Origin of the sequence: Methylobacterium currus (assembly GCF_003058325.1) — a bacterium.
In the GTDB taxonomy this organism is placed as follows: Bacteria; Pseudomonadota; Alphaproteobacteria; order Rhizobiales; family Beijerinckiaceae; genus Methylobacterium; species Methylobacterium currus.
Genome location: NZ_CP028844.1, coordinates 315844 through 525000 on the forward strand (window position 1 = coordinate 315844; position 209157 = coordinate 525000).

A 209157-nucleotide genomic window follows, 5' to 3' on the forward strand; every position below is an offset into this window, starting at 1 on the left:
GATCACCCGGGCGCCCTCCCGGGCGAAGGCCACCGCCACGGCCTTGCCGTTGCCCCAGCCGGTGCCGGCGGAGCCCGCACCGAACACGATCGCGGTCTTCTTCAGCAGGCGTGTCGACATGGCCCGAGCCTCCGTGCTCGACGGAGACTCGCGACAAAGACCGGCTCCGCGCAACGGGCGGTGAAGCAGGGCGGCTAGGAACCGCCCGCATGGATGGCCGTCGCCCGGGTCAGGCCCGAGCCGATCCCGCCCCCCTGGCGAAGCGCCAGGCGACGACCGCCACCGCCAGGGCGAGGCAGACCTGAGCGAGGTTTCCCTCGCCCAGATGGGCGTGGCCGAGATCGAGCCGCACGGCGAGGCGCACGGCGAGGCCGGCGGCCCAGTAGCCGAGGCAAAAGGTCAGGGCGGCGAGGAGGAGCGCGACAAAGTCGTTCATCGGAGTGACGATCTTGGGCGAGAAAACCCGCGGGCGGAGCGGGTCCGACGCAGCAAGAGCCGCGCCAAATCACCGGGATCCGGTCCTCACTCCGGCCGGGTCGCCTGCATCGACGGGCGCTCACCGAACCGCGCGTACCACGACGCCGCCGCCGGGGCGCGCTCGCGCCAACCCAGATCGGGCAGGCGCAGGTCGAGGTAGCCCAGGGCGCAGCCATACGTGATGGTGGCGATGTCGATCCGCTCGCCGAGGCCTGGCGCCGCCGCCTCGATCTGCGCCAGCGCATCGACGATCTTCTCCCGCTGGCCGGCGACCCAGGCCGGCGAGCGCTCGCTCTCCTGCCGCACCCGGGTCTCGTAGACGCAGAGCAAAGCCGCATCGAGCAGGCCGTCGCCGGTCGATTGCGCAGTGAGCGCAGCCCAGCGCGCGGGGCCGGGCGCCGGGAAGACACCGCCCTGCCCGACATGGTCGAGATACTCGCAGATCACCCGGCTGTCGGCGAGCATCGTGCCGTCGTCGAGGATCAAGGTCGGCACTTGAGCGAGCGGATTCTGCGTCCGGATGGTCGCGTCGCGGTTGATCGGGTGGGCCGCGGCCGCAAGCAGCTCCAGACGCTCGAACAACCCGAGTTCGTGGGCGACGACCAGCACCTTGCGGACGAAGGGCGAGGTCTTGGCGTAGAAGAGCTTCATCGAATTCCTCATACTTTTTATTATGGGTAATCGTACCAACGACCTCAGGATGAGATGAAACCGCGGCTGGGATGATTTGCGATCACCAATCCGTGCGCCCGATCACTGCCCTCGCCCGGGCATCGGCTTGGCGGCGGGCTTCGTCGGCACCGGCGCCGGCGCACCCACCGCCGCGGGCTTGGGCGGGGCCGGCGGGCGCGGGGTCTCGACGCTGAGGCGGCGCACCGGCCAGCCGTCGCTCCAGCGTTCCATGTCGATGAAGCGCGGGTTGCCCTTCAGGCTCGCGGCGCTCTGGCCCGAGAAGGCGGCGGCCGCCGCCATGTCGAAGGTCTTCCAGAAGGCAAGATAATCGAGGCTGTCGGTGCCGGCGCCGTTGATCTGCCCGACCAGCACGGTCTGCTCGCCGGTGAGGGTCATGTCGGCCGACCACTTGAACGGCGCCGGCTTCTGCTTCGGATCGGGGGTCGGCAGCTTCAGCTGGCCTAAGTCGTAGGCCGGGTTGGTGCCGGCGGGCGCGGCCAGGGTGGCGGAAAGCGCCGGGAAGCCGTGATCGTCGGAGAGGGCGCGGACCATCAGCTTGTGGTCGGTCGGCACGGCGCTCGCCTCCCGCATCACGCGCCGGGCGGCGATGTCGGCGGCGCGGGCGTCCCGGTCGCCGATCACCGTGACGATCAGCGTGGCGGGGTCGATATTGTTGAGGTCGTGCAGGGCGATGCCCCGGGCCTTGTCGTCCCGGGCGATGCCGCCCGGCATGGCGCCGAAGATCAGCCGCGGCACCGGCAGGCCGGTCTCCTTGGCGTGAGCCGCGAGGTTCGCCGCCAACGGCACGCCGGCGAGGTGGCCGATCAGCGCCACCCGGCCCAGGTCGGGCTTGGCCTCCTGGTCGCCGGCGAGCTCGGCCAGGGCGTCCTTGACCAGGGTCGCGGCGATGCCGCTCGCATCGACCGGCCGGGTCCGCCCCACCTCCTGGAACCGCGGGAACAGCACGAGGGTGCCTGAGCGCGCGAGATGCTCGATCCAGGCGCCGTAGGCCTGTGGATTCACCGCGCCCCAGGCATGCAGCATCACCGCGACCGGCCGTCCTTCGGCCGGGGCCGCGCCGTTGCCGTAATAGGCGAGCGTCACCGCGCCGGCCCGGCCCAGGACCCGCTTCACCACGCTCGCGGCGGCGTAGGCCTGGCCTCCCGGCCCCTCCTTCGGCTGGGCGGGCGGCGTGGCGGCCCCCGCGCCGGGCGCGCCGCCGAGCACCGCGAGGGCGAGGGCGAGCGGAAGGGCGAGGCGGATGCGGGAGAGCGAGGGCATGAGGCTGGGGGGCTGGCGGCTTGGGAGGCGCACCCCACACTGTTTCGCGCCCGCACTCAAGGCGTGATCGCACCGGAGCGTTACCGTTCTGGGGTTTGTCGCTTCCGCGGTACAGTCACGTCCTGGTTTCCGGGAGCACAGACGGAGTCCGGACAGGGTCTAGCCAGCCCGCTCCGGCTCATCTCCCAGCACGGCGTGCAGCCGGCCGATCAGGGTGTCGAGTTCCTGCGGGACCGGCTCGTCGGTCACGTCGGTGTACATGGATCGCAAGTCCTGCCCGAGCTTGGCGAGCAGCAGCGCATCGGCGAAGGACGACGCGGTCGCGTGCGTCTGGCCGTAGCTCGCAGCGTGATTGCTCGGGATCATCTTCATGGCGCGATTACGGGAACGGGGGTCCCGGCTCCGTCAAGAAACGAGGGGTGAGGTCTGCGGCGCTGATCGGCGTCCACGGCGTGATGACTTGCGATCGATGTCTTGTGCCGGAGGGCCGGCTCGCCATGATCAACGCGCTTCCTGGGGGGCAGTTGCGCCCGATTTTCGGGCAGACATCCGAAACGAAGGCGGCCCCGAGGATATCCACTCGGGGCCGCTGCCGATCTCGTCTCGTTTCCCGCGCGTGACTCCACGTTAAGTCCGGCCGCGGGACGCGATCCGGCCTTGCCCTACATCGGCGGCGTCAGGCCATCCTTGCCGACCGAGATGCTGCGCGCCTCGAGCCGGTCCCCGTCCCGGACGGCCGAGGCGAAGACCTTGGCGCCCGGCACCAGCACCGCCCGGTCGGCCGGCTCCAGCATCACGACCGGCGTGCCCGGCGGCACCGCGACCGCCAGGCTCTGGCCCTTGTACGAGACCGTGAGGGTGCGGCCGCCGCTCCCGCCGACGGCGCCCGCGACGGTGCCGTTGGTCATGCTGGTCTCGACCTCGGGGGCCTTAACCGTGCCGTTGGTCATGCTGGTCTCGACCGGGCCGCTGCCGGCGCCGTCGGGCAGCCGGTCCCACGGATAGTGGCCCTCCCCGGCGCCGCGCAGCGCCTCGGGGAAGATCAGCACTTCGAGGGCGACCGGCGGATCGCCGGGCTTGGTCCCGGCCTTGGCGGCGGTGCCGATGAAGCTGCCGTCCTTGACCTGGTCGAGGCTCGCGGGTGCGAGCTGCGCCACCCGCGTGCCGGCGCCGAGCCGGATCGTCTCCGTCGCGCCGGCACGGGTGCGGATGATGACGGCGTCCGCCTCGACGCGCTCGATCGTGCCGCGCAGGCGCTCGACCTGCGGTGCGGCGAAGGCGACGGCGCTCGCCGCGACGGTGAAGCCGGCGGCCGCGATCGTCCTGAGAATGGTCATGAGAACTCCGGGGACTCGAGCTCCGACATGGAGGGAGCCCCGGCTGTTATGGTTCGCCCCTCCGGTGCCGGCCATCGTCTCGCGCACACGTGATCAGGCGGGCCTGGGACCGCACGAGGCCTGCGGGCTCACGCGTCCTCGTCCTCCTCCGGCTCCAGGGTCGCCTTGACGGTGTCGAGCACCCGCCGGGCAAGGTCGGAATCCGGATCCTCGCGGGTCAGCGCGTCCTCGAGCATGGCGAGGAAGCCGCTGAGCTGGTGGCGGTAATGGTCGGAATCGACCCCGCGCAGGATGCCGGCGACGAAGCGCACCGCCATCTGCAAGGCCACCTGCTTGGCGGCGACATCCGACTGCGCCTCGGAGAGCCGGGCGATCATCTCGCCGTGGCGGGCCGAGAGCGTGGTCAGGCCGTTGATCTTGTCGTCCGGGCTCATCGCGCGTCTCCCGAGAAGCGACGGGGGCCCTTCCCGCCGGAAAGGCCCCCGTCGTGGTGGCGGTCCCCGGGGACCCTGTCACGGGCTCCCGGGTCTTCGGAACCTCTCCCTCCGGCGTCATCCGAGGGGAGAGGACCAATCCTTACGCCGCGAGCTGGCGCAGGACGTAGGGCAGGATGCCGCCGTTGCGGAAGTATTCCAGCTCGTCGAGCGTATCGATGCGGCAGGTCAGCGGGACCTCCTTCACCGAGCCGTCCGCCGAGGTGATCTTGGCGGTGAGCGTCTGGCGCGGCTTGAGCTCGCCGGCCAGGCCCTCGATCGTCACGGTCTCGTCGCCCTTCAGGCCGAGCGAGGCCCAGGACGTGTCGCCCTGGAACACCAGCGGCACCACGCCCATGCCGACCAGGTTCGAGCGGTGGATGCGCTCGAAGCTCTCGGCGATCACGGCCCGAACGCCGAGCAGCTTGGTGCCCTTCGCCGCCCAATCGCGCGACGAGCCGGTGCCGTACTCCTTGCCGGCGAACACCACCAGCGGGGTGCCCTCCTGCTCGTAGCGCATCGCCGCGTCATAGATGAACATCCGCTCGCCCGACGGCTGGTAGAGGGTGTAGCCGCCCTCGACCACGTTGCCGGACTCGTCCGTCACCATCTGGTTCTTGATGCGGATGTTGGCGAAGGTGCCCCGCATCATGACTTCATGGTTGCCGCGGCGGGTGCCGTACTGGTTGAAGTCCTGCACGCGGACCTGGTGGTCCTGCAGGTACTTGCCGGCCGGCGAGGCCGCCCGGATGTTGCCGGCCGGGGAGATGTGGTCGGTGGTGATCGAGTCCAGGAACAGGCCGAGGATGCGGGCATTGACCACGTCCTCCACCGGCTTCGGGGTCTTCTCCATCCCGACGAAGTAGGGCGGGTTCTGGACGTAGGTCGAGCCGCCGTTCCACGCGAAGGTCTCGGCCTCGGTGACCTCGACGTCCTTCCAGTTCTGGTCGCCGCCGAACACGTCGGCGTAGCGCGACTTGAACAGGGCCGAGGTGATGTTGGCCTCGATGAACTCCTGCACCTCGGCGGTCGAGGGCCAGATGTCCTTCAGGTAGACGGGCTTTCCGTCCGAACCGGTGCCGAGCGGCTCGGTGGTGATGTCGATCTGCATCGAGCCGGCGAGCGCATAGGCGACGACGAGCGGCGGCGAGGCGAGGTAGTTCGCCCGCACGTCGGGATTCACCCGGCCCTCGAAGTTGCGGTTGCCCGAGAGCACCGCGGCGGCCACCACGTCGTTGTCGTTGATCGCCTTCGAGATCGGCGCCGGCAGCGGGCCGGAATTGCCGATGCAGGTGGTGCAGCCGAAGCCGACGAGGTTGAAGCCGAGCGCGTCGAGGCTCGATTGCAGGCCGGCCTTCTCCAGGTACTCGGCCACCACCTGCGAGCCGGGCGCGAGCGAGGTCTTCACCCACGGCTTCGAGCGCAGGCCCTTGGCGACGGCGTTGCGGGCGAGCAGCCCCGCCCCGATCATCACGCTCGGGTTCGAGGTGTTGGTGCAGGACGTGATCGCGGCGATCACCACGTCGCCATGGCCGATGTCGAAGTTGGCGCCCTCGACGGGGTAGCGCTTGGCGATGTCGGCCGCCTTCTTGAACTCGGTCTCCATCGACTGGGCGAAGCCGGGCTTGGCACCGTCGAGAAGCACCCGGTCCTGGGGACGCTTCGGGCCGGCGAGCGAGGGCCTCACGTCGCCCATGTCGAGCTCGAGCGTGTCGGTGAAGACCGGGTCCGGGGTCTTCGCATCGCGCCACATGCCCTGCGCCTTGGCATAGGCCTCGACGAGCGCGATACGATCGTCCGCGCGGCCCGTGACCTTCAGGAAGTCGATGGTCTTCTGATCGACCGGGAAGAAGCCGCAGGTCGCGCCGTATTCGGGCGCCATGTTGGAGATCGTGGCGCGGTCGGCGACCGACATGTCGTCGAGGCCGGGGCCGTAGAACTCCACGAACTTGCCGACCACGCCCTTCTTGCGCAGCATCTGGGTAACGGTGAGCACGAGGTCGGTGGCGGTGGTGCCCTCGGGCAGCTTGCCCGACAGCTTGAAGCCGACGACCTCGGGGATCAGCATCGACAGCGGCTGGCCGAGCATCGCGGCCTCGGCCTCGATGCCGCCGACGCCCCAGCCCAGCACCGCGAGGCCGTTGACCATCGTGGTGTGCGAGTCGGTGCCGACGAGCGAGTCCGGATAGGCGACCTCGGAGCCCTCGAAGGGCTTGGTCCAGACGGTCTGCGACAGGTACTCGAGGTTGACCTGATGGCAGATGCCGGTGCCCGGGGGCACGACCGAGAAGTTGTCGAAGGCCGACTGCCCCCACTTCAGGAAGGTGTAGCGCTCGCCGTTGCGCTCGTATTCGAGCGCGACGTTGTCGGCGAGCGCCTTCGGGGTGCCGAACTCGTCGACGATGACCGAGTGGTCGATGACGAGATCGACCGGTACGAGCGGGTTGATCTTCTGCGGATCGCCGCCGAGCGCCACCATGGCGTCGCGCATCGCGGCCAGGTCGACCACCGCCGGCACGCCGGTGAAGTCCTGCATCAGCACGCGGGCGGGGCGGAAGGCGATCTCGACCTCGGTCTTGCCGCGGTTCTCGAGCCAGCCGACCACGGCCTCGATGTCGGCCTTGCGGACCGACCGGTTGTCCTCGTAGCGGAGCAGGTTCTCGAGCAGCACCTTCATCGAGAAGGGCAGGCGGCTCGCATCCGGCAGGCCGTTCGTCTCGGCCGCGGGGATGGAATAGATGGTGTAGGTTTTTCCGCCGGCCTGAAGCGTCTGGCGGGCCTTGAAGCTGTCGATCGATGCCACGGCGTGGTCCTCGCGAGGGGTTGTCGAACACGGCGCAGGCAGGACCTGCGCCACACCTAAGTGTTCGGCCGGATGCGCTGCGGGCTCGGCCCTGGCTGACGCAGGGAAGACCCGTGTGCCGCCCGCCCTCGCCTGCCGGCGGGAATCGGACGGTGCGCGCGCCGCCCCGGGGGTGCCCGGACTGGGATGCGCGAAGGACGGTTTGGACGCCTCTGAAGGTCGCGCGGCGCAGCCGGGGATGCGTATAGAACACTTCGAAACTGGCCGCTACGGGTCTGGTGGCCGCGCAATCGCGCATTCTCGGCGGCGCGCGCATAGCGTAAACGCGGCCGTTGCCCGCCCCCGGAGATTCCATCCGGAGATCCCCATCCTTGGACACCCGCCCTTGCGCCTGATCGCCGAGAACCTCGCCTGCCGGCGCTCCGGCCGCCGCGTCTTCGCCGGGCTCTCCTTCACCCTCGAGGCCGGCGAGGCGCTGACCGTGACCGGTCGCAACGGCGCCGGCAAATCGTCGCTGCTCGCCATCCTCGCCGGGCGACTGCGGCCCGAGGCCGGGCGGCTCGTCGCCGAGGGCGTGGGCGAGCGCACCATCCCCGAATGCCTTCACGTCGTCGGCCATCGCGACGGGCTCAAAGGGGCGCTCACGGCGCAAGAGAACCTGGTCTTCGCCCGCGACCTGCTCGGCGAGGCCGATCTCGACCCGCGCGCCGCGCTCGCCCGCCTCGGCCTCGCCCATGCGGCGGCGCTGCCGGTCGCCTACCTGTCGGCCGGCCAGCGCCGGCGGGTGGCGCTCGCCCGGCTCCTCGTCTGCCGCCGGCCGCTCTGGCTCCTCGACGAGCCGACCGCCGCCCTCGACGTGGCCTCGCAGGGGGCCCTCGCCGGGCTGATGCGGGGGCATCTGGCGGAAGGCGGCCTCGTCATCGCGGCCACCCACCAGGCGCTCGGCCTCGAGAGCGCCCGCGAACTCTCGGTCGAGGCGTTCCGCGCCGCCCGGTCCGACGCCGCGGCCGACCCCTTCGCGGAGGCGTTCTGATGGGCCGCGCCTTTCTGGCCGTGGTCGCCCGCGACCTGCGCCTCGCCGGCCGCATCGGCGGCTCCGGGGCGCTGTCCCTGGTGTTCTTCCTGATGATCGTCGCCCTGGTGCCGTTCGGCCTCGGGCCCGACCTCAACCTGCTCGCCCGGATCGGCCCCGGCATCCTGTGGATCGCCGCCGTGCTGGCGACGCTGATCGGCCTCGACCGCCTGTTTCAGGCCGACGAGGAAGACGGCTCCCTCGATCTCCTCACCGGCGCCCCCGCCCCGCTGGAGCTCCTGGTTCTCGCCAAGGTCACGGCGCACTGGCTCACCACCGGCCTGCCGCTGGCGCTGGCCACCCCCTTATTCGGGCTCCTCGTGGCCCTGAGCCCCACCGGGATGGCGGCGACCAGCCTGACGCTCCTCGTCGGCACCCCGGCCTTGACCTTCATCGGGGCCGTCGGGGCGGCGCTGACCGCCTCGATCCGCCGCGGCGGCCTGATCCTTGCCGTGGTGGTGCTGCCCCTGATGGTGCCGACCCTGATCTTCGGCGTCTCGGCGGCGGAAGCGGCCGTCAGTGGCACGGTGCCGTTCACGACGCCGCTGGCGATCCTCGCCGCGCTCAGCCTCGCGGCGGGCGTGGTCGGCACGCTGGCGGCGGCGGCGGCTCTGCGGTGGGGGGAGTAGGGCTTCGGCTGCCGGGACGAGGGCGGCGGCCGGTGATCCGCCGCCCGCGCGGGTGCGCCCGCTAGACCCGGCTCTCGCCCACCGGCTCGGGGCAGAGCGCGCCCAGCGCCTCGACCAGGCGATCGGGATTGAGGGGCTTCCTCAGGATCGGCAGGTCCGGCCACATCAGCCGCATCGCGCGCGGCAGCACGCCGCCGGTGCAGATCAGGACCGGCACGCCCTTGCCGATTAGGCATTCGGCCGTGGGCGTCGCCTCGCCGTCGGCGAGGTTGAGGTCGAGGATCGCGACGTCGATCTCCTCCAGGTCGATCAGCGCCAGGGCCTCGCGGTTGGTGCGGGCCGGGCCGACGGCGTGGGCGTTCGAACCGGTGACGATCTCGGTCAGTTCCAGGGCGACCAGCGCCTCGTCCTCGACGATCAGCACCCGTCGTCCATCCAGCATCGTGATCTCCGTGGGTTCCGGGGCGGGCGAATCAGCGTCCGCTCCGGGTCGCGGACCGAGAGTGTGTCGCCGGCTTCCCCCGGTCAATCGCGCGAATGCGAGCGTAGCGTTTAAACGCTCCTTAACCATGCCGACAGCATCGTCAGCCTGGCCGTGACCGGATGCGGCGCACCCGAGGGTGCGGTCCGGACGGCCGGCACGAGGCGCGGAGAGGCACCGATGGGCGAGGCGGCGATTGACATCTCGGGCCAGGAGCGGAGCGGCCCGGATCTCAAGGAGCGGAGCGGCCCGAACCTCGACGGGCGGACCGGCCCGGATTTCGATCTGGTGCGGCGCCTGCTCCTCCCGCCCGGCTGGCTCGGGCCCCGGCCCTACCGGCTGCCCCCGCCCGACGAGGAGGAGATGGAGGAGATCGACGATCTCGTCGCCCACCTCGAGGCCGAGAACAAGGTGATGAAGGCCGTGCTGCGCTCCGAGCGGGAGGCCGCGGCGGAGCTGCGCGCCCAGGTCGCGGCGCTCACGATCCAGCAAGCGCAAGGCGAGGATACGCAGGAGGACCTGCGCGCCGACCGCGACCGCTGGGCTTCCCTGGTCGAGCGCCTGCTGTTCGCGCCGCGCTGACGCGTGGCGCTCTCCTCGTCCCATCACACTGCCCGATCAGTCGCACGGAGACGGCCATGAGCCCCCGCTGCTCGCTCGTCGTCAACGGCCAGCCCGTCCGTGTGGCGACCGGCGACACGCCCCTCGACGCCGCCTTGCCCCGGACGGTCGCCGCCGGCCGCGACGGCGTGATCCAGGATTCCGCGCTGGAGGCGCTGCCGCGCCTGCGCAACACCAGCCGCGCTCGGCCCCGCCTCGGCGACGGCGCCGCCACCCGGCCGGGGCCCGCCCCCTCGCCCCTCGCGGTCCTGCGCACGGCCAAGCGCGCCGGCACGCTCCTCTCCGCCACCCCGCTCTCGGGGGCGGTGATGGAGGTCGTGGTCACGGTCTCGCGCGCCCTCGACGTGGCCCCCGGCCAGGCCGTGGAGGTCGCCTTCGCGGGGCTGCCTGCCCGGCCCTACTGCCCGACCCAGCGCATCGACGGCAACACCGAGCTCAACGAGCTCGTCTTCCACCTGCGACGCGACCGCGGCGCCCTCGGGCCCGCCTTCGGCGAGGCGGTGCATCCCGGCCACGCCGTGCGGATCAAGGGACCGGCGGGCGGCACGCCCTACCGCCCCGGCCCCGGGCGCCTCGTGCTAGTCGCGGCCGAGACCGGCTTCGCGCCGATCTGGGCCATCGCCCGGGCGGCGCGTCACCTGGAGACCGGCCGCGAGATGGTGGTGGTGGCGGGCGCGGCCGACGCCGACGACCTCTACATGCGCCCCGGCCTCGACTGGCTGCGCAGCACCGGCGTACAGCAGATCACGCTGGCGGCGAGCCGCGACCGCCGCGGCCGGCCGGATGTACGCCACGGCCCGGTCACCGCCCACCTGCCGACCTTGCGCGGCAGCGACACCGTCCACGTCGCCGGCCCGCCGGACATCGTGCGGGCGGTGGAGCGGCTCTGCGACAGCGTCGGGGCGTCCTGCGCCGCCCTGCCCTTCCTGCCGTCGCGCAGCCGCGCCCGGAGCCTCGTCACCCCGGGGGATACGGGCGCGCAGTTCGGGTTGTAATGCCTCGTCAGGGGGCGGATTGCAGCCCGGCGACCGGCACCGGATAGGCGTGCGGCCGTCCGGCCAGCATCGTGTCGATGAGCGCTAGCACCTCTTCCCGCCCGACATTCGCCGCCTGCTCAAACGGCGTCCAGGTCTGGTGGAACGCGAGGGCGGCGAAGACCGCGCGGTAGCGGGCGAGTTCCGCATGGGTCAGCGGCACGCCGCGGACGAAGGCCTTGTGGGCCGAGATCGTCAGCGCCTCGCGCGGGTTCTCCGGAGTCAGCTCGAACTTCAGCGCGTCGCCGCAGAACACGATGCCGCGGGCGCGGTCGTGCAGCACGGCGTGGCCGTCGAAATGGCCGGCGGTGCGGTGGAGGGTGAGTCCCGGCAGGGGTTCCAGGACATCGTCGTAGGGCCAGGAGACCTGAAGCGCCGCGGTCCAGGTGAAGTCGGCCGCCGGCAGGCACAGTTCCGGATCGAAGCGGTCCTGGAGCTGGGGCAGCGCGCCGTAACTGTGCGGATGCGAGGCCGAGATGACTTTCATGCCCCCCAAGGACTCGATGTGGTCGAGCGCGGCCTCGCTGAAGACCGGGCAGCCCTCGAAGCCCATATTGCCGTCGGGCGTGACGATCAGGTAGGCGCTCGGCCCGATGCCGGTGACCGGCTCGTTCCAGAACTTCCACACCCCCGTCTCGACCTCCTCCCAGTGGCAGGGGAACGAGGCTTGCGCCTCCTCGACGGTGCGGAAGCGCCAGCCGTCCTGCGGCACGACGTGGCGGGCATCGAGGCAAAGGGGACAGCTCGGCGGGGCCGCGAAGTGCCGTTGCCAGAAGCCGCAATTGTCGCAGATGAAGCTCGGAAGCTTGAGGGCGCCCGCGAAGGGCAGGTAACCGGGCACGGGAGACCTATCGGGGCAGCCTGGAGGGTAAACTCTGAGATAGGGCGCGCGTCCCAGACCGGCGACGGTGTGGAGACGTCACCGTCGGAACACCCCCGGCAGGCGCCGGCGCGGAGCGCGGGGCCGGCGCCGAGAACGCGGCGCCGGCGCTCGATGAAGACTTGCTGCGAGCCGGGCGGATCGTTGCGGCGAAGGCACAGCGCCCCCGGACGGTCCCGTCCGGGGCGCTGCGTCGGGCCGGGGGATTGGACGCGCAGGCTACCGCGCCGGCTCCGGCTCGCCGTGATGGTCGTCGACCCCGCGCCAGCGGTTGATCCGGATCAGGATATTGCGGATCACCACGTAGAAGACCGGGGTCAGGAACAGGCCGAAGATCGTCGCCCCGAGCATCCCGAACAGCACCGCCGTGCCGAGGGCCTGGCGCATCTCGGCGCCCGGGCCGGTGGCGAAGGCGAGCGGCACCACGCCGAGGATGAACGCGAAGGCGGTCATCAGGATCGGCCGCAGGCGCAGGCGGCAGGCCTCGACGGCGGCCGCGACCGGCCCGCGGCGCTCGCTCTCCTCGATCTGGTGGGCGAACTCGACGATCAGGATCGCGTTCTTGGCCGCCAGGCCGATGAGCACGATGAGGCCGATCTGGGTCAGGATGTTGTTGTCCTGGGCCCGGAACTGCACGCCGGCCAGCGCCGCGAGCACGCCGGTCGGCACCACGAGCAGGATCGAGAGCGGCAGCGCCCAGGATTCGTACTGCGCGGCGAGGACGAGGAAGACCAGCAGCACGCCGAGCGCGAAGACGTAGATCGCCGTGTTGCCGACCGCCTTCTCCTGGAACGCGATCTCGGTCCACTCGAAGCTCATGCCGTCGGGCAGCGTCTGGCGGGCGAGCTTCTCCATCGCGTCGAGGGACTGGCCCGAGGACACGCCCGGCCGCGAATCGCCCTGCACCGGGATCGAGTAGTACAGGTTGTAGCGCTGGACGATCTGCGGACCGGAGATGTCGCGGATGCTGGCCAGCGTCCCCATCGGCACCAGCGCGCCGGTCGAGGAGCGCACCTTGAGCCGCTCGATGTCCTCCTTCTCCATGCGGTACTTGGCGTCGGCCTGGGCCCGGACCTGGTAGATGCGCCCGAAGGTGTTGAAGTCGTTGACGTAGGCGCCGCCGAGATTGACCTGGAGGGTCGAGAACACGTTGGCGAGCGGCACGTTCAGCATCCGCGCCACCGTGCGGTCGATGTCGAGATAGATCTGCGGCGTATCGTTGCCGAAGGTGGTGAAGACGCGGGTCAGCGCCGGGTCGCGGTTGGCCGCGCCGATGAGGTCGCCGGAGACCTGGAGCAGGCGGGCGATGTCCGAGCCCTCGCGGCTCTGCACCATCATCTTGAAGCCGCCGGCATTGCCGAGGCCCCGCACCGGCGGCGGCGGGATCGCGATGATCCGGGCCTCCTGCATCGGCGCGGTCTTGGCGAGCACGTCCTGCAGGATCTTGCCCGCCGTGCGGCCCTTCGCCAGGCGCTCGGCGAAGGGCTTGAGCGGCAGGAACATCACCGCGCCGTTGGTGGTGTTGGTGAAGGTCGCGCCGTCGAAGCCCGCGATGACGACGGTGTTGCCGACGCCGTCGATGTCGAGGGAGCGGCGCGACACCTCTTGTACCACCGCCGTGGTGCGCTCGAGCGCGGAGCCCGGCGGCAGCTGCACCACGACGAGGAGGTAGCCCTGGTCCTGGAGCGGGATGAAGCCGGTCGGCGTGGTGCGGACGAGGTGCAGCACGCCGTAGATCACGCCAGCATAGAGCAGCAGCATGGCGAGCAGCGGCACCAGCCGCCCGGTGAGGAAGCGGATCGTCGCCGCGTAGGCGTTCGCCGTCGCGTCGAAGGCGCGGTTGAAGGTGTTGGCCGCCCAGGTGCCGAAGCGGGCCACGAAGAAGCGCGGCCGGTGGTGCTCGGAATGGGGCTTCAGCAGCAGCTTGCAGAGCGCCGGCGACAGCGTCAGCGAGTTGAACATCGAGATGATGGTCGAAGCCGCGATGGTGAGCGCGAACTGCCGGTAGAACTGGCCGGAGATGCCCGGGATGAAGGCGGTCGGGATGAACACCGCCGACAGCACGAGGGCGATCGCGACGACGGCGCCGCCGACCTCGTCCATGGTCTTGTGGGCCGCCTCGCCGGGCGAGAGCCCCTCGGCCATGTTGCGCTCGACGTTCTCCACCACCACGATCGCGTCGTCGACCACGATGCCGATGGCGAGCACGAGGCCGAACAGCGTCAGGTTGTTGAGCGAGAAGCCGAGCAGCGCCATCACCGCGAAGGTGCCGACGAGCGACACCGGGATCGCGATGATCGGGATGATCGCGGTGCGCCAGCTCTGCAGGAAGACCAGGATCACCACCACGACGAGGACGATCGCCTCGCCCAGCGTCTTGTAGACCTCGTGCACCGACTCGGCGATGAACTCGGTCGGGTTATAGGCGATCTTGTATTCGAGGCCGGGCGGGAAGTCCTTGGCCAGGGTCTTCATCAGCGCCTGGACCTGCTCGGCCGCCTGGAGGGCGTTGGTGCCGGGACGCTGGAACACGCCGATGCCGATGGCCGGCTGGCCGTTGAGGAACGACTTCGTCGTGTAGTCCTTCTGGCCGAGCTCGACCCGGGCAATGTCGGAGATCCGGACCAGGCGCCCCTCCGAGGCCTTGACGATCACCTTGCGGAACTCGCTCGGGTCCTGGAACCGGCCCTGCGTCTGCACGGTGAGCTGGAACGCCTGGTCGGCGGGGGCCGGCGGCGCGCCGAGCGCGCCGGACGCGACCTGGACGTTCTGCTCCTGCAGCGCGTTGATCACGTCGGTGGTCGAGAGCTGGTAGGAGGCGAGCTTGTTCGGGTCGATCCACAGCCGCAGCGCGTATTCCGAGCCGCCGAACACCGTGATGTCGCCGACGCCGTTGAGGCGCAACAGCGGATCGCGCAGGCGCAGGTAGATGTAGTTGGCCAGGTAATTCTGGTCGAAGGTGCCGTCGGGCGACAGCACGTGCACGACCATCATCAGGTCGGGCGAGGACTTGCGGACCGTGACGCCGAGGTTGCGCACGTCGCCGGGCAGGCGCGGCTGGGCGACCGAGAGCCGGTTCTGGACCAGCACGTTGGCGATGTCGAGGTTGGTGCCGAGCGCGAAGGTGACGGTCAGCTGCATGTTGCCGTCGTTGGTCGACAGCGACGACATGTACAGCATGTTGTCGACGCCGTTGATCTCCTGCTCGATCGGCGTCGCGATGGTGGCCGCCACCGTCTCGGCATTGGCGCCCGGGTAGGAGGCGCGCACCACCACGGTCGGCGGCACGATCTCGGGGTACTGCGAGACCGGCAGCGAGATGTACGAGACGTAGCCGATGATCAGGATGACGATCGAGGTCACCGAGGCGAAGATCGGCCGGTCGACGAAGAAATGGGCAAAACGCATCGGTGGGCCTCTCGCGCCCGTCTGCCGGGCGGCGCCCCGCGGCGGGGGCTGTGGCCCCCGCAGTGAGGGCCTGTGGCGTCCTGATGGGAGCGCCGCCCGAAGGCGGCGCGTCGCGGGCTGTTACTGGCGGACCGGCGGCAGTTCCTTGACCTCGGGCGTGACCTTGGCGCCCGGGCGCACCCGGGTGAGGCCGGTGATCACGATGGTCTCGTCGCCCTTGAGGCCGTCGCGCACCACCCGGTAGCCGTCGATCTTCGGGCCGGGGCGGATGTTGCGCGGCTGGACCACGTTGTCCGGGCCGACGACGTAGACGAGGCGCTTGTCCTGGTTGGCGCCGATCGCGTCGTCGGGGATCAGCACGCCGCGATAGGGCTTCGAGGCCGGCATGCTGACGATGCCGAACAGGCCGGGCTTGATGAACCGGTCCGGGTTCTCGACCGTGGCGCGCAACAGCACCGTGCCGGTCGCCTCGTCGACCCGGTTGTCGACGAAGTTGAGCACGCCCTTGCGGGTCGGCTTGTCCTCGCCGGTCAGCGCCACCAGGATCGGCACCGTGTGCTCGTTCTGGGTCGCCCCCATGCCGATGCGCAGCGTTCCCTGATAGGCCAGGAACGAGCGCTCATCGACCGTGAACGAGAAGTAGATCGGGTCGAGGGAGACGATCGTGGTCAGCATCGTCTGGTCGGTGATGACGATGTTGCCCTCGGTGACGTTGCGCTGCGAGATTCGCCCGTCGATCGGCGAGCGCACCTCGGTGAAGTCGTAGTTGAGCTGGGCCTGGCGCAGGGCCGCGGTGGCGCTGTCGACATCGGCCTGGGCCGTCAGGGAGTTCTGCCGGCGCTGGTCGGTGACCTGCTCGGAAATGTTGCCGGACCGGCTCAGCGTCTGGGCGCGCTCGAGATCGGTCTGGGTGAAGTTCAGCCGGGCCTGGGCCGAGGCCAGGGCCGCCGTGGCCTGGTCGAGGGCGGCCTTGTAGGGCCGCCGGTCGATGGTGAAGAGCAGGTCGCCCTTCTTCACCACGGCGCCGTCCTGGAAGTGGATCTTTTGGAGGTAGCCGGTGACCCGGGCCCGCACCTCGACATACTCGATCGCGTTGAAGCGGCCGGTGAAGTCGTCGTGCTCCACCACTTCCTTGACCACGGGCTTGGCGACCGTGACCGCCGGGGGCGGCCCGCCGGGCGCCTGGGCCCGCGCCGGGACACCGGCCATCAGCAGGAGCGCCGGGATCACCGCCGCCAGCCTCAGCCTGCGCATACTCGTTCTCCCGTTCATCTCGTGCATGCGGCCCGTCGGGAGCGCGGAGCGAGGACCTGAGGGCGCATCCGCGTCGAGGGCCTGGGCCCGACCGGGAACCGCGCCGCCGAGCGGAGCGGCCCCCCGGGGCCTCAAGGATGGCGAACCGCCCGCGGGCGGGATGGTCTTTCAGCTATTCCACGGTCTCGCCGGCATTGGCCCAGTCCTTGAACCCGCCGGCATAATGCTCGGCCAGGGGGAGGCCCTGGCTCTGGAGGTATTGCAGCGCCCGCGCGGAGCGCACGCCGGCGGCGCAGGACAGGACCGGCCGACGGCCATCCGCGGCGATCAAAGCCTGCAGCCGCTCGACGTCGAAGCTCGAGAGCGGGAAGGACACCGAGCCCGGGATGTGGCCCGCTTCGAACTCGTTGGGCTCGCGCACGTCGATCAGCAGGACGGATCCGTCCGCCAGGCCGCTCTTCACCGCATCCCGATCCCAATCGACGATCGCCATTGTCTCACCCGAACGTCGACCCAGCGCCGACCCGCAACAGTAAACGGCGCGCCCGACACTTGTCACCGCGACGCGACGGAGCGGTGACGAATGCGATAAATCATCATCGCTCAGCGTTGCAAGAGCGACCAAGTGCGACCACCCACGGGCTGGGTCCCGTCTTGTGCGCTGCCGCACAAGCTGGATTCGGCTTGCAGCCCGTCACTGTGTAGGAACGCCGGTGACTGCGTCCCCATTGGTGGGACCTGACCGTCCCAGGCTCCATCGTTCAAGGCTTCATGCGCCCGCATCCCGTCGCCCTCGACCTCACCCGCCTCGTCACCCGCCTGCGTCACGCGAGCCCGACCGGGATCGACCGCGTCGATCTGGCCTATGCCCGGCACCTCCTGGCCCAGCCCGGCCCGCGCTTCGGCATCGTCTCGACGCCGTTCGGCCCGAAGGTGCTCGACCGGGCCCAGATGGCGGGTCTCGTCGCGGTGGCCTTGGCGGCCTGGACCGAGGAGGTCACGGCCGGCGACGACCCCGTCTACCGCGACCTCGCGGGCCGGCTCGGCCTGCCGCTGCCCGAGGCGGGCACGCTCTCCGCGAAGCGGGACGAGGCGCGCGAGCGGCGCAAGCGACAGGTCCGGGCCTGGATCGACGCGGTGCGGGCGCCGGGCCCGGAGCGCGTGCCGATGAACGCGCTCTACCTCCACACCTCGCACCTGCGCCTCGACAAGCCGGCGCGGTTCGACTGGCTGTACGACCGGCCCGACATCCGGCCGGTCTTCTTCATCCACGACCTGATCCCGATCGAGTATCCCGAATACGGCCGCGCCGGCGAGGACGCGCGGCACTGGGTGCGGATGGAGACGGTGGCCCGCCACGCGCAAGGCATCGTGGTGAACTCGGCCGATGTCGGGCGTCGCTTCGCCACCCACCTCGCCGGCCTCGGGCGCCGCGTGCCGCCGGTCACGGTCGGGCCTCTCGGGATCGAGGCGGCCTTCCATGCTGCGTCATCGGGCACGCCTCTGGCGCTACCAGCCCGGCCGTTCTTCCTGGTCTGCGGCACGATCGAGCCGCGCAAGAACCTCATCAGCCTCTTGACCGCCTGGCGCGAGCTCGCGCAGCGGCACGGAGACGTGACCCCGCGCCTCGTCGTCGTCGGCCGCCGGGGCTGGGAGAGCGAGAACGTGGTCGACCTCCTGGAACGCTGCCCGGCGGTGCGGCGGCACGTCGTCGAGGCCGCGGGCCTCTCGACCGCCGGGCTGGTGCGGCTGATGGGCCACGCCACCGCGCTCCTGATGCCCTCCTTCGCCGAGGGCTACGGCCTGCCGGTGCTGGAGGCCGCCGCCACCGGCCTGCCGGTCGTCGCCTCCGACATCCCGGTCCACCGCGAGATCGCCGGCGGCTTCGCGGAGTTCCTGCATCCGCTCGACGGATTGGGCTGGATGCGGGTGGCGGAGGCGCTGGCGGCGCCGGGCTCGCCCTTGCGCGCCGCGATGAGGGAGCGCCTCGCGGGCTACCGGGCGCCGACCTGGGCGGACCATTTCGCCCGGGTCGACCCGGCGCTGGCGGCCTTGGCGGGGTGAGGCCGCAGACGGGAGATCGGAGGGCAGTTTTGCGCCCGGGCTGCCGCACGGCTAAGGTTGCGGAACGATTTCCACGCGGCCCCCAGCCTCGCCGCGGACGAGAAGGCCCGCTTCCCCTCTCCCACACGGGAGTAGGGAATCCCGCGCGAACTCGTCCGAGGCGGAGGTGATGGCCCTCACCGGACCGCGCCCATGACCGACACCCCCTACCCCCGCGACCTCGTCGGCTACGGCCGCACCCCGCCCCACGCGCAGTGGCCGGGCGGCGCCCGCATCGCGGTGCAGTTCGTCATCAACTACGAGGAGGGCGGCGAGAACTGCCTCCTGCACGGCGACCGGGCCTCGGAGGCCTTCCTGTCGGAGATCGTCGGCGCGCAGGCCTGGCCGGGCCAGCGCCACATGAGCATGGAATCGATCTACGAGTACGGCTCGCGGGTCGGCTTCTGGCGGCTGCACAAGCTGTTCACCGGGCGCAAGCTGCCGGTGACGGTCTACGGCGTGGCGACGGCCCTCCAGCGCAACCCGGACGCCGTGGCCGCGATGCGTGAGGCGGGCTGGGAGATCGCCTGCCACGGCCTCAAATGGATCGACTACCGCGACTTCTCCTACGAGGAGGAGAAGGCCCATATGAGCGAGGCGGTCCGGATCCACACCGAGGTGACGGGCGAGCGCCCGCTCGGCTGGTACACGGGGCGCACATCGGAAAATACCCTGCGGCTGGTGATGGAGGAGGGCGGCTTCCTCTACTCGGCGGATTCCTACGCCGACGACCTGCCCTACTGGGTCGAGGGACCCCGGGCGCCACAGCTCGTCGTGCCCTACACGCTGGATGCGAACGACATGCGGTTCGCGACGCCGCAGGGCTTCAATTCCGGCGACCAGTTCTTCGCCTATCTGCGCGATTCCTTCGACGTGCTCTACGCCGAAGGGGCCGAGACGCCCCGGATGCTGTCGGTCGGCCTGCATTGCCGCCTCGTCGGCCGCCCCGGGCGCGTCGCGGCGCTGGCCCGCTTCCTCGACCACGTGGCGGCGCATGAGGACGTGTGGGTGACGCGGCGCATCGACATCGCCCGGCACTGGGCGAGGACGCAGGCGCCCGCCGGCCTGACCCCGAGCCGGATGGGTCGTGCCCTGTTCGTGGAGACGTTCGGCGACGTGTTCGAGCATTCGCCGTGGGTGGCCGACGGCGCCCACGCGGCAGGGCTCTCCGGGATGCAGGACAATGCCGACGGGCTCCATGCCGCCATGGTCGAGGTGATGCGGGCGGCCGAGCCGGAGCGGCAGCTGGCCCTCATCCGCGCCCATCCCGACCTCGCCGGCCGGGTGGCGTCGGCCGACCTCGCGCCCGAATCCCGCGCCGAGCAGGCTTCGGCTGGGCTCGACGCCCTCGACCAGGAGGGCCGTGCCCGCTTCCTCGACCTCAACGAGCGCTACCGCGCCCGCCACGGCTTCCCGTTCGTGATGGCGGTGCGGGGCAAGAGCCCGGACGAGATCCTGTCCCAGCTCGCCGAGCGCCTCGACCATCCGCCCGAGGAGGAGCGGGCCCGGGCGCTCGCCGAGATCGAGACCATCGCGCTGCTGCGGCTGCGGCAGAGGCTGCCGTCGCTGCCGGATGTATCGACGGCGACGGCGTAATTGCCTCTCGCGAGGCCCGGATTCCTTCGTCGTCCCGGGTTCTCGCCTTCGGCGAGCCCCGGGACGACCCTGTGGGGGGAAGGCTCGCGTGGCCCTGAAGGGGTGACGCCGTCAGCTCAACTTCCGAACCTTTCCGCCCGCCCATGCGGCGCGTCGTAATCCAGCACCGGCCCGAGCGGCACGATGCCGGTCGGGTTGATGGTCGGGTGGCTCTCGTAATAGTGCCGCTTGATATGAGTGAGGTTCACCGTCGGGGCGATCCCGGGAATCTGGTAGAGGTCGCGCAAGTAGGGCGCGAGGTTCGGGTAATCGGCGATCCGGCGCAGGTTGCACTTGAAGTGCCCGACATAGACCGGATCGAACCGCACCAGCGTGGTGAACAGCCGGATGTCGGCCTCGGTCAGGCGATCGCCCATCAGGTAGCGGCCCCGGTCGAGGCGGGCGTCGAGGGCGTCGAGTTCGTCGAAGAGTGCCGTCACCGCCTCCTCGTAGGCCGCCTGCGCGGTCGCGAAGCCGGCCTTGTAGACGCCGTTATTGACCCGGTCGTAGACCCGGGCGTTGAGCGCGTCGATCTCGGGCCGCAGATCCTCCGGGTAGAGGTCAGGGCCGCGGCCACCGAACGCGCCGTCGAGCATCCGGATGATCTCGGCCGATTCGTTCGAGACGATCGTGCCGCGCTGCTTGTCCCACAGGACCGGTACGGTGACCCGGCCGGTGTAATGCGGGTCGGCCTTGAGGTAGACCTCGTAGAGCCGGGTCGCGCCGTTGACCGTGTCCGGCCCGGCGCCCGGGCTGTCGCCGAACACCCAGCCCTCGGCGCCCATATGCGGATCGACCGCCGCGACCGAGATCGCGTCTTCCAGTCCCTTGAGGGCCCGCACGATCAGGGTGCGGTGCGCCCACGGGCAGGCGAGGGAGACGTAGAGATGGTAGCGCCCCGGCTCAGCCGTGAAGCCGCCCTCCCCGCTCGGGCCGGCCGCGCCGTCCGGCGTGACCCAGTTCCGGAAGGCCGCATCCTTGCGCACGAAGCGCCCGCCGGTCTCCTTCGTGTCGTACCATCGGTCGTGCCAGACGCCGTCGACCAGAAGCCCCATCACGCCCTCCGCCCTAATCCACCCGCGTCCACATCTGCTTCTTGCAGATCAGCCCGCCGAGCACGCAGCCCGACAGTTCCAGCACGTTCGGCCCCTTCATGGCGAGCTTGCCCGAATAGGTCCGGCCATCGCGAAAATTGTAGAGCGAGCCCTCCCAGCCCTCGCCGGCCGGGCGCATGTCGCGGGTGAGGGCCACGCCGACGAGGCTGCGGGTGCGCAAGCCGGCGTCGGGATTGTGGACGTCCCTGGTCTCGCCGGCCAGCACCTTGGCGATCGTGCCGCAATAGCCGGCGCCGCAGCGGCTGATGCGGATCTGCGAATCGCCCGCGGGGGTGAGCCACGTACCGGCAGGCTGGGGACCCGCCTGCGCGAAGGCCGCGGCCGGGGCGCAGGCGAGGAACAGGGCGGCGAGACGGACGGGACGCAACGGCGCGGGCTCCGACGACGTGAATCGAAGCCCCGACCTAGCGCCTTCGCGCCCGTCCCGCCATGCGGTCAGGCGCTCATCGATGGTGTCACGCGACGAGTTCCGGGAACGGCACGATGGTGGATTTGACCGTCTTCATCGCCATCGCGTCCTTCACCGCCTGCGACACGCCCTCCTGCGTGAACGGATAGACCGTCTGCATCTCGAGCCACGGATACTTGTCCCGGGCGCGGTAGAGCATGTCGACGCCGAGCGGCAGGTCGTTGCCGGTGAAGGCCCAGGAGCCGAGCACGTTCAGGTCCTTGGAGCAGATCCGGTGCCACGAGGTCTCGATCTTCCCCGCATCCGTGAACTGGCCCATCTCCACGTAGGTGCCGCCGTCGCGCAGGAACTCGATGCCCTCCGGCCCGGCGGTCGGGTGGCCGGAGCAATCCATCACCAGGTCGGCGCCGAAGCCGCCGACGATCTCGCGCACCGCGGCGATGCGGGCCTCCGGCGTCGTGACCTTGGTGATGTCGACCGTCGCCTCGGCGCCGAACTTGCGCGCGAGCGCGAGGCGCGGCTCCTCCGGCGCGCCGACGCAGATCACCCGGCCGGCCCCCATCTCCTGCGCCGCCGCCACCGCCAGGATGCCGATGGGGCCGGAGCCCTGGATGACGACCGTGTCGCCCCACTTGAACCCGCCGGCCCGCGTCGCCCGGTTGAAGGCGCGGATGCAGGAGGTCAGCGGCTCGGACAGGGCGCCGAGGCGTAAGGACATGTCGTCGGGCAATTTGTAGACCTTGGTGCCGGGCAGCATCTCCAGGTCGACATAGACGTATTCGGCCCAGCCCCCCCACAGGTGCGGCGCCTTGTCGAAGCCGAGATAGCGCCCGTAATAGACCGGGGTGAGGCACTTGTTGGCCTGCTCCGGATAGTGGACGCAGTAATAGCAGTGCCCGCAGGGCATCAGCGGCGGGATCATCACCTTCGATCCGACCCGGAGCGGCTTCTCCATGAAGTCGGCGGTGAACTCGTCACCCTTCTCGACGATGACGCCGCCGATCTCGTGACCGAGGGTGAACGGCCACGGCAGGGGCTTCGGCCAGTGGCCCTTGAGGATATGCTGATCGGTGCCGCAGACGCCGCAGGCGCCGACCTTGATCAGCGCCGCCTTGCGCGGAACCTTCGGCCAGGGCACCGATTGGATGACGGGTTCCGCCCCGGGGCCCGCGAACGTCGCGACGCGGATCTCTGGCTTGCTCATCGGCGCTTCCTCGTCTGGCTGTTCTGGCACGGCGCGCGGCCGCGGGCCGGGTCTGGGCCCGGCCGCCCCCACCCTAGCAGCGTATTCGGATTGTGCATCCCGATCGGGCACGATCGATGTCCGGGGCGTGACAGGAACCGGGGCGTGATATGGCCGAGGTGACGACGGAACGCCGCGGCTGGATCGATGCCGTCCTCGACCGGCTCGAGCCGCCGCCGCTCTCCGCCTGGGCTTATGCCCTGCGGATCTGGCTTGCCATGATGCTGGCGCTCGCTGCCGGGTTCTGGCTCCAGCTCGAGAGCGCCTCCTCGGCCGCCGTCACGGTCGCGATCCTCGCCCAGCCCCGGCGCGGCCAGGCCCTGTCGAAGGCGGCCTACCGGTTCCTCGGCACGCTGGTCGGCTTCGCGGTCGCGATCGTCTTCGCCGCCCTGTTCGCGCAGGACCGGGTCGAGATGCTGGTCGCCTTCGCGACCTGGATGGGCCTCTGCGTCTTCGTCGCCAACTATCTCCAGGGCACCAAGGCCTACGGCGCCATGCTGTCGGGCTACACGGTGGCGATCATCGCGATCAACAATATCGACGCGCCGCAATCGGTGTTCACCACCGGCATCGAGCGCGTCGCCGCCATCACCCTCGGCATCGTCTCGATCACCTTCATCAACGATGCGCTCGGCGCTCCCTCCATCTTCCCCGACCTCAGCGCCGGCCTGGCCAAGGGCCGTGACGCGGTGCGCGACGTCGTCCGGAAGGCGATCCGGGACGGCGATCCGGGCCCGGAGGCCGCCGCCGACGCGATGCGCCTCGTGGCCGCGCCGCGCGACGCGATCGGGGTGGTCGCGACCGAGTTCCACGACGGCGAGAACCGGGCCGCGGGGGCGAGGAGCGCGGTGGCGGCCCTGTTCGCCTCGGTGGCGGCGGCCCGCTCCTTCGCGCTGGCGGTGACGCGCTCCGGCGATCCCGAAGACCTGCGGACCAGGGTGCTCGCGGGCCTCGACGGCGACCGGGACGCCCTGCCCGACCTGATGGCCCGCCTCGACGCGCTGGCGGCGAGCGGCGAGGCGCATCCCGATTCCGTGCTGCGGCACCGCCGCGCCATCGACCTCCTGCGCCAGGACCGGCTGGCGGAGGACGGGATCGAGGCGCTGGAGACCGGCCGCGCGCCGATGCGCGACATGCGCCTGCCGGTGCATCGCGACTTCCCGGACGCTCTGCGCAACGCCACCCGGGTCGTCATCACGATCGCGATCAGCGCGGCCCTCTTCGTGCTGAGCGGCTGGCCGGCGACCTCCTCGGCCCTGCTCCAGGTCTCGGCCTTCGCGGCGCTCGCCTCGATCAACCCGAACCCGATCGGCTTCGCCACCGGCGCCCTGTGGGGCATGCCGCTGGCCGCGGCCTGCGCCGGTGTGGTCGAGTTCATCGTCCTCGATGGCGGCCAGGGCTTTCCGCTGCTGGCCATCGCGATGGCGCCGGTGATCGTCACCGCCTGCCTGCTCAGCCTGCGGCCGGGGACCGCGAGCCTCGGCTTCATCCTGCTGGTGTTCTTCCCGGTCGTGCTGTCGCCGGCCAACCCGCAGCCCTACAACCCGGAATCCTACATCAACGCGTCCGTGCTGTTCTGCGTGTCCGGGCTGATCCTGTTCCTGGTGATCCGGATCGTGCTGCCGACCACCAACGCCCAGCGCCGGCGCTGGTCGCTTCAGGCCGCCCGGGCCGACGTGATCGAGGCTCTGTCGGGCGAGCCGCAGGAGGCCGACGAGCGCGTCAACCTCGATGCCGACCGCCTGGTGCAGTTCGCCGGCTGGACCTGCGCCGCGGGCGCCGTCCGCCGCGCCACCTTGCGACACGCCTTCGCGCTCGCCGCCCTCGACACGGCCGCCGCCGGAGCGCAGGCGGGCCTCAACCAGCTCGCCGGCGTGCCGGCCTATGACGGGGCGGTGCTTGAGGTCCGCACGGCCCTGCGACGGGCCGAGGCGGAGCCGTTGCGCGAGGCCTGTGCCGCCCTCCTCGCCGCCGCCCGCACGGCGCCGGCCGAATCGCGCCGCACCGCCACGCGGGTTGTGGCCGATCTCGCCGCCGCGTCCTATGTCGTCGAGGGGCAGGGCCGGGTGCTGCGCCGCCTCGACCTGTGGGGAACCCGGTAGGCCATGTTTCACGACCTGACGATCGGCGGGGTGCTGGTCTCCCCCTTCGTCGTCTACGCGGCCGCCGCCCTGGCGATCCTGCTCTGCTTACGGCCGCTCCTGCGCCTGGTGCGCTTCGAGCGCGTCTTCGCGAACCCGCCGCTCGCCGAGGCGGGACTCTATGTCTGCATCCTGGCGCTTCTGATCGTGCTGGTGTGAGGAGGGAAACGTGGCGGTCAAGCGGACGACCCGGGGCCGGCGCCTGCTGCGGATCCTGGCCACCCTCGTGGTGCTGGCGCTCGCCGCCGCCGCCGCCCTGATCGTCTGGCAGTATTACGTCACAGCGCCCTGGACCCGGGACGGCCGGGTGCGGGTGCAGGTGGCGAGCGTCGCCCCCCAGGTCTCGGGCCAGATCGTCGAATTGCGCGTCGTCGACAACCAGCTCGTGCGGAAGGGCGACGTGCTCTACGTGATCGATCCGTTCGACTTCAAGATCGCGCTCGACTCCGCCAAGGCCGACGTCGAGAACCGGGCCGCCGACCTCCAGGTCAAGCGCGCCCAGGCCGCGCGGCGCGAGGCGCTGACGACGGTCTCGACCTCGATCGAGGAGAAGCAGCAATTCGCCGGCACCGCCAAGCAGGCGGAGGCCGCCTTCGCGCAAGCGCAGGCCCAGGCCGCCCAGGCCGAGATCAACCTGAAGCGCACGGAGGTGCGGAGCCCCGTCAACGGCTACGTCACCAACCTGCTCCTGCGGGTCGGCGACTACGCCACCGCCGGCACCCGCAACATCTCGGTCATCGACGCCGATTCGTACTGGATCGACGGCTATTTCGAGGAGACCAAGATGGATCACATCCGGGTCGGCGACCCGGCGACCGCGGCCCTGATGGGCTATGCCGCGCCGATCCGCGGGCGGGTCGACAGCATCACCCGCGGCATCAGCACCCCGAACGCGGCGGCGAGCACGCAGGGTCTGCCCAGCGTCGATCCGGTCTATACCTGGGTCCGCCTCGCCCAGCGGGTGCCGGTCCGCATCCGCATCGAGCAGGTGCCGCCCGATCTCGCCCTCGTCGCCGGCATGACCGCGACGGTCTCGGTCGGCGCCTATGCGGAGCCCGGCGACCGCCTGCGCGACGTTTTCAGCGCCTTCGTCGGCCGCCTCAGCCCGAAGCGGCCGGAGGATCCCGCCGTCTCCCCGGCCGGCGTCACCACCACGGTCAAGGGCTCGCACGACGTCTCGACCTTGCCGGCGCCCGACCCGAAGGCGGGTCCGAGCGCCGACCAGATCGCACCGGGCATCGCGCCGGGCATCAACGAGGCGCCGGAGACGGCCAAGGACGCTTCGCCCAGCAAGGACACTCCGTCCAGCGAGCCGCGCGGCGCACATCGCCAGGGCAATGGCCGCACCGCACGGGATTGACACGCTCCCGCTTCGCACGGCACAGGAGAGGGGCTTCACCGCGCGCGGGCGTGGCGGAATTGGTAGACGCAGCGGACTCAAAATCCGCCGTCCTCACGGATATGTCGGTTCGAGTCCGACCGCCCGCACCACCCCCCCTTACATTCTGATCCCTCGATCGGCCCCGGGTGACACCGTCGGCGTCAGGCCGGCTGCGTCAGGCAGGTTCCGCCCGCCGGCTTGCGGTGCTCGCGGAACGCCGCCGTGATGGTGCGCAAGGTCGCCTTCGTCCTCGCATCGGACAAAGACGAGTGCAGGACGATCTCGTGGGAGGGCAAGGGCGGCAGGCCGAGCTGATCGCCGACCTCGATGGAATCCGCCGGTGCGAGCCGGCACGGAAACGCCGCCACCGCGAGCCCCGCCGAGATGGCCGCGGCGTTGGCCGCGGTGCCGCCGACGAACACCTCGATCCAGGGAATGCCGGCGCGATCGAGCAGGCGCGTCGCCGCGTCGCGCACCGCGCAGCAGGGCGAGAGCGTGGCGAGCGGCAACGGCTCGCCCGCGCGCAGCGCGAAGTCCGGCGCGGCGAACCAGCCGAAATGCTCCGGCCCGAGGACCTCGCCTTCGCGCCGGTCGTCGTCGCTGCGGACGATCACGGCGTCGAGGGCTCCGGCATCGAAGGAGGCCATCAGCGCCCAGGACGTGTCGAGCAGGACCTCGATCGTGAGGGCCGGGTCGAGGCTCTTCAGGCGCGCGAGCAGGGTCGGCACCTCCGTTCCCATCACGTGGATGGCGATGCCGAGCCGGAAGCGGCGGCGCGCCACCGTCAGCCCGGCGACGGCCCGCTCATGCGACGCCAGGAACTCCCGCGCCGGCGCGATGAAGGTCTCGCCCTGCGCCGACAGCCGCACCTGCCGGGGCGTCCGCTCGATGAGCCGGTGGCCGAGCCGGTCCTCCAGCCGCTTCAGCTTCACGCTGACCGCCCCCTGCGTCGTGCCGAGCGCCTCGGCCGCGCGGGTGAAGCTCCTGTGCTCCGCCACCAGCACGAAGGCCCGGACCGCATCGACATCCAAGGTCAGCATGGCCGCCATCCATCATGATCCGTTGTCACTGATATAGCGTGCCATCGCGTTGTGTCATGGCCGAGCCCGGGACACGGTGCGGCGCCGTCACCCGCGCTGCCGCAACGTGCCCCTTTCGCGATGCAGGACCATCGCGAAAGGCGCGCGCGCCTCCCGCCGCGGCAGCCCGCAAGGAGCCGTCCATGTCCCCCCCTCGCATGTCCACCCCTCGACCGCCGCGCAACGTCCTCGCCCTCGCGGCCGTATGCCTGTCCGCCTTGATGCTGGGGCTGGAGATCTCCAGCATCCCGGCGATCCTGCCGACCCTGGAGCAGGTTCTCCCGGCCGATTTCCGGCAGCTGCAATGGATCATGAACGCCTACACCATCGCCATGACGACCTGGCTGATGGCGATGGGCGCCCTGGCCGACCGCTTCGGCCGCAAGCGCGTCTTCCTCGCCGGCATCGCGGTGTTCGGCATGGCCTCCCTGATCTGCGGACTCGCCACCAGCGCATCGTTGCTCATCGCTGCCCGCTTCCTCCAGGGCAGCAGCGGCGCGGCAATGCTGGCCTGCCAGGTCGCCGTCCTCTCCCATCAGTTTCGCGACGGCCCGGATCGCGGCCGGGCCTTCGGCTGGTGGGGCATCGTCTTCGGCATCGGCCTCGGCTTCGGCCCGCTCATCGGCGGCGTCATCGTCGCGCTGTCGACCTGGCAGTGGGTCTTCCTCGTCCACGCCATCCTGGCCGTCATCGCGATGCTGCTCGCCCGGGCCGGCGTGGAGGAATCCTGCGACCCTCACGCGGTGCGGATCGACCTTGCCGGCATGGTCACGCTGTCGGTGGCGGTCTTCTGCCTCGTCTCCCTCATCACGAGGGGCGAGGCCCTCTCGCCCGAGGATCCGGCCGGCCTCGCCACGGCCGCCCTCGGCGCGCTGAGCTTCGCCACGTTCGTCGCCGTCGAGACCCGGACGGCCCGGCCGATGTTCGATTTTCGCGCCTTCCGCATCCGCCGCTTCTCGGGTGCGCTCCTCGGCGCGAGCGGCATGAATTTCAGCTTCTGGCCGTTCGTGATCTACCTGCCGATCCACTTCCAGGCGGTGCTCGGGCTCGACAGCGTCGGGGCCGGCCTCGCGCTCCTGGCCTATACGCTGCCGACCCTGTTCGTGCCGCCCGTCGCCGAGGCGCTGCTGCGGCGCCACGGTCCGCATCGGGTCATCCCGCTCGGCCTCTTCACCATCGGGCTCGGCTTCGTGCTGATGCGCGCCGCCTCGGCCGTCGATCCGGCGAGCTGGGCCGCGATGCTGCCCGGCTGCCTCCTCGCCGGAACCGGCCTCGGCCTCACCAACACGCCCGTCACCAACACCGCGACCGCCGCGGTCCCGGCTGAGCGGGCCGGCATGGCCTCGGGCATGGACATGAGCGCCCGGATGATCTCGCTCGCGATCAACATCGCGCTGATGGGCTTCATCCTGGTGCAGGGCATCCGCGCCAGCCTCGCGCGCCAGCTGCCGCAGGAAGAGGCCGGGCTTCTCGACCGGCTGGCCGAGGCGATCGCCGCCGGCCATCTCGCGGCCGGGGTGCCGGGCGGGGTCGAGCTGGGCGCCGCGGCGGCACGCGAGGCGCTGCGGCACGGCTTCGGCTGGGTGATGCTCTACGCGGCCATCTGCGCCTGGGCCCTGGCGGCGCTCAGCCTCTCCGTGTTCGGTCAGAGGACCAGCCTGGTCGAGGCCGAGGGGCGCCCCTGAGGGGATGGCGTGAGGGGCGCGTCCCCGAACCCGCCGCCGGCATGGGCTGGCACCAGTTCCGGCGGATCTCTTGCCGAAATGGCCTTGCCCGCCTCGGCTACGGCGGGCGCGGGACGGCAAGAGGCTTCAAGCTCCCGTTCGCCGTCTCGCTGACCGGGGAACAGTCGCCTAGAATCGGGGTCGGCGGTGCCGGCCAAGCATGACGGCGGCAAGCTGGCCTGCGGTCTGGAGTCGAGGGCGTGCCGCCGCTCCGTTATGCGCAGGCTTGCGAGATCAGTCGTCGTAGTGCCACCGGCACTGCGCGATCTCAAGTGTCTGGGCCGCGCCGGAACCGCTCACGCGATAGACAAGCCTGTGCTCTCCCGAGATCCGGCGCGACCACCACCCCTCGAGCTTGAACTTCAAAGGCTTGGGCTCGCCTGTTCCCGTGAAGGGAGTACGTTTGACCTCTTTGATGAGATCGTTGATCCGGTGCAGCGTGGCTTCGCTCTCGCTTTGCCAGAACAGGTACTCGTTCCAGGCTTCGTCCGAGAAAGTGAGCCTCATCCCTCGGCTGTGTCCTTGGACTGATCGGGTTCGATCGGCGAGCGTTCAACCCCTCGGCCTGCGTCGAGCTGTTCGATCGACCGCATCAGGCGCCGCGCCTTGGCGGGGGTACCGAGGAGGTGAAGGGTTTCCCGCAAGCTCTCCAACTCGGCGAGCGGAAGCAGAACCAGGGGCTCATGGCCCTGGCGGGTGACCACCAGTTCCTCCCGGTCGCGCTCGACCCGGTCGAAATGCGTTGCGATGCTCTGGCGAAATTCCGTCAGTCTGACATGCGTCAAGGCACCCTGCGTCTGTACGCAAAAGCGTACGCATTGGAGAGAGGATCGTGCGCCAAGGGGGATCCGTCGCTTGCCGTTAGACGCAGGTCTCCCGCGTCGGGGGCCCGCGCCCATGGTCATCGGAACGATGATCCGATGGGGCGTGGCGATCGTGACCGGCTCCCTCATCGCATCACCGGCGGCAGCTCCTGCCCGATGCCGGACAAGAGGGTGAGCGCCCGGGTCAGGTCGCGGAGGGCCGGTCCACCGAGGCAGAGACGGATGCCGCTGTCATCATCGTCCGGATCGGTCATCACCGCCCGAGGCGGCGTCACGGCGATGCCGAGACCGGCGGCCGCGGCAGTGAACCGCTCGGCCGCCTGGCGCGGCAACGGCAGCCAGGCATGATAGGCGGTCGGGCGGCAGATCAGGGGCCGGTTGCGCAGCAGAGCGGTCGCGAGGTCGGCGCGCCGCGCGGCCTCCGCCGTCAGCTCCGCACGCACCGCATCGATCGTCCCGTTCGCCAGCCAATCCTCGATGACGGCGCATGACAGGGGCGACGGGGCGAAGGGCAGGGCTTGCAGGGCGAAGGACGCCGACCGCACCATGTCGGGCGGGACGACGAGCACGCCGACACGCAAGCCCGGGCTCACCGTCTTGGACAGGCTGCCGACCCAGAGGCACCGGTCCGGCGCGAGCGTGACCAGCGGCGGCTCCTCCCCGGCGCCGGCCTGATAGACGCCGTCCTCGACGATGTGCACGTCATGCGCCCGGCAGACCTCCACGATGGCCCGCCGGCGCGCGGCACTCATCCCTGCGGGGCGCGGAGGATGACCGTGCGGCGCCGCGGCCCATGAGCTTCGTCGCGGCCGCCGCCTTTCAGTGGGTGAACCCGAAGGCCTGGATCATGGCACTCGGGGCGATCACGACGTACCTGCCGCAGCAGGCCGGCCTCCCGGCCGTCTGCATCCTTGCGGTGATGCTCGCGGTCGTGAACGCACCCTGCGTCGGCGCCTGGGCGGCGTTCGGCGTCGGGCTGCGCCGCGTCCTCACGGCGCCGTCCCAACTCCGTGCCTTCAACGTCACCATGGCGGCGCTGCTGGTCCTGTCTCTCTCTCCTACCCTCACGCAAGGAACCGGCCGGCCCTCCTCCGTCCTCGTCCTTCATCGTGGCCACCAGAGCCCGGATTCCGACATCCCGGTCGCCGACGTCACGCCGCCGGCGCCGCCAGGGCGCGCTCCAGCACCGGCAGCACCCGTGCGTCCCCCATCTGCGCCACGTTGAATCGCATGCGGTGCCCGGCCGTGCGCGAGACGCTGAACACGTCGCCGGGGGCGAGCACCACGCCCTCGCGCAGGGCGGCCCGGGCCACGTCCGCGGCGTTGCGCCCGTCGGGCAGGCTGCACCAGAGATAGAACCCGCCCCGCGGCATCAGCCAGGGCCGGATGCCGAGGGGGGCCAGCCGTTCGACGGCCTCGCGCCGCGCCCGGTCGAGGCGCCGGCGCAATCCGTCGAGGTGCTTGCGGTACTGGCCGTCGCCGAGCACGCCCGCGACCATTTCCGCCGCGACCGGGCTGACCCCGCCGAAGCTCGTCGCCACCTGGAGGTCGATCAGCGCCTCGATCCACTCCGCCTTCGCCACGACGTAGCCGCAGCGGATCGAGGCCGAGAGGGTCTTGGAGAAGCTGCCGATCCGGATCACCCGCGCCAGCCCGTCGAGGGCGGCGAGACGCGGCGACGGCTCCGGCTCGAAGGCCGCGAAGATGTCGTCTTCCACGATGGTGACGTCGTGGGCGGCAGCCCCGTTGAGCAGCCGGTGGGCGACCGCCGGCGAGAGCGTGGCCCCGGTCGGGTTGTGGAGCGCCGAATTGGTGACGTAGAGACGCGGCCGGTGCGCGGCGGCGGCCTCGGCGAAGCGCTCCGGGTCCGGCCCCGCCTCGGTATAGGGCACGCCGACCACGTTGGCCCCGTGGGCGCGCAGCAGCGCCTGGAAGTTGAAGTAGCACGGATCGTCGACCAGCACCGTGTCGCCCGGCCGCACCAGCAGGCGGCAGATCAGGTCGATCGCCTGCGTGCCCGAGCCGGTGAGCAGGACCTGGTCGGGACCGACCGCGAGCCCCTCGCCGGCGCATTGCCGTGCCAGCAGCCGGCGCAAGGGCAGCGGCCCCCGCGTGGCGCCGTAATCGGTGAGCACCGCATCCTCGGCCCGGGCGAGGCCGCGGGCGGCGCGGCGGAGCGCCGTCACGGGCATCCAGGCCGGCGGCAGCCAGCCGCAGCCGGGCTTCGGGATCCCGGGTTCGCCGTCGAGGGATTGCCGCGACACCCAGAGCGGGTCCACCGCCCGGTCGGGCCGCGGGACGGTCTCGGCGAGCGTCAGCGGCGCCGCCGCCGCGGCGTAGAAGCCGGCGCCGGGCCGCGAGCGCACCGCGCCCTCGGCCGCCAGGCGCTCATAGGCCTCGACCACGGTCGAGGGGGAGACGCCCATGGCGGCGGCGAGCCCGCGGATCGACGGCAGCTTCTCGCCCGGCGCCAGCCCCCGCGCCGCGATCCGCCCCCGGATCGCCGCCATCACCGCCGCCGTGCGGCCGCCTTCCGCCATCGCCCCGCCCCCGACAGTGTGGCCGACGTGACCCATACAGTTCGGCGCGACTGTATGGGACTGTACCTTCGCGAGGTAGCCGCCCGACGATAATTCCTTCGCCGGATGGCGAGCTGTTCGGGACGGAACGAGGCGCAGGTCTCCCCTCTCCAGGCGATCCCGGGCAAGCCTGGGATCGCCTGGAGAGGGGATCCCGCGCCAGATCCCGTCCAGACGCGACAAGAGACTGGAACCATGCAGCGGTCGGCGGATGGGTGGGGCAGCGGGCTCCTCGGGGTGGTGATCTTCAGCGGTTCGCTGCCGGCGACGCGGGTGGCGGTGGGGGGCTTCTCGCCGCTCTTCCTCACCTCGGCCCGGGCGGTGATCGCGGCCGCCCTCGGGGCGGCCCTGCTGTGGGGATTGCGTCAGGCCCGGCCGGCCCGGTCCGACCTCGTCTCGCTCGCCATCGTGGCGTTCGGGGTGGTGCTGGGCTTCCCGCTCCTGACCGCGCTGGCGCTCCAGCACGTCACCTCGGCCCACTCGATCGTGTTCATCGGCCTCCTGCCGCTCGCCACCGCGGTTTTCGGGGTGCTGCGCGGGGGCGAACGGCCGCGGCCGGCCTTCTGGCTGTTCTCCCTCCTCGGCAGCGGCGCGGTGGCGGGCTTCGCGCTCGTCCAGAGCGGCGCGGGCTCGCTGGCCGGCGACCTCCTGATGCTCGCCGCGATCCTGATCTGCGGGCTCGGCTACGCGGAAGGGGCGGCCCTGTCGCGCCGGCTCGGGGGCTGGCAGGTGATCTCCTGGGCCCTGGTGCTCGCCCTGCCGGCGATGCTGGTCCTGGCGCTCGCGACCCGTCCGGCGGGCGTCGCGGAGGTCGGCGGTCCGGCCTGGCTCGGCCTCGCCTACGTCTCGGTGTTCAGCATGCTGGTCGGCTTCGTGTTCTGGTATCGCGGCCTGGCGCGGGGCGGCATCGCGGGCGTGGGCCAGCTGCAACTGCTCCAGCCCTTCCTCGGCCTTGCGCTGGCGGGCCTGCTGCTCGGCGAGCCGGTCGCCCCGTCGATGATCGCCGTGACCGGGCTGGTGGTGCTGTGCGTCGCGGGGGCCAAACGGTTCGCGTGAGCGAACGGTCCCGTTCGAGAAGCGCTGCGCGTGCGCGATTCGCCCCATCCCGGGGCAAGTGCTGACGGCAACGGTTGACGCCGTGTTTACGGCATCGCGCGCATCGTACGCATCATGCGTCGTGGCATCGTAGCGTTCTCAGCCTTCACGCTCTTCGGCCTGGGGCTTACCGGATGCGCGCTCAACCGGTTTGAGCAGCGCGAACCCTGGCGGAATCAGGCCGAAGAGGTCTGCCTCGCCCAGAAACTCGTTCGTCCGAGCGAGGACATCCAGCCGATCAAGGAGATCGACGGGCCGGGCGTGTGCGGGATGGTGCATCCGTTCCGGGTGACCCGGCTCGCCGGCGGCACGGTGGCGCTCAAGCAGCGGATGACGCTGGCCTGCCCGATCATTCCGGAGGTCGAGGCCTGGCTCGCCGGCACGGTGCAGCCGGCGGCGGAGGTGTATTTCGGCCAGCCGGTGGTCGAGATCAATTCCGGCTCGTATTCCTGCCGCGGCCGCAACAACCAAGTCGGCGCCAAGCTCTCCGAACACTCGTTCGGCAACGCCGTCGACGTGATGTCCTTCCGCTTCGCCGACGGCTACGTGGTGACGGTGAAGGGCGGCTGGCGCGGCACCGAGGCCGAGCAGGGCTTCTTGCGGGAAGTCTTCCTCGGCGCCTGCAACCACTTCACGACGGTGCTGGCCCCGGGGTCGAACGTCTACCACTACGACCACCTGCATCTCGACCTGGCGCGGCACGATCCAAGGGGCCTGCGCCGGATCTGCAAGCCGCTGATCAAGTACGAATCGCGGCTGCCGCCGCCTGGCACGCCGCTCTCGCCGATCCGCAGGAAGCCGCCGGCCTGGCAGCCCGCCCCCGATCCGGCGCCGATCGACGTCGAGGAGGACGACCCCTACGGCCTGTCGCCGATGAGCGCCCGGGAGGCCGGCACGAAGGTCGCCCGCGCGCCAGCACCCCGCCCGGCACCGGCCCAGGCCTACGCCCCGCCGCACGTTCCCGCGCCGCGGCCGGTCCTCGCCGCCGAGCCCCGCGCCCTGCCGGAGCCGCTGCCGCTCGGAAGCCCGACCTGGTCGTCCGGCCCGATCTACTGAGGATCGGTCACGCCGGCGCACCGCCGAGATCCGCCACCACCGCGCGGCGCGCCGCCGCATCCTCGGCCAGGCGATGGACGTGCATTTCGGTCGCGCCGCGGGCACGGGCCCGGGTGAGCCAGCCGCGGGCGAGCCGCTCGCGCGGGCTCTCGCCGGCGGCGGCCACGGCGACCAGCTCGGCGGTGCCGTCGCCGCCGCGGCGCACCGCGATCACCACCGCCTCCCCGACCTCCGCCGGATCGTCGTCGAGGGTGTGGATCCCCACCACGTAGCGGCGGCCGGAGCGGCCGCGCCAGGCACTCAGCGGCAGCGCCGGGGTGCCGCGCAGGCTCGTGGCCGTTCTCAGGCGCTCCTCACGCACGTCCATTCTCCTCGCGCGGTCGTTCTGGATGTCCCGCATCGCCACCGACCAGGACAGGGCTCGCTTGTTCGCCATTTGTTCCAGCCTAGTTCCGATTCCGGACGTCCGTCAAGCGCGAACGATCGGACTCACACAGATCTGGAGAGAAGGTGCGCGGGGTTCAAGGCCTGACCGATCGAGAGCCCGATGAAGCGGCGCGGCGGCCCGGAATCCGGCCGCCGCACGCTCATTCACCAGCGGTGATGCCAGCCGTGGTGGCCCCATCCCCCGCCCCAGCCGACGCGGTGCCAGCCGCCGCCATAGCCGTAGCCCCACGGGCGATGCCAGCCGACCGGGCGATAGCCGTAGCCCCAGGGCCGGTGCCAGCCGGCGCGACGCCAGCCATAGCCCCAGCGCGGGCCGACGACGACTCTCCGGTAGCCGACGACCGGGGCGTAGTAGATCCGCGGTCCGAGATTCGGACGGCACCAGCCGCGCCAGTTCTGGTGGAACCCCGGGCCGCACCCGTCACGCGCTTCCGCGGTCGTTCCCGTGCCGACGACGGCGCCGACGGAGAGGATCGCGGCGCCAGCAATCATGCTCCAACGCATCATGGACTCCTGTAGAGTGAGGTCCATGAAATGCACGAGACGGCGATATCGTTTCCAGGTTACGAAGAGTTCATGTTCAGCCGCGCGCGACCGCGTACGGCTGTGCTTGGACTACGTTCGATACCGCACGAAGGTGCGAGATTCCGGGCCTTCCCGGCCACCTGTCCCAGGCTGTCCGACCCCGCCCTCATCCAGGAAACGAGACCGGGACGATGCCGGCGCACCGAACGGACTAGGGCCTGTTGTCGCTTGAACTCTCTGCGAGGATGAGCGTTTCCCCGCTTTGAGCGAGGAGACACGATGCTGACGGACGCTCAGTGGGCCGAACTGGAACCGCTGGTGGAAGCCTGCCGGCCCAAAGGCAAGACGCCGCCCCAAGAGCTGCGCCGCACGATCTCAGCCATCCTCTGGCGGCATCACAACGGCGCCTCTTGGAGGGCCATTCCAGCCGAGTTGGGTCCCTGGTGGCAGGCCGCCCAGATCTTCATCCGCTGGGCGCGCGCCGGCGTCTGGGAGCGGCTGCTCGACCTCGTGCAGAGCCGCGGCGTCGCGCTGGGCATGGTGTTTCTCGACGGCACGAACATTCGAGCCCACCAGAAGGCGGCGGGCGCGGCCAAAAGGGGGGATCTGGAGCCGAGCGAGACCATCGTGAAGCTCTTGGCCGCTCGCGTGGCGGCTATGGCACCAAGGCCTGCGTGATCGCCGATGGACGGGGCCGCCCCGTCGGTTTCCGCCTCGCGCCCGGTCAGGCGCATGAACTGCCCCACGCCCTTCCGCTGCTCGATCAACTGCCCGGGGTGCCGAAGTGGGTGGTGGCCGACCGTGGCTTCTCCAGCCACGGCTTTCGCGAGGCGATCTGGACCGCCGGGGCCCGGCCCGCGATCCCGACCAAGAGCAACGAGGCCCCGCTCGCCTGTCCTGACTGGATCTACACCAATCGCAACATCGTCGAGCGACTGTGGGCGCGCCTCAAGGAATGGCGGGCCGTTGCCACACGCTACGAGAAGACTGCCGTCAGCTTCATGGGCGTCCTCTGCCTCGCCGCTACGCTCCTCTGGATCAAGTGACGACAGGCCCTAGGTCTCCTGCGCCCGCATGGCGGCGCCGGCGGAGCCGGGCAGGCCCGCCTCCCGCACCAGGGTGTCCGAGGCGGTCTCGATCCGCTCCTGCAACTCGGCATAGAACGCGTCCCGCGGCAGGCCCGGCGGGATCGCGGGCAGGAACTCGATGATGGCGGTGCCGGGCCGGTAGGTCAGGCGGCGGCGGCCCCAGAACACCCCGGTATTGAGCGCGACCGGCAGGCACGGCACGCCGAGCCGGTCGTACATGTGGGCGACGCCGTACTTGTAGGCCGGGGGGGCGCCCGGAGCGCGCCGCGTGCCTTCGGGGAAGATGATCAGGCGGCGGCCGTCGGCCATGGCGGCGGCAGCCTCCTCGTTCATCAGCGCGAGCGCGCGCGAGCCCTTCGAGCGGTCGATCGCCACCATCTCGCTGCGGGCGAGATACCAGCCGAACAGCGGCAGCCACATCAGCTCGCGCTTGAGGATGTAGGTGAAGTCGTCGAGCACCGTGACGAGAGCCAGGGTCTCGAGGGCCGATTGGTGCTTGGCGGCGACCAGGCACGCCCCGGCCGGGCGGTGCTCGAGCCCGCGGAACTCGACCCGCAGGCCCACGATGGCCTCGAGCAGCCGGAGGATGATCCGGCCCCAGGTCTGGGCCAGCCACACCACGCTGCGCCGCGTGGCCAGGGCCGGCAGGCCGCCGATCAGCAGGATTGCGGTGACGACGTAGAAGGCGAGGGTGAACAGGATCGAGCGGACGAGGGACATGGCGGGCGGCAGAGAACCTTCGGGAAGACACCTTCGGGCCGGCGCCCGGGCGCCGTCCGCGTGACGGATCGAGCCCCTCCTTAGAGCATTTCGGCGCCCGCGCACCATTCGAATGCCGGCCGGTGCATCTAACAGGCGGCCGGCCGGCGGATGGGTGCCGGCAGGCGAGAAAACGTGCTTTAAGCCACGGCGGACCCGCGCGGGAGACGCGGGGAACGCCATCGGTCCCGGAATGCCGGACCTGACCAGGAGGACGCCATGACCACGCTCACGCGCCGCCGCGCGCTTCATCTCGCCGTTGCCGGCGCCGTCGCGGGCCCGGCGGTGCTGCGCATCACCCGGGCGCACGCGGCCGAGTTCACCCTGAAGGCCGCCAACAACACGCCGATCAGCCACCCGCTCACGGTCTACATGACCAAGGCCGCGGACGCGATCCGCGAGGAGACCGGCGGCAAGGTCGACATCAAGCTGTTTCCCAACAACCAGCTCGGCGGCGACACCGACATGCTGAGCCAGCTGCGCTCCGGCGCGCTGGAATTCTTCACCCTCTCGCCCCTGATCCTCGCCACCCTGGTGCCGGCCGCCTCGATCAGCGGCGTCGGCTTCGCCTGGGCCTCCTACGACAAGCTGTGGCCGGCGATGGACGGCGACCTCGGCGCCCATGTGCGGGCGCAGATCGAGAAGTCCGGCCTCTACGCCTTCGACCGCATCTGGGAGAACGGCTTCCGCCAGACCACCTCGTCGAGCCGGCCGATCCTGAAGCCGGAGGACTTCAAGGGCTTCAAGATCCGGGTCCCGCCGAGCCCGATGTGGACCTCGATGTTCAAGGCCTTCGACGCCGCCCCGATGACGATCAACTTCGCGGAAGTGTACTCGGCGTTGCAAACGAAGATCGCCGAGGGCCAGGAGAACCCGCTGACGCTGATCGACACGGCCAAGCTCTACGAGGTGCAGAAGCATCTCTCGAAGACCAACCACATGTGGGACGGCTTCTGGCTCCTGTCGAACGGCAAGGTCTGGCGCGGCCTACCGCAGGACGTGAAGACCGTGGTCGCCAAGCACTTCAACACGCAAGCCGTGGCGCAGCGCGAGGACATGCTCAAGCGCAGCAGCACCACCGAGCAGGACCTGCGCGCCCGCGGCCTGACCTTCCACGAGGTCGACACCAAGGCGTTCCAGGCCAAGCTGCAATCGGCCGGCTTCTACAAGGAGTGGAAGGGCAAGTTCGGCGACGATGCCTGGGCGCTCCTGGAGAAGCACACCGGCTCGATCGCCTGATCGTGGCGGCGCCCTGCGGGGCGTCCCGCCCTCACGTCCCGGCGGCGGGTCACGCCGCCGGGGCCGCGGCGGGAGGCGTCAGCACGGCGCGGCCGAACAGGTAGCCCTGCGCCTCGGTGAAGCCCTCCTCGTGGATCACCGCGAGCTGGGCCGGCGTCTCGACGCCCTCCGCCACCGTCTCGATGCCGAGGCGCCGGCCGAGCTCGGCCACGACGCCGACGATCGCCCGGCAATCCGGCCGCTCGACGGCGTCGCGCACGAACGAGGCGTCGAGCTTGATGCGGTCGAACGGATAGGCACGCAGCCGCCCGAGGGACGAGAAGCCGACGCCGAAATCGTCCAGCGAGATGCGCACCCCCATGGCATGGAGGAGCTGCAGGTCGTCGACGATACCCTCGGTGGTGTTGCTCAGCACCGTCTCGGTGATCTCGAGCTCGAGCCGCCGCGGGGCGAGGCCGGTCTGGCTCAGGATCTCGCCCACCGCCCGCGGCAGGCTGCCGTCGCCGAGCTGGCGCACCGAGACGTTGACGCAGATCCGGGCCGGCTCGGGCCAGGCAGCGGCGTCGCGGCACGCCCGGTCGAGCACCCACAGGCCGAGCGTCCGGATCAGGTCCGACTTCTCGGCGATCGGGATGAATTTTCGCGGTGGGACGGGACCGCGCTCGGGATGCGTCCAGCGCAGAAGCGCCTCCTGGGCGCTGACCCCGCCATGGGCCAGGCCGATGATCGGCTGGTAGGCGACGCCGAGCTGGCCGGCCGCGACGGCGTGCCGGAGATCCTGTTCGAGGCGCTCCTCGTCGCTGCGCTCGGTCTCCAGCTCCGGGGTGAACGAGCGCCAGGCGGCCTTGCCGGCGCTCTTGGCGGCGTAGAGGGCGCAATCGGCCTGGTGCAGCATGGCGTCGGGCGTCGAGGCGCCCTCCGCGAAGGCGATGCCGATGCTGGCGGTGACGTGGCACGGCCGCTGGCCCTCGATCGCGTAGGGCCGGGCGAGCTCGATCAGCAGCCCCTCGGCGAGCGGCACCGCCAGGTCACCCGCCATCCCCGGGAGCAGCAGGGCGAACTCGTCGCCGCCGAACCGGGCGGCCAGCCCGGCCTGCGGCAGCGCCCGGCGCAGGCGTTCGGCCACCTGCTGCAGCAGGGCATCGCCTGCCTGGTGCCCGAAATCGTCGTTGACGGCCTTGAAGCCGTCGAGGTCGAGGAACAGGAGCGCGGTGCCGGCCGGAAGCGACTCGTCGGCGGCGCTCTCGCGCAGGCGCCGCCACAGCATCGCCCGGTTGGCGAGGCCGGTCAGCGCGTCGTGATGGGCGAGCCGGCTGATCTCCAGCTCCGCCTCACGTTGGCGTGTCACATCGTCGAAGGTGACGACGAACGCGCCGCCCGGGACGCCCCGGCGCACCAGGGCGATCGCCCGCCCGTCCGGCGTCGGGACCACCACCGTCTCGCCGCGGGCGAGCATGGCCTCGTCCGCGGCGAGCAGGGCGGCGCCCTCCGCCTCCGGCCCCGCGAAGGCGAGGGCCCAGATCTCCTCGATCGGCGCCCCGACCAGGTCGCGCCCGCCGGCCGCCGTGAACATCGCGGAGAAGCGCTGGTTGAGGAGCCGCACCTTGCCGTCGGCGTCGAACAGGCACAGCCCCTGCGACATGGTCGAGAGGGCGAGGTCGAGGATCAGCGCCAACGCCTGGAACTGGCTGCCCTCCTCCTCGCGCGGGGTCGCGTCGCGGATGATCTGGGCGAAGCCGGCGAGCCCGTTGCCGTCGTCGCGCAGAGCCGCGATGACCGTATGGGCGCGGAACCGGCTGCCGTCGCGTCGCGGCCACCATCCTTCCGTCTCGTAGCGCCCGGCCTCCCGCGCCGCCGCGAGCGCCGCGGCGCTCTCCTCGGGCGATTCGCCATACGCGAAGGCGCGGCCGATCACCTCCGCGGCCGGATAGCCGGTCAGACGCTCGGCACCCGGGTTCCAGGCCGCGACCCGCCCGACCGGGTCGAGGAGGCACAGGGCGTGGTCGGTCGCGTTCCAGACGAGGCGGGAACAGGCATCGTGGAGAGCGGAGCCCACATCCGATTCGTCCTCGCGGACCGCGCTCGCTTCACTCCGCATCGTCACACGCCCCGTCGCGCCGCAGCGAGGTCCTGCCGCGCGCATCTCCGAGGCGTTACGCTATGACATTTGGTGCCGGAGGTTGAGTCGCATTCTCGGCTTATGCCCCGCTGCCGGACCGGCGTCACCTTCGCAACGACGTGGCGATCCCTCACTCCCACTCGATCGTGCCGGGGGGCTTGGAGGTGATGTCGTAGGTCACCCGGTTGATGCCCTTGACCTCGTTGATGATCCGGGTCGCGACCCGGCCCAGGAACGCCATGTCGAAGGGATAGAAATCCGCCGTCATGCCGTCGACCGAGGTGACGGCGCGCAGGGCGCAGACATGGTCGTAGGTACGCCCGTCGCCCATCACGCCGACGGTCTTGACCGGCAGGATCACCGCGAAGGCCTGCCAGATCGTATCGTAGAGGCCGGCCTTGCGGATCTCTTCCAGGTAGATCGCGTCGGCCTTGCGCAGGGCGTCGAGCTTCTCGCCCGTGATCTCGCCGGGGCAGCGGATGGCGAGGCCCGGGCCCGGGAAGGGATGGCGGCCGACGAAGGCCTCGGGCAGGCCGAGCTCGCGGCCGAGCACCCGCACCTCGTCCTTGAACAGCTCGCGCAGGGGCTCGACGAGCTTCATGTTCATGCGGGCGGGCAGTCCGCCGACATTGTGGTGGCTCTTGATGGTCACCGAGGGGCCGCCGGTGAACGACACGCTCTCGATCACGTCGGGATAGAGCGTTCCCTGCGCCAGGAAATCGGCCCCGCCGATCTTCTTGGCCTCCGCCTCGAACACGTCGATGAACAGGCGCCCGATCGTCTTGCGCTTGACCTCCGGGTCCGTGACCCCGGCGAGCTCGCCGAGGAACAGGTCCGAGGCCTGCACGTGGACGAGGGGGATGTTGTAGTGGTCGCGGAAGAGGCGCACCACCTCCTCGGCCTCGCCCTGGCGCAGGAGGCCGTGATCGACGAAGACGCAAGTGAGCTGCTCGCCGATCGCCTCGTGGATCAGCACCGCCGCCACCGCCGAATCGACGCCGCCCGAGAGGCCGCACAGCACCTTCGCGCCGCCGACCTGGGCGCGGATGCGCTCGATTGCCTCCTCGCGGAAGGCGGCCATCGACCAGTCGCCGGTGCAGCCGGCGATGTCGCGCACGAAGTTGCGGATCAGCAGGGCGCCGTGGGGGGTATGCGCCACCTCGGGGTGGAACTGCACCGCATAGAACTTGCGGTCCTCGTCGGCCACCGCCGCGAAGGGGGCGTTCGCCGAGATCGCCACGGTGGTGAAGCCGTCCGGCAGCTTCGTCACCCGATCGCCGTGGCTCATCCAGACCGGGTATTTCTCCCCGACGTGCCAGACGCCGCGGAAGAGCGCGCTGTCGGCGATGATCTCGACCTCGGCTCGGCCGAACTCGGCGTGGTGCCCGCCCTCGACCTCGCCGCCGAGCTGCGCCGCCATGGTCTGCTCGCCGTAGCAGATGCCGAGCACCGGCACGCCGGCCTCGAACACCGCCTGCGGCGCCCGCGGCGAGGATTCGACCGTGACCGATTCCGGCCCGCCCGACAGGATCACCGCCCGCGGCTTCATCGCCGCGAAGGCCGCCTCGGCCGCCTGGAACGGCACGATCTCGGAATAGACCCCCTCCTCACGCACCCGTCGGGCGATGAGCTGGGTCACCTGGCTGCCGAAATCGATGATGAGGATCTTGTCGTGCTCGGTCGTCATGCGACGATGAGTTAGACGAGGGCCGGCCCGCGCGCAACGCGTCGCGGAGCGGGTCCCGGGTGCAATCACGGCATTGAGGCGCGTGCACGGCATTAACCGGACGTTCATGAGCTAACAGCGATCGAGGCGCCCCCAACCCACCAGACAGGGAGCCTCGCCATGCGAGCCATCGTCCTCGGGATCGCCGCCGCCCTCGCCACCGGCCTGAGCCTCGCGCCGGCCTCGGCCATGCCGGTCGTCTCCGGCCACGCGGTCGCGCCCGCCGCATCGATCGAGCAGGCGCAGTACGTCACCCGCCGGGTGGTCCGCCGCGGTCCGCGCTGCACGGTCCAGGTGACCCGCACGCGCGGCCCGTTCGGCCGGGTGGTGGTGCGCAAGGTGCGCCGCTGCTTCTGACGCAGACCGAGATCTGAGGGGGCGGCCCCGCGCGGCGGGGCCGCCCTTTTTCGTGCGGGCGGTTCAGCGTGGCCGGTTCACTGCGGCCAGACCGCCAGCAGCGCCCGCAACGCCGCCACGAAGGCGAGCGGCTGGTCGACCATCACGTGGTGGTAGGCCTCCGGCAGGTCGACCCTCGGCGAGCCCGGCGGCAGCAGGCCCTGGACGTAAGCCGCATCGGCCGGGCGCATCAGGTCCGAGCGGTCGCCGGTGACGAGGGCCAAGGGGCAGCGGGCCCCGCGCACCATCGCGGCCCGGTCCGGCAGAGCGAGGCGCGCCCACATCGACGGATCGAAGCGCCAGCTCCAGCCGCCCTCGACCTCCCTCAGGGATTCCCGGGCGATGAGATCGGCGATGTAGAGCTTGTCGCAGGGCTGCATCGGCGCGAACCGGAACCGCGCCAGCGCCTCCTCCAGGGTCGCGTAGATCCGGTGGGCCGCGAAGCGGCCGTCCTCGCGCCGGCGCCCGGTGCGGCGCTCCGGCGAGAAGATCGGCGGATCGACGATCACGGCGCCGCGCCAGCGCCCCGCTTCCCGCCCCGCCTCGGTCAGCATCGGGAAGCAGCCGAAGGAGTGCCCCACCATGACGGGCGTCCCGGCGACGAACAGGCCCGCCTCCTGCGCCACCGCCTCGATCTCGTCGGCGAAGGTGTCGAGGTCGTAAGTCTCGCGCCAGTCCGAGCCGCCCATCCCGGACCAGGACAGGGCCGCGACCCGGTGATCCTGCGCGAGGTACGGCGCGGTGAAGCGCCACCAGCCCGCATGCGCTCCGTTGCCGTGCAAGAGCATCAGCCCCGGCCGGCCGCGCTCGCCCCAGGCGAAGGTCTCGAGGCGGGCGCCCTTCACCGTGATGCGCCCGGTCTCCGGCACGACCGCGACCGCATTCCGGAACCAGGACGGGGCCGGTGGAGCCTCGCCCTGGAGATGGGCGAGCGGGGCGGAGAGGTTCGGGTCGGGGGGCAGATCGGTCACGGATCCGATGATGCGGCGGGGCCGGATCTGGTGTCAATCGTGATTGGAAGAACCAGTATGGCCTTTCCGCCAAATGAAGGATGCAAACATTCGAAATTCCGGTCTCTTACGCCCGGATGAATCCCCGTCGCCGGGCCCAAGTCGCGAACAGGCCCGGCCAGGCCGCCGCCGGCGATCCCGGCACGCCCAGGTTGAAGCCGTGGCCGCCGCGCTCGAACAGATGCATCTCCACCGGCACCTCGACGGCCCGGAGGGCCGCGAACATCAGCAGGGAGTTGTCGACGACCGCGATCGGGTCGTCCGCGGCCTGGGCCAGGAAGGTCGGCGGGGTCTCGGGCGGAACGTGGGTCTCGACCGAGTAGGCATCGGTGGCGACGCGGGTCGGGCTCTCGCCGACGAGGACGCGGCGGCTCGAGGTGCGGTCGAAGGGCGGCTTCAGGGTGATGACCGGGTAGATCAGCGCCGCGACGTCGGGCCGGGCCGAGACCGCGTCGTCCTCGTCGACGGGCCGGTAGAGAGCTGAAGCGAAGCGGGTGCTGGCGGCGCCCATCAGGTGGCCGCCGGCGGAGAAGCCCATGACCCCGATCCGGTTCGTCTCGTAGCCGTAGCGCCGGGCCCGGGCCCGCACCAGGCGCAAAGCCCGCTGGGCGTCCTGGATCGGCGCGTCGGCCCCCACCGCCCAGCCCTCGCCCGGCAGCCGGTAGACCAGCGCGAAGGCGGTGACGCCGAGGCTGTTGAGCCAGCGCCCCACCGGCACCGCCTCGTGGCCGAGATCGATGCGGCGATAGCCGCCCCCGGCGGCGATCACCATCGCGGTGCCGGTCGAGCGTGCGGGGCGCATCACCAGCAGGCAGGGCTCGGCCACGCCGGTGACCACGCCCTCGCGGCTCTCGTCGAAGCGCGGCCCGTCCGGATCGGGGCCCCCGCCCCCCGGCGGCCTGCCGGGCCAGAGCCGCATCACCTCCAGGGTGGCGCCCGGAGCAGTCCCGGGCGGCGCGTCATGCGCCAAGGGATTCACGGGCTCCAGGGGCTTCGCCTGTCCCAAGGGTGTCGCCTGCGGCTTTCCCTCGGGAAGGGGGTCCTGATCCACCGGCCTCTCCTGCGCGGCGGCGGGCGCGAGGGCGAGGGCGGCCGCTCCCGTGAGCAACGTCCTGCGATGCAGCGCCATGCCGACCGTCCGATACTCTCGAAGACCCCGACCATGCCCCAGGGCACGTCCGCTCTCAGGCTTTCCGACCCTAAGCCAAGCCGCCGGAGATGCACGGCAGAAAAGAACCGAGCCGGACCGGCGCTGCGCCGGGCCGACGGTCAGGGACGAGCGGGCCCACGCTCCAGGAGCGCGACGTAGAAGCCGTCGGTGCCGGTCCGCTCCGGGCTCATCTGGATGCCGTGGGCGGTGCGGCGCACCTTGGGCGCGACCTCCGCCGGCAGGTCGAGGGGCTGAGGTTTCAGGTCGTCGCGCCGGCCGGCGAGCCCGGCTACCGCGGCGTCGTTCTCCTCCGGCAGGAGCGAGCAGGTGACGTAGACGAGGCGCCCGCCTGGCCGCACCAGGCGCGCGGCGCGATCGAGCACCGCTTCCTGCTCCGCCACCCGCGTGGCGAGGCTGCCGGGGCGCAGGCGCCACTTGGCGTCCGGGTTGCGCCGCCAGGTGCCCGAGCCGGTGCAGGGCGCGTCGACCAGGACGAGGTCGGCGGTGCCGTCGAGATCGGTCAGAACATCGGGCCGTCCCTTGCCGCCGCGGGGCGTGCGCACCTCGGCGACCGCACCGGCCCGGCGCAGGCGCTCGTGGATGGGGGCGAGGCGCCGCGGGTCGCCGTCGGTGGCGATGAGCCGGCCCTCGTTGTTCATCAGGGCGGCGAGCGCCAGGGTCTTGCCGCCGCCGCCGGCACAGAGGTCGACCACCGTCATGCCGGGCTTCGCCCCGGAGAGGCGGGCGGCGAGCTGCGAGCCCTCGTCCTGGATCTCGAACCAGCCTTCCAGAAATTCCGGCTCGACATGGAGCGCCGGTCCGCGCCCGTCCTCGCCGAGCGGCACCCGCAACCCGTCCGGCGAGAGCGGCGTCGGCTCGGGCGAGAGATGGGCGAGCGCCTCGCGCGTGCCCTCGCGGGTCGCCTTCAGGGTGTTGACCCGGATGTCGAGGGGCGCGCGGCGGGCGAGCGCGCGCAATTCGGGCAGGAGATCGTCGCCGAGCGCGGTCGCGAGGGAGGGCACCACCCATTCGGGCACGTCGCCGGCGACGTGAACCGGAGCCTCGTTGAGCGTCCCGGTCTCGAGCCGGGCCCGCTCGGCCTCGGTCAGGGGCGCCGGAGCGAAGCGCTCGCCGGTGAAGAGACCCGCGACGGTCTGGGCGGCGAGGCCGCGCTGCAGCCGCAGCGAGCCGATCAGCACGGCGCGCGGGCTGTCCTCGCCCATGATCCAGGCGGCGGAGGCGCGACGGCGCAGGGCGTCGTAGACCAGGGTGGCGATGGTGGCGCGGTCGCCCGAGCCGGCGAAGCGGTGGGCAAGGCCCCAATCCTTCAGGGCGTCGGCCACCGGGCGGCGGCGCTCGGCGATGTCGGCCAGGACCTCGATGGCGGCGGAGAGGCGGGCGCCGGGGGTCATCGCGACACCGCCGATCGTGAAAAAGCCAGGTTCGTGCCGCGGGTCCGGCCCATCACGGCCAAGCTTTCGGCTCCGACCGCCCCGACACCTTGGCCGCTCCACCCGCAGAGCCGGAGTTCCGCTCGCATGATCCGTCGTTCCATCCCGTCCGCCCTCGCCGTGAGTCTCGCCGGCCTGATCGCGCTGGCGGCCGGCGCCTGCGCCACCGCCCCGGCGGCGCCGGCCGTCGACCTCACCCCGCCGCCGCCCCGGCCCTACGACGCCAAGACGCAGCTCGAATACGGCAACCCGCCGCCGCGGGCCCCGCGCTACTGAGTGAACTCACGAAACCCCCGCCGCGCTGGCGCCGCAGCAGAGTGCGACGACGGCGATCGGGAGTTTGACGTGAGACACTTGTAGAGGCCCCTTACCCTCCTCGCGCCAGGATGGCGAGAAGCCGCCTCAGGCGAGGAGGACCCGCACGGCGAAGATCAGCCACATCGCCATCAGGACGAGAGCGCCGGCGAGGAAGGCCTGGAAGCGCCGGATCACCACGTTGCTGGTGGCGTAGATCCCCGCATGGACGATCCGGGTCAGCACGAACAGCCAGGCGAGGCCGACGAACAGGTGATCGGCCTCGGCCGTCGCCAGCGCGAGCCCGGTCAGGACGTAGAACAGGACCGGCAGCTCGAACTGGTTGGCGAAGGCGTTCGAGACCTGCTGCACCGGGGCGGGCCAGCTGCGCTCGCCGCGCGAGATGTCACCGAGCTTGACCTGTCCCGCCCGCGCCGCGGCGAAGCGCGCCCGCCCGGTCCAGAGCAGCAGGCAGAAGGTCAAGAGAACCTGGACGAAGACGGGGGCAAGGACGGCTTTGGGGCTCATGGTGCCTCGATGCGCGGGGGGAAAGACCGACGGGCCGAGGATCCGGCCGGCCTTCCGCTCGCCGGCGCAAATCCCCCCGGCCGCCCCCTTTCGCAACCGCCTCCGCGGCGCTACATGAGGTCGGCGGGGCTGCGGTTCTCGTCAGGAGACACATATCCCCGGGGCCTTATCGACTCCCTCGGGAGCTGTCACTGCCCTGGTCCGTGGACCGGGGCATTACGGCGCCCACCTACTTCGTAGGTTTCCCGGGATCGATTCTCCAACGGCTCTCGTGGCTCCGCGCTGGACTGACATGACGACGGACGTTTCCCCCGCCTCCCCGGACAAGGCCGCCCTGCGCAAGGCGGCCCTGGCGCGGCGGGACGGGCTGGCGGTCGAGGTCCGCGAGGACGCCTCCCGCCGCATCGCCGAGACGGTCCTGGGTCTTCCCGAGATTTCCGATGCCGCGCTGGTGGCGGCCTACTGGCCGATCCGCAGCGAGGTCGACGTCCGTCCGCTGATCGGCGCCTTGCGCGCCCGCGGCCAGGCGGTGGCCCTGCCGCAGGTCACGCCCGACGGGCTGGTCTTCCGCCTCGCCGCGGAGAACCAGGCGCTCGCCGCCGGCGGCTTCGGCCTGAGCGAGCCAGGGCCCGATTCGCCCGCCGTCGCGCCCCGCGTGCTGCTGGTGCCGCTCGCCGCCTTTGACCGGCGCGGCCACCGCATCGGCTACGGCAAGGGCTATTACGACCGGGCGCTGGCCCGCCTCGACGCCACGGGGCGCACGCTGGCCCTCGGCATCGCGTTCTCGGCGCAGGAGACCCCCCTCGTGCCGGACGGCCCGCACGACCGGCCCCTCGACGGGATCGTGACCGAGGCGGGCCTCATCCACCCCACCGGAGACTGATTCCCGCCATGCGCCTCCTCTTTCTCGGCGACATCGTCGGCCGGCCGGGCCGCCTGGCGGTGAGCGAGCGCCTGCCGGCGTTGCGCGAGCGCTGGCGCCTCGACTGCGTGGTGATCAACGGCGAGAACGCCGCCGGCGGCTTCGGCATCACCGAGAGCATCTGCGACGAACTGATCAATGCCGGCGCCGACGCGGTGACGCTCGGCAACCACTCCTTCGACCAGCGCGAGGCCCTGGTCTTCATCGCCCGCCAGCCGCGGCTGGTGCGCCCGGCGAACTACCCGCCCGGCACCCCGGGCCGCGGCGCCACCGTGGTCGAAACCCAGAGCGGAGCCCGGGTCCTCGTCGTCAACGTGATGGGGCGGATCTTCCTCGATCCCCTCGACGATCCCTTCGCGGCGGCCGAGCGCGAATTGTCGGCCTGCCCCCTGCGCGACGCCGCCGACGCGGTGATCGTCGACGTGCATGCCGAGGCGACGAGCGAGAAGGAAGCCTTCGGCTGGTTCCTCGACGGACGGGCAAGCCTCGTCGTCGGCACCCACACCCATGTGCCGACCGCCGACCATCGCATCCTGCCGGGCGGCACCGCCTACATGTCGGATGTCGGCATGTGCGGCGACTACGATTCGGTGCTCGGCATGCAGAAGGACGAGCCGGTGCGCCGCTTCCTGCAGAAGACCCCGGGCAGCCGGCTCGAAGCCGCGACCGGCGAGGGCACCCTGTGCGGCCTCGCGGTCGAGACCGACGACGCCACCGGCCTCGCCCGCCGGGTGAGCCCGGTCCGCCTCGGGCCCCATCTCGAGGAAACCTGGCCGCAACACTGGGAGTGAATCCCTCGAACCCCCGTACTGCTCCGGCTTGATCGACCCGGCGGCACCCGGCACAGTGCCGGCGGTTCCCGTCGGCTTCGTTCAGCGGGAGCGACCAGTCAGCCTGCGGACGATCCCTCGCCCGCGACAGTGAGTACGGCCCGCGATGGCGGCGAGCGCTGCGACCCTTCCCCTGACGTCGCCGCGGATCTACCTCATCCGCATGGCGGTGTTCCTCACGCTGGCCGGCTTCCTGGCCTTCGTGCTCTATCGCCAGATCGTGCCGGCCTTCATGGCCAATCCGGGCCTGAACGGCCTGATCCTCGGCGCGACCCTGATCGCCATCATCATGGCCTTCGGGCAGGTGCAGCGCCTCTTCCGCGAGGTCCGCTTCGCCAACCGCACCGCGACGGGCGCCGCCGAGCCCGGCACCCCCCGGGTGCTGAGCGCGCTGGCGCCGGCGCTCCGCGAGGCGAAGGCCGGCCGGCCGCACCCGCAGGCGCAGTTCCAGCCGCTCCTCGACACCGTGGCCTCGCGCCTCGACGAGGGGCGCGAGATCCTGCGCTACATCGGCGGCCTGCTGATCCTGCTCGGCCTGCTCGGCACCTTCTGGGGCCTGATCGACACGCTCTCGGCGGTGGGCGGCGTGATCCGCTCGATGCGGGCCGGCGGCGGCGACGCGGCGGTGATGTTCGACGAATTGAAGAGCGGCCTCGCGGTGCCGCTCTCCGGCATCGGCCTCGCCTTCTCGGCCTCGCTGTTCGGCCTCGCCGGCTCGCTGGTGATCGGCTTCCTCGACCTCCAGGCGGGCCAGGCCCATACCCGGTTCTACAACGAGCTGGAGGATTGGCTCGTCACCGCCGCCGGCCCTGCGCCCGCGCCGGTGCCGGTGCCCGTCACGGTCCCGGCCGCCGCGGCGCTCGCCGCCTCGGCCGCACCGCGCCCGCCCGAGCCCTCGCCGCAGGGCGACGCGGTGCTGAAGGACGTCGCCGATGCGATGACGCGCCTCGGCACGCTGGTCGGCGACAGCACCACCCACGGCCGGGCCAGCACCCAGGCGATGGCGAACCTCGCCGAGGGTATCCAGGGCCTCGTCCAGCACATGCGGGCCGAGCAGCAGATGATCCGCGACTGGGTCGAGGCGCAGGCGGCCCGCGAGCGCGAGCTGAAGCAGGTGCTCGACCGCCTCGCCCGCGAGAAGGTGGAGTGAGAACCTGATGGCCGGCCGCCTCGTCCGGCGCGACCGCGCCCTCAATGTCTGGCCCGGCTACGTCGACGCGCTGACGACGCTGCTGCTCTCGGTCGTCTTCCTGCTCACCATCTTCGTCACCGGCCAGTTCTTCCTGTCGCAGGAACTGTCGGGCCGCGACACGGTGCTGGAGCGGCTGAATCGCCAGCTCTCCGAGCTCACCGACCTCCTGGCGCTGGAGCGCTCCGGCAAGCGGGCGCTGGAGGAGACCGCCGCCGGCTTGCGGGCGAACCTGTCCGGCTCCGAGGCCGAGCGGACGCGGCTGCAAGGGCTGCTCGCCACCGGCCAGGGCGCGGAAGGCAAGGCCGCCGAGCTCGGCCGCCAGCTCGACGCCGAGAAGGGCGCCACCGCCCGCGCCTTGAGCCAGGTCGACCTGTTGACCCAGCAGATCTCGGCGATGCGCCAGCAGCTCGCGGCCCTGGAGGACGCGCTCGCCGCCTCCGAGACCCGCGACCGCGAGAGCCAGGCCCGCATCGCCGATCTCGGCAGCCGCCTCAACGTGGCGCTCGCCCAGAGGGTGCAGGAGCTGGCGCGCTACCGCTCGGACTTTTTCGGGCGCCTGCGCCAGATCCTCGGCAACCGCCCCGACATCCGCATCGTCGGCGACCGCTTCGTGCTGCAATCCGAGGTGCTGTTCTCCGCCGGCCAGGCGGTGCTGAAGCCCGAGGCCGGGCCGGAGATCGACCGGATCGCCAGCGCGATCCTGGAGCTCAACCGCCAGATCCCGGCCGACATCCCGTGGGTGCTGCGGGTCGACGGCCATACCGACGCGCGGCCGATCGCGTCGTCGCAATTCCCGTCGAACTGGGCGCTCTCGGCTGCCCGCGCCATCGCGGTGGTGCAGTACCTCGTCGGAAAGGGCATCCCGCCCCAGCGCCTGCTGGCCGGCGCCTTCGGCGAGTTCCAGCCCCTCGATGCCGGGACGAGCGAGGAGGCCTATGCGCGCAACCGGCGCATCGAGATGAAGCTGACGGAGCGGTAGGAGCTCAGATCAGCTTCAGGCCGCGGAAGCTCGCGTGCCCGTCCCGCCCGACGATGATGTGGTCGTGCACCACGATGCCGAGGGGCCCGGCCACCGCGACGATGTCGCGGGTCATCTTGATGTCGGCCTGGGACGGGGTCGGATCGCCCGAGGGATGGTTGTGGACCAGGATCAGGGCGGTGGCGGAGAGTTCGAGCGCCCGGCGCACCACCTCGCGGGGATAGACCGGGGTGTGGTCGACGGTGCCGCGCCCCTGCACCTCGTCGGCGATCAGGCGGTTGCGCTTGTCGAGGAAGAGCAGCCGGAATTCTTCGCGCGGCGCGAAGGCCATCGCGGCCCGGCAATAATCGATCACCGCGGCCCAGGATGAGAGCAGCGTGCGCTCTGCCACCGCGCCGCGGGCCAGCCGCCGACCGGCGGCCTCCATGATCTTGAGATCGGTGACGACCGACGGGCCGATGCCGTCGACCTCGAGCAGCCGCTCGGCCGGGGCGCTGATCACCTCGGCGAAGCTGCCGAAGCGGGCGATCAACGCCTTGGCGATCGGCTTCACGTCCCGGCGCGGGATGGCGCGGAACAGAACCAGCTCCAGGAACTCGTAATCCGGCAGCGTGTCCCCTTGCGCGAAGCGGGCGCGGAGGCGGTCGCGGTGGCCGTGGTAATGCGGCTCCTCCGCCTTGCTCTCGGGGGTCTTGCCCTCTTGCGCCTTGCCCTCCTGCGCCTTCACCCCGGGCGCGGAACCGCCGGCCTCCGCGAAACCGGGATGGGTGCGGGGCGGGCGGGCCATGGCGGGGCTTGGCGAAGGGAGGGCTTGGCGAAGGGAGGGCTTGGCGAAAGGAGGGCTTGGCGGTGGCGGGCTTGGCGAGACCGTCAGGCCGCGGCGGCGGTGTCGCGCGGCTTGTCCAGCCCCTTGGGCGAGAGCGTGAAGATCTCGACGCCAGTCTCGGTCACCGCCACCGTGTGCTCGAACTGGGCCGAGAGCGAGCGGTCGCGGGTCACCGCGGTCCAGCCGTCCGCCAGCACCTTCACGGCCGGGCGGCCGAGATTGATCATCGGCTCCACGGTGAAGAACTGCCCTGGGCGCAGGGTGACGCTGTAGCTCGGCTCGACATAGTGCAGGATGGTCGGCGCGTCGTGATAGGTGCGGCCGAGGCCGTGGCCGCAGAAGTCGCGCACCACCGAGCAGCGCTCGGCTTCGGCGAAGGCCTGGATCGCCGCGCCGATGTCGTTGGTGGTGCCGCCGGGCTTGATCGCCGCGATGCCGCGCATCATCGCCTCGTGGGTGATGTCGCACAGGCGCGCCGCCTTGCGGGGCACCTCGCCGACATAGGCCATGCGGCTCGAGTCGCCGTGCCAGCCATCGACGATCAGGCAGATGTCGAGGTTGACGATGTCGCCCTCGCGCAGGGGCTTGTCGTTCGGAATGCCGTGGCAGACGACGTGGTTGATCGAGGTGCAGATCGATTTCGGGTAGCCGCGGTAGTGCAGCGAGGCCGGATAGGCGCCGTGATCCATCGCGAAGGTGTAGGCGAGGCGGTCGAGCGCCTCGGTGGTGACGCCGGGGGCCACCGCCTCCATCAGCAGGTCGAGGGCCTCGGCGGTCAGCCGGCCGGCCTTGCGCATCGCCTCGAAGGCCTCGGGGCCGTGGATCGGCGGCTCCTGCCGGCGGCCATCCTTGACCGCACTCTGCTCGTCACGACTCATCGGGGGCCCGAAAGATGCTGCTGGCGCTGAAACTGGATGCTTCGATGTAGGCGTTTCCGGTCCCGAAGCCAAGGACGAAGCCGGGGTGTCGCGCTCAGCGCGGATCGACCCAGGCGCGCGGCCGGGCCGGCGCGGCGGCGGGCCCGCGCTGGGCCACGCGCGTCACCGGCCGTGGGGCGGCTGCGTGGTGGCGCCGCACCCGGCGGGCGGCGCGGCGCGGGCGCCGTCCCGACTCGCCCCAGGCGGCGCCGACGACCCCGCCCACCACCGCGCCGATCGGCCCGGCGACGAGGGCGCCCGCCACCGCACCGGCCCCGGCGCCGACCACGGTGCGGCTCTGGGCCTGGGCCGCGGGGGCGCCCGGCACGGTCGCGGCCCCGAGCGCGGCCAAGCACACGGCAAGGCGGGCGAGCCTCGGCAGGAAACGGGTCACGGGCGATCCTCTCGTGTGTGGTTGACGCGGTTGCGGCGCTCCGATGTCGCAAGACCGTGACCAAACGGCGGCGGATGCGCGCCACCGGCCCGAACCCCTAGGCGCGGCGGCCCCGAGCGGCTAGGAGAATCCGAGATCCGGGGGCGCGTCAGGCCCCGCAAGCCAGGAACTCTGAGGCGATGGCAGACAAGGCGGTCCCGCACTTCCACAACCAGGACGGCGTTCCGGTGATCGAGGTCGGCTCGAAGGAGTTCATGTGCATCGGCGCGCTGCCGCCGTTCGACCATCCCCACGTCTTCCTCGACATGGGCGCCGACCACGAGATCATCTGCCAGTACTGCTCGACCCTGTATCGCTACAACGCAGGCCTCAAGGCCGGCACGGCGAACCCGGCCTCGAGCGTCTGGGACGATCGCGCCCGCCTCGCTGCCGAGTAGGCCTTGGTGCAGGATCACCGGCCGACGAGCCACCTGCCGGGACCCCGCCCGGTCCCGGACCGGCCGGGCCTGCGCGTCGCAGTCGTCGGGGCCGGCATCGGCGGGCTCACGGCGGCTTTGTGCTTGAGCGCCCGCGGGCACGACGTGACCCTCGTCGAGCGCCGCACCGCCTTCAGCGAGGTCGGGGCGGGCTTGCAGCTCTCGCCCAATGCCAGCCGGATCCTGACCGATCTCGGCCTCGGGCTGCCCTTGCGCCGCGTCGCCGGCGAGCCGGCCCGGGTGCGGATCCGCGCGCTGACCACCGCCCGCCCGATCGGCGAGATCGCCCTGGGCGAGGCGATGCGCGAGCGCTTCGGCGCGCCCTACTGGGTGGTGCACCGCGCCGACCTCCAGACCATCCTGCTCGACGCCGCCCGCAGCCGTCCGGGCATCCGCCTCCTGGTCGGGCGCTCCGTCACAGGCGTGCAGGAGAGCGCCACCCGGGCCACCCTGGCGCTTGCCAGCGACGGCGGCCGCAGCGAGACCCTGGAGGTCGACCTCGTGGTGGCGGCCGACGGCGTACGGTCCGCGCTGCGGGCCGGCCTCGACCGGCGGCCCCTGCGCCCCCGCGGCGAGGCCGCCTGGCGCGCCACCCTGGCCCGCGAGGCGGTGCCGCCCGATTTTCTCGCCGACGAGACCGGTCTGTGGCTCGGCCCCGGCCGGCACGTGGTGCATTACCCGATCAATGGCGGGCGCCGGCTCAACCTCGTGGCGGTGGTGCCCGATGCGAGCGGCAGCGAGGATTGGGGCACCCGGGGCGAGCCCGCCCGCCTGCGCGCCGCCTTCGCGGACGCCGCCCCGCCGCTGGCCGGCCTGCTCGCCCGGCCCGAATCCTGGCTGGTCTGGTCCCTGGTCGACCGGCCGGCGGCCCGCCCGATGGCCCGCGGCCGGATCGCGCTGCTGGGCGACGCGGCCCATCCGGTGCTGCCGTTCCTGGCTCAAGGCGCCGCGCTCGCGATCGAGGATGCCGCGGTGCTGGCCGCCTGCCTCGTCCCCGGCCAGCCGGTGCCGGCGGCGTTGGCCCATTATGCCAAGGCCCGGGCGGAGCGGGTGCGCACCATCCAGGCCCATGCCCGCCGCAACGGCCGCGTCTACCACGCCGGCCCCCTGATCGCCGCCGCCCGCGACGCGGTGATGGGCCGACTCGGCCCGGTCCGGATGACCGAGCGCTACGCCTGGCTCTACGGCTGGCGCCCCCTCGGCCCCGCGTAAGGGGCCTTGATCTGCGCCCCGCCCCCGGCTAACCCGGACCGGCTGGGCAGTGCCCGCGCGGACGTGGCGGAATCGGTAGACGCACGAGACTTAAAATCTTGCGACCTCTGGTCGTGCGGGTTCGAGTCCCGCCGTCCGCACCAGAATGCTAATTAACTCAAGATTGTATTTTTCTTATTAGTATCATTATTGCAATGTGAAACGCTTGAGATTGAGTTTCCCAGCGTTTATTAGCAATTGCATTAGTAATGCAAGTCATTCAGGTCTTGGCCTGTTTCTGTTTTACGCTTTAATATAAATGATACTTGAGGGGAGGCCGGGGTTTTTACTCTCAAAACATAGATAAGATGAGATACTATAGCCGCAATAAATATTTCAGATGTGATTGTGGTTAAATAATAATTAAATTGTCGATTGAATAAATAAATAGATTTCAGAATACGAAAAATGTTAGAATCAAGTGTGAGTTTGGGCAAGCTTCCAATTTTGCACACAGGCGCAAAAATACCCAATCAATGGAACCGGCAAGCGACGTATCCACGCGCGCAATTTGTTCATTGTTCGAGCGCAATATATTGATCTGTATTTTTGATAATATCAACATTCGATCGCCTTCATTGGCAATGACGAATCCAGCGCCGAACAGCGCAAATTCTGCTATTCCAAAAACCCATGACGGGCGTTTAATATTTTCCAACGACGACGATGCAACTCGACGCTCGATTTTGCTGAGCATTTCTGTCGAGAGCGAAACTCGATCGGCCAGCGTGTAATGCATTATGTCTTTCAGTTTCTCACAATGACGCAAATTAGTTGGTAAAATGATTGCAAGTGAGCCGCGGAGCCTCGTGGGACTATGTGTCGGAGGGCCGTCGAAAACAAAAAAAATCATTTTACGTGTGTGGCAAAATTCGCAATCTACCTCCCATTCAAATCGCAATGCTTCACTTTATAGCACGGCTTTCGATTGTTCTTGGCTTCGGGCGATGGTGGAGTGGCTCTGGTCAACCCTCACATATGCCGTGGCCGCCGCCGTCCTTTCCCCCGTCGCGTTCGCCATCGGCTGGGCGCTCGTCGAAGGGCTCATCCTCTCCCGGCTGATCCCGCGCGAGGCCATCGACGCGCTCGCCGAGGCGGTGATGCGGGAGCATCCCGAGGATCCGGCGGGCTAGGCTCTCCGGGAGGAGCACGCCGCCTGGCATCGCAGCGAACGCGTCGCGCAGGGTCGCCGCCGCCGGGTGCGGCGGCGGATCGCCCGTGGCCAATTTCATTTGAAGTCAAGCGCGGGATCCCCTTTCCCGTGTGGAAGAGGAGTCGGGTGAGGGTGGAGACGGATCAGGATAATCCGCCAAGCGTCGCGCTGCGCAGCTCAGCGGTTGAGAACCATTGCGGAAACCGAGCGACCCTCACCCCCGGCCCCTCCCCGACACGGGAGAGGGAGGAACCTGCACTCCTTCCTGTCCTGAGAAGACCCTGCGACGGCGCCCGCCGGCCGGCGCCCTACGCCACCAGCCCACCCACCGGCCGCAACGCCTCGGTCCCCGGGAAGACGCTGCGGGCGAGCAAAGCCGGCGACAGGCCGAACAGGTCCGCCGCCAAGCCCTTGGCGATGGACCGCACATCCGTGGTCGGGGTGAGGTCGCGGCCCTCGTGGAGCTGCGCCGGGGCAAGGCCCGGCCAATCCGCCAGAACCCGGCCGCCGCGCACCGCTCCGCCGAGGAGGAACGCCACCGTGCCGGTGCCGTGATCGGTGCCGGTGGTGCCGTTGACCCGGGCGGTGCGGCCGAACTCGGTGACGACCAGGATCGCGGTGTCGGCCCAGCGCGGGGCCAGGATCTCGGCGAAGGCGGAAAACACCCCGTCGAGCCCCCCGAGTAGACCCGCGAGGCGGCCGGTGGCGCCGCCCTCGTCGGCATGGGTGTCCCAGCCGTCGAGGGCCAAGGCCGCGAGGCGCGGGCCGTCATCGGCCGCGATCAGCCGGGCCGCGCCCTCGGCGAGGCCGCGCAGGCCGCCCGCGCCCGTCGGCCCGCCCTTCGCCAGGGCATCGACGCCGAGGCCGCGGGCGAGGGAGGCCGCCAGCGCCGGGTCGCGGGCCTCGTAGAGGCCGAGCACCCGGCGGCCGAGCTCGTCGCTCGCCCGCGGCAGGCGCGGCGGCGCCCAGCCGAGGACCGGGGCCGGCCCGCGCAGGATCAGGGGCGGCACCACGCCGATGCCGAGGGCGGTCCGGGGCGGGATCCCCTCGCCGGCCGGCAGGGCGGCGGCGAGGCGGTTGAGCCAGCCGCTCGCGGTGAAACCGGGGCCGGGCTGGCCGCTCTCGAGCACGTCCTGCCCGTCGAAATGAGAGCGTTCGCGGTAGCCGGTGGCAGCCGCATGCACCACCAGGGCCTGGCGGGTGGCATAGAGCCGCGCGAAGGTCGGCAGCGCCGGATGCAGGGCGAAGAAGCCGTCGAGGGGCAGAGCCGCCGCCGGCCCGTCGCGGGTGAGCGCGATGCCGGGACGTAGAGCGGCATAGGCCGGGTCGCCCAGGGGCGCCACCGCCGAGAGGCCGTCGAGGGCGCCCCGCAGGATCACCACCACGAGGCGGGCGTCGCGGGCGCCCGGCGCGGCGTAAGCGGTGCGGGGGATGGCGCCCCAGGCGAACAAAGCGCCGGCGGTGCCGAGGATCGCCCGGCGGCTCGGGTGGACATCGCACGATTCCGTCATGGGGATCACCGTCGCTGGAACTCGGGGGCCATCAGGACGAGGGCGATGGCTTGCGCCCGGCTCTCGGCCCGGCGCAGCGCCGTGCGGGTCTCGTCGGTGGCGAGCGGCCCCAGCACCGACTCGGCAAAGGCCGCCGGGTCGGTGCCGGCGGCGAGCTGGCCCGTCCGGGCGGCGAGGTCGAGCCGCGTGCGCAACCCCTCCGGCGAGGCCCAGGCGCCGGCATCGTCGGGATAGCCGTTCGGGGCCGGGGCGGACCAGAATGGCTGGCCGAGGGCGGCGAGCCCGTTCATCACCATTCCGGGATGGGGCGCGAGGGCGAGGCCGCGCAAGGCCGCGACCAAGAATTCCTGCGGCGAGCGGATCTTGCGCTGAACCGGGTTCCAGGCCTCCGGCGCCTCGATCAGCGCCAGCGACACCCGCGACAGGTCGCCGTCCTGGTCGATGAAGGTCTGGGCGAGGCGCGCCACCAGGGCGGGGGGCGGATCGTCGGCGACGAAGTGGCGGGCGAGCCGCAAGGCGACGTGGCGGGCGGTCGCGGGATGCACCGCGAGGTCGTCGAGAGCCATGCGCAGCTGCTCGGGCCCGACATCGAGATAGGTGCGGCCCAACAGCGTCACCGCGCCCGGCTCGTGGGCGGCGCGTCGGAAGGCGGTCGCACCCGGCAGGCCCGCAGCCTGGCCGTCGCGCTGCAGCGACCAGCCGGTGAGGATGCGGGCGAGCGCCGTCACGTCGGCTTGGCCGTAGCCGCCCTCGCTGCCGAGGGTGTGCAGCTCCAGGAGCTCGCGGCCGAGATTCTCGTTGAGGCCCTTTCCCTGGCGCTGGCCCGCCGGCGAGTTGGGGCCCACCGAGGCGATGTTGTCGAGGTAGATCAGCATCGCCGGATGGGTGGCGGCGGCGAGCAGCAGGTCGCGAAACCGCCCGAGCACGTGCGGGCGGATCGCCTCGCGCTCGAAGGCGCCGGCGCTGACCCGCAGGTTCGCCCCCCGCACCACCGAGACGGTGAAGTGGTTGGCCCAGAACCAGACCAGGCGCTCGACGAGGCCGGTGGGCGCCTGTTGCGCCAGGGCGAGGCGGGCCGCCACCTCGGCCTGGTAGGTGCGCTCCGGGATCGGCGGCGCCGGCGGGCCTTCCGGCGTCGGGGCGTCCAGGTTGCCGGCCCGGGCGAGCTTGCGGCTCTGATCCTCCGCCTGGAGGGCGGTGAGCAGGGTCGACGCGGAGGAGAGGCTCGGCCCGCCCGGCAGGGGGACGACGCCCGCCTGAATCTCGCCGCGCAAGACCTCCTCGACCGGCTCCGCCCGGGCGAGGTCGCCCGGACGGGCGCCGAGCCCGAAACGCCCGAGGGCGAGCGCCGTCCAGCGCGGATCGACCGCCATGCCCGTGCCCTCCCCTTTCGTCAGCCACCCTCATGACGCGCCGCAAGGGCTTAACCGATGCTGAGCGGGAGATGACGGTTTCGTAAGGGTACGCCGGCGAGACGTCGTCTCGACGGGCGAGGGCGTCGGCGATAGGATCCCTCACCCTCGCGTGACTGACGCTTGAGATGGGGCACCATCGGGGAGCGCGAAGGGCCGTCGCCGCGCGTCTGGGCATCCTCCTGCAAGGGAACGACGATGCCCGCCTCAAGCAACCTCCTCGCCTTCGCGGCGATCGCGCTCGGCATGGTCCTGACGCCCGGACCCAACATGATCTACCTGATCTCGCGCTCGATCTGCCAGGGCAGGACGGCGGGCCTGATCTCGCTCGGCGGCGTGGCCCTCGGCTTCGTCGTCTACATGCTCTGCGCGGCCTTCGGCATCACCGCGCTCGTCCTCGCGGTGCCCTATGCGTACGACGCGGTCCGCCTCGGCGGCGCGGCCTACCTGCTCTGGCTCGCCTGGCAGGCCGTCCGGCCCGGCGGCCGCTCGCCCTTCGAGGTCGAGGACCTGCCGAAGGACAGCCCTCGCACGCTGTTCCTCATGGGCTTCCTGACCAACCTGCTCAATCCGAAGATCGCCGTCATGTACCTGTCGCTGCTGCCGCAATTCATCGATCCGGCGGCCGGGAGCGTGCTGGGCCAGGCGCTCGTGCTCGGCACGGTGCAGATCGTCGTCAGCGTCCTGGTCAACGCGCTCATCGCGGTCTCGGCCGGATCGATCGCGCTGTTCCTGACCCGGCGGCCGTCCTTCGCCGTCGTGCAGCGCTGGGTGATGGGAACGGTGCTGGCCGCCCTCGCCGTCCGGATGGCGACGGAGGCCCGCCGCTAAAATCGCGGGGGCCGCCGCTCACGGCCGGCCGCCGCCCGCCAGCGCCAGCAGCCGGTCGCAATCGACATGCGCCTCGAGGTGGTCGGCGAGGCCGTCGAGCACGCTGTCGATCACCGCTTCGTAGGCCTCCGGCCCCGGCGCGGTGCCGAGTCGGTTCAGCCACAGGGCACGCTGGCCCTCGTCGGCGAACAGGCCGTGCACGTAGGTGCCGCAGACGAGCCCGTCGGCCGACACGGCGCCGTCAGGGCGGCCGCAGGCGAGGCGGAGCAGCGGCCGGGCCGCGTCGGGCCCGTCGGTTTCGCCGACATGCATCTCGTAGCCGGTGAACGGCGTTCCGTCCGGCAGGCTGACGCCGCGCGCCGCGGCGAGCCGCTTCTCGGCCGTGAGCACCGTCGCGACGTCGAGGAGGCCTAAGCCCGCCACCGTGCCGGGCGGCCCCTCGATGCCCTGCGGATCGCTCAGAGTGGTGCCGAGCATCTGGTAGCCGCCGCACAGGCCGAGCACCCGCCCGCCGCGGCGGCGATGGGCCAGGATGTCGATGTCCCAGCCCTGCCGGCGCAGGAAGGCGAGGTCGGGGATCGTGGTCTTGGAGCCCGGCAGCAGCACGAGGCCGGCCTCGGCCGGGATCGGCCGGCCGGGCTCCACCAGCACCACGCTCACCCCGGGCTCGGCCCGCAAGGGATCGAGGTCGTCGAAATTGGCGATGCGCGGCAGGACCGGCACCGCCACGACCTTTCCGCCCGGCCGCTCGGCGCCGCGCAGGCCGAGCACGTCCTCCGCCGGCAGCCGCGCGGCGTCCGGGAAATGCGGGATCAGCCCGAGCGCTTCCCAGCCGGTGCGGGCGGCGATCAGGTCCATGCCGTCGGAAAACAGGTTCGGGTCGCCGCGGAAACGGTTGACGAGGAAGCCCCGCACCATCGCGGCATCCTCGGGATCGAGCACCGCCTTCGTGCCGACGAGGCTCGCGATCACCCCGCCGCGGTCGATGTCGCCGAGGAGCACCACCGGCGTGCCGGTGGCACGGGCAAACCCCATATTGGCGATGTCGCCCCGGCGCAGGTTCACCTCCGAGGCCGAGCCCGCGCCCTCGACCAGCACCAGGTCGGATTCGGCGCGCAGCCGCCCGAAGCTCTCGACGACCGCCGCCAGCAGCCGCGGCTTCCAGGCCTGGTACTCCCGGGCCCGCGCGGTGCCGACCATCCGCCCCTGCACCACCACCTGCGAGCCGGTCTCGCTCTGCGGCTTCAGGAGCACCGGGTTCATGTGCACGGACGGCGCGACGCCCGCCGCGCGGGCCTGGAGCGCCTGGGCCCGGCCGATCTCGCCGCCATCGGCGGTGACGGCGGCATTGTTCGACATGTTCTGCGGCTTGAACGGCCGCACCCGCAGGCCCCGCCGCGCGAAGGCGCGGGCGAGCCCGGCGACGATCAGCGACTTGCCGACATCCGAGCCCGTGCCCTGGATCATCAGGGCCTTGGCGCCCTCTCGCGCGGGCATGTCTCGCACAGGCATGACTCCTCGGGGGTTTGCCGGCCACGTCGTGCGGCAGCGCACGGAAAAAATTCAGAAACCCGATCGGTCAACCGCCAGGTGTGGCGCGGCGGTCATAGGCGCGCGGCCACGCTCAAGCTAGCCTACAGCCACATTTTCGCTCAACCGGGGCGTCCTCCAGTGCTCAAGAAGTTCCTGCTCGCCGGCGCCGCGACGTCGCTCCTCACCGGGGCGGCCTTCGCGGCCGACCTGCCGGCCCGCGTCGCCCCGCCGCCGGTCTTCACGCCGGTGCCGGTCTTCACCTGGACCGGCTTCTATGCCGGCCTGCACACCGACTACACCTTCACCGACCGCCAGCGCATCAACACGGTCGGCAACGACCTGACGCCGACCAACACGATCGGCAACGTCGCGACCCTGCGTCGCCCGCCGGTGGTGCGCAACGAGCAGGACGGCCTGGCCAATATCGGCGGCGGCTTCGGCTACAACTACCAGTTCACGCCGGGCTCGGGCTTCGTGGTCGGCGTCCAGGCGGACTGGGCCTGGACCGACCTCCACAAGAACACCTTCTATCTCGGCCCGCAGCTCGCCGCGAATGGCGGCTTCCCCGACCCGAGCGCCTTCCGTCAGGAGCTGTCCTGGCTCGGCACCGTCGTCGGCCGCGTCGGCTACGCCTTCGACCGCGTCTTCGTCTACGGCATGGGCGGCTTCGCCTATGGCGGCGTTGATTACCGCGCCAACTTCTACACCACGGCCGGCGCCACCCCGCCGCTCGCCCTGGCCTATGCCGGCCGCTACAACGAGCTCGAGACCGGTTACGCCTATGGCGGCGGCATCGAGTACGCCCTGCCGACCGACTCGTTCCTGGCCCGCTTCAGCCTGCTGAGCCTGCTCGGCGTGCAGTCCCAGGCGGTGACGATCAAGGCCGAGTACCTGCATTACGATCTCGGCAGCCGCAACGTGCTGGTGAACAACACCGGCCTCACGGTGGCCGCCGCCGCGCAGCCGCGCGGCTCCTACACCTCGCGCTTCCACACCGAGGGCAACCTGGTCCGCGCCGGGTTCAGCTACAAGTTCAACGGCCTCTGATCTGCGGATCGGCTGAGCCGGATCGGCGGACCCGAAGGGTCCGCCCCTCTCGACGGCCGCTGGGCGAAACGCCCGGCGGCCGTTTTTCGTTGTGGGCAGAGAGCGGCGATCGGCGGGCGACCAGATCTGCGGCCCGCTCCGCTCGGCAATCAGCCCAGCCTCGTCGAGGCGGCGGTAGAAGTGCTGCTTCAGCGCGTGGTTGGACGGGGCGGAGGAGCGGCCGAAATGGTCGAAGCTCAGCCCGAAGCGCCGGCAGATCTCCGATTGGCGCGCGTGCCCGGCGTCGCAGAACGCGCGCGGCGCGAGACCCGCTTGCGCCGCCGCGATCTCGGTGGGCGTGCCATGCTCGTCGGTGGCGCAGACGAACAGCACCTCGCTGCCGATCTGACGATGGAAACGGGCGTGGACGTCGGCCGGCAGAAGCGAGCCGACGAGATTGCCGAGGTGCTTGGCGCCGCTGACATAGGGCAGCGCGCTGGTGATGAGGATGCGGTGCGACATGGGGAGCGTCCCGTACGGAAACGGTGGACGCGCCGAACCCACGAAGACGAAAAAGCCCTCCCGCTCGGCACGGAAGGGCTGGGTTCGGCGCTCTCGCCTGTCTCGCGCTGGTGCGCGTCACCCTCTCCGGCCGGACCTCGTGCGGTCGGGCCGGGTCATTCGCAGGGTCGGGGCGAAGAGCGGTCGCATGAGTAACCAGTACCGTGCGGGCGGCGCGTGCTCAAGCTCTCCCATCCTCGTCGCGACGACCCGCAGCTCTGGGCCGATCAGCCCCTCCTCTACTCCCGCCCCGCCTCGCGCAGGTGACGGATGATCCCCGAGAAGTCGGTACCGCCCTGCCCGGCCGCCTCGAAGGCGGCGTAGATCGCTTCCGCATGGGCGCCGAGCGGCGTCGCCGCGCCGGCACCCGCAGCAGCCTCCTGCGCGAGGCGCAGGTCCTTCAGCATCAGGGCGGCGGCAAAGCCCGGCTTGTAGTCGTTGTTGGCGGGCGAGGCCGGGACCGGGCCGGGAACCGGGCAGTAGGTGGTGAGCGACCAGCACTGGCCCGACGAGGTCGAGGCGACGTCGAACAGGGCCTGGTGCGACAGGCCGAGCTTTTCCGCCAGCACGAAGGCCTCGGCGACGCCGATCATCGAGATGCCGAGGATCATGTTGTTGCAGATCTTGGCAGCCTGGCCGGCGCCGGCCTCGCCGCAATGGACGACCTTGCGGCCCATTTTCGCGAGGACCGGCTCGGCCCGGGCGAAGGCGTCCGGGGTGCCGCCGGCCATGAAGGTCAGGGTCGCCGCCTTGGCGCCGCCGACGCCGCCGGAGACCGGGGCGTCGAGGCTGGCAAGACCGCGCGCTTGCGCCTTCTCGTGGGCCGCCCGGGCGCTGGCGACGTCGATGGTCGAGCAGTCGATCATCAGGGCCCCGGGTGCGGCGTGGGGCAGCACCGCGTCGTAGACCGCCAGCACGTGACGGCCCGCCGGCAGCATGGTGACGACGATCTCGGCCCCCGTCACCGCCGCCTCGGCGCTCTCGGCGACCGACACGCCGGCCGCGCGGGCGGCCTCGAGCGCCTCCGGCATCAGGTCGAAGCCCGTCACCGCGTGCCCCGCCGCCGCCAGGTTGGCGGCCATCGGCCCGCCCATGTTGCCGAGGCCCAGGAAAGCGATCTGCGTCATCGTTGTGTTCCTTTTTTGCCGTATCGTTGTTTGGATCAGCTACGGAGAATCCGTATAGCCATGGCGGAGCGGTTCACCTGGGATGAGCGGAAGGCGACATCGAATCTGCGCCGTCACGGCGTCGCAATCGAGACCGCCATCAAAACGTTTCGTGATCCATTCGCCATCGAACGGATCGATGAGCGGGAGGCTTACGGGGAGGAACGCATCGACATGCTTGGCATGTGCGATAGCGTCATCCCGTTCGTAATCTAGACTGAGCGAGGTGAGGAGATCCGCCTGAACTCCGCGCGACGGGCAGAGCGACATGAGCGAGACCATGATTTCCGCGAGAATGCGCCCTGACGGAACCGTCGTGCTAGGCCATCCGGACGGAAGCGAGACGCCGTTCGCGACCGATGATCGACGCGGAGGTCGCAGCCGCGGCGGCGGCCGATCCCGATGCGCAGCCGACCAGCCCTGAAAGCCTGACAGGCTCCCGACGCCTGCCCCGCATCCGAACGTCGCGGCGAGTCCTCGCGCTGACACAGGAAGAGTTCGCCGCACGCTATCACATCCCGATCGGCACCGGGAACGGGAGCAAGGCCGCACCGTCCCCGACCGGCCCGCCCAGGCTTACCTCGCGGTCATCGCGCACGATCCCGAGGGAGTTCGCCGGGCCCTTGCGGCGCGCATGGCCTGATACGGCCACGTCTTCAGTTCCCCACCAAGCCCCGCGCCACGATCACCCGCATGATCTCGTTGGTGCCCTCCAGGATCTGGTGCACCCGCAGGTCGCGGACGATCTTCTCCACGCCGTATTCCGACAGGTAGCCGTAGCCGCCATGGAGTTGCAGCGCCTCGTTGGCGACCCGAAAGCCGGTGTCGGTCGCGAAGCGCTTGGCCATCGCGGAGCGCTGGGTGGCGTCGGGGTCGCGGCGGTCGAGGGCGGCGGCGGCGCCGTACAGGAGGGCGCGGGCGGCCTCCAGCTCCGTCGCCATGTCGGCGAGGCGGAATTGCAGGGCCTGGAACTCGTCGATGCGCTTCCCGAACGCCTTGCGCTCGGCCATGTAGGCGAGGCTCTTGTCGAGGGCGGCCTGGGCCCCCCCGAGGGAGCAGGCGCCGATATTGATCCGGCCGCCATCGAGTCCCGCCATGGCGATGCGGAAGCCGATCCCCTCCTCGCCGAGGCGGTTCTCGACCGGCACCCGGCATTCCTCGAAGATCACCGCCCGGGTCGGCTGGGCGTTCCAGCCCATCTTGCGCTCGTTCGGCCCGAAGGACAGGCCGGGCGCGCTGGAGGGCACTACAAGGGTCGAGATGCCCTTCGGGCCCGCCTCGCCGGTGCGGACCATCGTGACGTAGACGTCGGCCGCGCCGGCGCCGGAGATGAATTGCTTGGCGCCGTTGAGGATGTAGTGGTCGCCCTCGCGCCGGGCGGTGGTGCGGAGCGCCGCGGCGTCGGAGCCTGAGCCCGGCTCGGTCAGGCAGTAGGCCGCCACGTGATCCATGCGGCAGAGCCCCGGCAGGAAGCGCTCGCGCTGGGCCGCCGACCCGAACTTGTCGATCATCCAGGCGGCCATGTTGTGGATCGACAGGAAGGCCGCGACCGTCGGGCAGCCGAGGCTCAGCGCCTCGAAGATCAGCGCGGCGTCGAGCCGGGTCAGCCCCGATCCGCCATGGTCTTCCGAGATGTAGATGCCGCCCATGCCGAGCCCTGCGGCTTCCCGCAGCACGTCGACGGGGAAATGCTTGCGCTCGTCCCAATCGAGCGCGTGCGACGCGATCCGCTCGGCCGCGAAGCTGCGCGCCATGTCGCGGATGGCGACCTGGTCCTCAGGCAGGGTGAACAGGGTCATGGCGGCTTTTCCTCCTGTTCTGTCTTGGTCTTGGCCCGGCCGGATGAGGCGCGGGTCGTCTCCTCCCCCCGCGGGCGGGGAGAGGAGATATCCGCGCCTCGTGCGGGCGTCGGGACGTGCTTACTGCATCACCGGCATCGAGAATTGCGCGCCTTCCTTCACCCCCGACGGCCAGCGCTGGGTGACCGTCTTGGTCTTGGTGTAGAAGCGCACGGCGTCCGGGCCGTGCTGGTTGAGGTCGCCGAAGCCCGAGCGCTTCCAGCCGCCGAAGGTATAGTAGGCCAGCGGCACCGGGATCGGCACGTTGATGCCGACCATGCCGACCTGAACCTTGGCGGCGAAGTCGCGCGCCGCGTCGCCGTCGCGGGTGAAGATCGCGACGCCGTTGCCGTATTCGTGCTCGTTGGGGAGCCGCAGGGCCTCGGCGTAGTCCTTGGCCCGCACCACCGACAGCACGGGGCCGAAGATCTCTTCCTTGTAGATCCGCATCTCCGGCGTCACGTGGTCGAACAGGCAGCCGCCCATGTAGAACCCGTTCTCGTAGCCCTGCATCTTGAAGGGCCGGCCGTCGACCGCGAGCTTGGCGCCTTCCTTGATCCCGATCTCGACGTAGTTGCGTACGCGCTCGAGGGCGGCCTTCGTCACCAGCGGGCCGTAATCGGCGCTCGGATCGGTCGAGGGACCGATCTTCAGGCTCTCGACCCGCGGGATCAGCTTGCTCATCAGGGCGTCGGCGGTCTTCTCGCCGACCGGCACCGCCACCGAGACCGCCATGCAGCGCTCCCCGGCCGAGCCGTAGCCGGCGCCCATCAGGGCGTCGACGGCCTGGTCCATGTCGGCATCCGGCATGATGATCATGTGGTTCTTGGCGCCGCCGAAGCACTGGGCGCGCTTCCCCGTCGCGGTCGCCCGGGCATAGACGTACTGGGCGATGTCGGAGGAGCCGACGAAGCCGACCGCCTGGATGATGTCGTCGTCGAGGATCGCGTCGACCGCCTCCTTGTCGCCGTTGACGACGTTGAGGATGCCGGCCGGGAGCCCCGCCTCGATCATCAGCTCGGCGAGCCGCATCGGCACGCCCGGATCGCGCTCCGAGGGCTTGAGGATGAAGGCGTTGCCGCAGGCGATCGCCGGGGCGAACTTCCACATCGGGATCATCGCCGGGAAGTTGAACGGCGTGATGCCGGCGACCACTCCGAGCGGCTGGCGCATCGAGTAGATGTCGATGCCGGGGCCGGCGCCTTCGGTATACTCGCCCTTCTGCAGGTGCGGGATGCCGCAGGCGAATTCCACCACCTCGACGCCGCGCTGGATGTCGCCCTTGGCGTCGGGGATGGTCTTGCCGTGCTCGCGGGCGAGCAGGTCGGCGAGGCTGTCCATCTCGCGCGCCACGAGGTCGAGGAAGCGCATCATCACCCGCGCGCGGCGCTGCGGGTTGGTGGCGGCCCAGGCCACCTGCGCCTTGGCGGCGTTCTCGATCGCGGCGCGCATCTCGGCCTGGCTCGCCAGCGCCAGGCGCCCGACCACCTCGCCGGTCATCGGCTGGTAGATGTCGGAAAAGCGGCCCGAGCGGCCGGGAACGTGCTCGCCGCCGATGAAGTGCCCGACTTCGCGCACCATGAGGGATCCTCCCTGGATCGACTGTGTTGGGGCCACCTTGCCCTGGCGATCCACATAGCGGAAGGGGCGTGAGAGCGGAACGGGTGTGCACGAATGCGGGAACCGGATGGGCCGAAGGGAGACGTGTGGGACGATTACCGCTTCGTCCTGGCCGTGCACCGGGCCGGCACGGTCTCGGCGGCGGCGCGGCGGCTCGGGGTCGACCACGCCACGGTGATCCGGCGGATCGACCGGCTGGAGCGGCGCCTCGGCGAAAAGCTCTTCCATCGCCGCGCTTCGGGCTACACCGCGACGCAAGCCGGCCTCGCGCTGGTCGCGACCGCCGACGCGATCGAATCGGCGATCATCCACGGCGAGACGGCGATCGGCCGGGCGGCGGCGCAGCTCGTCGGCACGGTGCGGATCGGCGCGCCGGACGGCTTCGGCAGCGCCTTCCTGGCGCCCCGCCTCACCACCCTCATCGAGCGCCACCCGGATCTCGACATCGAGCTCGTCGCCACCGCCCGGCTGTTCAGCCTGTCGAAGCGCGAGGCCGACATCGCCATCGGCCTGAGCCTGCCGCCGGAGGGCCGCATCGTCGGGCGCAAGCTCACCGACTATACGCTCAAGCTCTACGCCGCCCCCGCCTACCTCGCCCGTCTCCCGCCGATCCGGGAGCGAAGCGACCTCGAGGGCCACCGCTTCATCGGCTATATCGACGAACTGCTCTACTCGCCGGAACTCGACTACCTGCACCAGGTCGCGCCGGGGGCCGGCGCGCGGCTGCGCAGTGCCAACCTGAATGCGCAATTGCAGGCGACGGTGGCGGGATTGGGCCTCGCGGTACTGCCCTGCTTCATGGCCTCCGGGCGCCGCGACCTGACATGCGTGCTGCCGGACGCGGTGTCGCTCACCCGCAGCTTCTGGCTGATGATGCACGCCGACAGCCGCGACCTCGCCCGCATTCGCGCGGTCGCCGAGCACATCTACGCGGTGGTGGAGGCGGAGCGGGAACTGTTCGCGCCCGGAGGGTGAGGCGGCGCGGCCGCACGGGGCCGGTCCCTCACGCCGGATGCCACCACTGCCCGCGCAGCACCACGCCCTCCGACGTGATCCGCCGATCCCCGGTCATATGCTCGCCCAGCACATCGACGTAGTCGAACGCGCCCTCCCGTACCGCCAGCACCGTCGCGTCGCCGAGCGACCCGACCCGGAGGCTGCCGTATTCCATGCGCTGGAGCGCGACCGCAGCGTTCACCGTCGAGGCGGCGATCACCTCGTTCAGGCTCATGCCGAGGCAGAGCATCTTGGACATCGTGGTGACCTGGTCGAAGGCCGGGCCGTCGATGCAGAGCGCGTGGACGTCCGACGAGATCGTGTCCGGCAGGAAGCCGCCGGCCAGCATGGCGCGGGCGGTCTTGAAGGCGAAGGAGCCCTTGCCGTGGCCGATATCGAACAGGATGCCGCGCGCGCGCGCCTCGCGGACTGCCGGCTTCACTGCGCCCTGCGCCGTCACCGGCGAGTTCGGGAACGGCCGGAAGGCGTGGGTGAGGACGTCGCCGGGGCGCAGCATCGCCAGCACCGCCTCGTAGCTCGGCGGCGGCTCGTCGATATGGGCCATCAGCGGCAGGCCGGTCTCCGCGGCGACCTGGAGGGCGATCTCGAGAGGCGCCGTCCCTTGCGTGCCCGAGGCATGGGCCCCGACCCGGACCTTGATGCCGACGATCACGTCGCGGTTCGCCTCCGCCACCGCCACCGCCTCGCGGGGCGCCATCAGGCGCATATCCTGGCTCTCGCCGACCATCACGGTCTTGGAGAAGCCGTAGATGCCGGCGAACGAGACGTGCAGGTAGGCGAGGATCCGGGCCTCGGAGCGCTCGATCACGTGCTTGCGGAACCCTGGGAAGTTGCCGGGCCCGGCGCTGCCGGTATCGACCGAGGTGGTGACGCCGGAAAGTCGGCAGAACTCGTCGGCGTCGATGCCGAGCGAGGTGCCGCCCCAGTAGACGTGGGTGTGCAGGTCGATGAGGCCCGGGGTGACGATCGCCCCGCCCATCTCCCGGACCTCCGTCTCCTCCCCGACGGGCAGGTCGCGGCCGAAGCCCGAGACGAGGCCGTTCGCGAAGGCGACATCGGCGATGCCGTCGTGGTTCTGCGACGGATCGATGATGCGGGCGCCCCGCAGGATCAGCTCGTGCTGCACGGTTCTTCCCCTGATGATGACATAGGACGGGCCGGTCACGCGGCTTGCGCCGGCAGGGCGGTGCCATCGAGGTGGCAGGCCGCGAAATGGTCGCCGCCGACGGAATCGAGCCGCGGCTCCTCGCTGCGGCAGCGCTCGAAGGCGTGCGGGCAGCGGGTATGGAAGCGGCAGCCGCTCGGCGGGTCGATCGGGCTCGGCACGTCGCCACGCAGCACGATGCGGGTGCGCCCGGCATCGGGCTCCGGCACCGGCACGGCGGAGAGCAGCGCTCTCGTGTAGGGATGCCGCGGCGCCAGGAAGATCTCTCGGCGCGGGCCGATCTCGACGATCTTGCCGAGATACATCACCGCCACCCGGTGGGTCATGTGCTCGACGATGGCGAGATCGTGCGAGATGAACAGCAGCGCCAGGTCCAGCTCCTTCTGCAGGTCCTGAAGCAGGTTGACGATCTGCGCCTTGACCGAGACGTCGAGGGCCGAGACCGCCTCGTCGCAGATGATCAGGTCCGGCTCGGCGGCGAGCGCCCGGGCGATGCCGATACGCTGGCGCTGCCCGCCGGAGAACTCGTGCGGAAAGCGCGACAGGGCCTCACGCGGCAGGCCGACCCGCTCCATCAGGGCGGCGAGGCGCCCGTCGAGATCGGCGCGGGACTTCGCCAGGCCGAAATTGCGGATCGGCTCGGCCAGGATGTCGCGCACCCGCATCCGCGGGTTGAGCGAGGAGAACGGGTCCTGAAACACCATCTGGATCCGCCGGCGCAAGGGGCGGAGCGCGCCGGCCGAGAGGTCGTCGATGCGACGGCCCCCGAGCACCACTTGGCCGGAGGTGGGCGGGAACAGCCGCATCAGGCCGCGGGCGACCGTCGACTTGCCGCAGCCGGATTCGCCGACGAGGGAGAGGGTCTCCCCCTTCTCCAGGGTGAAGGAGACGCCGTCCACCGCCTTGAGGCTGCGAGCATTGCGTCCCAGAAGGCCACCGCCGAGCAGGAAGTGCTTGCGCAGGTCGTTGACGGCGAGGAGGGGCTGGCTCACGCGGCGAGCGCGTCCTTCGGCGCGTAGTGGCAGGCGGCGAGGTGGCCCGGCGCCTTCGGCTCCAGAGCCGGGGCGTGGCTGCGGCAGAGATCGGTGGCGGAAGCGCAGCGGCCGGCGAAGACGCAGCCGTCGATGCGGGTCTTGAGGCTCGGCACCATGCCGGGGATCTCGGCCAGCCGCTGGGCTGCGCCCGGCCGCTCGGCGGCGCCGAGCCGCGGCACCGCGCCCATCAGGCCGCGCGTGTAGGGGTGGCGGGGGCTGCGGAAGAGGTCGCGGACCGCCGCCTCCTCGACCTTGCGGCCGGCATACATCACCACCACCCGGTCGGCGACCTCCGCCACCACGCCGAGATCGTGGGTGATGAGCATGATGGCGGCCCCGACCCGGCGCTTGAGGTCGCGCATCAGGTCGAGGATCTGGGCCTGGATCGTCACGTCGAGGGCGGTGGTCGGCTCGTCGGCGATGAGGAGCTTTGGCGAGCAGGCGAGCGCGATGGCGATCATCACCCGCTGGCGCATGCCGCCGGAGAGCTGGTGCGGGTATTCCCGCACCCGGCGCCGCGGCTCCGGGATGCCGACGAGGGCCAGCATCTCGACCGCCCGCTCCTCCGCCTCCTTGCGCGACAGGCCCTGGTGCAGGCGCAGGGTCTCGCCGATCTGGCGGCCGACGCTCAGCACCGGGTTCAGCGAGGTCATCGGCTCCTGGAAGATCACGCTGATGGCGTTGCCGCGGATGCGGCGCATCTCGCGCTCGGACAGGCCCAGGAGGTCGCGCCCCTCGAACCGGATGGCGCCGGCGATGCGGGCCGGCGGCTCGGGCAGGAGCCGCAGGATCGACATCGAGGTCACCGACTTGCCGCAGCCGGATTCGCCGACGATCGCCAGGGTCTCGCCGGCGCCGATCGCGAAGGAGACGCCGTCGACCGCGCGGTTGACCCCGTCGGGCGTGCGAAAATGGACCTGGAGATTCTCGACGGAGAGAAGGGCCGATTCCTTGAGGTCAGGCATCCTTGGCCATCCGCGGGTCGAGGGCATCGCGCAAGCCGTCGCCGACGAGGTTCACGGCGAGGACGGTAAGCGACAAAAAAATCGCCGGGAACAGGATGATGGTGAACTTCACCTGCCAGAGCGCCCGGCCCTCGGCCATGATGTTGCCCCAGGACGGGGTCGCGGGCGGCACGCCGGCACCGATGAACGACAGGATCGATTCGGCGATCATGGCCGAGGCGCAGATATAGGTCGCCTGCACGGTCATGGGCGCCAGGGTGTTCGGCAGGATGTGGCGCCAGATGATCATCGGCATGCGGGTGCCGGTGGTCACCGCCGCCTCGACATAGGGCTGCTCGCGCAGGGAGAGCACCACGCCGCGGACCAGCCGCGCGACGCGGGGGATCTCCGCCACGGTGATCGCCAGGATCACGTTCTCGACCGAGCCGCGGGTCAGCGCCATCAGGGCGATCGCGAGGAGGATCGGCGGGATCGACATCAGGCCGTCGACGATCCGCATGATGATCCCGTCGGCCCAGCGCACCATGCCGGAGACGAGGCCGATCGCGAGGCCGGCCAGCGAGGCCAGCAGCGCCACCGCGAAGCCGACGAGGAGCGAGACCCGGGCGCCGTAGACGACGCGGGAATAGATGTCGCGCCCGAGCATGTCGGTGCCGAACCAGTACTGGGCTGACGGCACCCGCGTGCGGCGGGACGGGCTGATCGCCGTCGGGTCGACGGTCCCGAGATACGGGGCCAGGATCGCCATCAGGGCGACGATCAGCAGGATCGCGCCGCCGATCACGATGGTCGGGTGGCGCCGCCAGGTCCGGCGGATCGGCCCGAGCGCCTTCCGGGGCGGGTAGAGGTCGGGCAGCGGCGCGGCGACCGCGAGGCCCGGAGGCGCCTCCGGCCCGAGAGGGTGGGCGGCGCTCAATAGCGGATCCTCGGGTCGATGAGGGTGTAGAGGAGGTCGATCGCCAGGTTGACCAGCACGTAGGTGAAGCTGAACAGCAGCACGACGCCCTGGATGACCGGATAGTCGCGCCGCAGGATCGCATCGACAGTGAGACGGCCGAGGCCCGGAATCGCGAACACCGTCTCGGTGACGACCGCGCCGCCGATGAGGAGCGCGATGCCGATGCCGATCACTGTGACGATCGGCACCGCGGCGTTCTTCAGCGCGTGGACGAACAGGACGCCGCCCTGCGCCACGCCCTTGGCCCGGGCCGTTCGGACGTAATCCTGCTGGAGCACGTCGAGCATCGTCGCCCGTGTGACCCGGGCGATGAGCGCGATGTAGACGAGGCCGAGGGTGAGCGCCGGCAGGACGAGGTTGGCGAGCCAGGGGCCGATTCCCTGCTCGATCGGCGTGTATCCTTGCGCCGGCAGCCAGCCGAGTTCGAGCGCGAAGACGTAGGCGAGCAGGTAGCCGACGACGAAGACCGGCACCGAGAAGCCGAGCACCGCCGCCCCCATCACCAGCCGGTCGACGAGCCGCCCCGCCTTCCAGGCCGCCACGACGCCGAGCGGCACCGCCACCAGGACGGCGAAGATCAGCGTGACGAGCATCAGGGAGACGGTCGGCTGCACCCGCTGCCCGATCATGGTGGTGACCGGCAGGTTGGTGAAGATCGAGGTGCCGAGATCCCCGTGCAGGATGCGCCAGGCCCACTCGCCGAAGCGGACCAGGAACGACCGGTCGAGGCCGAGCGAGGCGCGGATGCGCTCGATATCGGCCGGCGAGGCCTGGTCGCCGGCGATCAGCGCCGCCGGGTCGCCCGGCGCCAGCGAGAGCAGGCTGAACACGAACAGCCCGACCACCGCCATCACCGGGATGACGGCCAAGATACGCCTGACGAGGAAGGCGAGCATGGAATGGCTGTCCTCAGGCCTTGGAGACGCCCCAGGTGAAGGGCAGCGGCCCCTTGCCCACGCCAGTGACGTTTTTCCGCCAGGCCTGGTAGCCGAGGAAGTAGCCGGTCGGCACGTAGACGCCGCCGGCGACCGCCGCGGCATTCACCTTGTCGATCGCCGCCTTCTCGGCCGCGGGATCGGCGGCATCGAACCACTCGGTGATGCCGGCCTCGACCGGCGGCAGGTCGGGCCAGCCGAACCAGGCCTTGTCGCCGTTGGCGCGGATGGCGGGATAGACCGCCGGGTTGATGCAATCGGCGCCGGCATGCCAGGTGTGGAACATGTTCCAGCCGCCCTGCGACGGCGGCGCCTTCGAGGCGCGCCGCGTGCCGACGGTGCCCCAGTCGGTGGCGACGAAATCGACCTTCATGCCCATCTGCTTGAGCAGGTCGGCGGTGACGTCGCCCATGTTCTTGGTGATCGGCTGGTCCTGCGCCACTACGCAGACCACCGGCTCGCCCTTGTAGCCGGCCTCGGCCAGCAGCTTCTTCGCCGCCGCGATGTCGCCCTTGCCGATTTTTTGGCCGCCCGCCTCGCTGTAGAGCGGGGTGCCCGGGGTGAAGAAGCCGGGCAGCGGCTTCCACAGCTTGTCGTCGTCGCCGATCAGCGCCCGCATGTAATCCTCCTGGTTCATGCCCATGAGGACGGCCTGGCGCACCTTCGGATTGTCGAAAGGCGGATGGAGGTGGTTCATCCGGAACGCGCCGATATTGCCCAGCGGATCGGCGATGTCGACGTTGATATTGGAATTCTTGCGCAGGAGCGGGACGAGATCGGGGATCGGGTTCTCCCACCAATCGACCTCGCCGTTCTGGAGCGCCGCCGAGGCGGTGGCAGGATCGGGCATGATCACCCACTCGACCCGGTCGAGCAGCATGCGCTTGCCGCCGGCGAGCCACGAGGACGGCTCGTCGCGGGGCATGTAATCCGAAAATTTCTCGAAGACCGCGCGGGCGCCCGGCACCCATTCGCTGCGGGCGAACTTCATCGGGCCGGAGCCGACATACTCGGTGATCTGCGTGAACGGATCGGTCCTGGCGATCCGCTCCGGCATGATGAAGGCGCAGGGCGCATTGTTCTTGCCCAGCGCCAGCAGGAGCTTCGGGAACGGTTTTTTAAGCTGCCAGCGGAAGCTGCGGTCGTCGACCGGGCTGAGCTCGGCCTGGATCGCCCGGATCATGAGGCCCATCGGGTCGCGGGCCATCCAGCGGGTGAGGCTCGCCACCACGTCCTTCGGCAGCACCGGCTCACCGTCGTGGAACTTGAGGCCCGGCCGCAGCCGGAAGGTCCAGGTCAGGCCGTCGGCCGAGACCTCCTCGGATTCGACCATCTGGCGCTGGGGCTTCAGCTGCGCGTCGACGCCGTAGAGCATGTCCCAGACGAGGGCCGCGGCATTGCGGACGACGTATTGCGTCCCCCAGATCGGGTCGAAATTCGCGAGGTTGGCCTGCGGCACGAAGCGCAGCACCTTGGCCGGTTGCGCCAGCGCCGGGGCGGCGAGGTGAGGCGCCAGGCCGGCGGCGCCGAGGGCGGCCGAGCCTTTCAGAAACGTCCTGCGATCCATGGCGAGTCCTGCCTGCGGGGCCTCTGATCGTGAGCCGTGCCCGAGCCCCGAAGGAGCCGGCTCTCCCGCGAGGTTCGCCCCGGTCCGATCACTCGGTCAAGGCGGATTGCGGGGTTGTGAACGGTCACGCTTGCCGGGCGAGCAAGCTTCGCGCCAGCGCCGGCAGGGTGACGTTCGCGGCAGGTCGACCGGATCGGAGCCGCAGGACCGGAGCCACATGAATTAGGCATTTTTGCCTACCGCCCTCGGTCGATTTCCTGCGCGAATGTCCGGCCATTTTGAACCATAATCGCTCTCCGCTATTGTCCAGAAATTGACCATGAACGCATCGACGACATCGCGGGCCGAACAGGCAGGATACTCCGGGGAGATGATCCTCGATCGTCCCGCGCCGGCCGTGGAATGCCAGGTCACGAACGTTACGGCAGCGGGCGCCTCCCTCACGGTGCCGGCGGGCCTCGAGGTGCCGGACGCGTTCACGCTGGCGATTGCCGGCGAGTTCGTGATGCGCCGCTGCCGCGTCGTCTGGCGTCGGCGCGGCCGCGTCGGCGTGGCGTTCGAGATGCCGGCCTGACCCTGCCTTCGCGCGAGGCGGGTGTTTCGGGCGAACCGCCTCAGGCTCCTCACGTCGAGCCCGGCAAGACCGGGCAGTCTTGCGGGATGATCGCAGGAGACTTTCGGGGGAATCTCGAACGCCGCGTGAGCATCGGCGGTTCTGGATTCCGGGCTCCGCTGCCGCGGCCCTGGAACGACGCCGTCGAAGCGACAGCTCCTCCGGTATGTCGAACAGGGTCTCGTCGTTCCGTGATCGGCCGACAGACCTCCCGCGATCATCCGCCGATCCGGCCTCAGAGCGACCGGATCTTCTCCTCGATGCGCTTCGCCTCCTCCTCGTCGACCGCGACCGGGGGGCTACTGTCGTTCGGCAGACCGGGGCCGGTCTGGGCGATCGTCTCGTCCTTCGGGCGCGCGTTGGGGCCGTTCGAGATCGTCGCCGGCCGGTCTTCGTCGTCCTTGGCCATCGATGCCCTCCTTGTCAGCGCTTGTGCCACTGCAGGAGGCAATCGGGCGGACGCGGCCCATCGTTCCGGACGCGCCTCAGATCACCTCGACCTTGGTGCCGACGGGCACGAAGCGGTAGAGCTCGATCACGTCCTCGTTCAGCATCCGGAAGCAGCCGGCCGAGGCGGCGCGGCCGATCGAGGCCGGATCGGTGGTGCCGTGGATGCGGTAGAGCGTCGAGCCGAGATACAGCGCCCGGGCGCCGAGCGGGTTGCGCGGGCCGCCGGCCACCATGCGCGGCAGGCCGGGCCGGCTGCGCCGCATCTCCGGCGTCGGCGTCCATTGCGGCCATTCCTGCTTGGCGGTGACCGTCTGGACGCCCTTCCAGGTCGTGCCGGGGCGCCCGACCGCCACCCGGTAGCGCAAAGCCGTCCCGTCGCCGCGCACGAGAAAGAGCAGGCGGGCCGACGTATCGACCACGATGGTGCCGGCACCCTGCGATCCGGGATAGCCGACCACCTTGCCGCGCCGCACGGCCGGCAGGGCGACGGGCGGCGCGAGGCGCGGCGCCGCGGGCACCGGCAGCGGCTCGGCGGGAAGGGCCGCGAGGCGCGCGGGAGCGTCCGGCCCCGGACCAGGGGCGGCGAGCGGCGGAGTGGCGAGCGAGGGGGGCACAGGCGGCGGAGCGGCGGGAGCCGGTGCCGCGGGGAGCGGCGTGACGGGAGGTGGCGGAGCGGGCGCCGGCTCGGGAGCGAGCGCGGTCAGGCGCATCGGGGCGTCCGGCAGGGGCAGGGCCGGAACGGTGGCCGGCCCCTCCCCGGCGATGGGGCTGCGCGGCGCCTCCCTGGCAGCGGCCGGGCGGGAGCGGCAGCGATAGACGCGCTGCCCGTCGGCCCGCATGGTCACCGGGCCGATCGCGTCGACGACGATCTGCCGGGCCTCCGCATGGGCGCCCGTCCGCAGGTCCTCGGCCGAGCGGAAGCAGCGCATGTGGAGGCGATAGCCGATCGCCGTGTCGGAGACCCTGTCGATCCGGCAACGCAGGTCGTGCGCGTCGAGCCGGGCCTCGGCGGCGGGCTTCAGCCGGATCTCGAACACCCGCGGGCTCGCCGGGTCGGCGCAGTCGCGCAGGGTCGGCGCCCACCAGCCCGCCGGCGACTCGTCGGCGCTCATCGCCTGGGCGGCGCCGGCGCTGCACAGAAGGAGGGCGGGCAGGAGCCGGCCGAGACGTCGCATCGTGGGGGCTTTCCGGAGAGTGACCTGATCGGCGCAGGGCCGGAGGGACGCGGCGGGGCTCATCGCGCCGGCGGGCGTCCCGCCTCGGCGACGGGGCGGAAGCCGGCTTCCTGCGGGGCCGTGCCGATCACCACGAACCCGCTCCAGCCGGCCCGGGGCGCGGGCGCGCCGGACAGGCCCGGATCGGCGACGAGGGCGACGCGGACCGCGTCGCCGGACCGGCTCTGGTCCCGGGCCGGCGGTGCGGGCGGCACCTCCGCCTCCTCGAACAGGCCCGCCCGGAGCAGGAGCGGCCCCTCCTCGGCGAGGCCGGCGGGCGGGCGGGCGACCACGCGGAAGGACGCCATGCGGGCGCCGAGCCGGTCGAGGGCGAGGCGGATCGGCCGCCCCTGCGGGGCGTCGAGCGCCGCCAGCGCGGCCTGCGTATCGGCCCGCGCCGGCACGACGTGGACGACGCGGTACTGGCGCGCCTTCAGCCGGCGCAGCAGCTCGGGCAGGATCGCGACGGTCCGCGGCTGGATGTCGTGGAGAAGGATGATCCCCCGTCCCGCCGCGTCGAGGCGCCTGAGCACCCGCGCCATCACCGCCGCCGGCGAAATCTTCTTCCAGTCGTCGCCGTCGACGTCGATGCTGAACGGCACCAGCTTCTGCGCCGCGGCGTAACGGTCGAGGGCGGGGCTGTGCCCGAGGCCGGGGAAGCGGAAGAACGGCGACAGGGCCGGCTCGTCGTCGGTAAGGACGGTGCGGACGGCCTCGAGGCCGCCATTGATCTGGTCGCGCCGCACCTCGGGGCTGCGGATCCGGTCGAGATAGCGGTGCGACCAGGTGTGGCTCGCGATGGTGTGGCCCTCGGCGGCGGTCCGCCGCAGGGTGTCGGGAAACTGCGCCACCATGCTGCCGACGACGAAGAACGTCGCCTTCACGCATTCGGCCTTGAGGGCGTCGAGCACCGCCTGCGTGCGCCGGGGCAGCGGGCCGTCGTCGAAGGTCAGCACCACCTCGCCGCGGTCGAGCGGCAGGGTGCGGCCGTAGCTCGCCCTGCCGACCGGTCCCTGCGTGAACGGCACTTCGAGGGTGCGGGCGGTGCCGAGCGCCTTGGGCCCGCATTCCTGCGCCGCGGCGAGGGCCGGCGGCAGGCACAGGAATCCGGACAGCAGCAGGAGCTTGAAGCAACGCACGAACAAACTCCGCCACGCCGATCGGCCTTCCGGCACAATTTCACACGTAAAGCTGAGTCGCCGGTAAACGCGCCATCCCCACGCGGCAGTCGATTCGGGATCGAAAGCAGGGACGACCTTTCGTCATGCAGGAGACGACGGGAAGATGGATATGGTTAATTGTCATTAACGCGGCGATGTCCCCTTCGAGCTACTAGAATAGAACTGCATGAGGCGGTCGGCCCTGGATCGCGCCGACGGCACCGCAGCGCCGCGGTCCTTAACTCGACGCTAACCACAGCCGTCGTTCCGTCGATGGAAGGCAGCGGAATCGCGGGCGGATGGCACGGCGTGGACACACCCTTCGGGAACAGACCCCGTCGCACGGCGCCACCCCGGCGGGACCTGCGCCGCTCGCACCCGGGCTCCTGACGCTGGCGCGCTGGCGGCTCCTCGCCATGCACCGGACGGCCGGCGTCGGGCATGTCGGCGGCAATCTCTCGGCCCTCGACGCGATGATGCTGGTGCATCACGAGATGCTGACCGATGCCGACCGCTTCGTCCTCTCGAAGGGCCACGCAGCGGGCGCGCTCTACGTCACCCTGTGGAGCCGGGGCCTGATCGCCGATGCCGAGCTCGACAGCTTCCACGCCGACGGCACCCGGCTTCCAGGCCATCCCCCTGCGGGGCATCCCCCCGGACGCGGCCTTCCCGGAATCCGCTTCGGCACCGGCAGCCTCGGGCATGGCCTCTCGCTGGCCGGCGGGCTCGCCCTCGCGGCCCGGCTGCAGGGCCGGGCGGGCCGGGTCTTCTGCCTGACCTCCGACGGCGAGTGGCAGGAGGGCTCGACCTTCGAAGCCCTGATCTTCTGCGCCCACCGGCGGCTGGCCAACCTGACGATCATGATCGACCACAACCGCCTCCAGGGCTTCGGTACGACCGACGAGGTCGCCTCCCTCGACCCGATCGGGCGGGTGCTGGCGGGCTTCGCGGTCGAGATCCGCGAGGCGGACGGGCACGACCTCGCCGACATGCGCCGCGCCCTCGCGCCCGGAACCGACCGGCCGGTGGTGATCGTCCTGCACACGGTGAAGGGCCGCGGGGTGCCGGCCATCGAGGGGCGCCTCGACAGCCACTACCTGCCGCTCACCGAGGAGCAGGTCCAGGAAGCGATCCTCGGCGAGGCGATCCCCGGCACCGGGGAGACGGCCTGATGCGGCGCGAATTGTGCGCGGCGCTGGTCGCCCGGGCGACGCGGCCCGACCTCGTCTTCCTCACCGGCGATCTCGGCTTCGGCGCCCTGGAGCCCCTGCGCGACGCCCTCGGCGAGCGCTTCCTCAATGCCGGCATCGCCGAGCAGAACATGATCGGGGTGGCGGCGGCGCTCGCCAGCGAGGGGCTGGAGCCCTGGACCTACACCATCGCGCCGTTCTGCTACGCCCGCGCCTTCGAGCAGATCCGCAACGACGTCTGCTTCCATCGCCTGCCGGTGCGCATGCTCGCCAATGGCGGCGGCTACGCCTACGGGGTGATGGGCCCGACCCATCACGCGCTCGAGGATTACGGGATCCTCTCGACGCTGCCGTCCCTGCGCATCTTCGTCCCGGCCTTCGACAGCGACGTCGCCGCCGTGGTCGCGGCGGCCGGGAGTGAACCGGGACCGGTTTATGTCCGTCTCGGGCGCGGCGAGGTGCCGGCGGGCTGCACCGCGCCGCCTTACGCGCCCTGGCGCCGCCTGCGCGCGGGGCGGGGAGCCATCGTCGTCGCGGTCGGGCCGATGGCCGGCCTCGCCTGGTCGGCCTTCGCGGAGGATGCGGAGGACGGGCCGGAGGTGTGGGCGGTGAGCGAATTGCCCTTAGGGATGAGCCCGCCGCCGCGGGCCTTCGTGGAGGCGCTCGCCGGCCGTACGCTCTGCGTCGTCGAGGAGCACGTCGCGCAAGGCGGGCTCGGCCAGAGCCTCGCCGCCTGGTGCCTGGAGGGCGGCATCCCGGTCTCGGGCTTCCGCCCGGTCACGGCGGCCGGCTACCCGTCCGGCACCTACGGGTCGCAAGGGTTCCACCGGCGCGAGAGCGGCCTCGACCCGGCGTCGCTCCGCGCGAGGCTCGGCGCAAGGCTGTCGGCATGAACGGGTCTTCCGCCGACTGGATCGACACCCTCAAGGGCCCGATCGCCGTGCTCGGCGCAGGCGGCTTCGTCGGGTGCAACCTGTTTCGCCACATCCTGGCGCGCCGCCGCGACGTCTACGCCGTCGCCCGCGTCCTGCCGGCGCCGCGCCTGCGCGGCATCGATCCCGCGCACCTCGTCGCGGTCGACGTCACCGACCAGGCGGCGACCGCCAGCTTCGTCGAGGCGATCCGCCCGGCGACGGTGTTCGACTGCATCGCCTACGGCGCCTATTCGTTCGAGACCGACGCCGACCTGATCTACGCCACCAACTTCACCGCCCTCGTCTCGCGTGTCGAGCGGCTGGCCCGGAGCGGCGCGCTGGCGGCCTACGTGCATGCCGGCTCCTCGTCCGAGTACGGCCTGAACTCCGCCGCCCCGTCCGAGGACGCGGCCCTCGTTCCGAACAGCGCCTACGCGGTCTCGAAGGCGGCCGCCGCGCAGTTCCTCGCCTATGCGGGCAAGACGCGGCGCTGGCCGGTGGTGAATCTCCGGCTCTACTCGGTCTACGGCCCCTACGAGGACGCCAACCGCCTGATCCCGGCCGTCGTGTCGCGCGGGATGAACGGCGGCTATCCCGATCTCGTCGACCCGACGATCGCCCGCGACTTCGTCTACGTCGAGGATGTCTGCGAGGCCTTCGTGCGCGCGGCGGCGAAGATGTCCCTCGACCTCTATGGCGAATCGCTCAACATCGGCACCGGGACGGAGACGACCATCGGCGACCTGGCGCTGACGGCCAGGGACGTGTTCGGCCTCGCCGAGGCGCCGCGCTTCGGCGCGATGGCGCCCCGTGCCTGGGACCTCGCGCGCTGGCAGGCGAACCCAGAGAAGGCCGAGCGCCTGCTCGGCTGGCGGCCTGAGACGCCGCTCAAGGACGGGCTGGCGCGCACCGCCGCCTGGATGCGCGAGGCCGGGGCGGACATGTCCGGCCTCACCAAGGCCGGCGCGACGCGGCGGCGGAGCATCGCCGCCATCATCGCCTGCTACAAGGACGAGGAGGCGGTGCCGATCATGCATGCCCGCCTGACGGCGGTGTTTCGCAAGATCGACGTCGATTACGAGATCATCTTCGTCAACGATGCGAGCCCGGACGGGTGCGGCGAGCGCATCCGCGAATTGTCGGCCGCCGACCCGCACGTGCTCGGCATCACGCATTCGCGCAATTTCGGCTCGCAGATGGCCTTCCGCAGCGGCATGGAGCTGGCGACCGCCCAGGCCTGCGTGCTCCTCGACGGCGATTTGCAGGACCCGCCCGAGCTGATCGAGCCCTTCTACGAGGCGTGGGTCGCGGGCCACGACGTGGTCTATGGCCGCCGGGTCGAGCGCGAGATGCCGCTGGTCTGGGGCCTGCTCTACAAGGCGTTCTACCGGGTCTTCGCCGCCTTCAGCTACGTGCGCATCCCGCACGATGCCGGCGACTTCTCGCTGATGGACCGGCGCGTGGTCGGCTGGCTCTTGAACTGCCCGGAGCGCGACCTGTTCATGCGGGGGCTTCGCGCCTATGTGGGCTTCCGCCAGACCGGGGTGGATTACGTGCGGCCGAAGCGGATGTTCGGCACGAGCACGAACAACCTGCTGTCGAACCTCGAATGGGCCAAGCGCGGCATCTTCTCGTTCAGCAACACGCCGCTGAAGCTGCTCACCGCCGGCGGCATCGTGCTGCTCGGCCTCGCCGGCCTCATCGGGACGCTGCTGGTCGCCGCCCGTCTGATCGTGCCGGACATCGCGCCGCGCGGCGCGGTCTCGACCCAGCTGGCGATCCTGTTCTTCGGCGCCCTGAACCTGTTCGCGATCGGGCTGATCGGCGAATACGTGGCGAAGATCATGGAGGAGGTGAAGGGGCGCCCCCGCCTCATCCGGGCGGCGCTGATCCGCGGCGGCGTCGCGACCGACCTGCCGCCCGAGGGGAGACCCCGCCCGTGACCGGCACGCTCGCGCAAGGCATCCCCGCGCGCCGGGATCGCGCCGTCCCGGACGCGCCCCGAGGTGCGGCCGAATCCCCGCATTCCGCCATGCGGGCGGCGGGCCGAGGTCTCGGCCGACGGCCCCTCGGCCACCTGCCCTTCGCCGTCGTGCTGGTGCTCGCGGCCGCTCCCAACCTGCTCTTCCTCGCGACGCATCTCCGGACCGCGCCACTGGCGGCGGGGTGCGTGGCCCTCCTGACGGCGGCGCTCGCCCTGGTGCTGCGGGACCTCGGCCGCACGCGCGAGCCGATCGACGCGCCGCTCCTCGCCGCCGCCGTCGCGGCCGGGATCGGGCTCTGCCTGCTCGGCGGCGAGGGACACCTGTTCTTCGCCAACGACGACTGGCTGATCCGCGACGCGGTGCTGCGCGACCTCGTCGCCGAGCCCTGGCCGGTCGGGTACCTCTATGCCGGCGACCCGACGATGCTGCGTGCGCCGCTCGGGATGTACCTGCTGCCGGCGGCGATCGGGAAGGTCGCCGGCCTGTACGGGGCGCATGGCGCGCTGCTCGCCCAGAACGCGCTCCTGTTCGGCTGCCTCTTCTACGGCTTCGCCCGCCTCGCCCCGTCGCACCGGCAGCGCCTGGCGGTCATGGCGATCTTCATCGCCTTCAGCGGCTGGGACCTCGTCGGCACCTGGATCCTCGGCGGCCCGCTCACGCCGGGCATCCATCTCGAGCAGTGGATCGGCAACCTGCAATTCTCGTCCCACGTGACGCAGCTCTTCTGGGTGCCGAACCACGCGGCCTCGGGCTGGATCTTCGTCGGGGCCTACTGCCTGTGGCGCGTCTCCGCCCTGCGGGCGACGTCGCTCGCTGTGGTATTCGGCCTGTGCGTGTTCTGGTCGCCGCTGGGCATGATCGGCGCCCTGCCCTTCCTCGCCGCCGCGCTCCTCGTCGATCGGGCCCGCGGCCGGCTCACACCCGAATCGATCGCGACCGTGAGCCTCGCCGGGATCGGGCTCCTGCCGGTCGCGCTCTATCTCGGCGCGGATGCCGGCCGCGTCCCCCACGGGCTGCAGGACATGACCGAGGAATTCGCCGCCCGGTACCTCGTCTTCGTCACGATCGAGATCGTGCCGGCCCTGGTCGTTCTCGGCCTCGCGCCGGGATCGATCGCCGGCTCCGACCGCTGGACCCGGCGGGAGACCGGGCTCGTCCTCGGCCTGCTGCTGCTCGCGCCGCTCTACCGGCTCGGAGGGGCGGATTTCGTCATGCGCGCCTCGATCCCGGCCCTGGCCCTGCTGGCATTGCGGGTCGGCACGACGGCCGTCAGCCTCCGCGGCTGGCGTGCGGCCGTCGCCGTTGGGGTCCTCGGCGTAGGGGCGGTCACGCCCCTCTACGAGGTGATCCGGGCCGTCGTCGTCCCGCCCTTCTCGATCAGCGTCTGCGATCTCCTGGCCGCCGCCAGGACCCCGCCCAATGACGGGCCGCTCTTCCACTACGTCGCCCGGATCGACGCCCTGCCGGGGCACCTCGCCGACCGCGTCCTCGCCACGCCGGTGACGCTGGTACGGCGCGAGAAGCGGGGCCCCTGCTGGCCCGACCACCCGGCGCATCAGGAACATGCCGGGACGGTGTTCTGAGCGGATGTGCGACAGGCCGACGTCTCGACCGCTGCGCTGGACGTTGCGATCCGTCCGTGTCCAGGTCGCCGGGATCGGCTCCGGATCCGTCGGGCCGCACGAGACGGAAGGCCGTGCCCGGCGAAGGACCAGCCCCGATCGTTAAGGCTCCGCTAACCAAACCACCGTTCCATCGTCGCCGGCATGCAGGCGAGGACGCAGCCTGCACGGAGCGGCGGGACGCAGGCGACCGGCGGGTCGCCCGGTGCCGGAGCCGCGTCGCGAGCCCGGCCCCGAGGATCACCCGTGACCCAGGATCATCAGACGCTCACCGTTCCGGCTCCGCCCGCGATCCTGGATCGGCTCCAGGGCCGCGACTGCCCGGTCTGCGGCACGCCCGAGCGGGGCGCACGGCCCTTCCTGTCGGCCTCGATCGACCCGGCCCGGATCGGCGCCCTCAGCTACGCCTCGCGAAAAATCCCGGAATTCATGACCTTCCGCCTGGTCCGGTGCGGGACCTGCGAGACCGTGTACGCCGCCGAGGCGCCGGGCGCCGAGGCCCTGGCGCGCGCCTACCGGGAAGCAGGCTATGACAGCGCCGAGGAGGCCAAGTACGCGGCACGGACCTACGCCGAGGCCCTGGCACCGCGTCTCGGCCCGGCGGGACGCGGAGCGGAGCCCCGCGGGGGCGCCGCCCTCGAGATCGGCGCGGGCAGCGGCGTCTTCCTGCAGGAATTGCTGGATCTCGGCTTTGCCGAGGTCATCGGGATCGAGCCCTCGCACGACGCGGTCGCGGCGGCCCCGGCCGCGCTCCGCCCGCACCTGCGGGTCGGCGTATTCGATCCCGCGCAGCACGCGCCCGGCAGCCTCTCGCTGGTCTGCTGCTTCCAGACCCTGGAGCACGTCCCCGACCCGCGCGGCCTGACGCGGGCCGCCTACGACCTGCTGCGGCCCGGCGGCCGGATCGCCTTCGTCACGCACGATTACCGGGCCCCGATCAACCGGCTCCTCGGCCGACGCTCACCGATCATCGACATCGAGCACATGCAGCTGTTCTGCCCGGCCAGCCTGCGCCGGCTCCTCGGCGAAGCGGGGTTCGGAGAGATCGCGATCGGGCCGCTCCGGAACCGCTACCCTTTGCGCTACTGGCTGCGCCTGCTGCCGCTGCCCGGACCGCTCAAGCCGGCCGCCCTGTCGGCCGCGGAGGCCCTCGGCCTCGGGCGGCGGAGCGTCGGCCTGAATGTCGGCAACCTCCTCAGCGTGGCCCGCAAGCCGCTGTGACCGGGCTCTCGCGCCGATGCGCCGTCACGAAACGGGCGGGCGGCGCGCCGTGACGGTGTAGCCGAGGCAATCCTCGCCCCAATCCCATCGCAGCGACAGGGTGCCGACCAGGGCGAGCCCGCCCAGGACCGGCAGCAGGGCCGCGCCGAGGAGGCGGCGCCCGGGGTGGCCGGCGGCCCCCATGAACGGGATCAGGCACAGGGCCATCGCCTTGTAGCAGGCGACGGTGACGGGATTGCCGCGGGCGGTGACGCGGACATCGCGAAAACCCGCCTCGCGCAGCAGCAGGTCCAGGGAGGACGGCGTGTAGCGCCAGTAATCGTAGGGAACGAAGTGCCAGCGGGCCGCGAAGGGCACCGTCAGGACGAGGCGGCCGCCGGGCCGCAGGCAGCCGAACAGGTTCGCCACGAAGGGGGCCGGCGCCTCGATATGCTCGAGCACCTCGGTACAGAGGACGACGTCGACGGAGGCGGGCGGGACGTTCCAGTCGTCCTGATCGACATACTCGGTGTCCGGTACCGCGTAGCCGAACCGGTCGAGGGCGTCTCGGGTGTCGATGCCGCGATACTGGGCCGAAGGGGGCAGCAGGGATCGGAAGACCTGGGCGCCACATCCGACGTCGAGCACGGTGCCGGAGGCCGTGGCAAGCTCCACGCGCAGGTCGCGCCAGGCCGACCCGGCCTGAAGATCGAGGAAGCGACGCAACGCCGCCAGCAGGTCGTCCCACCGGGAGCGCCGGGGGCGGAAGACCGGCGGCTTGAAGCGCTCCGCCTGCTGCTCGATCAGGTTGCGGCGCGTGGCATGGGTACTCATCCGACAGGTCCCGATCTGTGCGGCCTCTCGGCGGCCTGTCGGGCCGATCCACCGGCAGCCGCCATCGGAGGCATCGCGGCCTTTTCGGCGGTCCTTGCAGTGAAAAGAAATGGCGCGCCCGAAAGGATTCGAACCTCTGACCCCCAGATTCGTAGTCTGGTGCTCTATCCAGCTGAGCTACGGGCGCCCGATCGAAGGCAAGCCTTCGATTATGATACAACGGACGATGGCAGAAGCCTCATCACGCCGTGACGTCTCAAGTTTGAAATGGCGCGCCCGAAAGGATTCGAACCTCTGACCCCCAGATTCGTAGTCTGGTGCTCTATCCAGCTGAGCTACGGGCGCCTGACCGGGGGGAGCGGTGCGCCCCGCCGGTGGAGGTGGGATCTAAGGGGTTCGCCCCGGCTTGGCAACCCCTATTTCGCCGGCGGAAGAGGGAGCCGCGCGAGGCGGCTCCCTCCCCGTTCGGGCACCCGATCAGAAGCCGGCCTGGGTGACGAACTTGGTGTTGAGGTAGGCCTCGATCGCCTCCGAGCCGCCCTCGCTGCCGTAGCCCGAATCCTTGACGCCGCCGAAGGGCGTCTCCGGCAGGGCGATGCCGTGGTGGTTGATCGACATCATGCCGCTCTCCACCCGCGTGGCGAGCTTGGTGGCGGTCTCGGCCGAGCGGGTATAGGCGTAGGCGGCAAGCCCGTAGGGAAGGCGGTTGGCCTCCGTGAAGGCTTCTTCGTCGTCCGAGAAGCGCTGGATCGCGGCGATCGGCCCGAAGGGCTCCTCGTTCATGATCCGGGCATCGAGCGGCACGTCGGTGAAGACCGTCGGCTCGAAGAAGTTGCCCTGGTTGCCGATGCGCTTGCCACCGGTGCGCAAGTTGGCGCCCTTCTGCTCGGCATCGGCCACGAAGCCCTCCATCGCCTCGATGCGGCGGCCATGGGCGAGCGGGCCCACCTTCACGCCCTCCTCCAGGCCGTTGCCGACCTTGAGGTCGCGGGAGAAGCCGACGAACCCGTCCACGAAGGCGTCGAACACCGAATCGTGGACGAGGAAGCGGGTCGGCGCGACGCAGACCTGGCCGGCATTGCGGAACTTGTTGGCGCCGAGCACCTGCACGGCCTTCTGCACGTCGGCATCGCGGAAGACGATCGCCGGGGCGTGGCCGCCAAGCTCCATCGTGGCGCGCTTCATGTGCTTGCCGGCGAGCGCGGCCAGCTCCTTGCCGATCGCGGTCGAGCCCGTGAAGGTGATCTTGCGGATCACCGGATGGGGAATGAGATACGACGAGATCTCCGCCGGGTCGCCGTAGACGAGGCCGAGCACGTCGCCCGGGACGCCGGCGTCCAACAGGGCCTGGATCAGGGCGGTACAGCTCGCCGGGGTGTCCTCGGGGCCCTTCAGGATCACCGAGCAGCCGGTGCAGAGCGCTGCCGAGACCTTGCGCACCGCCTGGTTGATCGGGAAGTTCCAGGGCGTGAAGGCCGCAACCGGGCCGACCGGCTCGCGGATAACGAGCTGCATCACGCCCTCGGCCCGGGGCGGGATCACGCGGCCATAGGCCCGCCGGCCTTCTTCCGCGAACCAATCCATGGTGTCGGCGCCGCCGAGCACCTCCATCTTGGCCTCCGCCAGCGGCTTGCCCTGCTCCAGGGTCATGATCCGGGCGATCTCGTCGGCGCGCTCGCGCATCAGGTTGGCCGCCTTGCGCAGGACCTTGCTGCGCTCGAAGGCCGAGACCTTGCGCCAGGCCTTGAAGCCGCGATCGGCCGCCTCGAGGGCCTCGTCGAGGTCCTGGCGGGTCGCGACGGCGAGCTGGCTCAGGGTCTCGCCGGTGGCCGGGTTGAGGATCGGCATCGTCTGGCCGGTCGCGCCGTTGCGCCACTCGCCGGCGATGTGGAGCTTAACGTCAGGAAACATCGGGGGCTCATCCTCGTTCCGGAGGGGACGGGCCTTAACTAAGGCAGTCCCCCCCGGCGAGACAGGCTCCGCCGCGCAAGCCGGCCCGTGGCCGGCGCGCCTTGTCCGTCAGGCGATGACCTGACAGACTTCACGGCCTCTTGCTTCCGAGCCTCTTGCTGTCCGGTCTCTTGCGCCGCGATGCGCCCGCCTCACCGCACCCCGACGGCGTGGGCGATGTCCTCGAAGCGCTTCTGCGTCGCGCCGATCTGGCCGTAGAGGGCCTGCCGCGTGCAGGCTGCGACCGTCATGCCGTGGAAGAACAGGCCGGCATCGTGCCGGTTGCGGCAATCGAGGTAGTTGGGCAGCACGAAGACGGTGAGCAGCACGATGAACGGGAAACCGAGCTTCACGAAGAGCCTGACCGGCCAGGGCAGGTAGGAGAAGGCCCGCTCCTTTTTTCGCCTGGCCGGCGGCGCTACGACGATGCGGATGGCGCCTTGCCCGCGATCACGGTCGAGGCGCTCGATCCCGCTGCTCCGGTGCCCGCTGCTCATCCTGCTCCCCACGCCGCCCCCCGTGCCGCTCTCGTCTACGCCGCGCGCCAGGATCGTGCGCCGGGCAGGACGGATGGTGCCGCAGCGGGCTTAAATTTCCGTGCGCCGCAACGATCGCAGTCTCTCATACCATCGCGCTTTCGCATCGGCAGGTCGATGCGAAAGCGTCCGGCGCAGCAGCGCCGGCGCCCGTTCTGGCTTAGCCACGCCGTCGAACGAGGCCGTTCGAAGGCGCGGCGGTATCGATCGTAGGGGGACGGTGCGCCGACCATGTGCGCCCGCGCACGCCGCCGGGACCGCGCCGATGCCACAAGGGAGACGCCCTGACGGGCGTTCCTCCAAGACTTCGGGCCGCCCGCAAGGGCGGCTTTCTTTCTGTCCGGGGGACCCGCGACGAGGGCCGGTCAGAGCACGACGTGCTGGCCGAAGGTCTCGGGTCGGAACGGCAGCCGGAAGGTGACGGCGAAGCCGTTCTCGAGGTGGCGCACCACCGTGGCGCGGCGCTTGCCGACGGTCACCGCTTCGCCCACCGGCGGAACGTCGGTGACCGCGATCGCCACGCCGGTCATCGACAAGTCGATGATCGTCCCCGGTATGACCCGGCCGTCGGCGCGTCGCACCTCGACCGAGCGGGTATGGGGCACGATGCGCGGGTCGCTGCGCTGGTCGGTCTTTCCGTTCGCCTGGGCGGCGAGCCAGTCGAGGCGAGCGGCGAAGCGGGCGCGGCGCTCGGGCCCGACCTCCACCGCGACGGTGAAGCCGTCCGGCGTGATCGTCTGGATCGCTCCCGTCACCGGGCCGACATTGTCGAGGTAGAGCGTGACGGGGTCGCCCAGGAGGCCGCTCTCGGGCGCCCGCACCTCGATCGTCGAGAGGGAGAGGCTGCGGGTCTCGCAGACATGCTCCACCCCGCCCGGCAGCAGGTAGCGGCCACCGACCCGGATCTGGATCAACCGGATTCCCTGTTCGGATTCGGTTTGGAGCTGCAACTTCAAGGGACCCGCCAAGATCTTACAAACGCGCCAGGGTAGCATCGCGCGACGCGTGACCGGCCGCAAGGCCGCGGATCGCGCACCATCCACAATCCACCACGAGACTTAATGCCGGGTGCACGGGCTCGGGGCGATCGGCCGGTCTGACGCAGGCCTGTCGGGGCGCCGGCCGGTCGCCATGCCGGAGGCCGGTTTCCGCCCGGCCTGCTCTGGAAGCCGGTGCCCGGGACGGGAACAGCCTGGCCTGACGACACACAGCACGCAATCACGACGCAATCCCGCATCTCTAATCAAGCTTCGCGGCGAGAAGAGCCCGACCAACACCAATCTAGCGGGAGTGGGACCATGACATCGACATCGACCGGGCCGCATTTCGGTGGCCTGCTGCTGCGCGGCCTGCTCACCGCGGTCTTCGTGACCGCGGCCGGCATGAAGTTCGCGGCTCTGCCGTTCGAGGTCGCGGTCTTCGCGCGCTTCGGCTATCCGCTCTGGTTCATGTACGCGGTCGGGGCGGCGCAGCTTCTCGGCGCCGCGTTGCTGTGGGGCCGCGGCACCGTCGCGCATGGCGCGCTGCTGCTCGCCGCCGTGATGGTCGGGGCGGCCTTCAGCCACCTGCGCGCCGGCGACCCGGTGGTGATGGCTTTGCCCGCCCTGCTGCTGCTCGGCCTTCTGGCCGGCCTCGCCTATATGCGCCGGGGCGAATTGATGCCCGCAAGCCTCCAAGCCTCGCGGGCTTGACGCCCCCTACTCCGCCGCGAACAGGCCGGCGGGCTCCTCCGCGCCGCCCTTCGGGTTGCCGGGAGCGGTCTCGCAGCCGAGCGCCGGCAGGGCGACGACGCGGTTGCCGCGGAAATCGGTGCGGCACACCGCGGCGCCGCGGCTCTCGACATAGGCCAGCAGCCGCCGCGCCCGTCCCGGCGAGCGCGAGCCGATGGCGCGGGCGAGGGCATCGTCGGACGGGCACGGCGCGCCCGCCCGGGCGGCGCGGGCGAGCAGCAGGAACAGGCCCTGCACCTCCTCGGGCAGGCCGGCGCAGGCGGCCATCACGGCATCGGCCTCGTCCCCCTCCGCCGCCTCCCCGTCGACGCCTGCCCGCGCGATGGCGAGCCGTCGGCGGAAGCGGCCGAGATCGAGGGGCTCGCCGGGCAGCCGGCGCATCCGGCAGCGCACCAGGAAGTCCTGGTAGAGAACCGCGATCGGGTGATGCGCCGCGTCCGGATCGGCGGCGATCTCGCGCAGGATGTCGGAGAGGGCCGCGTCCCGCTCCGCCTCGCTCATGCTCGGCGCCACCTCGACCGGCTCCGGCGGACGGTACTGGGCGAGCTGCTGCAGCAGGTCGGCCGGCGTCGCCCGCGGGGCCGGAGCCGGGCGGGGCGCGGGGGTCCAGACCGGCTCGTTCTCGGAGGGCGTCAGGATCAGCTCGCGCAGATCGTCGCCGGCGGCCGGGCTCGGCAGCGGCACGAGCTTCGGGCTCGACGAGCGGGCCGAGGTCGCCACCGGCCCGATGGCGATCGGCAGCGGGCGCTTCGACAGGGCCGGCCCGAGCGCGATGAAGTGGCCGCGCTCGAGATCGCGAAAACTCTCGGCCTGGCGCCGCTCGAGGCCCAGAAGGTCGGCGGCGCGGGCCATGTCGATGTCGAGGAAGGTGCGGCCCATCAGGAAGTTCGACGCCTCGGCGGCGACGTTCTTGGCGAGCTTGGCGAGGCGCTGCGTCGCGATGATGCCGGCGAGCCCGCGCTTGCGGCCGCGGCACATCAGGTTGGTCATCGCGCCGAGCGAGGCCTTGCGGGCCTCGTCCGAGACCTCGCCGGCGGCCGCCGGGGCGAAGAGCTGCGCCTCGTCGACCACCACCAGCACCGGGTACCAGTGGTCGCGCTCGGCCTCGAACAGGCCGCCGAGGAAGGCCGCGGCGGCGCGCATCTGCGCCTCGACGTCGAGGCTTTCCAGGGTCAGCACCACCGAGACCCGGTGCGCCCGCACCCGGGCGGCGATGCGCTGAAGGTCGGCCTCGCCGTGGTCGCCCTCCACCACCACGTGGCCGTGGGCGTCGGCCAGGGTGACGAAGTCGCCCTCGGGGTCGATCACCACCTGCTGCACGTGCGGCGCGCTCTGCTCCAGGAGGCGGCGCAGGAGGTGCGACTTGCCCGAGCCGGAATTGCCCTGGACCAAGAGGCGCGTCGCCAGCAGCTCCTCCAGGTCGAGGGCGGCCGGCCGGCCGCCCGCCACCCCCATCTCGACGCTGATCGTCATCTCGGCTCCCTGCGATGGCCCGACTCGTAACACGGCAGGGCTCGCCCTGATCCGCACCCCGAGCCGGGGTCCACAGGGAGTTCGCCTCAGCCGAAGGCCAGCGCCCGCGAGCCCTCCCCCATCCTGTCGAGCATCCGCTGCCGCCACGCCTCGACGGGGTCGCCGGGTTCGAGGAGCGCGAGCGTGCTGACGCCGCGGGCCCACAGGAAGGCGCCCATCACCACGTGATCGGCGTAGAGGGGCGCGTCGCCCCCGAGGAAGGGCTGGGCGCGCAGCACCGTGCGGATGGGCGCGAGGGTCTTGCGCAGGACGGCGAGCTGCGCCTCCGGGTCGGGGCAGACCGCCTCCAGGGGCTTGCCGAACCGGGCCTCGCGGCTCTGCCGGAAATAGGCCTGGTCCGCTTCCGCGAGGTGGCGGTGGATGTCGAGGAGGAGGAGCGGCACCAGGGCGACGTGCAGCACCCCATCGGTCCAGGCGACATGGAACCGGGTCAGCGCCAGCCCTGCCGGGCCGCCGAACAGCGACGGCCGGTCCGGATAGGCCGCGTCCAGATGCGCGGCGATGCTTGAGGATTCGGCGATCGGCCGCCCGTCCTCGACCAGCACCGGCACCTTGTCCGAGCCCGAGAAGGCGAGCGCGTCCCGTTCCGTGAACCGCCACGGCCGGCCCTCGAAGGGGAGGCCCTTGTGCTCCAGGGCGAGGCGGATGCGCCAGCAGAACGGGCTGAAGCGCCGGTCCGGATCGGCGGCGGCAAGTTCGTAGAGCACACGGGACAAGGGGGGTTCCTCCGGCCGCGCCCGGATCGAGCCGGGCGGTCTGGCGGGGCGGATCATGGCGGGTGCCGGCGGCGGGGGCAACGCGGTGCCGCCGTCTCCCCGCGGGTTTGGCCCGACAGGGGATAACCGGCCGGAGCCGCACGACACTCTACAAATCCGATCGACATTCGGGTATGCCGCCTCGGCCCGGAGAGGCGCCGCTCGGCGCCGAGAAGCCGCGAGAAGCCGCGAGACGCCGAATGTTCCGAAAGACCCCGCTGCGCGCCGCCGCTCTCCTCGCCGCCCTGCTCGCCGGGGTCTCGGGGGCCTGCGCCGACGCCACGCTCGATCGCATCAAGGCCAAGGGCAAGTTCACCGTCGGGGTCATCCTGTCGGGCGCGCCCTTCGGCTTCATCGACCCGAAGACCCAGGAGCAGAAGGGCTTCAACATCGACCTCGCCCGGGCGCTCGCCGAGAAGCTCGGCGTGGCGCTGGAGACGGTCACGGTCACGCCGCCCAACCGGGTGCAGTTCCTGCAGCAGGGCAAGGTCGATGCGCTGCTCGCCAACATGCAGGTCACCGAGGACCGGGCGAAGATCATGGACTTCCCGCCCACCGTCTTCGACCGCGCCGGCGGCGCCGCGATCGGCCGCAAGGACAGCGGCATCAAGGATTGGGCCGACCTGAAGGGCAAGCCGGTCTGCGTCTCGCAGGGCTCGAACTTCACCCAACCGTTGATCGAGCTTTACGGCGCAGTGGTGAAGGGCCTGCCGAGCCAGCCGGAATCGCTCCTGGCGCTCAAGGGCGGCACCTGCGTGATCGCCGTCCATACCGGCGCCACGCTGGGCCTGATGCTCGAGGACCGGGCCGAGGAGTGGAAGGATTACGGCATCCTGATCCCCACCGAGATCGTGCCGGCCGATTCGGTGGTGTGGATCCGCAAGGGCGAGAAGGACACCTCCGCCGCCCTCGACAAGGCCCTGCGCGAGCTGATCACCTCCGGCAAGCTCCTCGAGATCGCCAAGAAGAACCGGCTCCTCAACACGGCCTTCATCGAAGAGCAGCAGAAGACGCTCTCGGCGGCGCGCTGAGCGAAGAAGGTTCTTCGAGGATGCAGGACGCGGTCCGGGACTTCATCGCCCTGGCGGCCCGGATCGGGCTCAACTTCGACTTCCTGACGAGCCCGTTCGAGGTGCGGATGTGGCTCGACGGGATGGCGACGACGCTCGTCCTCGTCGCCCTCACCATCCCGCTCAGCCTCGCGGGCGGCATTTCCCTGGCGGCGGCGCTGACCTCGGACAGGCCCTGGCTCGCCGGGCCGGCGCGGGCCTATGTCGAGCTGACCCGCAACACGCCGACGCTGGTCCAGCTGATGTTCACGGTGCTCGTGGTCAACATGCTGATCTCGCAGGCGCTCGGCGGCGCGCAGAACAACCCGCTCGGCGCCTGGTTCTGGCTCGTCGCGGTGGTGAGCCTGCACGTGGCGGCGCTCCACGCCGAGGCCCTGCGCGGCGGTATCGAGGCGGTGCCGGCCACCATGATCGAGGCGGCCAGGGGCCTCGGCTTCTCGCGCCTGGAGGTGCTGCGGGTGGTCGAGCTGCCGCTGGCGCTCCGCACCGCGCTGCCGGCGATCGTCAACAACCTCGTCAACCTCGTGAAGCTGACGACGATCGGCTACGCCGTCGCCGTCAACGAGATCACCTACGCCTCGCTGATGATCTGGACCCAGCGGGACAACGTCGTCGAGCTGATGATCGTGCTCCTGGTGTTCTTCAGCGGCATCAACCTCGCGGTGGCGCGGCTCGGCGCGGCGGTCGAGCGGCGGCTGGCGGTGCCGGGGTTCGGGCAGTGACGGCCGCCTCCCGCCCCGCGCGGCCGTCGCCTGCGCCGCTCATCATGGCCGGCAGCGTGGGCGCCGCGGTCGCGCTCTGGCTCGTCCTCGACCCGCCGCTGGCGCGCCTCCTCCTCGAATGGCTGCCTTACCTCGCCCGCGGCTTCTCGATGAACATCCTCATCAGCGCGCTCGCCATGCTGCTCGGCACGCTCGCCGGCGTCGCCCTCGGCGCGATGGAGCTCGCCCAAGCACGGCTCGTGCGGGCCCCGGCGATCGCTTACGTGCAGGTCTTCCGCAATGCCCCGCACCTCGTGCTGATCTTCGCCACCACCTACATCTTCCCGTTCGAGATCGTCGCCTTCGGCCACTACATCCCCTTCCCCGACTGGATGAAGGCGGTGATCGGGCTGGCGATCCCGGCGAGCGCCCACGCCGCCGAGATCACCCGCGGCGCGCTGCAATCGATCCCGACGCCGCAATGGGACGCCGCCAAGGGCCTCGGCTTCTCGCGGATCGAGGCCCTGCGCTTCATCATCCTGCCCCAGTGCCTGCGCCGGGCGCTGCCGCCCTGGATGAACCTGGCCGCCTCGATCTGCATGGGCACGGCGCTCGCCTCCCTGGTCGGCGTCCACGAGCTGCTCCATGCCGCCACCGACGCCAGCACGGCGGTGAGCCGCACCGACTTCACGGTGCTCACCTACGTGGCGGTGCTCTTCGCCTTCTTCCTGTTCTGCTACCCGGTGTCGCGCCTCACGCAACGGCTCGAGCGGCGCCTCGCCCGATGAGTCCAGAAGCCATGACCTCGTCGCCCCCTCCCCTCGTCGCCCTCGAGGACGTGCATCTGAGCTTCGGTCCGACCGAGGTGCTGAAGGGCATCGACCTGACGGTCGCCCGCGGCGAGGCGGTGTCGATCATCGGCCCGTCGGGCTCGGGCAAGTCGACGATCCTGCGCTGCATCAACGCCCTGCTGGCGCCGAGCTCCGGCCGGATCACCGTCAACGGCGTCCGGGTCGATGCCCTGCGGAATGAAGCCGAGCGCATCGCGTTGCGAAAGCGCATCGGCATCGTGTTCCAGCAATACAACCTGTTCCCGCACCTGACGGTGCTCGACAACATCACCATCGCGCCGGTCCGCATCCTCAAGGAGACGCGGGCGGAGGCCGAGCGTCATGCCCGCGAATTGCTGGAGCGGGTGCGCCTCGCCGACAAGGTCGCTTCCTATCCGGGCCAGCTCTCGGGCGGGCAGCAGCAGCGGGTCGCCATCGCCCGGGCGCTCGCCATGCGGCCGGACCTGGTGCTGTTCGACGAGGTGACCTCGGCCCTCGATCCCGAGACGGTGGGCGAGGTGCTGGCGGTGATCCGCGGTCTGGTGCGGGAGGGCATGACCAGCCTCCTCGTAACCCACGAGATGCGCTTCGCCGAGGAGATCAGCGACCGGATCGTGTTCACCGAGAACGGCCGCATCGTTGAGGACGGCCCGCCCGACCAGATCTTCCACCGCTCGCAGAACCCGCGCATCCGCCACTTCGTGCGGGGGCTCGGGGCCCGCGAGGCGGTGCAGCCCGGCGAGGGAATCTGACCCCATGACCACCTCCCTCACCCACGGCTTCGCCGCGCTGATCGCCACATCCGTCCCCTCCGACGAGGCGGTTGCCGCGGCGCGGCTCGCGATCGTCGATGGCCTCGCCTGCGCGCTCGGCGGCGCCGACGACCGCTCGACCGGGATCCTGGTCGGGACCCTGGGCGCCGGGACCGGCCCCTCCGTGCTGATCGGCCGGACGGAGCGCGCCGACCCGTTCACCGCCGCCCTGATCAACGGCCATAGCGGCCACGTCCTCGATTACGACGACGTCCATGCCAGCGTACGCGGCCACCCGACGGTCGTGATCCTGCCGGCGCTGCTGGCGCTGGCGGGCACCCGCCCGGTCGCCGCCCGCGACCTGATCGCGGCCTCTATCGTCGGCCTGGAGGCGATGGCGCGGCTCGGCCTGGCGCTCGGCTCGCGCCACTACGAGACCGGCTTCCACGCCACGGCGACCCTCGGGACCGTCGGCGCCGCGGCGGCCGTCGCGCACCTGCTGCGCTTCCCACCCGACACGACCGCGGTGGCGCTCGGCCTCGCCGCCACGCAATCGGCGGGCCTGCGCCTGCAATTCGGCACCGACGCCAAGCCCCTCCATGCCGGCCTCGCGTCGCGTGCGGGGCTGACGGCGGCGTGCCTCGCTGAAGCCGGGCTCTCCGGAGCGCCGGACTTCCTCGGCGGACCGATCGGCTTCCTCGACGCCTTCGGATTCGGCGCGACGGCGCCCGAGCGCCTGCTTCCCGGCTGGGGCGAGCCGTGGCAGATCCTGACGCCCGGCCTGACGCTCAAGGCGTTCCCCTGCTGCACGGCGGCCCATCCGGTCGCGGTCGGGGCGCTGGCCCTGCGCGACGCGGACGGCCTGCGCCCGGATTCGGTCGAGGCCGTCACCCTCACCTTCCCGCCCGGCGGCGACGCCGCGCTCGTGGTCTCAGCAGCCGGCACCGGCATCGAGGCGCGGTTCAGCCCCGAATACATCTTCGCCGCCGCCCTCACGGATGGCGCGCTGAGCATAGGCCATTTCGACGAGCGGCCGGTGCTGCCGGACCTCGCGGCGCTGGCCGCCCGCGTCTCGCGCCGCCACGACGACGCGGCGCCGCGCCTGTCCTCCGACCCGGCGACGCGGTTCGTAGTCCTCGACGTGACCGTCAAGGACGGCCGGAGGTTAAGCCGGCGGATCGAGGGCCTGCCGGGCCTGACCGACGCCAGGCCGAAATTCCGCGACGCGACCGGGGACGCACCCGTCTTCGCCGAGATCCCGGACCTCGTCGCCCGGATGAGCGATGAGGCCGACCTCGCCCGCCTCCTCGCCCTCCTCGGCCAGAGCCGTCCCTGATCTCCGACAAAGAGGCGTCCCCGATGACAGCCCCCGTGACAGGCCCCATCACAGGCCCCATGACAGCCCCCCGCCGCATCCATCTCGGGCTCTTCCTCCAGGGCGCCGGCCATCACGTCTCCGGCTGGCGCCATGCCGACGCCGAAGCGGGCAGCGAGAATTTCGACCTGCTGCGCCGGATGGTGAAGGCAGCCGAGGCGGCGAAGTTCGACATGGTCTTTCTCGCCGACGGCCTGACCAGCGGCGTCGACGCCCACCCGTCGATGATCGCCCGGTTCGAGCCCCTGACGCTCCTCGGCGCGCTCGCCATGGTGACCGAGCGGATCGGTCTCGCGGCCACGGCCTCCACCACCTATGGCGAGCCCTACCACCTCGCCCGCGCCTTCGCGTCGATCGATCACCTGAGCCAGGGCCGTGCGGCTTGGAACGTCGTGACGACCTCCTACGCCCGCACGGCCAACAACTTCTCGAAGAGCCACCCCGAGCATGACGCCCGCTACGCCATCGCGGAAGAGTTCGTCGACGTGGTGCGCGGCCTGTGGGACAGCTGGTCCGACGATGCCTTCCCGAAGGACAAGGAACGCGGCGTCTATGCCGACCCGGCCAAGGTGCGGGTGCTCGACCACGCCGGGACCTATTACTCGGTGAAGGGCCCTCTCAACATCCCGCGCTCGCCGCAAGGGCATCCGGTGCTGATCCAGGCCGGGTCCTCGGGTCCCGGCCAGGACCTCGCGGCGCGGGCCGCCGACATCGTGTTCACCGCCCAGGCGAGCTTGACCGAAGCGCAAGCCTTCTACCGCAGCCTGAAGCAGCGGGTCGCCGGCTTCGGCCGCGACCCGAACTCGGTCGCGGTGATGCCGGGCTTCCTGCCGGTGGTCGGGCGCAGCCTCAAGGAGGCGAGCGAGAGGCTGAGCGAACTCGACCGCTGGAGCCCCATCGAGCGCGCGATGCCGCTGCTCGAGGAGCGCATCGGCCATTCCCTTAGCGGCTACGACCTCGACGGGCCGCTACCGGACCTGCCGATCTCGGACCAGCTGCGCAGCCGCGCCGAGCTGCTGACCGAGCTCGCCCGCCGCGAGGGCCTGACGATCCGCCAGCTGGCGCTCCGGGTCGCGGCGGGCCGCGGCCACCACATCGTGCTGGGTACGGCGTCCGACATCGCCGACCGGATGCAGGAATGGTTCGAGACGGGGGCCGCCGACGGCTTCAACGTCATGCCGCCCTACTTCCCGGGCGGCCTCGACGCGTTCGTGGCCGAGGTGGTGCCGATCCTGCAAGAGCGCGGCCTGTTCCGCACCGAGTACGAGGGCACGACGTTGCGCGACCATCTGGGGATCGCGCGGCCGGACTGGCCGGGGGCGTGAGCTGGGCTCGACCGAGATCTCCCGGCATTGGACATGGCGTCGGCCGACTTTCTTCTTGACGGTGGGTGGAAGTGGCCACACTGTCCCGCGCCATGCGCAGGAACCGGACCCCTTGTGACCGACGCCGACGCCGCTCCACACAAGCGGCGGCTCTTCGGGCTGCGCGTCGATCGGCATCCGTCTGCGCGGTGACGGCCTCACGCTAGGCCCACCGCCGGAGCGGCTCCGGTCCGCGTTCCTGAACCCCCGCAGCCCTCGGCTCCGGGGGTTTTTGTTTGCCCGAACCCCAGAGGAACACCCCATGAGCATGCGCGTCGGCATCGTCGGGATCAGCGGTTTTGGCGGCGGCGAGGCGTTGCGCCTGATCGCCGGTCACCCTTCCTTCGAACTCGTCTACGCAGCCGGCGAGGGCAGCGCCGGCAGCCGTCTGGCGGACCGCTTTCCCGGCGTGCCGGCCAGGCTGGCCGACCTGGTGATCGAGAAGTGGGACCCTGCGACCCTGCCGCCGCTCGACGTGCTGTTCGCGTCGCTGCCGACCGGCAGCTCGGCCGAGGCGCTGGCGCGCGTTCCCGCCGACGTGAAGATCGTCGATATCGGCGGCGACCACCGCTACGTCGACGGGTGGGCCTACGGCCTGGCCGATATCTGGCCCGACCGGATCGTGGGCCGGAGCCGCGTCGCCAATCCCGGCTGCTTCCCGGCGGCGGCGCTGACCGCTCTGGCGCCGCTCCTGGCCGACAGGCTGATCGAGCCCGGCAACATCGTGATCGACGCCAAGACCGGCATCTCGGGTGCCGGCCGGGGCGGCGGCGACAGCCGGTTCGGCTATGCCGAGAGCAACGAGAACCTCGTGCCCTATGGTCTGCTCAAGCACGTCCACATGCCCGAGATCGCCGAGACGATCGAGCGGCTGAGCGGCGGCAGCGCGGCCGGGCTGGTCTTCACGCCGCATCTGGTGCCGATGACCCGCGGCCTCCTCGTCACGATCTATGGCCGCGGCCGCGCCACGACGGACCAGTGCCTGGCCGCGGCCCGGCGCTTCTATGCCGGGCGGGCCTTCGTCCGCGTGACCGACAGGCCGCCGCAGACCAAATGGGCGACGGGCTCGAACCTCGCCTTCGTCCATTATGCGGCCGATCCCGAGCGCAACCTGGTGATCGCGATGGGCGTGGTCGACAATCTCGGCAAGGGAGCGGCCGGTCAGGCGGTGCAGAATGCGAACCTGATCTGCGGCTTGCCGGAGAATGCGGGGCTGGACGGCGCACCTGTCTGGCCGTGACGGTCGGCCTTGGGGCGGCGGGGAGGATCCTGCGACTGGCCATGACCGACGTTGCGGCAGGCGTCCAGGCTGATCGCTTCACGCGATCACGGCGCGCTCGCTGTCGCCATGCGTAACCAGCGCCGGCGCAAGCGTGCCGGCGGAGCAAACTCCACCGCTCGACGCTCCGCCGTCGCGGGTTCTCGCTGCGAAGCCGGGAGTCTTTCTCCGGAATACCCGTCACATGGCCGACGCAGCAGCCACATGCGGCGCCTTCGCCTTCTCGGCCGACCTGATCGCCTTCCAGGCATTCGGCTGGGACACGAAGCCGCGCAGCGCCGCGACGTTCTGCGCCGCCTGGGCCGGGCCGAGGTCGCGGGTCAGCACCTGCTCGGCCTCGCCGAAGCGCCCTTGCAGGCCGAGGACCAGGGCGAGGTTCTGGCGCACCCGGCCGTCGGCGCGCGGGTCTGCGCTGGCCTGGCGCAACGTCGATTCCGCCTCGGGCAGGCGCTTGGCCAGCGCATAGGACAGGCCGAGATTCGACAGCACCGCCGGCTCGCCGGGGACGATCTTGAGGGCCGCCTCGTAGTAGCGCTGGGCCTGGACATGGTCGCCCATCTGGTCGGCCACCGCTCCTTGCGCGGAGAGCACGCGCCAGTCGGGATTGGCCGGGGAATGGGCGTTGCGCAGCACCTCCGCCGCCTCGCCGAAGCGGCCGACCTCGGCCAGGCTCTTCCCGTAGGCGGCGAGCACCGCCGGGTTCTTCGGGTTGCGCAGGGCGGTCTGCTGGAGCACGGCCGCGGCCTGGGCGCCCTGGTCGGTCGCCCGCAGGGCCTGGGCATAGGCCATCGCGGTGCCGACATCGGCCGGATCCTTCTCGTAGCGCGCCGCGAGGCGCGCGACGTCGCGCCGGGCGGTGTCCACCGGGGCGCCGGCGTCGATCGAGCCGGTGGTGAAGGAATCGACCGAGCCCGTGGTGAGGGACTTGAGCGACTCGCGCGACAGGCAACCCGACGCCATCAGGGCCACGACGCCGGCGACGGCGAGCCGCCGCAGGGAGTACGAGCGGACGGGGCGGGTCTCGACGGTCGCGGGCATTGGCCACTCCAGGGGCGGGCCTGGGATGTGGCAACCCCGCTCCCACGGCCCTCGTGACCGTGGTGATAGGTCGTTAACCCTAATGCGTCGTTAACGCTGCGGCCTCTCCGACGGGGTCGCCTTCGGGGCCGGCTGGGGCGCCTTCGCGCCGCCCCGGTCGGTGCCGGTGCCGTGGCGGCTCGGCGTCACCGGCTCGCCCTGGTGGCGGCTGCCGTCCTCGATGCCAATGGTCTCGCGTCGCTCCAGCGGGTTGATGGGCTTTTGATCCTCGGCCATGCGGGCCTCCTCCGGGTTCCGGTCTGGTCCGGGGTGACGCCGCAGGCAGGCCGGAGTTCCCGGAGAGCCGGCCGGCGGCCAGCATTGACAACCGCCCCGTCTTGGCTCCCCCTCCGGCCTTTCTCGAAGGAAGGGATGCCCCGCGTGACCACGCTCCTGCCCGCGACCGAGGACGCCATCCCGATCCGCTGCGTCGACGCCGTCGGCTGGCCGGCGCTGCAGGCGGAGCTGCCGCCCCTCGCGGCGGCCTTCGCGACGGCGTCCGGGTTCGAGGCGAAGCCCGGCCGGACTGCCCTGCTGCCGGGGCCAGACGGGGCGCTGGCCCTCGTACTGTACGGGGTCGAGGCCGGCGGCCGGGCCGATCCGTTCGCGGTCGGGCGCCTGCCCGAGGCCCTGCCCGAGGGGACGTACCGCCTCGAAAACCTGCCCGGCGATCCCGCCCTCGCGGCGCTCGCCTGGCGGCTCTCCGGCTACCGTTTCGGGCGCTACCGCGAGCGGCCGTCACCGGGGGCCCGTCTCGTCGCGCCCGAAGGCGTCGATGCCGCCGAGATCGACCGCATCGCCGATGCCGTGGCGGCGGGCCGCGACCTCGTCAACACGCCGGCGAACGATCTCGGACCGGCGGAGATCGAGGCGGCGTCCCGGGCGCTAGCCGAACGGTTCGGCGCCACCTGCCGGGTGATCGCCGGCGAGGCGCTGGAACAGGGCTTCCCGCTCATCGCCGCGGTCGGCCGGGCTTCGCCGCGGGCGCCGCGCCTGGTCGACCTCACCTGGGGCGACACGGACGCGCCGCGCGTGACCCTCGTCGGCAAGGGCGTGGTGTTCGACACCGGCGGGCTCGACATCAAGCCCTCCGCCGCGATGCTTCTGATGAAGAAGGACATGGCCGGGGCCGCGGTGGCGCTCGCCGCCGCCGAGATGGTGATGGGGGCGGGTCTTCCCATCCGCCTGCGCGTGCTGGTCCCCACGGTCGAGAACGCGGTCGCCGGCGAGGCCTTCCGCCCCGGCGACGTGCTGGCGAGCCGGCGCGGCCTGACCGTCGAGATCGGCAACACCGACGCGGAAGGACGGCTGATCCTCGCCGACGCGCTGGCGCTCGCCGACGAGGAGGCGCCGGAGCTGGTCTTCGACTTCGCGACGCTCACGGGTGCGGCCCGGGTGGCGCTCGGCCCCGACCTGCCGGCCCTGTTCACCGAGGACGACGCGCTGGCGGCGGACCTGACCGCGACGGGCCTCTCCGTCAACGACCCGGTGTGGCGGATGCCGCTCTGGGCGCCCTACGCCGCCCTTCTCGATTCGAAGATCGCCGACCTCAACAACGTCTCGGGCGGCCCCTTCGCCGGGGCGGTGACGGCGGCCCTGTTCCTGCGCCGCTTCGCGCCGGCGGCCAAGGCCCATGTCCATCTCGACCTCTACGGCTGGAACCCGAGCACGAAGCCCGGCCGGCCGGAGGGCGGCGAGGTGCAGACCGCGCGCCTCGTCTACGCCCTGCTCAAGAGCCGCTACGCTGCGCGCGGGTAGGGGGCGCTACGCCGTGCCGAGCGCCGCGCGCTCCACCTCGTAGGCCTCCCGCACCACCGCCTTGCCGTAGCGGCGTTCCAGCCGCCGCACGGTGAAGTGGCCGCGGGCGACGGCCTGGAAATGGTCCATGAAGGCGGTGTTGACGGCCGCCCCCCGAGGGCACCCAGAACCGGGACCGCCTGGGCGGCGAGCTTCTGCGACACCACGCCCCCGAAGCGGGCACCGACCTGGCCGGCGAAGCGAATCAGGGCCGGCGCGCTCTCGTCGACGAGGCCGCGGCCCGCGGCGTAGCGGGCCGCCTCCGACATCGCCTTCGCCAGCGCGCCGCGCACCGCGAAATAGCCGCTCTCGGCCGCGTTCCCGGCCGCGCCCTCGCCCTGCGTCGTGCCGCGGCCGCCGAGCGCGAAGACCTGCATGCAGGCGAGCGCGGCTTCCGGGTCGCCCAAATCCTCGCCCTCGCGCTGGGCGATCTCGGCGATCGAGCGCAGCATCAGGGTGGTGGAGACCGGCAGTTCGACGGCGAGGGTGGTGATGCCGAAGGCCCCTCCGATGGCGCCCGAGACCGCCGCCAGGGCCTTGTGGCCGCGGTCGCCGGGCGGAAAGCGCTCGAGCAGCTCCATCGCTTTGGCGCGCCAGGACGGCGAGAGGTCGGGGCCGAGCGGGGCCAGGGCGCTGGCCTCCGACCGTGGCTCCGCCGACGCCTCCGCCGCCTTCGGCAGGGTCGCGAGCGCCACGTGCAGGGCGCCGCGCATCGCCGTCTCGGTGGCATGGCCGACCGCGTCGATGACGGGGGTCGGCAGGGCGCGGGTGATGAGGTCGAGGGGGGCGCCGGCCATGGCGGAGAGACGGCCGGCGAGGCTCGGGCGCTCCAGGGCCGCGACGGCCCGGCGCAAGGCCGCGCGGTCCTCGGCGCTCAACGGCGCCGAGGCCCCGACCGGGACGGGGGACGGGGCGGGCTCGACGGCGACGATCTCGGACACGGGCGCTCCCTCGCGGATGACAGGCTCGGGATTAAAGCTGGGGCGCCGGGGGCGGGTTCCGCAAGGGGCGGGCGGCCGGGGCAAATGCCCCGGCCATCAGGCCCGGGCCGGCAGTTCCTCGGGCGGCGCCGGCTCGGTCTCGCCGGGCAGCATGCGGAGCCCAAGGCAGAGCAGGGTCACCGGGATGCCGACGGCCGAGGTCATGACGAAGAAGGCCGGGTAGCCGAGCGACTCGACGGCGAAGCCCGAGAGGCCGCCGACGAACTTGCCCGGCAGGGCGTAGAGCGAGGAGAGCAGCGCGTATTGCGTCGCCGCGAAGGCCGGCGAGGTCAGGCTCGACATGTAGGCGATCAGCGCCGTGCCCGCGAAGGCGCCGGCGAAATTGTCGATGCTGATGCTGGCGACGAGCAGCGGCAGGTCGTGGCCGGCGAGCGCCAGCCAGGCGAACATCAGGTTCGAGGCCGAGGCCGCGATCCCGCCGATCAGGAGCGCCGGGTAGAGGCCGAGCCGGCTTACCGCGATGCCGCCCGCGAAGGCCCCGGCGATGCCGACCCAGACGCCGTAGACCTTCGAGACCGTGGCGATCTCCGAGAGGGAGAACTTCATGTCGATGTAGAGCGGGTTCGCCATGATGCCGGACACGATGTCGGGCAGGCGGTAGACCGTGATGAGCGCGAGGATCAGCACCAGCCCCGAGCCCTTGCGGGCGACGAGATCCGCGAAGGGATCGACCACGGCCTCGCGGAGCGCGTGCCGCCAGCCGCGCCGCGGCCCCGGATCGCGGGCCTGCACCTTCGGCGCCGCCAGCGTGCCGGCGACGGCGACGAGCATCAGCAGCGCCATGCTGCCATAGGCCGGCGCCCAGCCGAAGGCGTCGGCGACGAACAGCGCGCCCGCGCCGGCGCAGATCCGCGCGAGGCTGTAGCCGAGCTGGTAGGAGGCCAGCATCATGCCTTGCCGCTCGGTCGGCGCGGAATCGATGCGCCAGCCGTCGACCACGATGTCCTGGGTCGCCGACGCGAAGGCGATGACCAGCGCACAGACCACCGTGTAGCCGAGCGAGCCCGCCGGATCGCCCCGGCTCATCGCCACGAGGCCCGCCGCCACGGCGGCTTGCGACAGCAGCATCCAGGCCCGGCGCCGGCCGAGCCACCGCGACAGGACCGGCAGGTCGACCCGGTCGATCACGGGCGCCCAGAGGAACTTCAGCGTGTAGGCGAGCGAGACGTAGCTCAGGAGCCCGATGCTCGACCGCTCGATGCCGGCGCTGCGCAGCCAGGCCGACAGGGTAGCGAAGACGAGCAGGATCGGCAGCCCGGCGCCGAAGCCGAGCACCAGCATCATGGCCATCCGCCGGTCCGCCACCACGTCCCGCAGGGTGGCGCGGGTGCGGGCGAGCCAGCCCGTGCCCTCTTTCCCGGCCGTCTTCGTCATCGTGATCGTCGTCCTCCAGGCGTGAGGCACCGCGCGGGGCCGCCGCCGCGCAATCGACCCCAGCATGTGGGCGGGATCATGATGGATGAGAAATTAACATTGTGTCCACCGGAGCTTACGTGACCATCGGGAACCCCGCCCGCAGTCGCGGGTTCGCTCAGGAGAAATGGGGCCACGGCCCCGCTCCGTCCCGGATCGGCCGGGCGGGGCTAGGCCGCGGACGGGCGGGTTGCGGATGATCGGGTTGGATGCTCCGAGGGAGGCCGGAACGAGGACGACGCGCGCCGACGAGGCCACGCCTCGGGGCGCGCAGCCATGGGATGCGCCGTTCCTGGCCGCCTTCCGCGCCAGCGCGACGCCGATGGTGATGACCGACCCTGCCCTGCCCGACAACCCGATCGTGTTCACCAACGACGCCTTCTGCCAGCTCACCGGCTACGCGGCGGAGGAAGTGCTGGGCCGCAATTGCCGCTTCCTGCAGGGACCCGACACCGATCCCCGCGAGATCGCCCGGGTGCGGGATGCGGTGGTCCGGGGCGAGCCGTTGCGGGTCGACCTCCTGAACTATCGCAAGGACGGGCGCCCGTTCTGGAACGACATGACGCTCACCCCGGTGCGGGACGAGGCCGGCACGGTGCGCTCCTTCTTCGCGGTCCTCACCGACGTCACCCGGACGCGCCAGGCCGAGCGGACGCTCGTGCGGGAGAAGGACGGCCTCGCCCAGGATCTCGAGGCGCGCAACCGGGCGCTCCAGGCCGCCCTCGACCAGCAGACCGCCCTGCTGCACGAGGTCGACCACCGGGTGAAGAACAACCTCCAGGTCATCTCCTCCCTGGTGCTGCTCAAGGCGCGGCGCACCCGCGATCCCGCCTGCCGCGACGTGTTGCGCAGCATGGCCGACCGGATCGGCGCGCTCGCCACCGCCCACCGTCTGCTCTACGCGGTGAGCGACGTCGCCCGGTTCGACCTGCGCGACTTCGCGACCGATTTCGCGGCCGACCTCGAAGCCGGACTCGACCCGGACCGGATCGCGCTCTCGGTCGATGTCGAGGCGGTCGCCGTGCCGGCCTCGATGGCCGCGCCTCTGGCGCTCCTCGTGCACGAACTCGCCGTCAACGCGGTCCGGCACGGCTTCCCGGGCGAGCGGCGCGGCCAGGTCGGGATCACGGCGAGGGCCGAGGGCGAGCACCTGATCCTCGACATCCGCGACGACGGCGTCGGGATGCCCGAGCAGTCCGACAACCCCGAGGGCTTCGGCCGCGACCTCGTCGGCATGCTGGTGCGCCAGCTGCGCGGCAGCCTCGCCGTCGAGGCGCTGAATCCCGGCACCCGCGCCTATGTCGTCCTGCCGCTCGGGATCGGACAGTCGAGACCCGGTCATCCGGGAACCGGCCATTGAGCGCGGGCGGCCTGCGGGTCCTGATCGTCGAGGACGAAGCCTTCATCGCCCTCGAGCTCGAATGCCTCCTGGAGGAAGCCGGCTACGTGCCCGTCGGGGTCGCGACCCGCTCGGGCGAGGCGATCGCCCTCGCCCGCGACCTCGCGCCCGACATCGCCCTCGTCGACATCCACCTCGCCGACGGCCCGACGGGGGTCGCGGTGGCGCAGGCCCTGAGCGCCCGGCCCGGCCTCACGGTGCTGTTCACCACCGCCAACGCCAAGCGCGTCCCGCCGGACTTCGCGGGGGCGGCCGGGATCATCGCCAAGCCCTATTCGGAGCGGGTGATCCGCGCAGCGCTCGCCTATGTGCGCGGGCGGTATCATGGCGGGGTGCCGGCGGAGGCGCCGGACGGGGTGGTGTTGGCGCCGCGGCTACAGACCTAACAGGTGCGATCGAAATTGTTCGATCAGTACATATTTTTATATCATGAAAGCTTCATCTGAAACCAGACGTTGCGCTGCGATCGGCATCAGAACGTATCATATTTGAGTATTGCCTTTTTTATTACCGATGAATATAGGACTTCAATTTTTTTATTGATGTACAAAATATCGTTATGATAACGTATATTTCGTCAATTTATTGGCGAGAGATCATATAATGACTTTGAAAAACAGTTTTCCGGAACCGCCTCGTCCGCAACCGACTGGACGCTACATCGTGACGTTCGATCCCAGTATCAAGACGGCGCAAGCACAGGCGCTCATCGAGAACCGAATCGGCATCCGCACATTCGACCTGCGCGAGATCGGGGATACGCGACTGCCTGGCCCAGGCGCGGCCGCTCCGGAGGGGGGTGCCGTCATCGAACGCTTCAAGGTCGCGATCATCCAACCCCAGGATGCCGTCGGCGCGCGCATCGCGAGCCTCCGGGCCGAGAGCGGCGTGGAGACGGTACGACCGGAATTCTACCTCTTCGCGATCAGCGAACTCGAGCGGCGCTACGCGGCGTGGGTTCGGGAAGGGCTCTCGATCCTGGCGAACGGCTTTCCCGAGGCGGCAGCGCCCGTGGCCGCGGCGGCCGAGATGGCGGCAGCCGAGGCGGCGGCCTTTGCCGACAACGACCAGCTCACCTGGGGTCTTCAGGCCGTCGGCGCCGATCGGACGCCCTATACCGGCAAGGGGATACGGGTGGCGGTCCTCGATACCGGTCTCGACTTCGATCACCTCGATTTCGCCGGGCGTGCGATCGTCAGCCAGAGCTTCGTGCGGGACGGCTCCGTGCAAGATGTCCAAGGGCACGGCACCCACACGGCCGGCACTCTCGCCGGGCCGGCCAGCTCGAAGGTCGGCCGGCGCTACGGCGTGGCCCCGGACGTCGACCTCCATATCGGCAAGGTCCTCGACGATCGCGGCGCCGGGGCCGAATTCGACGTCGTCGAGGGCATGAACTGGGCGATCGAAAAGGAATGCGCCGTCATCTCGATGTCCGTCGGCCGACCGACACGGACGAACGAGACCTTCGACCCCCTCTATGAGCGAGCCGGGCGTGCGGCACTCAAGAAGAACTGCCTGATCATTGCGGCCTCCGGTAACGAGAGCGCCCGCGACTACGGCTACATCGCCCCCATCGGCGCGCCGGCGAACTCCCCATCGATCATGGCGGTGGGCGCTGTCGACCCGAAGCTGAAGGTCGCTCCGTTCTCCTGCGGTGGGGTGAACGAGGACGGAAAAGCGCTCGACCTCGTTGGGCCGGGCATGTCGGTCTACTCGGCCTTCCCCGAGCCCCGGCGGTCGCGCACCCTCCAGGGTACCAGCATGGCCTGCCCGCACGTCGCCGGCGTGGCTGCGCTGTTTGCCGAGTCTGACCTGTCCCTGCGGGGGCTCCGCCTGCGGCAAGCGCTGATCGCCGCCGCACGCGAGATCGGCCAGGTGCGTGACTATGGCCACGGCCTCGTCCAGGCTCCCCGAGGGGCCGGCGCCTGATAAGGATTCCGAAGGTTATTGTCTTAGCCTCTTGGCAAACCCGCGCGGAGCTTGGCTCCGCGCGCCCGGCGGCACCGACGCTCGCTGGGGTCAGCGGCCGATGATCGTCTCGTCGGGCCCGGTCCGTCCGCGCCACCGGCCACCCGACGAGCAGCACGGGAGATCGGGTCGGACAACCATGGTGAGGACGTCGTGCCAGCTTGCGCACGGGGTCGAATCGACCGACATTGGCGCTATATACCTTGTCAAGATGGAGAGCCGCCATGGCAGACGTTGAAATGATCATCATGGTTGAAGACGAAAACCATGCCGATATCAAGGAGGTTGCCAAATCACTCGAAGCTAAAGGTCTTCATGTACATAAGACTATTCCGCGTTTCCGAACGATCTTCGGAACAAGCGATATTGGCTTGGTAAACGCTTTCAAGGATGTCGCCGGAGTCGAGGCGGTTCGACCGCAGACGAACTTTCAGCTTCCGCCGATGGACGAGAAGGTGCCGCAATAGACGCGATTTTATCGATCAATGCAATGTCGCAACATCGAAGCCGGTGCGTGCAATCTGCAACAACAGCCCCCGACCGAAGGGCGGCCGGGGGAATGCGGTCGATGTCGGCGATTGTGACCGGGAACTCTCCGCCTATCTCTCAGCCCGCGCCGCCTTAAGCCGGTAGAGCGCGTCCAGCGCATCCCGCGGACTCAACGCATCCGGATCGATGCCGTCGAGCAGCAGGCCGACCGGGTCGGGTTTCTCCACCACCGGCGTCGGCGGCGGGGCGGCCGGCATCGCGGAAAACAGCGGCAATTCGGCGGGGATCTTGCGCCGACCGGAACCGCCCTCCCCGCGCTCCAGTTCGGCGAGCAGCGCCTTGGCGCGGGCGATCACCGGGGCCGGCAGGCCGGCGAGGCGGGCGACCTGGAGGCCGTAGGAGCGGTCGGCGGCGCCCGGCACCACCTCGTGCAGGAAGACGACGTCGCCCTTCCATTCCGTCACCTTGAGGGTGGCGTTGGAGAGCCGGTCGAGGCCCTGGGCGAGACCGGTCAGCTCGTGGAAGTGGGTGGCGAACAGGGCCCGGCAGCCATTGGCGCCGTGCAGGTGCTCCAGGCAGGCCCAGGCGATCGACAGCCCGTCGAAGGTGGCGGTGCCGCGGCCGATCTCGTCGAGCACCACCAGGGAGCGGCGCGTCGCCTGGTTCAGGATCGCGGCGGTCTCGACCATCTCGACCATGAAGGTCGAGTGGCCGCGCGCCAGGTCGTCGGCGGCGCCGACGCGGGAGAACAGCCGGTCGACGAGGCCGAGATGGGCCGACGCGGCGGGCACGTAGGCGCCCATCTGGGCGAGCACCGCGATCAGCGCATTCTGGCGCAGGAAGGTCGACTTGCCGCCCATGTTCGGGCCGGTGACGAGGAGGATCTGACCCGCCTGTGTCCCAGAGAGGTCGCAGGCATTGGCGATGAAGGCTTCGCCGGCCTTGGTCAGGGCCGCCTCGACGACCGGGTGGCGCCCGCCCTCGATCCGGAAGGCGAGGCTGTCGTCGACGATCGGACGGGTCCAGTTCAATTCGACGGCGAGTTCCGCGTGCGATGCCGCGACGTCGAGCGCCGCGAGCGCGCTCGCCGCCGCCACGATCGAGTCGGATTCCGCCATCACGGCCTTGGACAGGGTCTCGAAGATCTCGAGTTCGAGGGCCAGTCCGCGTCCGGCAGCGTTGGCGATCTTGGTTTCCAGCTCGCCCAGTTCGACGCTGGTGAAGCGCATCGCGTCCACCATGGTCTGGCGGTGGACGAAGGTGGCGCGCCAGGGATCCTTCAGCAGGGTCTCGCCGAAGGCCTGCGGCACCTCGATGTAGTAGCCGAGCAGGTTGTTGTGCTTGATCCTGAGCGTCCGGCAGCCGGTCTCGGCGGCGTAGCGGGCCTGGAGCCCGGCCACGACCTGGCGCGAATCGCGCTGGAGCGTGCGGGATTCGTCGAGTTCGGCCCGATAGCCCTCGCGCACGAAGCCGCCGTCGCGGCGCTGCAAGGGAAGGTCGTCGGCGAGCGCGCCGGCCAGCTCGTCGGCGAGCCCCTCGTCGAGCCCGGCCAGGATGCGGGCGGCCTTGCCGATCTCGCCCGGCAGCGCACCAGCCCCGGCAAGCGCGGTTGCGATGCCGCGGGCCGCGAGCAGCCCGTCGCGCAACGCCGCGAGGTCGCGGGGCCCGGCCCGGCCGAGGCCGATCCGGGTCAGCGCCCGGGCCATGTCGGGCGCGCGGGCAAGTTCGGCCCGCAACTCCGCCCGCAGCGGCCCCTCGCCCACCAGAAACTCGACCGCGTCGTGGCGGCGCCGGATCAGCGCGAGGTCGGTCGAGGGGCCGGCCAGCCGCTCGGCCAGGAGGCGCGCCCCGGCCCCGCCCACCGTGCGATCGATGGCGGCGAGCAGGCTGCCCGCCCGCTCGCCCGAAAGGGTGCGGGTGAGCTCGAGATTCGCCCGCGTCGCCGCGTCGATCATCAGGCTCGCGCCGGCCGCCTGGCGGGTCGGCGGGCTCAAGGTGACCTTGGCGCCGAGCTGGGTGCGGGCGATGTAATGCAGGACCGCGCCGGCAGCCGCGACCTCGACCCGGCTGAAGGCGCCGAATCCGTCGAGGGTCTGGACGCCGAACTGCTCCTTGAGCGCGCGCTCGGCGGAAGCCGGATCGACGTCGCCGCGGCCGACCGGCGTGACGGCGGCCCTCGTGTCGCGCCAGAGGCGGGCGAGGTCGGGATCCTGGTGAATGGACTCCGCCATCACGATCTCGCGCGGATCGAGCCGGGCGATCTCGGCGGCGAGCCCCGCCCCCTCGACCTCGCCGAGAGAGAACCGCCCGGTCGAGATGTCGACGGCGGCAAGCCCGTAGGCCCAGGCCGCGTCCGAGGCGCGCCGGCGGGCGAGCGCCAGGAGCACGTTGGCCCGGCCGGGGTCCAGCAGGCGGTCTTCCGTGATGGTGCCCGGGGTGACGAGGCGCACCACCTCGCGCCGCACCACCGATTTCGCGCCGCGCTTCTTGGCCTCGGCCGGGTCCTCGGTCTGCTCGCAGACCGCGACCCGGTGGCCGAGCCCGATCAGCCGCTGGAGGTAGTCGTCGGAGCGCTCCACCGGCACGCCGCACATCGGGATGTCGGCGCCGCCATGCTTGCCCCGACGGGTGAGCACGATGCCCAACGCCCGCGAGGCGATCTCGGCATCCCCGAAGAACAGCTCGTAGAAGTCCCCCATGCGGTAGAACAGGAGAGAATCGGGATTCGCCGCCTTGATCTCGATGTACTGCGCCATCATCGGCGAGACCTTGGCGTCGTCGTCGGCGGCGGCAGGGCGCCGGCCGCGGGCGGGGGCTAAGGGCGCCGCCTCGGCGAGGTCGTAGGGCTCGTCGCGCAGGAGGCGGCCGGTGTCGCTGTCCATCGTCATGAGATCTCGGGCCGGTGACCTTGAGGCTGTGGTCGGATCCGCGGCGATCCTGGTCCGCCAGACTAACAGAGGCCCGCGGCCAGGCTCCAGACCGGCAGAACGGGGAAGATGGGGATGGTCGTCCCCGGCTGAAAATGCCGGCCGGGCGGGTGTTGGCGCCGCAGCCCCGCTTGAGCCGGCCGAGTCATGGCCCTAAGGGACGTGTCCCGCCGTCAGCGCGAACCTGTCGTTGAAAGAAGAGCTTGGCATGAGCGAGTCCCGTCCCGTCACCCGCCGCAAGCGCCCGACCTTCACCGACCAGGAGGCGCTGCAATTCCACCAGCAGGGCCGCCCGGGCAAGCTGGAGGTGGTGGCGACGAAGCCGATGGCGACGCAGCGCGACCTGTCGCTCGCCTATTCGCCGGGCGTCGCCGTGCCGGTCCTAGCCATCGCGGACAACCCGCAGCTGGCCTACGACTACACCGCCAAGGGCAACCTGGTGGCGGTGATCTCGAACGGCACCGCGATCCTGGGCCTCGGCAATCGCGGCGCGCTCGCCTCCAAGCCGGTGATGGAGGGCAAGGCGGTCCTGTTCAAGCGCTTCGCCGACATCGATTCCTTCGACCTCGAGGTCGGGACCGAGGACGCCGAGGCGTTCATCAACTGCGTGCGCTACCTCGGGCCCACCTTCGGCGGCATCAACCTGGAGGACATCAAGGCCCCCGAGTGCTTCATCATCGAGGAGCGCCTGCGGGAACTGATGGACATCCCGGTCTTCCACGACGACCAGCACGGCACCGCGATCATCTCGTCGGCGGGCATCATCAACGCCCTGCACATCACCGGCCGGGACATCTCCGAGGCCCGCCTCGTCGTCAACGGCGCCGGGGCGGCGGGCATCGCCTGCATCGAGCTCGTCAAGGCGCTCGGCTTCCGCTCCGAGAACGTGATCCTGTGCGACACCAAGGGCGTGGTGTTCCAGGGCCGCACCGAGGGCATGAACCAGTGGAAGTCGGCCCACGCGGTCGCGACTTCGAAGCGCACGCTCGCCGAGGCGATGGACGGCGCCGACATCGTGTTCGGCCTCTCGGTGAAGGGCGCCTTCACCCCTGAGATGATCGCCTCGATGGCGCCGCAGCCGATCATCTTCGCGATGGCGAACCCCGATCCGGAGATCACCGTCGAGGAGGTGGCCCAGGTCCGCGACGACGCCATCGTGGCGACCGGGCGCTCGGACTACCCGAACCAGGTCAACAACGTTCTGGGCTTCCCCTACATCTTCCGCGGCGCCCTCGACGTGCACGCGACCACGATCAACATGGAGATGAAGATCGCGGCGGCGCAGGCCCTCGCCGCTCTCGCCCGCGAGGACGTGCCGGACGAGGTCGCGGCGGCCTATCAGGGCGCGCGGCCGCGCTTCGGGCGCGACTACATCATCCCGGTGCCGTTCGATCCGCGCCTGATCCACACCGTGCCCCCGGCGGTGGCCAAGGCCGCGATGGAGACCGGCGTCGCCCGCAAGCCCATCGACAACATGGACCGCTACCGGGCCCAGCTCTCGGCGCGGCGCGACCCCGTCGCCGGCACCCTCAACCGGGTGTTCGAGCGGGTGCGCAAGTTCCCCAAGCGCGTCGTCTTCGCCGAGGGCGAGGAGGAGGTGGTGATCCGCGCCGCGGTGTCGTTCGTCAACCAGGGCCTCGGTACCGCGATCCTGGTCGGCCGCGAGGACCGAGTGATGGCCAATGCCGAGGCCGCCGGCATCGACCTCAACGGCCGCGACAACATCGAGATCCACAACGCCGCGAAGTCGCACCGCAACAGCGTCTACGCGCAGTTCCTCTACGCCCGGATGCAGCGCAAGGGGTACCTGTTCCGCGATTGCCAGCGCCTGATCAACCAGGACCGCAACCACTTCGCCGCCTCGATGGTGGCGCTCGGCGACGCCGACGCGATGGTGACCGGCACCACCCGCAACTACTCGATCGCGCTCGAGGACGTGCGCCGCGTGATCGACCACAAGCCCGGCCACCGTGTGATCGGCGTCTCGCTCTGCCTCGCCCGCGGCCGCGCGGTGCTGGTCGCCGACACGGCGATCCACGAGATGCCGAGCGCCGAGGAACTCGCCGGCATCGCCATCGAGGCCGCCGGCGTGGCGCGGCGCCTCGGCTACGAGCCGCGGGTGGCGATGCTGTCGTTCTCGACCTTCGGCCATCCGAAGGCCGAGCGCGCCGAGCGGGTGCAGGAGGCGGTCAAGATCCTCGACGGGATGCGGGTCGATTTCGAGTATGACGGCGAGATGGCGGCCGATGTCGCCCTCGACAAGGACCTGCTCGCCCAGTACCCGTTCAGCCGGCTCAAGCAGCCGGCCAACGTTCTGGTGATGCCGGCCTTCCACTCGGCTTCGATCTCCACCAAGATGCTGCAGGAACTTGGCGGCGCCCAGGTGCTCGGGCCGCTGATCGTCGGCCTCGACAAGGCGGTGCAGATCGTCCCGCTCGGGGCGACCGATTCCGACCTCGTCAACATGGCGGCGCTCGCCGCCTACAACATCGGCGGATGATCGCTATCCCGGAGCCCGGTGGGCTCCGCCTGATCTCGTCCGTCTCCTCATCCTGACGGGTCGGCCGAAGGAGGCTTCCAGGGATCGCCCAGATCTCTGGAGGCCTTCTTCGAGGCTTCCATCGGTCGCACCGCAGGAAGAGGTCGAGGGGCGGAAGAGGCTTCTTGTCTCGACGCGGTCAGTCGCCCGCCACTCGGGCGGCGTCCTCCCGCGCCTTGTCCCGCGCCAGCTCCTCCGGCACCAGGGTGGCGGCGTCCTGGCGCGCCGCCAGGGCCGAGAGGCGGATAGGTCGGTCGTCCCAGGCATCGACCCCGACGTCGCAGGAGCGGGTGGTGTCCGGGAGCGTGCCGTGGGTGTGGCCGTAGAGGTGGCGGGTGCCGCGCCACAGGCCGGGCCAAGCCCGGTGGGCGTAATGCGCGAGGTACAGCCGCCATTCGCGGCCCTCCTCCCGCAGGGTGATCCGCGCGCTCTCCACCGGCGGGTCGGCCCAGGGCAGGTCGAGGACGCGGTTGCTGTCGTGGTTGCCGCGCACCAGACGCTTGATGCCGTTCAGCCGGGCGAAGATCGCCGCGCAATAGGCGCGTTCGGCATGCGCCGCGAAATCGCCGACGTGCCAGACCTCGTCCTCCGGCCCGACGACCGCGTTCCAGTTCGCCACCAGGGTCTCGTCGTGCTCCGCGAGCGAGGCGAAGCGCCGGCCGCGCTGCCGCAGAATGTGAGCGTCGCCGAAATGCGTGTCGGCGGTGAAGAAGACGGCCATGCTGACCCGGTTCGCCCGCGGGACGGATGCGGGATCAGATGGGGCGACCCGGCGCGCCGGCACGGGACGGATCGCCGCGTCGGCGTGTTCTCCCCGCAAGGACCGGGGGCGGCCGGTCCCGGCGGCCGGACGACCGCCGGGCGGCTCCTCAGTAGCTGTAGTTCCGGGCCGTGCCGTAGCCGTCGCGCGGGCGCACGCGGGCGCCGTAATCGACGTCGCGCGCGGCGCGGCGCTTGGCGAGCGCCCGGCCGGCGAGGCAGCCCGCCACCGCGCCGACGACGCCGCGCTCGGCCAGGTAGTGCCCGGCGATGCCGCCGATGATCGCGCCCTTGATGCAGCCCTTGGCCTCCGCCGCGCCGACGCCCATCAGCGTCACGACCGCCACCACAGCCGCCTTCGCCACGTTCCGCATGATGCCTCCTCGCGCTCTCGCGATCCATTCAACGGCCAGGCTCGGCCGCCGTTCCGTCGCGGCAACGGGCGATGGCGGCCGGTGTGGCCGGTGTGGCCGGGCCGGCCCTTGCGCCACAGGAGCTTGGCCGTCGTGACCTCGCCCGGCTTGACCCGGACCGTGGTCAACGATTCTTTACCAAACACCATTAAGGCAGCAGGGCTGACCCGCCGAGGTGACATGTCAGGATCAGGCAGCGAGCGACCAGCCGCCGGCATGCCGCGCGAGGGTGACGACCCGGATCTGCGCGCGTCGATCCGGCGCGACCAGCTCGAGGCGGTGCGCCGCAGCGTGCAGCACGCCATGCCGGTCAACGCGCTCCTTGGCGTGACCGGCGCCCTGGTCGCCGCGCAGACAGGACAGGGCGGCGCGGGACTCGCCTGGTTCGCCGTCTCGTCGTCCGTGAACCTCGTCCGGTTCGGCCTGTGCCGCGCGCCCTGCCCCGGCCTCGCCGTCCCCGGGGCCGTGCCGCCCGGGCCGAGCCGGGGCGCCGCCCGCTCGATCGACCGGCATCTCCGCCTCGCCACCCTCGCGGCGCTGCTGTCGGGCCTGGTCTGGTCCCTGGTGGCGCTCCTATGCGACGGCTACACCGCGCCCCAGACCCTGTTCTACCTCATCGTCACCTGCGGCATCACCGCCGGCGCCGTCACCCACGGCATGGCCTACGCGGCGATCCCTGCGAGCTTCATCACGCCGCCGCTGCTCACGGTCGCCGGCTGCCTCGTCTGGGCCGGCGGGTTCGACCGCGCCTGCCTCGCCGCGACGGTGCTGATCTACCTCGCGGCGCTCCTGCGCAGCGCCGTCGAGACCGAGCAGGGCTTTCGCCGCACCTCCCGGCTGAAGAACGAGGCCACGGCCCTCGCCCGGGCGCGCCAGGAGGCGCACGAGGCGGCGAGCGCGCTCGCCGACGAGATGCGCCGGCGCGCCACCCACGACGCCCTCACCGGGCTGATGAACCGTGCCGGCTTCGCGCAGGGTGCGGAGGCGCGGATCCTCCAGTCCGGGCCGGCGCCGTGCCTGATGCTGCTCGACCTCGACGGCTTCAAGTCGGTCAACGACGTCTATGGCCACTCGACCGGCGACCGGGTGCTGATCGAGGTGGCGCGGCGCCTGCGCCGGGCCCTGCCGCCGGACACGCTGGCGGCCCGCTTCGGCGGCGACGAGTTCGCGGTCCTGTACGATCCGGCCTCCGGCCCGTCGCCGGCCGATCTGGCCGCGACGCTGATCCGGGCCGTGATCGAGCCGTTCGAGAGCTTCGATACCGGCCGCCTCGGCATCAGCATCGGCCTGTGCCACGCCCATGGCCCCAGCCTGACCCAGATGCTGACCTGCGCCGACGAGGCGCTCTACGCTGCCAAGGCCGCCGGCCGGAACCGCTTCCGGATCTTCGACGAGGGCCTGCGCGGGCGCCTGGAGATGCGGCGCGACAGCGAGCGGGATCTCTCCCACGCCCTGGCCGAGAACGGCCTCGCGGTCTGGTTCCAGCCGATCTTCGGCGAGGCCGGCGGCCGCGTCGCCGGCCTCGAGGCCCTGGTGCGCTGGAACCACCCGGTCCATGGCTGGGTCCCGCCCGGCGAGATCGTCGCCGCCGCCGCCCGGGCCGGCCTGACCGAATCGCTCCTGCGCTTCATCCTGGAGCAGGTCTGCGGCGCGATGCAGGTCCTGCGGGCCGGCGGCGTCCCCGACATCCGGGTGGCGATGAACGTCTCGCCGCGGGAGATGGCGCAGATCCCGGTCGACGAGATCGTGCTCGACCGCCTGCAGGCGCTGGGCCTAGCCCCGTCGCTCCTCGAGATCGAGATCACCGAGGAGACCGCCCTCGACATCGCGGCGGTGCAGGGCAAGCTCCTCGCCCTCTCCCGCGCAGGAATTCGGGTGGCGCTCGACGATTTCGGCACCGGCTACTCGTCGCTGGCCTCGCTGCGCCAGCTGCGGGCCGGCCGGGTCAAGATCGACCGCAGCCTCGTCACCGGCCTGTCGGCCTCCGACGACAAGCGCGGGCTGGTCCAGGCCGTGCTCGGCCTCGGCCGGGCGCTCGGCCTCGAAGTGGTGGCCGAGGGCGTCGAGACCGCAGAGGACCTCGCCACCCTGCGGGCTCTCGGCTGCCCGTTCCTGCAGGGCTACCATCTCGGCCGCCCGGCCCCGGCCGATCAGGCGCTCCGGCAGGCCCTCGCCTGCCGCCCGGATGCGGCCTGACCCTGCTCACACATCTCCGGCAGTTCCGGGCCTGTCCGCACTGGTCCGGGCCGCCGCTCTCCCGGCCCCGGGACGAAGCCGGGCGCAGCGATTCCGTCGCGGGAAGCCGGCAGGATCCGCTTTCCCGCCGCACCGGGACGGCTTAGGTCTCAGCCTCGACGCCGCGCGCCCGCCGAACGGGCGCCGGCCCCCGGGAGGAGACCTGACATGCAGCCGATTCTCGACACCTTCGATGCCCGCGCCATCCTGCCGGAGGACGGCCTGGCCGGTGCGCTGGCCGGCCGCGTCTGGCGGCCGGAGCTGAACGGGCCGAGCACCGTCGCGGTGCGGCCGGGCGCCGACGGGCAGCCGGAGCTCGTCGACATCACCCGCGCCTTCCCGACCATCCGCGACCTCTGCGAGACGGGGGACCCGGCTGCCGCCCTGCGCGGCGCCGCGGGCGAGACGGTCGGCCCCCTCGACGCGGTCCTGGCCAACACGCCGCCGGACAGCCGCGATCCGTCGCGGCCCTGGCTCCTCGCCCCGATCGACCTCCAGGCGGTCAAGGCCGCCGGCGTGACCTTCGCGGTCTCGATGCTGGAGCGGGTGATCGAGGAGCGGGCGCGCGGCAACCCGGACGCCGCGGCGGCGATCCGCCTCGAGGTCGGGCGTCTCGTCGGCAACGACCTGCGCCAGTTGAAGCCCGGCTCGGCCGAGGCGATGGCCCTGAAGGCGGTGCTGGTGGCGCAAGGCGCCTGGAGCCAGTACCTCGAGGTCGGCATCGGCCCCGACGCCGAGATCTTCACCAAGGCGCAGCCGCTCTCCTCCGTCGGCTGCGGCCAGGAGGCGGGCCTGCATCCGGGCTCGCAATGGAACAACCCGGAGCCCGAGGTGGCGCTGGTGGTGGCCTCCGACCAGCGCATCGTCGGGGCGACCCTCGGCAACGACGTCAACCTGCGCGACTTCGAGGGCCGCTCGGCCCTGCTCCTCGGCAAGGCCAAGGACAACGCCGCCTCCTGTGCGCTGGGGCCGTTCGTGCGCCTGTTCGACGGCGGCTTCACCCTCGACCATATCCGCCGCACCGTGGTGAGCCTGGAGGTGACCGGCGAGGACGGGTTCAAGCTCGCGGGCACCTCGCCGCTCTCCGAGATCAGCCGCGACCCGGCCGACCTCGTGGCGGCGATGATGGGTGGGACCCACCAGTACCCGGACGGCGCGGTGCTGTTCCTCGGCACGATGTTCGCGCCGGTCGAGGACCGGGGCGCCCCGGGCCAGGGCTTCACCCATAAGGTCGGCGACCGGGTGGTGATCCGCAGCCCGGGCCTCGGCGCCCTCGTCAACCGGATGCGCCACTGCCAGGATTGCGAGCCCTGGACCTTCGGAGCGGCGGCGCTGATGCGCAACCTCGCCGCCCGCGGGCTCCTGAACGGCTGAGAATCCGTTCACGGCCCCGCCGCCGTGACATTACCGTCACGGAAACCGTAGACGGCTTCCCCAGGCAAGCGTGGCCGGTTGCCAGGAATATAGCATTGGCTATACCTGACCGCCGGAACGGCAGGGGATGCGGCGATGCGGCGGACGGGCGGTGCGGGAATCGGGGTGGCCCTGGGGCTGTGCGCCGGCCTGGCGAATGCGGCCGACCTGCGCCCACCCGTCCCGGCCGCCCCCACCTTCGTCGACTGGTCCGGCCCCTATCTCGGGATCGAGGGCAGTGCCGGCGCCTCGTTCGGCAATTATCGCTTCGGGCCGAGCACCGTCGGCGGCCAGCCGATCCCGGCCTTCCAGAGCGGCGACTCGACCCGGCGCTCGGATGCGGGCCGCACCGCCACCACGGCGGTCGGCGGGCTATTCGGCGGCTATAACTGGCAGGCCGGTCCCTACCTCTACGGCCTCGAGGCCGACCTCTACGGCGCCAACCTCAAGCGGCCGGTGCCCTCGACGGCGATCGGCTTCGGCTACGACGACGTCGACCCGCCCTTCAGCGTGATCCGGGGCAAGACCGACCTCTATGGTGCGCTCCGGGCCCGCCTCGGCTATTCGTTCGAGAATTACCTCGTCTACGCGACCTTCGGGCTCGCCGGGGCCAATGCGCGGGTGCTCGCGACCTATCCGGATCTCGCCACCGGGGCGGTGGCGACGGCGCGGCGCGACCTGTCCTTCCTCGGCTTCACCCTCGGCGCCGGCGTGCAATACGCCATCACCCCGAACCTCGCGCTCGGCCTCGATTACCGCTACGTCGATCTCGGCCGCTCCGGCCGCTTCGATCTGGGTGCTGTGCCGGGCCTCGGCCCGGTGACGACGCAGGCCGCCTTCTCGTCGCACCAGATGATGGCGCGGCTGTCCTGGTACCCCTACGGCCTCAAGTTGCCGGCGGAGGTGGCCGAGGACGCGCCGGCGAGCCGCGACACCGGCCGCTACTCCTTCCATGGCCAGACCACCTTCGTGGCCCAGGGCGTGCCGGGCTTCCGCGCGCCCTATCGCGGCGAGAACAGCCTGGTGCCGAATCAGGTCCAGTCCACCACCACCGCGACCCTGTTCCTCGGCGTGAAGCTGACCGACAGCACCGAGCTCTACTACAATCCGGAATTCTCGCAGGGCTTCGGCCTGTCGCGCACGCTCGGCGTCGCCGGCTTCGTCAACGGCGAGGCCCAGAAGGCCGGCGCGCCGTTCCCCAAGCTGCGCTCGAACCGCTACTTCGTGCGCCAGACCTTCGGTCTCGGCGGCGCCACCGAGGACGTCCCGGACGGCGTCAACCAGGTGGCGATGACGCGCGACATCGAGCGGATCACGGTGGTGGCCGGCAAGTTCGCCCTCGGCGACTTCTTCGACGGCAACATCTACGCCCACGACCCCCGGATCGACTTCATGAACTGGTCGATCTGGGGCTCCTCGGCCTGGGACTTCCCGGCCAACCTCCCCGGCTTCACCCAGGGCGTGATGGTCGAGTACAACCGGCCGGAATTCGCCATCCGGGCCGCCTACACCCAGGTGCCGAAGCAGCCCTCGAACGACGTGCTCGACCCGCGGGTCTTCGACCGCGCCGGCACCAACATCGAGTTCGAGGAGCGCCACGTCCTCCCCGGGCTGGAGCAGCCGGGCAAGCTGCGCATCGGCCTGTTCAGCAATGTCGGCAACACCGCCAATTACCGCCAGGTGGTCGAGCTGACGCAAGGCGGCGCCTTCGACGACATCAACGACGCTGCGTCCGCGACGCGCCGGCCCCGGCGCAAGACCGGCGCCTATATCAACCTGGAGCAGGCGCTGACGCCGGATCTCGGCCTGTTCGCCCGGGCCAGCCTGTCGGACGGGCGCAACGAGAGCCTGTCCTTCACCGATGTCGATCGCAGCCTCTCGGGCGGGCTCTCGCTCAAGGGCACCGCCTGGGACCGGCCGAGCGACACGCTCGGCATCGGCGCGGCGATCAACGGGCTGTCCCCGTCGCACCGGGCGTTCTTCGCCAATGGGGGCTTGGGCCTGCTGATCGGCGACGGGCGGCTGAACTACGCCCCTGAGCGCGCCTTCGAGACCTACTACGCGCTCAGCCTCACCAAGGCGGTGACGGTGTCGTTCAACTACCAGTTGGTGGTGAACCCCGCCTATAATCGCGACCGCGGCCCGGCCAACTTCTTCGGCACCCGCCTGCACGCCGATTTCTGAGGCGGGCCCGGACACGGCGAGGCCCGGAGCCGCCGGGGCATGATGCAACTTTCGGACGATGCGCCGTCGGGTGGTGTGTCCGTTCTGCCCGGCGTGCCGCCCCCCCACGCTGCCCGGGCCGGCTGAACGTCGCCGGATCGTCCAACCTCTTCGATCAGGACAAGTCGCGGGATCGCCTCTCCCGAGCGGCAGGGACTGCCGGGGTGAAGGCGGCGATGGTCGAGACCAAGCTCGGCTGTTGGGTTGGTGCCCGGTCGACTTGAGCTTCACTGCGGAAACGTCCGATCGTCACCCCGGCGGCTCTCGCACCCGGGAGAGACGAGGTGCGCTTCGTTTCGACGGCACCGAACCGGTTTTCAGGACGACTCCGCCGATCGAAGATGAGCCGCATCGCCGACGGCCGGAACGAGCGGGCAATCCTGCAACACTTCTGGCAGCCACCCCCGGCAGCAGATCCGAAAATTACGGATAAAGGCTGTGCTGTGGCGTGCGGTCTTCCTTCCTAAACTTGCGTCACACAATCACGAGCAGATGCACACAATCGAAAGCGTCGGACACGTCAAACTCGCGATCTGACTTCGTGGTATTATATTGAACAAAAAACAATCAAATTGGGCCTCCGTCCGGGGCAAAAATCATGCAATCTGGCGTGACCTGTCAGTCGACGGCCTTCGGCTATCGGCCCGACATCGACGGCCTGCGCGCCGTCGCCGTGCTGGCGGTGATTCTCTACCATGTCGGCATCACCTGGATGCCGGGCGGCTTCGTCGGGGTGGACGTGTTCTTCGTCATCTCCGGCTACGTCATCACGCGCGGGCTGATGCGGGAGGCGGCCGGCCGCGGCATCGGCCTCGCGGAATTCTACGCCCGGCGCATCCGGCGCATCCTGCCGGCCCTCGTGGCGACCCTCGCCCTCACCTCGCTCGCCGCGTACTGGATCCTGCTGCCGCCGCAGCTCGCAGATTACGCCGGCAGCGTGGTGGCCTCGGCGCTGTCTGTGGCCAACCTCTATTTCTGGCGTGCCTCGGGCTATTTCGACGCCGCGGCGCATTACCGGCCGCTGCTGCACACCTGGTCGCTCTCCGTCGAGGAGCAGTTCTACCTCGTCCTGCCGGTGTCGCTGCTCCTGGCGTTGCGCCTGCGCCTGAGGCCGCTCTGGCTCCCCTTCGGACTGGTCGCCCTGCTGTCGTTCGGCCTGAGCCTCTATGCCGGCCGTTCCGCGCCGACGGCGAATTTCTACCTGCTGCCGACCCGGGCGTGGGAGCTCCTCGTCGGCACGCTGCTGGCCATGGCGCCGCATGGCGGGGCGAGCCCGCTGCCGCCATTCCTCCGTCAGGCCGCCGGCCTTGCCGGGCTCGCCGGCATCCTGGCCCCCTCCCTTTTCTACAGCGAGGCCACGCCCTTCCCCGGCGCCGGCGCCCTGCCGCCCTGCCTCGGCGCCGCCCTGCTGATCCGCCTCGGCGCAACGCAGGGCCCCCGCAATGCCGCGACCCGCCTGCTGGCGGCCCCGCCCCTCGTCGCCATCGGGCTGATCTCCTACTCGGCCTATCTCGTGCACTGGCCGCTGATCGTGCTCGGCCGGATCGCCCTGATGCGGGACTTCACCACCTCCGAGACGGTCGCGGTGATCGGGGCGACGCTCGTCCTCGCCACCCTGTCGTACCGCTTCGTCGAGCAGCCGTTCCGGCATCCCCCTGCAGCCGCCCAGGCGCGGCGGCTGCGCCCGGTCTTCGCGTCCGGCCTGATCGCCACCCTGGCGATGGCGGGTCTCGGCTGGGCCGGGGTGACGAGCGGCGGCCTGCCCGGCCGCTTCCCGGATTTCCGGCTCCGGCCGGTGCCCGGCACCGAGACCTGGAACCACCGCACCTGCTTCCTCTTCGCCGACCAGACCTGGCAGGCCTGGGACCCGGAGGGCTGCATGCGCACGGCGGGCAAGGACGGCCTGGTGGTACAGGGCCGGGTGCTGCTCTGGGGCGACAGCTTCGCGGCGCATTACGTGCCCGGCCTGATCCGGCACGCCGACAGGCTGCCGGGGCGCCTCGTCCAGTACACGGCGGCGGGGTGCCAGCCGACCCTCGGCATCGCCTCGCACGTCGTGCCGCATTGCCGCGCCTTCAACGACAACGCCCTGGCGCTGATCCGCCGGCTCGGAATCCGCGACGTGGTGCTCTCGGCCCGCTGGGGGGCGCAGCGCGACGGCCACGTCCCCGAGCGCCTGCGCGAGACCGTGGCGCAGGTTGCCGCCCTCGGGGCCCGCGTCCACGTCATCGGGCAATCGCCGGAATTCCCCCTCGATCCGGCCTTCCTGGCCTATCACCAGCGCCACGACCCGCCGGGGACCGCCGGCCGCTGGCGCCCGGTCGAGACCCCGCACCTCAACGAGGCCCTGCGGGCGGCGCTGCCGGCGACCGTGACCTTCATCGACCCGGTCGCCGCCCTCTGCGCGGGGGGGACGTGCCCCTATGCCGAGGGCGACACCTTCCTGTACGCCGATAGCGGCCACTTCTCCTTGGCCGGTGCGGTGCACGCGGTCGAGCGCTTCCTCGCAGCCGGGCTGTTCGCCCCTCCCCGCGCCGCCGCGGCCATTCCTTAGGGCCGGGTCAGGACCGGGCGACGGCCACCGCGCCGTCGTCCAGGACGATGAAGCGGATGCCGGCGGCGCGCAGGGCCGCGACCGCCTTGTGGCGGGAGCGGGCGCCCTGTCCCTCGGCCTCCTCCTCGAGGCGCCGCACGGTCGAGAGCGACAGGCCGCTCGCCTCCGCCAGCGCAGTCATCGACCAGTCGAGCAGGGCCCGGGCGGCGCGCAGGTGGTGACCCTCCACCGCCTGCTCCAGTCCTTCGCGCAGACCGTCGGTCACCGGGGGCGCGGCGAGCGCGGACGGATAGATCAGGCCGTTGCGCTCGACGAGGCGGCCATGCTCGTCATGGACCGGAACCGACACCACCCGGTACCGCTCGGGGGCCCGGTTCGCGTGGCAGATCGTCGGCGCCGCCTGGAACACCCGGCCGGGCTGCCGCCGCGCGACGCTGTCGCGGAAGGCCGCGCGCTCCGCCGGCACCACGTCGGCGAAGGGATCGGCATTGACCTCGTCGAGCGGCCGTCCCGCGAGTTGCGCCGCCTCCGGCGGGAAGTCGAAGCGGCGGTCGAGGCCGATGGAGACGAACAGGACCCGGGACGCGGCGAACCAAGCGTTGCGCCGGCGCGTCTCGGCCCGGCGCAGCCGCAGCAGGGCCGCCGCATCGGTGACGTCGAGGACGATGCCGGCGGCAGCCCGCGGCCGGCCCTCCGCGGTCAGGTGCAGCTCGGTGCGCAGCGTGAAGAGGCGCAGGGTCCCGTCCGGCCGCACGAACCGGATCTCGCGCTCGGGCAGGGCATGGCCCTGTATCAGGTCGGCGGCACTCGCCAGGTTGGGCCGGTCGTCGGGATGGACGAGGTCGAGGAGCAGGTCGTAGCTCGGCCGTGTCCGCTCGGGATCGAGCCCGAGCAGGCGGAACAGGCCCGGCGACCACGTCTGCCGGCCGGAGGCGAAGCTCCAGGCCCAGCCGCCCGTCAGCCCGGCATTCTCCGTCAATCGGAGGAAGTCGGCGGGAGCAAAGGACAGGTCGGCCGCACGCATGGTCCTCACCAGGATGGGTCCTCACCAGGATGGGTCCTTGCCAGGACAGGTCCTTGCCAGGACAGGTCCTTGCCAGGACAGATCCTTGCCGGACGGGCCACCGCGTCGCCATGCCGTGGTCCGCTGGGCCATTTACAGGCCAAGCCGCCCGGCGGGGCAAGACCGCCCGGCGGGGCAAGACCGCCCGGCATCACGGATGTCCGGATTGGCCGCTTCCCGGGCCAGCCTGTGGTACCAGGCAGGTTCTCACGGCATGACACCCGCGGCCGCGAACGGTGTAGCCTGCCCCGCGACAGATCAACGGACCGTGGCGCCCGCGCCGGCGCTGCGGCAGGATGGAGACGCCCGATGACCGAGACCGACGCCCTCCGGCACCCCGAGATCCGCGAGGAGGTCGCCAAGCTCTGCGCCCGCTTCCCCGACGAGTACTGGCGCCGCCTCGACGCCGAGCGCGCCTACCCGACGGATTTCGTGAACGCGCTGACCGAATCCGGCTACCTCTCGGTGCTGATCCCCGAGGAGTATGGCGGCTCCGGCCTGCCGCTCTCGGCGGCGGCCGCGATCCTCGAGGAGGTGCAGCGGTCCGGCTGCAACGGCGCGGCCTGCCACGCCCAGATGTACACGATGGGCACCGTCCTGCGGCACGGCACCCAGGCGCAGAAGGAGCGCTACCTGCCGGAGATCGCCGCCGGGCGCCTGCGGCTCCAGGCCTTCGGCGTCACCGAGCCGACGAGCGGCACCGACACCACGGCGCTTCGCACCACCGCGCGCCGCGAGGGCGACAAGTTCATCGTCAACGGTCAGAAAATCTGGACCAGCCGGGCCGAGCATTCCGACCTGATGCTGCTGCTGGCCCGCACGACTCCCCGCGACCAGGTGGCGAAGAAGACCGACGGCCTCTCCACCTTCATCGTCGACATGCGCTCGGTCCTCGGCCGCGGCCTGACCATCCGGCCGATCCGCACGATGATGAACCACAACTCGTGCGAGGTCTTCTTCGACAACATGGAGGTGCCGGCCGAAAATCTGGTCGGCGAGGAGGGCAAGGGGTTCCGCTACATCCTCTCGGGCATGAACGCCGAGCGGCTGCTCATCGCCGCCGAGTGCATCGGCGACGCCAAGTGGTTCATCGCCAAGGCGTCCGGATACGCCCGCGAGCGCCAGGTCTTCGGCCGGCCGATCGGCCAGAACCAGGGCATCCAGTTCCCGATCGCCAAGGCCTACGCCAACATGCGCGCCGCCGAGCTGATGGTGCAGGAGGGCCTCCGCCTCTACGAGGCCGGGGCCAATCCGGGGGCGGAGGCCAACATGGCCAAGATGCTCGCCGCCGACGCCTCGTTCGAGGCGGCCAATGCCTGCATCCAGACCTTCGGCGGCTTCGGCTTCGCGGAGGAGTACGACGTCGAGCGCAAGTTCCGCGAGACCCGGCTCTACCAGGTGGCGCCGATCTCCACCAACCTGATCCTGTCCTACATCGCCGAGCACGTGCTGGGCATGCCGCGCTCGTATTGATCGCCCGGCGCCGGGGCTTCGGGACGAGTCGGCGCGGGGGGCTCCTTCTCCCCGCGGACGCCGTGGCTGTCCGGGGAAGAGGAAAGGCGCTGGCTCCTCCTCTCCCCTCGCTTCTCATCGTCTCCCGAACGGCCCCGCTGGCGCCGGGCCGCCGATCCGGCCATAGGGGCGGCCATGACGACGGATCTCGCCCCGCTCCTGTTCCTGCCCGGGCTTCTCAACGACGCGGTGTTGTGGCGTGCGCCGATCGATGCGCTCGCCGACCGGACCGCCGCCGCGGTGGCGGACCTCACCCTCGACGACAGCGTCGCCGCGATGGCGCGGCGGGCGCTCGCGGTCGCGCCGCCGCGCTTCGGCCTCGTCGCCCTGTCGATGGGAGGCTACGTCGCCTTCGAGATCCTGCGCCAGGCGCCCGAGCGGGTGACCCGGCTCGCCCTGTTCGACACCGCCGCCGCTCCGGAGAACGAGGAGCGCGCCGCCACGCGGCGCCAGGGCATGGATCAGCTCAAGGTCGGCCGCTTCGCCGGGGTCACGACGCGCCTGCTGCCGAAGCTCGTCCATGCCTCGCATGTGCACGGGCCGGTGGGCGAGGCCGTGAAGGCGATGGCCGAGCGGGTCGGCGGTGCGGCCTTTGTGCGCCAGCAGCGCGCGATCCTCGACCGGCCCGACAGCCGCCCGTTCCTGGCGACGATCCGGGTGCCGACCCTGGTGGCGGTCGGCGCCGACGACGTCCTGACGCCGCCGGCGCTCGCCCGCGAGATCCACGAAGGCATCGCCGGCTCGCGCCTGCACGTCCTGCCCGAATGCGGGCATCTGCCGCCGCTGGAGCGGCCGGACGAGACGAGCGCGCTGCTCAGGGAATGGCTGGAGGCGTGACTCGTCAGGCCAGCATCGGCGCGAGGTCGAGATCGCCCTTGTGCATCGCGCGTCGATAGGCAGGCCGCGCGCCGACTCGCTGCAGGTAGGCGCGGATGGCGGGATAGGGCGCCAGATCGATCGGCTGGAACAGGCGCATCGTGGTGAGCGAGAACACGCTCATGATGTCGGCGGCCGTGAAGTCGTCGCCCGCCAGGTAGGACACCTCGGACAGCCGCGCCTCGACCAGCGCCATGACCCGGTCGAGCCGCCCCTGGACCGCCGCCTGCACCGGATGATCGGGCCCCAAGCCGACGCGGTTCACCATCATCAGCCGGGCGACGACCGGTTGCAGGTTTCCGTTGGCGAAGTGGAACCAGTACAGGAAGGCGGCATAGTCGGGATGATCGGGCCCGAGCCGCAGCCGGCCGTTCCCGTGCTTGACGATGACGTACTCGACGATCGCGGCCGATTCCGCCAGCACCACCCCGTCATCCTCGATGATCGGTGCCGCGCCAAGGGGATGGAGCGCCCGCAGGTCCGGCGGCGCCAGGATGGTGACCGGATCGCGCTGGTAGCGTTTCAGGTCGTAGGGCAGCCCGAGTTCCTCGCACAGCCAGAGGATGCGCTCGGATTGCGAATGGCCGAGATGGTGGATCGTCAGCACCGGACGCTCTCCTGACGGTCGGAAGGGGTGGCTGCCGGCTCACGGCCGATTCCGTCGGCCCTGGGCCGGCGTCGCTCAGCGGTTCCCCGCCGCCGGCCCGCCCGCCGTGCCGCCGGACCCGGGCGGGCCCGCAGTCGGACTGCCGCCGATCCAGACGCCCGGATTGGTGCCGGGCACGGAGGCGCCGCTCGGATTGCCCGGCAGGTTCCGGGTCGGCCGGGAGGGCGGCGGCGTCTCGGTGCCGGGGCCCGGCGCGCCGACGGCGTCGCTCGCCGGCGGGATCCGGGCGGTCTGGGCCTCGGCGGCGCCGAGGAGCCCGAAAACGAAGGCGAGCGTGAGGGCGGTCCTGGTCATCGGCCTGTCCATGCGGAAGCGGTCGCTTCCCCAACACCCGGAAGCCGCCCGGGTTCACCGCTCAGATCGCCCCCTCCGCCACGTCCCGCATCAGCCCCGGCACCTCCCCGGACAGCTCACGCGCCAGGAAGCCGATCGGGCCGCAGCTCCGGGCCAGGCGCCGCCCCGCCTCGCCGTGCAGGAACACGCCCCAGGCGGCGGCCTCGGCGGGTGTCGTGCCGCGGGCGAGCAGCCCGACGATGATCCCGGCGAGCACGTCGCCCGAGCCGGAGGTGGCAAGCCCGGCGCCGCCCCCGCGGTAGTGCCAGACATCGCCCGCCGGATCGACGATCCAGGTCTCCGCCCCCTTCATCACCACGACGGCGCCGAGCAGCTCGACCGCCCGGCGCGCCGCCGCCAGGGGGTCGGCCTCCACGGCATCGCGCTCCCAGCCGAGGCAGCGCGCCATCTCGCCGGCATGCGGGGTCAGCACCACCCGGCCGCCCCGGGCCCGCACGGCTTGCGCCTGCTCGCACAGCCCGTCGATGCTCGCCGCGTCGAGGACGAAGGGTCCTTGCGCCGGGCCGGAGAGCAGGGCGGCGGTGAGCGCCCGGGTCGGCTCGCCCGAGACCATGCCGGCGCCGATCAGGATCGCGGCGGCGCGCTCGGTGCGCGGCAGCAGCACCTCGGCGGCCTGCGCGTGATCGACGTGGCCGTCCTCGCCCTCGGGCAGGCGCACCACCAGGGCTTCGGGCACGGCGAGCGCGGCATGCGGCGCCGTGCCGGCGGCGATCGACATCTGCAGCTTGCCGGCGCCGGCCCGGAGCGCCGCCGTGCCGGCCAGGATCGCCGCCCCCGGCACCTCGACCGAGCCGGCGATGACGAGGGCGCTGCCGCGCGCCTCCTTGCTGCCGCCCGCCGGATCCGGCAGGGGCAGGCTGCGCAGGGTCTCGGCGGTGATCGTGCGGATCGTCGTCTCTCGCGTCATCGGGCGGCTCCGGTGGCGTCGGGCTCGGCCGTCACCGGGGCGCCGGCCCGGGTCAGCGGCGCCACGAAATTGTAGCGCTGGAGCACGAGCTTGCCGCTGCTGCCCCGGTGCGGGTCGAAGGCGTATTCGGTGACCGCGCAATTGGCGACGTCGCCCTCGCGGTCGATCTGCAGGATCTCGTCCTCGGTCATCCCCTCGATCAGGTAGCGCAGGCACAGCACCACGACCTGATGGCCGACCACCAGCACGCGCCGTCCGCCGTAATGCAGCGAGACGGTGTCGAGGGCGCTGCGCAGCCGCAGGATCACGTCGCACCAGCTCTCGCCGCCCGGCGGCCGGTGGTAGAACTTGCCGAGGAGCTGCCGCAGCTCGGCCTGCTCGGGATGGATCTGGGTGATGCCCTCGCGGGTGAGCCGGTCGAGGACCCCGAATTCCTTCTCGCGCAGGCGCTCGTCGGCGACGTAGTCGAGCAGCGGGTCGGCGACGCCGCCGCCATCGCGGATCAGCCGGGCGGTGGCCTCGGCCCGGCGATAGGGCGAGGTCAGCACCACGTCGGGCCGCTCGGATGCCGGCTTCTCGGAAAACCACCGGCCGACTGCCGCAGCCTGGCGCTCGCCGAGGGGACTGAGCGGCACGTCGACGTCGCGCTCGGCGATGTCGATATGGGTGTGCCCGGCCGCGTGCGCCGCGTCGCGGGCGACGTTGCCGGCGCTCTCGCCGTGCCGCACGATCCAGATCCGGTCCGGCCAGCGCTGCTGCATAGACATACTCCCCTTAAGTCTCGGGGAGCTAGCGGAAGCGCGGCGCTCCGCAAGCGCTCGGGGCCTGCGGCGTTTGACATGCGCGGGGGGACCGCCCGTCGTCGCGACGATCTCCCCGCTCCCCGCCCGGAAGACCAAGGATGATGGCCGGATCAGGGACGCGTGATCAGGGACGTGTGGGCGTCAGACCTCCGCGCCCGCCGTCACGGCGATCTCGTTGCACAAGCAGACCTCGTCATGCGGCGGATCGAGGCTGTAGCCCGCGCCGACCTCGGACGGATCGCCCGACCACATCGCGGCCCGGTCGCCGAACAGGTTGGTGCCGTCGGCCAGAACCTCCGTCGGCAAGACGGCCGGCGTGCCGCCTTCCGCCTCCGCGACGGGTATCTCCGTGCCAGTGGTCTCCCCCTGCTCCGATGGGCCGAGGATCAGGGCCTGATCCGCCGTCGCGTCCGGTTCGGCGAAGGGCGCGGTCTCGCCCCCGAGGGGGACATCCGGCATCATCGGCTGCGGCTTGACGGTCACGCCGTCAGTTTGCGAGGCAGAGGCCTCGACATCGCGCATGGTCGGGCGGAACATGCTCGGCGGCGCGGTATCGGGGACGGTCTCGGCCTGCGCGACCGAGACCGCAACGCCGTCCTCGCCCATGGTGACGCTGCCCGTTCCGGCGCCGACCTCGTCGATCGTCGCCATCTCGGGCTCGCCCTCCGGCGTACTGCTTTGGGTGATATCGCTGGACACTCTTCATCCTCCAATATCATGATATTTGTTTGATTTTTATGAAATGTTGCATTGATGTAACTGTAATTCATTAACAAATTTAAGTTCACAAGTTCAATAAATAGGAAGTCAAGACGTTTTTTGATTTACATATCAATAATCAGCACTCTCCGCGTCATTCCGGAACTGCGCAGCGGAACCTGCAGTCCAGAACCGCAGGCGTGCGACACGGACGGGGCACGCCGCCGGCTTTGATCTCCGACACGTGTGCTTCGTCATTCCGGGTCCAATAGCGCAGCCCCGGAACGACGCATCGAATGCCGAATATGGGGCATCATATCGAACGAACTCCGGCGCCTGCCAGATCAAGATCGATTTTACCGTCTCCGAGAGCCAGGCTTCACACCGGCCGATCGGCCGTGGCCCGTTTGAGTGTGGCCGGCCTCTCGCGCTCGCCCGATCCCGACGCGAAATCCGCCTCGATCCTCGGATGGGCGACGGCCGTCGGAGCGCGCCCGAGGCCCACCCGCCCGGCCGAACCGTCTGGCCAGACTCCTTGCCAAAGCTCCCTGGCCAAGCTCCCTGGCCAAGCTCCCTGGCCAAGCTCTTGCAAGCCGCAAATTTCGCAGGCGGGCCCGGTTCCGGTTCCCGCCGAAATCTGTGAGAACTACGGGCAGCCGGCGGGACAGCCGGGACGGGGCGGGACCACATGCAGGACGATCGGCGGCCGATCGCCAACGACGCGCGGCTGACGGCTTCGCGCCACGTGCTCACGGTCAACGGCCGGAGCGTGGCGGTTGAGGCCGCGCCCGGCACCCGCCTCCTCTACGTCCTGCGCAACGACCTCGCGCTGAACGGCCCGAAATACGGTTGCGGCCTCGGCCAGTGCGGCAGCTGCACGGTGCTGGTCGACGGCCGGGCCCTGCGCTCCTGCGCGATTCCCTTGCGCGCGGCCGTCGGTCGCCGGATCACCACCCTGGAGGGCTTGACCCCGGACGGCTTGGGCGAGGCCGGGCGGCTGCATCCGGTGCAGGAGGCCTTCATCGCCGAGAACGCCGCGCAATGCGGCTACTGCCTGAACGGCATGATCATGACCACGGTGGCGCTTCTGTCCGCCAACCCGGACCCGAGCGAGGCGGAGATCCGCTCGAGCCTCCAGGGCAACCTGTGCCGCTGCGGCACCCATATCGAGATCCTGCGCGCCGTGCGGGCTGCGGCCATGCGGATGCGCGCCCATTCCCGGGGAGACGAGGCATGACCCGGGACCCCGCCGCGCGCCGCCGGCACTGGCAGGAGGCGGGCGACGTTTTGCTCGTCTACCGCGAGACGATGGGCCGGCCGCCCCGCCTCGGCGATGCGCCGGGAGCCGCCCTGGCGGCGGGGCCGCAGCGCGCGCTCTACCTCGCGGTCGACGGCGCGGGCCGGGTCACCGCCTTCAACGGCCATGTCGATCTCGGCACCGGCATCCGCACGGCACTCGCCCAGATCGTCGCCGAGGAGCTGGACGTGCCGCTGGCCCAGGTCGCGATGGACCTCGGCAGCACCGCGACCGCCCCCGACCAGGGCGGCACCATCGCGAGCGAGACGATCCAGATCGCGGCCATCCCCTTGCGCCAGGCCGCCGCCACCGCCCGCCGCCACCTGGTCGAGGCGGCCTCGCGCCGGCTCAACCGTGGGGTCGCCGAGCTGGCCGTCGAATCCGGGACCGTTCGGGTCGCGGCGGAGCCGGAGCGGGGCGTGTCCTACGGCGAGCTGGTGCGGGGGGACCGCATCGAGCTGACCCTCGATCCCGATGCGCCGGTGAAGCCGGTCGCGGACTACACCCTCGTCGGCCGGCCGGTGCCGCGGGTCGACATCCCCGCCAAGGCGGTCGGCGCCTGGACCTACATCCACGACGTGCGGGTGCCCGGCATGGTGCATGGCCGCGTGGTCCGGCCGCCCTCCGCGGGGGTCGATATCGCCTTCGGCGGGAGGCTGGCCTCGGTGGACGAGGCCTCCGTCGCCCATATCCCGGGCCTCGTCGGGGTGGTGGTCGTCGGCGACTTCGTCGGCGTGGTCGCCGAGCGCGAGGAGAACGCGGCGGAAGCGGCGCGCTGCCTGTCCGTGACCTGGCGGCCCTGGGCGGCGTTGCCCGACCTCAACCGGCCCGAGGCGGCCTTGCGCGACAATCCCGCGACGGCGCGCAAGCTCCTCGACCGCGGCGACGTCGAGCGGGCGCTGACCCATGCGCAGGCGCGGCTCGACCGCACCTATGTCTGGCCCTACCAGATGCACGGCTCGATCGGGCCGTCCTGCGCCGTGGCGGAGTTCCGTGACGGTGACCTCGTGGTGTGGTCCGGCACCCAGAACCCGCACGTGTTGCGAAGCGACCTCGCGCTCCTCCTCGACATGGCCGAGGAGAGGATCGCGATCGAGCGCCACGAGGCGGCGGGCTGCTACGGCCGCAACTGCGCCGACGACGTTGCGGCCGATGCGGCGCTCCTCGCCCGGGCGGTCGGCCGGCCGGTGCGGTGCAGCTCACCCGCGAGCAGGAGCATGCCTGGGAGCCGAAGGGCGCGGCCCAGGTGATGGACGTGCGCGGCGGCCTCGATGCCGAGGGGGGACCGGCGGCCTACGACTTCGAGACCCGCTACCCCTCGAACGGCGCCCCGACCCTGGCGCTGATCCTCACCGGCAAGGTCTCGAGCCAGCCGGCCGTGTACCCGATGGGCGACCGCACGGCGGTGCCGCCTTACGCCTTCGGCCATGCCCGGGTGACGGTGCACGACATGCCGCCGATCGCCCGCGCCTCCTGGCTGCGCGGCGTCTCGGCCCTGCCGAATACCTTCGCGCACGAATCCTACATCGACGAGCTGGCCAGCGCGGCCGGCGTCGATCCGATCGAATACCGCCTGCGCTACCTGCCCGATCCCCGCGCCGCCGACCTCGTGCGGGCGGTCGCCGAGCGGGCCGCCTGGGTGCCGCATACCAGGCCCGGCACCCACGGGGGTTCCGGCGACATCCTGTATGGGCGCGGCTTCGCCTATGCGGTCTACGTCCACGGGCCGTTCCCGGGCAAGGCGGCGGCCTGGGCCGCCTGGGTGGCGGATGTGGCGGTCAACCGGGTCACCGGCGAGGTTGCGGTGACCCGGGTGGTGGTGGGCCAGGATTCCGGGCTGATGATCAACCCGGACGGGGTGCGCCACCAGATCCACGGCAACGTCATCCAGGCGACGAGCCGGGTGCTAAAGGAATCGGTCGGCTTCGACGCCACCGGGGTGACGAGCCGCGAATGGGGCAGCTACCCGATCCTCGCCTTTCCGCAGATCCCCGAGATCGACATCCTGATGCTGCCGCGCCAGGACCAGCCGCCGCTGGGAGCCGGCGAATCGGCCTCGGTGCCGAGCGCGGCGGCGATCACCAACGCGCTGTTCGACGCCACCGGCATCCGCTTCCGCGAACTCCCCCTCACGGCCGAGTCTGTGCGCGCCGCCCTCAACCCGCCGCGGATCGCCGGGCCGGACGCCGTCCCGCGTCGGCGCCGCGGGTTCCTCGCCGGCCTGTTCGGCGCCGGCGCCGGGGCGCTGGCGCTCGCCACCACCCTCCTGCCCTGGCGCCCGGCCTATCCGGCGATCGAGCGGCCGGACCCGGCGACCTACGCGGCCGCCACGATCGCACAGGGGCGCCTCGTCGCGGCGGCGGGCGCCTGCCTCGTCTGCCACGCCGGGCCGGACGGCCGGTCCTTCGCGGGCGGGCGCGGGCTCGAGACGCCGTTCGGCACCGTCTACGCCTCGAACATCACGCCGGATGCGGGCAGCGGCATCGGGGCCTGGTCCTATCCCGCCTTCGCCCGGGCGATGCGCGAGGGCGTGTCCCGGGACGGGCACCACCTCTATCCGGCTCATCCCTATCCGAGCTTCGCCGGCATCTCCGAGCGCGATCTTCAGGCGCTCTACGCCTACCTGATGGCGCAAGGGCCGGTGGCGGCGACGGTCCCCGAGACGAGGCTGCGCTCCCCCTTCGACATCCGGCCGCTGATGGCGGGCTGGAACGCCCTCTTCCACCGCCCGCCGGCCTTCGCCGATCCGGCCCGCGGCCCGGACTGGAACCGCGGCGCCTACCTGATCGAGGCGCTCGGCCATTGCGGCGCCTGCCATACCCCGCGTAACGCCCTCGGGGCCGAGAGCCGGGGCGAGGCGCACCTCACCGGCGGCTTCGCCGATGGCTGGGAGGCGCCGGCGCTCTCAGGATTGTCCCGTTCCCCCCTGCCCTGGACCGAGGACGATCTCTTCGCCTACCTGAGGACCGGCCGCTCGCCCCGCCACGGCAGCGCCGCCGGGCCGATGGCCGACGTGGTCGCCTCCTTGGGGCCACTTCCGGACGCCGACATCCGCGCCATGGCGGTCTACCTCGCGAGCCTCGCCCGTGCGGCGCCCCGGCCGGCCGTCGGGGCAGCTGCGGCCGTCCCGCCCGGATCCGCCGCTCTGTTCCAGGGCGCCTGCGCCACCTGCCACGAGGGCGGGGCCGGCGGCGAGCTGGTGCCGCTCGGCCTCGTCACGGCCGTGCACAGCGCGCACCCGGACAACCTGATCCAGGCGGTGCTCAACGGCGTTGCCGCCGCCGCCGAGCGCTTCCCGAATCCCGACCCTTCGGCGCCCCCCGCCGCGATGCCGGCCTTTCGCGAGACCCTCACCGACCGGCAGGTCGCGGAGGTCGTCGCCTATACCCGCGCCCGCTACGCGCCCGACGCGCCGGAATGGCAGGGCCTGGAGGCGGCGGTGGCGCGGGTGCGCGGATTGAAGCCGCATGCCGGGTGGTGAGGACCGCCCTCACCACCGATAGATCAAACTTCCCAGAATCTGCCGCGGCTGGCCGCGGTAGCAGGCGCCGGCCTGGCAGTTGAAGTAGTTGCGGTCGAGGAGGTTGGAGACGTTGACCTGCGCCCGCATGCCCTTCAGCCGCGGGTCGATCCGCTCGAAGTCGTAGGCCGCCACCGCGTCGAACAGGGTCACGGTGGAGTTGCGGAAGCTGCCGATCACGTCGTTGGCCGGGCTGGTGCCGGCATAGCGTACGCCGCCGCCGAAGCTGAAGCCGCTCAAGGGCGACGCGGTCGGGAAGGCGTAGGTCGCGAACAGCCGGAACGTGTTGCCGGGGATGCCCGAGAGGGCGAGGCCGACCGAGTCCGGGCTGCCGGGGTTCTTGGTCGTCCGGATGTCGACGTGGCTGTAGGCGGCGGTGACGTTGATGCCGGGGCCGAGATTGGCCGTCGCCTCGAGTTCGGCGCCGCGCGAGTTCACCTCGCCGATCGCCGCCGTGTAGAGGATCGGATTGACCGGGTCCGGCGCCAGGACGTTGGTCTGGGTGATGTCGAACACCGCCATGTTGAGGAAGACGCTGGTGCCCGGCACGTTGAACTTCACGCCGCCTTCGAGCTGGTCACCCTTGGTCGGCTGAAAGGCTTGCTTGAACCGGTCGAGGCCGAGCTGGGGCGCGAAGGTGGTGGCGTAGCTCACATACGGCACCAGCTCGTCGGTGAGCAGGTAGTTGAGGCCGACGCGGCCGCTGAAGGCCCGGTCGGAACTCGCAGCCCGGCTCGTCGGGTCGGCTGCGGTCTCGTTCGCGGTCGCGACGCTGTCGTGCCGGCCGGTGAGCGTCAGGATGAAGCGGCCGACCTTGGCCTGGTCCTGCACGTAGGTGCCGAGCTGCGACTGGGTGACTCGAGTGGCGGTCCCGAGCACCGGCGTCGCGATGAACTGCGCCCCGTAGTTCGGCCGCACCAGGCCGCCGATCTGCAGGTCGGGCGCGGCGCCGAATCCCATGCGCTGGCTGTAGGTGGAATAGGTGTAGTCGAGGCCGGCGACGAGATCGTGCTGGATCGCACCGGTGGCGCCGCGGATCTCGATCTGGTTGTCGAGGGAGATCGTATCGAGGACGTTGGCGATCCGCCCGGTGCTGCGCGAGGCGCGGGCGAGGTCGTCGCTCAAGGCATCGATCTGCGTGTACCGCAGGTCCGCATCGACGTGATAGTAGCGAAAATTCTGCCGGAAGATGATGTCGGGCGTGAATTTATGCTCGAAGGCGTAGCCGATCCGGTACTGCTCGGTGTTGAAGTTCTGGAACGCCGGATCACCGGAGAAGATCCGGGTCTTCTGGAAGCGCGGATCGGCGTAGCTGGAGTAGAACGAGCTGTTTCCCGGCACCGTGTTGTTCAGGTACTCGGCCAGCAGCGTGACGCTGGTATCCGCCGAGGGGCGCCAGGTGAGCGCCGGAGCGATCATCGCCCGGTCGTCGATGCTGCCGGGCAGGAAGGTGCTGCTCTGCCGCACCACCCCGGTCAGCCGGTAGAGAAGCTTTCCGTCGCTGCCCTCCACGGGACCGCCGAGGTCGAAATTGCCCTGGGCGCGGTCGTAGCTGCCGCCCTGCAGCCAGACCTCGCCGAACGGCACGGCGGTCGGACGCTTCGAGGTCAGGTCGACGATCCCGCCCGGGGAGCCGAGCCCGTAGAGCCCGCCCGCCGGCCCGCGCAGGATGGTGATCGCATCGAGGCCGTAGGGCTCGACCCGCGGGATGGCGAAGGGCGACGAGGGCTGGCGCAGGCCGTCGCGGTAGATGCCCACATTGGTGACGCTGAAGCCGCGGATGTAGAACGCGTCGAAGCGCGGATCGTAGCCGAACACGTTCGAGGCGACGCCCGGCGTGTAGTTGATCGCCTCGTTGAGCGTCTGGACGTTGCGGTCGTTGAGCTGCTCGCGGGTGACGACCGAGACCGATTGCGGCGTCTCGATCAGCGGCGTGTTGGTCTTGGTGGCGGTGGGCGACACCCGGGCGGTGTAGCCCTGCACTCCGCTCGGGCCTCCGCCGCCGCCGCTGGTGGCCGAGGCATCGGCCGGCGCGCCGAGGACCCGCGGCGCCTGCGGCGCCGTGACCGAGATCTCGTCGAGCTTGATCGTCCCCTGCTGTGCCAGCGCCGGCGCGATGCCGAGGCCGGTCGCCAGCCCGGAGAGGAGCAGGGAGCGCAGGTCAAGCCGACGCGACGGACGGGAGAATGGGGGAAGATGGCTCATGACCTGACGCAACAGCGGTGGAGGACACGACAATCACTTACGTCGCATCGATCGCGGCGATAAGTATCTAATCCGTGTCGTTTAGACCGACTCGAAAACACAGGCCGATTTGGCGTCGCTTGCGGCCTGCCTGCAACATTTTTTACTTGTTCTAAGTCAGTTTAGAATTATACAAAACAGAGATGCGGGATTTGAAAGCCGGACCCGCCTCGCCTAAGAGAGCGTCCGACGGGGTGCGACGGCGCCCATCGGACGACGCTTGAGCGAGGAGCACCCCATGGCCGACGGATCCACCTTCGTGCAGGCCTTCACCATCCTGTTCCGCGAGGGGCTGGAGGCGCTGCTGGTGGTGGCGGCGCTGGCGGCGTTCCTGCGCCGGGCCGGGGCGGCGGAACGCATCCGCCCGGTCTATGCCGGGGCCGGCCTCGCGGTGCTGGCGAGCTTCGGTATGGCCTGGGTGTTCGAGGCCTTCTTCGACGGCAACCACAACGACATGATCGAGGCCGGCGTGATCGTGGTCGCCGCCGGCCTGATGTTCACGATGAGCGGCTGGCTGTTCCTGCGCCAGGACCCGGCGGCCTGGAAGGCCGAGATCAACCGGATGGCCGAGCGGGCGATGGGGGCCGGCACCGTGCTGTCGCTGGCCGGCATCGCCTTCCTGGCGGTGTTCCGCGAGGGCGCCGAGACGGTCCTGTTCCTGCACGCGCTCGCCCGCACCGCCGGCGGCTTCGACGCCTCGCTGCTGGGCGGGCTCGCCGTCGCGGCGGCGGCCCTCGCGGTGGTGTTCGTGGCGATGCAGTGGCTGGCGCTGCGGCTGCCCCTGCGGCCGGTCTTCCTCATCACCTCGGCCTTCCTGTTCGTGATGGGCCTGCGCATGGTCGGGGCGGCGATCCAGGAATTCCAGGAGCAGGTGATCCTGCCGGTGCACAATGACGGCGTGCCGGACCTCGTCACCGCGCTCGGCTTCAACGGCAGCTGGGAGGCCCTGGGCGTGCAGGGCGCGATCGTGCTCTGCGCCCTCGTCTGGCTCGTGATGCGGCGTGCCCGTTCCGGCGCCGGTTTGGCAGCCCGCCCGCAAGTCACCGCCTGAGACTCGTCCGCCCGGGAACCGGCGCCGGGGCGGTACCGTCCGGCCCCGGCTTGGCGTAAGGGTCGAGGCCGCCGCCCCGCACGGCTCGAGGCGCGGCGGCGGCTCGCGCCGGGAGGCCTCCTTGTCCGACACGCTCACGCTCTACTATTCGCCGGGCGCCTGCTCGCTCGCGCCCCACATCGCCCTGGAGGAGACCGGCGCCGCCTTCGAGGCGGTGAAGGTCGATTTCGCCTCCGCCGAGCAGCGCAGCGGCCGCTACCTCGCCGTCAACCAGAAGGGCCGGGTGCCGGCGCTCGCCGAGGGCGAGTGGGTGCTGACCGAGAACCCGGCGATCCTGCGCTACATCGCGCGGCGGCACCCGGAGGCCAAGCTCTGGCCCGAGGATCCGCGGGAAGAGGCGCGTTGCGCCGAGTGGCTGGCCTGGATCTCCTCGACCATCCACCCGGCCTACGCCCATATCCGCCGGGCCGAGCGCTACGCCACCGACGAGGCGGCGATCGAGGACGTGAAGGCGAAGGGCCGCGAGACCTGCGCCGATCTCTGGACGATGATCGAGGTCGGCCTGTCGCGCGGCGGCTGGGCTGTCGGCGAGCATTACAGCGTTGCCGATCCCTACCTCTTGGTGTTCTGGCACTGGGGCCGCGGCCAGGTGCTGGGCTACGACATGGCCCGCCAGTTCCCCTACTGGACCGACCACGCCCGCCGCATGGCCGAGCGCCCGGCCGTGCAGCGCGCCTTCGCCCGCGAGGGGCTGCCGCTGCCGGCGTGAGTCGGCCCCGGCCGAGGTCTACCCTCGAAATGCGTCCTCGCGCGCGAGGTAATCCCGCTCGGCCGCCGTCTCGGGGCGGCCGAGCACGGCGTTGCGGTGGGGAAAGCGCCCGAAGCGGCGGATCAGGTCGCGGTGCTCGATCGCCGCCTCGCGATGGACCGGAAGTCCGAGCGCGGTGAACAGCGCGACGCTGCGCTCCTGCAAGCCGAGATCCTCGGCATGGGTCAGCGGCATGTAGAGGAAGATGCGCAAGGCCGGTTCGATCGCCCGGTCATGGCCGCGGGCGAGCGCACGCTCCGCCACCGCCAACGCCTGCGCGTCGGTCGCCCAGGCCCGGGGCGTGCCGCGAAACAGGTTGCGCGGGAACTGGTCGAGGAGCAGCACTAAGGCGAGCGCCCCCTCCGGCGTCTCGTCCCACGATGCGAGCGCGCCCCGCGCCGCCGCCTCGTGCAGCGGCAGGTAGGCCCGGCAGGCGCCGTCGAAGGCCGGATCGGCGGTGAACCAGCGGTCGAATCCGGCCTCGCGCCAGAACGCGACCAGGTCGGCGGGCGTCGCCGCTGTCGTCATGCCGCTCCCCTGCCGGTTGCGTGAATCGGTGCTGTCCGCGCCCGGAACCTAGCAGGCATGTGCGCGTCCGCGCGCATACCCTATTCCCTGACGCGAATCACGCCGCTACAAGCCGCCCGTCGCACGGCCGCTCCAGCGCCCGGAGCGTTCGCAATTCTCGCCATCTGCACAAGGGGGAGCCGCCATGCGGGTCTATTACGATCGTGATGCCGACATCAATCTGATCAAGGGCAAGAAGGTCGTCATCGTCGGCTACGGCAGCCAGGGCCATGCCCACGCGCTGAACCTGCGCGATTCGGGCGTCAAGGACGTGGTGATCGCGCTCCGCAAGGGCTCGGCCAGCGCCAAGAAGGCCGAGGCCGAGGGCTTCAAGGTCATGGAGGTCGCCGACGCCGCCAAGCAGGCGGACGTCGTCATGATGCTGACCCCCGACGAGCTGCAGGGCGAGATCTACCGCGACTCGCTCGAGGCCAACATGAAGCAGGGCGCCGCGCTGCTGTTCGCCCACGGCCTCAACGTCCACTTCAACCTGATCGAGCCGCGCGCCGACCTCGACGTGCTGATGGTCGCCCCGAAGGGCCCCGGCCACACCGTGCGCTCGGAGTACCTGCGCGGCGGCGGCGTGCCGACCCTGATCGCCATCGCCCAGGACGCGAGCGGAAACGCCCACGATCTCGGCCTGTCCTACGCCTCGGCCAATGGCGGCGGCCGCGCCGGCATCATCGAGACCACCTTCAAGGAAGAGTGCGAGACCGACCTGTTCGGTGAGCAGGTCGTGCTCTGCGGCGGCCTCGTCGAGCTGATCAAGGCCGGCTTCGAGACCCTGGTCGAGGGCGGCTACGCCCCCGAGATGGCGTATTTCGAGTGCCTCCACGAGGTGAAGCTGATCGTCGACCTCATCTACGAGGGCGGCATCGCCAACATGAACTACTCGATCTCGAACACCGCCGAGTACGGCGAGTACGTCACCGGACCGCGAATCATCACGCCCGAGACCAAGGCCGAGATGAAGCGGGTGCTGACCGACATCCAGAACGGCACCTTCACCCGCAACTGGATGCTGGAGAACAAGGTCAACCAGACCTCGTTCAAGGCCACCCGCGCCCGCAATGCCGCCCACCCGATCGAGGAGGTCGGCGAGCGCCTCCGCGGCATGATGCCGTGGATCAAGGAGAAGGCCCTGGTCGACAAGGCCAAGAACTAACATTCCGGTGCCGCGGCCCCTTCGGACGGGCCGCGGCTCATCCAGCGAACGCCGCGCGGACCTTCCGTCCGCGCGGCGTTCGCGTTGTCCGGATCGTCTCGGGGACCGAGTTGATTCCGCGACCGGCGCAGATCGGGGGATGCCTCCGGCCCCCGCGGCGAGATGTGACGGTTACCTGTGTGGCTCCGACGGTGCGTCGCCCAGGATGAAGCCACGGCTCGAACTTTGGACTTTGAGGAATTTAACATAGGTAAAATTTGCCGACAGCCGGTTGAATGCTGAAGGCGCCAGCCGATCGACGGGACGTCGGGGACGTATAGTTTCACCCTTGTGGATTGATGATGGTCTGTCGAGGCAGGCCCTCGCGGCCGCCGTGATCGCATCGAGACTGTCGGAATGGCCGCGCGCCGGCCGGCCTGTTTCGTCAAGGGCTCGACACATCATGCGAGGGTGCTGCAAGGCGCCGCGGGCGCCGCGCCGTTGACGCAAGGCAGGGCCGCGCGATCTCGCCGGCATGATTGACGAACCCGTCCTCTTCTGCCTGCACGTCCTCGGAGGCAGCGCCCGCACGTGGCGCCCCCTCGCCGCGCGTCTCGGCCCCACCGTGCGATGCGTCGCCATCGACCTGCCGGGCTTCGGCGACGAAGCCCACCGGCCGGGCGGCGACGTCGCCGCCATGGCCGACCACGTCGCGGCCCGCATCCGGACCGAGGCTCCGCCCGGGCCCTGGCTGATCGCCGGCAACAGCATGGGGGCGAAGGTCGCCCTGGCGCTGGCGCGACGCCACGAGGACGGCGATCCCGCGCTTGCCGGCCTCGCCGGCCTCGTGCTGCTGGCCGGCTCGACGCCTTCGCCCGAGCCGATGGCGGAGGAGCGCCGGCAGGCGATGATCGCCTGGATCGACGCCGATCCGGCGACCCGCCGCCGCGAGGCCGAAGCCTTCGTGGCGGCGAATGTCGGTGCGCCCCTGGCGCCGGAGGACCACGCCCGGACGGTCGAGGACGTGCTGCGGGCGAACCCGCAAGCCTGGAAGGCCTGGCTCACCGGCGGCGCCAACGAGGATTGGCGCGCGCGCATCGGAACCCTCTCCACGCCGGCTTTGGTGGTGAGCGGGGCGGAGGACGGCGATCTCGGGCCCGAGGCGCAGGCGGCGCTGACCCTGCCCCACCTCGCCCGCCACCGCCACGAGGTGATGCTCGGCGCCGGTCACCTGCTGCCGCTGGAGCGGCCCGACGCCCTTGCCGCGCTGATCCGCGATTTCCTCTCGGCCCCGCCGGCGACCACCGAAGCCCCGACCCTGACGCCGGCCTTCGCGGCGCTGATGGGCTCGGACCGGGTCAATTCCCGCCTGCGCGCGACGCTCCGCGAGCGGATGCGCGAGCCGGACGGGCCGTTCTGCTTGGACGCGGAGGAGCGCGCGACGCTCGAAGCCTGCCTCGACCGGGTGCTGCCGCAGGACGGTCCGGGCCGGATCGACCTCGCCCGCCGCATCGACGCGCGGCTCGCCAGCGGCACCGGCGACGGCTGGCGCTACGCCTCCCTGCCGCCGGACGCGGAGGCCTATTCCCGCGCCCTGCGGAGTCTCGATGCCGCCGCCCGCGCGGCGCACGGGAGCGCCTTCGCCGCCCTCGACGGCGCGAGCCGGGACGCGCTCCTCGACTGCGCCGCCGCCGGGCGCCTGCCGGCAATCCCTGACGGCCTCGCCTCCGAACTGATGACCTGCTGGTTCGAGGAGCTGCGCGGCGAGGCGGTGCGGACCTGGCTCGCCCATCCCGCCGGCCTCGCGGCGATCGGCTTCACGGGGATCGGAGCCGGGGGCGACGATGCCGACGCCCTCCCGGGCTACCGGCTGACCGGCCTGAACGAACGCGAATCCTGGGAAGCCCCGGTCCTCGACACCGTTGGAGACGTTCGATGAACCTCGCGGGGCAAAGCCGCTACGGCCACGACGAGGTCGTCGACGTCGTGGTGGTCGGGACCGGGGCGGGCGGCGCGCCGCTCCTCGCCGAGCTTGCGGCCGCGGGCCTCAGAGTCGTCGCCCTCGAAGCCGGGCCGAACTTCGACCCGGCCGGGTACGGCTTCGACGAGACGCTCGCCGACGAGATCTACTGGACCGAGGAGCGCCTGAGCGGCGGCTCGACCCCGGAAGCCTTCGGCGCCAACAACAGCGGCACCGGGATCGGCGGATCGACCCTGCATTGGGGCGCCTTCGTGCCCCGGGCCGATCCGCGCGACTTCCGCCTGAACACCGAGACCGGCGAGGGCTGCGACTGGCCGATCGACCACGCCGAGCTGGTGCCGTTCTACGACCGCGTCGAGGCCTTCATCGGCACGTCCGGCCCGACGCCCTATCCGTGGGACGAGGCCCGGCGCTTCCCGCTGCCGCCGGTGCTCCGCAACGGCCCGGCCCAGCTGATGGCCTCGGCCTGCGACCGGCTCGGCATCACCGCCACCGACGCGCCGGCCGCGGTCGTCTCGCGCGACTTCACGCCTGGAGCCGATGTGCCGGAGCGCAAGGCCTGCATCCATTGCGGCTATTGCCACCAGGGCTGCCGCACCCGCGCCAAGGCCAGCATGGACGTGACCTACCTGCCCCTCGCGGTGGCGAAGGGCGCCGAGATCCGGCCTGAGGCCCGGATGCACGGGGTCGAGCGCGACAGGGCCGGGCGGATCACGGCGGTGATCTATCGCAGCGGGGGCCGTGACCATCGCCAGCGTTGCGCCAACCTGATCCTGTGCGCCGGCGCCGTCGAGACGCCGCGGCTCCTGCTCCATCTCGACCTCGCCACGCGCAGCGGCCAGGTCGGCCGCAACTATATCGGCCACGTCGCCACCCAGGTCTGGGGCACCTTCGCGGACGAGGTCGGCATGAACCGCGGCTACCCGTCCTCGCTCATCACCGAGGATTACACCCGGCCGAAGGGGGCCGGCTTCGCCGGCGGCTACCTGGTGCAGAGCCTCGGCGTCGAGCCGTTGACCTGGGCCAACTCCGTCGCCCGCGGCCGCGGCCTGTGGGGGACGGCGCTCACCGATTACCTCAGGCAGTACATCCGTGTCGCCGGCATCGGCATCAACGGCGAGACGCTGCCCTGCGACGCGAACGTCCTGACGCTGTCGGACGAGACCGACGCGCTCGGGATGCGCAAGGCCCGTATCAGCTTCGGCTACGGCCCGAACGAGCACAGCCTCAACGCCCACGCCACGAAGGTGATGCGCGCGATCTGGGAGGCGGCGGGCGCCAGCGACATCTGGGTGCTGGAGCGCGTCGCCCACACGCTGGGCACCTGCCGGATGGGACGGAACCCCGACGACTCCGTGGTCGATGCCGTCGGGCGGAGCCACGAGGTCGAGAACCTGTGGATCTGCGACGGGTCGGTCTTCCCGAGTTCGCTCGCGGCGAATCCGGCCCTGACCATCATGGCGTTGTCCCTGCGCACCGCCGGCGCGTTCCTGAAGGGCACTCGATGAACGACGATCCCCGCGAGGCCGGACCCCGGCCGCCCTTCCCCGGCGCGCAGCAGCAGCCGCGCCCCGGCCTCACCGGGCCGATGGACCCTCCCCCCGACCACGGCGAGGAGAGTTACGTCGGCAAGGGCCTGCTCACCGACAAGGTCGCGATCGTCACCGGGGGCGATTCGGGCATCGGCCGCGCGGTCGCCATCGCCTATGCCCGCGAGGGGGCGGACCTGGCGATCTCCTACCTCGACTCCGAGGAGGTCGACGCGCAGGCGACCAAGGCCTGGGTCGAGAAGGCGGGCCGGCGCTGCCTCCTGATCCCGGGCGACCTGCGCGACGAGGCGCATTGCCGGGCGGTGGTGGCGAAGACGGTGGCGGAGTTCGGCCGCATCGACGTGCTGGTCAACAACGCTGCCGCGCAGGTGGTGAACGAGGGCCTCGACGACGTCACCGCCCACGATGTCGAGGGCTCGTTCCGCGCCAACGTCTTCGCGATGATCTACCTGGCGCAGGAAGCCGTGCCGCATATGCGGCCGGGCTCGGCGATCGTGAACTCGACGAGCCAGCAGGCCAAGGTCGCGGATGCCAGCATGCTGGTCTACGCCGCCACCAAGGGGGCGATCAGCACGCTCACGGTCGGCCTGTCGAACCTGCTGGCGCCGAAGGGCATCCGGGTCAATTGCGTCGCGCCCGGCCCGGTCTGGACGCCGATCCAGCCGATCGTGAAGTCGCCTGAGCAGATCGAGAAACTGGGCGCCGATACTCCGCTTGGACGGGCCGGCCAGCCGGCGGAGCTGGCCCCCGCCTACGTGCTGCTGGCCTCGCGGGAAGGCAGCTACATGACCGGCGCGCTGGTGCCGGTCACTGGCGGCCAGCCGATGCTCTGACGGACGGGCAGGATGTCGACCGGCGGGGTGTCAGCCCCAGTACCCCCGCCCTAGCTCCTTCGTCATCGGACAGGCCCGGTACGGGCCCGTCCCACCACCCCGGCGCGAAGACCGGGGATGGATCCGAAAACCCCTCCGCAGCCTCGGAACGGCCGCCCGCCGGTCCCGTTGTTGCGGGAAATCCACGGAGTAACCGACATGACGGATTCCCAGGGCAAGGCCGGCCAGCCGCGCCAGCACCGCACCCGCAACAACACCGACTCGAACGCCAAGCGCGTCTCGATCGAGACCCTGAACGCCCGCCTCGCCGACGGCATCGACCTCGCGCTCAACATCAAGCAGGCGCACTGGAACCTGAAGGGCCCGCAATTCATCGGCATCCACGAGATGCTCGACGGGTTCCGCACCGAGATCGACGACCTCAACGACAAGGTGGCAGAGCGCGCCGTGCAGCTCGGCGCCACGGCCCTCGGCACCGCCACGGTGGTCTCCAAGACCTCGAAGCTGTCGCCCTACCCGACCGACATCTACGCCATCGCCGATCATCTCTCGGCCCTGATCGATCGCTACGCCGCCTACGCCAACGCCGTGCGCGAGAACATCGACCAGACCGACGAGGCCGGCGACCCCGGCACCGCCGACCTGTTCACCGAGGTCTCCCGCGCCGTCGACAAGCAGCTGTGGTTCCTCGAGGCCCACGTGCAGGAGCCGACCGGCACGATGCGCGACGGCGACGGCAAGGGCGCGCGCTGAGGGCGACCTATTCGGTGAGTGGGGCCGGCGCCTGAGCCGGCTTCGGTCGCGGCGCATCGTCGATGCGGCGGATCGCGGTTCGTCGAAGACGATGCGGCACACTCGGACAATCGAGCACGGCCCGATCGCGCCACGATCGGGCCGTGGCCTTGTCTCTTCGGGACGGGAGAAGACCGGACCTGCCGCGCCCCGCGGGCGCAGGACTGTCCGGGAAAAAGATTGGCGCGGGTTTCCCCTCTCCCCGCCGGCAGGGAGAGGAGGGGAACCCGCGCCATTTCTTTTCGCCGTCCCGGCTCAGCCGTTGCGGAAGGTGTAGCTGTAGCCGTTGAGGGCTGGCGCGCCCCCGAGATGCGCGTAGAGCACCTTCGACCCCTTCGGGAAGAAGCCCTTCTGGACGAGGTCGATCATGCCCTGCATCGACTTCCCCTCGTAGACCGGGTCGGTGATCATCGCCTCGAGCCGGGCCGCGAGGCGGATCGCCTCGACCGTCTCCTTCGAGGGCACGCCGTAAACCGGGTAGGCGTAGTCCTCCTTGATGACCACGTCGTCCTCGGTGATCTCGCCGGCACCCACGAGGGCGGAGGTGTTCCGGGCGATCTCGAGCACCTGCGCCCGGGTCTGGGCGGGCGTGCAGGAGGCGTCGATGCCGATGACGTTGCGGGCGCGGCCGTCGGGCTTGAAGCCGACCACCATGCCCGCATGGGTCGAGCCGGTGACGGTGCAGACCACGATGTAGTCGAAGTGGAGGCCCATCTCGGCCTCCTGCCGGCGCACCTCCTCGGCGAAGCCGACATAGCCCAGGCCGCCGAACTTGTGCACCGAGGCGCCGGCGGGGATCGCGTAGGGCTTGCCGCCCTTGGCCTTCACGTCCTCGATCGCCTGCTTCCAGCTGTCGCGGATGCCGATGTCGAAGCCCTCGTCGACGAGCTGCGACTCGGCGCCCATGATCCGCGTCAGCATGATGTTGCCGACCCGGTCGTAGACCGCGTCCTCGTGCGGCACCCAGGCTTCCTGGATCACCCGGCACTTCATGCCGATCTTGGCCGCCACCGCCGCCACCATGCGGGTGTGGTTCGACTGCACGCCGCCGATCGACACCAGGGTGTCGGCGCCCGAGGCGATCGCGTCCGGCACGATGTATTCGAGCTTGCGCAGCTTGTTGCCGCCATAGGCGAGCCCCGAGTTGCAATCGTCGCGCTTGGCATAGATCTGCACGTCGCCGCCGAGATGGGCGGTCAGGCGCGGCAGGTGCTCGATCGGGGTCGGGCCGAAGGTCAGGGGATAGCGCTCGAACTGCGACAGCATCGAAGGGATCATCGCCGGGGTCCTATATGGAAGCCGGGCTCAACCTAGCAGGACTTCGACGGAAGGTGCTCTCGAACTTGCGCGATCTTCGATGGCCGGCACGGCCGGATCGGCCATCCATGTGCTAGATCCGTCCAATTCCGGGCTGCCGGATGGAAGGACCTCTCATGGCTACCGGGCTCGACCGCATCGACGTGAAAATTCTCCGGCTCCTGCAAGAGGATGGCCGGATCGGCAACGCCGAGCTCGCCAAGCGCGTCAACACCAGCCCGGCGACCTGCCACCGTCGCACCCAGCGCCTGTTCGACGAAGGGTACTTTCGCGGGGTGCGCGCCGTGGTGGCGCCGGAGAAGGTCGGGCGCGGCTCGCTGGTCCTCGTCGGCGTGGTGCTCGACCGCTCGACGCCGGAGAGCTTCTCCGCCTTCGAGGCTGCGGCCCTCGCCATGCCGACCCTGCTCGATTGCCACCTCGTCGCCGGCGACTTCGACTACTTCCTCAAGATCCGCGTCTCCGACATGGCCGACTTCAACCGGATGCACAGCGAGATCCTGATCGCCCTGCCCGGGGTGCGCCAGACCCGGACCTTCTTCGTCATGAAGGAGGTGATCGACAACGCGCCCTTGAGCTTGTGAGAACGCGGCGGTTGCCGCTGTACGCAGTTTGTTCTAGTCCTGGGGTCAGACTTGGCTCGGGCGCCCCTGCGCCCCATCTGGTCACCATCACGGTCGATGGGCTCCCCAAACGTCACGGGCTCCCGGTCGATCCCGGTCCCATCAAGCCTGGCCGTGTCGTCCCCGGCCCGGAGCCCCTCTGCATGGCCTCTCTCGACAAGCTCTTCGACCGTTCCGCGGAGGGCCGCGTGATCGCGGTGCGGGGCGCCCGCGAGCACAACCTGAAGAACGTCGACCTGACGATCCCCCGCGACAAGCTCGTGGTGTTCACCGGGCTGTCCGGCTCCGGCAAGTCGTCGCTCGCCTTCGACACCATCTATGCCGAGGGGCAGCGCCGCTACGTCGAGTCGCTCTCGGCCTATGCCCGCCAGTTCCTCGAGATGATGGCCAAGCCCGACGTCGACCAGATCGACGGGCTGTCGCCGGCGATCTCGATCGAGCAGAAGACGACGTCGAAGAACCCGCGCTCGACGGTCGGCACCGTCACGGAGATCTACGACTACATGCGCCTCCTGTGGGCGCGGGTCGGCATCCCGTACTCGCCGGCGACCGGCCTGCCGATCGAGAGCCAGACCGTCAGCCAGATGGTCGACCGGGTGCTGGCGCTCCCCGAGAAGACCCGGCTCTACCTGCTGGCGCCCGTGGTGCGCGGCCGTAAGGGCGAGTACCGCAAGGAGATCGCCGACTTCCAGAAGAAGGGCTTCCAGCGCCTGCGCATCGACGGCGAGTACTACGCCATCGACGACGTGCCGAAGCTCGACAAGAAGCTCAAGCACGACATCGACGTGGTGGTCGACCGGATCGTGGTGCGGGCCGACATGGCCTCGCGGCTGGCCGATTCGTTCGAGACCGCCCTGGAGCTCGCCGACGGCATCGCTCTCGTGGCCTTTGCCGATATGCCCGAGGACGGGCCTTCCCCCGAGCCGATCACCTTCTCGTCGCGCTTCGCCTGCCCGGTCTCCGGCTTCACGATCCCGGAGATCGAGCCGCGGCTGTTCTCCTTCAACAATCCCTTCGGCGCCTGCCCGACCTGCGGCGGCATCGGCCACGAGATGCGGATCGACCCGACGCTGGTCATCGCCGACGAGGCCCTGAGCCTGTCGCGCGGCGCCGTCGCGCCCTGGGCGAAATCGACCTCGCCCTATTACGGGCAGACCCTGGAAGCCCTGGCGAGGCACTACCGCTTCCGCACCGACACGCCCTGGGCCAAGCTCACCGAGGCCGCCCGCCAGGTGGTGCTCTACGGCTCGGACGGCGACGAGGTCCGCTTCGCCTACAATGACGGGCTGCGCGCCTACGAGGTCTCGAAGCCGTTCGAGGGCGTGATCCCGAACCTGGAGCGACGCTACAAGGAGACCGACAGCGACGCGGCGCGGGAGGATATCGGCCGGTTCATGGCCGAGACGCCATGCTCGGCCTGCAAGGGCAAGCGGCTGAAGCCCGAGGCGCTGGCGGTGAAGATCGCCGGCTTCGACATCGGTGACGCCACGGTGCTCTCGGTGCGCGACGCGCATCGCTGGTTCGGCGAGCTGCCCGGGCAGCTGAGCGCGAAGCACAACGAGATCGCGGCCCGCATCCTCAAGGAGATCCGCGACCGGCTGACCTTCCTGGTCGATGTCGGGCTGGAATACCTCACGCTCGCCCGCGGCTCCGGCTCGCTCTCGGGCGGCGAGAGCCAGCGCATCCGCCTCGCCTCGCAGATCGGCTCGGGCCTGACCGGCGTCCTGTATGTCCTCGACGAGCCCTCGATCGGCCTGCACCAGCGCGACAACGAGCGCCTGCTCGGCACGCTCAAGCGCCTGCGCGACCTCGGCAACTCGGTGATCGTCGTCGAGCACGACGAGGACGCGATCCTGCAGGCCGACTACGTCGTCGATGTCGGGCCCGGCGCCGGCATCCATGGCGGGCAGATCGTGGCGCAAGGCACGCCGCCCGAGCTGCTGGCCGATCCGAACTCGCTGACCGCGAAGTACCTCACCGGCGCCCTCTCGGTGCGGGTGCCGAAGAGCCGGCGCAAGGCGAAGCGCAACCCGGCCGCCAAGGTCGAGGCGCCCGAGCCTCAGATGCTGCGCCTCGTCGGTGCCCGCGGCAACAACCTGAAGGACGTGACCGCGGAGATCCCGCTCGGCACCTTCACGTGCATCACCGGCGTCTCGGGCGGAGGCAAGTCGACCCTCGTGGTCGACACGCTCTACAAGGCGGTGGCGCGCAAGCTCAACGGGGCGCTGGAGCATCCCGCGCCCCACGACCGGATCGAGGGGCTGGAGCATCTCGACAAGGTCATCGACATCGACCAGTCGCCGATCGGCCGGACCCCGCGCTCGAACCCCGCCACCTATATCGGCGCCTTCACGCCGATCCGCGACTGGTTCGCCGGCCTGCCCGAGGCCAAGGCGCGCGGCTACCAGCCGGGCCGGTTCTCGTTCAACGTCAAGGGCGGGCGCTGCGAGGCCTGCTCGGGAGACGGCGTCATCAAGATCGAGATGCACTTCCTGCCGGACGTCTACGTGACCTGCGACGTCTGCAAGGGCAAGCGCTACGACCGCGAGACCCTGGAGGTGAAGTACCGCGAGCGCTCGATCGCCGACGTGCTCGACATGACGGTGGAGGAGGCCGCCGACCTGTTCAAGGCGGTGCCGGCGATCCGCGAGAAGCTTGAGACCCTGGCCCGGGTCGGCCTCGGCTACGTCCGGGTCGGCCAGCAGGCCACCACCCTGTCGGGGGGCGAGGCGCAACGGGTGAAGCTGTCCAAGGAGCTGTCGAAGCGCGCCACCGGCCGCACCCTCTACATCCTCGACGAGCCGACCACCGGGCTGCACTTCCACGACGTCGCCAAGCTGATGGAGGTGCTGCACGAGCTGGTCGACCAGGGCAACAGCGTCGTGGTGATCGAGCACAACCTGGAGGTCATCAAGACCGCCGACTGGGTGATCGACATGGGCCCCGAGGGCGGCGACGGCGGCGGCACCATCGTGGCGCAGGGGACGCCGGAGGACATCGCGGCGTCCGAAGGCAGCCATACCGGCCGCTTCCTGCGCGAGGTCCTGGCCCGTCGGCCCGCCGTCCCGCCCGCCGCGAAGACCGCCTCGAAGGCGCCCCGGACCCGCAAGTCGGCCTCCAGCAAGCAGGCCGCCGAATAGGATTCGCGCGAAAACGCCCGCGAATTGGGACCGCATAGGCGCTTCAAGCCCCTGTGCGGTGCAGCAATTCGGTCTTTCCGCCCCGCTTCCAACATTGTACCACTAAAGTACAAAACTGCGCCCGCATGACAAAAATGCGTCATTTGCGCAACGCGTCAGCGTAGCTTGCGTCGCCACCGAGCAAAATGCTGGCATTCCGAGCGTCGCTGTTGGAACAATATGGGCGTTCAGACTGCTGCACGGTCGACGCCGAAGAGCCCACCGAATCAAGCACGCATCGAGTGCGTGCGGTGTCGGTGCTGCATCATGCGCGCGTCGAGTCCGATAAGGATTTGGGAAGGAATGCTCATGGTCAAGTATTGGCTGGCCGCGGGGGCGGCTGCCCTGTCGCTGACCGCGACGGCGGCTTTCGCGCAAAGCACGACGGTGCCGGGCGAGCAGGTCGGCCTTGCCATCGGCGCGCCGCTGCCCGAAGGCGTCTACGCGATCGACACCTTCACCTTTCGCAGCCCCGACGGACCGAACGCGACCTCGACCGACACCGCGGTCAACGTCCCGGTCCTGGTCTGGTCGACGCCCTGGAAGGTCCTGGGCGCGCGCTTTGAGGCGGTGATCGCCCCGCCGACCGTCTTCACCTTCTCCCGCGCTGCCGGCGGCCGCGACACCAGCATCAATGTCGGCACCTTTCTCGGCGGCATCTTCGCCTGGGACCTCGGCAACAATGTCGGCGTCAGCTACCTGGCCGGCGTCTACCTGAACGAGCTGAATGGCGGCCGCGGCGGCGGCTTGCCGATCCTGGCCTCGAACACCTACCGGCAGGGCTTCGGCATCAGCTATACGGGCGACGGCTGGAACATCACCGCCAACCTGACCTACAATTTCTACGACGTGCCGGCCCGGTTCGGCGGCCGCAACGGCATCCCGGGCTTCTACGGCAGCCAGTACCCGACCGACGCCCTCAACCTGGACCTGACGGCGACCAAGAAGTTCGGCAAGTTCGAGATCGGCGCCATCGGCTACGGCACCACCAACCTGCCGAATCGCGGCCCCCTGCCCCTCGGCACGCCCTGCGCCGGCAACTTCGCCACCTGCGGCACGGTCTCGGGCGGCGGCGGCGGCCGCTTCGCCCTCGGCGGCCTCGTCGGCTACGATTTCGGCAAGTTCTCGGTCCAGGCCTGGGTCGCCCGAGACGTCGCCACGTCGGCCCGCCAGATCTCGCCGGTCACCGGACTGCCGACCAACCGGGAGGCCTACTCGACCGAGGGCTGGTTCCGCGTCATCGCCCCGCTCTACACCGTCGCGGTGGTCGCCGAGCCGGAGCCGGTTCCCCTCGTGCGCAAGTACTGAGCCGCGACGCCGGAGAGACCCAGGAGAGCTTTCACCGGAGATCCACCAAGAGACCCCTCCTCTCCCGCCCGGCTCCGCGAGCCGGGCGTTTTCATTGGTGCACGCGCCATGCCTGTCGGGCCCGGCTCCGCGACCTATAACGGGAGCGAGCGGGCGGGGCTTTCGATCCCTGCCGGACGAGACGAGACACGGGGCGCTCGAGGCCCCGGCAGGAGGCCATCATGGCGGCGCCCGGCGACTGGAAGATCCCCTCCGCGGTGCAGCCCCGCCCGGCCGCCTATTCCTACGACCTCGACCAGACCCTGACCGCCATCGTCGCCCTGTCCTCCCGGGTGCCGGACGGCGCCTACACCGCCGAGATCCTCGGCACCGAGCGGGCCGGCAACGGCGTCCTGATCGGCGAGGACGGGCTGGTGCTCACCATCGGCTACCTGATCACCGAGGCCGAGAGCGTCTGGCTCACGGCCCATGACGGCCGCACCGCGCCCGGCCACGTCGTCGGCTACGACGCCGCCACCGGCTTCGGCCTGGTGCAGGCGCTCGGCCGCCTCGACCTGCCGTATCTGCCGCTGGGCAGCGCCGAGGGCTTGCGCGTGGGCGACCGGCTGGTGATGGCCGGGGCCGGCGGCCGCTCCCGCGCCGTCGCCGCCGAGGTGGTGGCGCGGCAGGAATTCGCCGGCTACTGGGAATATCTCCTCGACGACGCGATCTTCACCGCGCCCTCGCACCCGCATTGGGGCGGCGCGGCGCTGATCGGTCCGGCGGGCGAGCTCACCGGCATCGGCTCGCTCCAGCTCCAGCAGGGCGGCCGCGACAGCCGCGCCATCAACATGGCGGTGCCGATCGACCTCCTGAAGCCGATCCTTCACGACCTGACCACGCTGGGCCGGGTCTCCGGCCCGCCCCGGCCCTGGCTCGGCCTCTACGCCACCGAGATGGACGACCAGGTCGTGGTGATGGGTCTCTCGCCCCGCGCCCCGGCCGAGACCGCCGACCTGCGCGCCGGCGACATCCTGCTGGCGGTGGGCCAGACCGAGGTGAATGACCTCGCGGGCTTCCTGCGCGCCGTCTGGGCGCTGGGCCCCGCCGGCATCACCGTGCCGCTGACGGTGCATCGCGACGGGCGGACCCTGAGCCTGTCCGTCGTCTCGGCCGACCGGTCGACCTTCCTGGTGGCGCCGCGGCTGCATTGAGCCGGGCGGTTCGGCGCCTCGGAAGCCGTCCCCGGATTGGCGGGCGACATGGCTGTCTGGAGGCAATCATGGCTGTCCGGGGGAGATGAGGCATCGGTCTCCTCCCCTCCCCTCGCCGCAGGACTGTCCGGGCAGAGCGAAGAGTGCGGGTCTCTCGACCCGGCACCGGACGCGCCCGTCGCGGCACTGCACACCGGATCGCCACCGGCTGCCGCATCCCCGATCCCTCTCCCTTCGCACCGCGCCGCCCGCCCGCTCCGCATCCCCGCCCTTCGCGTGTGCAGCATAGTGCCTAAATGCCGGGAATCCCTGCGATTCATGCGCCAGAGTGCTGCCAAATCGGCAGGCACGGGGGTTGGTTGACGATTCCCTGCGCGCTGCATGTGAGTCGTGCATAGCTGGCTTACGCGACTCCGCCTCCCACCAGCGAAGCCATTTCCCATATGGTGCGTTGCAACAGAAGCAGGCAGGCGGTGCCGAAACGGTTCGCACCGGCTGCCCGCCAAGAGGTCAAATCCGATGTTCGTTTCCCTCATCCTCAGCAAGATCCGCTCGTACCTCCGCTACCGTGAGACCGTGCACGAGCTGTCGCGTCTGTCCGACCGCGAGCTCGACGATCTCGGCATCAGCCGCTTCGAGATCCAGGGTATCGCCCGCTCGGTCGCGTAAGCCCCCGAAAGCGTACCAAGTACCCGCGTACCGAGTACTCCAAGTCGATAGAAAGCCTTCGGGCTCCTCATCGTCTCGCGCGCCCGCCCCTCTCGGCGGGCGTTCGCATGTTCGGATCCCGGCACGGATCCGTCGGTGTTGCATCGGCGGCACTCGATCCGATATGCCGCGTCATGTCCGGATCAAACCCCATTCACGTCGTCGGCGGCGGCCTCGCCGGCTCGGAAGCGGCCTGGCAGATTGCCGAGGCGGGCCTTCCCGTGGTGCTGCACGAGATGCGGCCCCTGCGCGGCACCGAGGCGCACCAGACCGACGGTCTCGCCGAACTCGTCTGCTCGAACTCGTTCCGCTCCGACGATCCGCAACTCAACGCCGTCGGGCTGCTGCATCAGGAGATGCGCCGCCTCGGCTCGCTGATCATGCGCTGCGCCGATGCCAACCAGGTGCCGGCCGGCGGCGCGCTCGCGGTGGACCGCGAGGGGTTCAGCCAAGCCGTGACGGCGGCGCTGGAGGCGCATCCGACCGTCACGATCGCCCGCGAGGAGATCGACGGCCTGCCGCCCGCTGCCTGGGACAGCGTGATCGTGGCGACGGGCCCCCTCACCGCGCCCGGCCTGGCCGAGGGCATCCGCGGCCTCACCGGCGCCGAGTCGCTCGCCTTCTTCGACGCCATCGCGCCGATCGTGCACCGCGACTCGATCGACATGGGCAAGGCCTGGTTCCAGTCCCGCTACGACAAGGCGGGACCGGGCGGCACCGGGGCGGATTACATCAACTGCCCCCTCGACCGCGAGCAATACGCGGCCTTCATCACGGCACTCGTCGAGGGCGACAAGACCTCGTTCAAGGAATGGGAGGCCTCGACCCCCTACTTCGACGGCTGCCTGCCGATCGAGGTGATGGCCGAGCGCGGCCCCGAGACCCTGCGCCACGGGCCGATGAAGCCCTTCGGCCTGACCAACCCGCACAACCCGACCGTCAAGGCCTACGCCATCGTGCAGCTGCGCCAGGACAATGCGCTCGGCACGCTCTACAACATGGTGGGCTTCCAGACGAAGCTGCGCCACGCCGAGCAGGTGCGGATCTTCCGCACCATCCCGGGCCTGGAGAATGCCGAGTTCGCCCGCCTCGGCGGCCTGCACCGCAACACCTATCTCGACAGCCCGCGCCTCCTCGATGCCACCCTGCGGCTCAAGGCCGAGCCGCGCCTGCGCTTCGCCGGGCAGATCACCGGCTGCGAGGGCTACGTCGAGAGCGCCGCGATCGGCCTGATGGCCGGCCGCTTCGCCGCCGTCGAGCGGGAGGGCCGGTCGCTGGAGCCGCTCCCCGTCACGACCGCTCTGGGAGCGCTCATCGGCCATATCACCGGCGGGCACGTCTCGGCGGAGGAGGAGGGCACGCCGCGCTCGTTCCAGCCGATGAACGTCAATTTCGGCCTCTTCCCGCCCCTCGACCGGGCGCCGAAGGCCCCGGACGGCAAGCGCCTGCGGGGCACCGAGAAGGCGCAGGCCAAGAAGCGGGCCCTGACCGACCGGGCACGGGCCGCTTTGGGCGAATGGCTCGGCGAGGAGCCGGCGCCGCTGCCGGCGGCGGCGGAGTAGTCTCAGGCGCCCGGGATCGGACCAACGATCCTCGTACTCTCCACGCCGTCCCGGGCTCTCGCCGCCGGCGAGCACCGGGACGACGTCCTGGACCGTCACGATGGCCGCGGATGTCGTATACCGCCGCGCCTTCGAACGGACCCGTTCGCAGGCGCTGGCGAAGCCCGAGCGGGCGCCGGCGCCGATGCGCCGGACGCTTTCGCGTCGATGCGAAAGCGCGACGGTATTACGCCGCCTTGATCTCCGCCACGAACCCGCCGATCTCGCGCTCCAGCGTCCCGGCCTGATGCGCCAGATCCTGGGCGGCGCGCAGCACCTGGCCGGCGGTGCCGCCGGTGCGGGCGGCGCCCTGCTGCACCGCGTCGATGTGGCTGGAGACGACCTGCGTGCTGTGGGCGGCGTGCTGGACGTTGCGGGCGATCTCGACGGTGGCGGCGCTCTGGCGCTCCATCGCGGTCGCCACGCCGGTGGCGATGGCGTTCATGTCGCGGATCGTGCCGCCGATCGCCTCGATCGCCTGCACCGCCTGGGCGGTCTGGGCCTGGATGCTGCCGATCTGGCCGGCGATCTCGTCGGTCGCCTGCGCCGTGCGGGTGGCGAGGTCCTTGACCTCGGCGGCCACGACCGCGAAGCCGCGGCCCGCCTCCCCGGCCCGGGCAGCCTCGATCGTCGCGTTGAGCGCGAGCAGGTTGGTCCGGCCGGCGATGCTGGTGATGAGCTGGACCACGTCGCCGATCTGCTGCGCGGCCGCCGCCAGCGCCCGGATCGTCGCCTCGGTGCGCACGGCCTCAGCGTCGGCGCGGCCGGCGATGACCGAGGAATGGGCGACCTGCCGCACGATCTCCTCGATGCTGGCGGAGAGCTCATCCGTCGCGCTCGCCACCCCGCCGACATTGGCGGAGGTCTGGCTCGCCGCCTCCGCGACGCCCGCCGACAGGCCGGACGATTCGGCGGCCGAGGTCGACAGGTTGCGCGCCGCCGCCTCCATCTGGCCGGCCGCAGCGGTCAGGGTGGCGATCAGCGCCGAGACCTTGCCCTCGAAGCCCCGGGTCAGCGTCTCGAGATGGCGCGCCCGCGCCATCTTGGAGTCGGTATCCTGCCGCTGGAGCGCGTCGCGGTGCTCGGATTCGACCAGACCGTCGCGGAACAAGGCCACGGTGCGGGCCATGGCGCCGATCTCGTCGGCGCGCCCGGTATCCGGCACGTCGATCGCCCGGGCGCCGCCGCCGAGCGCCGCCATGGCGCCCGACAGGCGCTGCAGCGGCTTGGTGATCGAGCCGGCGAGCCGCAGCGAGATCAGGATGCCGAGCAGCACGATGCCGGCGGCCTTGGCGAGGAACGCCCTGGTCCCCTGCTCGACGCTGCGGGCGAAATCCTCCTCGTAGGCCAGCGCGTCGCGGTTCACCTCCGTCAGCAGCGTCTCGGAGGCCTTCATCGACTGGTCGCGGGCGGTGCGGGAGACCTTGAGGTGCTTGCCCCACTCGGCCGCGAGCGCGGCGGCGCGGTCGAGGGCGCCGCGCCAGGCGGTCAGCTTGGCCATGAGGTCGGCGTTGCCCTGGAGCTTCGCCTGGGAGTCGGCCGCGGATTGGTTCGCCGCCGCGGCGTGCTTGACCTCGCCCGTGGTCTTGAACTGCGCCACCTGCTCGCGGGCGAACTTGAACGCCTCGGCGGCGCCGTTCAGCATCCGGGCCTGATCGAGGTCGCCGGCCTCGAAGGCGCGGTTGCGCCGCTGCGACAGGGCATGCGCGATCTGGTCGCCGGCCTGATCGATCTCCCGGGTCTGGAGATCCTGCTCCTCGTCCTTGATCCGGGCGAGGATGGCGTATTCGGCGCCGTATTTCGTCAAGGCGGCGGCGATCGTGTCGCTCAAGACCCGTTCATCGGGATCGAGCCCGACCGCGCCGCCGCGCCCGATCAACTCGAGGGACTTGTCGAGATAGTCGCGCGCCACCTTGAGGGCCGCGGGGTCGAAGCGCTGGAGCCAGCGGCTCAGCTCGAAGCGCGTCTGCATCATCGCCATGTCGACGGCGCGGACATGCTCGGTCTTGGCCCGGTTGTGCCGGTACTCGGCGAAGCTCTCGTTGACCTGTGTCACCAGCATGGTGCCCGAGAGCGCCACGCCCACGGTCGTGGCCAGCACCACGCCGAAGCCCGCGAAGATCCGCGCCTTGATCGACAGTCGCGACAGGCGCCCGCCCTTGAACCACATCCACATCGGCTCCGTCGCCCCGTCAGGCACATCGTCGGATCGACATTGGACGGCGTACGCTAAGGCAGGCTTAAGATGAGCATTTTTTTCCAATGGCGGCGATAGAAAAGGTGCCGGTCGTCGCGCCGTGGGACAGGACGGCAACGAAGGGGAAGGCGCTGTTTTGTCCCGCCCGGAGGCGCAGCGGCCGGTCGATGCATCGTCACATGGCGAAAGCCGGCGAATCATCTTGCGAGTTGAATTTTCAGCTGCAACAGATCGATCGCCGTTGCTGATCCGCATGACCGATGAGCGCTTCAGGCGCTCACGCGCCGTCGCTGCACCATCTCGGCGGCCTTGGGCAGGACGGATTTCGATCGGGCGCGCGGGGCCTAAGCCGGCGCCGGAGCCGCCACCATCACCGGTCTCCGGACACGGGATCCGGAGAGACGCGTCCGGAACTCGTGTCACCCATAGGCCGCCAGTGCCCGCGTGTGGCCGGGCTCGGCCACCGGGATGCCGGCATCGGTGTACTCGTTGAGCTTGTTGCGCAGGGTGCGGATCGAGATCCCGAGGATCTTGGCGGCGTGGGTGCGGTTGCCGAGGCAGTGGTCGAGGGTGTCGAGGATCAGGTCGCGCTCGACCTCGGCCAGCGAGCGGCCGACGAAGCCCCGGGTCGCCGCCTCGGCGGCCTGCACGGCGCGGGCGGCGGGGCTGGGGGCGGCCAGCGCCTCGCCGTCCGGCGAGCGGATCGCGTCGGCGTCGATCTCGGGGCCGCTCGCCAGCAGCACCGCCCGGTGCAGGGTGTTCTCCAGCTCGCGCACGTTGCCGGGCCAGGGGCTCTGGGCGACGAGGCGGCGCGCCTCGGCCGAGAGCGGCCGGGGCGCGATCCCGTTCGCCTCGGCGTATTTGCGCGCGAAGTGGCCGGCGAGTTCGAGGATGTCCGACGGGCGGTCGCGCAACGGCGGCAGGCGCAGATGCACCACGTTGAGGCGGTAGAGCAGGTCCTCGCGAAAGGTGCCCTTGCGCGCCTCCTCGGCGAGGTTGCGGTTCGAGGTAGCGAGGACCCGGATGTCGACCTTCACCGGCTGGGTGCCGCCGACCCGGTCGATCACCCGCTCCTGCAGGGCCCGGAGCAGCTTGGCCTGCAGCCGCACGTCCATCTCGGAGATCTCGTCGAGGAGCAGCGTGCCGCCATTGGCCTCCTCGAACCGGCCGATGCGCCGGGCCACCGCCCCGGTGAAGGCCCCCTTCTCGTGGCCGAACAGCTCGGATTCGAGCAGCGCGTCGGGAATCGCCGCGCAGTTCACGCTGACGAAAGGCTTGTTCGCCCGGTTCGACCGGGTGTGGACGTAGCGGGCCAGCACCTCCTTGCCGGTGCCGCTCTCGCCGGTGATCAGCACCGAGGCGTCGGAGCGCGCCACCTGCTCGGCGAGCTTGACCACCCGCTCCATCGAGGCGTCGCGCCACACGAAGGCGCGGGCATCCGCCGTCACCGCCTCCAGCACCGCCGCGATCAGCTCGGGGTCGGGCGGCAGCGGGATGTATTCCTTGGCTCCCGCCTGGATCGCCGCCACCGCCGCCTTGGCGTCGGTGCCGGTGCCGCAGGCGACGACCGGCGTGCGGATGCGCTCGTCGGTGAGCGCCGTGACCAGGGTGCGGATCGGCAGCGCCACGTCGACCATCACGAGGTCGGCGCCCTTGGCCCGCAGCGCGTTGAGGCCCTGCTCGATCCCGTCGGCCTGGGTCACGGCGGCGCCGCGGCTCATCGCGATGCGGGACGCGGTGACGAGTTCGCCGTTGAGGCGTCCGATGATCAAGAGCCGCATGGCGGGCACTCCGTTGGGCGGTTCGGGGCGGCGGAGGCGGCGTTCAGCCGTCGACCTTGACGATCTCGGTCATCGTCACGCCGAGGCGCTCTTCCACCAGCACCACCTCGCCGCGGGCGACGAGGCGGTTGTTGACGAAGATGTCGATCGCCTCGCCGACCTTGCGGTCGAGCTCCAGCACCGTGCCGGGGCCGAGGCGCAGAAGGTCGCCGATCGGCATCCGGGACGAGCCGAGCACCGCCGAGACCATCACCGGCACGTCGAAGACCTGTTCGAGATCGGAGGCCGACTTCGCCGCCACCGGCGCGTCGCGCATCCCGGCGGTCGCCGTCGTGTCGAAGGCGAGGTCCGCCTCGCTGAGCTGCGGCAGGCCGAGATCGTTGTCGGTGGACATCGGGGTACCTCGTGAGGGAAGGAAAATTTTTTTTCAGGATGGGGCGTCAGGCGGTCGGGAGGGCGGAAAGCAGGGCGGCCTCGATCGCCGCGCGCTCGCGCACCACCCCGCCATCGGCCCACTCGATGCGGGCGTCGCCCGGCTCCATGCCGGGATCGCCGAGCACGATCAGGCGGCCCTCGTAGCCGCGCTCGCGGGCCAGCCGGGCGACCTGGGCTTGCGTCTCCTCGACCAGGGCGTCGTGCACCCGGATCGCCAGGTGCGGCACGCCGCGCAGGTGCTGGAGCGCCCGCCCCGCGGCTTCCGCGATCGCCGCCACCGGCTGGCTGTCGAGGGCGGCCCCGGCGATCTTGCGTCCGAGCGCCACGGCGAAGTCGAAGGCCTGGGCCTCGCGCTCGGCGTCGCGGGCATCCGCACTCGCGATCATGCCGGCGGCGGACGCGGCCAGGCGGTTGAGGGCGTCGGCGAGGCGCGCCTGGACCTGGGCCTCGGCCTGGGCGCGGCCCTCCTGCAGGCCGCGGGCATAGGCCGCCGCCTCGGCTTCGGCCCGGGCGGCCGCCTCGGCCTCGGCCTCGGCCCGGCGGTGCGCCTCGATGTCGGGGGCGGGGGCCTCCTCCGGAGGCGGCTTGCCGACCGGCTGGCGAAAATCGGTATCGAACAGGAAGCGCTGGATCTGCGCCATCAGGCTGTCCCCCTCGCAGCGGGCTCGATCGTCTGGCAGGGGCGCATCAATAGACCAGCTCTTCCTCGGCGCTGTTCTTGGCGATCATGATCTCGCCCTTCTCGGCCAGCTCCTTGGCGAGGTCGGTCATCTTCGACTGGGCCTCGTCGACCTCCTTGAGGCGGATCGGCCCGAGCGAGTCCATGTCGTTCTGCATGTTCTTGACCGAGCGGCTCGACATGTTGGCGAAGAAGAACGCCCGGACCGGATCCGACGCGCCCTTGAGCGCGCGGGCCAGCACGTCGCGGTCGACGCTGCGCATCAGGGTCTGGACGCTGCCGGCGTCGAGCTTCATCAGGTCGTCGAAGGTGAACATCAGCTGGCGGATCTTCTTGGCCGAACCGCGGTTCGCCTGGTCGAGGGCGGTCAGGAACCGGATCTCGGTCTGCCGGTCGAAGGCGTTGAACACGTCGGCGAGCAGCTCGTGGGCGTCGCGCCGCGTGGTCTGGGCGATGGTCGAGACGAACTCGACCCGCAGGATCTCCTCGATGTGGCGCAGGGCCTCCTTCTGCACCGTCTCCATCCTGAGCATCCGGTTCAGGACGTCGATGGCGAAGTCCTCCGGCAGGATGGTCAGGACCTTCGCGGCGTAGTCCGAGCGCACCCGCGACAGGATCACCGCGACGGTCTGCGGGTACTCGTTGCGCAGGAACGAGGCCAGGATCTCGGGATCGATCTGGGTCAGGCTGGCCCAGACCCGGCGGGTCGAGGCGCCCTTCACCTCCGCCATGATCACCGCGACCTGCTCGGGCGGGAAGATCTTCAGGAGCAGCGATTCGGTGCGCTCGAAGCTCGAGGTGATGCCGCCGCTCGACGAGAGCCGCGACACGAAGTCGACGATCAGGTGCTCGACCGCCTCCGCCTCGAGCGAGCCGAGCTGGACCATGGCGTGCGAGACCTTCTTGACCTCGTCCTCCTCCAGCATCCGCCAGATCTGGGCGCCGTCCTCCTCGCCGAGGAGCAGCAGGAGGGCGGCGGCGCGCTGGGTCCCGGGCATCTCGGCGAAGCTCAGGCCCGCAGCCGAGGAGCGGGAGACCGGCATCGAGGTCACGGCCATGGCGTCAGCTTCTTTCAGGCGAAACGGGATCGTGGGCGAAACGGGATTTTCGGCGAAGCGGTCTTGGGAGGGTCGAGCGGACCGCGAGCCTCAGCGGTCGTTGATCCAGGTGCGCAGCACCTCGACCGTCTCGATCGGGTTCGACTTCACGATGTCGACGACGCGCTCGATGGTCTCGGCCTGGATCTTGCCGTTGATCTTGGCGAACTCGACGAGGCGCCGGGCCTCGTTGTCCGACGGCGCGAGCTCGGACGGGAGCGCGCTCGCCGTTCCGCCCTCCATCGCCATCACCAGCCCGGGTTCGGCGGAGAGGATCGAGACCGGGCCGAGCACCGGGACCTCGGAGGCGACGATCTTCTGCACCAGCGGGCGCACCACCGTCATCAGGACCACGAGGCCGAGGAGGAAGAGCACCGACATCTCGGCCATCCGCAGCACGTCCTCCTTGGTCGGGTGCAGGAACGAGGCGAGAAGGCCCTGCTCCTGGATCTCCGGCACCGCGGGGGCGTCGGCGAAGCGCAGGTTCACCACCTCGACCTGGTCGCCCCGGGCCTTGTCGTAGCCGACGGCGGTGCGCACGAGCGCGGTGATGCGCTCCAGCTCCGGCGCCGGACGCGGCGCGTAGACCGGCTTGCCGTCCGGGCCCGCCGCGTAGGTGCCGTCGATCAGCACCGCCACCGACAGGCGCTTGACCCGGCCGCCCTCGCTCACCTCCGTGCGGGTGACCCGGGAGATCTCGTAGTTCGTGGTCTCCTCGTTCTTGTTCGAGGCCTCGCGCGGACCCTGGTTCTGCTGGCCCTGGTTGGCGCCCGGCAGCTCGTTGCCGACGGTGACGCCGGTCTCGCTGTTCTGAGACTGCTGGTTCTCGTTGCGGGTCTGGGTCGAGCGCACCACCCGGCTCTCTGGATCGAAGGTCTCCGAACGGCTCTCGATCCGGTTGGCGTCCAGTTCGGCCGAGACCTGGACCCGGGCCCGCCCCATTCCGACGATGCCGGCAACGATCTCCTCGACCTGCGCCCGCAGGCGCCGCTCGAGGCCGGTCTGGCGCTCGTCGAGGCCGATGCCTGCTTGAGCCTCCGCCCCGCGGGCCCCGTCGGCGAGCAGCCGCCCGCGCTCGTCGACGACCGAGATGCGCTCGGGCTTCAGGCCTTCGACCGCCGAAGCGACGAGGTGGCGCACTGCCCGGACCTGGCCCGGATCGAGGTCGCCGGCGAGGCGCACCACGATCGCGGCGCTCGGCGCCTCGCGGTCGCGGGAGAAGAGCCGCTTCTCGGGCAGGACGAGGTGGACGCGGGCTGCCTGGACCTGGCCGATCGCCCGGATCGAGCGGGCGAGCTCGCCTTCGAGCGCCCGTAGGTGATTGACGTTCTGGACGAAGCTCGTCGACGAGAAGGCATCGCCCTTGTCGAAGATCTCGTAGCCGACGCCGCCGGCGCTCGGCAGGCCCTTGGCGGCGAGATCCATGCGCAGGCGGGCGAGCTCGGCCCGGGGCGCCAGCACGGTCTGGCCGGCATCGCCCTTGGTCTCGTAGCGGATGCCCTTGGCTTCGAGGTCGCGCACGACCGCGCCGGCATCCTGCACCGACAGGTCGGTGTAGAGCACGGCCATCTCGGGTCGCGAGACCCGGAGGATAACGAAGGCGAAGAAACCGATGAGCGCGAGGGTGATGGCACCCATCGCGGCGAGCCGCGCGGGCCCCAGCTTCGCCACCAGATCGAGGACCGGCTTCACGACGTCATGCACCCGCCAACCAGGGCCACGGCGGCCCCAGGGCAAAATTTGCCGAGTCGTGGTTATGACTTGGTTAACAGGCCGCAACGAGACGCGCGCAGGCCCGGCACAATCGCGGCTTCAGGGCGAAGCCGGATGTCCCGGGCCGTGACGTCCCAGGGTCAGCAGGCGGATATCCGAGGTCGGGACCGGCACACGTCTTCCCCTCTCCCCGCAGGCGGAAAGAAAGGAAGTCCTGCGTCACGTCCCTGCTCGGACAGTCCTGCCAGGGCCCGGTTCAGGGCACCGACGATGACCTCATTGCCTGTAGTGCTGGATCCGAGTCGTGCGCAGGCCGGCGAGGCCATGCTGCTCGATCGAGTACTGCCAGCTCAGGAATTCCTCGGTGGTCAGCGTGTAACGCTGGCACGCTTCCTCGAGGCTCAGGAGGCCGCCGCGGACCGCGGCCACCACTTCGGCCTTGCGCCGGATCACCCATCGGCGGGTATCGGTCGGGGGGAGGTCCGCGATGGTCAGCGGACTTCCGTCTGGCCCGATGACGTACTTCACCCTCGGGCGATGCGGTTCGGTCATGATACGCTCTACACTCGACTGACCTGTCGAGACCGACGCTAGGCACCCGCGCTTAAGATTGGTTGAATCATTTCCCTCGCATGTGATTCGTAATCCACAGCAATCCACCGAATCAGTTGCCGCCGGTTCCACCGATCGCCTCGACGCTGCTCAGGGCCACGGTGCGGTCGCCGATGGTCAGGACCGGTTCGGCGCCGGTGACGTCGACGCTGGTGATCGCCCCGCTGATCTTGGTGTCGACGCTGACATTCGATCCGGTGGCGTCGAGGGCCTGGACCTTCAGGGTGTATTTCCCGTCCGCGGCGAGCTGCCCGGTCGAGCTGCGCCCGTCCCAGGTGAAGCTCTGGCTGCCGGCGGGAAGCGCCTTGGTCTGGGTGGCGACGACGTTGCCCTTGGCGTCGGTGATGGTCATCACCGCCTTGGCGGCGGCCCGGGCGGGGGTGAGCGTCCAGGTCGCAGCGCCCTCGGCGAGCGTGGTCGTGGCGCCGTCCGCCGTCACCGTCTTGCCGATCAGGCCCGAGGCGTTCGCCGCCGCGGAGGCCTTGCTGGCGGTGATCAGGCTGCCGAGCTGGTCGTTGGTCTTGAGCTGCTGCTCGACCGAGGCGAACTGCACCAGCTGCTGGGTGAACTGATTGGTGTCGAGGGGATCGAGCGGGTTCTGGTTCTGCAGCTGCGTCGTCAGCAGGGTCAGGAACTGGTTGAAGTTCCCGGCGATCGTGCTGGCGTCGCTTCCGGTCTTGGTGCCGGTGCTCGGGCTGGAGAGACTGGTCAGGCTGCTGATGCCGGCGGTCATCGGGGCCTCGCGGGTTCGGGGGTCATCGGGGATCGTCGCTAGATTCGAAGGTCGAGGCCGAGGCGCTGGCCGAGGCTGCGCAGCGGCGGCAGGGCTTGCGCCTCGGCCTCCGTCGCGCTGGACACGGCGCGGTCGGAGCCTTGCCGGTCGGAGCCTTGCCGGTCGGAGCCTTGCGGCCGGCCGGCCTGGTCGTGCTGCGGGTTCTGGCCGCTGCCGTCGCGCAGGGAGAAGGTGAGGCCGGCCTCGCCGGGATCGAGCCCGGCCTGGGAGAGCGCCTGCTGCAGGCTGCCGGCATCGCGCTGGAGCAGCGCCAGGGTCTCGGGCCGCTCCACCACGAGATGCGCCTTCACGGCGCCGTGCTGCCGGTCGATGTCGAGGCGGACGTCGATGCGCCCGAGCTCGTAGGGGTCGAGGCGGATCTCGAAGCGGTTGCTGCCTGCGAGCGCCCGCATCCCGATCGTGATCGGCACGGCGCTCAGGGGGGCCTGGACCGAGACCGGAGGGCGGGCCTCGGCCGGCACGGACGTCGCGGCCTCGGCACTCTTCATCTGCGGCGCCGGCGCCGAGGGGTCGGGCGCCGGAAGGCCGTCGGGCGCCGGAACCGCGCTGCCTTCGGTCGCGTCCTTCGGATCGCCCGCCCGGGCCGAGGCCTCGGCGACGAGCGCGGCGATCCGCGGATCGGCGCGCGTCGGCGCCGGCTGGATTGCGGCGCCGCCCGCCTCCTGATCGACCGGCACCGCGCCGGCCGCCGCGCCCGTGCCCGACGCCGGGGCCGTCGTGACCGGGGCCGCCGGGATCGTCGCGGCGCTGGCGTCCGGGGCGTCGGCGGGATCGCCCTCCATCTCGGGCTCGTCGTCGGGAGCGGTCTCGTCGGACGCGGCGGCGCGGGCCGCTTCGGCCTGCGCCGCCTCGGGCATCGCCGCGGGGAGCTTCGCACCGGTCGCGGCACCCGGCTTCGCCGCGGTGGCGATCCTCACCCTTTCATCCGCCGCGTCCCTGGCGACCTTGTCCTTGGCAATCTTGTCCTTGTCGGCCCTGTCCTTGGCGACCGCGTCCTTGCGGCGCGCGGTGGTCTCGGCCGCGTCGTCGGCGCGGTCGCGGCGGGACCGGGCCTCGGAGGCGGCGTCGGCCCGCCTCGCCTCGGCCTGCTTCGTCTCGAGGCGCCTCGGATCGGCCAGCGTCGTCGGCGACCCGGGCCGTGCCGGGGCATCGGTCTCCCGGTCGGGCAGGCGGGCAGTCCGCGCGGCCTCGCGATAATCCGGGCGAAACCGCTCCTGCGCGACGGCCCTTGCCGGCCGGACCGGCTCGCGCCCCGCCATCCGTCCCCCGTCACCCGCTCCGCTGATCTGCATCGGCGACCTCCTGGGTTCCGGCAGAGCAAGCCTCCTGCCAGCCGGGCAGGCGACACAAATTGTTGATCTGGCGAGATGATTTTTACGAGCCGGCCGGCCGTCCGGGGCCGTCCGGTCGAAATCTGCCGGGAGCCCGGCAAGAACTTCCCTGCGGGCCGCGCGTCGCCCCGCCCTGGCAGAATGCCGGTCGGATCGCTATAGACTCCGCGAGCGGTGCCGGAGGTCGGCCTCCGGGAGCCGCGCATGTCACGCCTCGCACGGTCATGAACTCGCTCGATCTGCACAAGGCCCCGGAGGACACACGCGTCGTAGTGGCGATGTCCGGGGGCGTCGATTCCTCGGTCGTCGCCGCGCTCCTGAAGCGCGACGGCTACGACGTGGTCGGGATCACGCTGCAGCTCTACGATCACGGCGCAGCCACCCATCGCCGCGGCGCCTGCTGCGCCGGCCAGGACATCCACGATGCCCGCCGCGCCGCGGAGACGATCGGCATCCCGCATTACGTGCTCGACTACGAGGACCGGTTCCGCGAGGCGGTGATCGACCGCTTCGCCGACAGCTACCTCCAGGGCGAGACGCCGATCCCCTGCGTCGAGTGCAACCGCTCGATCAAGTTCCGCGACCTGCTCACGACCGCCCAGGATCTCGGCGCCGACGTGCTGGCGACCGGCCACTACGTCGCGAGCCGGGCGCTGCCGGGCGGCGGCCGGGCGCTCCACCGCGCCCTCGATCCCGCCCGGGACCAGAGCTACTTCCTGTACGCCACCACGCCTCGGCAGCTCGACCTCCTGCGCTTTCCCCTGGGCGAGCGGCCGAAGGACGAGACCCGGGCGCTCGCCAAGGCGTTCGGCCTCTCGGTCGCCGACAAGCCCGACAGCCAGGACATCTGCTTCGTGCCGCAGGGGCGCTACCAGGACGTGATCGCGCGGCTGCGTCCCGACGCGGTACGCCCGGGCGAGATCGTCCATCTCGACGGGCGGCGGCTCGGCCGCCACGACGGCATCATCGGCTTCACGGTCGGCCAGCGCCGCGGCCTCAACGTGGCGGCGGGCGAGCCGCTCTACGTCGTGCGCCTCGAGCCCGGCGAAGCCCGGGTGGTGGTCGGCCCGCGCGAGGCGCTCGCCACCTCGGTCATCCGCCTCGCCGATCCGAACTGGCTCGGCGACGCACCCCTTTCGGCGTCCCGCAACCTGCCCGTCGCCGTGCGGGTGCGCTCGACCCGCGAGCCCCGCCCCGCCCACCTCACCTGGAACCCGGACACGGATTCCGTCGAGATCACGCTGGCGACCCCCGAGGACGGGGTGTCGCCGGGCCAGGCCTGCGTCATCTACGCGGATGACGGGCCCCGCGCGCGGGTCCTCGGCGGCGGCACCATCCGGCGGGTCGAGACCGAGCGCCTGGCGGCAGCCTGACCCGACCCCAGCCGATGCGATTTCCCGAAGATTTCCTCCGGAAATCGTATCACACCCTCGCGTGTTGCCACCCCGCGCGACGACTGACCTCGGAGACGATACGGACATGCTGAGCGAGCCGCGAGAGGCGGGGCCCACCACCGCCTTGATGCGCAAGGCCTATGCGCGGTGGGCGCCGGTCTACGACGTGGTCTACGACAAGCTCACCGAGCCGGCGGCGCGGGACGCGGTCGAGGCGGCACTGGTCGGCGGAAAACGGATCCTGGAGGCCGGCGTCGGCACCGGCCTGTCCCTCGGCTACTACCCGAAGGACGCCGAGGTCTACGGCGTCGACCTGTCCGAGGACATGCTGAAGCGGGCCAACCGCAAGGTGGCCCGCAAGGGCCTGTCCCACGTCAAGGGCCTCCAGGTCATGGATGTCTGCCGCCTCGGCTATGCTGACGCGAGCTTCGACGCGGTGGTGGCGCAGTTCCTCATCACCCTGGTGCCCGACCCGGAAGGCGCCCTCGACGAGTTCCTGCGGGTCCTCAAGCCCGGCGGCATGATCGTGCTCGCCAACCATTTCGGCCAGGATGCCGGCACGGTCGCCCGGGTCGAGGAGATCGTGGCGCCGCTCTGCGAGAAGATCGGCTGGAGCTCGGCCTTCAAGGCCGCCCGGATCGAGGCCTGGGCGAAATGGCGGGGCGTGACCTTCATCGGCGTGCGGCCGACCTTCCCGGGCGGGTTCTTCAAGATCCTGCGCATGCAGAAGCCCGGGTGAGCGCGCTGACCCGGCCTCACGAGCCCGCGCCGGACGAGACCACCCCCCCGCCGGAGACGGGCCCCGAGGCCGTGGCGATTCCGGCCTGGCGGAGCTGGCTGCGGGTGCTGCCGCTCGTCGCCCTGGTGGCCCTGTCCATCGGCCTCCTCGTCGGCGGCATCACCCGCTGGTTCAGCGTCGACCAGCTCCTCGCCTCGCGGGCCACGGCCAAGGCCTGGGTGGCGGAGGGGTTCTGGCGCGCCTATGCGTGCGCCTACCTCGCCTATGTCGGCACCGTGATCGTGTCGCTGCCGGTCTCGGTGGTGATGACGACCCTGTGCGGCTTCCTGTTCGGGCCGGTCGCCGGCGCGCTGGTGTCGATCGGCGCCGCCACGACCGGCGCCGTCGCGGTGTTCTCGATCGGCCGCACGGCGGCGGGCGAGGTGCTGCTGCGGCGCGCCGGCTCGCGGCTTAACCGCCTCGCCGACGGGTTTCGCCGCGACGCCTTCTCCTACGTGATGGTGCTGCGGCTGCTGCCGGTCTTCCCGTTCTGGATGACCAACCTGGCGCCGGCGATCTTCGGCGTTCGGCTGCGCACCTTCGCGGTCGCCACGCTGATCGGCATCAGCCCCGGCGCGTTCATCTACGCCTCGGCGGGCGCCGGCGTGGAGACCATCGTGGCGGCCCATCAGGCGGCCAAGGAGGCATGCCTGGTCGCCGGCGGAATCGCCTGCGACGCCGCCTTGTCGCTGCGCAGCCTCGTCACGCCGCAACTCGTCGCCACCCTGCTCGGCCTCGGCGTCCTGGCCCTGCTGCCGGTCGCCTGGCGGCGCTGGCGCGGCCATCCCGGCTGATTCCCGGAATCGCACCGAAAAATCACGCGCGATTCCTTGGCTAACGACTGGATTTTCGGCAATCTGGGAATAGCTTCCGATCGCTCCGGCGCGCAGGTCAAGGGCGAGCGGACGTGTTAGAGTCCGATCCGCCTGCGGATGGGCGATCGGGCAGCGAGGACGTCGAGACCGTGCATTGGGCCGATGACGCGGCGAGCCAGGGTGGCATCCGGCGTCTGGCCGGCCGGATCGGCCTGTCCGGCCGCCTGCTGCTGCTCACGGTGGTCTTCGTCCTCATCGCCGAGGTGCTGATCTACGTGCCGAGCGTCGCGAGCTACCGGCGCTCGTGGCTCTCCGACCGGGTCGCCGCCGCCCAGGTCGCCGCCCTCGTCCTCGACGCCGCGCCCCAGCAACGGGTCTCGGACGACCTCGCCCGCCGGCTGCTGATGGGGGTGGGGGCCCAGGCCATCGCCCTGAAGGCCGGGGGGGCGCGGCGCCTCCTCAACCTCACGCCGATGCCGCCGGAGGTGGGCGAGACCGTCGACCTGCGCGAGGCCGGCTGGGGCGAGAGCATCGGCGGCGCCTGGCGCACGCTGACGCGAGCCGATCCCCTGCCGCTGCGGGTGGTCGGCCACGGCATGGAGGGGGTCGACTTCGTCGAGCTGATCCTCGATCCCGCGCCTCTACGCCGGGCGATGATCGCCTTCTCGGGGAGAATCCTCGTCGCTTCGCTGGCGATCTCCGGCATCACCGCCGGCCTCGTCTTCCTGGTGCTGCAACTGTCGATCGTGCGGCCGGTGCGGCGGCTCGCGCGCAACATCGCGACCTTCGCGGAGGATCCGGAGGACCTGTCCCGGCGGATCAGCCCGTCCTGGCGCAGCGACGAGATCGGTGCCGCCGAGACGGCGCTCGCCCGCATGGAGACCATCCTGTCGGACGAGCTGCGCCAGAAGCGGCGCCTGGCCGATCTCGGCCTCTCGGTGAGCAAGATCAACCACGAGCTGAGGAACCTGCTGACCACCGCCCAGCTCCTCGTCGACCGGCTCGAGCATGTCGCCGATCCGGGGGTGCAGCGGGTCGCGCCCCGCCTCGTCGCGACGCTCGGCCGGGCGATCCGCTACTGCGAGGGCACGCTCGCCTATGGCCGCGCCGCCGAGCCGCCGGCGGAGCGCCGGATGACGCCGCTGCGGCCGATCCTGCGCGACGCCCTCGACCTCGCCGGGCTGGCGCCGGGCGCCGCCGTCACCATCGAGGACCGCACGCCGGAGGGCCTGGCCGTCGACGCCGATCCGGGCCAGCTGTCGCGGGTGCTGGTCAACCTGGTGCGCAACGCCGTCCAGGCGATCGGGCTGGCCGGCGCGAGCGACGGTTCCCCCATCGTGGCGATCGAGGCCGAGCGCATCGGCGCCGCCGTCACGATCCTCGTCTCCGACAACGGCCCCGGCCTGCCGGAGCGGGCCCGAACCCATCTGTTCGAGGCCTTCCAGGGCGCCGGCCGCTCCGGCGGCACGGGCCTCGGCCTCGCGATCGCGGCCGAGCTTGTGCGGCTCAACGGGGGAACGTTGAGCCTCGACGAGACCCGGACCGGCGCGCGCTTCCGCATCGTCCTGCCCGACCGCGAGGGCTGAGGGACCGGGTGGTCGCGAAGAGCTGGTGGCCGAGAGCCTGTTGCCAACCCGCGCGCCGGCGCTCCATCGTCCCGTCATGTCCCTGCGCGTCCCCCTCTCCGCCGTGCGCTCCTTCGAGGCGGCAGCGCGTCGCCGCTCCTTCAAGGACGCGGCGGCGGAGCTGAACCTCACCGCGAGCGCCGTCAGCCACGCCATCCGCAAGATGGAGGCGTCGCTCGGCGTCACCCTGTTCGAACGCCAGGGCCAGGGCGTGGTGCCGACCGCCGCCGGCGAGGCGCTCCTGGAGCATGTGAGCCGCGCCTTCGACGAGTTGCATCGCGGCCTCGACCTCGTGGCGGCGCGCGGCCCGCAGCTGCTGCGCCTGCACTGCGCGCCGAGCCTCGCGGCGCAGTGGCTGACGCCGCGCCTCGCCCGGTTCCTCGCCGCCCATCCGGGCTTCGAGGTGCGGTTGGCCGCCGGCATGGACTATGCCCGCTTCGTCAGCGACGAGTTCGACGCCGACCTCGTCTACGGCCCGCCCCGGGGCGAGGGGCTCGTGGCGGTGCCGCTCTGCGCCGAGACGGTGATGCCGCTCTGCGACCCCGAGCGCGCCGCCCGCATCCGCCGCCCCGAAGACCTCCTCGACCAGGTGCTGATCCAGAGCGACAACAAGCAGGTGCGCTGGCCGCTCTGGTTCGCCCGCAACGGCCTGCCGTCGCCCCGCCCCCTCGGGGTGCGCTTCGACCGCAGCTTCCTGGCCATCGCCGCCGCCGCCGACGGGCTCGGGGTGGCGCTCGAATCCACCCTGCTGGCGGAGCGCGAGATCGCCAGCGGCCGTCTCGTCGCGCCGCTCCGCGGGCTGGCGCAGGACATCACCTACGTCGGCCATCACCTCGTCTACCCGGCGACCACACGGCGGCGGGCACCGCTGCGGGTCTTCGCCCGCTGGCTGGCACAGGAGATGAATCTCGTGCTGCCGGAGGATCTGGCGTGAGACGGCGGTTGGGACGAGGCGTGGGATGCGCTACGCGCCCGCATGGACCGCCTGGCTGAGATCGGCCGCGAAGCGGCCGGCATTCGACATGCCCTCGAGGGCCGTATTGGTGAGCGCCACGACGCTCGTCCGACGGTGCGGATCGACGAACCAGCTGTGACCATAGGCGCCGCCCCAGCGCCACGTCCCGCACAGACCCGTCAGGCGCCGCGGGGCCGTCTGCGGGTCAGCCAGCCGCTTATCGGCATGTTGATGATGCCCGCCATCATGGGATTCATGCGGGCCTATCCGGAGATCCCACTCGATCTGGATTTCACCGATCGGCTGGTCGCCGTGATCGACGAAGGCTTCGACGCCGTGATCCGCACCGGCGAGGCCCGCGACAGCCGCCTGATGATGCGCCGTGCCGGCCGCTTCACCCACCGCATCGTCGACTCACCCGATTGTCTCGCCGCGCGTGGGACCCCGGCGACGCCGGCCGACCTCCTCGGTCATGCCTGTCATCACCACAAATATCCCTCGACCGGTCGCCTGGAGCGGTGGCCGCTGATCCTGGACGGGCGGGATATCGACCTGAACCTCCCGGTGGCCTCGGTCGCCAGCACCCTGGAGCCGCAGATCTGCCTCGCCGAGGAAGGTTTCGGGCTGGTCTGCCTGCCGCATTTCGCGGTCCGAGCCCAGCTGCGGCGGGGATCGCCGGTCAGCGTGCTGGACGAGCACCTGCGTGAATCGGGCGCCTTCCACATGCTCTGGCCCGCAAGCCGACATCCCTCCCCCGAGGTGGCGGCCTTCGTGTCGTTCATGGCGGGGCATCTGTTGCGCGAGCCGCAGGCCATGCCGTGCCGAGGGACGGCGACGGTTGACGATCAGCGGCGATCCTGAGGCGAAGAGCGGAGACCGGCCCGACCGTGCCGACGGAAATCGCGGGGCGCTGCGTCAGCCACAGGTCCGAGGACAGCCCGACCACGCCGGAAAGCGGCCCGAAGGACCGCCACAACTGTACACCGTGATATGAGAAAACTGGAGCGGGCGAAGGGATTCGAACCCTCGACCCCAACCTTGGCAAGGTTGTGCTCTACCCCTGAGCTACACCCGCTCACATTGTCAGGCCTTGCGAACTTGGAGCGGGCGAAGGGATTCGAACCCTCGACCCCAACCTTGGCAAGGTTGTGCTCTACCCCTGAGCTACACCCGCTCAAACTCGTTCGGCCTTGGCGGAAAAACTGGAGCGGGCGAAGGGATTCGAACCCTCGACCCCAACCTTGGCAAGGTTGTGCTCTACCCCTGAGCTACACCCGCTCGCTGTTTTCCGTCGGCGTCACCGTGGCGGCGCCGATGAGCGGCATAAACACCATTCCGCCGGGGAGCGCAAGAGGTTGCGGAGCCGGCTTTCTGGCTTCCCTACCAGGTGGCGGCAGGAGGGGTGCCGTCGCGGATCTCGGCGAGGCGCGCGCGGGTCGCCGGGGTGGTCTCCGGCGGCAGGGAATCGAGGGAAAAGAAGGCGGCTGCGGCGATCTCGCGGTCGGGCGTCTTCGGTACCGGCACCGTGAAGGCGCGGGCGACGTAGAGCGCGACGTGGTCGCGCTTCGAGGCGCGGTCGTTGAAGTAGAAGCCGTGCAGGGAAGGCATCGCGCCCGGATCGAGGACGATCCCGGTCTCCTCGCGGAACTCCCGGGTGATGGCCTCGAGCGCCGTCTCGCCCGGCTCGACGCCGCCGCCCGGCAGGTGCCAGCCGTCGATGTAGGTGTGGCGCACGAGGCAGACCCGGTTCTCCGGATCGATCCCCGCCCCGCGCACCCCCAGGGTCATGCCGCGGGTGAAGCGCCAGACGAGGTGGGCGCCCCGCATCAGCAGGGCCTGTCGGCGCGTCATCCCGCGTCCTCCCTCAAACGACGGTCAGGCGGATCTCGCCGACGCCCTCGATCGACCCGACCATGGTCTGGCCGCGTGTGACCGCGCCGACGCCCTCCGGCGTGCCGGCGAAGATCACGTCGCCGGGCTCCAGGACGAAGTAGGTCGACAGATAGGCGATCTGCTCGGCCACCGACCAGATCATGTCCGAAAGGTCGCCCTTCTGGCGCAGGGCGCCGTCCACCGACAGGGTGATCGCACCCTTGTCCGGGTGGCCGATGACGGAGGCCGGCTTCAGGGTCCCGACCGGGCCCGACAGGTCCGCGGCCTTGCCGAGCTCCCAGGGCCGACGCAAGGCCTTGGCCTCGTCCTGCACGTCGCGGCGGGTCATGTCGAGGCCGACGGCGTAGCCGTAGACGTGGTCGAGGGCTTCCGCGACCGGGATGTCGCGCCCGCCCTTGGCCAGGGCCACCACCAGCTCGACCTCGTGGTGGTAGTTCGCGGTCTTCGGCGGGTAGGGATGCTCCACCGCCGCGCCGTCCGGCACCACCTGCAGGGCGTCGGCGGGTTTCATGAAGAAGAACGGCGGCTCGCGGGTTGGGTCGGCCCCCATCTCCCGGGCATGGGCGGCGAAGTTGCGCCCGACACAGTAGACCCGGCGCACCGGAAACAGGTCGTCGGTGCCATGGATCGGGAGCGCGGTGCGCGGCGGGTTCGGGATCACGGAGAGCATGGAGCTGCTGTCTCGGGCGAGGTTTCGCGAAGGGCCGCGCATCTTGGAAAAAGGGCCGGCCGACCGCTATCTAGAGGGCGGTTCCGCGGCGCGCCATCCCGCCTTGCCGCAACCCCCTCCTTCGCCAACGATTCTCCCCGGCCGCCTCCGTGACTCACAGCCCGACCCAAAGCCTGCTCGACACGATCGCGGCCCGCCTCGGGGCCGCGCACGTCCTCACCGAGGCGACCGACATCGCCCCGCACCTCGCTGAGACCCGCGGCCTCTACCGCGGGACGGCCCTCGCGGTCGTGCGGCCGCGCGACACGGAGGAGGTCGCCTTCGTGGTCGGGACTTGCGCCGCGGCGCGGGTGCCGGTGGTGGCCCATGGCGGCAATACCGGGCTCGTCGGCGGCGGCGTGCCGTTCGGGGGCGTGGTGATCTCGCTCGCCCGCCTCGACCGGGTGCGGGCGGTCGATCCGCTCGATGCCACCATCACGGTCGAGGCCGGCTGCGTGCTCGCCAACGTCCAACAGGCGGCGGAGGCCGCCGGCCTCCTGTTCCCGCTCTCGCTGGCCTCCGAGGGCTCGTGCCGCATCGGCGGCAACCTCGCCACCAATGCGGGCGGCACGGCCGTGCTCGCCTACGGCAATGCCCGCGAGCTGACGCTGGGCCTCGAGGTGGTGCTGGCCGACGGGCAGGTCTGGAACGGCCTTCGCGCGCTGCGCAAGGACAATTCCGGCTACGACCTGAAGAACCTCTTCGTCGGCTCGGAAGGAACGCTCGGCATCATCACCGCAGCGGTGCTGCGGCTGCACCCGAAGCCGGTCTCGAAGGCGACCGCGTTCCTCGGCCTTCCTTCCGCCCGCGCGGCCCTCGACGCCTTCGGGCGCCTGCGCGACCGGCTCGGGCCCCGGCTCACCGCTTTCGAATACGTGCCGCGCTTCCCCCTGGAGGTCGTCCTGCGCCACCTGCCCGGCGCGGTGCGGCCGCTCGCCGGGGATCACCACTCTTACGCCCTCGTCGAGATCTCCTCGCCGGCGCCCGACGCGGCCGAGGAGCTGGAGGCGCGTCTCGGCGACCTGATCGAGGCCGGTCTCGCCGAGGACGCGGTCCTGGCCCAGAGCGAGGCGCAAGGCTCCGCCCTGTGGCGCCTGCGCGAGAGCCTGTCGGAGATGCAGGGTTTTGAGGGCGGCTCGATCAAGCACGACGTCTCGGTGCCGGTCTCCCGGGTGGCGGAGTTCTTGGAACGGGCCAGTGCCGCCTGCGAGGCGGCCCTGCCGGGAGTGCGGGTCTGCGCCTTCGGGCATTTCGGCGACGGCAACATCCACTTCAACCTGACCCAGCCGGTCGGGGCCGAGAAGGCGGCCTTTCTCGCCGAATGGCCGCGCTTCAACCGCATCGTCCACGACATCGTGCACGCGATGGACGGCTCGATCGCCGCCGAGCACGGGGTCGGGCTGATCAAGCGCGACGAGCTGCCCCGCTACAAGGACCCGGTCGCCCTCGACCTGATGCGCCGCCTCAAGGGCGCCCTCGACCCGCTGGGGATCCTGAATCCCGGCAAGGTGCTGACGCCGGAGGACGGGGGGCCGGAGGCATTTCCGGCCCAAGGAGTCGCGGGCAGAGCGGTCTTGGGCAAAGTCACGGCGGGGCCGCCGGGGACGGCGGCATGATCTCGCTGTTCCGCCAGGCGGCCCCGGCGCCGGCGGGCCTCACCGCGGCCACCCTGCTCGGCGCCTTCGAGAGCCTCGGCGACAATTGCGAGTTCGGCATCGCCCAGCGCTATGCCGGCGCCGATCCCCTCGGGCTGTTCCGCCTCTCCTCGGCGCCGATCGCCGACCTCACCCACGCGGTCGAGACGCGGTTCGCCCATTACGGCGGAGCGGACGACATCGAGGTCCGGATCGGCGCCGGCGGCTACCTGTTCTGCCACAGCCGCCGTTACGGCTTCGCCTATCACACCGGCGACACGGCGCCCCGCGTGAAGCCCGCCGACATCCTCGCGCGGGAGATCCGCCGGGTCGACTACCTCAAGGACCGGTTCCTCGCCGACCTCGCGGCGGGGGAAAAAATCCTCGTCCGCAAGGGACCGCCCGGGGAGAGCGAGGACGCGGTGCGCCGCCTCTTCGCGGCCCTGCGGGCGATCGGCCCGGTGACCTTGCTGCGGGTCTGCGCGGCGGGCGTGGTCCCGCCGGGGCGGGTCGTGTGGCGCGGCGAGGGCCTGATGCAGGGCGCGCTGCCCCATTTCGCCCCCTATGCCGCGGCGACCGATGCCGACCTTCCGGGCTGGCTCGCAGTCTGCGGGCAGGCCTACGCCCTGCGCCACAGCCTGGTCGAGCCCCCTGCCCTGGCGCCGGACGGCCCGCCGCTCTTCGAGGATCCCGGGACTACCCGCCACGCGCTCGACGCCGCCGCACCCGATCCGGGAGGGCTCGCCGTCTCCCGCCCGGTCACCGGCCTGCGGCCGAACCGCCTCCACGTCGTCACGGCCGAGATCCGCTTGGGCGAGGATTTTTCCGGGACGCGGGCCGCCGTCACCTTCGTCGATGCCGCGCCCCATGCCCGCCGGGAGGCGGATCTCACCCATCGCGGCACCTGGCAGACGGTCTACGGCGCCATCCGGACGCGCAAGCGCCAGAGCGAGGCGACGATCGGCCTGATGCTGGCGGGACCGGCCGGCACGGCGGTCGAGACGCGCGGCTGGCGCGTGACGGAGGGGTGCCTGCCGGGAGTGGGGTAAGGCATCGACGCGTCTCTGCTGCCGGAGACTGATTGATGAGGTCCAAACCCAATCAGCTTGATCGAGTGAAGGACTGTTCAGGGTGGGAGACGGGTTTTCTGAAGGAAAACGCCGCGCGGTTCCGTCCTATGGGCGACCTGGGCGCTGCAGAAGCACGGGCCCACTGCCTCGACTCCCGAGTTCATCCATCGGGTTGCGAAGTGGACACTCCGTCTGAGACAGGCAGCCGCAGCCGATGCAGCCGTCCAGGCGGTCACGCAGAAGGATCAGCCCATCGATGCGCGCTTGGAGCATGACCCGCCAGCCCCCGACCATCGCGCGTATCTCGGCTGCTGAGGGGCGCTTGCCCGGTGGAATCGGCTCGAGAAGCTCTGCGATCTCCGCGAGCGACACCCCAAAACCCTGTGCCACCCGGATGATCGCAACCCGGCGCAGGACGTCGCGCGAGAAGCGCCGCTGATTGCCGCCGCTGCGCGCTGCCGCGATCAACCCCTTCGCCTCGTAGAAATGGAGCGTCGAGACCGCCACGCCGCTGCGGCGCGCGACCTCGCCGACCGTAAGGAACTCGGGCTGCGCAGGGCGTCCAACCATCGATGCAGGCATGGCTTGACCTCAAGTTAGCTTGAGGTTTCATAAGGGACGTCGACTTGCAGGTGCAAGTTCCCCGGGCCGAGAGGCAGGGGCACTCCGGGGCCGACGCTTCCTCTGGTTCGGGCAGGCTCCGGCTCCGATGGAGCGGACGACATGAGCACGAGACCCATCCTTGCCCTGATCAGCGGCGCCAACCGCGGCATCGGCCTTGCCATCGCCACGGGTCTTGCCCGGCAGGGCGCGCATGTGCTTGTCGGATGCCGTGACCTCAGCAAGGGCGAGACGGCCTGCAAGGCCCTGCGGGCGGAGGGATTGCAGGTCCGCCCGGTCGAACTGGACACCACCTCGACAGCGAGTGTCACGCGTCTCGCCGAGCGGATCCAGCAGAGCTACGGCTATCTCGACTCCCTGGTGAACAATGCCGGCATCGGCGTGGATGACGATCCGACGCTTACCACCGCCGACCGCCTGCAACGGACCATGTCGGTCAACGTGCTCGGGCCGATCCTGCTTACCGACGCGATGGTGCCGTTGCTCGAAGCGTCGGGGCGCGGCCGCATCGTCAACGTCTCGTCCGAGCTGGCTTCCTTCGGCCTGCGCGCGGACCCGGACTGGGCCTTCGCCGACTTCGCCATGCCGATCTACCAAGCCTCGAAGGCCGCCCTGAACTCCCTGACGCTGAGCTACGCGCGGCAGCTCCGGGACAAGGGCATCAAGGTCAACTCGATCTGCCCTGGCTACACGGCGACGGAGGCGACGAACTACGCCGGAAACCGTACGCCGGATCAAGCGGCGGTCGTCGCAATCCGGTACGCGCTGCTCAACGGGGATGGACCGACCGGAACCTTCGCGAATGACCACGGCGAGTTGCCCTGGTGACCTCACCCGCTGCTCAAGCATTGCTCCCGCGGCTACCGAGGCGGCAAGCCAAATATCCGACCTTCGCCGGAGACGCAGCCCTCCTCGCGAGGTCAAGATTAATGGGGGTGTGAGCTCCGTCTCCGGAGATTTTGCACACTCCGCGTCATTCCGGGGCCGCCCAGCGGAGCCCGGAATGACGCGGAAGGTGAGAAGACGGTCAGAGAGAGACGGAGGGGGTGCTCAGAAATTCCCCTGGGACGGCTTCGTCACAGGGCATCCCGCAAGCTCTCTTGCAGATCCACCCGCCTCTCCCCCGCCAGATCCTCGCGGATTTCTTGCGTGAGCGCCTTCAGCTCCGGCGCCGCCCGGTCCCGCGGCTGGGCTGCCGCGATCCGGTGGGCGGCGACGATGCGGCCCGGGCTGCCGGCCAGCACCACGACCCGGTCGGCGAGGTAGACCGCCTCCTCGATGTCGTGGGTGACGAACAGGACGGTCTGGCCCGAGGCGCGGCAGAGCCGGACGAGCTCGTCCTGCAGCGTCTCGCTGGTGAGCGCGTCGAGGGCCGAGAACGGCTCGTCCATCAGGAGCACGTGCGGCTCGACCGCCAGGGCGCGGGCGAGCGACACCCGCTGGCGCTGGCCGCCGGAGAGCTGGAACGGCCAGCGCCCGGCGAGCGTCCCGAGGCCCACCCGGTCGAGGGCGGCTTGCGCCCGCCGGCGCCGCTCGGCCCGGGGCAGGCGCAGCTTCTCGAGCCCGAAGGCGACGTTGTCGAGGACCCGGCGCCAGGGCAGCAGGCGCGAATCCTGGAAGACCAGGGCGACCGCCCGGCGGCCGGGCTCCGGCTCGCTGACCGAGACGGTGCCGGCGCTGGGGCGCACCAGGTCGGCGATCACCCGCAGGAGCGTCGACTTGCCGACGCCGGAGGCGCCGACGATCGCCAGGAACTCGCCCGGCTCGATGTCGAGGTCGAGGCCGGAGAGCACCGTGGTGCGGGCGCCGTCGCGGGTGAAGGTGAGGGCGAGGCCCTGGATCGCGATCAGGCCCGCCATCGGAGCATCCAGCCTTGGAGGGCGGTGAAGGCGGCGTCGAACACGCCGTAGAGCAGCGCCATGGTGAGCATGTAGACGACCACGATGTCGGTCGCGAGCAGGGTCGAGGCCTGCATCATCCGCTGTCCGAGGCCCGCGACCCCAAAAATCTCGGCGGCCACCACCGCCATCCAGGCCTGCCCGATGGCGGTGCGCACGCCGACAAGGATGCCGGGCATCGCCGCCGGCCACACCACCGTGACCAGGCGCTCGGGGGCGGAGCGGAACCCGAAGGCGGCGGCGAGCTCGATCAGGTCGCGGTCGACGCCGCGGATCGCCCCGTGGCTGGCGAAATAGACGATCCAGAACACCCCGATCGCGACGATGAACAGGGCCGCCTGCGGGCTGACCCCGAACCAGATGATGGCGAAGGGCACCCAGGCGAGGCCCGGCACCGGCCGCAGCACCCGCACCACCCAGGCGGTCAGGCCTTCCGCCGTGCGCGACATCCCCGTGAGCGTGCCGGCAGCGATGCCGAGGCCGATGCCGAGGGCGAGGCCGACGAGGTAATGCCCGAGGCTGCCGCCGATGGCCGTCAGCCACTGGCCGGAGCGCAGCTCGCGCAGGAAGGCCTCCGGCAGGACCGAGGGCGGCGGCAGGAAGGCCGGGTTGACGAGGCTTAAGCCCGGCACGGCCTCCCAGAGGGCGAAGAAGGCGGCGAGCCCCACGAGCGGGAGCAGCAATGCCGCGGAGCGGGATCTCACGGGATGCGTCTCACAGTCGGGTTCTCACTTGCCCGCGACGGCGCGCTCGTAGAGGCGCGGCTCGAACAGCCCGTCGAGGGGCACCTCGCGGTCGAGCGCCCCGATCTTCACCTGGTAGCGCTGCATCGCCGCCGTCGCCTCGACGATGGTGCGGGGATCGGCGGAGAAGCGCGTCGCCGGCGAGGCCAGGGCCCGGCGGATGGTGGCCGTGTCGACGAGGCCCTTGCCCAGCGCGGCCTCGATCACCGGCGCGACGCGCTCCGGCTCGCGGCCGATCAGCGCGACCGCCCGCACGATGCCGGTCACGATCGCCTGGGCGACATCGGGCTCCTTGTCGAGGAGGGCGCGCGTCACGGCAACCACGGTGCCGGGCTGGCTCGGGAACATCTCGCCGCCCAGCGCCATCAGGCGGATCGCCGGGTTGCGGCCCGTCACGATCGAGACCGCGGGCTCACGCAGGATGCCGCCCTCGACCGCGCCGGCGAGCACCGCCTGCTGGGTCGCGTCGATCCCCATCGAGACGATCGTCACGTCCTTCGGGTCGACCTTCGCCACCTCCCAGAGCCAGTGCTGGAGGGTGGTGTTGGGCACCGAGCCGAGGGGCTGTGTGGCGAGCCGCGCCGGGGTACCGGCGGATTCGCGGTAGCGCTTGAAAGCCTCGGCCGGGGCGACCCCCTTCTCGGCGAAGCGGGCGAGCTTCGGGCCGGCGACGAACACGTTCTCCTCGACCGAGGTGGCGGCCACCACCGTCACGTCGATGCCCTTCGACCGGGCGACGCCGAGCGGCGCCACGCCGGCGACGTAGACGTCGAGGGTGCCCGAGGCGAGCGCCTGGATCATGTTGGGGCCCGACTCGAAGGTCGTGACGGCGAGCGACAGGCCCGCCTGCTTCAGCCAGCCCTCCTTCTCGGCGACGGTGATCGGCGCGGCGGCGAGGATCGGGATCACGCCGACCCGCAGCGGCGCGGCGCGGCCCTGCGCGAGAGCCGGCGTCACGCCTCCGAGGGCGGCACCGGCGGCAAGGACCGGGGCTGCCCCGAGGATGCTGCGTCGCGTGATGGTCATGGCCGGCCGTCTGTGGGGAAGAATCGCGTCCGCTTAGGGCATCCTCCTGCGGCCGTGCAAGAACGGCGCAGATATAAGAAAAATTATCCATTTATGAGATTTAAATTGGCAGAAAGTTCTCTTGGAGGACAATAACGGAGAAGAACATCCGGCGTGGCCCAGGGTCGCCGCGCCTCCCCTGGCACGGCCAGTCCAATTTTTTGGTCAGCACAGGCAAGCGCCGGCCGTCCGGCCTCTTCTAACCTCCGGTCGTCGGCATCGCGCCTCTTGCTGCACAGGAGCCCGGACCCGGATGGCCCTCTCGCGTCGTGACCTCCTCCGTACCGCGGCCGCCGTTCCGCTCTCCACCCTGGCGATGCCGGCCTTGCTCCGGTCCGCCCGCGGGGAGACGCCGATCCTCGTCGGCTCGCTGCACGACCAGTCCGGGCCGATCGCCGCCTCCGGCACGCCGATGGTCGAAAGCCTGAAGCTCGGGATCGAGGAGGTGAACGCCGCCGGCGGCCTGCTCGGCCGGCCGTTGCAGCTGGTGCATTACGACACCCAGTCGAACATCCAGATGTACTCGCAATATGCCCAGCAGCTCGCCGTGCGCGACAAGGTGGCGGTGGTCCATGGCGGCATCACCTCGGCGTCGCGCGAGGCGGTCCGCCCGACCTTCAGCCGCTTCCGGGTGCTGTACTTCTACAACGTGCTGTACGAAGGCGGGGTCTGCGACCGCAACACCTTCTGTACCGGCACCACGCCGGCCCAGACGGTGGAGAAGCTGGTGCCCTACGCGATGGGGAAGGACAAGAAGAAGGTCTACATCATCGCCGCCGACTACAATTACGGTCAGATCACCGCCAAGTGGATGCAGAAATACGTCAAGGACCAGGGCGGCGAGACGGTCTCGGTCGATTTCTTCCCGCTCGACGTGACGAATTTCGGCCCGACGATCTCGAAGATCCAGGCGGCGAAGCCCGACCTGCTGCTGTCGGCCCTGGTCGGCGGCAACCATACGGCGTTCTACCGGCAATGGACCTCGGCCGGCATGAAGGGCCAGATCCCGATCGCCTCGACCACCTTCGGCCTCGTCAACGAGCCCAGCACCCTCAACGCCGCCGAGAGCGACGGCGTGCTCGGCGCCTACGGCTATTTCGAGGAGCTGACGACCCCGGCGAGCACGGCCTACGTCGCCAAGCTGAAGAAGCAGTCGCCGAGCATTCCCTACATCAGCGAATTGGCCGCCGCGACCTACGAGGGTTTCCATCTTTGGGTCGCGGGGGTGAAGAAGGCGGGTTCCATCGACCGGATGGCGGTGACCGAGGCCCTGGAGACGGGCCTGTCCTTCGACGGGCCGACCGGCAAGGTCACGGTGGATCACGCCACCCACCACGTCACCCGCAACGCCTATCTGGCGGCGGTCAAGGACCGGACATGGGTGGTGCGGGAGACCTTCCCGGATGCCAAGCCGCAGGATACCGCGGCGGTGTGCAACCTGATCAAGAACCCGCGGGATAACAAGCAGTACGAGATCTCGATCTGAGGATCGTTTCAACCGCTTCGAACCCTCCTGCCCGCAATCTGATCCTGAGGTGCGAGTGAAACGAGCCTCGAAGGAGGCCTCCAGAACTCTCGATGATATTTGGAGATCTCCTTCGAGGCTCGGCGATCTTCGCTCGCTTCGCCCCTCAGGATGAGGTCGCGAATGGGAATACAGCATCGGCAATCGGGTCAGGCTACCCGTTCGATCCCCCTCCCCGCCCGGATGACGCCATGGATCTGTCGCTCATCATCGCGCTCGACGTCGTGAACGGGGCCGCCTCCCTGTTCCTGCTCTGCCTCGGCCTCGCGATCATCTTCGGGATGATGAAGATCATCAACCTCGCGCACGGTGAGTTCGTGATGCTGGGGGCCTACGCCACGGTGATCTCGGCCAATGCCGGGCTCAACATCTGGATCGCGATGCTGGTGGTGGCGCCGCTCGTCGTCGGCCTCGTCGGGCTCGTCATCGAGCGCTGCCTGATCCGGTTCCTGTACGGGCGGCTGGTCGATTCGATGCTGGCGACCTGGGGCCTGAGCCTGTGCCTGATCGGCCTCGTGACGACCCTGTTCGGCAACACCATCAACGGCGTGCCGACACCGCTCGGCGGGTTCCAGGTCGGGGCCTACCGGTCGAGCTGGTACACGATCTTCCTCCTCGGCATGGCCGTGCTGACGATGGCGCTGGTCTACGGCGTGCTCCGGTTCACCCGCTTCGGCCTCGTCGCCCGGGCGGTGATGCTGAACCCCGGCATGGCCGCGACGCTCGGGGTCAACCCGGCGAGGATCTACATGGCGACCTTCGGCATCGGCGCCGCGATCACCGGGCTCGCCGGCGGGCTCCTGGCGCCGGTCTCCGGCATCACCCCGGTGATGGGCACCGCCTTCGTCGCCAAATGCTTCATCACCGTGGTCGGCGGCGGCGCGGCGATCATCTCGGGTACGCTCTCGGCGGCCGGGCTGTTCGGCGTCGTCAACCAGCTCGGCGCCTACTTCACCACCCCGGTCTACGGCGAGGTGATCCTCTTTCTCTCCGCGATCCTGCTGATCCGCCTGCTGCCGCAGGGCATCTCCGGCCGCTTCTTCAAGGGGACGCTCTGAATGCCCGCTACCCTGTCACGCGCGCTCCAGGGACTCGCCGTCCTCGGCGCTGTCGCCCTGGTGGCCGTCCTCCCATCCTATCTCGAACTCTTCACCCTGATGCAGCTGACATTGTTCGCCGCCATGGGCGTACTGGCGCTCAGCCTCGGCTTCATCTGGGGCTTCGGCGGCATCCTGTCCTTCGGCCAGACCGCGTTCTTCGGTCTCGGCGGCTACACCTACGCGATCGCGGCGATCAATTTCGGCGATTCCACCAACGCGATCCTGCTGGCGATCCTGTTGCCCGCCCTGTTCGCCGCGGGCTTAGGCTACTTCGTGTTCTACGGCCGGATCAGCGAGGTCTATCTCGGGGTCATCACGCTCACCGTCACGCTGATCCTGTTCAACGTCGTCAACTCGACGGCGGGCGACGCCTACACGATCGGCCAGGCGCGGCTCGGCGGCTTCAACGGCATCCCCTCGGTGCCGACCTTCAACGCGCCCTACACCCCCGATGCGGTGCTGAGCCCCGAGGCCGGGTGGTGGGTCACCGGCGGGGCGCTGATCGCCGTGTATCTCCTCATGCGGCTCCTCCTCGCCAGCCCCTTCGGCCGCATCGCCGTGGCGGTGCGCGAGAACGAGATCCGCGCGGCTCTGCTCGGCTACGACCCGCGCCTGATCAAGCTCGGCGTGTTCATGGTCGGCGGCGCGGTCGCGGGGCTCGCCGGGGCGCTCTACGTCAACTGGGGCGCCTTCGTCGGCCCGACGATCTTTTCCCTGTCGCTCTCGGCCGAGATCATCATCTGGATCACCGTCGGGGGCCTCGGCACCCTGATCGGACCTATCGTCGGCTGCTTTCTGATCCAGTTCCTCAACGCCAAGATCGGCTCGCAGCAGGCCTTCAACGCCAACCTCGTTCTCGGCGTGATCCTGGTCGGCTTCGTGCTGCTGCTGCCGAAGGGCATCGTGCCGACGCTGAAGACGGCGCTCCTCGGGCTCGGCCGCAAGGCCAGGCGGCGCCCGGCCGCCTCCACCGCCGCCCAGGCCCAGATCGCGGGAGCCGAATAGTGTCTCTCACGGCACTCCCGGTCACCGTCATTTCTCGCTGTGGCAGCGTCGGCGCCACGGGAGTGTCGTGAGGTGCACTGACATGGACCCCCTCGTCCCCCTCCTGAAGACCGAGCACCTGACGATGCGCTTCGGCGGCGTCGTCGCCAACGACGACGTGAGCTTCTCGCTCGGGGAGATGGAGCTGCGCTGCCTGATCGGCCCGAACGGCGCCGGCAAGAGCACCTTCTTCAAGATGCTCACCGGGCAGCTCACCCCCACCTCCGGCACCATCGCGTTCCGCGGCCAGACGCTGACGGGCTTGCAGAGCCACCAGATCGCCCGGCTCGGCATCGGCATCAAGACGCAGGTGCCGAACGTGTTCAACGGGTTGTCGGTGCGCGAGAACATCTGGCTCTCGGCCCGCCGCAAGACGACGCCGAAATTCACCGGGCCCCTCGTCGACGAGATCCTGGAGAAGGTCCGGCTGACGCATCTCGCCGGTGCGACGGTCGGCCAGCTCTCGCACGGCCAGCGGCAATGGGTCGAGATCGGCACGGTGCTGGCGGGCGATCCCGAGCTGATCCTCCTCGACGAGCCGGCTGCCGGCATGACCGACGAGGAGACCCACCGTACCGCCGAGATCATCCGCGAGATCAACAAGACCCGGGCGATCGTCGTGGTCGAGCACGACATGGCGTTCATCAGGATGATCGCCCGCACGGTCACGGTGTTCCACCAGGGCCGGATCATGATGGAGGACGGAATCGATGCCGTGCTCGCCGACCGGCGGGTGCGCGACGTCTATCTCGGCAAGAAGGTGGCGGCATGAACGCGCTTCTCGACGTGGACAACCTGCGGGCCAGCTACGGCCGGGTCCCGATCCTGATGGGCGTCGACGTCTCCCTGGCGCCCGGCGAGTATCTCGGCATCCTCGGCCATAACGGCATGGGCAAGACCACGCTGATGCGGACCCTGATGGGCCACCTGCCGGCCACCGCCGGCACGGTGCGCTTCGCCGGCACCGACGTGACGCGGCTCCCCATCCACCAGCGCGCCAGACTCGGCATGGGGCTCGTGCCGCAGGGCCGCGAGATCTTTTCCACGCTCAGCGTGCGCGAGAACCTGCGCATGGGGCTCGCCAGCGCGCCGCGGGAAGATCCCCGCATCATCGACGACGTGCTCGCCGACTTCCCCCGCCTCGTGCGCCTGCTCGACCGGCGCGGCGGCGCCCTCTCGGGCGGCGAGCAGCAATTGCTGGCGCTCGCCCGCTGCCTCTGCACCCGGCCGAAGCTCGTCCTCCTCGACGAGCCCACGGAAGGCATCCAGCCCTCGATCATCGAGGAGATCATCGAGACGCTGCTCGCCTTGAAGAAGCGCTGGGACCTGTCGATGATCATCGTCGAGCAGAACCTCGACTTCATCACGTCGCTGTCAGACCGGGTGCTCGGCATCCAGAAGGGCCGCATCACCGGCGAGGTCTCGCGCGAGGACCTGCTCGCCGGGCGGATCGGCATGGCGGCGGCTTAGTGCAGCTCACAAAACTCCCGCTGCACCGGCGCCGCCACAGCGAGCGACAAGAGGGACCGGGAGTTTTGTGAGAGACACTTAGCCGATACGAATCTTCTCTCACAACCCAACCAAGGAGACGCCCCATGGCCATCACCCGCCCGAGCGCAGCCCAGGTCCGCGAGCTCGCCGCCAGCCTGTATATGTCGCTGTCGCCCGAGGAGGCTGCCGCCTATCGCGCCCTGATGGAGGCCTCGTTCGACGCCTACGACGTGATCGACGCCCTGCCCGACCACATCCCCGCGGTGAAGTATCCCCGCACCCCCGGCACCCGGCCCAGCCCTGAGGAGAACCCCCTCGGCGCCTGGTACTGGAAGAGCGAGGTGAAGGGCGCCGACACCGGCAAGCTCGCGGGCAAGACCGTCGCGCTCAAGGACAACGTCGCGCTCGCCGGCGTGCCGATGATGAACGGCGCCTCGACCCTCGAAGGCTTCGTGCCGGCCTCGGACGCCACCATCGTGACCCGGATGCTGGATGCCGGCGCGACGATCCTCGGCAAGGCGGTGTGCGAGCATTTCTGCCTCTCGGGCGGCAGCCACACCTCCGATCCGGGGCCGGTCCACAACCCGCACCGGATGGGCTACTCGGCCGGCGGCTCGTCCTCGGGCAGCGGCGCGCTCGTCGCCGCCGGCGAGGTCGACCTGGCGATCGGCGGCGACCAGGGCGGGTCGATCCGCATCCCGGCCTCGTATTGCGGCATCTACGGGATGAAGCCGACCCACGGCCTCGTTCCCTATACCGGCGTGATGCCGATCGAGACCACGATCGACCATACCGGCCCGATGACCGCGAGCGTCGCCGACAACGCCCTGCTGCTCGAAGTCCTGGCCGGACCCGACGGGCTCGACCCGCGCCAATACGCGCCGCAGGTCGCCGCCTATACGGAAGCGCTGAAGAAGGGCGCGAAGGGCCTGAAGATCGGCCTCCTCATGGAGGGGTTTGCCGCGCCCGGCATGCAGGAGGCGGTGGCTGACAAGGTCCGCGCGGCTGCTGCCCGATTCGAGGGCTTGGGCGCCACGATCGAGGAGGTCTCGCTGCCGGCCTACCGGACGGCGGCGGCGGTGTGGACGCCGATCGGCCTCGAGGGCCTGACGCAGCAGATGATGCTCGGCAACGGCATGGGCTTCAACTGGAAGGGCGCCTACGATGTCGGCCTGTTCGACTTCCACTCCGCCTGGCGCGACAAGGCCGACGACCTCTCCGAGACGCTGAAGATCTCGATGCTGATCGGCCAGTGGGGCCTGACGCATTACCGCGGCCGCTACTACGCCAAGGCGCAGAACCTCGCCCGCAAGGTGCGGGAGGATTTTGCGGCCTGCTTCAAGACCTACGACCTGCTGCTCTGCCCGACCCTGCCATGCACCGCCACCAAGCTGCCGGAGAAGGACGCGCCGCTGGAAGAGATCATCGCCCGCGCCTTCGAGATGGTCGCCTCGACCTCGCCGATGGACGTGACCGGCAACCCCTCGATGTCGATCCCCTGCGGCCTCGTCGACGGCCTGCCGGTCGGGCTGATGCTGACGGCGCGTGACTGGAACGAGAGCGCGATCTACCAGGCCGCCGCCGCCTTCGAGGCCGCCGGCGACTGGAAGACCTTCTGAGGCCGGCGGTGAAGACCATCAGCGCCATCCTCCGCGCCAAGCCGGGCGCGGAGGCCACCTTAAGGGCTGCCCTCCTCGACGTAGCGGCCCACGTCGCCGCGAACGAGCCGGACACGGTCGGCTTCTTCGTCTCGCAGGATGAGGGCGATCCCACCCGCTTCACGACCTACGAGCGGTTCGCCGACGCTGCGGCCATGGACCGGCACAATGGCTCGGAGGCGGTGGCGCGGTTCTTCAGCATCGCGCAGCCGCTCCTCGACGGCGAGGTGATCCTGGTGACGGCCGACGAGATCTCGGCCCGGTGAGACGGAACGCAAGACGAGGCGGAACTCTCCCCGACCACATTCGACGTTATCCCTGGGCTCGACGAAGTCGAGAACCGGCGATCCATCACCGCTGACGCTTTGGAAGAGGTCGGAACGCGCACCGACAGATCCGGCATCGTCAGCGGTTCGCGAATCCCGGGTTCCGCTTTCGCGGCTCCGGGATGACGTCGAGAGGGTTGGATTCGCCGGTGGCGACGAAGGCCTTTGGCTCAAGCCAGATCCGCCGGCCGCAGCGTATGCCAATCGGTCACCTGCTGGACCGCGTGGCCGGACCGGCAGAGCATCCCTTCCGACAGGTGCGGCCCGACGAGCTGGACGCTCAACGGCAGCCCGGCGGCGTCGATCCCCGCCGGCAGGGTGATGGTCGGGCTGCCGGAGAAGTTGAACGGCGCGGTGAAGCGCAGGATGCGCAGCAGGACCTCCGGGTCCTGGCCGTACTCGCCCATCCGGGCGAGGCTCGGGACCGGCACCGGCATGGTCGGCACCAGGAGAAGGTCGACCTTCTCGAACAGGGCGGCGAGCGCGCCCGAGAAGTCCAACCGGTCGTGGATGACCGCCCCGAGTTCCAGGCCGGTGACGCGCCGACCCTGGTCAATCAGCCCGGCGAGGTCCGGGCCGTACTCGGCGGCCCGCGCCGGATAGGTGTCCCGGTGGGCGAGCGCGGTCTCGACCGAGCAGAACGGGATCCAGCCGCGCACCAGCCGGTCGGTCGGCGGCATCGCGACCTCGACGACGCGGGCGCCGAGGTCGCGCAATACCGCCTCGACGCGATCGAGGGCCGCCACCACTTCCGGGTCGATCCCCTCGGTAGTGAAAAACCGGTCGATGCCGATCGTGAGGCCACGGACCGGCCGGGCTTTACCACCGAGTTCGACGTCGACCGGCGCCGTCAGAGTGGTCGGGTCGCGCGGATCGGCGCCCGCGATCACCCCGAGGATCGCTGCCGCGTCGGCGGCGCTGCGGGCCATCGGGCCGACATGGTCGAGGGAGGCGGCGAGCGGAAACACGCCGTGGCGGCTCACCCGGCCCCAGGTCGGCTTGATGCCGGTGAGCCCGCAGGTCGCGGAGGGAAAGCGGATCGAGCCGCCGGTGTCCGAGCCGAGCGACCCGAAGCACAGCCGCGCCGCGGTGGCGGCGCCCGACCCCGTCGAGGACGAGCCGAGCCAGTGGCCGCGGCCCCAGGGGTTGAGCGGGCCCGGATTGTCCGGATGGTGGCTGGTATAGGCGCCCTCGGTCATCGCGAGCTTGCCGAGGATCACCGCACCGCCCTGCTCCAGCCGCGCGACCACCGTGGCGTCGGTGTCCGGCACGCGCTCGCGATGGATCACCGTGCCGGCGCCGGTGGGGGCGAAATGTGTGTCGCACAGGTCCTTGATGCCGAGGGGGACGCCGTGCAGCGGGCCGCGGCTGATGCCCCGGGCCGTCTCCCGGTCCGCCCGGGCGGCGGCGTCAAGCGCGTGCTCCGCCGTGACCGTGGCATAGCAGCGATACTCGCCGTCGAGGGCTTCGATGCGATCGAGCATCGCTGTCGTTACCTCGACCGCGCTCACCTCCCAGCGGCGGATCGCCTCGGCGATGAAGACCAGGGATTCATCGTGCAGGCTCGCGGACATCGGTGGTCTCTCCCGGAGTGCGGCCGCATCCTCGCGGCGGAGCCGGCGACCGTCTTGCCTCGAAGGGTCAACGCGCTTGGCCCGTGATTGTCAGACTCCGGCATGGCTGGCATCGTCATTGCTTGAGCCGGTGCGGACACACAGCAGAGCGGCCCGCTCGACGAGTGCCGCCGTCCATGCCGCCGAGACGTCGGAGGGACAGTCATGGCACCGCTCAACTCCTCTTCCCTGTCGACCTGCTCCCCGCCGCCCGCGCCGATCACCACCTTCGACACCAACGTGCTCGCCGAGAAGTACCGCTTCTCCTACTGGCGCGACGCGATCTGCGCCCATCTGAGCCCGTCGGAGACGATGCGGAAGATCGACGACGCGCCGTTCGCGGCGCGGCTGCGCAAGGTGGCGCTCGGCAAGGTGAATGTCTGCGACATCCGCTTCTCGCCGATGGAGAACCGCCGCGACGCCGCCTGCCTGCGGCGGATGCCGGACGACGACGTGTTCGTGGCGCTGATGAAGACCGGCACCGGCCGTCTGGTGCAGGACGACCGCTGCGCCCTTCCGGCGGTCGGCGACCTGGTGGTCTACGATTCGGCCCGGCCGTTCCTGTGGGAGTTCGAGCAGGACACGCGGATGATCGTCGCCCGGATGGCCCGGCGGCAGATGGCGGCGCGGCTGCCCGATTTCGAGCACCTGGCCGCGCGGATCATCCGGCCCGACCAGCCCCTCGCCTCGACCATCGCCCACACGCTGACCGACATCGTCGAACTCGAGGCGCCGTTGAGCGAGAGCTGCTCGCAGCGCCTCGGCAACGCGTTCCTCGAAATGCTCACCGCCTCGCTGGAGGCGAGCCTGACGGCGCCGGGGCGCCGTGTCGCCGACGAGGACTTGGTGCGCCAGGCCAAGACCTTCCTGCTCGCCCATATCGAGGATCCCGACCTCGATCTCGCCACGGTGGCGAACCGTCTCGGCGTGTCGCTCCGCACCCTGTGCCGCGCCTTCGCGGCGGACGGCACCACGGCGATCCGCTGGCTGTGGCAGCAGCGGCTGGCCCTCGCCCACCGGCTGCTCGAGGAGGGCCAGGCCCGCAATGTTGGGCAGGTGGTGATGCAATGCGGCTTCAGCGACTTCTCGCATTTCAGCCGCGCCTTCAAGAAGGCCTACGGGGTGATGCCGAAATCGGTGCTGCGGGCGGCGGGGTGAACCCGGATCAGCCTCGCGGCGCCAGGACGATCACCGCCGCCCCGGCAAGGCACAGGGCAGCGCCTGCGCAATCGAACCGGTCCGGCCTCTGGCCCTCCGCGGCCCAGAGCCAGGCGAGGGAGGCCGCGATGTAGACGCCCCCATAGGCCGCGAAGGCGCGGCCGGCGGCATCGGATTCGGCGAGGGCCAGCAGGAACGCGAAGGCGCCGAGGGACGCTCCCCCCGGCACCAGCCAGAGCGGCGAGGCATTCAGCCGCCACCAGGCCCAGACCGAGAAGCATCCGGCGATCTCGGCGAGCGCGGCGGCGGCGTAGAGGAGAAAGGTCGGCATGGCGGGGGCTTCTCCCACGCCATGCCGGTCCCGTGAAGGTCAGGCCCGGCGCTTCATCAGCGCCGCCGCCCCGAGGCCGATGCCGGCCATCACCGCCCCGGTGGTGAGCGGGTGGAGCTTCGCCCGCGTGTAGGTGCTGGTGTGGCGCACCATGCCGGGATGGTCGCCGCGCACGTGGCCGTCCTGGGTCGGGTGATGGAGGGCGCCGTTCGGGTCGCGCGGCGGCTCGGCGCGCAATTGCTGGCCCGCCATCACCCCGCCGAGGCGGTCGAAGGTGCCGGGGGCGAGCTTCTTGAGACCCGTCATCGCCCGGCCGCCGCCACCGACGATGATCTCGCGCTGCGGATACACCGCGGCGTGCAGGATGGCGTGGGCGACCTCGTCCGGGTGGTAGACCGGCGCCGGCAGCTTCGGCTCGCGCTCGAGGTAGTTGCGGGCGTGCTGCGGGAACGGCGTGTCGATCGCCGCCGGCTTGATCAGCGTCACCGAGACGGGCGCCCGGTCCAGGTCCAGCTCGGACCGGAGGGCGTCGGTGAAGCCGCGGATGGCGTGCTTGCTCGCCGAATACATCCCCTGGAGCGGGATCGCGAGGTCGGAGGCGATGCTGCCGAGCTTGATGATCGCACCGCCGCGCCGGCGAAGAGTGGGTACCGCCACCAGCGAGCCATACACCACGCCCCAGAAGTTGGTCTGGAACAGGCGGTCGTGATCCTCGTCCGAGACCTCCTCCAGACGGCCGTAGATCGAGATGCCGGCATCGTTGACCCAGGTGTCGAAGCCGCCGAAGCGCTGCACCGCCTTGTCGGCGATGGCCTGAACGTCCTCGCGCCGGCCGACATCGGCGACGACGTGGGTCGCTTCGCCGCCCGAGGCCTCGATCTCCTCCTGAATGACCGCCAGCGCCTCGGCGTTGCGCGAGGCGAGCACCACCCGCGCGCCGGCCCGCGCTGCCATCCGGGCGGTGGCGAGCCCGATGCCGCTGGAGCCGCCGGTGATGACGATCACCTGCTCGTCGAGGGGCTTGTGGGCATGGCTCATGGAATCCTCCGTACAGGATGGGGGTATCCAGGCCCTAACGATGGGGGGCGCCCTTCGTTCATTCGGCGACTGGCGGACGCCCCCTGCCATATCTCGAACCTCTGGCACGAGACCGAACAAGCTATTGGACACGCGACCACCGCGCCCCCATGATCCCGCCGCGGCAAGGCCCCCGACGCCAGTTCCAGAGGGGCCCGTCCGCGGTGTAAGTCAGGGAGGAAGCCTATGGCTGGGACGGGTCGTGCCGGGATGCTCACGCGGCGCGAGGCGCTGATCGGCGCGGGGGCCGCGGGGGCGAGCCTGATGCTGCCGGGCGGCTCCGCCTGGGCGCAGGGCGCGGGCAAGCCCGCCGAGCTGAAGGTCGGCATCGCCACCTACCTGTCGGGCCCGGCGAGCGTCTTCGGTGTGCCCGGCCGCCAGACCGCCGAGATGCTGTTCGACGAGATCAACGCGGCCGGCGGGATCAGTGGGGTCAAGGTACGGCCGATCTTCGTCGACGAGGGGCCGGGCGTCGACCACGTCGTCGGCGAATACCGCCGCCTGGTGCAGTCGGAAGGCGTGCACCTGATCTTCGCGGCGATCTCCTCGGCCGACTGCATCGCCTGCGCGCCGCTCTCCGACGAGCTGAAGCGCCCGACCCTGCTGTGGGATTGCGGCACCCAGCGCATCTTCGAGGACAACCGCTACACGTACGCCTTCCGCACCCAGGCCAACGCGACGCCGGAGATTCTGGCCGCGCTCCTCTACCTCCTCAAGGTCAAGCCGGACATTAAGTCGATCGCGGTGATCAACCAGGACTATGCCTGGGGCCGCGATTCCTGGGACATCTTCCGGACTGCGATGAACACCCTGAAGCCCGGGGTGAAGGTCTCGGCCGAGCTGTTTCCGCGCTTCGGCGCCACCGACTTCTCGACCGAGATCACCCGGGTGCTGGCGCTTCGCCCCGACGTGGTCCTCTCGACCTCCTGGGGCGGCGACCTCGACGCGCTGATCCGCCAGGCCTCGGACCGCAAGCTGTTCGAGCGCTCGACCTTCGTGATGCCGCTCGCCGAATCCTCGCTCCAGCGCGTCGGCAAGGCGCTGCCGGCCGGGCACATCGTCGGCGCCCGCGGCGACCACTGGTTCCTGCACCCGTCGCCGGCCGACCCGGAGCGGCTGAAGCGCTTCAACGACAGCTACCGCGCCAAGTACAATGCCTGGCCGATCTACCCCTGCTTCCACATGGCGCAAGCGGTCTCGGCGATGAAGGCCGGCATCGAGAAGGCGGTGGCGGCGAAGGGCGGCGGCTGGCCGACCGATGCGGAGCTCGCCGCGGCCTTCAAGGGCCTCGAATTCCCCTCGCCCACCGCCAGCGTGCGCATCCGCGAGGACGGCCAGGGGCTCGAGAACCAGCTCATCGGCACCACGCTGCACTCCGACAAATACCCGTTCCCGGTGCTCACCGACATGATCGTCTTCCCGGCCGAGACCGTGACGACGCCGGTCGGCCAGAAAAGCGCCGACTGGCTCAAGATGCTGAGCCCCGACATGGTGGCCAAGCTCCCGCAGGCGCAGGCCTTCAAGAGCTGATGGCCTGGCTGTCGGAGAACGGGATCCTCGTCGGGCTCGCCCTGCTCGACGGGCTGTCCTACGCCGCCGCCGTGTTCATGGTGGCGGTGGGGCTGAACCTGGTGTTCGGCGTGCTGCGGGTGCTCAACGTCGCCCATGGCAGCCTCTATGCCATTGGCGGCTACGCCGCGGCCTCGCTCGGGCTGTTCGCCATGTCGCTGGGTGCGCCGCCCTGGCTCGGCCTGCCGATCCTGCTCGCCGCCGCGGTGCTGGTCGGCGCCGTGCTCGGGCCGCTGATCGAGCGGTTCCTGCTGCGGCGGATGCAGGACCGCGAGCCTGTGCTGCAGCTCCTCGTCACCTTCGCGCTGTTCATGATCCTGGAGGACTTGCAGAAGCTGGTCTGGGGCGTGCAGCCGGTGGTGTTCGACGCGCCGCTCAAATGGCTCGGCACCGTCGACGTGCCCTTCGGCCAGGACGTGATCCCGTTCACCGCCTACCAGCTCTACGTGCTGCCGGGGGTGGCGCTCGCCACCCTCGCCATACTCGCCTATGTGCTCCGCTACACGCTGACCGGCCGGATGGTCGTGGCGGTCACGGTCGACCGCGAGGCGGCCCGCGCCATGGGCATCGACGCCGCCAAGGTGACGATGCTCACCTTCACGGTCGGCGCGGCGCTGGCCGCCCTCGGCGGCGCGCTCGCCGCCCCCACCGTGTCGCTGGTGCCGGGCGTCGGCGCCTCGACCATCGTGCTCTCCTTCGCGGTCGTGGCGACCGCGGGCCTCGGCCAGATCGAGGGGGCGGCTTTGGCGGCTCTCCTCATCGGCCTCGGCCGCTCCTTCGCAGTCTACGTCGCGCCCGAATTCGAGGTGGTGGTGCCCTACGCCATCATGGTGGCGGTGCTGCTGTTCCGTCCGCAGGGGCTGTTCGGCGTGGCGGAGACCCGGCGGATATGATCTGCGCTCTCACTCAAGGAGGCGTGGCGCCATGACCCGCCGCTCCGAGACCCTTCTCGCGCTCGCCGGCGCCGTGCTGATCGTCGGGCTTGCCTACGCGGTGCCGTGGCTGCGCTTCGTCCTCACCATCGCGCTCGCCAAGGGGCTCGCGGTGCTGGGCATCCTGCTCCTGCTGCGGGCCGGCCAGGTCAGCTTCGGCCACGCGCTCTACCTCGCGCTCGCCGCCTACACGGTGGCGTTCGGGGCGATCGCCGTGCCGGAGGCGCTCCTGCTCGTGCCCCTCGCAGCCTTGCTCGCCGGATTGGTCGGCCTGCTGATCGGGCTCTTCGTGGTGCGCTACCGCGAGATCTTCTTCGGCATGCTGAATCTGGCGCTCAGCATGGTGTTCTACTCGGTGCTGGAAAAATTCTACGCGCTGACCCATGGCGCCGACGGCATCCGGCTGCCGCCCGTGACCGTCCTCGGCCGGCCGCTCGCCGGCGAGGCGGGGGAGTGGACGGTGTTGGGCATCGCGCTCGTCCTGGCGCTGGCCTGCGGCGCGCTGGTGCGGGTGGCCCTGGCTTCCCCTCTCGGGGAAGCGCTCGCCGGCATCAAGACCCGCGAGACGCGGCTCGACTTCATGGGCGTGTCGCCGAAGCGCGTGCTGCTCGCCGCCTACGTGGTATCCGCCGTGATGGCGGGCTTTGCCGGGGCGATCATCGCGCTCACCACCCGCCACGTGACGCCGGCACTCAGCTACTGGACCACGTCCGGAGAGCTCGTCTTCATCGCGATCCTCGGCGGGGCCGGCAGCGTGATCGGGCCGTTCCTGGGCGCCGCGGCCTACGAGCTGACCCGGGTCTACGCCGCCGCCACCTTCGCCAATGCCTGGCAGATGGTGCTGGGCCTCGTGCTGCTCGGCGTCATCGTGTTCGCGCCGGGCGGGATCTGGGGGATGATCGCGAGCCGCAGGAGGGCCGCATGACCGCGCTCCTCCAGGCCCGGGGCCTGCGCCTCGCCTTCGGCGGCCTCAAGGCGGCGGACGGGATCGACCTCGACGTCGAGGCCGGCGAGTTCCTGGCGATCATCGGCCCGAACGGCGCCGGCAAGACCACCTTCATCAACATGACGACCGGCTACCTGAAGCCGCAAGGGGGCTCGATCGCCTTCGAGGGCAAGCCGATCCTCGGCCTGTCGCCGCGCCGCATCGTCGGGCTCGGCGTCGCGCGCAGCTTCCAGCTGCCGCAGCTCTTCACCGAGCACAGCGTGCTGCAGAACGTGGCGCTGGCGGTCGCCGCCCGGGAGGGCGTGTGGTCGGTGCTCAATCCCCTGCTGCGCCCGCGCTTCCGCGACGAGGCGGCGGAGCTGATCGGGCGCTTCGGCCTCTCCCGCATCGCCGAGGTGCGGGCCGACGCGCTCAACGAGGGCGCCCGCAAGCTCGTCGACATCGCCATGGCGGTGGCGCTCCGCCCCCGCCTCCTCCTGATGGACGAGCCGACGAGCGGCGTCGCGGCGGCCGAGAAGATGGGAATCGTCGAGACCCTGGTGCGGGTCCTGCGGGAAGCCCGCGTGACGGCGGTGTTCGTGGAGCACGACATGGAGGTGGTCGGACGCTTCGCCGACCGGGTGGCGGTGTGGGGCCAGGGGCGGATCGCGGCGCTCGGACCGCCGGCCCAGATCCTCAACGACCCGGAGGTGCAGCGCACGGTGATCGGCATCGCCCCCGTGGGAGGCGCCCATGCTGCGGCTTGAGGGGGCGGCGGTGGAAATCGCGGGGGCGCCGGTCCTGCGCGGCGTCTCGCTCCAGGTGCCGCCGGGCGGGCGCGTGGCGCTGATCGGCCGCAACGGCGCCGGCAAGACCACGACGCTCCGCGCCCTGATGGGGCTCCTCCCCCTCCAGGCCGGCCGGCTCGTCCTCGACGGGCGGGAGGCCGGCTCTGTTCCGGCCCATCACCGCGCGCGGCTCGGCATCGGCTACGCCCCGGAGGAGCGCAGGCTGTTCGGCAGCTTCACGGTGCAGGACAACCTGCTGCTGCCGGCCCAGGTGCTCGGCCTGCCGAGACCGGAAGTCTCGCGGCGGTTGGACGCCGTCTACGCGCTCCTTCCCGAGCTCAAGGACTTCGCGCCCCGCAAGGCGGCGGGCCTGTCGGGCGGACAGGGCAAGATGGTGGCCCTCGGCCGGGCCCTCATGGTGGGCACCCGCGCGGTGCTCCTCGACGAGCCGTTCCAGGGCCTCGCCCCGGCCCTCGCCCTCCGCTACGCCGAGGCCCTTGCCCGCTTGCGGGCCGCTTTGCCCGACGTCGCGATCCTGATCACCGAGAGCAGCCCGGACCTGCTGCGGGCCCTGGTCGACACCACCATCCAGATCGAGCGCGGCGAGATCTCGGCCGCCTGACGAAGGAGATTTTTTTCATGAGGCTCAACGGCAAGGTCGCGATCGTCACCGGCGCCGGCGGCGGCTTCGGCGAGGGCATCGCCAAGCGCTACGCCGAGGAAGGCGCCAAGGTCGCGGTGCTCGACCTGCGCGGCGACGCCGCCGAGCGCGTGGCGAAAGAGATCGGCGCGGCGGCGATCGCCATCGCGGCGGATGTCGGCAGCGCCGAGGACGTGCAGGCGGCGGTCCGGCGCACCACCGAGGCCTTCGGCACGCCGCACATCCTGGTCAACAACGCCGGCACCACCCACCGCAACCAGCCGCTGATGGAGGTGGACGAGGAGGCCTTCGACCGGGTCTTCCGGGTCAACGTGAAGTCGATCTTCCACTTCGTCCGGGCCCTCGCTCCGGCAATGCGCGACAATGGCGGCGGCGTGATCCTGAATGTCGGCTCCACCGCCGGCATCCGGCCGCGGCCGGGCCTGACCTGGTACAACGCCTCGAAGGGGGCGGTGAACCTGATGTCGAAGTCGCTGGCCGTCGAGCTGGCCCCGTGGAAGATCCGGGTCAACGCGCTCTGCCCGGTGATGGGCGAGACCGGCCTGCTCGAGGCCTTCATGGGCGTGCCCGACACCCCGGAGAACCGCGCGAAGTTCGTCGCCACGATCCCGCTCGGCCGGATGTCGCGCGCCACCGACATCGCCAACGTGGCGCTCTTCCTCGCTTCCGACGAGGCCGAGTTCATCACCGGCGTCGAGATGCCGATCGACGGCGGCCGCACGGTCTGAACCGGCCGGGCCCACGCCTCCCGGTCCGGAGGCGCGGGCCCGTCCCGCCTCAGCGCGACGCCGGCAGTGGCTTCACGCTGGCGCAGATCGTCCCGACCTCCTCGAGGGAGCGCAGGGATGTCTCGGCGACGGTGCGGGCATCCTCGACCAGGCTCTGCACGCTCTCGCGCATCATCTCGCTCTGGAGCATCGAGAGTTCCTGCAGGTTACGGGCGCCGGCGAGGCGCTTCAGGCCCTCCAGGTTGCGCTGCCAGCGCTTCTGGCCGAGCTCGACGGAGCTGCGCCAGGCATCCTGCATGGCGTGGGTCATCACCGTGCCGCAGCGGCTGACGGCGTCCGAGTTCTTCCGCGCCTGCTCGGCGAACCGCGCCCCGTCCTCGCTGCCGACGCCCATCGTCCGCTGGAATTGATCGTTGAACTCGCGCGCCGTGCGCGAGACCGTCTCGACGCCGATCTGCATCATCTGCTGCGCAGTATCGGCGGTTCGTCCTTGCAGCGCGCCGGCCTTGTCGATGCTGTCCTTGGCGAGGTCGGCCATCTTGGACGCCTGCGCGGCGCCGTTCTCGATTCCAGTGGAGTTGACATCGAGAGCGCCCTTCACCGGCTCGGTTTTCTTGGCCTGTTCGGATTGCTGGGTCGTCGCCATTTCGCTTCTCCTGGTCGTCTGCCAATCGACGCGCCTCGGCCCCATTCCTCCCCAGAATGGATTTCGTCTGATGATTTTCGTCGATTTTGCTTTATTTCAGCATCGTTGTTCTTGGATTTTTGCGATGCAAAGCGGATGAAATACGAATCCGATGAGAGTGCGATAACATACGATACAGTTCAGAATTTCGATGGGAATCGGGATTACGGTCGTCGATGCCGGGACCTTGACGTGGAAGCTGCGTCCAGGACGCCGTCGGTCGGCCAGCCGCTTGCCGGGTCACGGCTCATTGCCGCTGGTGGTCGAGGATCGCGAAGCCATCGGTCGCCTCCCTCATCCGGGCGGCAATGCCCGGCCCGCCATGGCCCTCCGCTTCCACGATGCAGAGGCGGCTCGCCGGCCAGAGCCGGTGAAGCTGCCACGCCGTGACCGCCGGCCCGCTGATGTCGCGGCGCCCATGGATCAGGACCCCCGGGATGGCACCGAGACGGTCCATGCCGGAGAGGATCGCGTCCGGCCCGCGCAGGAAGCCGTCATTCGCCCAATAATGCGCCACCAAGGTCGCGAACACCGTATCCCGCGCCGGATCGTCCGGCGGTGGAATCGGGGGCGAGGCTCGATCGAGCGAGACATGCGCGGTCTCCCAGGCCATCCAGTCCCGGACCGCGCACCGGCGATCCGATGCATCGCGGCCGGCGGTCCGCAACCGTGAGCAGGCCGCAATCGATGACCTCGGCCGGATCCGACATCTTGCCTGCGACGCCTCTCTCGCGCTCACCGCGGCTGGCACGTCTCACAGTAGAACGTCGACCGCCCCGACTGCACCAGCCGCCGCACCACCCCGCGGCAGCCCCGCGCCGTGCAGCCCAGCCCCTCCCGGTCATAGACCCGGAAGGCGTGCTGGAACGCCCCCTGGCTGCCGTCGGTGTGGACATAGTCGCGCAAGGTCGAGCCGCCCGCCGCCACCGCCTCGGTCAGCACGTCGCGGATCACCGTGGCGAGGCGCTTGGCCTTCGCGGTCGGGCGGCCGGCGGCATCCGCCAGCGTGCCGGCCGGGGCTTCCGGATGGAGCTTGGCCCGGTGCAGCGCCTCGCAGACGTAGATGTTGCCCAGCCCCGCGATCAGCCGCTGGTCGAGGAGCGCGGCCTTGAGCGGCGTGCGCTTGCCCGCGAACAGCGCCGCGATCGTCTCGCCCGAGAGTTCGTTGCCGAGCGGCTCGATGCCCATGCCGGCGAAGTGGCGGCAGGTCGAGAGGCCGGCAGACGGCACCAGGTCCATGAAGCCGAAGCGGCGGGCGTCGTTGTAGACGACCCGGGCGCCGTTCGAGAGCGCGAGCCGGACGTGGTCGTGCTTGGCCTGACCCTGCGCGCCTTCGAGGTAGAAGTCGCCGGGCGAAACGGTGCGGCCATCGGGCAGGTGCACGTCGAAGCGCCCGCTCATCCCGAGATGCATGATCAGCGCCTCGCCGGAGGACAGCTCGGCCACCAGATACTTCGCGCGCCGCGACAGGGCCGTGACCTCCTGGCCCCGCACGCGCTCGACGAAGCGGGGCGGAAACGGAAAGCGCAGGTTCGGCCGGTTCAGCACGACCTCGGTGAAGCGGGCGCCGACCAGGGCGGGCTCCAGGCCGCGGCGCACGGTCTCGACTTCGGGCAGTTCGGGCATGACATCCTGGAACGCGGGCGAAGAACCCTCTCGCCGTGAGATGGGGGCGCCGCGCCGCTTTCGCCAATCCGCGCTTTCGCCTCCGTCGGGTGCGGCCGCGCCCATTCACGTGACCTTAGGTAAATTCCCCTATGTTGCGGGCCCATGGCGGCGGGGTTTCGGACGTGATCACGACCCGCTGCCGGAGGCGGCGGAGCGTGCGATGAAACTGGTTCCAACCACCGGGAATGCGGCCCTGGTCATGCTGCGGCAGACGGCCCCTTCGCGTACGGCGCTCTCCGGCCCATTCGGCGATCGCACGAATCCAGCCGATTCCCCGGGCCGCTCCACGGACCTCCAGGCCCGAGCGGCGGTGAACGAGGCGCTGTTCGGCGTCAGCAGCGTGAACGGCGAGACGCTGTTCGTCCAGAAGACCCGGCAGATCGGCGAGGTCTTCGGTCTCGATCCGTCGACTTACAAAACCTTGGCCGAACTCGGAGCGGCGATCAAGGATGCGCTGATCGCCCTCCGGGCGAATCCGGGCGACGGAGAGATGGTCCAGGGGGTCGGCGCCCGGCTCAAGCTCGATCCACAGACGACCGCGCTTCTGTTGAAGCAGAGGACGCCGGATCTGATCATCCGCCTCATCGAGAACCGTCTCGGGCTGGATCAGGCCGGCGTGTCGCTGACGAGGCTCGTCGATGCGGCGCAGGATCCGGAGAACGGCGGGACCGATGCGATCCGCACGGCCCTGGCGGCAGCCGTCGACGGACCGGCCCGGGATGCCGGGACGCCGGTCCCCGTCGGACGGGACGAGGCGGGCCTCTACCGCGTGGCGGGGCGGCCCGGCTCCTGATGCCCGGCCGCGGCCGGCCGCCGCGCGAAGAACCGCACCCCCCAGGCTCCGCGCCAGATGGCGCAATCCCGCCACCTTCGCTATGCAGGCCGCCACGACAGGGGACCTGAAGGCATGGCCGGCGACGAGACCAGCACCGATTTCGGCTTCGAGCGCGTCAGGCTCGCGGAGAAGCAGGACCGCGTCAACGAGGTCTTCCGCTCGGTGGCCAAGCGTTACGACCTGATGAACGACCTGATGTCGGGGGGACTGCACCGGGCGTGGAAGAGCGCCTTCGTGTCGACGTTGCGCCCCTCGCGCACCCGGCCGTTCCGGCTGCTCGACGTCGCCGGCGGCACCGGCGACATCGCGTTCCGGACGCTGGAGGCCGGTGGGCCCGACACCAAGGTGACGGTCCTCGACATCAACGAGGCGATGCTCGGCGTCGGCCGCGAGCGGGCCGGCCACCGCTACGGCTCGCGGATCGATTTCGTCGCCGGCAACGCCGAGTCGCTGCCGCTGCCGTCGGAGACCTTCGACGCCTACACCATCGCCTTCGGCATCCGGAACGTGCCGCGGATCGAGCTGGCGCTCCGGGAAGCCCATCGGGTGCTGAAGGTCGGCGGGCGCTTCCTGTGCCTCGAATTCTCCCATGTCGACGTGCCGGGGCTCGACAAGATCTACGAGGCCTACTCGTTCAAGGTCATCCCGCGCCTCGGCTCGCTGGTCGCCGGCGACAAGGAATCCTACCAGTACCTCGTCGAGTCGATCCGCCGCTTCCCGACCCCCGGCAGCTTCTCCCGGATGATCGAGGAGGCGGGCTTCGGCCACGTCACCCACCGGCCGCTCTCGGGCGGCATCTGCGCGATTCATTCCGGCTGGAAGCTCGCGTGAGGCATCGCCCGTGCTGAGCCTCGTCGCCCACCTCGCGCGGGGCATCCATGTCGGCTGGGTGATGGCCCGCGAGGGCGCCCTCGCCTTCGTGGACGCCGCCGAGCTGCCGCCGCACCTGCGCCTCGTCCTGCGGCTCGGCCGCAAGCTCGAACGGCCGGGCCTCGGCCCCGGCCGCCTGCCCGCGGCGCTGACGCGGCTCGGGCCGTCCTACGTCAAGTTCGGCCAGTTCCTGGCGACGAGGCCCGACATCGTCGGCATGGCGGCGGCCCGCGACCTGGAGCGGCTGCAGGACCGGGTGCCGCCCTTCCCGCAAGCGGTCGCGGTCGCAACCCTCGAAGCCACGCTCGGCAAGCCGCTCTCGGAGCTGTTCACCTCGTTCAGCGAGCCCATCGCCGCCGCCTCGATCGCCCAGGTGCACAAGGCGCACCTGCGCGAGCCCGACGGCACCGAGCGGGTGATCGCGGTCAAGATCATGCGGCCGGGGGTGCGCGAGCGCTTCGCCCGCGACATCCAGGCGATGCGCTTCATGGCCCGGGTGGTCGAGGCCCTGCGCCCCGAGGCCGAGCGCCTGCGCCCGCGCGAGGTGGTGGAGACCCTGGCCCGCTCCGTCGCGATGGAGATGGACCTGCGGCTCGAGGCCGCCGCCCTCTCGGAACTCGCCGAGAACATCAAGGACGATCCCGAGTTCCGGGTGCCGCAGCCGGTCTGGGAGCTGACCGGCCGCGACGTGCTGGCGAGCGAGTGGATCGACGGCATCCGCCTCAACGACCGTGAGGCGATCGTGGCGGCCGGGCACGACGTCGCGGCCCTGGGTCGAACCGTGATCCAGTCCTTCCTGCGCCACGCGATCCGGGACGGCTTCTTCCACGCCGACATGCATCCGGGCAACCTGTTCGTCGATCCCGCAGGGCGGCTGGTGGCGGTCGATTTCGGCATCATGGGCCGGCTCGGCCTGAAGGAGCGCCGTTTCCTGGCGGAGATTCTCTTGGGCTTCATCCTGCGCGACTATCGCCGGGTGGCGGAGGTGCATTTCGAGGCCGGCTACGTGCCCTCCCACCACTCCGTCGACGATTTCGCGCAGGCCATCCGGGCGATCGGCGAGCCGATCCACCAGCGCCGGGCCGACGAGATCTCGATGGCGAAGGTTCTGACGCTGCTCTTCGACGTCACCGCGCTCTTCGACATGAGCACCCGCACCGAGCTGGTGATGCTCCAGAAGACCATGGTGGTGGTCGAGGGCGTCGCCCGCTCGCTCGATCCGCGCCTCGACATGTGGACCACCGCCGAGCCGGTGGTGCGCGCCTGGCTCGCCCGCAATCTCGGCCCCATCGGCCGGGCCGACCAGGCCCGCCGCGCGGTGCTGACGCTGGCCGAGGTGGTGGCGGACGTGCCCGACCTCGCCCAGCGGGCGAAGCGCGTGCTGGTGCGCCTCGACGAGGAGGGCCTGCGCGAGGTGTCCCGCGTCGAGCGCCGCATCCGCACCGAGACCAAGCGGATGGTGTGGTCGACCCTGGCGCTCTGGGTGATCGCCGGGTCGCTTCTGGCGATCGCGTTGCGGTGAGCGCCCGGACGCTGCACGAACGAAACACAATGACACCCCGGGCCTCGCCGAAGGGCGAGAACCCGGGATGACGCAGAGGGTTGAGAAAGGCGGCCGCATCACGTCATGGGCGGTCATCCCCGGTCTCGCGTGCCTCCTCCCGACTTGCGCCCCGCCGCGTCACACCCTCTCATGGCCCCCGAGGCGCCACGATCCGCTCGCCCAGAAGCGGACGCGCCCGGGAGAACGCCCTGATGTCCCTCGTCGCCCTCCGCGCCGCGCTCTTCGCCGCCGCGTCGCTCTACGCCCTCGCTGCCCCGGCCCTCTCCGCCGAGCCGCGCCTGAGCGACGGCAAGGTCAAGCTCGCCGTGCTCAACGACATGTCGAGCGTCTACGCCGATTCCACCGGCCGCGGCTCGGTGATCGCCGCCGAGATGGCGGTGAAGGACTTTGGGGGCACCCTCGACGGCAAGCCGATCGAGGTCGTCTTCGCCGACCACCAGAACAAGCCCGATGTCGGCTCCAACATCGCCCGGCAATGGTACGACCGGGAGGGCGTCGACGTGATCCTCGACGTGCCGACCTCCTCGGTGGCGCTCGCCGTGCAGCAGGTCGCCAAGGAGAAGGGCAAGCTGCTCATCGTCTCGGGCGGCGGCACCTCGGACCTCACCGGGCCGCAATGCTCCCCGACCGGGATCCAGTGGACCTACGACACCTACGCCCTCTCGCACGTATCCGGGAATGCCGCGGTGAAGAAGGGCCTCGACAGCTGGGCCTTCGTCACCGCCGACTACGCCTTCGGCCACGCCCTCGAGCGCGACGCCATCGCGGAGGTGAAGCGCTCCGGCGGCAAGGTGGTCTCCACCGTCCGCGCGCCCTTCGCCACCGCCGACTTCTCGTCCTTCCTGCTCCAGGCCCAGGCCTCGAAGGCCAAGCTCATCGCCTTCGCCAATGCCGGCGGCGACACCGTCAACGCGATCAAGCAGGCGCACGAATTCGGCATCGTCCAAGGCGGCCAGACCCTGCTGGCGCTGCTCATCAACATCGACGACGTCCACAGCCTCGGCATCGAGGTGGCGCAGGGCCTGCTCCTCACCACGGCCTTCTACTGGGACCGCACGCCCGAGACCCGCGCCTTCGCCACCCGCTTCAAGGAGAAGGCCGGGCTGATGCCGACGATGCACCAGGCGGGGGTCTATTCCTCGGTGCTGCACTACCTGAAGGCCGTGCAGGCCGCCGGCACCGACGACGCGAAGACCGTGATCGCCAAGATGCGCGAGACGCCGGTCAACGACATGTTCGCGACGAACGGCAAGATTCGCGAGGACGGCCGCATGGTCCACGACATGTACCTGATGCAGGTGAAGACCCCGAAGGAATCGACCGGCGAGTGGGACCTCTACAAGCTCATCGCCACCGTACCGGGCGACGAGGCCTTCCGGCCGCTGGCGGAAGGCGGGTGCCCGCTGGTGAAGGCGGCGCAATAGGCGAAGCCCTCCTCCCGGACCGGGGCCCCTGCCGACGAGGCCGCCCGACGAAATCCGGCGCGCCGCACCGGCTTTGACCTCGGCGGGCCGGGCGCCACGGGCGCGGAGCACCTCAACGCGCCGGCCGGCAGGATGGGATCGTGACGATCGCCTCAGGCCGTCACCGCCGTGCGGAGCGGCGCATAGGTCGCCCGGTAGCTGCGCGGCCCGATCATCGGGAGAAGCAGGGTCCTCGCCCAGCCCGGCAGCCGCGCCGTGCGCGACAGGCGATCGGTCATGGCCTGCACATGCGCGACCCGCGGCCGGCGCAGCCGCTCGTAATCCCTGCCGACGGAACGCCAGTCGCTCGCTCCGGCCAGCAGGTCGGCCAGGACCAGGGCGTCCTCGAGCGCCAGGGCGGCGCCCTGAGCCCAGACGGGGGCAGTCGCGTGGGCGGCATCGCCGACGAGGACGGCCCGGTCGCGGGTCCAGGCCGGAATGCGGACCTCCTCCAGCGGCGAGTGATGGAGGCCGGCGGGCTGCGCGAGCGCCGCCTCCAGCGTGTCGCGGACCAAGCGCGGAAATGACGCGAAGGCCTGCCGCAGGCCGGCCGGGTCGAGCCCCTCCCCGGAACCGTCGCTCGCCGAGATCCAGGCATAGGCCTCCCCGCGATCGACCGGGATGAGCAGGAACAAGGCCCCGGCGCCGGCCCACAGCGTCCAGGCCTCGACGCCCGGATTGGGCACCATGACGCGCCAGCTCTGCGAGGCCAGCAGCGCCGCGCCCGGCGCCCGATCGTCGAACAGGCTGCGCCGGACCCGCGAATGCACGCCATCCGCACCGACGAGCAGGCCACCCGTCTCGACCGTCCCGTCCTCGAGATCGACCTCCACACCCTGTTCGGTCTGCCGGCCCGCAACGATCCCGGCGCCGTGGCGGAGATCGTCCGGGGCGAGGCCGAGTTGCAGGAGGCGCAGCAGGTCGGCGCGACGCAGGCAGTGCGGCCCTATCTCCGAGCCCCAGAATGCCTCCTCGTCCACGGCGAAGAGCAGGCGGTCGCGCTCGGTGCGGTACTCGCGCCGGCGCAGGCGCGTGCCGACCGCCCGGAGCTCATCCAGCAGGCCGAGCTGCGCGAGCACACGGACCGCGTTGCCGGGCAGGTTGATGGCGAGGCCCGCTTCCGCCGGGCCGCCGCGCCGTTCCAGGGTGAGAGAGGCAAGGCCGCGCCGGTGCAGGGCGCGCCGGACCGCCAGGCCGGCGATGCCGCCGCCGGCGACGAGGACGCGATCGACTGTGTCCGTGGTCATCGGCCTACGCGAAGCTCCCGTCGATGCATGACCCGGGATCCCTATGCACGATCCGCGGCGACTTGCACGCGACGACGTCCCCTCCCCTCTCGGCCCCAACGCGATAATCCTCGCCCGAGACGGGTGATCGGACGGAACGACGGCGCGCAGACCGACGCCAGCGCTGCGGTTGACAGGCGAGCCGGCTACCCTTAAACGACCGCTCACCGACGGGGCGCCGAGACGAACGGCCCGCCTCGAAGGACTTCCCGAGAGACGACGAAGCAAGGGCCAGGGCAACCCGGCGCTGCTTTCTGTTCTCCAGGGTACGAGATCTGGCTCACGCCCGATCGGCTCTTTGACAAGTTCATACGAGAAAGAGAAGCGTGGACGGCGTCGTCCCTGCGGATCCTGCCCTCGGGCGGGATCATGAGTAGGATGATGCTGGTCCGACGTTTCGGTGCTCACACGATCGTGCGGAAACGCCGGTCGGTCGTGAGCCTCCGTTACTATTGTGATCAGCTTTGATCAGCTCTTCAACTTGAGAGTTTGATCCTGGCTCAGAGCGAACGCTGGCGGCAGGCTTAACACATGCAAGTCGAGCGGG

The 209157-nt window shown here is 70.9% G+C and carries 186 protein-coding genes, 7 tRNA genes, 1 other RNA gene, 4 pseudogenes and 1 riboswitch (1 of these 199 only partly in view); of the genes and pseudogenes, 99 read left to right on the forward strand and 99 right to left on the reverse strand.

The window, feature by feature from the left end; translation table 11 throughout:
* The 8 genes from DA075_RS31560 to acnA form a co-directional block, all read right to left on the reverse strand.
* Positions 1-120, reverse strand: partial view of an SDR family NAD(P)-dependent oxidoreductase gene (locus DA075_RS31560; RefSeq protein WP_099957092.1) — the start only. The gene continues 669 nt to the left of window position 1, outside the view; only the first 120 of its 789 coding nucleotides appear in the window; its start codon is at positions 118-120; its stop codon lies off the left edge, out of view.
* Between the two features lie 109 nt (positions 121-229).
* Positions 230-436 (reverse strand): hypothetical protein, encoded by a 207-nt coding sequence (locus DA075_RS31565; RefSeq protein WP_099957093.1) that lies wholly within the window; start codon positions 434-436, stop codon positions 230-232.
* A gap of 86 nt (positions 437-522) precedes the next feature.
* Positions 523-1128: a glutathione S-transferase gene (locus DA075_RS31570; RefSeq protein WP_099957094.1), complete on the reverse strand. Its 606-nt coding sequence runs from the start codon at positions 1126-1128 to the stop codon at positions 523-525.
* A 102-nt stretch (positions 1129-1230) separates the two neighbouring features.
* Positions 1231-2430, reverse strand: coding sequence for an alpha/beta hydrolase (locus DA075_RS31575; RefSeq protein ID WP_099957095.1), 1200 nt, complete (start codon positions 2428-2430; stop codon positions 1231-1233).
* Positions 2431-2589: 159 nt separating this feature from the next.
* The gene (locus DA075_RS31580) at positions 2590-2802 is read right to left on the reverse strand and encodes a NepR family anti-sigma factor (protein ID WP_099957096.1); all 213 of its coding nucleotides are present in this window, start codon (positions 2800-2802) and stop codon (positions 2590-2592) included.
* A 290-nt stretch (positions 2803-3092) separates the two neighbouring features.
* Positions 3093-3767, reverse strand: coding sequence for a metal ABC transporter permease (locus DA075_RS31585; RefSeq protein WP_099957097.1), 675 nt, complete (start codon positions 3765-3767; stop codon positions 3093-3095).
* A gap of 128 nt (positions 3768-3895) precedes the next feature.
* Positions 3896-4201 carry a hypothetical protein gene (locus tag DA075_RS31590; protein ID WP_099957098.1) on the reverse strand — a complete coding sequence of 102 codons (306 nt, stop codon included), beginning with the start codon at positions 4199-4201 and terminating at the stop codon, positions 3896-3898.
* Positions 4202-4343: 142 nt separating this feature from the next.
* The gene (gene acnA / locus DA075_RS31595) at positions 4344-7043 is read right to left on the reverse strand and encodes an aconitate hydratase AcnA (protein ID WP_099957099.1); all 2700 of its coding nucleotides are present in this window, start codon (positions 7041-7043) and stop codon (positions 4344-4346) included.
* Positions 7044-7428: 385 nt separating this feature from the next.
* Between acnA and ccmA the strand changes: the two genes are divergently transcribed.
* Both ccmA and ccmB read left to right on the forward strand, forming a co-directional pair.
* Positions 7429-8076 (forward strand): heme ABC exporter ATP-binding protein CcmA, encoded by a 648-nt coding sequence (gene ccmA / locus DA075_RS31600; protein ID WP_099957100.1) that lies wholly within the window; start codon positions 7429-7431, stop codon positions 8074-8076.
* Positions 8076-8744 carry a heme exporter protein CcmB gene (ccmB, locus tag DA075_RS31605; RefSeq protein WP_099957101.1) on the forward strand — a complete coding sequence of 223 codons (669 nt, stop codon included), beginning with the start codon at positions 8076-8078 and terminating at the stop codon, positions 8742-8744. Before ccmA ends, ccmB begins: the two co-directional genes overlap by 1 nt.
* Before the next feature lie 61 nt (positions 8745-8805).
* Here the strand turns inward: ccmB and DA075_RS31610 are convergent, their stop codons facing one another.
* The gene (locus DA075_RS31610) at positions 8806-9186 is read right to left on the reverse strand and encodes a response regulator (protein WP_099957102.1); all 381 of its coding nucleotides are present in this window, start codon (positions 9184-9186) and stop codon (positions 8806-8808) included.
* 219 nt (positions 9187-9405) lie between these two features.
* Between DA075_RS31610 and DA075_RS31615 the strand changes: the two genes are divergently transcribed.
* Both DA075_RS31615 and DA075_RS31620 read left to right on the forward strand, forming a co-directional pair.
* On the forward strand, positions 9406-9807 hold the full coding sequence (locus DA075_RS31615) for a hypothetical protein (protein ID WP_099957103.1): 402 nt from the start codon (positions 9406-9408) through the stop codon (positions 9805-9807).
* 56 nt (positions 9808-9863) lie between these two features.
* The gene (locus DA075_RS31620; RefSeq protein WP_099957104.1) at positions 9864-10841 is read left to right on the forward strand and encodes a ferredoxin reductase domain-containing protein; all 978 of its coding nucleotides are present in this window, start codon (positions 9864-9866) and stop codon (positions 10839-10841) included.
* A 7-nt stretch (positions 10842-10848) separates the two neighbouring features.
* On the opposite strand, the gene DA075_RS31625 is transcribed toward DA075_RS31620, so the two are convergent.
* The 4 genes from DA075_RS31625 to DA075_RS31640 all read right to left on the reverse strand — a co-directional run bounded on the left by DA075_RS31625 (position 10849) and on the right by DA075_RS31640 (position 16915).
* On the reverse strand, positions 10849-11721 hold the full coding sequence (locus tag DA075_RS31625; protein WP_099957105.1) for an MBL fold metallo-hydrolase: 873 nt from the start codon (positions 11719-11721) through the stop codon (positions 10849-10851).
* A gap of 258 nt (positions 11722-11979) precedes the next feature.
* Positions 11980-15168 (reverse strand): efflux RND transporter permease subunit, encoded by a 3189-nt coding sequence (locus DA075_RS31630; protein ID WP_099957106.1) that lies wholly within the window; start codon positions 15166-15168, stop codon positions 11980-11982.
* A gap of 120 nt (positions 15169-15288) precedes the next feature.
* Positions 15289-16422, reverse strand: coding sequence for an efflux RND transporter periplasmic adaptor subunit (locus DA075_RS31635; RefSeq protein WP_099957107.1), 1134 nt, complete (start codon positions 16420-16422; stop codon positions 15289-15291).
* 172 nt (positions 16423-16594) lie between these two features.
* Positions 16595-16915, reverse strand: coding sequence for a rhodanese-like domain-containing protein (locus DA075_RS31640; protein WP_099957108.1), 321 nt, complete (start codon positions 16913-16915; stop codon positions 16595-16597).
* 278 nt (positions 16916-17193) lie between these two features.
* Here DA075_RS31640 and DA075_RS31645 point away from each other — a divergent pair, with 278 nt between their 5' ends.
* Positions 17194-18486: a glycosyltransferase family 4 protein gene (locus DA075_RS31645; RefSeq protein ID WP_099957109.1), complete on the forward strand. Its 1293-nt coding sequence runs from the start codon at positions 17194-17196 to the stop codon at positions 18484-18486.
* Positions 18487-18678: 192 nt separating this feature from the next.
* Positions 18679-20121: an allantoinase PuuE gene (puuE, locus tag DA075_RS31650; RefSeq protein WP_099957110.1), complete on the forward strand. Its 1443-nt coding sequence runs from the start codon at positions 18679-18681 to the stop codon at positions 20119-20121.
* A gap of 116 nt (positions 20122-20237) precedes the next feature.
* Here puuE and DA075_RS31655 read toward each other — a convergent pair whose 3' ends face one another.
* The 3 genes from DA075_RS31655 to DA075_RS31665 form a co-directional block, all read right to left on the reverse strand.
* A complete protein-coding gene (locus DA075_RS31655; RefSeq protein ID WP_099957111.1) occupies positions 20238-21215 on the reverse strand; it encodes a glutathione S-transferase family protein in 978 nt (325 codons plus the stop codon).
* Between the two features lie 13 nt (positions 21216-21228).
* Positions 21229-21642 (reverse strand): DUF2147 domain-containing protein, encoded by a 414-nt coding sequence (locus DA075_RS31660; protein WP_232389068.1) that lies wholly within the window; start codon positions 21640-21642, stop codon positions 21229-21231.
* 88 nt (positions 21643-21730) lie between these two features.
* On the reverse strand, positions 21731-22888 hold the full coding sequence (locus DA075_RS31665) for a zinc-binding dehydrogenase (protein WP_099957112.1): 1158 nt from the start codon (positions 22886-22888) through the stop codon (positions 21731-21733).
* A 158-nt stretch (positions 22889-23046) separates the two neighbouring features.
* Here DA075_RS31665 and DA075_RS31670 point away from each other — a divergent pair, with 158 nt between their 5' ends.
* From DA075_RS31670 to DA075_RS31685, 4 genes and pseudogenes are all read left to right on the forward strand, one after another.
* The gene (locus DA075_RS31670) at positions 23047-25029 is read left to right on the forward strand and encodes an FUSC family protein (RefSeq protein ID WP_244936700.1); all 1983 of its coding nucleotides are present in this window, start codon (positions 23047-23049) and stop codon (positions 25027-25029) included.
* Between the two features lie 3 nt (positions 25030-25032).
* Positions 25033-25227: a DUF1656 domain-containing protein gene (locus DA075_RS31675; protein ID WP_099957114.1), complete on the forward strand. Its 195-nt coding sequence runs from the start codon at positions 25033-25035 to the stop codon at positions 25225-25227.
* Between the two features lie 10 nt (positions 25228-25237).
* A pseudogene (locus tag DA075_RS31680) lies at positions 25238-26110 on the forward strand (efflux RND transporter periplasmic adaptor subunit); the annotation flags it as partial.
* Positions 26111-26472: 362 nt separating this feature from the next.
* A tRNA-Leu gene (locus DA075_RS31685) sits at positions 26473-26559 on the forward strand.
* Positions 26560-26610: 51 nt separating this feature from the next.
* Here the strand turns inward: DA075_RS31685 and DA075_RS31690 are convergent.
* Positions 26611-27489, reverse strand: a complete 879-nt coding sequence (locus DA075_RS31690) for a LysR family transcriptional regulator (RefSeq protein ID WP_210207090.1) — start codon at positions 27487-27489, stop codon at positions 26611-26613.
* A gap of 182 nt (positions 27490-27671) precedes the next feature.
* On the opposite strand from DA075_RS31690, the gene DA075_RS31695 reads away from it, so the two are divergent.
* The gene (locus tag DA075_RS31695; RefSeq protein ID WP_232389065.1) at positions 27672-29213 is read left to right on the forward strand and encodes an MFS transporter; all 1542 of its coding nucleotides are present in this window, start codon (positions 27672-27674) and stop codon (positions 29211-29213) included.
* 273 nt (positions 29214-29486) lie between these two features.
* On the opposite strand, the gene DA075_RS31700 is transcribed toward DA075_RS31695, so the two are convergent.
* From DA075_RS31700 to DA075_RS31710, 3 genes are all read right to left on the reverse strand, one after another.
* Entirely contained in the window at positions 29487-29759 is a 273-nt protein-coding gene (locus DA075_RS31700) for a Txe/YoeB family addiction module toxin (protein WP_099957117.1), read from the reverse strand.
* Positions 29756-30037 (reverse strand): type II toxin-antitoxin system Phd/YefM family antitoxin, encoded by a 282-nt coding sequence (locus DA075_RS31705; protein ID WP_099957118.1) that lies wholly within the window; start codon positions 30035-30037, stop codon positions 29756-29758. The genes DA075_RS31700 and DA075_RS31705 overlap by 4 nt, the downstream gene beginning before the upstream one ends.
* Before the next feature lie 164 nt (positions 30038-30201).
* Positions 30202-30828, reverse strand: a complete 627-nt coding sequence (locus DA075_RS31710) for an aminotransferase class I/II-fold pyridoxal phosphate-dependent enzyme (protein ID WP_099957119.1) — start codon at positions 30826-30828, stop codon at positions 30202-30204.
* Between the two features lie 41 nt (positions 30829-30869).
* Between DA075_RS31710 and DA075_RS36175 the strand changes: the two genes are divergently transcribed.
* Positions 30870-31301, forward strand: a complete 432-nt coding sequence (locus DA075_RS36175) for a LysE family translocator (protein WP_123834522.1) — start codon at positions 30870-30872, stop codon at positions 31299-31301.
* Here the strand turns inward: DA075_RS36175 and DA075_RS31720 are convergent.
* Positions 31228-32616, reverse strand: a complete 1389-nt coding sequence (locus DA075_RS31720; RefSeq protein WP_099957564.1) for an aminotransferase-like domain-containing protein — start codon at positions 32614-32616, stop codon at positions 31228-31230. The genes DA075_RS36175 and DA075_RS31720 overlap by 74 nt on opposite strands.
* Before the next feature lie 234 nt (positions 32617-32850).
* Between DA075_RS31720 and DA075_RS31725 the strand changes: the two genes are divergently transcribed.
* Together DA075_RS31725 and DA075_RS31730 are read left to right on the forward strand one after the other, a co-directional pair.
* A complete protein-coding gene (locus DA075_RS31725; protein WP_099957121.1) occupies positions 32851-33711 on the forward strand; it encodes a DMT family transporter in 861 nt (286 codons plus the stop codon).
* Positions 33712-33825: 114 nt separating this feature from the next.
* Positions 33826-34806, forward strand: coding sequence for an extensin-like domain-containing protein (locus tag DA075_RS31730; protein WP_099957122.1), 981 nt, complete (start codon positions 33826-33828; stop codon positions 34804-34806).
* Positions 34807-34813: 7 nt separating this feature from the next.
* On the opposite strand, the gene DA075_RS31735 is transcribed toward DA075_RS31730, so the two are convergent.
* Both DA075_RS31735 and DA075_RS31740 read right to left on the reverse strand, forming a co-directional pair.
* Positions 34814-35242 (reverse strand): hypothetical protein, encoded by a 429-nt coding sequence (locus DA075_RS31735; RefSeq protein ID WP_174800192.1) that lies wholly within the window; start codon positions 35240-35242, stop codon positions 34814-34816.
* 155 nt (positions 35243-35397) lie between these two features.
* The gene (locus tag DA075_RS31740) at positions 35398-35757 is read right to left on the reverse strand and encodes a GCG_CRPN prefix-to-repeats domain-containing protein (RefSeq protein ID WP_099957123.1); all 360 of its coding nucleotides are present in this window, start codon (positions 35755-35757) and stop codon (positions 35398-35400) included.
* A 300-nt stretch (positions 35758-36057) separates the two neighbouring features.
* Between DA075_RS31740 and DA075_RS31745 the strand changes: the two genes are divergently transcribed.
* Positions 36058-36824, forward strand: a protein-coding gene (locus DA075_RS31745; RefSeq protein WP_099952440.1) for an IS5 family transposase whose coding sequence is annotated in 2 segments (ribosomal slippage) — positions 36058-36373 and positions 36373-36824 — 768 coding nt in all. Because the reading frame shifts where the segments join, the coding sequence is not laid out codon by codon here.
* Positions 36825-36833: 9 nt separating this feature from the next.
* Here the strand turns inward: DA075_RS31745 and DA075_RS31750 are convergent.
* Positions 36834-37586: a lysophospholipid acyltransferase family protein gene (locus tag DA075_RS31750; protein ID WP_099957124.1), complete on the reverse strand. Its 753-nt coding sequence runs from the start codon at positions 37584-37586 to the stop codon at positions 36834-36836.
* Between the two features lie 258 nt (positions 37587-37844).
* Between DA075_RS31750 and DA075_RS31755 the strand changes: the two genes are divergently transcribed.
* Complete coding sequence (locus tag DA075_RS31755) at positions 37845-38864, forward strand: TRAP transporter substrate-binding protein (RefSeq protein WP_099957125.1); 1020 nt, start codon at positions 37845-37847, stop codon at positions 38862-38864.
* 49 nt (positions 38865-38913) lie between these two features.
* Here the strand turns inward: DA075_RS31755 and DA075_RS31760 are convergent, their stop codons facing one another.
* Together DA075_RS31760 and guaA are read right to left on the reverse strand one after the other, a co-directional pair.
* Positions 38914-40920 (reverse strand): putative bifunctional diguanylate cyclase/phosphodiesterase, encoded by a 2007-nt coding sequence (locus tag DA075_RS31760; protein ID WP_164712576.1) that lies wholly within the window; start codon positions 40918-40920, stop codon positions 38914-38916.
* A gap of 193 nt (positions 40921-41113) precedes the next feature.
* The gene (guaA, locus tag DA075_RS31765; protein WP_099957127.1) at positions 41114-42670 is read right to left on the reverse strand and encodes a glutamine-hydrolyzing GMP synthase; all 1557 of its coding nucleotides are present in this window, start codon (positions 42668-42670) and stop codon (positions 41114-41116) included.
* Between the two features lie 159 nt (positions 42671-42829).
* On the opposite strand from guaA, the gene DA075_RS31770 reads away from it, so the two are divergent.
* Positions 42830-43066, forward strand: coding sequence for a hypothetical protein (locus DA075_RS31770; protein ID WP_099957128.1), 237 nt, complete (start codon positions 42830-42832; stop codon positions 43064-43066).
* A gap of 77 nt (positions 43067-43143) precedes the next feature.
* Here DA075_RS31770 and DA075_RS31775 read toward each other — a convergent pair whose 3' ends face one another.
* The 3 genes from DA075_RS31775 to DA075_RS31785 all read right to left on the reverse strand — a co-directional run bounded on the left by DA075_RS31775 (position 43144) and on the right by DA075_RS31785 (position 46677).
* Positions 43144-44076 (reverse strand): alpha/beta fold hydrolase, encoded by a 933-nt coding sequence (locus DA075_RS31775; protein ID WP_210207091.1) that lies wholly within the window; start codon positions 44074-44076, stop codon positions 43144-43146.
* Between the two features lie 106 nt (positions 44077-44182).
* Positions 44183-45244 carry an alpha/beta hydrolase gene (locus DA075_RS31780; protein WP_099957129.1) on the reverse strand — a complete coding sequence of 354 codons (1062 nt, stop codon included), beginning with the start codon at positions 45242-45244 and terminating at the stop codon, positions 44183-44185.
* Between the two features lie 140 nt (positions 45245-45384).
* Positions 45385-46677 (reverse strand): RsmB/NOP family class I SAM-dependent RNA methyltransferase, encoded by a 1293-nt coding sequence (locus DA075_RS31785; protein WP_099957130.1) that lies wholly within the window; start codon positions 46675-46677, stop codon positions 45385-45387.
* A gap of 126 nt (positions 46678-46803) precedes the next feature.
* Between DA075_RS31785 and DA075_RS31790 the strand changes: the two genes are divergently transcribed.
* Positions 46804-46992, forward strand: a complete 189-nt coding sequence (locus tag DA075_RS31790) for a hypothetical protein (RefSeq protein WP_093568853.1) — start codon at positions 46804-46806, stop codon at positions 46990-46992.
* 126 nt (positions 46993-47118) lie between these two features.
* On the opposite strand, the gene DA075_RS31795 is transcribed toward DA075_RS31790, so the two are convergent.
* Entirely contained in the window at positions 47119-47538 is a 420-nt protein-coding gene (locus tag DA075_RS31795) for an MAPEG family protein (protein ID WP_099957131.1), read from the reverse strand.
* A 123-nt stretch (positions 47539-47661) separates the two neighbouring features.
* Here DA075_RS31795 and ssrS point away from each other — a divergent pair.
* The 5 genes from ssrS to DA075_RS31820 all read left to right on the forward strand — a co-directional run bounded on the left by ssrS (position 47662) and on the right by DA075_RS31820 (position 51461).
* A non-coding RNA gene (gene ssrS, locus DA075_RS31800) (6S RNA) lies at positions 47662-47820 on the forward strand.
* A 10-nt stretch (positions 47821-47830) separates the two neighbouring features.
* The gene (locus DA075_RS31805; protein WP_099957132.1) at positions 47831-48421 is read left to right on the forward strand and encodes a 5-formyltetrahydrofolate cyclo-ligase; all 591 of its coding nucleotides are present in this window, start codon (positions 47831-47833) and stop codon (positions 48419-48421) included.
* Between the two features lie 8 nt (positions 48422-48429).
* Entirely contained in the window at positions 48430-49251 is an 822-nt protein-coding gene (locus DA075_RS31810; RefSeq protein WP_099957133.1) for a TIGR00282 family metallophosphoesterase, read from the forward strand.
* Positions 49252-49396: 145 nt separating this feature from the next.
* Positions 49397-50440 (forward strand): MotA/TolQ/ExbB proton channel family protein, encoded by a 1044-nt coding sequence (locus DA075_RS31815; RefSeq protein ID WP_099957134.1) that lies wholly within the window; start codon positions 49397-49399, stop codon positions 50438-50440.
* A gap of 7 nt (positions 50441-50447) precedes the next feature.
* Positions 50448-51461, forward strand: coding sequence for a peptidoglycan -binding protein (locus DA075_RS31820; protein WP_099957135.1), 1014 nt, complete (start codon positions 50448-50450; stop codon positions 51459-51461).
* Between the two features lie 4 nt (positions 51462-51465).
* On the opposite strand, the gene radC is transcribed toward DA075_RS31820, so the two are convergent.
* From radC to DA075_RS31835, 3 genes are all read right to left on the reverse strand, one after another.
* The gene (gene radC / locus DA075_RS31825) at positions 51466-52248 is read right to left on the reverse strand and encodes a RadC family protein (RefSeq protein ID WP_167456071.1); all 783 of its coding nucleotides are present in this window, start codon (positions 52246-52248) and stop codon (positions 51466-51468) included.
* A gap of 83 nt (positions 52249-52331) precedes the next feature.
* The gene (gene map, locus DA075_RS31830; RefSeq protein WP_099957136.1) at positions 52332-53165 is read right to left on the reverse strand and encodes a type I methionyl aminopeptidase; all 834 of its coding nucleotides are present in this window, start codon (positions 53163-53165) and stop codon (positions 52332-52334) included.
* Between the two features lie 94 nt (positions 53166-53259).
* Complete coding sequence (locus DA075_RS31835) at positions 53260-53598, reverse strand: DUF456 family protein (protein ID WP_244936701.1); 339 nt, start codon at positions 53596-53598, stop codon at positions 53260-53262.
* Between the two features lie 179 nt (positions 53599-53777).
* Between DA075_RS31835 and DA075_RS31840 the strand changes: the two genes are divergently transcribed.
* The 3 genes from DA075_RS31840 to DA075_RS31850 all read left to right on the forward strand — a co-directional run bounded on the left by DA075_RS31840 (position 53778) and on the right by DA075_RS31850 (position 55429).
* A complete protein-coding gene (locus tag DA075_RS31840) occupies positions 53778-54035 on the forward strand; it encodes a zinc-finger domain-containing protein (protein WP_099957137.1) in 258 nt (85 codons plus the stop codon).
* Positions 54036-54068: 33 nt separating this feature from the next.
* On the forward strand, positions 54069-55286 hold the full coding sequence (locus DA075_RS31845) for an FAD-dependent oxidoreductase (protein ID WP_099957569.1): 1218 nt from the start codon (positions 54069-54071) through the stop codon (positions 55284-55286).
* 57 nt (positions 55287-55343) lie between these two features.
* Positions 55344-55429: transfer RNA gene (locus DA075_RS31850), tRNA-Leu, on the forward strand.
* A 290-nt stretch (positions 55430-55719) separates the two neighbouring features.
* Here DA075_RS31850 and DA075_RS36180 read toward each other — a convergent pair.
* Positions 55720-56064 carry a hypothetical protein gene (locus tag DA075_RS36180; RefSeq protein ID WP_123834525.1) on the reverse strand — a complete coding sequence of 115 codons (345 nt, stop codon included), beginning with the start codon at positions 56062-56064 and terminating at the stop codon, positions 55720-55722.
* 208 nt (positions 56065-56272) lie between these two features.
* Between DA075_RS36180 and DA075_RS31855 the strand changes: the two genes are divergently transcribed.
* Positions 56273-56458, forward strand: a complete 186-nt coding sequence (locus DA075_RS31855) for a hypothetical protein (RefSeq protein ID WP_099957138.1) — start codon at positions 56273-56275, stop codon at positions 56456-56458.
* Positions 56459-56786: 328 nt separating this feature from the next.
* Here DA075_RS31855 and DA075_RS31860 read toward each other — a convergent pair whose 3' ends face one another.
* Both DA075_RS31860 and DA075_RS31865 read right to left on the reverse strand, forming a co-directional pair.
* Positions 56787-57989 (reverse strand): DUF1501 domain-containing protein, encoded by a 1203-nt coding sequence (locus DA075_RS31860; protein ID WP_099957139.1) that lies wholly within the window; start codon positions 57987-57989, stop codon positions 56787-56789.
* A 5-nt stretch (positions 57990-57994) separates the two neighbouring features.
* Entirely contained in the window at positions 57995-59362 is a 1368-nt protein-coding gene (locus DA075_RS31865) for a DUF1800 domain-containing protein (RefSeq protein ID WP_099957140.1), read from the reverse strand.
* Between the two features lie 141 nt (positions 59363-59503).
* Positions 59504-59584: riboswitch (ZMP/ZTP riboswitch) on the forward strand.
* 15 nt (positions 59585-59599) lie between these two features.
* Between DA075_RS31865 and DA075_RS31870 the strand changes: the two genes are divergently transcribed.
* The gene (locus DA075_RS31870; RefSeq protein ID WP_099957141.1) at positions 59600-60232 is read left to right on the forward strand and encodes a LysE family translocator; all 633 of its coding nucleotides are present in this window, start codon (positions 59600-59602) and stop codon (positions 60230-60232) included.
* Positions 60233-60250: 18 nt separating this feature from the next.
* On the opposite strand, the gene DA075_RS31875 is transcribed toward DA075_RS31870, so the two are convergent.
* Positions 60251-61699 (reverse strand): cobyric acid synthase, encoded by a 1449-nt coding sequence (locus tag DA075_RS31875; protein WP_099957570.1) that lies wholly within the window; start codon positions 61697-61699, stop codon positions 60251-60253.
* A 204-nt stretch (positions 61700-61903) separates the two neighbouring features.
* Between DA075_RS31875 and DA075_RS31880 the strand changes: the two genes are divergently transcribed.
* Positions 61904-62812, forward strand: coding sequence for an outer membrane protein (locus DA075_RS31880; RefSeq protein WP_099957142.1), 909 nt, complete (start codon positions 61904-61906; stop codon positions 62810-62812).
* Positions 62813-62962: 150 nt separating this feature from the next.
* On the opposite strand, the pseudogene DA075_RS31885 reads toward DA075_RS31880, so the two are convergent.
* Both DA075_RS31885 and mmsB read right to left on the reverse strand, forming a co-directional pair.
* Positions 62963-63313, reverse strand: a pseudogene (locus DA075_RS31885) (class I tRNA ligase family protein); the annotation flags it as partial.
* Between the two features lie 278 nt (positions 63314-63591).
* Positions 63592-64479 carry a 3-hydroxyisobutyrate dehydrogenase gene (gene mmsB / locus DA075_RS31890; RefSeq protein ID WP_099957143.1) on the reverse strand — a complete coding sequence of 296 codons (888 nt, stop codon included), beginning with the start codon at positions 64477-64479 and terminating at the stop codon, positions 63592-63594.
* 60 nt (positions 64480-64539) lie between these two features.
* On the opposite strand from mmsB, the gene DA075_RS31895 reads away from it, so the two are divergent.
* A complete protein-coding gene (locus DA075_RS31895; protein WP_244936702.1) occupies positions 64540-64734 on the forward strand; it encodes a BrnT family toxin in 195 nt (64 codons plus the stop codon).
* 440 nt (positions 64735-65174) lie between these two features.
* On the opposite strand, the gene DA075_RS31905 is transcribed toward DA075_RS31895, so the two are convergent.
* Positions 65175-66317: an acyl-CoA dehydrogenase family protein gene (locus DA075_RS31905; RefSeq protein ID WP_099957144.1), complete on the reverse strand. Its 1143-nt coding sequence runs from the start codon at positions 66315-66317 to the stop codon at positions 65175-65177.
* Between the two features lie 120 nt (positions 66318-66437).
* Positions 66438-67934 carry a CoA-acylating methylmalonate-semialdehyde dehydrogenase gene (locus DA075_RS31910; protein WP_099957571.1) on the reverse strand — a complete coding sequence of 499 codons (1497 nt, stop codon included), beginning with the start codon at positions 67932-67934 and terminating at the stop codon, positions 66438-66440.
* Between the two features lie 96 nt (positions 67935-68030).
* Here DA075_RS31910 and DA075_RS31915 point away from each other — a divergent pair, with 96 nt between their 5' ends.
* Positions 68031-68951 (forward strand): LysR family transcriptional regulator, encoded by a 921-nt coding sequence (locus DA075_RS31915; RefSeq protein ID WP_099957145.1) that lies wholly within the window; start codon positions 68031-68033, stop codon positions 68949-68951.
* 28 nt (positions 68952-68979) lie between these two features.
* Here the strand turns inward: DA075_RS31915 and DA075_RS31920 are convergent, their stop codons facing one another.
* The 6 genes from DA075_RS31920 to DA075_RS31945 are packed head-to-tail and all read right to left on the reverse strand — an operon-like array spanning position 68980 to position 75617.
* Complete coding sequence (locus DA075_RS31920; RefSeq protein ID WP_099957146.1) at positions 68980-70119, reverse strand: amidohydrolase/deacetylase family metallohydrolase; 1140 nt, start codon at positions 70117-70119, stop codon at positions 68980-68982.
* A 35-nt stretch (positions 70120-70154) separates the two neighbouring features.
* Positions 70155-71150, reverse strand: a complete 996-nt coding sequence (locus tag DA075_RS31925; protein WP_099957147.1) for an ABC transporter ATP-binding protein — start codon at positions 71148-71150, stop codon at positions 70155-70157.
* Positions 71147-72157 (reverse strand): ABC transporter ATP-binding protein, encoded by a 1011-nt coding sequence (locus tag DA075_RS31930; RefSeq protein WP_164712577.1) that lies wholly within the window; start codon positions 72155-72157, stop codon positions 71147-71149. Before DA075_RS31930 ends, DA075_RS31925 begins: the two co-directional genes overlap by 4 nt.
* Positions 72150-73073 carry an ABC transporter permease gene (locus DA075_RS31935; RefSeq protein ID WP_099957149.1) on the reverse strand — a complete coding sequence of 308 codons (924 nt, stop codon included), beginning with the start codon at positions 73071-73073 and terminating at the stop codon, positions 72150-72152. Before DA075_RS31935 ends, DA075_RS31930 begins: the two co-directional genes overlap by 8 nt.
* Entirely contained in the window at positions 73070-74011 is a 942-nt protein-coding gene (locus DA075_RS31940; RefSeq protein WP_099957150.1) for an ABC transporter permease, read from the reverse strand. Before DA075_RS31940 ends, DA075_RS31935 begins: the two co-directional genes overlap by 4 nt.
* Positions 74012-74024: 13 nt before the next feature.
* Positions 74025-75617 (reverse strand): ABC transporter substrate-binding protein, encoded by a 1593-nt coding sequence (locus DA075_RS31945; RefSeq protein WP_099957151.1) that lies wholly within the window; start codon positions 75615-75617, stop codon positions 74025-74027.
* A 319-nt stretch (positions 75618-75936) separates the two neighbouring features.
* Between DA075_RS31945 and DA075_RS31950 the strand changes: the two genes are divergently transcribed.
* Positions 75937-76191 carry a PilZ domain-containing protein gene (locus DA075_RS31950; protein ID WP_108394344.1) on the forward strand — a complete coding sequence of 85 codons (255 nt, stop codon included), beginning with the start codon at positions 75937-75939 and terminating at the stop codon, positions 76189-76191.
* A gap of 274 nt (positions 76192-76465) precedes the next feature.
* On the opposite strand, the gene DA075_RS36890 is transcribed toward DA075_RS31950, so the two are convergent.
* From DA075_RS36890 to DA075_RS31960, 3 genes are all read right to left on the reverse strand, one after another.
* On the reverse strand, positions 76466-76639 hold the full coding sequence (locus tag DA075_RS36890; RefSeq protein ID WP_164712578.1) for a hypothetical protein: 174 nt from the start codon (positions 76637-76639) through the stop codon (positions 76466-76468).
* Between the two features lie 76 nt (positions 76640-76715).
* Complete coding sequence (locus DA075_RS38460; protein WP_338068037.1) at positions 76716-77855, reverse strand: L,D-transpeptidase; 1140 nt, start codon at positions 77853-77855, stop codon at positions 76716-76718.
* Positions 77856-77914: 59 nt separating this feature from the next.
* Entirely contained in the window at positions 77915-79033 is a 1119-nt protein-coding gene (locus DA075_RS31960) for a polysaccharide deacetylase family protein (RefSeq protein ID WP_123834527.1), read from the reverse strand.
* Positions 79034-79353: 320 nt separating this feature from the next.
* On the opposite strand from DA075_RS31960, the gene DA075_RS31965 reads away from it, so the two are divergent.
* The 5 genes from DA075_RS31965 to DA075_RS31985 all read left to right on the forward strand — a co-directional run bounded on the left by DA075_RS31965 (position 79354) and on the right by DA075_RS31985 (position 85986).
* Positions 79354-80226 carry a thiamine pyrophosphate-dependent enzyme gene (locus DA075_RS31965; RefSeq protein WP_099957154.1) on the forward strand — a complete coding sequence of 291 codons (873 nt, stop codon included), beginning with the start codon at positions 79354-79356 and terminating at the stop codon, positions 80224-80226.
* Complete coding sequence (locus DA075_RS31970) at positions 80226-81137, forward strand: transketolase family protein (RefSeq protein ID WP_099957155.1); 912 nt, start codon at positions 80226-80228, stop codon at positions 81135-81137. Before DA075_RS31965 ends, DA075_RS31970 begins: the two co-directional genes overlap by 1 nt.
* A complete protein-coding gene (locus DA075_RS31975) occupies positions 81134-83101 on the forward strand; it encodes an NAD-dependent epimerase/dehydratase family protein (RefSeq protein ID WP_099957156.1) in 1968 nt (655 codons plus the stop codon). The genes DA075_RS31970 and DA075_RS31975 overlap by 4 nt, the downstream gene beginning before the upstream one ends.
* Positions 83098-84726 carry a hypothetical protein gene (locus DA075_RS31980; protein WP_099957157.1) on the forward strand — a complete coding sequence of 543 codons (1629 nt, stop codon included), beginning with the start codon at positions 83098-83100 and terminating at the stop codon, positions 84724-84726. Before DA075_RS31975 ends, DA075_RS31980 begins: the two co-directional genes overlap by 4 nt.
* A 285-nt stretch (positions 84727-85011) precedes the next feature.
* On the forward strand, positions 85012-85986 hold the full coding sequence (locus DA075_RS31985) for a class I SAM-dependent methyltransferase (protein ID WP_164712579.1): 975 nt from the start codon (positions 85012-85014) through the stop codon (positions 85984-85986).
* A gap of 24 nt (positions 85987-86010) precedes the next feature.
* On the opposite strand, the gene DA075_RS31990 is transcribed toward DA075_RS31985, so the two are convergent.
* The 6 genes from DA075_RS31990 to DA075_RS32015 all read right to left on the reverse strand — a co-directional run bounded on the left by DA075_RS31990 (position 86011) and on the right by DA075_RS32015 (position 90199).
* On the reverse strand, positions 86011-86799 hold the full coding sequence (locus tag DA075_RS31990; protein WP_099957159.1) for a class I SAM-dependent methyltransferase: 789 nt from the start codon (positions 86797-86799) through the stop codon (positions 86011-86013).
* Positions 86800-86909: 110 nt separating this feature from the next.
* A tRNA-Arg gene (locus DA075_RS31995) sits at positions 86910-86986 on the reverse strand.
* An 81-nt stretch (positions 86987-87067) separates the two neighbouring features.
* A tRNA-Arg gene (locus tag DA075_RS32000) sits at positions 87068-87144 on the reverse strand.
* 132 nt (positions 87145-87276) lie between these two features.
* On the reverse strand, positions 87277-88710 hold the full coding sequence (locus DA075_RS32005; RefSeq protein ID WP_099957160.1) for an NAD-dependent succinate-semialdehyde dehydrogenase: 1434 nt from the start codon (positions 88708-88710) through the stop codon (positions 87277-87279).
* Positions 88711-88901: 191 nt separating this feature from the next.
* Complete coding sequence (locus DA075_RS32010) at positions 88902-89246, reverse strand: hypothetical protein (RefSeq protein ID WP_099957161.1); 345 nt, start codon at positions 89244-89246, stop codon at positions 88902-88904.
* Between the two features lie 404 nt (positions 89247-89650).
* On the reverse strand, positions 89651-90199 hold the full coding sequence (locus tag DA075_RS32015) for a PilZ domain-containing protein (RefSeq protein WP_232389023.1): 549 nt from the start codon (positions 90197-90199) through the stop codon (positions 89651-89653).
* Positions 90200-90583: 384 nt separating this feature from the next.
* Between DA075_RS32015 and DA075_RS32020 the strand changes: the two genes are divergently transcribed.
* A complete protein-coding gene (locus DA075_RS32020) occupies positions 90584-90976 on the forward strand; it encodes a DoxX family protein (protein ID WP_099957162.1) in 393 nt (130 codons plus the stop codon).
* A 6-nt stretch (positions 90977-90982) separates the two neighbouring features.
* Here DA075_RS32020 and DA075_RS32025 read toward each other — a convergent pair whose 3' ends face one another.
* Both DA075_RS32025 and DA075_RS32030 read right to left on the reverse strand, forming a co-directional pair.
* Complete coding sequence (locus DA075_RS32025; protein WP_099957163.1) at positions 90983-92488, reverse strand: ATP-binding protein; 1506 nt, start codon at positions 92486-92488, stop codon at positions 90983-90985.
* Between the two features lie 86 nt (positions 92489-92574).
* On the reverse strand, positions 92575-93264 hold the full coding sequence (locus DA075_RS32030) for a glutathione S-transferase family protein (protein WP_099957164.1): 690 nt from the start codon (positions 93262-93264) through the stop codon (positions 92575-92577).
* 239 nt (positions 93265-93503) lie between these two features.
* Between DA075_RS32030 and DA075_RS32035 the strand changes: the two genes are divergently transcribed.
* The 7 genes from DA075_RS32035 to argC all read left to right on the forward strand — a co-directional run bounded on the left by DA075_RS32035 (position 93504) and on the right by argC (position 100635).
* On the forward strand, positions 93504-94334 hold the full coding sequence (locus DA075_RS32035; protein WP_099957165.1) for a transporter substrate-binding domain-containing protein: 831 nt from the start codon (positions 93504-93506) through the stop codon (positions 94332-94334).
* A 20-nt stretch (positions 94335-94354) separates the two neighbouring features.
* Positions 94355-95095, forward strand: coding sequence for an amino acid ABC transporter permease (locus tag DA075_RS32040; RefSeq protein WP_099957166.1), 741 nt, complete (start codon positions 94355-94357; stop codon positions 95093-95095).
* 44 nt (positions 95096-95139) lie between these two features.
* Complete coding sequence (locus DA075_RS32045) at positions 95140-95862, forward strand: amino acid ABC transporter permease (protein ID WP_099957574.1); 723 nt, start codon at positions 95140-95142, stop codon at positions 95860-95862.
* A gap of 11 nt (positions 95863-95873) precedes the next feature.
* Complete coding sequence (locus tag DA075_RS32050; protein WP_164712580.1) at positions 95874-96656, forward strand: amino acid ABC transporter ATP-binding protein; 783 nt, start codon at positions 95874-95876, stop codon at positions 96654-96656.
* A 4-nt stretch (positions 96657-96660) separates the two neighbouring features.
* The gene (locus DA075_RS32055; protein WP_099957168.1) at positions 96661-97992 is read left to right on the forward strand and encodes an MmgE/PrpD family protein; all 1332 of its coding nucleotides are present in this window, start codon (positions 96661-96663) and stop codon (positions 97990-97992) included.
* Between the two features lie 59 nt (positions 97993-98051).
* Positions 98052-99356: an LLM class flavin-dependent oxidoreductase gene (locus DA075_RS32060; protein ID WP_099957169.1), complete on the forward strand. Its 1305-nt coding sequence runs from the start codon at positions 98052-98054 to the stop codon at positions 99354-99356.
* Between the two features lie 301 nt (positions 99357-99657).
* Positions 99658-100635 (forward strand): N-acetyl-gamma-glutamyl-phosphate reductase, encoded by a 978-nt coding sequence (gene argC, locus DA075_RS32065; RefSeq protein ID WP_099957170.1) that lies wholly within the window; start codon positions 99658-99660, stop codon positions 100633-100635.
* 219 nt (positions 100636-100854) lie between these two features.
* On the opposite strand, the gene DA075_RS32070 is transcribed toward argC, so the two are convergent.
* On the reverse strand, positions 100855-101712 hold the full coding sequence (locus DA075_RS32070; RefSeq protein ID WP_244936703.1) for a tetratricopeptide repeat protein: 858 nt from the start codon (positions 101710-101712) through the stop codon (positions 100855-100857).
* 90 nt (positions 101713-101802) lie between these two features.
* Positions 101803-101988 carry a hypothetical protein gene (locus DA075_RS32075; protein WP_099957171.1) on the reverse strand — a complete coding sequence of 62 codons (186 nt, stop codon included), beginning with the start codon at positions 101986-101988 and terminating at the stop codon, positions 101803-101805.
* A gap of 135 nt (positions 101989-102123) precedes the next feature.
* Here DA075_RS32075 and DA075_RS32080 point away from each other — a divergent pair, with 135 nt between their 5' ends.
* On the forward strand, positions 102124-103509 hold the full coding sequence (locus tag DA075_RS32080) for a leucyl aminopeptidase family protein (RefSeq protein WP_099957172.1): 1386 nt from the start codon (positions 102124-102126) through the stop codon (positions 103507-103509).
* 6 nt (positions 103510-103515) lie between these two features.
* On the opposite strand, the pseudogene DA075_RS32085 reads toward DA075_RS32080, so the two are convergent.
* Positions 103516-104480 (reverse strand): annotated as a pseudogene (locus DA075_RS32085) (EcsC family protein).
* A gap of 105 nt (positions 104481-104585) precedes the next feature.
* Complete coding sequence (locus DA075_RS32090) at positions 104586-105923, reverse strand: AmpG family muropeptide MFS transporter (protein WP_099957173.1); 1338 nt, start codon at positions 105921-105923, stop codon at positions 104586-104588.
* Positions 105924-106254: 331 nt separating this feature from the next.
* On the opposite strand from DA075_RS32090, the gene DA075_RS32095 reads away from it, so the two are divergent.
* The 4 genes from DA075_RS32095 to DA075_RS36185 all read left to right on the forward strand — a co-directional run bounded on the left by DA075_RS32095 (position 106255) and on the right by DA075_RS36185 (position 109796).
* The gene (locus DA075_RS32095; protein WP_269153995.1) at positions 106255-107322 is read left to right on the forward strand and encodes a PAS domain-containing protein; all 1068 of its coding nucleotides are present in this window, start codon (positions 106255-106257) and stop codon (positions 107320-107322) included.
* Positions 107319-107747, forward strand: coding sequence for a response regulator (locus tag DA075_RS32100; protein ID WP_099957175.1), 429 nt, complete (start codon positions 107319-107321; stop codon positions 107745-107747). Before DA075_RS32095 ends, DA075_RS32100 begins: the two co-directional genes overlap by 4 nt.
* Positions 107748-108024: 277 nt before the next feature.
* On the forward strand, positions 108025-109290 hold the full coding sequence (locus tag DA075_RS32105) for a S8 family serine peptidase (RefSeq protein WP_164712581.1): 1266 nt from the start codon (positions 108025-108027) through the stop codon (positions 109288-109290).
* Positions 109291-109553: 263 nt separating this feature from the next.
* Positions 109554-109796 (forward strand): hypothetical protein, encoded by a 243-nt coding sequence (locus tag DA075_RS36185; protein ID WP_123834529.1) that lies wholly within the window; start codon positions 109554-109556, stop codon positions 109794-109796.
* A gap of 132 nt (positions 109797-109928) precedes the next feature.
* Here DA075_RS36185 and mutS read toward each other — a convergent pair whose 3' ends face one another.
* Entirely contained in the window at positions 109929-112577 is a 2649-nt protein-coding gene (gene mutS / locus DA075_RS32110; RefSeq protein ID WP_244936708.1) for a DNA mismatch repair protein MutS, read from the reverse strand.
* 376 nt (positions 112578-112953) lie between these two features.
* On the opposite strand from mutS, the gene DA075_RS32115 reads away from it, so the two are divergent.
* A complete protein-coding gene (locus DA075_RS32115) occupies positions 112954-115245 on the forward strand; it encodes an NADP-dependent malic enzyme (RefSeq protein WP_099957178.1) in 2292 nt (763 codons plus the stop codon).
* A gap of 178 nt (positions 115246-115423) precedes the next feature.
* Here the strand turns inward: DA075_RS32115 and DA075_RS32120 are convergent, their stop codons facing one another.
* Together DA075_RS32120 and DA075_RS32125 are read right to left on the reverse strand one after the other, a co-directional pair.
* Complete coding sequence (locus DA075_RS32120; protein ID WP_099957179.1) at positions 115424-116005, reverse strand: metallophosphoesterase; 582 nt, start codon at positions 116003-116005, stop codon at positions 115424-115426.
* A 148-nt stretch (positions 116006-116153) separates the two neighbouring features.
* Positions 116154-116417, reverse strand: coding sequence for a hypothetical protein (locus tag DA075_RS32125; protein WP_099957180.1), 264 nt, complete (start codon positions 116415-116417; stop codon positions 116154-116156).
* 255 nt (positions 116418-116672) lie between these two features.
* Here DA075_RS32125 and DA075_RS32130 point away from each other — a divergent pair, with 255 nt between their 5' ends.
* From DA075_RS32130 to DA075_RS32145, 4 genes are all read left to right on the forward strand, one after another.
* Positions 116673-118652 (forward strand): putative bifunctional diguanylate cyclase/phosphodiesterase, encoded by a 1980-nt coding sequence (locus DA075_RS32130; RefSeq protein ID WP_099957181.1) that lies wholly within the window; start codon positions 116673-116675, stop codon positions 118650-118652.
* 207 nt (positions 118653-118859) lie between these two features.
* On the forward strand, positions 118860-120065 hold the full coding sequence (locus DA075_RS32135) for a fumarylacetoacetate hydrolase family protein (RefSeq protein ID WP_099957182.1): 1206 nt from the start codon (positions 118860-118862) through the stop codon (positions 120063-120065).
* A gap of 135 nt (positions 120066-120200) precedes the next feature.
* On the forward strand, positions 120201-122288 hold the full coding sequence (locus DA075_RS32140; protein WP_099957183.1) for a carbohydrate porin: 2088 nt from the start codon (positions 120201-120203) through the stop codon (positions 122286-122288).
* A gap of 637 nt (positions 122289-122925) precedes the next feature.
* On the forward strand, positions 122926-124881 hold the full coding sequence (locus tag DA075_RS32145; RefSeq protein WP_099957184.1) for an acyltransferase family protein: 1956 nt from the start codon (positions 122926-122928) through the stop codon (positions 124879-124881).
* 7 nt (positions 124882-124888) lie between these two features.
* Here DA075_RS32145 and DA075_RS32150 read toward each other — a convergent pair whose 3' ends face one another.
* Entirely contained in the window at positions 124889-125905 is a 1017-nt protein-coding gene (locus DA075_RS32150) for a PAS domain-containing protein (protein WP_099957185.1), read from the reverse strand.
* A gap of 348 nt (positions 125906-126253) precedes the next feature.
* Between DA075_RS32150 and DA075_RS32155 the strand changes: the two genes are divergently transcribed.
* On the forward strand, positions 126254-127417 hold the full coding sequence (locus DA075_RS32155; RefSeq protein WP_099957186.1) for an acyl-CoA dehydrogenase family protein: 1164 nt from the start codon (positions 126254-126256) through the stop codon (positions 127415-127417).
* A gap of 174 nt (positions 127418-127591) precedes the next feature.
* On the forward strand, positions 127592-128293 hold the full coding sequence (locus DA075_RS32160) for an alpha/beta fold hydrolase (RefSeq protein WP_099957187.1): 702 nt from the start codon (positions 127592-127594) through the stop codon (positions 128291-128293).
* 4 nt (positions 128294-128297) lie between these two features.
* On the opposite strand, the gene DA075_RS32165 is transcribed toward DA075_RS32160, so the two are convergent.
* The 5 genes from DA075_RS32165 to DA075_RS32185 form a co-directional block, all read right to left on the reverse strand.
* A complete protein-coding gene (locus DA075_RS32165) occupies positions 128298-128939 on the reverse strand; it encodes a glutathione S-transferase family protein (RefSeq protein ID WP_099957188.1) in 642 nt (213 codons plus the stop codon).
* Positions 128940-129014: 75 nt separating this feature from the next.
* Positions 129015-129293: a hypothetical protein gene (locus tag DA075_RS32170; protein WP_099957189.1), complete on the reverse strand. Its 279-nt coding sequence runs from the start codon at positions 129291-129293 to the stop codon at positions 129015-129017.
* 61 nt (positions 129294-129354) lie between these two features.
* Positions 129355-130260 carry an NAD(P)H-hydrate dehydratase gene (locus DA075_RS32175; RefSeq protein ID WP_099957190.1) on the reverse strand — a complete coding sequence of 302 codons (906 nt, stop codon included), beginning with the start codon at positions 130258-130260 and terminating at the stop codon, positions 129355-129357.
* The gene (locus DA075_RS32180; RefSeq protein ID WP_099957191.1) at positions 130257-131021 is read right to left on the reverse strand and encodes a histidine phosphatase family protein; all 765 of its coding nucleotides are present in this window, start codon (positions 131019-131021) and stop codon (positions 130257-130259) included. The genes DA075_RS32175 and DA075_RS32180 overlap by 4 nt, the downstream gene beginning before the upstream one ends.
* A gap of 183 nt (positions 131022-131204) precedes the next feature.
* Complete coding sequence (locus DA075_RS32185; RefSeq protein ID WP_123834533.1) at positions 131205-131762, reverse strand: hypothetical protein; 558 nt, start codon at positions 131760-131762, stop codon at positions 131205-131207.
* 688 nt (positions 131763-132450) lie between these two features.
* On the opposite strand from DA075_RS32185, the gene DA075_RS32190 reads away from it, so the two are divergent.
* The gene (locus DA075_RS32190) at positions 132451-132999 is read left to right on the forward strand and encodes a (2Fe-2S)-binding protein (RefSeq protein ID WP_099957193.1); all 549 of its coding nucleotides are present in this window, start codon (positions 132451-132453) and stop codon (positions 132997-132999) included.
* Positions 132996-136540: pseudogene (locus DA075_RS32195) on the forward strand (molybdopterin cofactor-binding domain-containing protein). The gene DA075_RS32190 and the pseudogene DA075_RS32195 overlap by 4 nt, the downstream one beginning before the upstream one ends.
* A 9-nt stretch (positions 136541-136549) precedes the next feature.
* On the opposite strand, the gene DA075_RS32200 reads toward DA075_RS32195, so the two are convergent.
* On the reverse strand, positions 136550-138784 hold the full coding sequence (locus tag DA075_RS32200; RefSeq protein ID WP_099957194.1) for a TonB-dependent siderophore receptor: 2235 nt from the start codon (positions 138782-138784) through the stop codon (positions 136550-136552).
* 277 nt (positions 138785-139061) lie between these two features.
* On the opposite strand from DA075_RS32200, the gene DA075_RS32205 reads away from it, so the two are divergent.
* Both DA075_RS32205 and DA075_RS32210 read left to right on the forward strand, forming a co-directional pair.
* On the forward strand, positions 139062-139874 hold the full coding sequence (locus DA075_RS32205) for an FTR1 family iron permease (protein ID WP_099957195.1): 813 nt from the start codon (positions 139062-139064) through the stop codon (positions 139872-139874).
* 121 nt (positions 139875-139995) lie between these two features.
* Positions 139996-140643, forward strand: coding sequence for a glutathione S-transferase family protein (locus tag DA075_RS32210; RefSeq protein WP_099957196.1), 648 nt, complete (start codon positions 139996-139998; stop codon positions 140641-140643).
* A gap of 18 nt (positions 140644-140661) precedes the next feature.
* Here DA075_RS32210 and DA075_RS32215 read toward each other — a convergent pair whose 3' ends face one another.
* Complete coding sequence (locus DA075_RS32215) at positions 140662-141210, reverse strand: DUF924 family protein (protein WP_099957197.1); 549 nt, start codon at positions 141208-141210, stop codon at positions 140662-140664.
* Between the two features lie 184 nt (positions 141211-141394).
* Here DA075_RS32215 and ilvC point away from each other — a divergent pair, with 184 nt between their 5' ends.
* The 5 genes from ilvC (at position 141395) to dps (ending at position 147510) form a co-directional block, all read left to right on the forward strand.
* Positions 141395-142414 (forward strand): ketol-acid reductoisomerase, encoded by a 1020-nt coding sequence (gene ilvC, locus DA075_RS32220; protein ID WP_099957198.1) that lies wholly within the window; start codon positions 141395-141397, stop codon positions 142412-142414.
* Between the two features lie 514 nt (positions 142415-142928).
* Positions 142929-144332, forward strand: coding sequence for an alpha/beta hydrolase (locus tag DA075_RS32225; RefSeq protein ID WP_099957199.1), 1404 nt, complete (start codon positions 142929-142931; stop codon positions 144330-144332).
* The gene (locus DA075_RS32230) at positions 144329-145882 is read left to right on the forward strand and encodes a GMC family oxidoreductase (protein ID WP_099957200.1); all 1554 of its coding nucleotides are present in this window, start codon (positions 144329-144331) and stop codon (positions 145880-145882) included. Before DA075_RS32225 ends, DA075_RS32230 begins: the two co-directional genes overlap by 4 nt.
* On the forward strand, positions 145879-146757 hold the full coding sequence (locus DA075_RS32235) for an SDR family oxidoreductase (RefSeq protein WP_099957201.1): 879 nt from the start codon (positions 145879-145881) through the stop codon (positions 146755-146757). Before DA075_RS32230 ends, DA075_RS32235 begins: the two co-directional genes overlap by 4 nt.
* 198 nt (positions 146758-146955) lie before the next feature.
* Complete coding sequence (dps, locus tag DA075_RS32240) at positions 146956-147510, forward strand: DNA starvation/stationary phase protection protein Dps (protein WP_099957202.1); 555 nt, start codon at positions 146956-146958, stop codon at positions 147508-147510.
* Positions 147511-147804: 294 nt separating this feature from the next.
* Here the strand turns inward: dps and DA075_RS32245 are convergent, their stop codons facing one another.
* The gene (locus DA075_RS32245) at positions 147805-148815 is read right to left on the reverse strand and encodes a 1-aminocyclopropane-1-carboxylate deaminase (RefSeq protein WP_099957576.1); all 1011 of its coding nucleotides are present in this window, start codon (positions 148813-148815) and stop codon (positions 147805-147807) included.
* Between the two features lie 167 nt (positions 148816-148982).
* Here DA075_RS32245 and DA075_RS32250 point away from each other — a divergent pair, with 167 nt between their 5' ends.
* From DA075_RS32250 to trmFO, 6 genes are all read left to right on the forward strand, one after another.
* Positions 148983-149447 (forward strand): Lrp/AsnC family transcriptional regulator, encoded by a 465-nt coding sequence (locus tag DA075_RS32250; protein ID WP_099957203.1) that lies wholly within the window; start codon positions 148983-148985, stop codon positions 149445-149447.
* Positions 149448-149629: 182 nt separating this feature from the next.
* Positions 149630-152626 (forward strand): excinuclease ABC subunit UvrA, encoded by a 2997-nt coding sequence (uvrA, locus tag DA075_RS32255; RefSeq protein ID WP_099957204.1) that lies wholly within the window; start codon positions 149630-149632, stop codon positions 152624-152626.
* Between the two features lie 348 nt (positions 152627-152974).
* The gene (locus tag DA075_RS32260; RefSeq protein WP_099957577.1) at positions 152975-153973 is read left to right on the forward strand and encodes a transporter family protein; all 999 of its coding nucleotides are present in this window, start codon (positions 152975-152977) and stop codon (positions 153971-153973) included.
* 221 nt (positions 153974-154194) lie between these two features.
* Entirely contained in the window at positions 154195-155166 is a 972-nt protein-coding gene (locus tag DA075_RS32265) for a S1C family serine protease (RefSeq protein ID WP_099957205.1), read from the forward strand.
* 519 nt (positions 155167-155685) lie between these two features.
* Positions 155686-155835, forward strand: a complete 150-nt coding sequence (locus DA075_RS32270; RefSeq protein WP_082173034.1) for a DUF1127 domain-containing protein — start codon at positions 155686-155688, stop codon at positions 155833-155835.
* A 173-nt stretch (positions 155836-156008) separates the two neighbouring features.
* Complete coding sequence (trmFO, locus tag DA075_RS32275) at positions 156009-157436, forward strand: methylenetetrahydrofolate--tRNA-(uracil(54)-C(5))-methyltransferase (FADH(2)-oxidizing) TrmFO (protein ID WP_099957206.1); 1428 nt, start codon at positions 156009-156011, stop codon at positions 157434-157436.
* Between the two features lie 226 nt (positions 157437-157662).
* Here the strand turns inward: trmFO and DA075_RS38305 are convergent, their stop codons facing one another.
* The 9 genes from DA075_RS38305 to DA075_RS32320 all read right to left on the reverse strand — a co-directional run bounded on the left by DA075_RS38305 (position 157663) and on the right by DA075_RS32320 (position 168074).
* Complete coding sequence (locus tag DA075_RS38305) at positions 157663-159645, reverse strand: methyl-accepting chemotaxis protein (RefSeq protein ID WP_099957207.1); 1983 nt, start codon at positions 159643-159645, stop codon at positions 157663-157665.
* A gap of 446 nt (positions 159646-160091) precedes the next feature.
* Positions 160092-161453, reverse strand: coding sequence for a sigma-54-dependent transcriptional regulator FlbD (flbD, locus tag DA075_RS32285; protein WP_099957208.1), 1362 nt, complete (start codon positions 161451-161453; stop codon positions 160092-160094).
* 43 nt (positions 161454-161496) lie between these two features.
* A complete protein-coding gene (fliN, locus tag DA075_RS32290) occupies positions 161497-161847 on the reverse strand; it encodes a flagellar motor switch protein FliN (RefSeq protein WP_099957209.1) in 351 nt (116 codons plus the stop codon).
* A 46-nt stretch (positions 161848-161893) separates the two neighbouring features.
* Positions 161894-162529 (reverse strand): FliH/SctL family protein, encoded by a 636-nt coding sequence (locus tag DA075_RS32295; protein ID WP_099957210.1) that lies wholly within the window; start codon positions 162527-162529, stop codon positions 161894-161896.
* Positions 162530-162575: 46 nt separating this feature from the next.
* The gene (fliG, locus tag DA075_RS32300) at positions 162576-163625 is read right to left on the reverse strand and encodes a flagellar motor switch protein FliG (protein ID WP_099957211.1); all 1050 of its coding nucleotides are present in this window, start codon (positions 163623-163625) and stop codon (positions 162576-162578) included.
* Between the two features lie 90 nt (positions 163626-163715).
* Entirely contained in the window at positions 163716-165356 is a 1641-nt protein-coding gene (gene fliF, locus DA075_RS32305; protein WP_099957212.1) for a flagellar basal-body MS-ring/collar protein FliF, read from the reverse strand.
* A gap of 297 nt (positions 165357-165653) precedes the next feature.
* Complete coding sequence (sciP, locus tag DA075_RS32310; protein WP_048443591.1) at positions 165654-165929, reverse strand: CtrA inhibitor SciP; 276 nt, start codon at positions 165927-165929, stop codon at positions 165654-165656.
* 112 nt (positions 165930-166041) lie between these two features.
* Positions 166042-166722 carry a flagellar hook assembly protein FlgD gene (locus tag DA075_RS32315; protein ID WP_099957213.1) on the reverse strand — a complete coding sequence of 227 codons (681 nt, stop codon included), beginning with the start codon at positions 166720-166722 and terminating at the stop codon, positions 166042-166044.
* 38 nt (positions 166723-166760) lie between these two features.
* On the reverse strand, positions 166761-168074 hold the full coding sequence (locus DA075_RS32320; protein ID WP_210207092.1) for a flagellar hook-length control protein FliK: 1314 nt from the start codon (positions 168072-168074) through the stop codon (positions 166761-166763).
* A 263-nt stretch (positions 168075-168337) separates the two neighbouring features.
* Between DA075_RS32320 and mnmA the strand changes: the two genes are divergently transcribed.
* The 6 genes from mnmA (at position 168338) to DA075_RS32355 (ending at position 174541) form a co-directional block, all read left to right on the forward strand.
* Positions 168338-169486: a tRNA 2-thiouridine(34) synthase MnmA gene (gene mnmA, locus DA075_RS32325; protein ID WP_099957214.1), complete on the forward strand. Its 1149-nt coding sequence runs from the start codon at positions 168338-168340 to the stop codon at positions 169484-169486.
* Positions 169487-169592: 106 nt separating this feature from the next.
* On the forward strand, positions 169593-170246 hold the full coding sequence (locus DA075_RS32330) for a class I SAM-dependent methyltransferase (protein ID WP_099957215.1): 654 nt from the start codon (positions 169593-169595) through the stop codon (positions 170244-170246).
* Complete coding sequence (locus DA075_RS32335; RefSeq protein ID WP_232388993.1) at positions 170243-171079, forward strand: TVP38/TMEM64 family protein; 837 nt, start codon at positions 170243-170245, stop codon at positions 171077-171079. The genes DA075_RS32330 and DA075_RS32335 overlap by 4 nt, the downstream gene beginning before the upstream one ends.
* 170 nt (positions 171080-171249) lie before the next feature.
* The gene (locus tag DA075_RS32340) at positions 171250-172686 is read left to right on the forward strand and encodes a sensor histidine kinase (RefSeq protein WP_099957216.1); all 1437 of its coding nucleotides are present in this window, start codon (positions 171250-171252) and stop codon (positions 172684-172686) included.
* Positions 172687-172762: 76 nt separating this feature from the next.
* Positions 172763-173659, forward strand: coding sequence for a LysR substrate-binding domain-containing protein (locus DA075_RS32345; RefSeq protein WP_099957580.1), 897 nt, complete (start codon positions 172763-172765; stop codon positions 173657-173659).
* A 42-nt stretch (positions 173660-173701) separates the two neighbouring features.
* Positions 173702-174541, forward strand: a complete 840-nt coding sequence (locus tag DA075_RS32355; RefSeq protein WP_244936650.1) for a LysR substrate-binding domain-containing protein — start codon at positions 173702-173704, stop codon at positions 174539-174541.
* Between the two features lie 139 nt (positions 174542-174680).
* Here the strand turns inward: DA075_RS32355 and DA075_RS32360 are convergent.
* The 5 genes from DA075_RS32360 to DA075_RS32380 all read right to left on the reverse strand — a co-directional run bounded on the left by DA075_RS32360 (position 174681) and on the right by DA075_RS32380 (position 176243).
* Positions 174681-174755 (reverse strand) — tRNA-Gly (locus DA075_RS32360).
* 24 nt (positions 174756-174779) lie between these two features.
* Positions 174780-174854: transfer RNA gene (locus tag DA075_RS32365), tRNA-Gly, on the reverse strand.
* Between the two features lie 29 nt (positions 174855-174883).
* Positions 174884-174958, reverse strand: a tRNA-Gly gene (locus DA075_RS32370).
* A 102-nt stretch (positions 174959-175060) separates the two neighbouring features.
* Positions 175061-175531 (reverse strand): NUDIX domain-containing protein, encoded by a 471-nt coding sequence (locus tag DA075_RS32375; RefSeq protein WP_099957218.1) that lies wholly within the window; start codon positions 175529-175531, stop codon positions 175061-175063.
* Positions 175532-175544: 13 nt separating this feature from the next.
* On the reverse strand, positions 175545-176243 hold the full coding sequence (locus tag DA075_RS32380) for a fumarylacetoacetate hydrolase family protein (protein ID WP_099957219.1): 699 nt from the start codon (positions 176241-176243) through the stop codon (positions 175545-175547).
* 149 nt (positions 176244-176392) lie between these two features.
* Between DA075_RS32380 and DA075_RS32385 the strand changes: the two genes are divergently transcribed.
* Together DA075_RS32385 and DA075_RS32390 are read left to right on the forward strand one after the other, a co-directional pair.
* Positions 176393-177898, forward strand: a complete 1506-nt coding sequence (locus DA075_RS32385; RefSeq protein ID WP_099957220.1) for an FAD-binding oxidoreductase — start codon at positions 176393-176395, stop codon at positions 177896-177898.
* Positions 177895-178965 carry a hypothetical protein gene (locus DA075_RS32390; RefSeq protein ID WP_099957221.1) on the forward strand — a complete coding sequence of 357 codons (1071 nt, stop codon included), beginning with the start codon at positions 177895-177897 and terminating at the stop codon, positions 178963-178965. Before DA075_RS32385 ends, DA075_RS32390 begins: the two co-directional genes overlap by 4 nt.
* A 126-nt stretch (positions 178966-179091) precedes the next feature.
* On the opposite strand, the gene soxR is transcribed toward DA075_RS32390, so the two are convergent.
* A complete protein-coding gene (gene soxR, locus DA075_RS32395) occupies positions 179092-179568 on the reverse strand; it encodes a redox-sensitive transcriptional activator SoxR (protein WP_276330942.1) in 477 nt (158 codons plus the stop codon).
* A 141-nt stretch (positions 179569-179709) separates the two neighbouring features.
* Here soxR and DA075_RS32400 point away from each other — a divergent pair, with 141 nt between their 5' ends.
* Entirely contained in the window at positions 179710-180435 is a 726-nt protein-coding gene (locus DA075_RS32400; RefSeq protein WP_099957223.1) for an SDR family oxidoreductase, read from the forward strand.
* A gap of 248 nt (positions 180436-180683) precedes the next feature.
* On the opposite strand, the gene DA075_RS32405 is transcribed toward DA075_RS32400, so the two are convergent.
* The 3 genes from DA075_RS32405 to DA075_RS32415 are packed head-to-tail and all read right to left on the reverse strand — an operon-like array spanning position 180684 to position 183274.
* Positions 180684-181466, reverse strand: a complete 783-nt coding sequence (locus DA075_RS32405) for an ABC transporter ATP-binding protein (protein WP_099957224.1) — start codon at positions 181464-181466, stop codon at positions 180684-180686.
* Positions 181454-182209 carry an ABC transporter permease gene (locus tag DA075_RS32410; protein ID WP_099957225.1) on the reverse strand — a complete coding sequence of 252 codons (756 nt, stop codon included), beginning with the start codon at positions 182207-182209 and terminating at the stop codon, positions 181454-181456. The genes DA075_RS32405 and DA075_RS32410 overlap by 13 nt, the downstream gene beginning before the upstream one ends.
* A 24-nt stretch (positions 182210-182233) precedes the next feature.
* Positions 182234-183274, reverse strand: a complete 1041-nt coding sequence (locus DA075_RS32415) for an ABC transporter substrate-binding protein (protein WP_099957226.1) — start codon at positions 183272-183274, stop codon at positions 182234-182236.
* Positions 183275-183566: 292 nt separating this feature from the next.
* On the opposite strand from DA075_RS32415, the gene DA075_RS32420 reads away from it, so the two are divergent.
* The 7 genes from DA075_RS32420 (at position 183567) to DA075_RS32450 (ending at position 190397) form a co-directional block, all read left to right on the forward strand.
* Entirely contained in the window at positions 183567-184799 is a 1233-nt protein-coding gene (locus DA075_RS32420; RefSeq protein WP_099957227.1) for an urea ABC transporter substrate-binding protein, read from the forward strand.
* A 230-nt stretch (positions 184800-185029) separates the two neighbouring features.
* Positions 185030-185896 (forward strand): branched-chain amino acid ABC transporter permease, encoded by an 867-nt coding sequence (locus DA075_RS32425; RefSeq protein WP_099957228.1) that lies wholly within the window; start codon positions 185030-185032, stop codon positions 185894-185896.
* On the forward strand, positions 185897-186943 hold the full coding sequence (locus tag DA075_RS32430; RefSeq protein WP_099957229.1) for an ABC transporter permease subunit: 1047 nt from the start codon (positions 185897-185899) through the stop codon (positions 186941-186943).
* An 82-nt stretch (positions 186944-187025) separates the two neighbouring features.
* A complete protein-coding gene (locus DA075_RS32435) occupies positions 187026-187754 on the forward strand; it encodes an ATP-binding cassette domain-containing protein (RefSeq protein ID WP_099957230.1) in 729 nt (242 codons plus the stop codon).
* Positions 187751-188452, forward strand: coding sequence for an ABC transporter ATP-binding protein (locus DA075_RS32440; RefSeq protein ID WP_099957231.1), 702 nt, complete (start codon positions 187751-187753; stop codon positions 188450-188452). The genes DA075_RS32435 and DA075_RS32440 overlap by 4 nt, the downstream gene beginning before the upstream one ends.
* Positions 188453-188577: 125 nt before the next feature.
* A complete protein-coding gene (locus DA075_RS32445) occupies positions 188578-190092 on the forward strand; it encodes an amidase (protein ID WP_099957232.1) in 1515 nt (504 codons plus the stop codon).
* A gap of 8 nt (positions 190093-190100) precedes the next feature.
* On the forward strand, positions 190101-190397 hold the full coding sequence (locus tag DA075_RS32450) for a putative quinol monooxygenase (RefSeq protein ID WP_099957233.1): 297 nt from the start codon (positions 190101-190103) through the stop codon (positions 190395-190397).
* 230 nt (positions 190398-190627) lie between these two features.
* Here the strand turns inward: DA075_RS32450 and DA075_RS32455 are convergent, their stop codons facing one another.
* Positions 190628-192031, reverse strand: a complete 1404-nt coding sequence (locus DA075_RS32455) for an amidase (RefSeq protein WP_099957234.1) — start codon at positions 192029-192031, stop codon at positions 190628-190630.
* Positions 192032-192235: 204 nt separating this feature from the next.
* Between DA075_RS32455 and DA075_RS32460 the strand changes: the two genes are divergently transcribed.
* Positions 192236-193228 (forward strand): helix-turn-helix domain-containing protein, encoded by a 993-nt coding sequence (locus DA075_RS32460; protein ID WP_099957235.1) that lies wholly within the window; start codon positions 192236-192238, stop codon positions 193226-193228.
* 7 nt (positions 193229-193235) lie between these two features.
* Here DA075_RS32460 and DA075_RS32465 read toward each other — a convergent pair whose 3' ends face one another.
* Both DA075_RS32465 and DA075_RS32470 read right to left on the reverse strand, forming a co-directional pair.
* Positions 193236-193559 (reverse strand): YnfA family protein, encoded by a 324-nt coding sequence (locus DA075_RS32465; RefSeq protein WP_099957236.1) that lies wholly within the window; start codon positions 193557-193559, stop codon positions 193236-193238.
* Between the two features lie 39 nt (positions 193560-193598).
* Positions 193599-194597 carry an SDR family oxidoreductase gene (locus tag DA075_RS32470; RefSeq protein ID WP_099957237.1) on the reverse strand — a complete coding sequence of 333 codons (999 nt, stop codon included), beginning with the start codon at positions 194595-194597 and terminating at the stop codon, positions 193599-193601.
* Positions 194598-194822: 225 nt separating this feature from the next.
* Here DA075_RS32470 and DA075_RS32475 point away from each other — a divergent pair, with 225 nt between their 5' ends.
* The 6 genes from DA075_RS32475 to DA075_RS32500 are packed head-to-tail and all read left to right on the forward strand — an operon-like array spanning position 194823 to position 200239.
* On the forward strand, positions 194823-196166 hold the full coding sequence (locus tag DA075_RS32475; RefSeq protein ID WP_099957238.1) for an ABC transporter substrate-binding protein: 1344 nt from the start codon (positions 194823-194825) through the stop codon (positions 196164-196166).
* Complete coding sequence (locus DA075_RS32480; protein ID WP_099957239.1) at positions 196166-197098, forward strand: branched-chain amino acid ABC transporter permease; 933 nt, start codon at positions 196166-196168, stop codon at positions 197096-197098. The genes DA075_RS32475 and DA075_RS32480 overlap by 1 nt, the downstream gene beginning before the upstream one ends.
* A gap of 31 nt (positions 197099-197129) precedes the next feature.
* Entirely contained in the window at positions 197130-198062 is a 933-nt protein-coding gene (locus DA075_RS32485) for a branched-chain amino acid ABC transporter permease (protein WP_099957240.1), read from the forward strand.
* Positions 198059-198829: an ABC transporter ATP-binding protein gene (locus tag DA075_RS32490; protein ID WP_099957241.1), complete on the forward strand. Its 771-nt coding sequence runs from the start codon at positions 198059-198061 to the stop codon at positions 198827-198829. Before DA075_RS32485 ends, DA075_RS32490 begins: the two co-directional genes overlap by 4 nt.
* Positions 198816-199472, forward strand: a complete 657-nt coding sequence (locus DA075_RS32495) for an ABC transporter ATP-binding protein (protein WP_099957242.1) — start codon at positions 198816-198818, stop codon at positions 199470-199472. The genes DA075_RS32490 and DA075_RS32495 overlap by 14 nt, the downstream gene beginning before the upstream one ends.
* Positions 199473-199489: 17 nt before the next feature.
* On the forward strand, positions 199490-200239 hold the full coding sequence (locus tag DA075_RS32500; RefSeq protein WP_099957243.1) for an SDR family oxidoreductase: 750 nt from the start codon (positions 199490-199492) through the stop codon (positions 200237-200239).
* A 49-nt stretch (positions 200240-200288) separates the two neighbouring features.
* Here DA075_RS32500 and DA075_RS32505 read toward each other — a convergent pair whose 3' ends face one another.
* The 3 genes from DA075_RS32505 to mutM all read right to left on the reverse strand — a co-directional run bounded on the left by DA075_RS32505 (position 200289) and on the right by mutM (position 202550).
* The gene (locus tag DA075_RS32505; protein ID WP_099957244.1) at positions 200289-200885 is read right to left on the reverse strand and encodes a phasin family protein; all 597 of its coding nucleotides are present in this window, start codon (positions 200883-200885) and stop codon (positions 200289-200291) included.
* Positions 200886-201171: 286 nt separating this feature from the next.
* The gene (locus DA075_RS32510; protein WP_174800193.1) at positions 201172-201456 is read right to left on the reverse strand and encodes an alpha/beta fold hydrolase; all 285 of its coding nucleotides are present in this window, start codon (positions 201454-201456) and stop codon (positions 201172-201174) included.
* A gap of 203 nt (positions 201457-201659) precedes the next feature.
* A complete protein-coding gene (gene mutM, locus DA075_RS32515) occupies positions 201660-202550 on the reverse strand; it encodes a bifunctional DNA-formamidopyrimidine glycosylase/DNA-(apurinic or apyrimidinic site) lyase (protein ID WP_099957245.1) in 891 nt (296 codons plus the stop codon).
* Here mutM and DA075_RS32520 point away from each other — a divergent pair.
* The 4 genes from DA075_RS32520 (at position 202549) to DA075_RS32535 (ending at position 207285) form a co-directional block, all read left to right on the forward strand.
* A complete protein-coding gene (locus tag DA075_RS32520; protein WP_123834538.1) occupies positions 202549-203385 on the forward strand; it encodes a hypothetical protein in 837 nt (278 codons plus the stop codon). The two genes, mutM and DA075_RS32520, sit on opposite strands and share 2 nt — an antisense overlap.
* Before the next feature lie 114 nt (positions 203386-203499).
* Positions 203500-204258, forward strand: coding sequence for a bifunctional demethylmenaquinone methyltransferase/2-methoxy-6-polyprenyl-1,4-benzoquinol methylase UbiE (ubiE, locus tag DA075_RS32525; RefSeq protein WP_099957247.1), 759 nt, complete (start codon positions 203500-203502; stop codon positions 204256-204258).
* A 10-nt stretch (positions 204259-204268) separates the two neighbouring features.
* Positions 204269-205819: a 2-polyprenylphenol 6-hydroxylase gene (gene ubiB, locus DA075_RS32530; RefSeq protein WP_099957248.1), complete on the forward strand. Its 1551-nt coding sequence runs from the start codon at positions 204269-204271 to the stop codon at positions 205817-205819.
* 233 nt (positions 205820-206052) lie between these two features.
* The gene (locus DA075_RS32535; protein ID WP_099957249.1) at positions 206053-207285 is read left to right on the forward strand and encodes an ABC transporter substrate-binding protein; all 1233 of its coding nucleotides are present in this window, start codon (positions 206053-206055) and stop codon (positions 207283-207285) included.
* Positions 207286-207437: 152 nt separating this feature from the next.
* Here the strand turns inward: DA075_RS32535 and DA075_RS32540 are convergent, their stop codons facing one another.
* Positions 207438-208571: an FAD-dependent monooxygenase gene (locus DA075_RS32540; protein ID WP_099957250.1), complete on the reverse strand. Its 1134-nt coding sequence runs from the start codon at positions 208569-208571 to the stop codon at positions 207438-207440.
* Positions 208572-209157: the final 586 nt, after the last annotated feature.

Bases quoted from the DNA above. Each gene is read 5' to 3' on its own strand.
- DA075_RS32010 (WP_099957161.1), bottom strand. From the start codon at position 89,246: ATGAGCAGCGGGCACCGGAGCAGCGGGATCGAGCGCCTCGACCGTGAT.
- DA075_RS32070 (WP_244936703.1), bottom strand. From the start codon at position 101,712: ATGCCCGCGACCGTCGAGACCCGCCCCGTCCGCTCGTACTCCCTGCGG.
- DA075_RS32040 (WP_099957166.1), top strand. From the start codon at position 94,355: ATGCAGGACGCGGTCCGGGACTTCATCGCCCTGGCGGCCCGGATCGGG.
- DA075_RS31735 (WP_174800192.1), bottom strand. From the start codon at position 35,242: ATGGCGAACAAGCGAGCCCTGTCCTGGTCGGTGGCGATGCGGGACATC.
- ubiE (WP_099957247.1), top strand. From the start codon at position 203,500: ATGGCCGGCGACGAGACCAGCACCGATTTCGGCTTCGAGCGCGTCAGG.
- DA075_RS32130 (WP_099957181.1), top strand. From the start codon at position 116,673: ATGCCGCGCGAGGGTGACGACCCGGATCTGCGCGCGTCGATCCGGCGC.
- DA075_RS32230 (WP_099957200.1), top strand. From the start codon at position 144,329: ATGAACCTCGCGGGGCAAAGCCGCTACGGCCACGACGAGGTCGTCGAC.
- DA075_RS32265 (WP_099957205.1), top strand. From the start codon at position 154,195: ATGGCGGCGCCCGGCGACTGGAAGATCCCCTCCGCGGTGCAGCCCCGC.
- DA075_RS31645 (WP_099957109.1), top strand. From the start codon at position 17,194: ATGCGCCCGCATCCCGTCGCCCTCGACCTCACCCGCCTCGTCACCCGC.
- DA075_RS32125 (WP_099957180.1), bottom strand. From the start codon at position 116,417: ATGCGGAACGTGGCGAAGGCGGCTGTGGTGGCGGTCGTGACGCTGATG.
- DA075_RS31620 (WP_099957104.1), top strand. From the start codon at position 9,864: ATGAGCCCCCGCTGCTCGCTCGTCGTCAACGGCCAGCCCGTCCGTGTG.
- DA075_RS32330 (WP_099957215.1), top strand. From the start codon at position 169,593: ATGCTGAGCGAGCCGCGAGAGGCGGGGCCCACCACCGCCTTGATGCGC.
- DA075_RS31565 (WP_099957093.1), bottom strand. From the start codon at position 436: ATGAACGACTTTGTCGCGCTCCTCCTCGCCGCCCTGACCTTTTGCCTC.
- DA075_RS31700 (WP_099957117.1), bottom strand. From the start codon at position 29,759: ATGAGGCTCACTTTCTCGGACGAAGCCTGGAACGAGTACCTGTTCTGG.
- map (WP_099957136.1), bottom strand. From the start codon at position 53,165: ATGAGTCGTGACGAGCAGAGTGCGGTCAAGGATGGCCGCCGGCAGGAG.
- dps (WP_099957202.1), top strand. From the start codon at position 146,956: ATGACGGATTCCCAGGGCAAGGCCGGCCAGCCGCGCCAGCACCGCACC.
- DA075_RS32080 (WP_099957172.1), top strand. From the start codon at position 102,124: ATGCCCCGCGTGACCACGCTCCTGCCCGCGACCGAGGACGCCATCCCG.
- DA075_RS31615 (WP_099957103.1), top strand. From the start codon at position 9,406: ATGGGCGAGGCGGCGATTGACATCTCGGGCCAGGAGCGGAGCGGCCCG.
- DA075_RS32120 (WP_099957179.1), bottom strand. From the start codon at position 116,005: ATGGCCGTCTTCTTCACCGCCGACACGCATTTCGGCGACGCTCACATT.
- DA075_RS32215 (WP_099957197.1), bottom strand. From the start codon at position 141,210: ATGACGACAGCGGCGACGCCCGCCGACCTGGTCGCGTTCTGGCGCGAG.
- DA075_RS31755 (WP_099957125.1), top strand. From the start codon at position 37,845: ATGACCACGCTCACGCGCCGCCGCGCGCTTCATCTCGCCGTTGCCGGC.
- DA075_RS32430 (WP_099957229.1), top strand. From the start codon at position 185,897: ATGCCCGCTACCCTGTCACGCGCGCTCCAGGGACTCGCCGTCCTCGGC.
- DA075_RS31710 (WP_099957119.1), bottom strand. From the start codon at position 30,828: ATGAGTGCCGCGCGCCGGCGGGCCATCGTGGAGGTCTGCCGGGCGCAT.
- DA075_RS32190 (WP_099957193.1), top strand. From the start codon at position 132,451: ATGCAGGACGATCGGCGGCCGATCGCCAACGACGCGCGGCTGACGGCT.
- mnmA (WP_099957214.1), top strand. From the start codon at position 168,338: ATGAACTCGCTCGATCTGCACAAGGCCCCGGAGGACACACGCGTCGTA.
- DA075_RS31865 (WP_099957140.1), bottom strand. From the start codon at position 59,362: ATGGCGGTCGATCCGCGCTGGACGGCGCTCGCCCTCGGGCGTTTCGGG.
- DA075_RS31635 (WP_099957107.1), bottom strand. From the start codon at position 16,422: ATGCGCAGGCTGAGGCTGGCGGCGGTGATCCCGGCGCTCCTGCTGATG.
- DA075_RS32020 (WP_099957162.1), top strand. From the start codon at position 90,584: ATGACATCGACATCGACCGGGCCGCATTTCGGTGGCCTGCTGCTGCGC.
- DA075_RS32160 (WP_099957187.1), top strand. From the start codon at position 127,592: ATGACGACGGATCTCGCCCCGCTCCTGTTCCTGCCCGGGCTTCTCAAC.
- DA075_RS31640 (WP_099957108.1), bottom strand. From the start codon at position 16,915: ATGGCGATCGTCGATTGGGATCGGGATGCGGTGAAGAGCGGCCTGGCG.
- DA075_RS31990 (WP_099957159.1), bottom strand. From the start codon at position 86,799: ATGAGTACCCATGCCACGCGCCGCAACCTGATCGAGCAGCAGGCGGAG.
- DA075_RS32315 (WP_099957213.1), bottom strand. From the start codon at position 166,722: ATGACCGCCGGCATCAGCAGCCTGACCAGTCTCTCCAGCCCGAGCACC.
- DA075_RS32235 (WP_099957201.1), top strand. From the start codon at position 145,879: ATGAACGACGATCCCCGCGAGGCCGGACCCCGGCCGCCCTTCCCCGGC.
- DA075_RS31855 (WP_099957138.1), top strand. From the start codon at position 56,273: ATGGTGGAGTGGCTCTGGTCAACCCTCACATATGCCGTGGCCGCCGCC.
- DA075_RS32435 (WP_099957230.1), top strand. From the start codon at position 187,026: ATGGACCCCCTCGTCCCCCTCCTGAAGACCGAGCACCTGACGATGCGC.
- DA075_RS32205 (WP_099957195.1), top strand. From the start codon at position 139,062: ATGGCCGACGGATCCACCTTCGTGCAGGCCTTCACCATCCTGTTCCGC.
- DA075_RS31795 (WP_099957131.1), bottom strand. From the start codon at position 47,538: ATGAGCCCCAAAGCCGTCCTTGCCCCCGTCTTCGTCCAGGTTCTCTTG.
- DA075_RS31570 (WP_099957094.1), bottom strand. From the start codon at position 1,128: ATGAAGCTCTTCTACGCCAAGACCTCGCCCTTCGTCCGCAAGGTGCTG.
- DA075_RS31750 (WP_099957124.1), bottom strand. From the start codon at position 37,586: ATGTCCCTCGTCCGCTCGATCCTGTTCACCCTCGCCTTCTACGTCGTC.
- DA075_RS32345 (WP_099957580.1), top strand. From the start codon at position 172,763: ATGTCCCTGCGCGTCCCCCTCTCCGCCGTGCGCTCCTTCGAGGCGGCA.
- DA075_RS31780 (WP_099957129.1), bottom strand. From the start codon at position 45,244: ATGGCGCTGCATCGCAGGACGTTGCTCACGGGAGCGGCCGCCCTCGCC.
- DA075_RS32505 (WP_099957244.1), bottom strand. From the start codon at position 200,885: ATGGCGACGACCCAGCAATCCGAACAGGCCAAGAAAACCGAGCCGGTG.
- DA075_RS31720 (WP_099957564.1), bottom strand. From the start codon at position 32,616: ATGGCGGAAGGCGGCCGCACGGCGGCGGTGATGGCGGCGATCCGGGGG.
- uvrA (WP_099957204.1), top strand. From the start codon at position 149,630: ATGGCCTCTCTCGACAAGCTCTTCGACCGTTCCGCGGAGGGCCGCGTG.
- DA075_RS32200 (WP_099957194.1), bottom strand. From the start codon at position 138,784: ATGAGCCATCTTCCCCCATTCTCCCGTCCGTCGCGTCGGCTTGACCTG.
- DA075_RS31820 (WP_099957135.1), top strand. From the start codon at position 50,448: ATGGCCGGCCGCCTCGTCCGGCGCGACCGCGCCCTCAATGTCTGGCCC.
- DA075_RS31805 (WP_099957132.1), top strand. From the start codon at position 47,831: ATGACGACGGACGTTTCCCCCGCCTCCCCGGACAAGGCCGCCCTGCGC.
- trmFO (WP_099957206.1), top strand. From the start codon at position 156,009: ATGTCCGGATCAAACCCCATTCACGTCGTCGGCGGCGGCCTCGCCGGC.
- DA075_RS32005 (WP_099957160.1), bottom strand. From the start codon at position 88,710: ATGTTTCCTGACGTTAAGCTCCACATCGCCGGCGAGTGGCGCAACGGC.
- DA075_RS32025 (WP_099957163.1), bottom strand. From the start codon at position 92,488: ATGACGATCAGCGTCGAGATGGGGGTGGCGGGCGGCCGGCCGGCCGCC.
- DA075_RS31610 (WP_099957102.1), bottom strand. From the start codon at position 9,186: ATGCTGGATGGACGACGGGTGCTGATCGTCGAGGACGAGGCGCTGGTC.
- DA075_RS32400 (WP_099957223.1), top strand. From the start codon at position 179,710: ATGAGCACGAGACCCATCCTTGCCCTGATCAGCGGCGCCAACCGCGGC.
- flbD (WP_099957208.1), bottom strand. From the start codon at position 161,453: ATGCGGCTCTTGATCATCGGACGCCTCAACGGCGAACTCGTCACCGCG.
- DA075_RS31675 (WP_099957114.1), top strand. From the start codon at position 25,033: ATGTTTCACGACCTGACGATCGGCGGGGTGCTGGTCTCCCCCTTCGTC.
- DA075_RS31905 (WP_099957144.1), bottom strand. From the start codon at position 66,317: ATGACCCTGTTCACCCTGCCTGAGGACCAGGTCGCCATCCGCGACATG.
- DA075_RS31860 (WP_099957139.1), bottom strand. From the start codon at position 57,989: ATGACGGAATCGTGCGATGTCCACCCGAGCCGCCGGGCGATCCTCGGC.
- DA075_RS32375 (WP_099957218.1), bottom strand. From the start codon at position 175,531: ATGACGCGCCGACAGGCCCTGCTGATGCGGGGCGCCCACCTCGTCTGG.
- mmsB (WP_099957143.1), bottom strand. From the start codon at position 64,479: ATGACGCAGATCGCTTTCCTGGGCCTCGGCAACATGGGCGGGCCGATG.
- DA075_RS32055 (WP_099957168.1), top strand. From the start codon at position 96,661: ATGACCACCTCCCTCACCCACGGCTTCGCCGCGCTGATCGCCACATCC.
- DA075_RS32500 (WP_099957243.1), top strand. From the start codon at position 199,490: ATGAGGCTCAACGGCAAGGTCGCGATCGTCACCGGCGCCGGCGGCGGC.
- DA075_RS32090 (WP_099957173.1), bottom strand. From the start codon at position 105,923: ATGACGAAGACGGCCGGGAAAGAGGGCACGGGCTGGCTCGCCCGCACC.
- DA075_RS36175 (WP_123834522.1), top strand. From the start codon at position 30,870: ATGAGCTTCGTCGCGGCCGCCGCCTTTCAGTGGGTGAACCCGAAGGCC.
- DA075_RS32225 (WP_099957199.1), top strand. From the start codon at position 142,929: ATGATTGACGAACCCGTCCTCTTCTGCCTGCACGTCCTCGGAGGCAGC.
- DA075_RS31585 (WP_099957097.1), bottom strand. From the start codon at position 3,767: ATGACCATTCTCAGGACGATCGCGGCCGCCGGCTTCACCGTCGCGGCG.
- DA075_RS32420 (WP_099957227.1), top strand. From the start codon at position 183,567: ATGGCCCTCTCGCGTCGTGACCTCCTCCGTACCGCGGCCGCCGTTCCG.
- soxR (WP_276330942.1), bottom strand. From the start codon at position 179,568: ATGCCTGCATCGATGGTTGGACGCCCTGCGCAGCCCGAGTTCCTTACG.
- DA075_RS32150 (WP_099957185.1), bottom strand. From the start codon at position 125,905: ATGCGTGCGGCCGACCTGTCCTTTGCTCCCGCCGACTTCCTCCGATTG.
- DA075_RS32460 (WP_099957235.1), top strand. From the start codon at position 192,236: ATGGCACCGCTCAACTCCTCTTCCCTGTCGACCTGCTCCCCGCCGCCC.
- DA075_RS31965 (WP_099957154.1), top strand. From the start codon at position 79,354: ATGGCACGGCGTGGACACACCCTTCGGGAACAGACCCCGTCGCACGGC.
- DA075_RS32440 (WP_099957231.1), top strand. From the start codon at position 187,751: ATGAACGCGCTTCTCGACGTGGACAACCTGCGGGCCAGCTACGGCCGG.
- DA075_RS31580 (WP_099957096.1), bottom strand. From the start codon at position 2,802: ATGAAGATGATCCCGAGCAATCACGCTGCGAGCTACGGCCAGACGCAC.
- DA075_RS32445 (WP_099957232.1), top strand. From the start codon at position 188,578: ATGGCCATCACCCGCCCGAGCGCAGCCCAGGTCCGCGAGCTCGCCGCC.
- DA075_RS32140 (WP_099957183.1), top strand. From the start codon at position 120,201: ATGCGGCGGACGGGCGGTGCGGGAATCGGGGTGGCCCTGGGGCTGTGC.
- DA075_RS32415 (WP_099957226.1), bottom strand. From the start codon at position 183,274: ATGACCATCACGCGACGCAGCATCCTCGGGGCAGCCCCGGTCCTTGCC.
- DA075_RS32145 (WP_099957184.1), top strand. From the start codon at position 122,926: ATGCAATCTGGCGTGACCTGTCAGTCGACGGCCTTCGGCTATCGGCCC.
- DA075_RS36890 (WP_164712578.1), bottom strand. From the start codon at position 76,639: ATGGCCAAGGACGACGAAGACCGGCCGGCGACGATCTCGAACGGCCCC.
- DA075_RS31930 (WP_164712577.1), bottom strand. From the start codon at position 72,157: ATGCCTGACCTCAAGGAATCGGCCCTTCTCTCCGTCGAGAATCTCCAG.
- guaA (WP_099957127.1), bottom strand. From the start codon at position 42,670: ATGACGACCGAGCACGACAAGATCCTCATCATCGATTTCGGCAGCCAG.
- fliG (WP_099957211.1), bottom strand. From the start codon at position 163,625: ATGGCCGTGACCTCGATGCCGGTCTCCCGCTCCTCGGCTGCGGGCCTG.
- DA075_RS31770 (WP_099957128.1), top strand. From the start codon at position 42,830: ATGCGAGCCATCGTCCTCGGGATCGCCGCCGCCCTCGCCACCGGCCTG.
- mutS (WP_244936708.1), bottom strand. From the start codon at position 112,577: ATGATGGCGCAGTACATCGAGATCAAGGCGGCGAATCCCGATTCTCTC.
- DA075_RS32490 (WP_099957241.1), top strand. From the start codon at position 198,059: ATGACCGCGCTCCTCCAGGCCCGGGGCCTGCGCCTCGCCTTCGGCGGC.
- DA075_RS31950 (WP_108394344.1), top strand. From the start codon at position 75,937: ATGAACGCATCGACGACATCGCGGGCCGAACAGGCAGGATACTCCGGG.
- DA075_RS32175 (WP_099957190.1), bottom strand. From the start codon at position 130,260: ATGACGCGAGAGACGACGATCCGCACGATCACCGCCGAGACCCTGCGC.
- DA075_RS32250 (WP_099957203.1), top strand. From the start codon at position 148,983: ATGGCTACCGGGCTCGACCGCATCGACGTGAAAATTCTCCGGCTCCTG.
- DA075_RS32540 (WP_099957250.1), bottom strand. From the start codon at position 208,571: ATGACCACGGACACAGTCGATCGCGTCCTCGTCGCCGGCGGCGGCATC.
- DA075_RS31590 (WP_099957098.1), bottom strand. From the start codon at position 4,201: ATGAGCCCGGACGACAAGATCAACGGCCTGACCACGCTCTCGGCCCGC.
- DA075_RS32390 (WP_099957221.1), top strand. From the start codon at position 177,895: ATGATCTCGCTGTTCCGCCAGGCGGCCCCGGCGCCGGCGGGCCTCACC.
- DA075_RS32135 (WP_099957182.1), top strand. From the start codon at position 118,860: ATGCAGCCGATTCTCGACACCTTCGATGCCCGCGCCATCCTGCCGGAG.
- DA075_RS31575 (WP_099957095.1), bottom strand. From the start codon at position 2,430: ATGCCCTCGCTCTCCCGCATCCGCCTCGCCCTTCCGCTCGCCCTCGCC.
- DA075_RS32060 (WP_099957169.1), top strand. From the start codon at position 98,052: ATGACAGCCCCCCGCCGCATCCATCTCGGGCTCTTCCTCCAGGGCGCC.
- ccmB (WP_099957101.1), top strand. From the start codon at position 8,076: ATGGGCCGCGCCTTTCTGGCCGTGGTCGCCCGCGACCTGCGCCTCGCC.
- DA075_RS31810 (WP_099957133.1), top strand. From the start codon at position 48,430: ATGCGCCTCCTCTTTCTCGGCGACATCGTCGGCCGGCCGGGCCGCCTG.
- sciP (WP_048443591.1), bottom strand. From the start codon at position 165,929: ATGACCGAACCGCATCGCCCGAGGGTGAAGTACGTCATCGGGCCAGAC.
- argC (WP_099957170.1), top strand. From the start codon at position 99,658: ATGAGCATGCGCGTCGGCATCGTCGGGATCAGCGGTTTTGGCGGCGGC.
- DA075_RS38460 (WP_338068037.1), bottom strand. From the start codon at position 77,855: ATGCGACGTCTCGGCCGGCTCCTGCCCGCCCTCCTTCTGTGCAGCGCC.
- DA075_RS32355 (WP_244936650.1), top strand. From the start codon at position 173,702: ATGGACCGCCTGGCTGAGATCGGCCGCGAAGCGGCCGGCATTCGACAT.
- DA075_RS31895 (WP_244936702.1), top strand. From the start codon at position 64,540: ATGGCGGAGCGGTTCACCTGGGATGAGCGGAAGGCGACATCGAATCTG.
- DA075_RS31915 (WP_099957145.1), top strand. From the start codon at position 68,031: ATGCGGGAACCGGATGGGCCGAAGGGAGACGTGTGGGACGATTACCGC.
- DA075_RS32035 (WP_099957165.1), top strand. From the start codon at position 93,504: ATGTTCCGAAAGACCCCGCTGCGCGCCGCCGCTCTCCTCGCCGCCCTG.
- DA075_RS32295 (WP_099957210.1), bottom strand. From the start codon at position 162,529: ATGGCGCAGATCCAGCGCTTCCTGTTCGATACCGATTTTCGCCAGCCG.
- DA075_RS32465 (WP_099957236.1), bottom strand. From the start codon at position 193,559: ATGCCGACCTTTCTCCTCTACGCCGCCGCCGCGCTCGCCGAGATCGCC.
- mutM (WP_099957245.1), bottom strand. From the start codon at position 202,550: ATGCCCGAACTGCCCGAAGTCGAGACCGTGCGCCGCGGCCTGGAGCCC.
- DA075_RS32270 (WP_082173034.1), top strand. From the start codon at position 155,686: ATGTTCGTTTCCCTCATCCTCAGCAAGATCCGCTCGTACCTCCGCTAC.
- DA075_RS31870 (WP_099957141.1), top strand. From the start codon at position 59,600: ATGCCCGCCTCAAGCAACCTCCTCGCCTTCGCGGCGATCGCGCTCGGC.
- DA075_RS32425 (WP_099957228.1), top strand. From the start codon at position 185,030: ATGGATCTGTCGCTCATCATCGCGCTCGACGTCGTGAACGGGGCCGCC.
- DA075_RS31695 (WP_232389065.1), top strand. From the start codon at position 27,672: ATGTCCCCCCCTCGCATGTCCACCCCTCGACCGCCGCGCAACGTCCTC.
- DA075_RS32480 (WP_099957239.1), top strand. From the start codon at position 196,166: ATGGCCTGGCTGTCGGAGAACGGGATCCTCGTCGGGCTCGCCCTGCTC.
- DA075_RS31730 (WP_099957122.1), top strand. From the start codon at position 33,826: ATGCGTCGTGGCATCGTAGCGTTCTCAGCCTTCACGCTCTTCGGCCTG.
- fliN (WP_099957209.1), bottom strand. From the start codon at position 161,847: ATGTCCACCGACAACGATCTCGGCCTGCCGCAGCTCAGCGAGGCGGAC.
- DA075_RS32475 (WP_099957238.1), top strand. From the start codon at position 194,823: ATGGCTGGGACGGGTCGTGCCGGGATGCTCACGCGGCGCGAGGCGCTG.
- DA075_RS31840 (WP_099957137.1), top strand. From the start codon at position 53,778: ATGGCAGACAAGGCGGTCCCGCACTTCCACAACCAGGACGGCGTTCCG.
- DA075_RS31740 (WP_099957123.1), bottom strand. From the start codon at position 35,757: ATGCGTTGGAGCATGATTGCTGGCGCCGCGATCCTCTCCGTCGGCGCC.
- DA075_RS31655 (WP_099957111.1), bottom strand. From the start codon at position 21,215: ATGGGGCTTCTGGTCGACGGCGTCTGGCACGACCGATGGTACGACACG.
- DA075_RS32455 (WP_099957234.1), bottom strand. From the start codon at position 192,031: ATGTCCGCGAGCCTGCACGATGAATCCCTGGTCTTCATCGCCGAGGCG.
- DA075_RS31785 (WP_099957130.1), bottom strand. From the start codon at position 46,677: ATGACCCCCGGCGCCCGCCTCTCCGCCGCCATCGAGGTCCTGGCCGAC.
- DA075_RS36185 (WP_123834529.1), top strand. From the start codon at position 109,554: ATGGCAGACGTTGAAATGATCATCATGGTTGAAGACGAAAACCATGCC.
- DA075_RS32470 (WP_099957237.1), bottom strand. From the start codon at position 194,597: ATGAGCCATGCCCACAAGCCCCTCGACGAGCAGGTGATCGTCATCACC.
- ilvC (WP_099957198.1), top strand. From the start codon at position 141,395: ATGCGGGTCTATTACGATCGTGATGCCGACATCAATCTGATCAAGGGC.
- DA075_RS31690 (WP_210207090.1), bottom strand. From the start codon at position 27,489: ATGCTGACCTTGGATGTCGATGCGGTCCGGGCCTTCGTGCTGGTGGCG.
- DA075_RS31975 (WP_099957156.1), top strand. From the start codon at position 81,134: ATGAACGGGTCTTCCGCCGACTGGATCGACACCCTCAAGGGCCCGATC.
- DA075_RS32045 (WP_099957574.1), top strand. From the start codon at position 95,140: ATGGCCGGCAGCGTGGGCGCCGCGGTCGCGCTCTGGCTCGTCCTCGAC.
- DA075_RS31945 (WP_099957151.1), bottom strand. From the start codon at position 75,617: ATGGATCGCAGGACGTTTCTGAAAGGCTCGGCCGCCCTCGGCGCCGCC.
- DA075_RS32115 (WP_099957178.1), top strand. From the start codon at position 112,954: ATGAGCGAGTCCCGTCCCGTCACCCGCCGCAAGCGCCCGACCTTCACC.
- DA075_RS32485 (WP_099957240.1), top strand. From the start codon at position 197,130: ATGACCCGCCGCTCCGAGACCCTTCTCGCGCTCGCCGGCGCCGTGCTG.
- DA075_RS31875 (WP_099957570.1), bottom strand. From the start codon at position 61,699: ATGATCCAGGGCACGGGCTCGGATGTCGGCAAGTCGCTGATCGTCGCC.
- DA075_RS32260 (WP_099957577.1), top strand. From the start codon at position 152,975: ATGGTCAAGTATTGGCTGGCCGCGGGGGCGGCTGCCCTGTCGCTGACC.
- DA075_RS31940 (WP_099957150.1), bottom strand. From the start codon at position 74,011: ATGCTCGCCTTCCTCGTCAGGCGTATCTTGGCCGTCATCCCGGTGATG.
- radC (WP_167456071.1), bottom strand. From the start codon at position 52,248: ATGGCCCGCCCGCCCCGCACCCATCCCGGTTTCGCGGAGGCCGGCGGT.
- DA075_RS32320 (WP_210207092.1), bottom strand. From the start codon at position 168,074: ATGCAGATCAGCGGAGCGGGTGACGGGGGACGGATGGCGGGGCGCGAG.
- DA075_RS32180 (WP_099957191.1), bottom strand. From the start codon at position 131,021: ATGCAGCAGCGCTGGCCGGACCGGATCTGGATCGTGCGGCACGGCGAG.
- DA075_RS36180 (WP_123834525.1), bottom strand. From the start codon at position 56,064: ATGCATTACACGCTGGCCGATCGAGTTTCGCTCTCGACAGAAATGCTC.
- DA075_RS31725 (WP_099957121.1), top strand. From the start codon at position 32,851: ATGCAGCGGTCGGCGGATGGGTGGGGCAGCGGGCTCCTCGGGGTGGTG.
- DA075_RS32380 (WP_099957219.1), bottom strand. From the start codon at position 176,243: ATGCTCTCCGTGATCCCGAACCCGCCGCGCACCGCGCTCCCGATCCAT.
- DA075_RS32405 (WP_099957224.1), bottom strand. From the start codon at position 181,466: ATGGCGGGCCTGATCGCGATCCAGGGCCTCGCCCTCACCTTCACCCGC.
- DA075_RS32245 (WP_099957576.1), bottom strand. From the start codon at position 148,815: ATGCTGTCGCAGTTCGAGCGCTATCCCCTGACCTTCGGCCCGACCCCG.
- DA075_RS31970 (WP_099957155.1), top strand. From the start codon at position 80,226: ATGCGGCGCGAATTGTGCGCGGCGCTGGTCGCCCGGGCGACGCGGCCC.
- DA075_RS31665 (WP_099957112.1), bottom strand. From the start codon at position 22,888: ATGAGCAAGCCAGAGATCCGCGTCGCGACGTTCGCGGGCCCCGGGGCG.
- DA075_RS32495 (WP_099957242.1), top strand. From the start codon at position 198,816: ATGCTGCGGCTTGAGGGGGCGGCGGTGGAAATCGCGGGGGCGCCGGTC.
- puuE (WP_099957110.1), top strand. From the start codon at position 18,679: ATGACCGACACCCCCTACCCCCGCGACCTCGTCGGCTACGGCCGCACC.
- DA075_RS32155 (WP_099957186.1), top strand. From the start codon at position 126,254: ATGACCGAGACCGACGCCCTCCGGCACCCCGAGATCCGCGAGGAGGTC.
- DA075_RS38305 (WP_099957207.1), bottom strand. From the start codon at position 159,645: ATGTGGTTCAAGGGCGGGCGCCTGTCGCGACTGTCGATCAAGGCGCGG.
- DA075_RS32050 (WP_164712580.1), top strand. From the start codon at position 95,874: ATGACCTCGTCGCCCCCTCCCCTCGTCGCCCTCGAGGACGTGCATCTG.
- DA075_RS31815 (WP_099957134.1), top strand. From the start codon at position 49,397: ATGGCGGCGAGCGCTGCGACCCTTCCCCTGACGTCGCCGCGGATCTAC.
- DA075_RS31630 (WP_099957106.1), bottom strand. From the start codon at position 15,168: ATGCGTTTTGCCCATTTCTTCGTCGACCGGCCGATCTTCGCCTCGGTG.
- DA075_RS31790 (WP_093568853.1), top strand. From the start codon at position 46,804: ATGATCCGTCGTTCCATCCCGTCCGCCCTCGCCGTGAGTCTCGCCGGC.
- DA075_RS32535 (WP_099957249.1), top strand. From the start codon at position 206,053: ATGTCCCTCGTCGCCCTCCGCGCCGCGCTCTTCGCCGCCGCGTCGCTC.
- DA075_RS32520 (WP_123834538.1), top strand. From the start codon at position 202,549: ATGACATCCTGGAACGCGGGCGAAGAACCCTCTCGCCGTGAGATGGGG.
- DA075_RS32170 (WP_099957189.1), bottom strand. From the start codon at position 129,293: ATGACCAGGACCGCCCTCACGCTCGCCTTCGTTTTCGGGCTCCTCGGC.
- DA075_RS32075 (WP_099957171.1), bottom strand. From the start codon at position 101,988: ATGGCCGAGGATCAAAAGCCCATCAACCCGCTGGAGCGACGCGAGACC.